We start from the raw sequence: 230,686 nt of genomic DNA on the forward strand, positions 1-230,686 counted from the left end.
ATAAGGTGTTTGTATCTCGTTGGAAATATTTTTGAGGATCAGTTCATCCGCTTTCACGATCGCGATCTCGTAATCGTTCACATACACGACTTCCTTGGTATATTCCACGATGGGGGAGGCATCGGAAGCGAGGAAATGCTCTCCTTTCCCCACGCCGATCACCAGCGGGCTGCCTTTGCGCGCGGCCAGCAGGGTATCGGGATTGTCTTCATCCACTATCAGGATCACATACGCGCCCACCACTCTTTTCAGCGCGATGCGCAGCGCTTCTTCCGTGGAGCATTGATTGCTTTTTTTGATCTCCTGTATAAAATGGATCAGTACTTCCGTATCGGTATCGCTGGAGAACTGGTGGCCTTTGCTCAGCAATTCTTTTTTCAGCTGGCCGTAATTCTCGATGATGCCGTTATGCACCATGGCCAGTTTGCCGTCTCCGGAAAGATGGGGGTGCGCATTACGGTCGCAGGGCTCGCCATGCGTAGCCCAGCGGGTATGCCCGATGGCCAGCACGCTGTGGAGGTCTTTCCCCACCACATGGTCTTCCAGCTCTGCTACTTTCCCTTTCTTTTTATATACATTGAGTTTGCCTCCGTTCAGCAATGCCACACCGGCACTGTCATATCCGCGGTATTCGAGACGTCTGAGACCTTTGATAACTACAGGATAGGCTTCCCGTTTTCCTATATAGGCTACGATTCCACACATGTTGAATAGGTGTTTGTTTGTGGTTAATCCCTGCAATATGGGAAAAAATCTGCAAAAGGCCTTCGCTAATTCATGTGTTGAAACATAATTTGTCTAGTAATTGCTGTCCATGAGCATGCCGCGGTTAAAGTCATCATCCCAGCCATAGCGGTTTTTATACTTCACCTGCCGCAGCACTTTATTGAATTGCTCGGCCACCGGTTTTTCTTTGCTGTAGCGGATATTGGTGAATTGTGTGAGCGACTGGTTGCCGGAACTCTGTTTTTCATCATCCGGTTGCAGACCGCTGATACCGAGATACCATTCTTCATCTTCTTTCTGCCTGAATTTATACAGGTACACGGTGCCTTTTTTAAAGCGGTGCACGGTATGCTGCTTGCCTAACAGCACTACGGAATCCAGTTCGATGTGATAGGGAACGTTGCCGTACAGCACGCTTTTGGCAATGGATTCCTGTTGTTTCCAGGCGGAAGGGAACCGGTCCAGCTGATTGATCTCCTTTAATGCCAGCCACAGGTAAATGCGGTATTTCTCCTGTGCCGCAATGCTCAGCAGCACACTGTCCGATGCCGGCCATTGATGATGCAGGTACAGCCGTGCCAGCTGTATCTGCTGCAGCGGGTTATTGCTGGCTTCGTACCGGGCGAAGAAGCGTTCGGCGTTTTTGTTCCCGTTGCGGTAAGGGAACAGCAATACCGCGTATTCATGCAGGGAAACATTCTCCTGCCGCATCCGCGATCCAGCGTTACGCTCATTTTCATCACGGTCCATCAGGTTCTGTTCGCCGGCCAGCTCTTTCTGCACTTCCACCCGCGCATCAAAAGCGATCTGGCTGATATAAGGCGCATAAACGGAGGGTTGCACGGCATTGCTGTCTACCAGCTCCGCCAGCAGACCGTACACGGGTCCTTTGTAATCGGTCAGCGCCGTCAGTTTCAGCATGTCCGGGAACAGGGTGGCGGCCAGTTGCAGGGAGTCCTGCATGGCGGAGGTGATCGCATGGAGACTGTTGTCATCGCTGAAAATGGGGATCTCCTGCATCACCAGTTCCTTGAACAAGGCATAACCGGCCGCGGTCTGCTGCCTGACAAGGCTGAGCAGGATGCTGTGCTGCAGGCTGGCCGTATCGTTTGCCGCCACATAGGCTTCCCGCAGGAAAGGCAGTATGGCGGGATGTTTGATGAATCCCAGCTCCTGTATCAGGTCCCGTTTGATCTCCAGGTAGTTCTTTTCCGTGGTGTTCCAGCCGTGTATCAGCGCGATGATCGCCGGGGCATCTTCATCGCGGTAGTTGGCCATGCCGATGGATTTGCGGGCCTGCGCTTTTGTGGTGCTGTCCGTGCTGTTAAAATCGGTGATGAGCGCTTTGCCTTTGCTGATGTAGATGGATGATCCGAAGACCGTATCCGCCGGTTTGAAGGAATCGAAGAAAGTGCTGACGAAAGCGGAAGGCCCGGCCGTTTCATCTGTAATGGCGCGTACGGTGTATTGTGCGCCGCCGCGAACGATCACTTTCGCCAGGATGGTGCGGGAGCAGTTGGTATCCCGCATTTTCAGCAGCAGGCTTTCCGATTGCGGAAGCCGGTCGAACTGCCGGGTAGCGATCACATAGTTCCCTTCATCCGTCAGGTCTTTTTCCTGGCTTTGCCAGAACTCCGCGCTGTCTTTCGTGCTGAAATAGCGGGAGAATTTTTCGAAGGATACAACGATCTCCTCACCCGTGCTGTCTGAGCGGAATGTTTTGCTGCGGGAACGGTAAAGATATTCCTCTTCCTGCATGCCGCCGCCGGAAACGGCTTCCACCAGCGCATCATCGTCATCCGGTGCAACGGCGGTGGTGACGGAATAATGAAGACTGGTGTCTGTATAAGGCAGAAAGCTGTTGTAATGCGGGTTTTGCGGCGTGAAGGAATGGAAGAATGCCTGCGCGGCCTTTTTGTCGCCCCGGTATCGCGCCGACAGCACATAGTAATAGGTGCCGTGCAGCAGTATGCGGGTTTGCGTATAACTTTTGTCCGTATTCTGATTGACGATCTCCAGGCAGGGCCGCCCTTTGTGGCGGATGAATTGCCGGCTTTTCTGCTGTTTGATGAATGACGATAACTGGAAACTTTCTTCCGCAAAGCTGATGTCCGTCGTATCTTCTTCCAGTATCCCGTAATCCGGAATGGCTTTGCGGATCACCAGGAAGCTGTTGCCGTTCTGCCTGTCCAGCGCTTCGTATTCCATCCTTTTGCTGAGTGAGCGCAAGGCGAAATTGGAGCCGGAGACGGGTGTATGCGGAAGCTTCACGTAGAAGCTGTTGTCCGGCGCACGGTAATCCGTCCATACCGATGCCGCAGGCGCCTGCAGCTGGATGGAGGTAAAGAAACGGGCCGCTTCTTCTCCCTGTGCATATTCCCCGGTGCCGCTGAGTTTGAAGATCATCACTTCAAACGGGGTGATGAAGATCTGGTACCGTTGCAGGTCGCCGCGGCGGGTACGGTTGACGATATCGAATCCTTTATGGCTGTTGTTGGTAATGCTTTTCCGGGTGATGATCCTGCCCGGGATGTTCTCATACAGCAGGCTGTCCACCTTCGCATACACATCTTCGCTGGTTTGCCCGAGGCTCAGCGCGTTGGTGCGGATGCGGCTGACGAGGTAATAAGCCCCGTTGGCAAGATCGGCGTACTGCAGCTGGTTAAGCATGGTGAGACTGCTGAAGTTGTACAGCTTGCCGGGCAGCTCCGCTTTGATCCATCCGTCCGGCGAAACGTACGGCTGGAAGGTAACGGGCGCTTTTATCTTTTCGAGCTGCTCCTTTTGTTCGCTGTCCCGGTTGGTCATGGCAATGGGCCTGACCTTGTAACCTGCTTTGCGCAGCATATGGATCAAACCGCGGTCGCCGGGCAGATGTGCCGCGCCTACGCCGGCGAACAGGGCATCTTTCCGGATGATGGAATCGATGGAGCGGAACATGTTCTCGTTGCGCTTGTAGAGGAATTTTTCCAGGAAAGCGGCGGAAGGGAAGCTGGCGGAGGAGAGGGAATCCAGCATATCCAGGTCCCCGCGGCGGTAGGCATCGTTCAGCTTGTCGCCTGATTTGTCCGTGTCCCTGTTCAGTTTCCGTGTTTTTTTATCCTTGCCCGCATCGCGGTAGGCTTCCAGCATGAGGCGCTCCGATTCGGCAAAATCCTCTACACCGGTAGCCCGTTTCCCCATTTTTTTGCCCACCTGGTAGATGTACATATCCAGGAACGTATCTTCCTCAAAGTCTTCCCTGGCGGCAAAAGAGCGGTAGAGCAGGTGATTGATCATTTCCGGGCGGTAGATCAGCCCCGTCCGCACCATATCCGCATACGTTCCTATTGTAAATGCGTCTTTGGACATGATGCCCGCGCTCATATTGGTCATATAGCTGGCGCTGAGGCGGAGCATGCTGCTTTTGGAAAAGTCTTCCTGCAGCCGCTGCGGATCAGTTTCCAGCGCCACAACATCGGCCATGCGGATGCAGTGATAAAAGGAATCGCTCAGGTGGAACGCCAGCTTGGAGCTAACGTGCATGGTGCCGAAGAGGTAGGAGGGTTTAGCGAGGCCGTTGCCGGATATCTCCCAGAGCAGGCCCTGGTATTTCTTTTTACCTGGCTGTTGTGCCAACACCAGTGTGCCCGCGGATAACAGCAGGCACGTCAAAACACATCTTTGCAAATAGTTCATAAACGGCTGATAGGGAATTTTGTCTTCCCAAATATACTGATTTACCGTTGGTATCACTTTAACAACACATCCTCAAACAACCCCAGTATCCGCTTGTACTCATCCGTCCAGCTGCTGGGCGTGGTAAAGCCATGATCTTCCACAGGGTACACCGCCAGCTCCCAGTTATCTTTTCCTAGCTCTATCAGCCGCTGGCAGAGGCGCACGATATCCTGGAAATGCACATTGGTGTCTACCATGCCATGGCACATCAGCAGATGCCCTTTGAGGCCATCGGCAAAATAGATGGGCGATGAGCGGCGGTAGGCCAGCGTATCCGTATAAGGTTCATTCAGGATGTTGGAGGTATAGCCATGATTGTAATGCGCCCAGTCGGTCACGGAACGTAATGCCGCGCCTGCGGCGAAATCATCGGGGGTGGTGAACATCGCCATCAGGGTGATGAACCCGCCGTAGCTGCCGCCGTATATACCGATGCGTTTGGGATCTACGCCATGCTGCTGTGCCAGGAAACGGGCGCCATCCACCTGGTCGGTCAGGTCTTTGCCGCCCATGTGCCGGTAGATGCCGGTGCGCCAGTCGCGGCCATAACCCGCGCTGCCGCGGTAGTCGATGTCCAGCACGGTGAAGCCGAGGTCTGTCAGCAGGTTATGGAACATGTATTCGCGGAAGTAATTGCTCCAGAATTTATGGGCATTTTGCAGGTAGCCTGCGCCATGCACGAAGATCACGGCGGCCCCGTTCTTTCTGGATGCTTCGGGCAGGTAAAGCCGTGCGGGTACTTTGGCGTTATCGCGCGCGGTAAAGGAGATCACCTGCGGTTCCCGCCAGGGATAGGTGCGGAATTCGGGGGATTGCGCCTTGTCCGTGATCTGCATGGGTTTTGCGCCGGCCTTGTTTTCCTGCAGGTACATTTCCCAGGGTTTGTTGGAGGCGGAATAGAGATAGGCGATCCACTTTTCATCCGGGGAAAGGCTTACGGTATGCGCACCGGTCATACTCGTGATGCGTTCCGCTTTTCCACCGCTGACGGGCAGGCGGTAATATTGCTTTTCTCCCGGATGCACGGCATTCGTGAGGATATAAAAATGTTTTTTGTCCTGCGCGGGCTTAACGTCCTGTACCTCGTACTGCCCGCTGGTGAGCGCTTTCTTCTTTCCGGTGGATACGTTGTAAGTGTACAAATGCGAATAACCGGTGGCTTCGCTCTGGAACCACAACGTTTGTTCATCTATCCAGCCGATATTGCGGGAATGGATACCGGGCCCGCCGATCCAGGCTTCGTCCCGCTGGCGGTCTATCAGTTTGAGTTTGCCGGTAGCGGCATCCAGCTGCATGATCCAGCGGTCTTTATTATCCTGTGAGCTGACTTCCACCACGGCATGCGTGCCTTTGTCCGACCAAATGGGAGCGCTCACCATCGCGCCGCGCGGTTTTGCTTTGCCGGTATCGTTGCGGGCGTAATCCGGACGGTCTGTGATACCGGGCAGATCGGCTGTCTTCACCGGCAGTACCGTATCTTTTTCACGATCATAGATGAAGGATTCGAAGCTGCCCTGCGGTGCGCCTACTTTTGACCGGCTGCGGATATCCTGCGTGTAACCGCTTTCCGTTACGAATGCCGGTACGATGGTATTGTTATCCCCCGAAGGCGAACGGTAAAGGCGGTAGGAGATGAAACGGCCATCGGGACTGATATCCACGCCACCGAGACTTTTATCTTCGAGGTACAGGGAACGCAGCCGCTCCGGTTTCGGCATATCGTCGTTATAGGCGGTAGCAGCATCGGATTTTGCTTTTTTGTCCTTCAGCACATCCATCAGTTCCAGCTGCTGCGCTTTCAGGAATTTCTCCTGCGGGGTGCTGCGTTCCGGCCGGTCTGCCGGTTTGCTGCCGGAAACGAAATCGGTCAGTTGTTCTATCAGTCCCGTTTTCAGCTCCCAGGTAAACAGGTTGCGGCTGCGCTGAAAGAGGATGCGGGTATCGAGGAAGGCAAAGGCCGCGCCGGATTCTATTTCGGCGGTGCGCGTAATGCGTGTTTCTTTCCCGGATGCGAGGTCCAGCAGGAACACATCGCCCTGGTAGGTGTACACCAGCTGTGTTCTGGCCAGGTTGTAATTGCCGGAGCGCTTTGCCTGGATGTGCAGTCTTTCAGCCGGGAGGGTCTTTACCGGTGTATGTTTCTTTAGCGTAATGGCGTAGAGGGAGTCAGCGGGGGATTTTTCGGGATTCCAGTTGAAATATACCGTTTGCCCGTCTGTGCTCCAGAAGAGATTGTCCGGGGAGGTGCCGATCCATTTCGGGTCGCGCATGATCTTTTCAACGGTCAGGGGGGCGGCTTGCTGGGCATAGACGGGGGAGAGCAGCAGCAGGCTTGCCAGGGAAAGCAGAAGTTGTTTCATTTGATCATTTCTATTTTTTACGGGTCAAATGGGATTGCATCTCATTTGATCAATTGTATTTTTTACGGGCCAAATGGGATTGCATCTCATTTGATCAATTGTATTTTTTACGGGCCAAATGGGATTGCATCTCATTTGATCATTTCTATTTTTTACGGGTCAAATGGGATTGCATCTCATTTGATCAATTGTATTTTTTACAGGTCAGATGGAGCCTTGCAGGGTTCATCTGTTGATTTTGGTCAGCCCCGCAACAAATCAGGATTTGTTTTGCATGAATAGGGCGGAATTTCATAATTTGTTGCAATATAACAAACAGCAGCGCATGATGGTACGTAAAATGATAACCGGTATAAGCCTGGTACTGATGCTTGCCGCCTGCGGGGGCGCGGGAAAGCAGGCCGGTGCGGAGCTTTCGGAAGACAGCACTTTCCTGACAGGCACCATTTATCTCGTACGCCATGCGGAGAAATACCCCGGCGCGGATTCCACCCTCTCACCCGCCGGGCGCCGGAGGGCCGGCGCATTATACCGCTTGCTGAAAGATTCATCCATCAGCAGGATCTATTGTACGCCTTTTAAACGCAGTGTGCAAACCGGCGACTCCCTGCGCATCCTGCAAAAGATCGATACGGCCTTCTACCGGCCGGATAGCACGGGGGAATCATTGCTGTACGAGATCAGCCGGCGTGGGGACTGGGGAAAGCACATCCTGGTGGTGGCGCACAGCAATACCATGCTCCCCATTCTGAAAAGCCTGAATGCCAAAACCCGGCTGGATTCCATTGCGGATGCGGACTACAGCAACCTGTTCATCATTCATAAAACAAAAACAGGCACCGATGTGCAGCATATCCGGCATTTGCTGCACCAGCAGGAAGAAGTGTTGACCGAAGAGACCGGGAAGGAATGAACTACAACAAAATTCCTTTCAGGAACATATACGCTACCGAGAAGTAGATCAGCAGTCCGGTTACATCCACCAGCGTAGCTACAAAGGGCGCGGAGGAACTGGCGGGGTCGGCGCCGGCGCGTTTCAGCAGCAGTGGCAGCATGGAGCCGGACAATGTTCCCCACAATACCACACCGATCAGCGAAACACCGAGGGTCAGCGCTATCAGTACCGTATGATCGCCATACGTATTGAAGAAATAATTCCAGACCAGTATCCTGATGAAGCCGATGAGGCCAAGCACGCTGCCCAGCATCACACCGGAAGCGATCTCGCGGCGCATCACCCTCCACCAGTCTTTGATCGTCAATTCGCCCAGGGCCATCGCCTGGATGATGAGGGTAGAGGCCTGTGAGCCGCTGTTGCCGCCGCTGGAAATGATCAGCGGGATGAAGAGCGCCAGCACTACCGCTTTGGCGATCTCATCCTCAAAATAGGTCATCACCGATGCGGTGAGCATCTCCCCGATGAACAGGATGATGAGCCAGCCTACCCTTTTTTTGAGCAGGCTGAACAGGGGCATATCCAGGTAAGGTTCGTCCAGCGCTTCGGTACCACCGATCTTCTGTACGTCTTCCGTATGTTCTTCATTAGCGATCCAGAGCATGTCGTCTATCGTAACGATGCCAAGCATCACGCCATGGTCGTCCAGCACGGGGAGGGCTACGCGGTTCTCCAGGCGGAATACCTGTATGGCCTCTTCCTGCTCATCGTTCACATGCAGGGATACAAAACGTTCGTCCATCAGGGTGCTGACCATCGTTTCCGGCGATACGAGCAGGAACTCCCGGATACGGAAGTCGTCCAGCAGTTTGCCTTCTTTATCAATAACGTAAATAACATCGATCGTTTCACTGTCCCGCCCATACATACGGATGTGGCTGAGTACTTTGGCCACCGTCCAGTGCGCTTTCGCCGCGATATAATCCGGCGTCATGATACGGCCCACGCTGTTTTCCGGATACCCGAGCAGGGAGAGCGTGACCTTCCTTTCTTCCGGCTCCAGCAGTTTGATGAGTTCCTGCACCACCTGGCTGGGCAGCTCTTCGAGGAAGGCGGTACGGTCATCCGGCGGCAATTCGTTGAGCAGTTCGGCGATCTTGGCTGGAGGGAGCATTTTAAGGATCTCCTCTTGCGTGGGAAATTCAAGTATCCTGAAAACCGCTGTGGCGCGACTGAGGCTGAGGTATTTGAAGACCAGCGGCGCATGGTCCGGCTCTTCATACACAAGTTCCGCAATATCCGTGATCAGCTGGTCATCCAGGAAAGCTTTCAGCTCCCCGGTGTCCTGCGCTTTCATCAGCTGCTCAAACCGTTCCATGATGACTTCATTTTCCATAAGATCAGACGCTTCGTAAATTGACAATTACAGTATCTCCTGAACGTGCCTCCGGATATTGGCACTGATCGTTTCCGTAGGCAGGTCGTTCGCATCCTTGCCGAAGGGATCTTCGATCTCTTCCGCAATAAGCTCCAGGCTCGCCAGCACATAAAATATAAAAACGACCATGGGGATGACAATATACCCCAATCCGAACACATATCCCATTGGCAGCGTCATCACATAAAAGAAAATGAACTTCTTCAGGAATACGCTATAGGAAAAGGGGATGGGGGTATTCTTGATGCGTTCGCAGGCGCCGGATATGTCCGTCAGCGCTTCCAGCTGATGGTTGAGGGTGATGAACTGGTCGCCCGTGATCACCTGCTGCCGGTACAGTTCATTCACTTTGGACAGGATGAACCCCGCCACCTGGTTAGGCACATGCATGCCGCTATGCAGATGGGAAAGCTCTTCTTCCGTAAGGTTCTCCAGCTTGTCCGGATGAAACTCCCCCCGCAGGTGATCTTTCAGCGTATAAGCAAAATTGGGGATCATATGCCGGAACCAGGCGCGGGAGGCATGGCCCGCAGGCAGTATGCCGTTCAGCTTCAGGGAAAGATTGCGGGTGTTGTTCACCAGCGCACCCCATTGCTTGCGCCCTTCCCACCAGCGGTCATATGCCGTATTGGTGCGGAAGACCAGCAGCAGCGAGATCACAAAGCCCAGCAGACCGTGCATGGCCGTGATATTGCGGATATGGTCCTTCTCCGACAGCTTCAGCACCTCCAGCTCCAGCCAGGCGATCCCTGCGGAGTATATGGATAAGGCCACGAACATCGGGAACAACCGCTTCACCGTATCCGCCCGGTGAATGCGGAAAATAAATGTAAACCAGTCTTTCGGGTTGTAGTTGATCATACGCACAAAAATAACATCTATTATGATTCGCACGAATGGCTGTTATGAATTGATATTTTGATAACCACAAAGTTTAGTGTTACTTTACGCCTTCTTTTTATCAGCGACATATGATCAAGCCGTATTTGTATATCAACAAGACCAAAGAAAAGGGCCGTGGTGTTTTCACTAAAGAGCGCATTCCCGCCGGCACACTCCTCGAAGTATCCCCCGTTCTCGTATTGTCCAATGCCGATACGCAGATCGTGGATAAGACCAAGCTGCACAATTACATCTTCCTCTGGGGTGTGCGGGAAACCCGTTCCTGTATTGCCCTGGGCTTCTGCTCCATCTACAATCACGATTATGACCCTAATTGTGAATATGAAATGGACTTTGATGCGGATACCATGTCTATCAAGACCCGCCGCGACATCAAAAAAGGGGAAGAGCTCACCATCAATTACAACGGTGATATCGAAGACAAATCAGCCGTATGGTTCGATGTAAAGCGTAAATAAAAAATCCGGCCCATTTCGGCAGGATTGTTTATTATTGCAAAATATGTAAGTGCTTATATATTTTGCCACATGAGCTTTTATCCGTCATTAGGTTATCTCATTTTCGGCAGCCGGCTCCGGCGCCTGAGCGACTACTTCCTGGCTGAAGTGAATAAAGTGTATGCCCATGAAGGCATTGCTTTCGATGCCAGCTGGTTCCCTCTCTTCTATCTTTTATCTGTCAAAGAAAAGCTGACCCTGATGGACATCGCCACTGAGCTGGAGGTATCCCATTCCGCCGTAAGCCAGATGGTCACCGGCCTGAAAGCCAAAGGGCTGCTGAAGACAAGCCGTTGTGAAGAGGATGGCCGCCGCCAATGGGTGGTATTCACCAGGAAGGGTGAAGACCTGCTGCAGCAGGTGCTGCCGGTATGGAAAGGCATTGAAACCGCAATGGGAGCGCTGGCGCAGGAGAACAGGCAAAGCAGCCGGATACTGGAAGCGATAGGCGCCGTAGAAAGAGCAGTAGAAGATGCACCGCTGGCGGACCGTATCCGGCAGGCCATGGCAGCAAAATAACCGATACCAGAACAATCCAATTATATATCATGAGCCAGACATTCAAATACGGGCAGGACCAGCTGACGGTAGCCATAGCGCTGGAAATTGCGGCCGGTCGCGTCAAAGGGGAACTGAGCCCGGAAGTAACGGAGCGGGTTAAAGCCAGCCACGACCATGTGCAGGCCATTGTAAAGGAACATACCGTTGTATATGGCATCAACACCGGTTTCGGGCCGCTCTGCGATACCAGGATATCCGAAGCGGATACCCGTACCCTGCAATACAACATCCTGCAAAGCCACAGCGTAGGCGTGGGCGCTCCTATCCCTGAAGAGATCGCCAGGTTGATGCTGATCACCAAAGCGCATGCCCTGGCACAAGGATATTCGGGCATCAATCCCGCTACGCTGGACAGGATATGCTGGCATATCGACCAGCGCATCACGCCGCTCGTTCCGGAGAAAGGATCCGTGGGGGCTTCCGGGGACCTGGCGCCATTGTCACACCTCTTTCTGCCGCTGATAGGATTAGGGGAAGTATGGTATAAAGGACAGCGGGTGCCGGCTGCACAAATGCTGCAGCAGGAAGGAAAGGCGCCGGTGGTATTGGGACCGAAGGAAGGGCTGGCACTGATCAACGGTACGCAGTTCATCCTCTCATTTGCCGTCAAGGCCGTGGAACGCCTCTACAACGCCCTGGAAATGGCGGACATCATCGGGGCCATGTCCCTCGAAGGGCTGATGGGCACCGCCAAACCCTTTGACCCGCGCCTGCATGCGATAAGGCCTTTTGCCGGCAACCAGCTGGTGGCCCACCGCCTGGATGCCCTGGTGCGCGGTTCGCAGATCATGGCGTCGCATGCGGATTGCGGAAGGGTGCAGGACCCTTACTCCCTGCGCTGCATGCCGCAGGTGCACGGCGCTTCCCGCACCGCGTGGAAACACCTGGAAGAACTGACCACCATCGAGCTGAATGCGGTGACCGACAACCCCATCATATTCAATGCGCACGATACCATCAGCGGCGGCAATTTTCACGGGCAGCCCATGGCCCTGCCGCTGGATTATGCTACCGTAGCGGCGGCAGAGCTGGGCAATATTGCGGATCGCCGCTGTTATATGATGATCGAAGGGCGCTACGGCCTGCCAAAGCTGCTGATCGAAGACGCCGGCCTGAACTCCGGTTTCATGATCCCGCAATACACCACCGCCGCGCTGGTGACGGAGAATAAAACACTTTGTTTCCCCGCCAGCGCAGATAGCGTGCCTACCTCCCTGGGGCAGGAAGACCATGTGTCCATGGGCTCCATCAGCGGCAGAAAACTCATGCAGGTGATCGGCAACCTGGAATACATTCTCGCCATTGAGCTGCTGTATGCCGCGCAGGCTATAGATTTCAGGCGCCCCCTGCAATCCGCGAAGATCATTGAAGCCTGTCACCATCACGTAAGGGAGAAAGTTTCTTTTGCGAAGAAGGACCGCATCTTTGCGGACGACATTTCAGCACTGCACCAGCTCATCACAGACAAATCACTCATTCATGTGGCGAATACCACCGCTGCACAACACCAGATCAATTTAAACGGACCATATGATGAACAATTCCGGCTTTCTTGATACCTATGCGGCGCACCCGCATTACAAGGCCCCCCGCGGCACACAGCTGCATGCCCGCTCCTGGCAGACGGAAGCCCCCCTGCGCATGCTGCTCAATAACCTGGACCATGAAGTGGCGGAGAACCCCGATGAACTGGTCGTGTACGGCGGCATCGGCCAGGCTGCCCGCAACCGGGAAGCCTTGCAGCAGATCATCCGCATCCTGCTGACGCTGGACGAAGAGCATTCGCTGCTGGTGCAGTCCGGCAAACCGGTGGGTATTGTGCGGACGCATCCCCAGGCGCCAAGGGTACTGCTGGCGAACAGCAACCTTGTACCCAAATGGGCTACCTGGGAGCATTTTAATGAATTGCGCGCCAAAGGGCTGATGATGTATGGACAGATGACGGCCGGCAGCTGGATCTATATCGGCACGCAGGGCATTCTGCAGGGCACTTACGAAACCTTTGTGGAATGCGGCCGGCAGCATTTCAATGGCGACCTGAAAGGCAGATTGCTGGTAACGGCTGGTCTCGGCGGGATGGGCGGCGCTCAGCCCCTCGCGGCCACCATGGCCGGCGCCGTTTTTATCGGCGCGGATGTAGACCCCGCCCGTATTCAGAAACGCATCGATACAAAGTATATCGACAGGATGACCCATTCCTACGAAGAAGCCATCCAATGGGCCAGGGAAGCGCAGGCCAGCGGAGAAGCGCTCTCCATCGGTCTCGTCAGCGATGCGGGCGACCTGCTGGAACGCCTGGCTAACGACAACATTGTACCGGATATCCTCACGGACCAGACTTCCGCCCATGATCCCGTGAACGGCTATGTGCCGCATGGCATGAGCCTGGAAGAAGCGGCGGCTCTTCGTACAACCGACCCCGTTAGCTACAAGCAGCGTTCCCTCAAAAGTATGGCGAGGCATGTGCATTATATGCTGGAACTGCAGCGCCGCGGCGCCGTTACCTTCGATTATGGCAACAACCTGCGGGAATTCGCGCGGGAAGGCGGCGAACCGGATGCGTTCAATTTCCCCGGATTCACACCCGCCTATATCCGCCCGCTCTTTTGCGAGGGCAAAGGTCCCTTCCGCTGGGTGGCGCTTTCCGGCGATCCAGAAGATATTTATACGACAGACCGCGCCCTCATGGAAGCGTTCCCCGATAACCAGCCTTTGCTCAACTGGCTGCAGAAAGCACAGGAGCGCGTGGCCTTCCAGGGATTACCTGCACGGATATGCTGGCTGGGCATGGGCGAACGGGAGAAAGCCGGACTGATATTCAATGAGCTGGTGCGGACCGGTAAGGTGAAAGCGCCCATCGTGATAGGGCGGGATCACCTGGACTGCGGTTCCGTGGCTTCTCCCAACCGGGAGACCGAAGCTATGAAAGACGGATCAGATGCTGTTTCCGACTGGACCCTCCTGAACCTGATGTCCAATACCGCGGGCGGTGCTACCTGGGTGTCTTTCCATCATGGCGGCGGTGTGGGCATGGGATATTCCCAGCATGCCGGTATGGTGGTGCTGGCAGATGGTACGGACCGTGCGGCGGCATGCCTGAAAAGAGTGTTGCACAATGATCCGGCACTGGGGATCTTTCGCCATGCTGATGCCGGTTATGAGCGTGCGCAGGAATGGTTGGAGCGTTTTGAATTGGGGTTTGATCTGGAATAAAATGACATTCCCTCTGACACTGGCGAAGCATAAAATGTACAGGTGAAATAGCGTTATCGGACTTGTTAGGATACAGGTGAAATAACATTCCATCTGTTCGCAATGTATAAAAATGAAGAGATGAGATGCAAATCCCATCAGACCCGTAGAAAAATAAATATGTACTGATGAAATACTATTCCATCAGACCCGTGAAAAAATAAATATGAACTGATGAGATGCAAATCCCATCTGACCCGTAAAAAATAAATATGTACAGATGAAACTCATTGGACCTTTCTCTCAAATCCTGCTCCTGCAGGAACTGCCGCTTAAAGGCGCTTTGAAGGATGAACAACTGACGGTCATCGAAGCGGGCGGCATATTACTGGAGGATGGCAAACAACCGGTTGCCGGCACATACACAACCCTGCAGGCAAAACATCCGGGCATTGCGCTGGAATGGATCGATGAACCGATGGTGCTGCTGCCGGGCTTTGTGGACTGCCATACGCACATCTGCCACGCCGGTACGCGCAGTCGTGACTACGCGATGCGCATTGCCGGAAAGTCTTACCTGGACATTGCCCGCGCCGGCGGAGGGATATGGGATTCCGTGATGAGAACACGCGAAGCCGAAGAAACTGCACTGGCTGCCCTGACCGTTGCCCGGGCGAACCGGCATCTGCGCAACGGCGTAACAACAATAGAAGTGAAAAGCGGGTACGGATTGAATATGGATGCAGAGCTGAAAATGCTGCGCGCCATCCGTCACGCCAGTCTGCATACACCAGCTTCGCTGATCCCTACCTGCCTGGCGGCGCACATGCAGCCAAAGGACTTTACAGGGCATAGCTACCTGCAATGGATACTCAACGAATTGCTGCCTCTTGTCCGGGAAGAACAGCTGGGCAACCGTGTGGACATCTTCATTGAAGAAACAGCCTTCTCCGCGGCTGCCGCAAAACCTTTTCTGCTGGCCGCCAAAGCCGCCGGTTTTCAGCTTACCGTGCATGCGGACCAGTTCAGCAGCGGAGGTTCCGCGGTGGCGGTGGAAACGGGGGCGTTGTCTGCAGACCACCTCGAAGCATCCACTCCCGAAGATATCCGGCGGCTGGCCAAATCCGATACGGTGGCGGTGGTGCTGCCCGGCGCTTCATTGGGGCTGGGAATGCCTTACGCTCCGGCGCGCCGCCTGCTGGATGCGGGAGCCTGCGTAGCCATTGCAAGCGACTGGAACCCCGGTTCCGCACCCATGGGAGAGCTGCTGATGCAGGCCGCCGTTATGAGCGCTGCGGAGAAGCTCTCCACAGCAGAGGTCTTTGCCGGGCTGACATTCCGGGCCGCAAAAGCATTGGGCATTACACCGGACCCCGCGGACATGCAGGCTTATCCCTGCGGCGATTACCGGGATATACTGTATTACCAGGGCAGCATGAAACCGGCAATGGTATGGAAAGCCGGCCACCTGATTGACATGAATGAGTGTTGATCGTCCGGCGGGAAAATGATCATTTAACCCTTTCTTTGCAATATGAACAACTGGCATGGACGTACAGACGGAACAACACCTGATGCCTTGCGCTGGCACCAGGTGGTACAGATCGCGCGGGAAACATTGCCCGTGCTGGAACTGGGCCGGAAAGGCATAGCCTTCCTGGGTTTTGCTTGCGATGAAGGCGTCCGCCGGAACAAAGGGCGGACAGGTGCGGCGGCTGGTCCGGATGCCCTGCGGAAGATGTGCGCAGGTTTTCCCGTGCATTTCGATGAACATTTGCTTGTTGACGCCGGTGATGTGATCTGCCCGCGCGGGGACCTGGAAGCCGCGCAGGAAGAGCTTTCCGGCAGGGTGGCGGGGATCATGGCGGCAGGGTATCTGCCGGTGATCTTCGGCGGCGGCCATGAAATTGCGTACGGCCATGAACGTGGTATCCGGCGCTTCATGCCGCCGGAACAACAGCTCGGCATCATCAATTTCGATGCGCATTTCGATCTGCGGGAGCCGGGGGAAGAAGGCGCCAGCTCCGGCACCGGGTTCTGGCAAATGGCACAGGACAGGCGGTCTGCCGGTATGCCCTTCCATTATCTCGCCCTGGGCATCCAGCAGCACAGCAATACCCGCCGGTTGTTCGATACCGCGGAAAAACTGGGCGCGGAATATCTGCCCGCCTCTCTCTTTCAACCCAAATATCACGATCAGCTCGTAGACGCTATACAGGCCTTTATAGGCCGGAATGACCGGATCTATCTCACCGTCTGCCTCGATGTGTTCGCCGCCTCATACGCCCCCGGCGTCAGCGCTACGGCTTACAACGGCCTTGTGCCGGATGCCCTCTTCCTCGACTGTTTCCGTACCGTGCTGCGCAGCGGAAAACTGGCCGGGGTAGACATTGCCGAACTTAATCCTTCGCTGGACATCGATAACCGCACCGCAAAACTTGCGGCATCACTGGTGTTCGAGACCGTGATGAACTATTTTACCTGGGAACGGCATTGAGGTTGCTCCCTCCGCCGCATAAAAACAACGCCACCGGCATTGACCGGTGTTTGAGAATGTCCCGAACTGTTTTACATTCGCAGGATGAAGATCGGTTTGATGTCTGATACACATGGATACCTGCACCCGCAGGTTTTTCGCTATTTCGAACAGGTAGACCAGGTCTGGCATGCCGGGGATATCGGCTCCGTGGAGCTGGCGGACCAGCTGGAAGCCTTCAAACCCTTCCGCGCCGTGTACGGGAACATCGACGGTCAGGATATCCGTATCCGTTACCCGGAACACAACCTCTTTATCTGCGAAGGCGTAAAGGTCTGGATGACCCACATCGGGGGATATCCTCCCAAATATACGCCCGCGCTCAAGCCTTACATCCGGGAGAAACGCCCCAAACTGTTTATCAGCGGGCATTCCCATATTTTGAAGATCGTGCCCGATCCGGCATTGGGTTTGCTACATATAAACCCGGGTGCCTGCGGCAAACAGGGTTGGCATAAAGTGAAGACACTGGTGCGCTTTGAATTGCTGAACGGGGAAATTAAAGGAATGGAAGTGATCGAATTGCCCGATTGATCCCTTGCACTGACACACCTGCAACTGTTATGATGATGCGAAACGCTGTTCTGCTGATTTTGATGTCCGTACTTGTTACCACAGCATCCGCACAATGGTACAAGACGGAAAATGATACTGCATACGTGGCCGATTACACGCGGGACCTGACCGTGCGCCTGTACGGCTCCCGAAAGTATAATTACTATGATCTGAAAGACAGCCGCCTGAAAAAAGAATTGCTGTATCGCCCGAATACCGGCACCAATCTGGGATTTGGCGTCAATTATAAGTTCGTGGGGCTGAACATCGGCATCAACTTTCCTTTTGTCAATGACCATAAAAGCGAGTTCGGCGATACGAAGTATATCGATCTGCAGGCGCATCTCTATCTCCGCAAGTTCGTGGTGGATTTCTATGGGCAGTATTATGAGGGGTATTACCAGGCGGAAAGGAAACCGAGGGCGTTCAACTCCGCACAACAGGGGCTGGTGGCCCTCCGGCCTGATCTGGAGAACGAGAGCCTGGGGCTGAGCGTACAGTATATTTTCAACGATGAGCGATTCTCTTACCGGGCCGCCTATCTGCAGAACGAATACCAGAAGCGAAGCGCCGGTTCCCTGATGGTGGGCGCGGAGGCATTTGCCTGGCAGATGCGGGCGGATTCAGCACTGATCCCGTCTGATTTTGGTCATCCCGGCTTTTTTGATAATGAACCGTTCTCCCGTACCGGCGCGGTGAGCCTGGCCGTGAATATCGGTTACGCGCATACGTTCGTGATCCTGAAACATTTTTTCATTACTGCTTCCCTGTCTGCCGCTGGTGGCATCAATCACTCCGGCTTTCGTTATGGGGACGGGCGGCCGCGAATGCGCGCTTTCGGCTGGCAGCTCAACAATACGGTACGCTTTGCCGCGGGGTACAACTCCCGGAGATGGTTTGCCGGCCTGCATTATGTGGATATAACAACGCGTGGGGCTTCTCCCGTTGCCGGTGCCCACCAGAACTTTGGCGCCGGGAATATGCGCTTCAGCGTGGCCCGGCGGTTCAGCCTGAAAAAGCCTTTGATCGGGAAGTTTTAAGCGTTTTATTTTGTTCGTGCCACATCACAGCATTTCTATTTCCCGCTCCATGTTTTCCCTTGCTTTCTTCTCATATTTTTCCCGGAAAGCAGCCGTTCTGTAAATGCCCGTCTGACCCAGAAAATGTTTCAATACCCGCCTTCTCCCTTTTTTATAGAAGTAAGCGGGATAAAGGGAGTATTCCTTCCTGATCTGTTGCGTGTAGGCGTTATAGAGAGCAGGGGAGGCGCCGAGGATATGGAGGTCAAAGTCCAGGAAATAATCCAGGTCCGGGTCAGCCAGCGGGTTCTGATGCCCGTGTGTAGCCATAATGAAGGCATGCACTTTTTGCTGTTTTTCTTTCGGGTAACCGATCTTTTTGAGGAACTGTAACGCTTCCTGCGCACTTTTTTCCTCATTATCATGCCGGGTGGCTTTATATACAAGGTCGTGATAATAGATCGCAAATAACAGGCTGTCGTTATCCACGATCAGGGGCGCATATTGTTGCTGAAGCGTAAGCAGGTCGCTAAGATGCCGGGTATTATGGTAATACCGGCCGGGAGCGCTATATTGCGCCAGTATCTTCTCCATTTCATCCGCGGCGGCGGATGGAGGGCTGCCGTGACGATCATTGAGCTGCAGCCAGTATTCCCTGATCTCGTCCATATGCATGGAGATTATTTTGCAAATAACGGGCCAGAGGGAATGCTTGTAATGGCGCAAAAAAGCCCCGTCCGGTATGGACGGGGCGTTATACATGGCTGTTAAAACGATGTTATTTTTTGCTGGCGAACTGGGCCCTGATCACGTTCAGCGCACCGCCTTGCCTGAACCACTCGATCTGTTGTTCATTGTAGGTGTGGTTTACCGTGAAGGTGTCCTGCGTACCGTTGCTGTGAGACAATACAACGGTCAGCGGCTTGCCGGGAACGAAGCTGGTGAGGCCGATGATGTCGATGGTGTCATCTTCCCGCACTTTATCGTAATCGTCCTTGTCGTTGAAGGTCAATGCCAGCATGCCCTGTTTTTTCAGGTTGGTTTCGTGGATACGGGCGAAGGATTTCACGAGTATGGCACGAACGCCCAGATGGCGGGGTTCCATGGCGGCGTGCTCACGGCTGGAGCCTTCGCCATAGTTCTCATCGCCTACCACAACGGAACCAACATTGGCGGCCTTATAGGCACGGGCGGTAGCGGGTACTGCGCCGTATTCGCCGGAAAGCTGGTTCTTTACGGAGTCTGTTTTATCATTGAACGCATTGATGGCGCCGATGAGCATGTTGTTGGAAATATTGTCCAGATGACCGCGGTACTTCAGCCAGGGGCCTGCCATGGAGATGTGGTCCGTAGTACATTTGCCTTTCGCTTTGATGAGGAGCTTCAGGCCTTTGAGGTCCGTTCCTTCCCAGGCTTTAAAAGGCGCCAGCAACTGAAGGCGTTCTGAAGTGGGGGATACGATCACCTCTACACCGCTGCCGTCTTCCGCAGGGGCCTGGTAACCGGCATCTTTCACCTCGAAGCCTTTCGGAGGCAGTTCAAAACCTGTGGGTTCATCCAGCATCACATCTTCTCCGTTCACGTTCTTCAGGGTATCCTTCAGCGGGTTGAAGGTAAGGTCCCCTGCAATGGCCAGCGCCGTTACGATCTCGGGAGAGGCAACAAAGGCGTGGGTGGAAGCAAGACCGTCGTTACGTTTCGCGAAGTTACGGTTGAAGGAAGTGATGATGGAGTTCTTGCGGTTGGGATCGTCTATATGACGTGCCCATTGACCGATACAGGGACCGCAGGCATTGGCCAGCACTACACCGCCGATCTGGTCGAAGGTATTCAGCAGGCCATCCCTTTCGATGGTATAACGAACCAGTTCGGAGCCGGGCGTGATCGTGAACTCGGAATGGACTTTCAGTTTTTTATCGATAGCCTGTTTGGCCAGGGAGGCGGAACGGCTGATATCTTCGTAGGAAGAGTTGGTGCAGGAACCGATCAGGGCTACTTCGAGCTTCTCGGGCCAGTTGTTTTCCTTCACCGCCTGCGCGAATTTGGAGATCGGCCAGGCCAGATCGGGTGTAAAGGGACCGTTTACATAAGGTTCCAGCTCGTCCAGATTGATCTCGATCACCTGGTCGTAGAACTTGTCCGGGCTGGCGTAAACCGCTTCATCCGGACGAAGATGCTCTCTTACGCCATCAGCCAGGTCCGCAACTTCTGTACGGCCGGTGATCTTCAGGTAATCGGACATTTTCTGGTCGTATGCAAATACAGAACAGGTAGCACCGATCTCGGCGCCCATGTTACAAATGGTGCCTTTACCGGTAGCGCTCATGCTGTCAGCGCCTTCGCCGAAATATTCCACGATGCAGCCCGTACCGCCTTTTACGGTGAGGATGCCGGCTACCCGCAGGATCACGTCCTTGGGAGAAGCCCATCCGCTCAGCTTGCCGCTCAGTTTCACACCGATGAGCTTGGGCATTTTCAGCTCCCATGCGAGACCTGCCATCACGTCCACAGCATCCGCACCGCCTACACCGATGGCGAGCATGCCCAGACCGCCGGCATTGGGCGTATGGGAGTCCGTACCGATCATCATGCCGCCGGGGAAAGCATAATTCTCCAGTACTACCTGGTGAATGATGCCTGCACCGGGTTTCCAGAAACCGATACCGTATTTGTCAGAAATAGAAGACAGAAAATCGTAAACTTCCTTGTTGGTGCTGATAGCTGTGGCCAGATCCTCTGCTGCGCCTGTTTTCGCCTGTATCAGGTGATCGCAGTGCACGGTGGAAGGCACCGCCACGGAGGCGCGCCCGCAGGTCATGAATTGCAATAATGCCATCTGGGCAGTGGCATCCTGCATGGCTACACGGTCCGGCGCAAACTCCACATAGGATTTGCCTCTCTCGAATGAAGATGTAGCAGGGGCATACAGGTGAGCATATAAGATCTTTTCAGCCAGTGTAAGCGGGCGACCTAACAACTTGCGGGTAGCTTCCACTTTACCCGGTAGTGCCGCATACAATTTTTTAATCATGTCAATATCAAACACCATGGAAATAAATAATTTAAGAGCGATTATACTAAAAATTGCACCGCGAAGTTAATCAATATCGATGAGTTTTTAAAGTTAAGGGTCGGTACGGTTGTTGTCTTTTGCCCGTTTTGGAATAACATTTGCTATTCTTGTAAGATTATAATAAATTTGATATATGAACCGGGGTGCCGAAGCCCGGTTTACCGACCCTTGAAAAGACAAATATCGACTGATGAACAAGATCAAGGACTTTGTTGAATGGAAGGCATTTGGCGTGTGCGCAGCTTTGGGCAACAAACTGGGCATTGCTACTTCCCGCATTCGTATTTTCTTCATTTATGCGACCTTTCTGACCATGGGTTCCCCGCTCATTGTTTATATGATCCTGGCTTTCTGGATGAACATCAAGCATTATATCACGAATGCCCGCAGAAATCCATTGCGTTATCTCTGATTTTTTTTTTACTGCCGTTAAACTTCCCGCTCCGGTAACCATCTAACCGGTAACCATAACTTTAATTATATGTTGAGAAACTTAATGACGGGCTTCCTGCTGCTTGCAGGTTCCGTGTACCTGACTGCATGTGACAAGAACGAGTCTGCACAAAACGAATCCGCGCAATTGCAGATCGCATTGACAGATGATCCGGGGGACTATAAGGAGGTCTGGATCGATGTAAAGGAGATCCGCATTAACATGACCGGTCAGGATGATGCGGGATGGACCACATTGGCGGGCGTAAACACAGGCGCCTACAACCTGCTGGACCTGGTGAATGACAAAGACACCGTGCTGGTAGACGCTGTTATCCCCACCGGCACCATCAGCCAGATCAGGCTGGTATTGGGGGACAATAACTTCATCATTACCAACAACGGGGAAAAACTGATGCTGCAAACCCCCAGCGCCCAGCAATCCGGCCTGAAGCTGAATATCCATCAGGCGGTAACAGGCGGCATCATTAACAAATTGACCCTGGATTTTGACGTGGCCAAATCCATTGTGGAGACCGGCAGCGGCAAATACATCCTCAAACCCGTGATCCGTACCATACTGGAAGCTGTGGGCGGTAATATCAAAGGAGTGGTGTTACCGGACAGTGTGCAAACCGCCCGTATTGGCGATCGACGGTATGGATACCGTGGCCAGTACCTACAGTGCGGCAGGGGAATACCTGATCCGTGGTGTGGACGCAGGCACATATGCCCTGCATTTTATCCCTACCGACACTACGCTGGAGTCTTTTGTACAACCGGGTGTTGTGGTAAATCTTGGGCAAGTGACGGTAGCGGATACCGTTCAACTGGTCAAAAAATAAAGGTTTTCGAGAACGGAGAATGCCGCGGTTCCCTTACAGGGCCGTGGCTTTTCCATTTTGTACCCGTGCCTGATGAACCCTTTAATGCAGGATGGTACAACTTCATCCTGGCAGGAGGTTACGTTCGACCGGCGTTATGAAGCCCTTTTTATTCAAGATGATACAACGTCATTCCCTGGTAATGGTTCTGGAGTTGATGCACCATGATGTTGTTGGGAATATCCCCGCGTTTCATCGCGGTAATGCAGCACGATGTGGTTGTCTGACAAGAGTACGGTGAACGGGCCGCGTACCCAGGCTTCGCCATTCCCGTTAATGGGCGGTTCATCTGTTTTTTTGAATTTCAGTTTGACAAGCTGCTCCGCAGTCAGCGGAATGGGGAAAAGATCTTCTGCGGTGTACCAGTTTTCCTGCTCTTCGTGGGTCAGTACGCAAACCTGCCTGGTCTCGTGGTCAACCTGCAGTATTTTGCCGTCGAGCATCTGTTCTTCATACTTCGCGATCACCATATCACCGACCTTTAATTCTGAAAAATTAATCATGGTGCCTTGTTTAGTTGGGTATGAATTTAACGAAAAAAAGGCAGAACCGGATGAGGTGCTGCCTTGAATATCATGGTGGCTCGGCCGCCGTGCCTGCAGCGGGGCAAATCCCGGCCGCGGCTTTCCTGCGGACATGTTTGACTAAAGCGCGGGGCTCTTCACATGCACCGCTTCCCGGATGCGTACCAGCTCTTCCAGTAAAGGCTCCAGCAGATCCAGCCGGAGCATGTTGGCCCCGTCTGATTTGGCTTTGGAGGGTTCAGGATGCGTTTCGATGAAAAGACCGTCTGCCCCGGTTGCGATCGCTGCCTTTGCAATGGTGCCGATCATTTTGGGATTGCCGCCGGTAACGCCGCTGGTCTGGTTAGGTTGCTGAAGGGAATGTGTACAGTCCATGACCACGGGTACACCATGCCCTTTCATGATGGGGATGTTGCGGTAATCCACCACCAGGTCCTGATACCCGAAAGTAGTGCCTCTTTCCGTGAGCATGATATGTTTGTTGCCCGCCTGTTCGATCTTCTCCACGGCAAATTTCATGGCCTCACCGCTGACGAATTGCCCTTTTTTTACATTCACGAATTTGCCGGTATCGGCGGCGGCCAGCAGAATATCCGTCTGGCGGCAGAGGAATGCGGGGATCTGCAATACGTCTACAAAAGCTGCGGCCATGGCAGCTTCAGCGGCGGAGTGAATATCGGAAGTCACCGGCAGATTGAACTGCTGGCCCACCTTTTGCAGGAGGTCCAGCCCTTCAACATCACCTATCCCGGTAAAGGAATTGATGCTGGTACGGTTTGCCTTGCGATAGGAGGCCTTGAACACGTAAGGGATATTGAGGCGTTTGCAGATAGCGGACACTTTTTCAGCTATACCCATTACCAGGTCTTCATCTTCTATTACACAAGGTCCGGCTATCAGGAAGAAGTTTTCAGGATTATATTGTTCTTTGAACAGTGCTTTTAATGTTTTCATTTTGTCTTTTGTTATTGGTCAAATGTAACCTTGCGGCGCCACCCGAAAAGTGTCGGTTTACCGGTTTTCTGGCGCAAAATTAGGCTTATTTCCCGATATGCACTTTCTCATCCGGCTGATAATTCTGCAACGATCTCTCAACATATCCCGCACCTGATTGTAATTGTATTGTCATTGTTTATCAGCACAACCCGCCTGATATAACAAGGGAAACCTAAATTTGGCAACAATTCCAAACGGCTGTATGAAGAAAGACAAGATATTGGTCATCGGCGCCTGCGGGCAGATAGGGGTGGAGCTTACGCTTGCCCTGCGAAAGATGTATGGCGACAATAATGTGGTGGCTTCCGATCTGCGTGAGGAGCACGACCTGCTCAAGGGCAGCGGCCCCTACGTTTCGCTGGACGTGATGAACAAGGAAATGCTGCATGTGCTGGTGATCCGTCACAATATTACCCAGGTGTACCTGCTGGCTGCCATTCTTTCCGCTACCGGCGAAAAGAACCCGCTGCTGGCCTGGCATATCAATATGCAGAGCCTGCTCAACGTTATGGATATTGCCAAGGAAGAGGGGCTGGACAAGGTGTACTGGCCCAGTTCCATCGCCGTATTCGGCCCGGATTCCCCGAAAGAATCCACTCCCCAGCACACGATTATCGAACCAACGACCATTTATGGCATCAGCAAATTTGCCGGAGAGCGCTGGTGCGAATACTATAATCACCGTTATGGCGTAGATGTGCGCAGCCTCCGCTATCCCGGCCTGATCAGCTATAAATCCGCCCCGGGCGGCGGTACAACGGACTATGCCGTAGAGATCTATCACGATGCGCTGGATGAAGGCAATTACAAGTGTTTCCTGACAGAAGACACCTATCTGCCCATGATGTACATGCCCGATGCCATCCGCGCTACCATTGAACTGATGGAGGCGGACAATGCAAAGATCAGCGTACGTTCAGGCTACAACCTTTCCGGTATGAGCTTTTCCCCGAAGGAAATTGCCGCAGCCATTCACAAACGCCTGCCTGATTTTACCATCAGCTATGAACCGGATTACCGCCAGCAGATCGCGGACGGCTGGCCCAAGAGCATTGACGACAGCCTGGCTGCGAAAGACTGGGGCTGGAAGCCGGAGTTCGACCTGGAGAAGATGACGGACGATATGCTGAAGAACCTGAAACAACAGAAGGGAATGCAGTAAGCATGTTTGCCTGCCGGGCGCCGCAGCAACATCCGGCGGCAGTTAAAATATATTGCGGGTAAATCGCACACAAAAATATTTCGCAAGCAGAAAGCAGCAGCAGATGAAAAATGAAAGCCGGAAGCAATTGGCCTCCGGCTTTTCTATTATTGTCTCATGTCGTTGTCTTATTCTACAAACCCCTGTCTCATGTCGTTGTCTTATTCTACAAACCCCACCGCTACGGTAGCATTGCTGAATTCATCCACGAGAATGAAGGTGCCGTTTGCGGGATTGGCGGGGTAGGCATCGGCAAATACCGGCTGGGCAGTCTTTAACGTGATCCTGCCGATATCGTTCAGCCCCATTTCCTGCTTTTCTTCTATCCGGTTGTTCGTCACCTCTACTACATGGTGGAGCTGCTGCACTTTGGCTTTGATGCGGGTAGGGCCGTGCTGCAGCAGGTAGGTTTTGCCGGCCGTCAGCTTTTGCTGGTCCATCCAGCAGATATTGGCATGCAGCTCTTTTCTGCCTTCCGGAATATTGTCCGGCGTTACGAGCAGGTTTCCCCTGCTGATATCAATTTCATCTTCCAGTGTGATCACTACGCTTTCATTGGCATGCGCGGCATCCAGCTGTGTGTCGAATTTCTCTATGCTCTTGATCCTGCTGCGCTGGCCGTTCGGGAGGGAAACGATCTCTTTGCCCACATGGAAGCTGCCGCTGGCCACTTTGCCGGCGAATCCGCGGAAGTCGTGATGCTGGTCCGTTTTCGGGCGGATCACGTATTGCACCGGGAATCTTGCGGGATGCTGGCGGTCATTCGGGTCAAAAGTAATGGACTCGAGGTATTCCAGCAGCGGCTGCGATTGGTACCAGCCGATCTTCTCCGTTCTGGTCACCACATTTTCACCATAAAGGGAGGAGATGGGAATGAATTTCACTTCCTTGTGCTCATAATGCGAGCCTTTCAGCAATTGCTGGAAGTCCTCCACGATCTGGTTAAAACGGGCTTCGTCGTATTCCACCAGGTCCATTTTATTGATACATACCACCAGGTGCGGAATGCGCAGCATGCAGGCGATGAAGAAGTGACGGTAGGTTTGTTCCACGATCCCTTTCCTGGCGTCGATGAGGATGAGGGATACCTGTGCGGTGGATGCGCCGGTCACCATGTTACGGGTGTATTCGAAGTGGCCGGGCGTATCTGCGATAATGTATTTGCGGTTGGGTGTGGAAAAGTAGATGTGCGCCACATCAATGGTGATGCCCTGTTCGCGTTCGGCAATGAGGCCGTCCGTCAGCAGGGAGAGGTCGGTGAAGTCGAGCCCCTTGCGTTTGCTGGCGGCCTGCAGCGCTTCCATCTTGTCCTGCGTAATGGATTTGGTATCAAACAGCAATCGCCCGATGAGGGTGCTTTTGCCATCATCAACACTGCCGGAGGTGGTTATACGTAAAACATCCATGTTGTAATTCGGTTCGTAGTTTAAAAATATCCTGCCTGCTTGCGCTTTTCCATGGCAGCTTCCGAGCGTTTGTCGTCAATGCGGGCGCCTCTTTCGGAGATCTTTGCCGCGAGTATTTCGGTGATGATGTCTTCCAGCTTGTCCGCTTCCGAAAGTACGGCGGCGGTACAGGTCATATCGCCAACGGTGCGGAAACGCACTTTGCTGCGGAAGGGCACTTCGTCTTCAGAGGTGTTGAGGAAGGGGGAATAAGGCCAGTACATGCCGTCCCTTTCAATGATCTCCCGTTCATGGGAGAAATAGATGGAAGGTATCTGCAGTTCTTCTTCGCGGATATAATTCCATACATCCAGCTCCGTCCAGTTGGAGATGGGGAATACCCTCACGTTCTCACCGATATTGATCTTGCCGTTGAGCATGTCGAACAGCTCGGGGCGTTGTATCTTGGCGTTCCACTGTCCGAATTCATCGCGTACGGAGAATATTCTTTCCTTGGCGCGGGCCTTTTCTTCATCGCGGCGGGCGCCGCCGATGCAGGCATCGAATTTCAGTTCTTCAATGGCATCGAGCAGCGTGATGGTCTGCAGGGCGTTGCGGCTGGCATATTTGCCGGTCTCCTCTTTTGCTTTTCCCTGGTTGATGCTGTCCTGCACATTGCGTACGATCAGTTCAAGGCCGAGGGATTCCACCAGCCAGTCCCGGAACTCGATGGTTTCGGGGAAGTTATGCCCGGTGTCCACATGCAGCAGGGGAAAAGGTATCTTCCCCGGGTAAAAGGCTTTCTGGGCCAGGCGTACCAGGGTAATAGAATCTTTGCCACCTGAGAAGAGGATGGCCGGCCGTTCGAACTGGGCGGCTGTTTCCCGGAGGATGTAAATTGCCTCATCTTCCAAAGCCCGCGGAAATTGCCATTGAATACTACTCATATAACGATGTTAAACTTGATCAACTACTATGTAAACCACACTCTTTTTGGGAAGTTTCCCACCACCAGCGTCCGGCGCGTGGGTGTTCTCCCGGTTCAATGGCGCGTGTACAGGGTGCGCAGCCTATGCTGACAAAACCTTTGTCGTGCAGCTTGTTATAAGGCACGTTGTTTTGCTGCAGATAAGCGAGCATTTCTTCGTACGTCCAGTGTATCAGCGGGTTGTATTTATACAGGCCCCGGCCTTCGTCCCATTCCAGCGCCGGCATATCGTGCCGGTTCTCGCTTTGTTCGGCACGCAGGCCGGTGATCCATACTTTCGTGTTTTGCAGCGCCCTTTCCAGGGGCACTACCTTGCGGATATAGCAGCACTCCTTGCGGTTTTCCACGGAATCGTAGAAGCTGTTCATGCCTTTCTCCCTGATGAGCGTTTCCACGGCAGCCGTTTCCGGAAAATATATCTCGAAAGGCTGTTTGTAACGCGCGCGGGTGAGGTCCATCAGATCATACGTTTCCTGGAAGAGACGGCCGGTATCCAGTGTGAATACCCTTACCGGCAATGCATTGCGCCAGATGATATCTGCAAGCACCTGGTCTTCCTGGCCAAATGAGGTGGAAAAAGCCACTTCCCCCGGAAACTTTTCCGCCAGTATGCGTATTCCTGCCGCTATGTCCTGCTGTTGGGCAATGAGCCCTGCTAAGTCGTTCATAATGCTTCCTGCTACCGTGAGCAAAAATACATAAATCCTATAAAAAAGATAGACTAATTGTTTTATTGGCTAAAAAAAGTGGACGGTAGCGGCAAAAAGAAGCCCCGGGAAATGCCCGGGGCGCTCGTCAACTTTCATGGGGAACGTGCTGATTGTCAGCGTTTCTGATACTGAGATATGTTTGTTCAGGGTGATGTGCCCCGCAGCTGCCGTATAGCCACAGCAACTGCGGGAACAGGTATAGGAATATCAGTAACAAATTGAAAAACAAAAGTTTATGGGGAGAAGAACAGGATGTATGACAAAGGTAGCGGGGGATAAGCGGTAGCGCAATACCTAGAATTGAGTATTTTTTGGGGTGTAAGAGGGCCTGAAGCAATGATCCTTAAACCCACCGGGCGGAATAAGCCGGCGGTGACCTTTGCAGCCCGGGGGAGGGTCATTGCATAAAAAAAGGGAAAGACTAACATGCCTTTCCCTGCTTATAACCCATTGTAAATATTTATCGTTCCCTGGTGAGGATATCTTTTAATGATTTGTTTTCCAGCAGTTTGAGCGTAGCATCCCTGACTTTGCTCATCACTTCGTGCAAGCCGCAGATGGCTTCATCCTTGCAGTTCTCGCAGCGCTCGTAATAGTTGAGGCTGACGCAGGGCAGGAGGGCGATGGCGCCATCGAGCAGGCGGATGATCCGTGCCAGCGCGATCTCTTTTGGTGCGCGCAACAGGTAATAGCCGCCGCCTTTCCCCTTTTTGCTGCCCAGGATACCGGCATTTTTCAGTTCCAGCAGGATATTCTCCAGAAACTTGATCGAAATTTTCTTTTCGTTCGCTATTTCCGAGATCAATATAGGTCCTTTGTCAACATTCTCGGCCAGATATATCAATGCGTGGAACGCATATTGTGTTTTTTTTGACAGCATATTGATGAATAGATCGGTAAAGATTGCACTCCCTGGGCACAAATATAACAAAATCCGTTCTACAGGCTCAGTACATCTTTCATGGTAAAGATGCCTTTTTTGCCTTTGAGCCACTCTGCTGCGGTTACGGCGCCTGCGGCGAAACCTTCGCGGGAGTGAGCGGTATGGGTGATGGTGATATCGTCGATAGATGAGCTGTAGTGGATGGTATGGGTGCCGGGTGCGGGATCTTCCCGTTTGGACACGATGCCCAGCATGCCGGGGTCCTTTGTTTCCGTGTTCACCCAGCCGGTTTTGGCCGGCAGCTTTTCCAGGATCTGCTCTGCCAGGGTGATGGCGGTGCCGCTGGGCGCGTCTTTCTTCTGGGTATGATGGATCTCCTCCATGCTCGCGTTATAGGCTTTCTGGGGGGCCATCAGCTCGGCCAGGCGGCGGTTCAGCTCAAAAAAGATGTTCACACCGATGCTGAAATTGCTGGCGTAGAGGAAGGCCTGGTGCTTTTCAAGGCATATGGCCTTCACTTCCGGCAGTTTTTCCAGCCAGCCTGTGGTGCCGCATACTAAAGGCACATTGGCATCGAAACACTTCAGTATGTTGGAAAAAGCCGTTTCCGGCGTGGTAAATTCAATGGCCACATCGGCCTGTGACAGGTGTTCTTTTTCCAGCAGATGGCTGCTGTTGATGTCTATCCGGTGAACGATCTCGTGTCCGCGGCTTTGGGCTATGGCTTCTATCGCCTTTCCCATTTTGCCGTATCCGATTAATGCTATTTTCATAATATTCTGGTATCTGGAATGCGGTATGATCTATCTGAAAACCAATCCCTTCCTGTTTTTCCTGTCAGGTGAGAGGGATATATTGATGCCGATGCCGATGGCGCGGTTGTCTATTACTTTCGGTGAGATACGGATGCTGAGATCATCGCTCATGTCAAACTGCCGGAGGTGCCCGAACACGGTGGCATCCACAATATTCAGCGCATAAGCCGCCACGAAAACCAGCACGGAATAGTCCACATACTGCCGGTATGCATCCCGCAGGTATTTCAGGTTTGCATCGCTGTACTGGGGATATTGATCGATATAATCCGGATTGCTGGCATTGGCGACCCTTACGCGGTAGGCGTTGCGGAATTCGGTGAAATTGTCCATATTCCAGATGAAAACGCCGGTGCTGATACCGAGTGCGGCATATACCAGCGGCACTTTCCAGTACTGGCGGTTGTACACCTGGCCGAGGCCGGGCAGTACGGCGGAGTAAAATGCGGCTTTACGGGGACTGTGTTTGTCTTTATAACTGAGCACCAGGGAATCCGCGGTTATGGTCACTGGCGGGGTATCGCGCGCGGCAGCTGCGTTCCGGCGTTGCAGGGAATCCACGATCAGCCGGTTAGTGCCTGTTGTGTCCTGTGCATGGCTTGTAAGGGCGGGTAACAAGAGCAGGCACAACAGGATGTAAAGCGCGTACCCTGTCTTATTTTTCACCGTATAATGATAATTTTTCCAGGATACTGTCCAGCTCCTCATCGGAGTAAAACTCGATATTGATGCTGCCTTTCCCGTTCTTGCTCCTGTCCAGATGCACTTTTGTGGAAAAGTGGGTGGACAGGTTGTCCTGAATTTTCTGGTAAGCCGGGGGGAGTGAGCTTTTTACCGGTTTCTTGACGTTCCCTTTCTCAATATGGTTCACTTTCCTGACCAGTTCTTCGGTCTGGCGTACGGAAAGGCCGTTTTTCATGATCTCGCCGAAGATATAAAGCTGTTTCTCGACATTCTCCACGGCAATGAGGGTACGGGCATGGCCCATGCTCAGCTTGGCGTTGCGTACGGCCACCTGGATGTCCGGCGGCAGTTTCAGCAGGCGGATGTAGTTGGTAACGGTGCTGCGTTCTTTGCCCATGCGCTCGGCTACCTGTTCCTGGGTGAGGCTGACCTCTTCCATCAGGCGTTTGTAGCTCAGGCCGATCTCTATGGCATTCAGGTTTTCCCTTTGCAGGTTCTCCAGCAGGGCCAGCTCCAGCAATTCCTGGTCGTTAGCCTGCCTCACATATGCGGGAATATCCTTTAAACCGGCCATTTTGCTGGCGCGGAAACGGCGTTCACCGGCGATCAGCTGGTATTTTTTGCCGAGGCGCGAAACGGTTACCGGTTGAATGATATCGTGCAGTTTGATGGATTGACTCAGTTCCTGTAAAGCCTGTTCATCAAAATCCCGGCGCGGCTGCTTGGGATTGATCGTTATCAGGTCCAGCGGGATTCGCTCAATACCGGTAGCCTGCGCCACCACCTGTTCGCCCAGTGCGCTGGTAGTCTGCTTCAGGTCTGTATCGATGTTCTGTAACAGCGAGCGGATCCCTTTCCCCAACGCTTCTTTCTTACTCGGATTGGTCATCGTTTATTGCTAGGATTTTATCTTCTGTTTTGATCTTCGTAAAGTTATGCTTTTGCAGTATTTCCTTGGCCAGGTTCAGATAGTTGATGGCCCCGGTGCTCATGGCATCGTACATGATCACGGACTTCCCGAAGCTGGGGGCTTCGCCCAGTTTGGTATTACGGTGGATGATGGTGTTGAATACGCTTTCCTCGAAATGCTGTTTCACTTCATCCACCACCTGGTTGCTGAGGCGGAGGCGGCCATCATACATGGTCATCAGAATGCCTTCGATCTCCAGCTCCGTATTGAGCCTGCTTTGTACGATCTTGATGGTATTGAGCAGTTTACCAAGACCTTCCAGCGCAAAGAATTCGCACTGCACGGGAATGATCACTGAATTGGACGCCACGAGCGCATTCACCGTGATCAGGCCCAGGGAGGGGGAGCAGTCTACGATCACGAAATCATAATCGGCATGAATGCTGTCGATCACCTGTTTCATCACTCTTTCCCGGTTGGGATGGTTGATCAGTTCCAGTTCAGCCCCTACCAGGTCGATATGTGAGGGTAATACTTTCAGGTTGGGGGTATCGGACTCGAGCACAACGTCCCGGGCCTGTACATCGTTCACCATACAGTCGTACAGGCTTTGCTGCACATTGCGCAGGTCAAAGCCGAGACCGGTGGTGCTGTTTGCCTGAGGGTCAGCATCTACGAGCAATGTTTTGTATTCCAGTACTGCCAGGCTGCTGGCCAGGTTAATAGCGCTGGTGGTCTTGCCCACGCCCCCTTTCTGATTGGCGATTGCGATAATTCTTGCCATTGTTCTGTCTTGAATTCCAGGTTTAATAGGATAATAGGATCAAATTTCGATGCTTTCCCCGATGGCAGGGAGCAGCAGGTTCAGACCGGCTGCCTCGAACTTGCGGATGGCATCTTCTTTATCTATCTTGATAAAGCCGAAGGTATCGTAATGTACGCCTACGATCCGGCTGCATTGAATAAATTCCGCTGCTATAATGGCGTCTTCCACCCCCATGGTAAAGTTATCCCCGATCGGCAAAATGGCAAAGTCCAGCTTCGCCCAGCGCGGCACCAGCTCCATATCGAATGTCAGTGCCGTGTCGCCGCTATAATAGAAATTCCCGTTCTCCGTTGTGAATATGAACCCCAGGGGATTGCCGCCGTAGCTGCCATCCGGCAGTCCGCTGGAATGGTGTGCCACCACACATTTTACCGTTCCGAAATCAAAAGCCCATTTCCCCCCGGTGTTCATGGGGTGTACATTGGAAATGCCCTGTTTGGATACCCATTCCGTCAACTCAAATGCACCAACCACTTTCGCACCGGTACGCTGCGCCAGCGCTACCAGATCCCCCACATGGTCCTGATGCCCGTGGGATACAAAAATATAATCAGCCTCAATACGATCTACATCTATCGCACGGGCCAGTTCGTTGTGGGTTATGAATGGGTCAAAAACGATTTTTTTACCCTTGATCTCCACTGCGAAGCTGGAATGGCCGTAATAGGTGAATTTCATATTGTAATTATCTATTATAATGACCTAATCGGACAAAAATACAACGAATCAATAACAAATGGGGCTTGCCCCAAATTTATTTATTCACACCACATCCGTGGGGAAAAGTAGGGTTTTTTCCGCATGGATTGCAATTTTTTGGTCACATCATCGTCTACATAACCAAACAGCAGATACCATCCGCCTGCTTTGTGGTAATTTTGCTGTTTGCCGATTAGAAACCATTGAGTTCAAATAATTTATGAGATCTACATCCTTTCTTCTCTTCTTTGCTATCCTGCTGGTCCTGATAGATATCTATGTTTTTGTAGCCGTCCGTACCCTCATGCAGCACGCATCCCCGCGCTGGAAAATACCGGTATTCAGCCTGTACTGGCTGGTATCCGTCCTGATGGTATTGTCACTACTGTTCTTCCGGCGTTTGCCCGGCGAGAATTTCATGGCTTTCCGGAGTTATTTCATGGCGGTGGCGCTGGGCATCTTTTTCGCGAAGGTGGTAGTAGTGCTCTTCATGCTGGCGGATGACGGCCGCAGGGCGGTGATGTGGATCGTGGAAAAGTTCCGCTCTGCTCCGGCAGTGGCCGCGGCGGTGGTGGAAGGCAACAAGGAGGTGGAAGGGATCACCCGCTCCCAGTTCCTGATGAAGTCCGGCCTGCTGGCCGGCGGCACGGTGTTGGGGACGCTGCTTTACGGGTTCTCCAACAAATATAATTATCATGTCCGCAAACTGCGCCTCCATTATCCCAATCTTCCGGAGTCTTTCCGGGGTATGAAGCTGGTGCAGATATCAGATATCCATTCCGGCAGTTTTGCCAACAAGACCGCCGTGATGCGCGGCGTGGAACTGATCCGTGCGCAGAAACCGGACCTGGTGGTATTCACGGGCGATCTGGTGAACGACCGGGCCAGGGAAATGGAGGATTATATCGAGGTATTTAACAAGATCGATGCCCCCATGGGCGTTTATTCCACATTGGGCAATCACGACTATGGCGATTATTACAACTGGCCGGATTATGATGAGAACCGCCACAGTCCGCTTAAAGTAGAGAACCTGGAACGGCTCAAGGACATTCACCGGGAAATGGGCTGGCGCCTGCTGATGAATGAAAATGTGACCCTGGAACGTAATAACGAGAAAATTGCCCTCATCGGCGTGGAGAACTGGAGCCAGAACCCCCGTTTCCCGCGGAAAGGAGACCTGGCGGCGGCGCATGCAGGTACTGCCGGCATCCCCTTCAAAATACTGCTGTCCCACGATCCCACGCATTGGGACGGGCAGGTGCGCAGCGCTTACCCGGATATCGATCTGATGCTGGCCGGCCATACGCACGGTATGCAATTCGGTGTGGAAATTCCTTTCTTCAAATGGAGCCCGGCCCAGTACATCTACAAGCAATGGGCAGGCCTTTACGAAGCCGGTGCGCAGAAGCTGTATGTCAACCGGGGCTATGGTTTCCTCGGTTACCCGGGCCGCGTTGGCATCATGCCGGAGATCACCGTGATAGAACTGGCATAGGCAAAATTACCTTATCTTGGTGCTGCCGTTATGCGATACCATATCATTCTGATCATCCTCATCCTTTCTGTACAGCAGGCCGCAGGGCAAAGCCTGGCCGAACTGGAGCGCCAGCTGGATTCGCTGCTCGGACGGCGTGCCAGAAGCGAGGTGACTTTCTCCCTGGGATACGGCAATAATCCGGCTTATGGCAGCAAATCCACGGACCCCTTCAGGCCCCTGACCATGAAGCCTTTCCTGTCCCCCGGAATTTCCTATAACCACAAAAGCGGGCTGTTCGCTTCCGTGTACGGGTATTATCTTTTTAACGCCAGCTATGATCCCTGGTTCGAGACGGACCTGAATATCGGGTACGATTACACGAAAAGCCGTCGCCTGATGACCGGTATCTCCTACACCCGCTACTTTTACCGCGATTCTTCAGACGTGCCGCCAACCCCCATACGGAACGAATTGTTTGCTTATTTCATTTACCGGAAATGGTGGCTGGAACCGGGCATCAGCCTGGATCTGGGCTGGGGCAAACTCCGGCAGCGCAGCGATCCCCAGGCGGAACGCACGGTAAGCGGCAGCGATTTTAATGTTATCGCAGACCTGCGGCATACCTTCATTTATATGGACCTCCTGAAGAATGACGATGCCCTGCTGATCATGCCGGTATTTTCCTTTACCGCCGGTACGGCCAATTATTACAGCAACCTCAAAAGCTTTCAGTATGTATCCCGCTCCAAACTTATCCAGAACAGGGGTAAGGGCAAAAGAGGCCGCGGCCAGCCGATACAGGAGCTGGAAGAAATTGTGAGCGACAATACGGGTTTCCAGCCACGCGCGCTGGATGTGAGCATGCGGGTATCCTATATGCTTGGAAAGTTCGCCGTTTCCCCCTCTTATACATTATTCCGGCTGCTACAGGGGGAAGACAGCGTCCTCACCGGTTATTTTACCGCCAGCGTCAGCCTAACGCTTTAATACTGAACCCGCCAGCACGCTTTTTTAACTATTTAGCATGGATTTTGCATGCCTGATAGGGGTCGGGATGTTTCCCGGCGTCATAGAAGTGAACCCTTTGAAGCATAAACACTTAAACACATCAATATGAAAAAACTGTTTTTCGCACTGGCAGTCCTGACTGTCGCCACCGTATCCACAGCAAGTGCCCAGAAATTATTACGTTTCGGTATCAAGGGAGGCGCCAACCTTGGTAAACTGGACGGTACAGGTTATGATGAAGCATTCAAGCTGGGATACCACCTTGGCGGCTTCGCGCAGATCAACCTGACGAAGGGTTTCGGCATACAGCCGGAGCTCGTGTTCTCGTCCACAAATACCGAAGTGAAGAATACCTCGGAGTTTGAGGATGTGTACGATTTTGATAACATCAAGGAAACAAAGCCCAAGCTGAATTATCTGAGCATCCCGATACTGGCGAACATCGATCTTGGTTCCCCGCGTTTCAAACTGCAGGTAGGCCCGCAGTTCAGCATTATGACCAGCAAGAAAGAGAATGTATTTGAAGAGGGAAGAGCGGCTTTCAAGAGCGGAGATTTTTCAGCAGTTGGCGGCCTGTGGCTGCAGCTGCCCATTGTTAATATCAGCGCCAGGTATATTATCGGATTATCTGATGTCAATGACGTGAACTTAAGTACGGCCACTTCTCCTGAAAAATGGAAGAACCAGGCCATTCAGTTAGGAGTAGGTATTACGTTATAAAAGAATGTAGACCTACACTGTTAACGGAGGGCGTCCATCAGGATGCCCTCTTTTTTTGCGTCGAACAACATCAGCCCTTTTTTGTTCTCGGTTATAAATATTACCTTTTGATCATGGCATTATAGTTGACTATATAGCATTACTATTAAATTGGGGGCATTACTCAGGAAATTCCTGCCATATTGTCCCCGGACTTAAAACTGACAGATGAACACATTTTTTTTAGGCAATTCGGAAGACGAGATGGAATTTATGCCGATTATCCCTTTGAATGAAGATGGCGAAGGTCAGGAGGAAGACAAGTTACCGGAGGAATTGGCGCTATTGCCGTTACGAAATACAGTGCTGTTTCCCGGGGTAGTATTACCCATCACCGTGGGGCGGGACAAATCCATAAAGGCGGTAAATGATGCGTACCGGACTGACAAAATGATTGGTGTGGTCGCGCAAAAAGACAGTAACGTAGAGGAACCGGCTGTTGCGGACCTGACCAATGTGGGTACGATCGCCCGTATTGTTAAGCTGATCAAGATGCCGGACGGGGGAACGACCATCATCATCCAGGGCCGTAAACGCTTCAGGATCGCCTCCATCCTCACGGAAGATCCTTATTTCAAGGCCAGTTACGAATTGCTGGAGGAAGAAATGGAGGAGAACGATTCGGAGCTGGACGCCTATGTATCTTCCATCAAGGACCTGGCCAGCCAGATCATCCAGCTTTCTCCCAATATCCCTTCGGAAGCCAATATCATCCTGAAGAATATCGAGAATGCCACTTTCCTCATTCACTTCGTTTCTTCCAATCTCAACAGTGAGCTGAAAGACAAGCAGTTGCTGCTGGAGACCAACAATATCCGCATCCGTGCCGAACTGTTGATGAAACTCCTGCAAATGGAACTGCAACTGGCGGAACTGAAGAACAAGATCACCAACAAAACGAAGCAGGACCTTGATAAACAGCAGCGGGAATACTTCCTGCAGCAGCAGATGAAATCCATCAAGGAAGAGTTGGGAGGAGATGCTAACGACCGCGAGATCAGGGAAATGATCCGGAAATCAGAATTGAAGAAATGGCCGGATGCCGCGAAAGAGCTTTTTACAAAAGGAGTGGAGAAACTGGAGCGCATGCATCCCAGCACACCGGATTATTCGGTAGTGTATAATCATATGGACCTGATGCTGGACCTGCCCTGGGAAGAATACACGAAGGACAGCTACGATCTGAAGAAAGCCAAGAAGGTGCTGGATAACGATCATTACGGGATGGACAGGATCAAGGAGCGTATCCTGGAATACCTCGCCGTATTGAAACTGAAAGGGGATATGAAATCGCCTATCCTTTGCTTTGTAGGGCCTCCGGGTATCGGCAAGACCTCGCTGGGCCGTTCCATCGCCAATGCCATCGGCCGTAAATATGCCAGGCTGAGCCTGGGTGGTCTGCATGACGAAAGCGAGATCAGGGGCCACAGGAAGACCTATATCGGCGCTATGGCCGGCCGAATCCTGCAGACCATCCGCAAGGTGAAATCTTCCAACCCTGTAATGATCCTCGATGAGATCGACAAAGTAGGCAATGATTTCCGGGGAGATCCCGCATCGGCATTGCTGGAAGTGCTGGACCCGGAACAGAACAGCACCTTTTACGATAATTATCTGGAACTGGAATACGATCTGAGCAAGGTCCTGTTCATTGCCACGGCGAACAATATCAACGCTATACCCATTGCGCTGCGCGACAGGCTGGAGATCATAGATCTCAGCGGTTATTCCATCGAGGAAAAAACAGAGATCGCCAAACGGCACCTCATTCCGAAGCAGAAAGAAGCGCACGGGCTGAAGGATTACAAATTCACCTTCTCCAACAAGGTCATCGAAAAAGTGATCGCCGACTATACCCGCGAAAGCGGTGTGCGTGAGCTGGACCGGCAGTTTGCCGGGGTCATGCGCTCGCTGGCGAAGGATGTAGCCACCGGCATAAAGCTGAAAGACACCATTTCAGAGGAAAGGGTCATGAAGGCGCTGGGCAAATCAAAATACAGCAACGAGATATATAAAACCGGTAATCCGCCGGGCGTAGCCGTTGGCCTGGCCTGGACCTATGTGGGCGGCGACATCCTGTTCATTGAATCCAGCCTCAGCGAAGGTAAAGGGGACCTGAAGCTTACCGGCAACCTCGGGAACGTGATGAAGGAATCCGCCGTAACAGCACTGTCTTACCTGCAGTCCAATGCCTCTTCCCTGCGGATCGATCCGAAGATATTCCGGGAGAAGAACGTACATGTGCATGTGCCGGAAGGCGCTGTACCGAAAGACGGGCCGAGTGCGGGCATTACCATGCTTACCGCCCTCTCATCCGCATACACCGGCCGCCGCGTGAAGCCTTACCTGGCTATGACAGGAGAGATCACCCTGCGCGGACAGGTACTGCCGGTGGGCGGCATCAAGGAAAAGATACTGGCCGCCAAGCGTGCCGGCATCAAAGAAGTGATGCTTTGCTGGCAGAATGAGAAGGATATCAACGACATCAATCCCGATTATATCAAGGGATTGAAGTTCCATTATGTCAAAGAAATGAACCAGGTGCTGGAAACAGCGTTATTAAAGAGATAGCGCAATATGTTATTGTCTATTTTTCAGGCAGCGGCATATTCCATCATGCCTGCTTGAGGAAAAGCCGGCACATGTTGATTGTTTAAGGGTTTGAACAGGGCCTCCCGGTTGGGCGGCCCTGTTCATTTACAGGCCATTCGCCGCAGAAGCGCATCCAATGGCATTCCGATCCTGTGTATCACCGTTCATCCGTTTGCCAAACGAACTGCTGAAATCCGCGGGACGATTCGTAATTTGTTGCCTGTAATCCATTCACTATTGTTCCGCAACCTGATCATATTATTATTGCTATCCGCTGCCGCCCGCGCACAGGTGCTGGGAGGCAGGAATGTATTTGCCTTTCTTGATCTTCCCGCTGCACCGCAGCTGACGGCCCTGGGCGGCGTGAACGTGAGCCAGCAGACGAATGACCTGTCCCTCTCCCTGCTGAACCCTGCTTTACTGCGGCCTTCCATGCATACGCATTTGCAGGTGAACTATGCCGGCTATTTTGCGGGCGTAAAATACAGCCATCTTGCAGCCGGTTACCATGTTCCCGCTTTGCAGACGACTTTTGCCACCAGCCTGCAGTATGTGGGCTATGGGGATATTCCGCATACCGATGCCGCCGGTAACGTACTGGGCTCCTTTCGCCCCGGCGATTTCGCATGGCAGGTTACGGCTTCGCGCAAATACCTGGAGAAATGGCATTACGGTATAAATCTTAAATATATCCGTTCCCGTTATCTCGAATACCGCTCTTCCGGCATTGCGGCCGATGTGGGGATCGCTTTCCAGGATACGGCACAGGGCTGGCAGGCGGGATTGGTGGCCCGTAATATGGGCACACAGTTTACAGCTTACGGCGGCAGCGTGCAGGAGCCGCTGCCATTCGATCTTCAACTGGGTATCTCGAAGCGGCTGCAGCATATACCATTGCAGCTGTCGGCCACCATCCATCATGCCTATCAGTTTGATATCCGTTATGCGGACCCGGACTTCGATGAAGGCACCGTGATCGAGAACGGTGATACGGTGAGAGCCGGCGGCGGTACGGTGGACAAGATATTCCGTCATTTTGTGCTGGCTGCGCAGTTTGATGTGGGAAAATATGTGGAGCTGACAGCCGCTTATAATCATTTGCGCCGGCGGGAGCTGGCGTTGCCGGACCAGCAGGGGATGAGCGGTTTCTCCTTCGGTGTGGGCGTGGTCGTCAACAAACTGCAGCTGCGGTTTGCACGGTCGTGGTACCAGCGCACAACCGCATTCAATCATCTTGGCATCAGCCTGCCGCTGAACCAGTGGATGGGAATGGGCCGGCTGGGTGAGCGGATCGGTTGGAAACAGGAACAGTAAAAACGACATCAATATATGGAACCTATTATCGCTATCAGAGGACTTCGGAAGAGTTACGGGGAGAAGCAGGTGCTGAAAGGCATTGATCTGGATGTATATCCCGGCCAGGTGATCGGGTACATTGGTCCGAATGGCGCCGGTAAATCCACTACGGTGAAGATACTGATAGGGCTGCTTGGTGATTTTGAAGGAGAGGTGAGCATACTCGGGCATGATCTCCGCGCGGATACGCTGGCCATTAAAAGCCAGATCGGTTATGTACCGGAGAATGCCGAGATCTATGAAGTGCTGACGCCGATGGAATATCTCTCCTTCATTGGGAAGCTTTACGGCATGGATGATAGTCTCATCGAAGAACGGGCGGTGCGGATGTTGCAGGCGTTCGGTCTGCTGGAGAACAAGGCTCAGCGGATGGACACCTTTTCGAAAGGCATGCGGCAGAAGGTGCTGATCATTTCGGGTTTGCTGCACGATCCGCAGATCGTGGTGCTGGATGAGCCATTGTCCGGCCTTGATGCCAATGCGGTGATCATCGTAAAAGAGATACTGTCGCTCCTCAAAAGAGAAGGGAAAACGATCTTTTACTGTTCGCATATGATGGACGTGGTAGAGAAGGTGTCTGACCGGATTGTGCTTATCAATGAAGGCAGTATTATGGCAGATGGTACTTTCGAGCAGCTGAAACAATCGGAAGCCGATACGCTGGAAAAGATCTTTGCCGATCTTACAGGGCGGCAGGACCTCTCCAATGTGGCCGATGCCTTCATTCATTCACCAGGCAAATAAACATCCCGCATGAATAAATTTTTTCTGGCGATCGTATCGTTGCTGAACCCCTTGTGGAAACGTGCAGGCGTTAACGTATCGCAGCTGCATGCCATTCTGCGGGCCAAGCTGATCATGGATGACCGCAGGCCTAATGCCTATACCCAGATGCAGCAGAAGAAAAAGAAGGAAATGAAGAACGGTTCCCTCGTGATGTTCCTGGTATCGCTGCTGATGGGGCTTTTTTATCTCTTCTTTTTTATTGTCAGCACAGATCTGCTGATGCAGCTGTTTATGTGGTTTTCCGTGTATATGGTAATGATGACCATCACCCTGATCTCGGATTTTACGAATGTGCTGATAGATGTGAAGGACAACTATGTTATTCTGCCGAGACCGGTGAATGACCGCACGGTAGTGGTATCGCGATTATTGCATATCATGATCCATATTTCCCGCATCATCCTGCCGCTGGCGTTGCCGGCCTTTGTGTTGCTGCTGGTGCGGGACGGAGCAATAGCTGCGTTATGGTTCGGCGTGCTGGTGCTGTTGTTGAGCGTCTTCGGTATCTTCCTGGTCAACACCATTTACCTCATTGCTTTGAAGCTGACCACACCGGAGCGTTTCAAGGAAGTGGTCAACTATGTGCAGATCATCTTTTCCGTGATCGTATTTGCCACCTATTACCTGGTTCCCCGGCTGTTGGAGCGGTCGCAGCTGGAAAGTGTGAACCTGCGGGATTATCCCTGGCTGAACGTGCTGCCCGTCTACTGGTTTGCGGGTGCCTGGGAGGCGGTGGTGAAGGGCGTGTACACCATGCCTTACCTGGTGTACCTCGCCCTGGTCTGGTGCGTTCCCGTTTTCAGCCTCTGGCTGGTCGTGCGGGTGTTTGCGCCAAGTTTCAACCGTAAGCTGGCGATGATCGGCGGCAGTGGGGGAGAAGCGGCACAGCCTGCCGTTACGGCAACGGGGAAAAGCCGTCCGAAATGGTACCGGCAGTTGGCGAAACGTGTGACCAGCGGGAGGGAGGAACAGCTGTCCTTTGAGCTGGTGTGGCTGATGACCGGCAGGATGCGGGATTTCAAGCTGAAAGTATATCCTTCCCTGGCTTATGTATTTGTGTTCTTCGCCTATTTTCTGCTGACGGGAAAGCATGGTTCTCCGGCTGAGGCCTGGAGCAGGCTGCCGGGTACCAATATGTTCATCTTCCTGATCTACGTCAGCAGTTTTGTATTCCTGACAGCGATCAATAATCTGATGTATTCAGACAGGTATAAGGCCGCCTGGGTATATTATGCGGCGCCGCTGTCTTCTCCCGGACAGTTGCTGATGGGGGCTTTCAAGGCCACGCTGGTGAAGTTTTTCATACCTTTTTACGTAGTGGTGGTGGTGTTTACGTTGTATGTCTGGGGGCCCCGGACCTTGCCGGACCTGGTGCTTGGTTTTGTGAACGTGGTACTGATCAATCTCTTTTTTGCGCTCATCTTCCTGCGAAAGCTGCCTTTCTCGGCGGAGCAGAATGTCAGGCAGAGTGCCGGTACCTTTATCAAAGGCCTGATGGTGCTTGTCATTCCCGGCGCTATCGGGATGGGGCATTATGCCGTTGCGGGGGAGATATGGCTGGTGGGGATCTTCGTCCTGCTATCCGCCGCTGCTTTTTACCTCTTGTACATGAAATACCGGGAAACCGCCTGGGCGCGCCTGGAAACATGATGCGAGCGGAGCGCAGCAGGGCGGTACCGGAAGCGATTCCGATGAGTCTCGGTGTTATGTAAAATGCTGTCAGGCGCCCGGATAGAACGGGCGGAAATTACTGCTGTTGTAATGTCATCGGTTTAATCCTGCAATTGCCTTTTATACAGCTGGATGGTATTTTCCAGCCCGAAGTACAATGCATCGCATACGAGCGCGTGGCCGATGGATACTTCCTTCAGTTGAGGGATGTGCAGCTTGAAGAAGCGCAGGTTATCCAGGTTCAGGTCGTGCCCCGCATTCAGCTCCAGGCCGATGGCGGTGGCTTCCTTTGCCGTGTTTTTGTAGTCATTGAACAGCTGGAGATTTTGCGGGCGGGTACGGGCATTGGTATATTCTTCCGCATAAGGGCCTGTATAAAGCTCTATCCTGTCCGCTCCGGCAGTTTTGGCCCCTTCCACTTTACTGACATCCGCATTCAGGAAAATAGAGACCCTGATGCCTGCTTTTCTGAGCGTTCCGATCACGTCTTTGAGGAAAGACTGGTATTGTATGGTATCCCAGCCGGTATTGGAGGTGATGGCATCCGGTGGGTCGGGGACGAGGGTGCATTGATGCGGTTTTACGTCCAGCACCAGGTCCATGAAATCCGGTGACGGATATCCTTCTATGTTGAATTCTGTCGTAACGATGGGCTTCAGGTCCCTTACATCCTGGTAACGGATGTGGCGCTCGTCCGGCCGGGGGTGTACGGTAATGCCATCTGCACCAAAACGTTCACAGTCCTTTGCCACCTGTATGATATCCGGCAGGTTGCCGCCGCGGGCATTACGCAGGGTGGCGAACTTGTTGATGTTAACACTCAGCTTAGTCATGCTGCAAAATTAACTAATTAAGAGGAGCTTTACCACCAGTCCGGTGAAGATGGATGCGGAGAAGCTCATGAGCGTGCCGATAAGCACATATTCCGTTTCCTTGCGGTTTTCGCTTTCTTTCAGATCATTGAAGCGCAGGATGGATTTTGCGGCGATGAGAAAACCGATGCCTTCGTAATGATCGGTAATGATGAAGGTAAGCACCAGGGCGCGTTCAAATATCCCGATCCATCTCCCGGCCTCACTGAGAGACGTTTTACTGTTGGAAAGCCGGGAATCCGCCACCTGGTTCCGCCAGCGGCGGGTGGCAAAACCAAGCAGGAATGCCACGGGCCAGATAACGGCGGCATAACCGAGCAGTATCACCCAGAAAGCATGGTTTTGCCAGAGGGCTTCGAAGAAGGGCAATATACTGCCCATATTGCCGGAAAATTGCACCCACAGCACGAGGATCACGAGCAGATGCAGCGCCTGGTCTATAATGAAATTCGGGGCATTGTCCTGCCGGTGCAATTTCCACCAGTCGATCAGAAAGTGAGTGACAGTAATGATCACGGGGATGAGCCATTGCTGCCACCAGCCGGTGAAGAGGTAGATCAGCGCGCCGTGAATGAGGCTGTGCAGGTACAGGTGAACAGACGAGGCTTTATGCCGCCGTTTATGTTGTATGAACCTGGTGGTTTGAAGGGCAAAGTCCCCTATAAGATGGGCGCAGAGCCATTTGATCAGTAGTAACATCCGGTATGGTTTAAAACATGGATGAAATATGTTGTTCGAACCTGTTCATGATCAGGGTGATCACCTGCCATCCGGCGGCCTGCAATCGCTGATGCACTGCGGGTTGTTTGATTTTCAGTTTTTTGGCTGCCTGGGCCTGGGTGAGGCCATTCAGTTGCTCAAGCACCGCTTCTGCCTGTAATACGCTCCAGCGCTCCAGCAGGAAAGATAATACCTGGCTGTGTATTTCCCATTCCTGGTTGATATTGGTATGGGGGGTAACAACAGAGATCAGCCCGTTCTTCTTTTTCAGTTCATCCAGGTACGGTCCTGAATGCTGGAAAGCGGTACCATCGGAGATAACAATATTCCTGGCGGAAAAGGTAATGTCGCCGGTGCCGATGGCCAGGCGGACCTTGAAATGCTCTTTCCGGAGCCGCGCCACGATGATCAGGCTGCCCAGCAGCGCCTGCCCTGGCTGTTCCGTCAATACCGCCTGAAAGCTGTCTCCCCGGAACTGTTCCGCCCGGAATCCGGTGTTCTTTGATTGGACCGCAGCAAACGCCTCATCCAGCGTTCGCTGTAAACGCTTGCGCTGAGAGGCTTTCAGCAGGGAAGATTGAATGATGTCCCCGGTAATAACGGCTGCTTGCTTTTTCATGGCTAATACAAATATAAGGCTTTAAGCTTATAATCACCCACTATAAGGCTATAACCTTATATTATACCATTATAAGGCTACAGGCTTATAATCACCCATTATAAGGCCACAGCCTTATAACACGAAAAGCAGCCCATCAGGACTGCTTTTCAGCGCATTTCGTTTATTCGTCAAATACTAGTAACGATAATATTCAGGTTTGAACGGGCCTTCTACCGGAATACCCAGGTAGCTGGATTGTGCCGGTGTCAGTTCATCCAGTTCCACACCGATCTTCTTCAGGTGCAGGCGGGCTACTTTTTCATCCAGATGTTTCGGCAGTACGTACACTTTGTTCTCGTAGTTGCCGGAGTTGGTCCAGAGTTCCAGCTGAGCCAGCGTCTGGTTGGTGAAAGAGTTGCTCATTACAAAGGAAGGGTGGCCGGTAGCGCAGCCCAGGTTTACCAGGCGGCCTTCTGCCAGCAGAATGACGTCTTTGCCATCGATAGTATATTTGTCAACCTGCGGTTTGATCTCCACTTTGCTATGGCCGTAATTGGTATTCAGCCAGGATACATCGATCTCGATATCAAAGTGGCCGATGTTGCACACGATCGCTTTGTCCTTCATCGCACGGAAGTGTTCGCCGGTGATGATATCGCGGCAACCGGTAGTGGTCACGATGATATCGGCCTCTTTTACAGCGTCTGTCATTTTCTTCACTTCATATCCTTCCATCGCAGCCTGCAACGCACAGATCGGATCGATCTCGGTAACGATCACCCTTGCGCCGGCGCCTGCCAGTGATTCGGCAGAACCTTTGCCCACATCGCCAAAACCTGCAACAACAGCTACCTTACCGGCGATCATCACGTCTGTAGCGCGACGGATCGCATCTACACAGGATTCGCGGCAACCGTACTTGTTATCGAACTTGGATTTGGTAACAGAATCATTGATATTGATAGCCGGCATCGGCAGGGTGCCGTTCTTCATTCTTTCATAAAGGCGGTGAACACCGGTAGTGGTTTCCTCGCTCAGGCCCTTGATATGCTGGATCAGCTCGGGGTAAGTGTCGAACACCATATTGGTCAGATCGCCACCATCGTCCAGGATCATGTTCAGGGGACGGTCTTCACTGCCGAAGAACAGGGTCTGCTCAATGCACCAGTTAAAATCTTCTTCGCTCAATCCTTTCCAGGCATATACCGGGATACCGGCAGCAGCTATTGCTGCAGCAGCATGGTCCTGTGTGGAGAAGATATTGCAGGAGCTCCACTGTACTTCCGCACCCAGGGCTACCAGGGTTTCGATCAGTACGGCAGTTTGAATTGTCATGTGCAGGCAGCCTGCTATACGCGCGCCTTTCAGCGGCTGGGATTTACCATATTCTTCGCGCAAAGCCATCAGGCCCGGCATCTCGGCTTCCGCCAACTCGATCTCCTTACGGCCCCACTCAGCCAAAGACATATCTTTTACTTTGTACTTGAGGCTAAAATCAATTTTTGACTTGGTAATTGTGGACATTCCTATTATTTTTTTGCAAATCTACCTTTATTTTGACTTTTGACATAATGCTTTCTGTCAAACATATCTTAATTATTCCCCACTCCCTTTTCTACATATTTACCTGATTTACATAGATAAAATATTATAATTATTATTTGCTATAATATTATAAATAATATACATTTGCTTATTGGGGACGTATATTGCAGTCGTTTACATATTATAATTAGACATTATTTAGAAGATAAGCACCTGCAACAGAAAGGTTTATAGATCAAAAAGAGAGGGAAAAAGGGGCTTTCGCCCATGCATCTATACCACGGGGAACAATTACCGGTATATAACGTCCACCGGCAACTTATAGTATGGAAGTCTGAAATTTGAAAAGATTATGTTAGTCCTATCCTATCCTAAGAAAAACAACATCCTGTTTTTATGGGCTGTTATCGTGGCCTCCTGCATCTTTGCACCCGCGGCCACCAAAGCACAGGCGCAATCAGTTACCATTAATCCGGATGGAGGGAACACATTGACCGATGGTCTGCGGATCACGATCACAGATACTTCCATACTCGTAAGAAGGAACGGGCTGGACCAGTTTAATCTTAGCGATACCATCCCCCGGCACGACCGCGGGCTGAAGATATACGCGATCCTGCAGCAGAAGTTCGATGTCAACACCATTAAAACCCCTACCTATCTGCAAGCCTGCGACATATCCGGGGTACATGGGGACGGAACGGCCGCCAACCCTTGGAAAGTAGCCACGCTGACCACCCTGCACAACCCCACCGGGGGGATCTATAACCTTACCACAGTATATACCTACACCAACGGAGATGACCACTATTTCGTTGATTTCTACGTCAGTGCGCATGAAAGACATCTGAGCGGCGGTGTAGGCGGACCATATTACCTGCATATCTATTTTTCAGAGCGCTCCTGGACGAACAACACCGACGAAGGAAAAGGGCTTGCGGAAGACATGGTACCCTGTGACGGAGATCCGTACTTCGATGATGAAGTGGATTTTGGCCTGACACCTGTCTGGGACCTGCCGCAAATGGTTGGCGTAGAGTGCGCAAGCGGCGATTGCTCCGGTGGTTTCGTCGGCGGGCATTATTTCAAGACAAACGGCGGGTTCACCTCCTACAAGGCCGGAGCCCCACAGGGCCGGGATACCAAGATCACCCCGGGCTACGAACTGGAATCGCAGATCAATACCATCGTGCAAAGCATGGGCGTAGCCGTGCATAAGACCATCGAAGTGGATGCCGTCAATCTCGGTAAAACAGAAAACTGGACGAAACGTTTCGCCATCGGTTTTGACAGAACGGAAATGGCAGCGCTGACCTTGCAGGAACCTCCGCACATATTGTATGAAGATTATGCCCAGCCTTCTCCTGTAGATTCTTCCAGCGCTACCATTGAATTATCCTCCGCCATATCCCAGGGGGATGAAGGGGAGGATACCCATGTGATCTCCGGCCTGACCCTGAATGTAAGCGGCGGGATGTTCAACGCCCCCCAGATCGCTTACCTCCGCGTGGTCACCACCGGCACCGGCACCGGCCACGCCGCCCCGGGGACGGATTATGAAGAATTGTACACACATGTGATCATCCCCGCGGAAAGTTATTTTACGCCGAAGCAAATACCGCTGGACAATATTCTCATCAAAGGGGATGGCATCGAAAATCCGGATAAAACCCTTACCGTAGAATTGCTGCCCACCTGCTCTCCTTACCTGGTACTGGGCGCGGTGCAATCCTCTGCCTACACCATCGTTGATGATGACGAGCACAAGATATTCGTAGAAGCGGCACAACCGACACTGGAAGAAGGGCAGACCATGAAAGTAAAAGTAAGGATGACAGGAGAGCTGCTGCCTGCACCGGTTACCGTGAACCTGTCCAAAGGCGGAACCTCTGAAGCCGAAGATGAAGACCATAGTGTGATACCCGCAACAGTGACCATCCCCGCGGGAGAACTGGAAGTGGAATTTGACCTCGAAGCCATTGGCGACAGGATACTGGAGCCTGACGAAACACTGGAGATCCATGCGATGGCCGTATTCGGTGCGGAAACAAAATATGGGGCGGATACCATTACCATCGTCGATACAACAAGGAATAACCCGGATAACAAGGTCATCCGTTTTATGACGACCGATATCCAGGAAAATATTGCCGGAACCTTCACAGCAAGCCTCCCGGATGATGTCAGCACAGAACTGCCGGTCGTCATCACCATGCCAGCAGGCCTGGCATCCGGATCTACCGCCAGCAGCGGGGATTTTACACTCCCTGTTTTCCCGGCTACGGTGACCATCGGTGCATTCAGCAGTACTGTTGATTTTACGGTAACAGCCAGGCGTGACAATACTATTGAACCGGATGAGACCGCACTTTTCAACGCCACCTCACCGGATTTTACCGTATTGCAGGGCAGCTTCGGGATCATAGATAATGAAGCCAATAAACAGATAACGATAACGTTCGATAATTCCACCATGAATGAAGGCGGTATTGTCAGAGCTACCGTTACGCTGCCATACCCAACCATGTATTCGCTGGATGTGGATCTGTCAAAAGACCCGTCTTCCGAAGCGGATGATGATGATTTTGCCTTCCAGAGCACCTCGGCAACGATCCCGCAATATGGCAACGAAGCAGATGTGTACCTGGATATCAATAATGATCTCTGGCTGGAGCTGGATGAAATACTGACCATTACGGGATCCTTCAAAGACTATACAATAGTGCCGGCGTCTGTAACAATAACAGATGAAACGCAATATCAGCCGGGGCTGACAGATTTCACGATCGAACCGCAGGGAGTTGATGTGCTGGAAGGGAACACCATCAGCATCAAAGTAAAACTGGCGCCGGATGTTTACAGCACCCAGCCCATCGTCATCAGCCTGGCCCAGGGCGAATGGAGCGGCGGCGGCATTGAAGCGTCTGACTACCAGATGCCGGCCACCGTGACCATTGATCCGGGTAATAACGAAGCTACCTTTGTATTGACCGCTGAAACGGATATGGTCATCGAGCAGATGGAACCACTGCATATTGCCGGCACCGCGGATATTATGGGCAACATCACTACACAACATGCCTTTATCGATATTCTTGATGCAACGGGTAACGACCCTGACAATAAAAAAATAGCCGTTACCTCCCCGCTTTCCGTAACAGAAGGAAGCACGCTGGCCGTTACCTTCAGCCTGCCCGCGGGCGTGGCCACTGCCGATCCTTTGGATATCAATATCGCCATTGTGCAGACAGGAGCAGGATATGCGGAAAGCGCGGATTTCAGCGGCGGTGTTCCCCCGGTAATCACTATCCCGGCAGGAGGAAATGCGGTGACATGGACGGCTGATCCGGCTATCGATGGCCTGACAGAAGGCACGGAACACCTCGTATTCCAGGCGACTAACTTTTCCGGTTATACGATAAATGACGGCAATACGATAGACATGGAGGTGCTCGACAATACCTCCGGCGGCTCGGCTACAGTAATAGAATTTACGACTACTCAAACCAATATAACGGAAGGGAATTTTGTTGTGGTGACTGCCGCATTGCAGTCCGGCAATGCTCCGGCAGATATCACCATCACGCTGGACAAATTGAGCGGTACTACCGCCGTTGATAATGATTTTTATGTAACACCTGCCACCATTACCATTCCCCAGGGCAGTTCTTCCGTTGCATTTGCACTTTCCGCGAATGCGGATGTTTATGTGGAGCAGGACGAAGTGCTGCATCTTGGCGGTGTCGCTGCCGGTTATACTTTTGAAGGCGTATTGTTGAACATCATCGATGCTACGCCCCGGGATATTACCCTTGTGCCGGATAATCCTTCAGATGCGCTTCAGGTAACAGAGAACGGAACGCTGCGGTTACGGGTGAAGCTGAATGATTATATGAGTACGGCGGAAGACCTGACCATACAACTCTCCCGCGGCACCGGCACTGATGCCGCGTTGCTCGCCACTGAATACGGGTTTCCAGCAACGGTGACCATTCCGGCAGGAGGGAATTATGTCGCATTTGACTTGGATGCCAATCCGGATAACGTGATAGAGTCAAATGAACTGTTGGAGATACTGGCTACGGCGGATATTTTTGGCGATATCAGAACAGCTACGCTGGATGTAAATATTATTGATGTTACCGGGCTGCTTCCTGCCAACAAGGTGATTACGGTAGCCGGCCCAGCCTCCGTTACCGAAGGAAGCAATGTTACCTTTACCTTCAGCCTACCTTCAGGCATCACCTCCGCTGAAGATATTGTGATCAGTCTTGCTGCCGGCACCGCTACACCCGCAACCAGCGCAACAGATTTCGATCCGGCCATTCCCGCTACGGTGACGATCCCGGCAGGAGCAGAGCATGTTGACCTGCAACTGGATGCGGATGCTGATGGTGTTATTGAACCGACTGAAAAACTGCAGCTGATCCCGTCTTCCACCGGATTTACCTTCACTGGAAATCTGGAACTGGATGTTATCGATAATGATCTCGCCGGAGCAACGATTGTGATTACTTCCGCTGCCGCAAATGTGACGGAGGGCGATGATGTTACCCTCACCGCCACTTTACAGGGAGGACTGACTGCCGGTAGCGATATTATTATTTCCCTATCCAGAGGAGCCGGATCAACGGCAGACGATAATGACCATGGAACACTGGGCACGATCACTATTCCCGCCCTCGGCTCCACTGGAACCGGGAGTTTTTCCACAGCGCTGGATGATCTGCTGGAATGGCCGGAAACGGTGAGCGTTGAAGGCTCCGCCACCGGGTTTACGGTAACGGGTACAACAGTAACGATCGATGACAAGAATGGAGCAACTGCCGCCAACAAGATATTTACGATAACACCGGAAGCACTTTCCATTGCGGAAGGCGGCAGCACCAAAGTGTGGATACGTCTCCCTTCCCCGCAGATCACACAGGAAGCGCTGACGATCAATTTACAGGCCGGCGGGCTGACCAGCGCCACACTTGCGGCAAGCGAATATGCTTTCCCGCCTTCGGTGACTATTCCTGCAGGCGAAAGTGAAATCTCTTTCGATCTGGATGCGTTGACGGATAATGTGATTGAACCGGTAGAACAGTTGGAGATCGAAGCCAGCGCCTCGGTGTATGGCACATCGGTTACAACCTCCGAACAGGTAGATATCACAGATAGTAATAATAAACTGATCACGCTCGGCGGTGCCACGAGCATTACGGAAGGCAGCAGCGGCACGATCACGTTCAGCCTCCCCGTTGGTATCACCACAGCGGAAGCGATCACGATCAGCCTGGCTCCCGGCACGGCGACACCTGCAGTATCGGCAGCAGACTTCAGTCCCGCTTTGCTCACTTCGGTAACGATCCCCGCGGGCGGCAATAACGTTGACCTACAGGTGAACCCCGCCGCCGACGGCATCCTGGAACCGACAGAAAAACTTCACCTGATCCCGACCGCCACGGGCTTTACTTTCAGCGCTGATGTAGAAGCAGATATCATCGACAACGACCACAGCGGCGCAACGATCGCGCTGAGCGCGTCCCAGTCCACGATCACGGAAGGCGGCGCGACCACAACGATCACGGCCACCCTGCAAGGCGGCCTTACCGCCGGCAGCGATATCACGCTGACACTGGGCAAGTCCGGCAGCTCCACAGCAGGCAACGGCGATCACAGCGCCCTTGGCACGATCACAATCCTCTCCGGCGAAACAAATGGCAGCACAACGATCAGCGCTACGATAGACGACATTCTGGAACGAGACGAGACGCTGATCCTGGAAGGCACCGCCACCGGCTTCACAGTGACCGGCACGACGCTGACGATCACAGACGCCAGCGGCCCGAAAACCTTGACGATGACCGCTGACGCTACAACGGTAACAGAAGGCAACACGGTGACCGTATGGCTTCGGCTGCCGACCAATATCACGACTTCTGAAGCGATCACGATACAGCTTGACCCTGGCCCCGGCACGGAAGCCACCGCCCCAGACTACGCCTTCCCTGCCTCGGTCACACTCCCGGTAAATGCCAACGAAGTCTCCTTTACGGTAACGGCCAACACAGATGATATCATAGAACCGGACGAACTGCTGGAACTGAGCGCAGAAGCTACGATCTTCGATGTACCGGCGAGCGCAACAGCATCGGTAGACATCATCGATGCCACCGGCACCGCCGCGAACAGAACGATCACGCTCAGCGGCGCTATAAGCATCACCGAAGGCAGCAGCGGCACGATCACGTTTAGCCTTCCTTCGGGTATCACCTCCACCGAAGATATTGTGATCAGTCTTGCAGTTGGCACGGCTACACCAGCAACCAGTGCAACAGATTTTGATCCTGCCATTCCGGCTACGGTGACGATCCCGGCAGGAACAGAGTATGTTGATCTGCAACTGGATGCGGATGCGGACGGCCTGCTGGAACCGATAGAAAAGCTTCACCTGATCCCGACCGCCACTGGCTTTACTTTCAGCGCTGATGTGGAAGCAGATATCATCGACAACGACCACAGCGGCGCAACGATCGCGCTGAGCGCGTCCCAGTCCACGATCACGGAAGGCGGCGCGACAACCACGATCACGGCCACCCTGCAAGGCGGCCTTACCGCCGGCAGCGATATCACGCTGACACTGGGCAAATCCGGCAGCTCCACCGCAGGCAACGGCGATCACAGCGCCCTTGGTACGATCACGATCCTCTCCGGCGAAACAAATGGCAGCACAACGATCAGCGCTACGATAGACGATATCCTTGAGCGTGACGAGACGCTGATCCTGGAAGGCACCGCCACGGGCTTCACGGTGACCGGCACGACGCTGACGATCACGGACGTCAGCGGCCCGAAAACCTTGACGATGACACCTGATGCCACAACGGTGACGGAAGGCAATACGGTCACGGTATGGCTTCGGCTGCCGACCAATATCACGACTTCTGAAGCGATCACAATACAGCTTGACCCTGGCCCCGGTACGGAAGCCGCAGGAACAGACTACGCTTTCCCTGCCACGGTCACGCTCCCGGTAAATGCTAATGAAGTCTCCTTTACGGTAACGGCCAACACAGATGATATCATAGAACCGAACGAACTGCTGGAACTGCTGGCAGAAGCCACGGTCTTCGATGTACCGGCGAGCGCAACAGCATCGGTAGACATCATCGACGCCACCGGCACGGCTGCAAACAGAATGATCACACTCGGCGGCGCAACAAGCATCACCGAAGGCAACAGCGGCACGATCACGTTCAGCCTCCCTTCAGGCATCACGACCGCGGAAGCGATCACGATCAGCCTGTCCACCGGCACAGCGACACCTGCAGTATCGGCCGCGGACTTCAGTCCTGCTTTGCTCACTACGGTAACGATCCCCGCAAACGGCAACAGCGGCAGCCTGCAAGTCAGTCCCACCGCCGACGGCATCCTGGAACCGACAGAAAAGCTTCACCTGATCCCGACCGCCACGGGCTTTACCTTCAGCGCTGATGTGGAAGCAGATATCATCGACAACGACCACAGCGGCGCAACGATCGCGCTGAGCGCGTCCCAGTCCACGATCACGGAAGGCGGCGCGACAACCACGATCACGGCCACCCTGCAAGGCGGCCTTACCGCCGGCAGCGATATCACGCTGACACTGGGCAAATCCGGCAGCTCCACCGCAGGCAACGGCGATCACAGCGCCCTTGGTACGATCACGATCCTCTCCGGCGAAACAAATGGCAGCACAACGATCAGCGCTACGATAGACGATATCCTTGAGCGTGACGAGACGCTGATCCTGGAAGGCACCGCCACGGGCTTCACGGTGACCGGCACGACGCTGACGATCACGGACGTCAGCGGCCCGAAAACCTTGACGATGACACCTGATGCCACAACGGTGACGGAAGGCAATACGGTCACGGTATGGCTTCGGCTGCCGACCAATATCACGACTTCAGAAGCAATCACGATACAACTAGACCCAGGCCCCGGCACGGAAGCCACCGCCACAGACTACGCCTTCCCTGCCTCGGTCACACTCCCGGTAAACGCCAACGAAGTCTCCTTTACGGTAACGGCCAACACAGATGATATCATAGAACCGGACGAACTGCTGGAACTGAGCGCAGAAGCCACGATCTTTGATGTACCAGCCAGCGCAGCCACTACAATAGACCTCGCAGACGCCACCGGCACCGCCGCAAACAGAACGATCACGCTCGGCGGCGCCACGAGCATTACAGAAGGCAACAGCGGCACGATCACATTCAGCCTCCCTTCAGGCATCACCACAGCGGAAGCGATCACGATCAGCCTGGCCACCGGCACAGCAACGCCTGCAGCCACTGCGGTAGACTTTAGTCCAGCTTTACCCAATACGATAACGATCCCTGCGAACGGCAACAGCGCAAGCTTGCAGGTGAACCCCACCGCCGATGGCCTGCTGGAACCGACAGAAAAGCTTCACCTGGTTCCGACAGCCACTGGCTTTACTTTCAGCGCTGATGTAGAAGCAGATATCATCGACAACGACCACAGCGGCGCAACGATCGCGCTGAGCGCGTCCCAGTCCACGATCACGGAAGGCGGCGCGACAACCACGATCACGGCCACCCTGCAAGGCGGCCTTACCGCCGGCAGCGATATCACGCTAACACTGAGCAAGTCCGGCAGCTCCACAGCAGGCAACGGGGATCACAGCGCCCTTGGCACGATCACGATCCTCTCCGGCGAAACAAATGGCAGCACAACGATCAGCGCTACGGCAGACGACATTCTGGAACGTGACGAGACCCTGATCCTGGAAGGCACCGCTACGGGCTTCACGGTGACCGGCACAACGCTGACGATTACGGACGCCAGCGGCCCGAAAACCTTGACGATGACACCTGATGCCACAACGGTGACGGAAGGCAATACGGTCACCGTATGGCTTCGGCTGCCCGCCAATATCACGACTTCTGAAGCGATCACGATACAACTAGACCCAGGCCCCGGCACGGAAGCCACCGCCACAGACTACGCCTTCCCTGCCACGGTCACACTCCCGGTAAATGCCAACGAAGTCTCCTTTACGGTAACGGCCAGCACAGACGATATCATAGAACCGGACGAACTGCTGGAACTGCTGGCAGAAGCCACGATCTTTGATGTACCAGCCAGCGCAGCCACTACAATAGACCTCGCAGACGCCACCGGCACCGCTGCAAACCGAACGATCACGCTCGGCGGCGCCACGAGCATTACCGAAGGCAGCAGCGGCACGATCACGTTCAGCCTCCCTTCAGGCATCACGACCGCGGAAGCGATCACGATCAACCTGTCCACCGGCACAACTACACCCGCTGTATCAGCAGCAGACTTCAGTCCCGCTCTGGGCACCACGGTCACGATCCCTGCAAACGGCAACAGCGGAAGCCTGCAGGTGAACCCCGCCGCCGACGGTGTAATTGAACCCGCGGAGAAACTGCACCTCCTGCCATCAGCTGCAGGATTTACGTTCAGTGGGGATGTGCTTATTGATATCCTTGATGAGAACCATAGCGGCACCATAACAATAACTTCCGCTCCAACAGCAATATTGGAAGCCGGGGCAGCAGCTGCCATCACGGTAAGCCTGCCGGGAGCATTGCTGGCCGGTAGTGATATTGAAGTGAGCATCAACCGCGGCGCATCTTCAACAGCAGCAGTAACGGACCACAGCACATTACCGGCCTCGGTGATCATTAAAGCCGGAGAACATGCCACTTCGTTTAACATCACCGCACCGGCAGATAATATCCTGGAATCCACGGAAACCCTCGTTATTGAAGGAACGGCCGCAGCTTACAGCGTAAGCTCCGCCACCCTGCAGATCGAGGACGCCACCCGCCTGGACCCCGCCAATACCCTGATCTCGCTGTCCCCGTCAAACAGCACCATCATGGAAGGCCATACGGCGCAGTTCTTTGTGAGCCTGCCTGCCGGTATCGTTTCCAGTACGCCGGTCGTCGTTAATATGTCCAAAACCGCAGCAGGTTCTACCGCTGCCGATACAGACCATACACAGATCCCGGCAGATATTACCATCCCTGCCATGGCCAGCAAAAGTGCGGATTTCAATATCTCCGCAGTGACCGACGGCATCATCGAACCGCAGGAAACATTACAGGTAGACGGTACAGTGCCAGCAGGGTTCACCTTCGCCGGCACTACGATCAATATCAACGATGCCACCGGCGCGAATCCGGCGAACCGGCAGATCACCATCACCATTGATGCTACGGTGTTGCACGAAGGCGCTTCCGGCAAAGTGACCTTTGCGCTGCCCTCCGGCATCACCACAGCAACGGCGATACCGCTGACGGTAACCGCAGACGCAGCTTATTCCGCAGTTGCCGCAGATTACACGCTTACACCCGCGAATATTGAGATCGCCGCAGGCGGCAACCAGACAGAAGTTGTGCTGCTGGCCGTGCAGGACAATACACCGGAAGCCACGGAAGAGCTGCACCTTGCCGCTACCGCCACAGGATTCACGATTATCCCCGGACAGCCGGTCACCATTCCCGGAGACGCAGCGCCCTCACTCACCGTAACGGCATTGAAAACAACCGATGCGGCAGAGCCCTCAGCAAATGGCCTGTTCACACTGCAACTGGCAGGCGGCGCCACCGCCCCGGCGGATATTGTTGTTCAATTCACCGTAGCAGGATCGGCCACCGCCGGAACCGACTATACCGCTTTATCCGGTCAGGCTGTGATCGCGGCAGGAGAAAACAGTGTAACCATCCCGGTTATCGTCCAGGATGATCTGCTGGTAGAAGGAGAGGAGACGATACTGCTTGCGGTGCAGTCCGCCGCATACGAGTTCCTCGGCAATCCGGTAAGCTGCACAGTAAACAACAGTAATGTGGCGATGAACATAGCGGACAATCCGGCTTACGACAGAAGTATCCGCATCGAAAAGATAGCAGACGCCGCAGAGCCCGCCACCCAGGGCAGCGCCCGCGTCCGCTTCAAGGGTAATATCACCGCTGCGGAACCGGTAACAGTTACTTACAGCATAGCAGGAACAGCCACCGGGGGAACGGACTATACCACCCTTTCCGGAACGGTCACCATTCCGGCAGGGGAGCAGGAAGTCCTGATAACGATCAGCCCGCTGGACGATAATATCCAGGAGGGAAATGAAACGGTGATACTGCAACTGACGGGAGCTTCATCCGCTGTTCCGGGCTGGACGCTGGCCGCACAGCAGGAAGTAACGATCAGTCTCGTGGATAATGATGTGGTGACCATGGAAGTGTTCGCCGCAGAAGAAGTGGCGGAAGGCGCTGTATTGCCGGTAACGTTGCGGGCATCGCAGCTGTCGCCCGTAGATATCCCGGTAACCATTTCCCTCCAGCATGATGCATTCAGGACTGTCAGCCCCAGCGTTCCGCAGAATGGCGCAACACTGACGGTCATATTGCCGGCCAATCAGCTGGAGATCAGCTTCAACATCGGCCTGGAAGATAACGAGACCAACGATGACGATGGATTTGTAAACCTGCACATTGAGCCGAAGCCCAGCGGCGGGAACCCATATGGCAAAGGCGCTAGGGGCCATACCGCTACCCGGATAACAGACAACGACCCGCTGGAGATCAGTTTCAGCAAGGATACGGTAAGGGTAATGGAAGGCCATTCCGGTACAACATCGATGACATTCACCATTGCGCTGAGCCGCCAGAGTACCCGCGGGATCACCCTGCACTATGCATTCGGCGATGCATTCGAAGGAGGAGGGGCAGACAGGGACCCGCAGCGCGCCAATCCGGGTGAAGATTATCATGCCCTGATCACCTCGCTGGTCATTCCGCCATTGCAGGATGAAGCCGATATCGTAGTGCCGGTATTCGGTGACGTGGGTGCCGAGGAAGATGAGTATTTCGCACTCAGGCTTAAAAATGCTACCGTCGTATCCGGACAGCACCTGCCTGCGATCGGTACGCGGAACATAGCCATTGGTGGTATCATGAACGATGATCTGGCCATCGATATGGAGATCAGGGTCAGCAATGCGCTGTCACCCAACGGTGATGGCAAAAACGATGTGATGATCATTGAGAATATAGAGAAGTACCCGCGCAACGAGATCGTGATCGTTAACCGCTGGGGTGGCACGATCTATAAAACAAGCAATTACAATAACCAGTCGAATAATTTCAAAGGCCGCTCCAACACAGGCGGCGGAACCGGGAATGATCTGCCGGACGGCTCTTATTTCTATATCCTGCATGTGTGGGACAGCAATGGTAAAATGCAGCGTCATACCGGCTATATCGTTTTGAAACATGCCAATTAAAAAGAGAACTATGAAAATCCGTTTATGGAAGCTCCTGGCAGCAGGGATCATCAGCTGTAGTGCGGAACAGGCCGCAGCGCAGCAGCATCCCGTATATGCCCAATACCTGTTCAACGGAATGGTAGTGAATCCCGCTTACCCTTCCATGGATGAGTTCAGCAGTGCGACAGTAGTGGCACGTAATCAATGGGTAGGGATGGAGGGTGCGCCCAGCACAGGCACTTTTTCTTTCTACTCGCCACTGAAAGCTACCAGGACCAGCATCGGTTTTCTGGCGATGCAGGACAAGATCACCATCTATTCACAAACCGGCTTTCACCTGAACGTATCGCAAAAGGTCAAGCTGGATGACAAGCTTTTCCTGGCATTGGGGCTGAAAGGGGGGATGGAGCAATTCCGGGAGAACAACACCCATCTGGCTACCGATGATCCCGTTTTTGCGCAGGATCAGCAGTACTGGAAGACGGATATAGGATTCGGCTTCATGCTCTATTCCGAAAAGTTTTTCGTTGGCCTGGCCGCGCCTTCGTTCCATAATTTCGACCTGGGCAATTCTGTTAATAAAGTGGCATTCAAACGGCATTTATACCTGCATGGCGGTATGATCCTGGATGTGAATAAAGACATCAAATTCCGGCCGGGGTTGTTGTTCCGCCAGGTAGGCGGGGCCGGGATACAGATGGATGTGAATGCTTCCTTCCTCTTTAAGAATGTGTTATGGGCCGGTGTTACCTGGCGCACGGAAAAAACCGCTGCGGCCATGATGCAGTTGCAGCTCACCAAAGGGTTCCAGCTGGGATATGCGTACGACTTTGCTTCCGCAGGTTATCTGAACGGTATCCAGAGCGGATCTCACGAGCTGATGCTGAATTACCGTTTCTCTTTTACCAAAGGAAAGACACTGACCCCGCGCATGTTTTAGCATCAGTATAATTACATATTCCGTTCAAAAATATCCAAACCGGGAATCCGCCTGACTACCGTTTACGTACATACCGAAAATAACCGCCCGGCCTGTTAAACATTCAACAGCATTATTTGTTAAACAAACAGGCTTGACAGTTAGATCGCTCTTTCAGATACTTGTGCAAAAATTAGTTAATAGTTAGTTATCCTAACGTAAATAGTTTGATTGTTCATTTTCTTTTTATAGATTTGAATAGTGTGGTACAGCAATTGAGAGAGAAGTTCGGAGTTCTTTATAAACAGGTTATTATCAGTCGTTGAAGATATTTGCAGGCTTTATTCCTGTATGAATTTTTTGTCTTAAGCTAAATTGGAGAAAAAAAACGAGCCTGATGTTCGTGTCGGGCTCATTTCTTTTTACATAGCCGCCGCAAATATTGATATTCAATGACGATCAACATATTATTATTAGGGAATAAGGGATTTTTGTCTTAAGCTAAATTGGAGAAAAACGAGCCTGATTGTCGTATCGGGCTCCTCTTTTTAAGATGGTTTTATTTTATTTATGGATATTCAGGCCTGGGAACGTAGTCCCAGGCTTTTTTGTTCCCGGCCTGCCATTATCCGATAAACAACAGTAGTATATACTTGGTGAATATTTTTTTGTAGATTTGATACAACGCCAACTGAAATTCACGCGACAATACAATTAATTTATTGATATATACCTTTTTTATCCACTTTGCATTACTAGTTAATTTGGAGGATGGGCCTGATTGTCGAATCGGGCTCTTTTTTATTCCATCTTTTCCTGAAAATTCGTAGATTTATTTAAACGGAAGAATGGCCACCAATGCTGAAATATGGATCACTTTATTCGCTATGCTGCATATATGGCTGGTAGTGAGGTTTTGTGTGCTGCATACTTTCAGGGAGGCAAATAATCGCCCGTATCATCTGAAATGGCTGATGCTGGTCTTTTTTCTCCCGTTCGTTGGATATGGGCTGTATTTCTGGCTTACCCGGCGTTACGTGACGGACAAATCCTGATCATCCGCTCATTTACTCTTCTCCCTTATTGTAGTTTTTTTCTTTCCATCTGCCGGATACCTCCCGGTGATACCGGATAGCTCTTATGGAAAGCCGGATAGCGATGTAAAAAGAGAGCAGCGATCCCGCCATCAAAAACATATTGTCCCCGATAAACAGAAAGAAATCGAATGCCCCATGGAAAGCAATGGCCCAGAACAGTCCGGTTAACAATAAGGTACGCCTGTGCTGCGGAATGAATTTGGCCAGCCCCACATAATATCCCATCAATATGGCAAAGGTGGCGTGAGCAGGCACGGAAATGAACATACGCACCAGTCCGGTGCCGATCCCGTATTGCATCACATAGGCAATATTTTCCGCCGTCGCGAATCCCATACCGATCATGACGGAATATACAATGCCGTCGAATGGCTCGCTGAAGGCCCTTTTGGGGTAGGCGTAGAATCGCAGCATAATGTATTTGCCCAGCTCTTCGCTTAATCCTACGATGCCGAAGGCAAAAATCGCGGTTTGCCAGAGATGTTCACTGGATGCGCCCCAGCCCTGTGAGGCGGCGTAGAGCTGCATCAGCAGCGGAATGCCCACACTGAGCACACCGAGCAGGAAACAGCGCACGAGTAGGCGTACCGGTTCCCGTTCACGCTGGTCCAGCATATAGATCAGGATGGAGATAGCAATCCCTGGTGCGATGGCGATGGCCAGTGCCTGCAGTAACATATCAGATACCTTTACGTTGTTTGCGTTGCAGGAGGAAAGCTTCCAGTTCAGCTTTGGTAAAACTGCTGAGGTTCTTCTCCCGGCTGAGGCCGCCTTTTTGCGCGGCCAGTGTACCGTAGCGGATATCATGGTAGCCTGCTACGGCATGCGCATCCGGATCGATAGACAGCAATGCGCCTTTCCGGATGGCCGAAGGGATCCATTGCCAGTCGATATCCAGCCTGCGGGGGTGTGCATTCAGCTCTATCACCACATCGTGGGCCACGCAGGCATCAATGATCGCCTCATGGTCCACCGGATAACCGTTGCGGCTGAGCAGCAGGCGGCCGGTCATATGTCCAAGTATGGTCGTGTACGGGTTGGCGATGGCTTTCAGCAGGCGGGCCATGGCTTTGTCTTCCGGCATTTTGAGATTGGAGTGTACGGAGGCGATAACGAGATCGAAACTGCGGAGAATATCATCCGGGTAATCGAGGCTGCCATCGTTCAGGATGTCGGCCTCAATGCTTTTGAATATCCTGAAGGGCGCGAGCTGACTGTTCAGCTGGTCGATCTGCTGATGCTGTGCGATGATACGTTCCGGCTGAAGGCCATTGGCATAAAAGGCGGAACGGGAGTGGTCACTGATGACGAGATATTCAAAGCCCTGGTCCCGCGCGGCTTTTGCCATGTCTTCCAGGCTTTGGAGGCCGTCGCTCCATTGGCTGTGGGAGTGGATGATACCTTTGATATCGCCGGTCTGTATCAGTTCCGGCAACGTGTCGGCCGCCGCAAGGGCGATCTCGCCGGCGCCTTCGCGCATGCAGGGGGGAATGAACGGCAGCCCGGCTTTTGTGAATATCGCCTCTTCGGAATCGGCTTCGGTATCCAGGGCGCTGGCGGCATGTGCCCGGAATTGCTCCAGGAAGGCATCGTTACCGGTGGTAACGAACAGTTTGCGTGCGAACTGGGGCTGATCTACTCCGTAGACCATTACTTTGATCTGTTCCTGGTATTTCAGGATAATGACATCGGCTGTATTGTCCAGCCGGGTAAACCCTTCCAGGTCTTTCAGTTGCTCTGCCACCTTTTCGGCCGGTACGCCGATCACTATTTCCAGTTCATCGATCACCGGTTGTTGCCGCCGGAAAGCACCCGTCAGCGCCACCGGGGCAGGGGCGAATATTTGGGAGAACATGGCTTCCAGTTGGGCTGCTACAGCTTCCACTTCGGCGTAGAGGAAGCGTTCGCGGTTGGAGAGGAAGAATTCAATGCTTTGTTTGATGCTTTCCTGGGTTTTCTGCCCGAAACCTTTGAAAAGCAGGAGGCGGTTCTCATTGCAGGCGTACAGCAGCTCTCCCAGGGTCTCTATTTCCAGTTCTTTCCAGATGGTAGCGATCTTTTTCGGGCCGATGCCTTTGATCCGCATCATTTCCAGGATGCCGGGAGGGGTTTTTTGCAGGTATTCCTCCAGGAGGCCGAAGCGTCCGGTCTGCAGCATTTCTATAACGCTCTTGCCGGTGGACTCACCGATGCCTTTGATCCGGAAGATGGCATCATGGGGAGTTTCCTGCAGCGGAACGGTCAGTTTTTCGATCTGGAAAGCCGCATTGGCGAATGATTTGGCTTTAAAGGAATTGTCGCCGTGGATATCCATCAGCTTGGCGAGGAGGGAGAGGTTATCTGCGATGATATAGTTGTCCATACAAGGCGTAAGTTAGGAGATTCGGGCGGAATGAGCAATGGTCTGATACAAATGGCCTGCTAGGAATGATCCGGGTTTCTCCAAATAAAAGAACCCCCACCTGGAGGTGAGGGTTCTTTATGCTACAGTTTGTAAATCCGATCTTACATGGCCGGAGCTGCAGGAGCAGAAGGAGTTGCTTTCTTTTTAGGAGCAGCTTTCTTCTTGGCAGCCGGTTTTTTAGCAGCGGCTTTTTTAGGAGCAGCTTTCTTGGCAGCGGCCTTCTTTTTAGGAGCAGCTTTCTTAGCAGCAGCTTTCTTTTTAGGAGCGGCTTTCTTAGCAGCAGCTTTCTTTTTAGGAGCAGCCTTTTTAGCGGCTACTTTCTTTTTAGGAGCGGCTTTCTTAGCAGCAGCTTTCTTTTTAGGAGCAGCTTTTTTAGCAGCTACTTTCTTTTTAGGAGCGGCTTTCTTAGCAGCAGCTTTCTTTTTAGGTGCAGCTTTTTTAGGAGCAGCTTTCTTAATTGTTGCCATTGTTTTTTGAATTTTGGGTTAGTAAAAAAATTGGGTATTAAAAAAAACTTTATGGCAAACACTGCATCAGGCTTCCGCCTGGGCAGTGGTGTCAAATGATCTTACAGAAACGAAGGTTTTGTTCTCACGACCCTTTCTGAATTCCACCACACCATCAGTCAGCGCGTAGATGGTAAAATCTTTACCGATACCTACGTTTGAACCTACGTGATAAACTGTGCCACGCTGACGGATAATGATATTACCTGCTACAGCTACCTGGCCACCGAAGATTTTAACTCCCAGTCTTTTACTTGCGGAGTCTCTACCGTTCTTAACACTACCTTCACCTTTTTTATGTGCCATTGTATGTTACTTTATAACTTTAGTCAATATTAAATTAAGCTATTTCGCTGATCTTGAGCTTTGTAAAATGGGTACGATGACCAACTTTTTTCCTGAAGCCTTTTCTTCTCTTCATTTTGAAAGCGATCACCTTATCACCCTGAACATGGCCCAGGATCTCAGCCTTTATTACTGATTTTACATCAGTGCCAACGGCGATCTTGCCGTCAGTGTCGGTCAGCAGAACTTCAGAAAATTCTACTTTATCTCCAACATTCCCAGCCAATTGTTGTACGAAGATCTCCTGATCTTTCTGTACCTTGAATTGCTGACCTGCGATTTTTACAACTGCGAACATAATATTCCAAAAATAATTTCCTGCAAAGGTATTACTTTGTTTTTTAATCAACAAAGAATTTAATACTTTTTGCAGGTTTCCAGCCTCCCGCAGGAAGCATTTGTATTGAAAAATAGCTTTTTACATATCAAAGATACGGAGTTTTTACAATTTTAGCTTTTTTTAACAATTGTTTAGCATCCTTATCCCGCCTGCCGCTCCAACCCGCTATTGGCCGATCTCCGCCGCAGCCCATGCTTGTAGCCCCCTCTCAAAAGCTGTGTTCTTGGATACAAATTTTATACTTTTGTTTTTTATGTTTATCCACTAAAATAAAGGGGCATGAAGTTTAAATCACTGCTGGCCAAACCATTTGCTTCGATCATCGCCAACAAGGTGAAGAAGGAAATGCAAAGGGCGGTGGAAGATCAGGAATCGATCTGGCAAGAGTTGATCAAGACAGGGAAGAAGACGGAGTTTGGAAAAGACCACCAGTTCGACCAGATCACCTCTTATGACGCCTATAAGCAGGCAGTGCCTGTCAGGGACTATGAGCAGTTCCGCCCGTATATCGACAAGATAAAGGAGGGCAAGCATAATGTATTATGGAAGGGGCAGCCGATTTACTTCGCCAAGACTTCCGGCACCACCAGCGGGGTCAAATACATCCCCATCTCCAAGGATTCGATCGACCATCACTTTAATACATCCCGCAACGCGGTATTCTGCAACATCGTCGAAACGAGTGACAGTACCGCATTTGACGGAAAACTCATCTTTCTCTCCGGCTCCCCCGAGCTGGAAAGGGTGGGAGGGATTCCCACCGGGCGCCTCAGCGGGATCGCCAACCACCAGATCCCCCGTTACCTCCGCACCAACCAGCTGCCCACCTACGAAACCAATTGTATCGAGGACTGGGAAACAAAACTGGAAAAGATCGTGGAGGAGACCATCCGGCAGGATATGCGGCTGATCAGCGGTATCCCGCCATGGATGCAGATGTATTTCGACCGGTTGATCGAAAAGAGCGGCAAGTCCGTGGGTGAGTTGTTCCCCAATTTCTCGCTGCTGGTACACGGCGGTGTGAATTTTGAGCCTTACCGCGCCAAGCTGATGGACTCCATCGGCCGGAAAGTACATACGATCGAGACCTACCCGGCCTCAGAGGGCTTTTTCGCCTTCCAGGACTCCCAGGAAAGTGAAGGGCTGCTTCTCAATACCAATGCCGGGATCTTCTACGAATTCATACCGGTTGCGGAAATACGTGATGAAAACCCCACCCGCATCTCTCTGAAAGATGTGAAAGTTGGTGTGAACTATGCCCTGATCGTGAGCACCAATGCCGGATTATGGGCCTACAATATCGGGGATACCGTAAAATTCCTGTCCACCGAGCCTTACCGTATTGTGGTGACCGGCCGCACGAAGCACTTTATTTCCGCTTTTGGCGAGCATGTCATCGGGGAGGAAGTAGAGCACAGCCTGATGACCGTTGCAACGGAAAGCAGTGTGCGCATTACGGAGTTTACGGTGGCCCCGCGCATCCAGGTGAACGGTGAACTGCCCTATCACGAATGGTTCGTGGAATTCGAAGAGGTGCCGGGCAACCTGTCGGCCTTCGCTGAGGAGGTAGACCGGCAGATGCGCAACAAGAACATTTATTACGACGATCTGTTAACCGGTAATATCTTACAGACACTCAAGATCCGCCCGGTACGCAAGGGCGGTTTCATCGATTACATGAAGTCCATCGGCAAGCTGGGAGGCCAGAACAAAGTGCCCCGCCTGAGCAACGACCGGCGTATTGCTGATGAAATGGAAAAATATCTGGACGGGCGCTGACCCGGCCGGACCCTCCGCAAAGACCTTCTCCTTTTACCGGGAGAGGAGGGAATTCGCACGCTTAATTGAAAAATCTGTTTAAATTTAATCGCAGGAGAGATTCTTGTTTGATCATGAGTAAAAAACGTATTGGCATATTTGGTTCTACCGGGTCTATCGGCCGTCAGGCACTGGAGGTGATCGCTGCGCACCCGGAGCTGTTCGAAGTGGAGGTGCTCACCGCGCAGCAGAATGCGGACCTGCTGATAGAGCAGGCTCTGTTGTTTTCGCCCAATGCGGTGGTGATCGGTGATGAAGGGAAATACGAGGCGGTAAAGGCCGTTTTGTTCGATAAAGGCATTAAAGTATTTGCCGGCGCTGCCGCGATGGTGGAGGTGGCGGCCTGGGATTCCATCGATCTGATGCTTGCAGCGATCGTAGGGTTCGCCGGCCTGGCGCCTACTTTGTCCGCCCTCGAACAAGGCACGCCCATTGCCCTGGCCAACAAGGAAACCCTTGTAGTGGCGGGGGATATTGTGATGGCCACCGCCCGCAGAAGAAATGTGCCCATCATTCCGGTGGACTCGGAGCATTCCGCCATCTTCCAATGCCTGCAGGGCGAACGGGGGGCAAAACTGGAAAAAGTGGTGCTCACCGCATCCGGCGGGCCGTTCCTCGGTAAAAAGACCAATTTCCTCATCAATGTAAAGAAAGATCATGCCCTGCAGCATCCTAACTGGAGCATGGGGGCGAAGATCAGCATCGATTCGGCCACACTGATGAACAAAGGGCTGGAAATGATCGAGGCCAAATGGCTTTTTGGACTGGATGCGGAACAGATAGAAGTGATCATCCATCCCCAGTCCGTTATCCATTCCATGGTGCAATTCACCGATGGTTCCATGAAAGCGCAGATGGGACTTCCGGATATGAAATTGCCCATCCAGTATGCCATGGGGTACCCGGACCGCCTGTCCAATGATTTCCCCCGCTTTTCTTTCAAGAATTACCCCTCGCTTACTTTTGAGCAGCCTGATACCAAAACATTCCGTAACCTTGCCATTGCAACGGACGTGCTGAAGAAGGGCGGAAATGCAGCCTGCATCATGAACGCAGCCAACGAAGAGGTAGTGAACGCCTTCCTGAAGAACCGCATCGGCTTCCTGCAGATGACGGAAGTGATAGAGGAAACGCTGGACAGGTTGCCATTTGTGGAAAAGCCGACTTTACAGCAATATTACCAGGCGGATACCACTGCCCGCGAAACGGCCGCTGAACTGATCCACAACCTGAGCTGATAAACACTGAAATAATATATATCCAATAGAAATACATGACAACACAGGAAATATTAGTAAAAGCAGGACAGTTGATTCTGTCATTGTCGATTTTGGTGGTCCTGCATGAATTAGGGCATTTTATCCCGGCCAAACTGTTTAAGACGAAAGTAGAGAAGTTCTACCTGTTCTTCGATCCCTGGTTTTCCCTCTTCAAATTCAAGAAAGGCGATACCGAATACGGTGTTGGCTGGCTGCCGCTCGGCGGCTATGTGAAGATCTCCGGGATGATAGACGAGAGTATGGACCGGGAACAGATGAACAAACCGGCAGAACCCTGGGAGTTCCGGTCGAAACCCGCCTGGCAACGGCTGATCATCATGATCGGCGGGGTAACGGTAAACCTTATCCTCGGTTTTCTGATCTATACCATGATCCTCTGGCATTACGGGGAAGAGTATCTGCCTGCGCAGAACGTAAAATACGGCATCGTAACGGATTCCCTGGCACGGACCATCGGGCTGCAGGACGGGGACATGCTGGTAGCGGTTGCCGGCAAACCCGTGGAGAACTTTGAAGCATTCGCCGGCAGGCTCATCCTGAAAGAAGCCAAGACCATACAGGTAGTACGGGACGGGCAGCAGGTGGACATTCAAATACCAAAGGGCTTCCCCCGCCAGGTCATCAAACGGAAAGGCATGTTCGTCGTGCCGCGTTTGCTGCCGGTACTGGATACCGTTCCGGATAATTCCTTCGGTTTCAGGGCCGGATTCAGGGAAGGGGACAGGATCATCCGCGTGAACGGCGATCCGGTCAGTTATAACCATGAATTTTATAATGCCGTAAAGCGTGATACCGGAAAAACGATGGTGGTGGACGTACTGCGGAATGGTACGGATACCGTAACCATCTCCACTGTTGTGCCATCCAAAGGCTTCGGCGGCATCGGTCCTATACTTTCCAATCAGCTGGAGATCGTCAAAAAGACCTATACTTTCGGGCAAGCCATCCCGGCAGGATTCAACAAAGCTATTACCACACTCGTTTCTTATGTGCAGCAGTTACGCCTCATTTTTGTTTCCGAGGAAGTGAAGGCCAGTGAATCCCTGGGCGGTTTCATGAGCATCGGCAATTTGTTCCCCGGTGTCTGGGACTGGCAGAGCTTCTGGGCGCTGACAGCCCTGCTGAGCATCATTCTTGCATTCATGAACATCCTGCCCATTCCCGCGCTGGATGGCGGACACGTTATATTCCTGACGTACGAGATGATCACCGGCCGCAAGCCGAGCGAGAAGTTCATGGAGTATGCGCAGATCGTGGGGATGGTGATCCTGTTCGGCTTACTGCTGTTCGCGAACGGTCTGGATGTATGGCGCTGGATTACTTCGAAATTTTAGCGTATCTTTGCGGAGCTAAATACCGGGGGCTGACCGGTTTTGACAGCATAGGTCTTTGAAAGTGTAAGCATGTCGTGCGTTGGATAATTAGCACGTAAATCTGAATACCCAAACTTTAATTGGCGAATCTAACTACGCCATGGCTGCCTAATTGAATTAGGTACCCATTATAGCCGCCTGAGTTGTGACCCACTACGACTCTCGCCGCCGAATCAAACCATAGCGGGATAGGTACACATGGTTTCTGTGAGTGTGTAATGAAAATCAAAACGGATAAGGACGAGGTTGGTTTGTTCCGCCCCTGCTGAGTCCCGACACAACAATGCGGAAATAAACATGTAGAAAGCTTTTGGAGGATATGTTTGGACGCGGGTTCGACTCCCGCCAGCTCCACCTGAAAAAATCCCATTTTTTTGTTATGTGGGAAGAATATTGACAGCTATTACGTATGTAATAGCTGTTTTTATTTTATGGGTATGTTGATTATAACCAGTTGTTTATCGTAATCATAGGTGTTGTAATACTATGTTTATCACCATGATACATCTTATTGAAGGGTTATAAATTCCATTGATTTCCTACTTTATGTAACAATTATTTAGTCAAAGGTCACGGGAATCCGACCATGTTTTCAATGGAATATTTAAGTAAATATTCCATTGAAATAGGATTAAAGTAGGCTCTACAAAAAAATCCCAACTGGGATAAAATGTTATTTTAGTAACTGGATAGTGATAATCTTCGCTAACGTGTTGATCAAAGACATGACTTCATTAACCTCGCTTGTAGATACATTATTTTGTTGTGATAGTCCTAGGGTTTCATAATTCTCTTGTTCAATTATTAATGAGTCCGATTGGGTTAGGAGTTCCTTTTTAATTGAAAGATTGTAAGAGAACAAACCTGTGAAAGAGTGTTCCTTATTATATAATCTTTTCACCGCTCCGGTAACCGGTGAGGCATGAAAGCATTTGCCATCAGATACAAGATACTCCGGAAAGATCAGCCTGGTCAATTCTCGCTTAGTATGAATATCTCCTTCTTCGTATAACTGGCGTAGTTTGGAAAATAATGACAGGCCGGTGTTCACATCTTTTGAAAGCTGTCTTTGTTTATTCTGGAGTGCACTAAGCTTCTCGCACAGGATATTTATTTGTACTTCACTACCTGCTTTTATTTTCTTATAATCTGATCCATCAATATCTCCTTGTAAGAGTAGGTCCCGCGCCTTTTTAATCTTATTGTTTAGCTCATCAATTTTCTTTGTCAGATGATAAGTTGTTTTTGTTTTTAGCGCTGCTTCTTCTGTTAAGGTTCTCTTCAATATTTTAAGGCAGATTGGATAGTAGTTTTCGCTAAGTTTGAAAGATTTCAATTGCTCAACGAAGAGATGATGTAATTTATCAGTTCTTAAATGAGACTTGCAATTGGAGTGACAGTGATAGTAATAGTATTTTTTATTCCGCCCTTGTGAGCCACTGCCAGTCAGAACTTCGCCACATTTTTTGCATGTTAAAAATCCTCTTAGGGGAAATAAATATTCAATGTTGGATCGCTTGGGAAGTTGTTCTCTCTTTTTATTTATTATGCTTTGAACATTGAAGAAAAGTATTTCCGATACAATAGGCTCGTGCGTACCTTGGACGTATTGCTCGCATTCATGGGGAGTGGCATGTATTGGCACTTTGCCACAATACAATGGGTTCCGAATTGCTCTCCAGAAACAGTTTTTACTTTTGTTAAACCCGTTATCCGTAGCATGTATATAGGCTTGTGTGATGTTGTGTGTTTTTGAGGCAATCTGTTCGAATGCTGTTTTCATAATACTCGCACAAGGTTCTATAGGGGCTATATATTTGACGCCGGTTTCTGTTGTTCTATTGATGTAACCAACCGGTGCAAGTCCCGTACAACGCCCTTCCTTTTTAGCTCTTCGTAGGCCCTGTTTGATATTTAAACTTCTGCGAGCGTTTTCGACCTCCGGGATAGTGAGATAAAATGCCAGGGTCATTTGATTTTCTGGAACAGTAATATCTAGTGGCTGTTCGGTAGCTACGGGTTGTATGCCTAATGCTTCAAGTGAACGGATGGTTGCATATGCTTCGGCAGTATTCCTGCTAAATCTGTCCCACTTTGTGAACAGAAGTACTTGTGGACGATTACCTTTATTTACTTTGTAGGATTTAAATAATTTGGTCCATTGTGGTCGATTGAAAGTTTTTGCCGAGAAGTCTTCATAAATAACAGATCCTACTTGAATGCTATTTACTTCGCAATGTCTTCTTAATACTTCTTCCTGGTAGCGTTGTGAAAAGCCTTTGTCTGCTTGTTCTTCTGTACTTACTCTGATATATAAATCAGCTATTGGAAGTATGGCACATTTGTCCATATTATGTTATATTTAGTGAATGTATTAATAGTTTTGATGGCTTTAGATATAAAGAGCTAACCCAATTTTATTTAAGGGTGTTAGCGATAATTGGAGTATTGAATATTAATGATTTTAATATTATGAAATTGCAACAAATCAGAGCTATAAGTGAATTAACTAATCTATTATATGATTTCTTACCAGGTAGTCGCTATTCCTATGCTGATCAGTCAATTACTTTTCCTGGATGTGCTGCAAAAGTGGGAGTATCTCAGTTATGGCAAGGTGGGAGTAAAAGGCCCGCAATCAATAAGTTGTTGTCGGGGACGTTAGAACTTAATAACGCCAAGTTCTGTAACTTAATTCGAGAAATCATAAAGACTGCAATTCCTTATCGAATGGGGAAGGCCAATCCAATAACTAGAGAGGAAATAGAAGAAATTAATAAGAAAATTCATGAAATCGGTTTTAGAATTAAGGACCTTGTAGATGAAGAATTTCTGAAGACGCTTCCACAAAAGGAATCTCGAAGTGTACCAACGGAAGAGAAGAAAGTAATCGATACCATCGAATTGGTTAAGGATTATATGGATATATCGAGTATGGATCCGCAACCAAGAGGATATGCATTTGAAAAGTTTTTAAATAAACTATTTGTCAAATTTCAGTTTTCACCACGAGATGCTTTCAGAATTAAGGGAGAGCAGATTGATGGTAGCTTTGAATTAGATGGCCAAACATATTTACTGGAAGCAAAATGGCAAGCGAAGCAAAGTGCACAAGACGAATTACTAATTTTCAACGGGAAGGTTGAAGGTAAATCTTCATGGGCAAGAGGTGTTTTTATCAGTTATATTGGATTTACAGATGATGGACTTGAGGCATTTTCCCGGGGTAAACGTACGAGCATTATTGGTCTGAATGGGGTGGATATATTCTTTGTTCTCGAAGGGAAAATCTCCCTGTCTGATCTTATTAAAAGGAAGGCTAGAAGAGCAGTTGAGACAAACGAATTTTTTGTGTCAGTACATGAGTTGCTCTAACTTGGGAATTTTAGGGCAATCCTTCCCATTTTTTTCGAATAGCAAGACTATTATAACCTCGTTTATCTTCATTACGAAATATTTCGAAACCGATTTTGGGCATCATGAGTCCACTTACGTAGTTTTCTTCAAGATATGTGGGGTTATTAATTACAAATTCCTTGTGGCTTGGTACGGCCATAGCTCTTTCCTGTACTTTATCTTCTATGTATTCTAAAATATCGAAGTTTTCGTCATCGTAGTTTGGTTCAGCCTCAATGTATTTTAAAATAAGCATTATAGGCTTAAATTTACCTTGATGTGGAGGATATCCTAGGATATCAATAGTTGTATAATAAAGATGGTAAAGCGATGTACTAAACCCGTCTTTTTCCAAAATGCCGGTTACCCAATGAATAAAGAACTTAACAAAGCCATCATCATCATAGAAATGGTTTTCTATTTTTTCTGTAGATAAGATATGATTGATATTGTATTCAGTCATAGAATTTTGGTATATGTATTAATATTGCTATTAATTTTCAAATATAATCCCACTTTGAATAGATAACCCAAATGGTCAAGGGGTAATTTTACTTAATGGGCATCCGGCTGGTTGAAATTCACAATATTTATTCCTTCATAACGGCAAACCAACTCATGAATATGTCCGATGATATCAGCCTTTTGACGCCCGCCACCCCTTGGTAAATCTCTAGTTTGCGAAAAAGTAAATAACATCCTTTCCTTCGCCCTTGAAAGTGCTACAAAAAACAGGTTGTTATCCTGAGTTGGCCGATCTGTATAGCTCCAGAATGCAGAATCTTCTAACCCTACAAATATGACAGTGTGAAACTCGAGCCCTTTACTTTTGTGGGTGGTCATGATAGGTACTGTATCTTCTCCTTTCAGCATACCAAGAGCGGCAAGCATACTACCACTATCATTATATTGTTTCATAAGATAATCGCGCATCTGCTCCATCATTTGCCGTAGCCAGGTTCCTTCTTTATACTGCTGGTATTGATCCTTAACCTTCTTTATGTCTGTAAAATGGCTTATTTTAACCATGAGGTCCGTAAACCTTGCAGTGCCAAGGTCTGTTCCATTATTAAATTCAGCCTTAAGTTCACGAACGAATTTCAAAGCACGCCGTTGTAGTAGAAGCATTTCTTGATCCTCATAACTCTGGTTGATATACGCAAGAAAATTCACCACTTCGTCCCAACACTTACCAAGCTTAGTCGCAAATACACTTTCTAAGAAGTTAATCATGAACATCGGGAATGGTTCAGTAAGCAAATCCTGCAGAGTGCTTTCATCCCGGGCACGAATACCAGCCGTTGTCAATGCCGCGATCAAATCGGTGGTATAATTGGGCGGCAGTTGCTTAACCAGTATACAAACTTCCCTAGGGGTAATGCCATCTGTCTGTAGCCACCTGGTAATTTCACCTACTAGGTAATCTCTTTCTGCATGATGATCGGCAAAAAAACACATCCTAACTTCTCCCTGATCCTGATCCCATTTATCAGAAGGTATGGCGATGGCTGGTTTGTGCAGCAGGGTTTCGACTAAATAATTTTGGAAGTGGATCAGACGTGGCGCCGAACGCCAATTCATACACAGGCGCAATGGTTCAGATTGCGTGTCCAAGCTGTATTCCTCAAATATTGCAGGTTTGGCGCCGGCCCACTCCATAATGGTTTGTTTATCATCACCTACTGCTGTAAAATTCACGTTGCCTCCAAAAAAACAGGTTTTGAATAGGTCATATTGAATATGGGTGGTATCTTGAAATTCATCAATGAATACGTGGGAGTATGTCTGTTGCAGCATTTGCTTAATAGCGGGGTTACTGCTTATGATAAGATCTGCAAGACGCATAATCATCGGGAAGTTTAACTCCGGCTTAGCTTTTTGCGTCAGATATTTCCATACGTTTCCTAGAATTGCTATCTCGTCATCATCCGGATCGAAGGGAAGTTGAACAGAGGTCAGATAAGCGGCATAATCGGATATGTTTACTGTATTGTAAAAGTTCTGATTAACTGCCTGGAAAGCATACTTGATATGATTAGCCATTTTGGCGTTTACATCGTATGCGTGAATTTTATAACCGGCTGGTAAGCCTCGCCTTAGTCGGTCAAAAATTCCCTTTGAAAAAGCATCAAAAGTCAAGGAGTCAAACCGTTGTGACAAAAAAGTCCCGCATCTCTTTTGAACGCGAGCCCTTAAATTATTGGCTGCATCTACCTTAAAGCTAATAGCTAAGATTCGCTTGGGCCATGGGCAGGTATTGGTTTGCAGCAGGTAGCAAGCCTTTTGTGCAAGTAATTCGGTTTTACCCGAGCCTGGACCTGCAACAACCAATGTGTTGCCTGTAGCATAAATGGCATTCATTGCCACTTCCTCTAAGTGCATCTGATCTGCAGGGACCCAGTTATGTGTATCAATGAATTTCATATTTGCTATGCTAATTTTTCCTTGATGCGGACGAAAATTTCGTTGAATACTGCAGGAAGTTTTTCTTTAATTACTATATCTGGCATCGAAGCTAGAGCCTGCATGTGAGTTACGGGTTTACCCCTACCCAGAAAGTGATAATTATACCATACCATTAACTCCCTATCTTGTACATTATACAAGTCTGCTATATAGTTTTCGTGTTTAAGAGTAGCGACAACTGACTTTTCAACGTATACGGCTCGATCATGACCATCGCGAGGAATACGGGGCCCTCCATTTGTAGGGTACATATGTCGGCCCTGATAGTATGCTGGAAATGTTTTAAGCATTAAAAAATCAAGGTCCAGATTTCTTGTATAAAAAACATCAAGGCTTTGAAGGCGACCGATCCAAAATTCCAATGCTCTAATACGATTTTCGGAATAGTCTCGTGCATGCATTTGGTTTAACTGTTCTTCAGAAAGTATACCACTAGGTGTTGTTAATAGTTGATCACGATTATGTCCAGCATCAATAAGCTCCAGCAAGGCATATTTTATGCGGCCCCATCCGCCAATATGGCGACCTAAATCTAAATCAAGTAAGGTCACATGCGGAATTTGCAAATCTGCCAGTAGCTTCCAGATATGATGTACAAAGCGATGTCCAAGGGGGGCGAACGTTACAATATTATCGTCAAAATCAAAATCCAATACATTCATTAAATGGTTGAAAATAACAGCTTCACTATCACCTTCTCCTATCAGCACAACTTTAGCGAAGTAGATTTCGGGATAGTTACGCACTGCCTCCTTAATATATTTGTAAGCCTCATCTTGTTTATCTGGAAGCTTTATGTTTCGTACTTGAGTTTGGCCATTATTAATACGAAAATGGTAGATAGTCTCAGGATCTAAACGTTTTACAATTGCCGGCGTATGAGAAGATAGGAATACCATCAAACCTTGATGGCTGGCAATATCTTCTAAAATACGAATTACCCTTCCGAGAATTTGAGGTGCAATATGGTTTTCAGGCTCTTCTATTAATAGTAAAGTTACTACAGGGCGTACTGCGTCCTCATCCAAATCTTGCATACCCTGTTGAGCCTCTACCTGCAGTAAGGCGCATACCATGGTGATGTAAAATAAGGACCGGTAACCATCACCCAAATCATGAATATTAAAATCCCGGTGTACACCTGGTGCTGGACTGAACTGAATTTCCAGTTTTTTTAGTACTTCATCAATTTCACCGGTGCCAAATTTCATATTGGCATCTTTAAAGCGATCATCTCTATGGAACTTTGACCAGGTTTCCTGAATTGTACCCTGAATTACATCAAAGCCCGGAAGACCAGAAAATAATCCATTTAGTGCTCCGACCTGTTGGCGTAAGTTATCCCGAAACCCAGCATCGAAGTTGATCGTTTTTAATAACCGATGCAATATCGATCCAGAGGCAAATTTCAGCTGATCTGCAGTTTTACGTAACGCTGGAATATATATTACCTGAAACAAACCATACATAGACTTTTTAAATTCTTTAGTTTCTTCCTCGTTATTAACATTTCCAGGTAATGTTACAAACGACTGTTTCTGCTCTATTTCACCTTCGGGAGAGGATGCGGATGGTTGCCAGGATGCTTTTTGCCTGATGCGAACATATGGCCGGGCCTGATTATTTTCGACAGTATATTGACCTTCAAAAAGAGGTAAAACAGGGTCGTTTTCATCAAAAACAAGATCCACTTCAATGATCAATGATTTATTGGATGGGTGCATTGGATCCTCTCCGGCCGGGGTATAAAAATCCTCTTTAAATAAGGTCCGCTCAATTCTATCACCGAAAAGTTTACGTATGGCGTCCAGTGCAGCAGTTTTACCTGAGCTATTTAGGCCGATAAAGCAATTGAGTGTTGAATCAAAGGTGAGGGTTTGTGAATCAGGCCCAAAGGAACGGAAGCCACTGATTCTTAAAGCAGCGATTTTCATCTGCAATCGTTTTGGTTATTGAAACAAACTGAATAAATGACTTGGCGAATTTATTTAATTTCTAAAATCTAATTGGAGAGGAGGTAATTTTGCATGATTAAGCATTACCTGCCAGATTAGCATAAGTTAATTTATTTTTTTTATAATGTGAATTTTGCCTTGTCGAAACACATATAACGATTATTTTAAAGCGATTTTCAATTAGAATCAACGGATAACTCAGCTAAATTTTTCAAATCCTTCAAAAATTGTTCGGACAAACGTACCTCCAAGCCCACTTCGGTAAAACTGGCAGTACCAGGAAGTACCAAAAAAATTAAAGGCAGTTCGTCATGAGCTGCCTTTTTTAGTTTTCACATTTCGCAATGATAACCAATCAATTGCCTTCATTCTGTCTGGTTTCAAATAGGAAAAGTCTCTTCTTAATTTGAGAACTGTCTCGAGGAATAATGTGTTGCGTCGCTTGTATATTAGATAGAACTTTTACTTCGATACTGAATGCTTCTTTGGCTTTAATCCTATGTGCGTTTCAAATAGTCGTGAGAAGTGACTTAGATTCGAAAATCCTAAACGATAACCAACTTCCGACACCGATAGCTTTTCTTCCTTAATCAAATATGCCGCTTCTTTCATCCTAAAACATTGGCAGTAATTGTAAATTCTGTTGCCAAAAATCTGTTTAAACAACCGCTTCAATTTGGATTCACTCATGCCAGAAAATTTCATAAGTTCAGGAAGTATCGGAGGGAAATCAATCTTTAAAAGAATCCTATCTTTACCTCATATATCTTTTTCACATCAGCGCTATTCATAGTGCGGTGGGAAAAGTGTATAGATGTTTTAATCATTCCTTGATTTGCTTACAAGCTTCGGGGGTTTGCATACATGTGCGCGATTTAGCTAACCGACCTTTGGATCATGGAAATAAAACAAATTGCATTGGGCAGCCAGGGTTTGGTTGTACCGGTGATCGGCCTGGGCTGTATGGGTATGACAGGCTTCGAAAAAGGGTACATGTACGGTCCTGCCGATGAGCAGGAAGCGATCGCGACAATTCACCGTTCGCTTGAGTTGGGCGGTAATTTTTTGGATACTGCGGATCTGTACGGGCCGCTGAAAAACGAGCAGCTTATTTCAAAGGCAATCAGCGGCAAACGCGATCAGTATATTTTGGCCACCAAGTTCGGCTGGGAAATCGATGACAACAATAAAGTAACCTGGGCCATCAATGGTAAAAAGAACTATGTAAAGAAATCTTTAGAGCGTTCGCTTAAGAACCTCAATACCGATTACATCGATCTGTACTACCTGCACCGCCTGGATAAAAATACGCCGATCGAGGAAACAGTTGAAGCTATGGCCGGGCTGGTTAAAGAAGGTAAAGTGGGTTATATCGGTCTGTCGGAAGTATCGTCTGAAACGGTTAAGCGGGCGCATGCCGTGCATCCGGTCACCGCAGTACAAAGCGAGTACTCCTTATTTGAACGAACGGTGGAAGAGCGCGGAGTGTTGGCGACATTAAATGAACTGGGCATCGGCTTTGTAGCTTACTCGCCATTGGGCCGTGGATTTTTATCGGGACAGATCAAAAGCATCGATGACCTGCCGGAGAACGATTTCCGCAGAGCCATCCCGCGTTTCCAGGGCGAAATGTTTCATAAGAATATTGAATTGGTCAAGGCAATTGAAGCCATGGCTGAAGCAAAGAACGTCACTTCTTCGCAGCTGGCATTGGCCTGGATCATGAGCAAGGGGATTTTACCGATCCCGGGAACGAAACGCAGAAAGTACCTGGAGCAAAACCTTGCGGCGACTACCATTGAGTTGACGGAGGCGGATCTTTCACAACTGGAAAGCATCGTTCCTTTGGGTACGGATACCGGCGCACCTTACGATGAATTCAGTATGGGCTTAATTGATTAATTTTGTTTATGAATGCCATTAATTCCATATCAGAATTTCACCGACTGCTGTCATTGCCCGAACCTCGCCATCCGCTGGTGAGCGTAATCAATCTCGCGGAAAGTGTTTTTTTGGAAGACCAGGTCTGGAAAGGTTTCGTTAACCGCTTTTATTGCGTCGCGCTCAAACGCGAAGCCAAAGGCAAGATCCGGTACGGACAGCAGCATTATGATTACGATAAAGGAGTATTAAGTTTTACCGCGCCTAACCAGGTGCAGCAACTGGACCTGCAAAATATGGAATGCGGGTCCGGTTATCTTCTGATCTTTCACCCAGACTTCCTGTTACAGCATCCTCTTGCAAACAGCATTCATCACTACGGTTTTTTCGATTACGCGGTTAATGAAGCGTTGCACTTGTCGGCCGAGGAAGAAGATGACCTGATTACGATCCTCCACAAAATAGATAAGGAGTGCCAGCATATCGATAAGCATACCCAGGATATCATTCTGACGCAGATCGAGAGCCTGCTAAAATACTCCAACCGTTTTTATGAACGACAGTTTTTGACCCGCAAGAATAATAATTCAGATCTGCTGACCAGGTTCGAGCAGTTGATCAATGACTACTTTAACAGTGATGCACCGGGTTTGCTCACGGTACAATATGTTGCTGCGCAGTTGAACCTTTCGCCAAACTACCTGAGTGACCTGCTTCGGGTACATACCGGGAAGAACACACAGCAGCATATTCATGAAAAACTGATCGCGAAAGCCAAAGAAAAACTTTCCACGACCAGTCTTTCGATCAGCGAGATCGCATATGCCCTGGGCTTTGAACACGCGCAGTCCTTTAGTACGCTTTTCAAAAAGAAGACGAATTTATCACCCCAGGAATTCCGGCAGGCTTTTAACTGATCAACAGGGACCCGTCCGGGCTGTAGCGGATTTGCCCTATTTCGACCTTGATGCTTGCAAAATGTCACCAATAACTTTCAAAAACGGTACTAAAGGTTCGATAGAAGGCTCCTGACCTCCACTTTTAGGATACGGGTACATTTCCCGCATTTGAAGTTTTTATAATCCGCTGATTTTCAGCGGATTTTTTGTTTAATACCCTCTTGTCATCGGCGCCAGATAGGAGGGAAAAGCTAATTCGGTTAGTTATCGATCTTAATATTTTGCTAACCGAATTTTTCGGAAATTATGGACAAGCCTGGTAAGCGTTGGTTTTTCGAATTTGAGTAAAGTTAGAATTGTGATCTACGATCTGCTGGAATATCAATATTCCGTTGTGACAGGGGGGGAGATGATAAAAAAGCAGTATAAAGGACTAGGCAGAAAAGGAGAGCCAGATTGAAGTTGTGGAATTTCTGATCTCGAAATTGAAACCAAAGTAGGGAAAGGGGCTGTGGGCAGAGCAATCTCTTAATGCCACTAGTGACAAGATACCCTTACTTGATGAAAAAAGTACAGATCTCATCTGGCCTGAGCACTACGGAAATCTCATATCAAGAACAAGGGGACAGCCTGCGAAAGCAGGCCGCCCTTTTTTGTTCATCAAACCAAATTAATCTTTCTTTACCGGCTGCGCAGTTGACGTCTTTTTGAGCTTGGCGCCAGCAGGTATATCTACCGTTTTTGCACCGGTCCCGGATGGCTGTGTGGAGCCGGAGCCCGTGGCGCCAAAAGACTGCGTGCTGCCGGACATTGGCACCTGATTCCCGTCATCGCTCAACAGCTCATGCAGCTTCTTGTCAAATTCGCCGTCCTGATCGCCCATATAACGGCCCTGGATCACACCGTTTCTGTCTACCAGTATTTTGGTAGGAAATGCTACTACGCCATACTTCTTTACAATATTGTTCTTATCTGCATCGTTCAGAATATTAAGCCAGCTGATCTGATCTTTCGTCACGGCATCAGCCCAGGCTTTCTGCTGCTGATCTTTTTCACCGCTCTCGTGGGCAATGCCTACGATCTCAAAGCCTTTGCTTTTATATTTAGCGTAAAGTTCCTTCAGATGAGGAAAGCTTGCACGGCAGGGCACGCACCAGCTTCCCCAGAAATCGATCAGTACTACTTTTCCTCTGAGGGCAGCGAGGTCCACCTGCTTGCCGTCAAACCCCGGCTGTGAAAAAACGATGGCGGGATTTCCCAAAGCAGTTGCCGCGGTCCCGTTAATTTTTTCCTGGATCACTTTTCCCAGCTCCGAATTTTTATAGGTGGCAGGTAATTTTGCGAACTCCACGGCCTGTTCCGCATCGCTGAGTTCAAGTGCATAGCTGGCAAATACTTCTATGGCAGCATAAGTATTCGGGTACTTTTTCACGAAATCCCGTGCCCATTTCCCCTGCTGTTCCAGCAGCGACTTTCTTTTCTGCGGGTCCTTGTCTGCCGGCGGCTTATCGCTGTCATCCGTTTTTCGGGCATAGCGTTCTTTATCCATTTCAAAGAGCTCATCGGCCCACACTTTATTCTTCGTCCTGAATACTTCATAGGCCTTTGTTTCCTTGTCGTCACTGCTCACAGTGGCGAGGTTTATTTTTTCAGCATCCCCGCTGATAGTAATGGTAGCGCCGTTGCGGGCCACAAACTGAAGGCCGGGACCGGGTATAAATCCACCTCCGCTCCTGATCATATTACCAGGATTCCTGACAATAAAACTTACCATTCCGATGCCGGGATAATTCCCCTGATAGACCCTGTAACCATTTTGCATGGTGTAAGCGGTGTCTATCTGATACCCGTTTTCTCCTTTGTAGGCTATCAGCATGGTGTAGTTATTGGGGTTGGATACTTTAACCTTCACCGTAAACCCGTTCTGTGCCTGCAGATTGCAGCTGAAGGCAGCGATGCAGGAAATAAAAACGCCCGCGGCCTTGAAAATTCTCTTCATACTTTATTGTTTTAGATATTATTGTGTGAATGTTTCTTCCAGTTTTGTTGTCAGCGCTTCGCCATTCGGATTTTGGCGATGATCTTACTATCAGGCCCCACCAGGAAGTTCCGCGGAACGGTGCGAATATGATAAGCCGGCGCCGCAGCTGTCACAGCCAGCACAACGATGCCTATTCCTGCTTTTTTCATGATGATAATAATTATAAATGCCACAAATTTTCCAGTGGTTTCCCTGCCCTGATCCTCTCTACATTATCCAGCAGCATATTCCTGATCCCTTCGTGACTGGCCAGGATAGTCGATGCCGCGGCTTTTTGCATCATTACGATGGCTTCCTGTTTTTTGCCGGTTTTAGCCAGCAGCGCAGCATATACGGCATCATGTGAAAAATGATCAAAGTACCCGCTGGCTTTTTGCATCCATGATATGGCTTGTTGCAGTGCTTGCGGATCTTTCACATCGAAATATACCAGTTCTGCCGCGGTGCGTATCTGGTAAGAATAGCCCATTATCCTTTGGTTGGCTGCCAACTTGTTCATCAACTCCCAATTTGCCATTTTGGTAGAATCTGCCTGTCCGCTTAAAAAAGGTTCGCGCATCTTCTGATAATCGATGGCGTCCTGCTGCCGGAGCACATCAAGGTCTTTTTTGAGAAGACCGTTATTTACGTAATCCATCACCGCGGGTACGAGCTTGCTTTCATCATGCACACCGCTGTAATAATTCATCCTGATCTCTTTTGCCGTGATCTGGTCATCGCTCTCTCCCATCATCTTTTTCACTTCCTCCAGGCTGGCGATCAATACAGGCAGCATTTTTTCTTTTTTATCGGGAATGATATTATCCCGGAAATAAACCGACAAGCCCATCCGCAGTTTCTCCAGCGAACCATTGCCAATCACTCCGTCTAACTGTTCCGCATGTTTGATCACATAATTGTAAACCTTGCCATTCGGCACACAGCTGTTGTTCATGCGGAAACTGAGTATGGCAGACATCAGTTCCTTATTTCCCAGGTCTTCCTCTGTCAGCATCGGGAACAGTTCTTCAGCCACTTCTGCGGCCGGCTTATCTACGATTGCCAGTTTTTTTAGATAACCTTCCAGAAAATCCTTGTCCCGTTTTCCACTGGCATACTCTTTTTCCCATTCCGCCAAAGGTTTGGGATCGAGTTGCTCGCGTGCGGCGATAATTGCGTGCTGCAGAAATTTTCCCGCATCGTTATAACCGGTGGCGCGATATACGAGCTTACCATCGCCATTCACGAACAAGTAGGTCGGAAATGCCTTTACGCCATATGTTTTCGCGATCCCTACACCCTCTCCTTTTTCCGCATCAATTTTATAATTCACGAAATCGCCGTTAAATTTCTCACCTACTTCCGGCAAGGGAAATACTTCGGCCGCCATCTTCCTGCATGGTCCGCACCAACTGGTGAACACATCTACGAATATTAGCTTTTTCTGCGCTTTTGCTTTTGCAAGCACCTCTTTCCATGATCCTTGCTCAAAAAGGATCCCCTGGGCCGTTCCGGCTGTGATCCCTGCGAAGAGGAATATAACGGTCAGGCATAGTAATTTTTTCATTGCTGTATGTTTATTGTTTTATGGATTGTTTTGCATACCGGGATTTTGATCGATGATTTTCTGCGGGAACCGTAGTACGAATCGTTCCGGTTGAAGGGTGTATGTGGTAACCGGACCGGAGGCGTTGTACAGCGTGTGCGTGTATCCTACCGTAGTTTTGAATACCGGATCAACGGAGAGCCGGCGCATGTCGAACCAGCGGAAACCCTGCAACGCAAACTCACGAATGCGTTCTTCAAGGATGAAGCGGGTAAGCTGATCTTTATCCGACGCAATTCCGGATGGAACGGCCGCATCCGCCAGCGGCATACGTTTCCGGCGCAATGCCTCCACATCTTCTTTCGCCGTGACCAGATCGTTCATCCGCGCTTTACACTCAGCCCTCAACAGGTATAATTCAGGCAGAAGGATACCGTATTGACTAGCCGGAGGCCCTGTTCGCCTGCGCATACCGGCGGGATATGCCGGTCCGGCAGGGAAGGGCATGCTGCTATAAAACCGGAGCCTGAGATCCGAACTTTTAAACAGCGCTGCGGTCTCTGTACTCATCACCAGTTCCGAATTAACAAAGCTCCACGTGTTGATGAATTGTTTGGCGTACAGATTTTCGGTATTGTAGTCTACCTGCGGATATGCCGGCCCAAAGATGCTGACCGGTGTAAAAGCCCCTCCTGGTGCCAGTGTCACGTTATAATCATACAGTTCAACAGGGATAGCGGCATTTGTGAGATCCGCGAAAGCCGCATTCAAATGAGGGATCGCCTCACTGAACCTGCCCATGAATGTGTACACCTTTCCCATCAATGCTTCAGCCGCTGCTTTGGACATCCGCAAACGGTGTGTTGTGCGTGCGGGCAACTCAGGGATCGCGGCCTGCAGATCGCTGATGATAAAGTCGTATACTTCTTTCACCGTGGCCCGTGTGAACCTGGTTGCTGTAACATCTGCCTGCGTAATCACCGGATAGCCGGGATCCGAGGCTGCCGTGCCCACATCATAAGGTTTTCCGAAGTAGTTGATCAACAGGAAATAAGTCCATGCCCGCACCGCCTTTGCCTGCGCCAGCACTTCCTTCCTTTGCTTTTCGGTGCCGTCCACCGCCTGCATCACTTCGTTGATGATGGCATTTAAACTGTAAATATTCTGCATCGGCATGGCCATTTCCGTGGCATTCTCTCCGGGCTCATAGATCATCGCATCCCAGCGGAAAAGCCTCTGTGTTCTCAATGCTGCGCCGCTGAAGTATGGGTTGACGGCGGCCACATCATCTCCCATCGCTACCTGCGATTCGGTACCGGTATTAAGCATGTCCAGATTACTTAACAGCAGATCGTAGTCAGCCAGCGTTCTGGCGATAACCTTGCCTTTGGGCTGCAGCTCCAGAAAATCCTTTCTACAGGAGACCATGTAGCATGCTACTATCAGAGAGATGAAAGCGATGAATATATTTTTAGTACGATTCATGTCTGATTTTTTAAAATGAAACTCTTGCTCCAACAGTAACTGTTTGTTGATTGGCTCTCATCGTTCTGTAACCGAATACCGCATCCTGGAATTCCGGATCGATACCGTACCGGTTGGCTTTCCATAGCATCACATTGGACATCTGGCAACGCAGGGAAACATTTTCCGCACCCAGCCTTCCCGCCAGATTTACGGGTAGATTCCAGGAAAGCGTGATGTCGCGTAGCTTGATGTAAGATGCGCTCACCACATTCAGGTCGCCATACATATAATACTCCACATCCCTCCGGCTGTCGCTGACAGACCTGTTGGGTTCATAAGACGGAACATTCGTATGCGCCTCGTCGCCCGGCACTCTCCATCTTTGTGCAAATTCAGCATGCACGTTGCCACTCTGGAAACCGCTGTTGATGGTATTTGCGAAAACCCCGTTGTGGGTTAAACGGCCTGTGTAAAACTGATTCACATCGCGGCGCATCACATGCCCGAGGTTATAGACCATGTTCGCGCTTAGCGAAAAGTTTTTATAGCTGAAGGTGTTGGACAAGCCGCCGCTCCATACCGGTTGATAAGTGCCCATATATTCGATATCCTCGGGCAGGGTCACCGAACGGTTCTTGGAAGTAGTTTTATCGGACAGCCATACGAGCGGATCCCCTTCACTATCCAATCCGGCGAAACGGTAACCGAATAAAGCAAAGGCCGCATATCCCGGCATATAACGCTGCAACACCTTGCCATCGCCCGTCATTACCGGATTCGCAGTGAGCAGATTCGAAACGGTGTTCCTGTTGTAAGCAAATGCAAGGGAGCTCACCCAACTGAAATTGCGCTGCTCGATATTTACAGACGTGATAGCCGCTTCTACACCGGTGTTTTTCATATCTCCGAAATTGCCCGTAACCTGGCTGTAGCCGGTGAAATTATTCACAGACAGGTTTCCGATCAGATCGTTGGTCTTTCGCTGATAAAAATCCAGGTTGCCGGTCAACCTGTTCTTCAGCAGGCCGAAGTCGATACCCAGGTTGATGGTTTGCGTACTTTCCCATGTGAGTTTCCTGTTGGCAGGGCTTCCGATCCGCAGCCCCTGTCCCCCCCGCAGCACAAAACTGTTTTGCGGTTCGAGGATGTTGTAAGAAGATGCAGTGCCCGGTGATGGGGCGTTACCGGTAATACCATATGTTGCACGAACTGCAATGCGGTTCGGGCCCAGCTTATTGGCGAGGAACGGCTCTTCGCTCAATGTCCATTTACCACCAATGCTCCATACCGGTCGGTTTTGGGCGGATTTATCCAACCCGAACAAATTACTTTGATCAATGCGCCAGCTTACATTCAGGGAATATTTGCTGTTATAGGTATATCCTCCGTTCGCATACCAGGAAGTGAACCGCGTCTGCATTTCGGATTCCGAAAATACATCAGGCCCCAGCGTGCTGCGACCAAGGTTGTTCGGCATCACCGGATCCTGAACGCCAGTGTTTTCGAGTGTGGCATAGTCAATAGGAACAGACGTAAGCAGGGATTCGTTATATCCCCTTACCGTATTCCTCAGGGTATTGCTCAATTGGTCCTGCGCTTCCTGGCCTGCCAGCAGGGTGAGCTGGTGCTGCTGGCCGTTCCATGCGCGGTCATACACCAGTTGATTCCTGACCGTCCAGTTACGCTGGCTGACACTGCTTGCCGTATAGCGACCGCCGTTGTTGGGAAGATAATACACGGGTTGATCTGCAGCTGTTGGTGCAACGGTGAACTGTGCTACCTCCGTTCTCACCCGGTAGCTCCTGGTATCATCATAGCTGCGGGTCCGGTTAGTACCTTTGATATAGCCGTACACGCCTTCGAAACGCAATCCATTTAATAATTTTGCCGTAAATCCGCCTACAATGCGATTGAGCAGCGCGTCACTTTTCGTATAACCTTCGTTGAAATCATTCAGTGGATTATAATCCAGGTTGATCCGGCTTCTTTCTTCGAAATCAGCACGGTTTTCTTCGCTCAGGTAACCCATATAAGGCATGGATAAAGGAGTGCCCTGTGCATCCTTGAAAAGCTGGTAAGGATAAAAGCGGTTGTCTATATTGATATTTCGTTTGGCGGAAGTGACCGTATTGGTAAGATCGGTGATCAGGTATGCCTGTATCCTCTCGTTAAAACGCAGGTCTTGCCGCAGGTTGACTTTATAAGTATTGTTCTCCTCTCCCGGTCTGTTGCTTTTTGTTCCGGTATAAGCCGCAGAACCATAGAATGCATAAGCCTTGCTGCCGGCGGAAACGGAGATGCTGTGATTGGTGAGCGATGCGTTCCGGTACCAGATATCCTTTATCTGTCCGAAGTTATCGATGGCAGCGAGGCTATCGAGGGCAGCACTGGCCTGCGATTGTGAAATAAGGCCGCGATAAAGATCATACTGGATCTTTTCATGCGGTGCAATGCCGGAACCGCCTGTGTTAGTGTAAGCAGACACCTGCTCCCAGGGATTAAGAACGGGATCGAAGATATCTTTTGCCGCCTGAATGAATTGCCGGTTATTCAGAACCGGGAAGTAACCGACATCCGGTTTTCCCAGAAAATTCAGAAACCCGTCGTACTGAATTTTCATTTTTTCATTCACCTTTCCCTTTCGCGTGGTGATCACGACCACGCCGTTGGATGCTTTAGAGCCCCAGATAGAGGCGGCGGCAGCATCTTTCAATACGGTAATATTTTCTACATCGTTGGGATTGATGGACGATACATCTTCTATTTGTACGCCATCTACTACGTATAACGGATTCCTGTTGGTGCCCATATATTTATCGCTGGTATTGGGATCAGGGATGCCAATGGTGGAAAGACCACGTATCAGAAACGGGTTCTGTGATGCGCCCGGTGCATTATTCACGGTAAGCCCGGGCACCAGTCCATCCATCCGTTGCAGGATGTTCATACTTCCGGAACGGTCGGCCAGTAACTTCATATCCGGTTTGGCAAACGCGCCCGTGCTCCTTTCTCTGGACAGTGTCTGGTAGCCGGTACTCACCGTAACAGCGGCCATTTCATACACCTTTGTTTTCATTGTTACCAGAGACAGGTTGATGCCATCGCCGTTCTTCGCTATATGCAGTGTTACATCTTCCGGATCCAGCTGCATTTCCCGGGCTTCTACGTTCACACCGGTAAAAACAAGCTGCAGCCTGACACCGCTCCACTTCAGGGAGAACTCTCCGTTATTATTGGTGGATGTAGCGCGCGTGGAGCCTTTCTGGGAAACGGTGACACCAGACAAAGGGCTCCCGTCTTCATTTACAACGCGCCCACGCACATCGATCACTGTATCTCTTTTTAGTGCGGGTTGCGGAGGCGCTTTTGTTTGAAATAGAATGATCACCCGTTCTTTAATCTCGAATTGCAGGGGCTGCATTTTAAATACCACCTGCAGGAAATCGTTTAATGGTTGGTTTTTAGCAGTAACAGTGACCGGTCTGGAAGAGGTTAGCATAGGGTCTGTATAGATAAACACATAGCCCGTTTGTTTTTCAACGGCATTAAAAACAGTGGAGAGCGGAACATTGTTACCCGAGAAGGTCACTGTTTGCGAAACCACTTTCGCAGAAACATTTAGAAAACCAGCAGTGAGCAGAATTGCAGCCAGCCTCATAACTGAGAAGATTTTGGTGATGCGGCGATCGATCCCGCAGGCGGGTCCGCCACAAATAGCAGTTTTTAGCATACATTTGTGCTGTTTAGGTGAAAAAAAGCAGTCTTTGCACCGACCTTGTTTTTAATTTTACCCGAACTCCCGGCCAGGGATGTTACCAGCATCCCTGGCTTTTTTTGTTGCGAATAAACGATTCTGGTATGATAGCGATAATTAATGGCAACAGGTACCCTGTTCGCCTTCCTGGAAAGGCTTGTTCATCGTTTGAATTTTATGGTTGAATATTATGCTGTAACTGTCAGTGTTCTTCCTTCCATTTCAAATTTGACTCCCATTTTTTGCAGGATGTAAAGCACATCCCCCAGCTTCAGGTTCCTGAAGATCTTTCCTCTGAAAATGATATCCTGTACGTTGTTTTTATAAACTACCTTGATGTCGTACCAGCGTTCGAGCTGCCGCATGACCACGCGTAAAGACTGCCCTTCAAAATCGAAGAAGCCGTTCTTCCAGGCGGTAACGCTGCTCACGTCTATATTATCTACGATCTGAATCGAATCTGTGATGCGTGCCTGCTGACCGGGCTTCAGCACTACATTTCCGACGCTCACGGCGCCTTCGAGCAAGGTGGTGTTGATGCTGGGCTCCTCCTCGTAAGCATTGATGTTGAAATACGTACCCAGCACTTCTACCTCTGCTTTGTTGTTCACATTTACACGGAAGGGCATGTTCTTCTTTTTAGCCACTTCGAAATAGGCTTCCCCTTTGATCTCCACTCTTCTTTCGCGGCCGGTAAACACGGTCGGATAGCGGATGGAACTGGCCGCGTTCAGCCACACCTGCGTACCGTCCGGCAAGACGATCTGGAATTGTCTGCCATTTGGCGTGTGCATGGTGTTGTACATTACTTCGTTGCCCTTCGCTTCGTAAACCAGCGAACCGTTCACCACTTTTGCGACGGCTCCGCCCTGCAGCGCGATAATACCGTTTCGCAAGGTGTCCAGTGAAACCTGCGTGTTATCCGCCAGTGTGAGAATGGCGCCGTTTTTACCGGGTGAGATCTCCGTTTGCTGTGCTACTTTCACAGGTTGATCGCTGTTATACAGCAAATAGGTGCCGAGGGATATGAGCAGTATGGCCGCCGCGGCCGCCCAGCGCCATATCTGGATACGCCGTACTGTTGTTTGCGGTATCTGCTTCATCAGTTCGCCCAGTATCCGTTCCCCTGTAGCAGCGTCTCCCGTGAGCGGCCGGGTGTCATCGTTGAATTGCTCATCCAGCAGGGCTGCGAAGTACACCTGGCTTTGAGGAGACCGCATCAGCCGGGCAAGCTGATCCCGTTCCTCTTGTGTAAGGTTACCTTCGAGATATTTGTCTAAAAGAGATTGTAATAACGGCTCCATATGCTGGGGACGCAGAAAAAAGGAAATAGTATCAGTGAAGGGTAAAAAATATTTTAATCTCTGGGCAGCAGGAGGAAAATGATGGCCAGGTGTACAGAGCGGTCTATCAGGAACTGGCGGATGGAAGCCAGGGCTTTGGACATATGGGTGCGAACGGTGAGTGGCGATATCTGCATTTCTTCTGCGATCTCTTCATAAGTTTTTCCGCCATCGCGGCTCAGGCGGTAAGCACGTTGCTGCTGGGCAGGCAGGGCATTGATCGCTTCATTTAGCAGTTGATGATACTCCTTTATCGTGAGCTGATGGTCTGGCTGCAGGTAATCGTCCTGCGGCAATTCGGTTTCATCTGCTCCCAGCTCCACGTGAAAAACGGTGCTACGGAGCTTACTGATGAGGATATTCCGGGACATGACCAACAGAAAAGGCCGGAACGCACGCACTTCCGGAAGTGTGTTGCGGGACAGCCATACTTTCAGGAACACTTCCTGTACAACATCTTCAGCGGTCTGAGCAGATTTGAAATACACCCGGGCCAGCGAATAGATCCTGTTCCAGTAGCGGCCATAGAGCTGAGTGAAGGCATTTACATCCCCGTTGGCTACGCGTAAGAGCAGCTCTCTTTCGTTATATGGTTGATCGGCCGGCAATAATTATTTGTTGAAGCGCTGGGTTGCAAACTAAAAAAAAAAATTGGGAGTATATGGGAAATGTGTTATAAAAGATAAAAAGGGTAAAAAAGCACTGGATAGCAGCCAGCAAAGTGGATTGTAACCTATCCATTAGCGTAGTGTAGCGGGTGGACGCACTGATCGGGATCACCCTCGATAAATTTGAAACGGAGAATACGGTGGTGCGCCATCCCGGCGTCGGAAGGGGGCTGTCTCAGTTACTTTTGAGACGGCCCCTTTTTTATTTCCTATTAGAAAAGTCTTCCACCCCCGCGGAAAATATCAATCCTAATCATCACAACGAATCCCTGTAAACCCTCACCGCTTCCGGCCCAAAATCATACACCTTGCCCTTGCTCCTGAACCAGGTATCTTTCACCGCACCAACGCCATTAAAGCGATATTGCAGGCCCACGATGCCCGTTGGTTTATCAGGGATTGTAAGCTGGTAAGCTTCCCGGCCATTTACGGACAGGCGCATTTGCCGGTTTTCCGTTTCCACACGCAGCGTTGCCCATTGGGTGAGGTCACACCCAAAGCCGGAGAGATCGGCATTCTTGCTCGTTACATAATAACCCGCAGCCACGAGGGTGAGATCGCCAATGCAGTTCTTCGAGGATAAGGGGATGATGATGATATTATTCTTGCATTGTATCAATACCTCCACATGCTGGCAGGCGCCGGCACTCTGTGAGTATGCATTTCGCACTGTTGTCTCGAAAATAAAGTTATCGTTTTGCAGGTCGCCCAGGTCCAGTTGATTGAAGAAGCGGATGCGCGGTGGTTTTGGATACAATGAGAGGTTGTAGGTGCGCAGTGCGTTCGTATCTACTTCCACGCGATCTTCCCTGATACAGGCTTCCTTCTTGAAATACAGCGGCTCCGGTTCATTTTCAGCCAGGCAGAGCCAGCCATCGGAAGTGATCTGCAGGTTCTCGCTTTTCATCACCTCCCCGTCTATCAACAGCTTCGCGTTGAAAAAGCCGGGGTAATAATAAATCGCCGAATGCGTATGCCTGTCGCGGGACACCAGCGTTTTGCGCCGGATATCCCAGGTTTGTGCAATGTGAACGGAATCCGTCTGCGCCGCTGTGGCGTCGTAGGTAAACACCACGGAGTTGGGCACGCCTTCCGAGATCACTTTATTGAGCGAGAAGCTGAATTTCGAAGGATCGGGCTTCGGCTTTTTGCCGGAGAAAGCGAAGAGCCCTGCCAGTACGACCAGTATAGCGATTTCCGGCACGGCATAAAGCAAAGCCCTTTTATTCCGTTTCAACGGCCGCGCTGTTTCGACAGTTGCCAGATCATTCGGGAGCTGCCCGGCTGAGGGGCGGGGAGGTGCTGTGTACGCCCGCCAATCTGTCCACCCCAGGAATTGGGCCAGCGTGTTCAGCGTCGTCAGCGAAGGGGCGTTCTTGTAGGTGACTTTGCCCCATACGCGCTTTAATGTAGACACGCTCAACTGCACATTGGTCTTGTCTGCAATCAGTTCGGACAGCTTTTCAAAATCATAATTCGTCCAGCGCGCGGCATCGCCCCGGTTGATCAGGGCCTCTATTTCCTGCAGGCAACGCTTGATATATAACGATTCTTCATTCATTTGTAACTGATAGTGAATTGTTTGTATAATGAACAGGATTGGAACATCATTGAACTGGTTCTGCTTGGCAAGATAATGCCTCCATGCCTCAAATTTGGGTCATTTATAACTTACTTCAAAATAGCAACATGATCCGAAAAGTTAAACTTGTATCCCTCATCAGTCTGTTGTCAGCCTGTTCGGCCATTTTACCCGTCCGGGCGCAGGAAAAGAAGATCGACCTTGGCAACACTGCCAACTGGCAGTTATACGGCCGGCCGCATGCCCCATTCATCGGCAGGGACAGCATCGTGTTTGAACACAATGATTCCACCAATGGGGTATTGATGTTAAAGAACGAAACCATTGGTGATGCCGTGATAGAGCTGGACGTGCGTGGCCGGAATGATATGAATAGCAATTTCGTCGGGCTGGCTTTTCATATGGAGAATGAAAAGAAGTATGAACTGGTGTATTTCCGTCCCTTTAACTTCTTCAATCGCGATACCCTGAGGCGGACCCGCTCGGTGCAGTATGTCTTTGAGCCGGAATTTCCCTGGTACAAACTGAGGGAGCAACATCCCGGTCAATACGAGAACCGTGTGGTGCCTACGCCTGATCCCGACCAATGGTTCCATGTCAGGATCGTCATTGCTCATCCGTCCATCAAGGTATATGTCAACAACAGCGCCAGCCCCTGCCTGTCGGTAGAAAGCCTTTCGGCCGCCAAAACCGGCAGGATCGGGTTGCATGTGGGGCCGGGTACCCGCGCCAGCTTTGCCAACCTGACAATTACGCCGTCGAAGGCGGCCTGGTGAGTGATGGAGTGATAACTGCTCCTGCGGGTACAAGCAAAAAATAGCACAAGTGATTTTTTTCCGCCAATTCAACCTGAGGGGAGTAATCGAAGGGTTGCTCCCCATTTTTGTTTGTAGGTGACCATGAATAGATCGGGTGCGGGTAGTCAGGTAATGCCGTACACTTTCTAAAGGCGGATATCCCATGTTGTCTTGTCCCATAAAAAATAAACGGGAAGGCCAGTCAGCCTTCCCGTTTTAATGCGCATATACTTATTTTACTGCGTGCTTTTAAAAAACGCATCCACTTCCTTCGCCCACAATTCCGGCGTTTCCATCGCAGCAAAGTGGCCGCCTTTTTCCATAACGGTAAACCGTTTTACATTTACCTTTCTCTCCGCCCATTCCTTCGGCGTAGGGGCATCGCCGGGGAATATCGCCACACCGGTGGGGGTATTCACCTTTTTGCCTGAAGCCAGCTGCTGGAAGGCGCCCATCGCATAAGTGCGCATGGAGGAATTGATCGTCTGGCTCACCCAGTAGATCATGATATTGGTGAGCAGCTCGTCCTTTGTGAAATGGTCCTCAATAGTACCGTCCGGTGTGCGCCAGCTGTTGAACTTTTCAACGATCCAGGAGGCCAGCCCAACCGGGGAATCATTCAGGCCGTAGGATTGCGTTTGCGGCTTGGTAGAGTGCAGCATGGCGTAGGCTCCTTCTGTGTACCACCATTGCTGGATAAACTGTCCGAATTCCTGTTCGGCTTTGGACATCGTGCTCCAGTCTTCCGAACCGTCAGGGTACCCTACATCTGACAGATGGATGGCGGCCACGTTTTCAGGATAAAGATTGGCGAGCGATTTGGTGATGCCCATGCCTACGTCTCCGCCGGCAGCAAGGAACGTTTTGTAGCCCAGCACCTCCGTCATCAGCGCGGCAAATATTGCTGCGGAGCCGTCATCGGTCATGGGCACCCGGCTGGAGAAGCCGAAACCGGGAATGGAAGGCACTATCACATCGTAGTCGTCTGTCAACAAAGGAATGACTTTGTGATAGCGGTAGAAACAATCCGGCCATCCATGCAAAAGCAGCAGGGGCCTGGCATCCGGATTTTTACTTTTGATGTGCAGGAAATGAATGGTGAGGCTGTCTATTTCCACGGTGAACTGCGGGAACCGGTTGAGCGCGGCTTCCTGCTTGCGCCAGTCGTAACCATTCTGCCAATAGGCGACAAGGTTTTGGAGAAATACGAGGTCCGTGCCGTATCTCCAGCCAGCATTTTCGGGCGCATCGGGCCAGCGGGTCTGTTGGAGGCGGTTTTGGAGGTCGTCCAGTACAGCTTGCTGTACATCAATTTTGAAGGGCTTTGCAGTAGACATATAGTAGGTTTTTTGGGTTTGAGCGTTTGCCGCTACAGTTATAACAGCGATAGTCAGTAAAAGGATGATCTGTTTCATGGGTTTTTTTATTTGATGAAACAAAATTCCGGATGGGTTATGACAACAGTATGTCAGCAGCAAAATACTTTTTTTCAGGAAACAACAAAAAGGCTATTGAAGCGGCGTACCGGGGGAAAGAGAAATACCGCCAGCCCCGGTCTGATGGTTAACGGCACAGTATGATCGGGCTATCCTGCGTCATTTGACAGAACTTACCGGGTTAACGATAACATCAATGCCATGGCGAGCCGGCAATGCAAAGCCGCTGGTGATGGGTTCACAACGATGGCATGACCGCCATCCGGGCGGACCGCAACAGTGTGGGCCCCTGTTGTTTGCACTACCGAATGCTTGCCATCAGGATGCACCACGATTCTCGGCGATTTGGACTGATCCGCCCCAACCACAACCGTATGCCGGCCATCGGGGCCTACCACAACGGAATGGGCGCCCGTTTTATGTACTACGGAATGCTGTCCGTTCGGATGCACAATGATCTTCGGTGATCCTGCTTTTCCCGAACCGACGACTATGGTATGGGTACCGTCAGGGTTCACCACAACGGTCTGACCATTTGCGAGGCTTGCCATTGCGACAAAGAGCGAAATGAATAAGATTCTGATCATCATATCTGAAGTTACTTAAATCCGGATTAATAAAACCAATATATCTGGTCTTTTGTATCACTTTAGTACTTCGCCATATTCACTTTTAACTTTTCCGAGGTTGCAATCTTCAATGCTCCCGCCATAATACTATTTCGCCAGCAGGGCCTCTCCTTCAAAAACGACCCCCGGCCAGCCATGCGTCATGAACTGCCTGATATTCTGGTGATCTGAACCGTCAGGATTATTTAATACAGACTGGTAGTGTTCCGCAAATAAACAGAGCGTATCTGCTTCGTCCAGATCATTTAAACGGGCGAAAGCAAAGACCTTGGCACTACCCTGATTTCGTCCAGATCATTTAAACGGGCGAAAGCAAAGACCTTGGCACTACCCTGATTTTGACTGGCTTCATTATACGCCTCGCCATTTTTAAAGGCTGTTGGCTGATGTTGATAGTAAGTTTCAATAAACCCGATCACCTCTTTGAATGGAAGTGAATTTTCTTTTAATTGTTTGAGCAAAGCCGGCAGTTGCGCTTTCATTCAGCATTTCATTATTTACATCAATGTGAGGCCATGTGGAGTGGGAGCATCCCCCCGCTACACCTCATTTACCGGGTCAAAGATAAAAATTTGGAGAAGAAGATCCAGCAGGAATACTTCCAACGATTATTCCTGCCTGAATTGCGATGGCAAAAGTTGAGTATGCTGACAGTGTAACCGCAGCGTCAAGGGTTTAAACACCGATAACATCAGCGGGAACCGGTTTGATCACCTTGCTTAAGTAAGGATCTTCCTGTTTTTCCGCCTGCATGGAGATAGTTGCTGATGCCGGTTTGACATAAATTTCACGTGGCATGATGAATTTTATTGAGGTTAAAGAAATGCTTTCCCGGTCCCTTACGGGTTACTGCGGTGTGTCCGCATACAGGCTTTATTATGGCGCTATAAGCTCAAGCGGATAAATCCTGTGTAAATAAGGATAAACAAAATGCGAATGACAAGTACGAAAAGCACAAAAAGCACAAATGATCGCATATGCAACAGTTTAAGAATAATTGGAGTACGGTAGATATAAAAGACAACATCATTGCCTTCCTGCTGAGCAATTCCTGCCGGTGCCTGCGACAAACTTTCATTGATCGGCCATGCGCGTTGCGGCATCCCGGGATTTGCTTTCCACCTAAGCTAGAAGGATCGAACCGGTATTAAAGCTATGGAATAATATATTAATTGCCAATACCTGCATAAAACGGTAGCCTGCTTTCTGGTTGGCCGGCTGCAGGCTTCGGCCATCCCGTTATATATCAGACAGCGCCTGTTTTCGATCAGGCCGGCACCAACGGCTTCAGGTCTGCAACAGGCATTCGGCAAAAAGACGGGCTGGCTTTAACCGCCAGCCCGTCGTATCTGCTGTTGCCTGCTTGCCGGTAATGGAATCTTTGGGAGATAGGATACTCTTGCGCTCCGGTTCCGGTCAACCGGATGCCGGCTAATATGGTAACCCGTAGTACCGGCAGACGGCGTAATAATCATTGAAGTCGATATCCGGCAGGGGATTGCTTGCCCTGCCGCCGGCAGCCGTCTGGTTAGCGTAGATACGGATGATCCGCATGCTGGCATATTCTTCTCCAGGGCCGGATACCTTGTTGATACTGAAGTTTACTTTGCCGCCTGAATGGCTCCAGTACAAACGATAGTCACTGCTGCCGTTCAGGCCGAAACCTGGAATGGGGTACACATTGCCGCTGGCCCTGACCAGATACACATGCCAGGCGCTGCGGTTCATGGTATCCGCTGTTGTGGTGACCTGCAGCGTGGCAGATGCAGTGGTGGCGAAATTGTGCGCACCATAGGTGTATTGGGTAACGTTGGCATTACCGGCAATGCCTTGCGGCCCTTGGGCACCCTGCGCTCCTTGCGGACCGGGATCGCCCTGTTCTCCCTGAAGCCCCTGCGGACCGGGATCACCTTTTTTACAACCATGGATGGGCAGGCTTAATACTGCTACGATAGCAATGAGCATGTTAAATCGTTTCATTATTTATTGTTTTGAGGTTATCATTAAGCTGACTTCAGAAACGTCAGGCGTTTGCGTTTTGGGGCGGCAGGAATAATGATCCTGCCAATGTTCAGGGCCAAAATTATTAACTGGTTCAAAATATGTAACACGTAGAAATACCTGTTTATCTGCGGGGAGATCGTTAAACAGGTTTGCAAGGAGGGGAAATGGCGGACTGTTGATGGTATGAACACCCGAATCAACCCGGCATTTCTTCTTTTTTCTTCTATATTTGCTTCAAACGACCAAAATCCCCTTGCCCACTAGCCCACCATATGAGGGAACAAGTACGGTGCAACTGATAGCGGATGGTGACGAAAAGGCCTTTTTTGAGTTTTATAACCACCATGCCAACCTGTTGCGCCCCTTCCTGCTGAGATACAGCCGTTCTGAAACGGATGTGGAGGATATTATACAGGAAACTTTCATTAAAATATGGCTGCATCGCGATCAATTGCCCGGAATCGTGAATATGCGCGCCTGGATCAACCGCATTGCTTCCCGGATTTATCTGGACCATATCGACCGTGACCTGCGGAGCCGGGAACGCCGGGAGTCCATCGGCCGGGACTGGTACGGTGAAGGTCAGGTGGCTTCAGCGGAGCGTACCCGCTTGCTGGAACTCCGCAAAAACATCCACCAGGCCGTGGATGGACTCCCCGAGGCCAAAAGAAAGGTTTTCCGCCTCAACCGGGAACTGGGTATGAAACCCGCCCAGATCGCTGAAATGCTGGATGTACCTGTAGGTACGGTCAAAAACCAGCTTTCGGCCGCGCTCCGCCAGGTCAGGGACCAGCTGGTGGCCTCCGGATTTGGTCCTTTAGCCTTCCTGTGGCTGATCTCCCGTTTTTTATAAAAAAAAGTTAAAGTTTTGCCGTGACGTTTTGTTTGTGGCTCCGTCTTACTAATACAAGGTCTCCCGGAAGGAGACTTTGCATGTCAACTTATTATTCCCCATGGATCAGCATCGCATCAACCAAATATTGAGACAGTACGCCTCGGGCGTGCTTACAGAAGAAGAAAAAAGGGAGCTTGAACAGCTGCTCGCACAACCGGGCAGGGAAGAGCTGGCGGAGCGCATCGCCGCGATGATAGGGGAAGACGATCACACATCATATACAGTTACCGAAGAAATAACGCAGGAAACGTTCCGCCGCATCATGGCGGCAGACAAACCTTTGCGCCGGAGCACCCAACCTGCCGGCCGCTGGTGGCTGGCCGCCGCTGCCGTGGTATTGCTCTGCCTCGCCGCAGGCGCCTATTTTCTGCTGGACCCCGGGGAACAACCCGCCCAAACGGTACAGCAGCAACAGGAAATGCCCGAGAAAGATCCCGGCCGCAATACGGCTGTTCTCTACCTGGAAGATAACTCGGCCGTGGAGCTGGACAGTGCGGGCAATGGCTTCGTGGCTGCCCAGGGCGGCACCAGCGTGATGCTGGCCAACGGAGAGCTGGCTTATGTACCGCCACCGGAGGGCAGTTCCCTGTCCGTGACCTATAACCGCATTGCCACGCCCAGAGGCGGAGAGTTTACCATCATACTGTCAGATGGCACGAAAGTATGGCTGAACGCCGCTTCCTCCCTGAGATTCCCCACGGTATTCAGCGGGGAAAAGAGGGAAGTGGAGCTGACGGGGGAAGCCTATCTGCAGGTGGCGGAAGACAAGGCCCATCCCTTTGAAGTGAAGATCAGGGACGTGAACATCGCCGTGCTCGGCACACAATTCAATATCATGGGCTACGAGGATGAAACGGGTATTGTCACCACACTGGTATCCGGCTCCGTGCGCGTAACAGCTCCGGGGAGTGAAGCTAAACTGCTGGTCCCCGGGCAGCATGCGGTGGTGGAGAACAAGACCGGTGCGCTGTATGTGGAAAAAGCGGATGTAGCGGAGGAAACGGCCTGGAAGAACGGCAGCATCCACTTCGAAAGGGTGAATATCCGGCAGATCATGCGCCAGGTCTCCCGCTGGTATGATGTGGACGTGCAGTACCGGGGGAATGTGGCCGATATGGATTTTACCTGCACCGTTTCGCGCCGCGACAAGCTGTCGAAATTGTTGACCCTGCTGGAAATGACGGCTGCTGTGCATTTTACCATGGAAGGAAATACGATCATCGTTCAACCATAAATCTGTCATTCAACCAAGTCATTCAACCAAAAAAAGAGAATCAATACATGCTGCAACACTGAAAAGCGCCTGCTCCCGGCAGAAAAGGAGCATAAGGTCCGGCAATAAAAAAAACCGGTGATGTTGGCGCATCACCGGCAGAAATATCGGACCAACATTCGCATTACACATTCCGCAAACATTTAATCCAACAATGCTAAAGTATGAAAATTACTGCTTATGGGAGCGTCCCACCTATGCGCGGCCGGTTTCCCGCCAAAAGTTTTTTGATTATGAGACTCATTTTTTTGTTGACGGTCGTGGCTACCCTGGAGAGCAGTGCTTCAGGATGGGCGCAGCTTGTTACGATCAACGTCAGGAAAGCACCGCTGGAAAAGGTATTTCTTGAAATGAGACGGCAAACGGGTTGCCACTTCGTATTCAACTCGCAGATGTTGGATAAGGCAGGCAGGGTGACCCTTTACCTGAAAGATGCTCCGCTGGAAGAAGCGCTGCGGCAGTCCCTCGCAGGCCAGCCGCTGACCTATGCCATCATAGACAGCAATGTGGTCATCAAGCCGGCTCCGTTGCCGGTTACCCCGGCTGTGCGCGAAAAAGCTGACATCGGCGTAACCGGGGTCGTGCGCAGCAAGGACGGCACGCCGCTCGTAGGGGTGTCCATTCTTATCAAAGGCACCGGCTCAGGTACGATCAGCGATGGCAACGGCCGCTTCGAGCTGAAGAGTGTCAGCGAGAATGCCGTGCTGGTATTCCGCTATATCGGCTTTGCGGACAAAGAAGTGAAACTCTCCGCGACCACCAGGGAGCTCAATATAACCCTGGAAGAATCCGAACGCAATGTAGCGGAAGTGGTGGTGACCGGTTACCAGAATGTAGACCGGAAACTCTTTACCGGCGCCAGCTCCAAAGTAAGCGCCAAGGATGCAGAGCGTAACGGCGTACCGGATATCTCGCGCATGCTGGAAGGCCAGGTGGCCGGGGTGTCCGTACAGAACGTATCCGGTACTTTCGGTGCTGCGCCGAAGATCCGTGTACGCGGCGCTACTTCGCTCTCCGGAGAGAACAAGCCCCTCTGGGTGGTGGACGGCATTATCCTGGAAGATGTGGTGAACATCTCGAATGAAGCCCTCTCCACCGGTGACGCCAACACCCTCATCGGTTCTTCCGTGGCCGGTCTTAATCCTGACGATATAGAATCCTTCACGATCCTGAAAGATGCCGCGGCTACGGCCATGTACGGTGCGCGCGCCATGAACGGTGTGATTGTGGTGAATACCAAAAAAGGCCGCAATACCGACGGTAAAGCCCAGGTGAACTATACCGGCACATTCACCACTTACCTGAAGCCTTCTTACGACCAGTTCGATATCATGAACTCCGCCGACCAGCTTTCCGTATTGCTGGAGCTGGAGAATAAAGGATATTATAATCACAGTTCTGTTTCCCGCGGCAAAGACGGCGGTATCTTCTACAAGATGTATAACCAGATGTACGAGTACGATCCGGTTACCGATACTTACGGCCTGAAGAACACGATGGAAGACCGCCTGAATTTCCTGGAGCGTTATGCGAAAGCGAATACGGACTGGTTCGATATCCTCTTCCAGAATTCCTTGCTGCAGGAACATTCCGTAAGCGTGAACTCCGGTTCCGCCAACTCCCAGACCTACTTCTCCACGTCCATGATGAAGGACAACGGGATGACCATAGGCGATGATGTAACCCGTTATACGGCTAAGTTCCGGAACAACTTCCGCCTGAACGACAAGCTCAGGGCCGAAGTGATGGTGAACGGCTCTATCCGCGACCAGCGTACGCCCGGTACCCTTACCCGCAATTCCGATCCGGTGTACGGGGTGTACTCCCGCGATTTCGATATCAACCCGTACTCCTACGCCCTCAATACCAGCCGCCTCATGACGGCCTATGATACCGATGGCCAGCCGGAGTATTTCGTCAGGAATTACGCGCCGTTCAACATCATCAATGAACTGAACACCAACTACCTGACCCTGAAGGGCATCGACCTCCAGGTGCAGGGCGGTATCAAATACAAGATCATTCCGCAGCTGGAATATTCCGTAGATGGCGCTTTCCGTTATGCCAACACAACCCGCGAGCATTATGTGAAAGATGGTTCCAACATGGCAGAGTCTTTCCGTGCGGATTATGATGCAACCATTGCTGAAGGCAATATCAACCTTTATACAGATCCGGATGATGTCAATTCCCTGCCGGTTGTTGTATTGCCTGAAGGCGGTTTTTACAACACCAACATCAACTCGCTGAAGAACTTCTATTTCCGCCAGAACCTGGAATACGATAATACCTTCAATGTGGTGCACCGTTTCAACTTCTTCGGTTCCATGGAATTGCGGGGTACTGACCGCCGGAACTCCGCCTACGAGGGGATCGGTTACCAGTACGAGAACGGTGGCCTGGTGAACCCCAACTACCGGTATTTCAAGAAGATGATCGAAGGGGGAGACCCGTATTTCGGGATGTCTTACGGCGCCGAGCGCTTCGCAGCCTTCATGGGACGCGCGGCTTACGCATTCGGTGAAAAATACAGCGTGAATGCTACCGCGCGTTATGACGGTTCCAACAAAATGGGCAAATCAAAAGTAGCCCGCTGGCTGCCTACCTGGAACATTTCCGGTGCATGGCATATCGATAGCGAGCCTTTCTATGGCAGCGGCATCAAAAAGATACTTTCCGGCGCCACGCTGCGCGGTACCTACGGTATGACGGCCAGCATCGGCGATGCCCGCAACTCTTCCGCCGTGTTCTACAACCAGGTGACCTACCGGCCTTATGAGAACGAAAAGGAATCCGGCATCTTCCTGAGCGGACTGGAAAATTCGGAGCTGACCTGGGAAAAGATGTATGAGTTGAATATCGGCGCCAACCTCGCGCTTTTCAACAAGATCGATCTGACCATTGACTGGTACCGCCGTAAATCTTTCGACCTGATCGGCAGCCTGAATACCTCCGGTATCGGTGGCCAGTTTGTGAAAACAGCGAACTATGCGGACATTAAAGCGCAGGGTATTGAGTTTACCATCGCCGGCAATCCTTTAGCCTCCCGCGACTTCCGCTGGAGAACGCAGTTCAACATCGCCGTGAATAAAAACGAGATCACCAACCTGGAGATCAACCCGAATATCTGGACGAATGCCAGGGCGGAAGGCGGTATGCGCGTGGGGTATGCGCAACGCGGACTGTATTCCATTCCCTTCGCAGGTCTCGATCCGGAATATGGCTATCCTACCTACCTCGCGCCGGATGGCAACGGGAAAACCACCTATATCCGCCTGCAGGACCTGGATGATAACTATTTGTTGTATCACGGGCCAACTGATCCCACCCTTACGGGAGGTTTCTACAACAGCTTTTCCTACAAACGTTTCTCTTTGTCCACCTTACTGACCTTTGCGGCCGGCAACTGGATACGTTTGCAGCCTTCCTTCGCAGCCGCGTACTCGGACATGTACACCTTGTCTGACCGGATGAACGACCGCTGGTTGCAATCCGGGGACGAAGCCCGTACCAATATCCCTTCATTGCTCGGTGCGTACCATGTCATCAATGGTGTGGTGAACCCGGCTACCGGGGCTACAACGGACGGCGTTTATCCGTACAATGCCTATAACTATTCTACGGAAGCGGTGGCTAAAGGGGATTTCATCCGCCTGAAAAGGATCGCGCTGGATTACACACTGCCCGCGCGGCTGATGTCCCGCCTTGGCATCCGTAACGCACAGCTGTCTCTCGTAGGGAATAACATTGCGCTGCTGTATTCAGACAAGCGGCTGTACGGCGCAGATCCCGAGTTCTTCAACAACGGCGGGGTAGCTATGCCTGTTCCCAAACAATATACGCTGGCTATAAAACTGGGGCTCTAAACAGAAACCATTAAACTGACAACAACAGATGAAACCGAGCATGATACATTTCACACAAGGCCATGTTAATGCGAGATTCCATCTGGCCCGTAAAAAATCAAATATTGACAGATGAAAAAATATCACATCATATATGGCCTGTTACTGCTGGGAACGCTGATGTTCCCTGCCTGCAGCAAATACCTGGAGGTGACGCCGGATAACAGGGCCGAGATCAATACCGTGGAGAAAGTAGCCGGTCTGCTCGTATCTGCTTATCCCAACAGGACTTACCTGTTTTGCGAGACGGCTTCTGATAATTCGGAAGACCGTACCCGCGCATTATCTTCCCACCAGTCGCAGCCGTATGTAGACCTCTACTTCTGGCGCGACCCGGAAGGCACGGGCAACAGCACGCCCGCGGAATACTGGAACGCTTGCTATTCAGCAATTGCCGCAGCAAACCACGCACTGGAAGCCATAGAAGAGCATAATCTGGGGGAGAAAGCAAATCCCTACAAAGGAGAAGCCCTGATCGCCCGCGCATATTGCCACCACATGCTGGTAACGTTCTTCGCAGCGGCTTACGAGATAGGAGGGGCCAATGCCGGAATGGGCATCCCTTATGTGACGGAACCGGAAACAGTCGTGTCCAAACAATACGATCGCGGTACAGTAGCCGGTGTGTATGAGAAGATTGAAGAAGACCTGAAAGCAGGGCTGGCATTGCTGCCCGGTGGTACCTGGCAGGTGCCGAAGTACCACTTCAACCCGCAGGCCGCCAACGCCTTTGCCACACGCTTTTATCTCTTCAAGGGCGATTGGGACAAGGTGATCGAACATGCATCAGCGATCTACCCGGAGAATAATTACTACGACAACATCCGCCAGTATGCCGGCAATATGAACGATCTCAACTCCGATGAGCTGGTGCAGGAATACACAAAAGCGGAGAGGCCCTTCAACCTGCTTCTCGCCAATACCTATTCCGTGTATCAGCGCAGCTCCGGTGCGGGCGCCAGCCGTTATGGCTTCGGTGAGCAGGTGAAGACCCATTATGGCGGCATTACTGTTTTCGGAGGGGCATTCAGAACGAACCTCCGGAGCTACGGCGCCCCCAATTACACGCCTGGCAAATACCGGGAGTATTTCCATTACACGAATGTTGCGCAGGGCATCGGCCTTCCTTATATCATGCTGCCGCTGTTCACCGCGGATGAAGCGTTGGCGAACCGTGCGGAGGCCTACATTCAGAAAGAGGACTATCCGAATGCGATCAATGATCTCAATGAGTTCGCCCGTGCCCGTATCCGCGGCTACTCCCTCGCATCACATGGATTGACGGTTGCCAAAGCGCAAACATTTACCGGTAAATCCGATGCCAAAGAGGCCATGCTGGAAGCACTGCTGGATACCAAGAAAAGGGCCTTCATCCTCGAAGGCATCCGCTGGATGGATATTCTCCGTCACCAGTTGACGGTAAGGCACAATCACATCGATGATACCGGAACGGAAACATTCACGGAACTGGCGCATGGCGACAACCGGAGAGTGTTCCAGCTGCCGCAAGAAGTAAAACTTTCAGGAGTACCCTTAAATCCCAGATAATCATGAGGCTCAAACATATATTCTTCGCAGGATTCACCGGGCTGCTGCTCGCGGGCGGCGGGTCTTGCCGGAAATCAGAAACGCTGGACGTAGATATGTCCAGGTACAATGTGGATAATCCGCAGCAAACTGAACTGGATAACTGGATCACCGCCCAGCTCACCGATCCCTACAATATCCAGCTGGTGTACCGCTTTGAAAGGAACCTGACCGATGTGAGCAAGGATATTTCACCGATAGCGCTGGAGCAGGTGAAACCTACTGCGGAAGCTATCATCAACATCTTTCTCAAAACATATGAGAAAGTGGCCGGTGCTACCTTCATCAAAACCTACACCCCGAAACAATTCGTGCTGTACGGTTCCCCTTCCTACAACTCCAACGGCACCATCACGCTCGGCACTGCGGACGGTGGCCGCCGGGTGGTACTGTATGAGATGAATACACTGGACTTCAGCAATGCCGCGCAGGTAAGCCGGAAGATGCGGACCATACATCATGAGTTCACGCACATCGTGAACCAGATCGTGGCTATTCCGCCGGAGTTCAAGCAGGTAACCAATGCTGATTATTTCGAGGACTGGACCTCTTCCGCCAATACCGCGGCAGATGCCCAGCGGCTGGGCTTCGTATCCCGGTATGCCAGAAGCAAGTACACAGAAGACTTTGCGGAAATGACCGCACATCTGCTCGTGGAAGGGCAGCTCTGGTTCGATGCCTATGCAAGAGCAGGCGGTGATGATGCTTACCAAAAGTTGAAAAGAAAAGAAGCCCTGGTAGTAGACTACTTCAAGCAGTATTTCAATATCAATTTCCGTGATCTGCAGTATGAAGTAGCGAAAGTTTTGCGCGATGAGTATAACGATAATACCAAGGAATTCCTCTATGCCCTGCAGAACGGCCTGATCGCCAATCCGCTGGTAGTGGATTTCAACAGTGGTATCCATTATACCGAGTTCGGGCAGTCCGCACAGTTCGCCGAGGTTTGGAACGCAGTGAAAACCGGTCTGGGGGTTAATAACCGGACACCGGTCAACTTCAACATCGTGTTCCTGTCACCCACCGTCATGCAGATACAGCATAGCTATACCAATGCATCCGGTTCCAGCTTCGCAGCCTGGTACGATTTCAACATCACAGTGGACGCGAACGGAGATATCACCTTCGCGCGGTTCGATGACGGAACGAACCAGACGCAGTACAACAACGGCCGTAACTCGCAGGTAGCCGCAGGCTTCAAGCCGCTGAACGATTACCTGGACGGCCACGTTTTCCGCGGCGACTGGATACCGGAGTCAGCCGGCCCCCGGAACTATCTCAAGTTCGGCGGTTTCTATGTAAAGGATGATCCGGATAATTACTTCTATGGTAAATTTTAAATGAATCTGGCCCGTAAAAATTAAATATTAACAGATGAAACAACTGCTTTATATATTTTCCGCGGTTTCCCTCCTTTGCGCCTGCAAGAAGGATTCAGCCAGGGTTTTTGAGGAATCGCCGGAAGAAAGGATGACTGCCAGGATCAGCGAACTGGAATCCGGTTTGCTCAGTGCAGAGCATGGCTGGAAAGCATCGCTCACCACAACTGCCCAGGGCGGATATGGCCTGTATATGGATTTCGATGCAGGGCAGACCGTATTGATGGTAGGTGATATGAACGATGAAAGCGCCACCAATGCCAGTACATCTTCTTTCCGTATCAAATGGGTGATGAATGCCACCCTGATATTCGATACCTACAATTATATCACGCTGCTGCAGGACCCTTCGCCTTCCTCTTTCGGCGGCACTGCCGGTTCCGGCCTGCAAAGCGATGTGGAATTCGAATACCAGCGCACAAGCGGGGACACGATAGTGCTGCGCGGCTTCAAATACAAGAATGATCTTATTCTGGTTAAAGCTACGGCAGCCGAAAAGAGCCGTTTCCTGGGTGCTGATTACAAAGCCAATATCGATGCGGTGAATGAATTTTTCGCCGTCAATGCCAATAACTATGTGATGATCGACGGCATTACCAGTAAAGTAGAGTTTGTGCTGGATAAATCCGGCAAGAAGGCCAGCTTCCAGTATGTGGACGACCAGGGGGCGGTGCAGCAGGTGGCCGGGAAATACAATTATGAGGATGTGGGCATCAATTTTGCGCCGGGTTTCACGGTGAACGGGATCACCTTCGTGAAAGGCAAACTGGAAGATGACGTGTTCGTGCTATACAGCAGCGACGGCAGCCGGTATGAAATTCAGCAGAACGATCTGCCAATTCTGCCCATGCCCACACTGTTTGCCTATAACGGCACTTATCGGGAACTGTACATCGGCAGCGGCCTGCCGCCCGGTATTACTTCCGGTTTCAATGCGGCTTATCAGGGCAGCGTAGACAAATTCGCAGCAATGAACCCCAGCCGTACGCTGGTAGATGTCCGCTTTACGCTGGCCAATTCCACAACGGCCACGGTAACCACCCGCAACAATAACGGGACCACCACCTTCACTGCTGTTGCATCATTCAAATATACGTATGAGAATGGGGTGATCACGCTCAGCGATCCTGCCTATGACGGCAACTGGACCGCCCGTAGGTTGCAGCTGATCGATATCCAGGATTATTTTGTGAATGGCTCACCTTTCCGTGTGGATTATGTACAAAGTTCCAACCCGGACATTACAAACATCGGCGGGCTATATGAAGTGGGGGACGATACGTCGTTCTTCTATGGGACGCTGAGGAAATAATTCCAATAGTTTATCAAGGGAAGGACCATACCCTTAAAATGGCAGGAAGCCGCTTCGCATGCAGAAGCGGCTTCTCTGTTCAGGGTCGGTTGCCAGATCGGTTATGGGAACCGGTTGACAATGATCATCAGTATGCTTGACAATAATCACCACGCAGGAATTTGATTCATCGTTTATTTGTAACGAACGAATAATTGCAAGTCACCATGACAACTACCGAAGCATACCTGCAAACATGGACAGAGGCCCGCACAAGGTTTACCGGGCTGTTGAAAGATATAAAGGAAGAAGATCTGAAGAAGAAACTGATCAATACCAGGAATAGCGCGGGTTTTCTCATCCGGCATATTGGGGATGTGGAATTATTGTTTGCTAAAAATGTATTTGGCGCAGCGGATCTGATGGTATCTGCAAAAACTGTCATTGCACAACATGATACGGGCGAATGGGTAAACCCGGGCGAGCTGCTGGAGTATCAGCAACTTGCTTTTGATACGCTGAAGGCGATCATTGCGCAGCAAACGGATGACGATTGGCAGCGACCTATAACCACCAGGGAGTTTGGTACAAAGACCAAAGCGGAAGCCCTTGGCAGAATAATTTCTCATACCGCCTATCATGCAGGGCAGTTATCACTTACCCTGAAGTATGGATGATCTCCACTACGGCTGTTAACAAAGATTCTCCCCGGAATCCCTAAATTAGGACATACTTGCTGAACTATGTCTGTACCCGAACCTATAACTGAAAAGCAGACGATGAAAATCCTCGTGGCCGCCGTGCAGGAGATGTCGCTTTCCCGCAGTCTCGAATCGGTCATGCGAATTGTGCGTACCGCAGCCCGCAGGCTTACAGGGGCTGATGGCGCTACTTTTGTTCTTCGCGATGGGGATAAATGTTATTATGCTGATGAAGATGCGATTGCCCCGCTATGGAAAGGGCAGCGCTTTCCCATGAATATCTGCATCAGCGGATGGGCTATGCTCAACCGTAAACCTGCGGTGATCGGGGATATCTATGCGGACAGTCGCATCCCGATCGATGCATACCGGCCTACCTTTGTAAAAAGCCTGCTCATGGTACCGGTCAGAAGTATAGACCCTATTGCGGCGATCGGTAATTACTGGGCCCACCGGCATCTTCCGTCAAATGAAGAAATATCGCTCCTGCAGTCATTGGCGGACATCACGGCCGTCAATATGGAGAACATCCAGGTGTACATCGAGCTGGAACAACGTGTGAAAGAACGCACGCAGGAGCTGATAGAATCGCTGGGCAGGGAGAAACAGATCAACCTGGCCAAGACCCGCATGATGTCCATGGCTTCCCATGAATTCAAAACACCGCTTAGCGCCATTCTTTCCAGCGCCTACCTCCTGGAGCATTACCAGGGAGAGGATTGTGAGGAGAAAAAGAAAAAACAGCTGGGCAAGATCAGATCATGCGTAGAGAATCTGAATACCATATTGAACGATTTTCTGCTGATCGATAAACTTGGTCAGGGCCGGGCAGAGATGCAATGCGAAAAACTTGATCTGCGAAATTTTACGGAAGATATCATTGAAGAGCTGAGCGGCATATGCCGGATCGGGCAAAAAGTGCGATTCACACTTGAGGGCGATAACGAGATCGTACAGGATGGGAAGGTATTGAGACATATCCTGCTCAACCTGATCTCCAATGCCAGCAAATACTCCGGTGAGCACCAGCCGATAGACCTGGACGTAAGGGTGTCGGATACAGCGGTAATGATAGCCGTCAGGGATTACGGCATAGGCATACCTTATGAAGACCAGGAGGGGATCTTCGGTAATTTTTTCAGGGCGTCCAACACTGCCGGGATACAGGGGACCGGGCTTGGATTAAGTATCGTAAAAAGCTATACAGAGCTGTTGAAGGGCAATATCTCCTTTGAAAGCATCCCGGGCGAGGGTACCTGCTTCAGATTAATATTCAACAGGGCGACGGCATAGCCGCCGTCCCATTAATCATACTTCAAAGCCGGATACCCCAGCAGCCTGCGCCATAATGCCAGTTGCCCTATTATGCTGGCCTCCCGGTAGATCGTGAATGACATCAACTCGTAGAGGCTCATTTTCATGAAACCCATATCGATCTCGCTGTCCAGTTGCGCATCAGAGGCGTTTATGAGGGCCTCCCGGGCCAGGGGGCTTACCTTGTCCCAGTCCTGCTGATACTCGGCCAATGTGGGATATTTTGCGCCTTCCTGGATGCCCTTGTTGTCCTTGAACAGTTCCCCGCCGGTCTGTTTCAGTTCCGGATGCGTTTCCTGTATCATCGAATACCGCTGTTCCACCAACGCCCCCGTGAGCCAGGCGATGTGATTAGCCTTTGTGTTCAGCCGGTTGTAGGCATCTTCTTCGGAGATGCCGTCTATGGCCCGGGAAAAGAAGGTGGTGTGCATATCAAATAATGCCAGTAACCCCTCTGTTCTGCGGCTTGCTGTTTTTGCTTCCATAATGCAGTGTATTTTGAATGTATGATAAAGCTACGCCAACAAGTGATGCCACTGCCGGGGCTGGTATGACAATTATGGGGGGAGATCGCGCCAATATCGTTCAGCCTGTTCCCAGGATCTTCGCACAGGTTGTGGTATAGTTTTAATGGAATGTTGCCGCTATCCCCGGGTGCCTGACAGATCCCCTGGAGGGGATTTTTCCTATTATCTGAATTGGTGCAGTCCGGTAAAAAATTGGATTCTTTAGTGCAAAAGAGTATCTTGATTCCCTACTGGAATACCTATGAAGCAACTCCTTACCTTTAAAAGATTTTACACAGCAGAACAAGCTGCCGAAATTATTTCCCTCCTGCAGCAGCATAATATCCCAACGCAATACGAAGAAGAAGTGCTGCTCATGGATAAAATGTATGTAGGCCAGAACTTTGATCAGCGGCACCTTGTGAAGATCCCCGCTGATTATTTCTCTCAGGCAGATACACTGCTGAAAAGCCAGATCACAGTTTCTCCTGAAGATGTAGAACCAGATTACTACCTGTTATCCTTTTCTATTGACGAACTGAAAGAGATAATTATCAAAAAAGATGAATGGGGTGACTTTGACTATGCACTTGCGTTGAAATTGCTGGAAAAGCAAGGTGTTTCATACTCCCCGGAGCAATTACAGCATATCGGGAACGGCCGGTTGGAAACTCTTGCTCAACCACAGCATTTGCCTGCCGTCTGGCTGATAACAGGCTACCTTTCTCCTTTGTTGTTGTTTGTCCCTATTCCCTTTTCTGGTACTTATTCCTTTATTGGCATTTTCATAGGTGGGTTTGTTTGCCTGACTAAAAAAACACTGCCGGATGGCTCCCGTACGCATGCATTCTCGGTAAAAACACGGAATCAGGGTAAGTGGATGATAATATCCGGAATAGTATTGATGGCTGTATGCTGGATTGTACTTTTCAGACTCATGGATGGAGGATCGAGCACTACTGTGTCCATTTAATATCCCTGGCACAGCGGAAAAGAGTACCCCCAAAAAACCTGATCGTTATAAAACGAACATTGTTACTCCACAGCATCCCAGGCTGAAAATCGATTCAATACGTTCCGTAGATTATCAATTTGTTAATTGCATTTCCAACGAATGAACTTCTGATCTAATTTTTCCAATTTTGTTTCGCTAAAATCACGGGAACAAATTTCAAACTACATCTATCATGAACTGACACGCGGCACCAGCGCAGGAGCCGTGCTATGCATCCTTTTGCATCTATTATGCTGATCGTACTGTATTCGTCACTTATCTCTGCTATAATCTAAACCTATCTAAATCTATTTTATGCATTTCGGAAAACAAAGGCGTTATCTCATGTGGCGCATTCATCAAAAAGCATTGGCCTGCATGGCGTTGCTCTTCTTAGGAAACGGAGCAGCCTGGGCTACACCGATGCCGCATGCGCATGATGTGGTCTCAGCAGCCGACCACCGGGTTACGGGTAGAGTGACCGGCGCCAACGGGGAGGGTTTGCCCGGTGTAAGCGTCGCGGTCAAAGGCACCCGGACCGGCACACAAACAGATGTCAACGGCAATTACACCATTAACGTGCCCGATGAAGCTGCCGTACTGGTGTTTTCGTATATCGGTTTCCTCAGCCAGGAGATCAAACCCGGCCGGCAAAGCACGCTCAACGTACAGCTGGCGCCGGATACCAAATCGCTGGACGCGGTAGTGGTAGTGGGTTACGGTACGCAGAAGAAAGTAAACCTTACCGGGGCGGTAGACCAGGTAGGACCGGAAGCATTTCAGAACCGGCCCGTGCCCAACATGGCGCAAGGCCTTGTGGGGATGGTGCCTAACCTGAACCTGACGATGCTGGATGGAAAGCCAACACAGTCACCCTCGTTCAACATCCGGGGTACCACATCGATCGGGCAGGGTGGTAGTGCATTGGTGCTGATAGATGGTGTGGAAGGCGATCCCCGCGTTCTCAACCCTAACGACATCGAGAGCATCTCTGTTTTGAAAGATGCCGCATCGGCATCGATCTACGGCGCCCGCGCAGCGTTCGGCGTAGTGCTCATCACTACGAAAACGGCGAAAGCGGGGAAAACGAATATTTCCTACTCGGCCAACTATGCGATTAAATCGCCTACCGAAGTGCCGGACAACATTACGGAATCGTACCCATGGGCCAAAAGTTTCAGCGATGCCTGGTCCAACTGGAACGACAACGGCAATACGCCTACGGCCATCAACAAGACCATCAGTTTCTCTCCCGCATACCTTGCGGAGATCAAAAGAAGATGGGAAGACCCTTCCCTGCCGAGAGTGGAAGTGGACCCCAATTCAGGGGCATACGAATACTACTACAGCACCGACTGGTATAAGGAACTGTACAAGAAGAATTTCGGCGCGCATGACCATAACCTGTCTGTTTCCGGCGGCAGCGAAAAAGCTACCTTTTACCTGAGCGGCAGGTACAACGGCCAGGACGGTTTATTCCGGTATAACAGCGACAACTACAACATGTATAATTTGCGGGCGAAAGGGAGCATGCAGGTTACGCCCTGGCTGCTGGTCGAGAACAACACCGAGTATTCCGTACAAAAGTATCACCAGCCGCTGAACGTAGGCGAAGGAAGCGGGATATACCGGAACATTGCGGATGAAGGCCATCCGCTGGCGCCGTTGTTGAACCCTGACGGTACGCTGTCATTTTCAGCGGCCTATACGGTGGGTGATTACTACATTGGCCGGAACGCTATCGACAACACGCAACGTTTTCTCAGAAACAGGATCAACGCGAAGGCGAGCCTGCTCGAGGATAAGCTGACCGTTCGTGCAGACGTGACCTTTCAGAGCAACGATATCGCCTCGCAGCAGAACCGCGTGCAGGTGCCCTACAGCCGGGCAGAAGGCGTGATCGGCCATACCGGCACCAATACAAACGATCTGCAGGAGAGAAGAAGGACCACCAATTACCTCGCCACCAACTTTTATGCGGACTACGTAAAGTCTTTCAGCGGTGGTCATAACTTTACCTTCCTGGCGGGTTTCAACTACGAGCAATCAGCTTACACCAACCTGACGGTGCAGCGGAACGGTATTGTTTATGCTGATGCGGACGATATTAACCTGGCCCTCGGCCAGAGCATCGCCACTACCGGTGGCAACCAGAAATGGGGGATCGCAGGCGGCTTCTACCGCCTCAACTACAACTTTCGCGAACGTTACCTGCTGGAAGTGAACGGGCGTTACGACGGCTCATCGAAGTTCCCTACAGACCAGCAGTGGGCTTTCTTCCCTTCGGTATCCGCCGGATGGAGAGTGTCTGAAGAGCCGTTCTGGAACGTGAGCCCCAAAGTATTGTCGAATGTCAAATTACGGGCTTCCTATGGTTCACTGGGCAATGGTAACATCGGCCCCTATTCCTTTAACGAAAAGTTCGACATCAGGCAGTCCGGCCGCATTATCAACGGCATCCGTCCGCAGTTCACCGACCAGCCTGACGTGGTGCCCAACGGGCTTACCTGGGAAACTTCCACTACGGCCAACCTGGGCCTCGACTTCTCCAGCCTGAACAACCGCCTGACGTTTATGGGCGATGTGTACCGCCGCTGGACGAAAGACATGTTCACAAAAGGCCCCACTGTGCCGGAAGTATTTGGTACAGCCGTACCGAAGGGGAACTATGCCGACCTTGAAACCACCGGCTGGGAACTATCTGTAAACTGGTCCGACCAATTCGCGATGGCATCGAAACCCTTCAGGTATGGCGTACGGTTTACTTTAGCCGATTCCTGGGCGATCATCACCAAATATAACAACCCCGACAAAGACCTGAACGACCACTATGAAGGCAAACGCGTGGGAGAGATCTGGGGTTACCAGGTAGAAGGGCTGTTCAGATCGGCCGATGAAATTACCAGATCACCCTCACAGGCCAATATTCCCAATACCAGCTCCCGCAAAAATTACCCGGGTGATCTCAAGTTCAAAAACCTCGATGGGGACAATGTGATCTACCAGGGCCTGAACCGTGTAGGCGACTCCGGCGATAAAACCATTATCGGCAATTCCTCAGCACGGTACACATATGGGCTGAATCTTTCCGGCGACTGGAACGGCATCTTCCTTTCCGCTTTCTTCCAGGGAGTGATGAAACAGGATTGGTATCCCTCGGCGGAAGCACGTTTCTGGGGACAGTATAACCGTCCGTATAACGCCTATCCGAGCTGGCATGAAGACAATATGTTCCGCGAAGAGCTGGGCAATTTTGATGCCTACCTGCCCCGTCTTGTGGGTTATGTAGCCCAGGGCTCCGGTCGTGCATTACAGGTGGCGAATGACCGTTTCCTGCAAAATGCTGCCTACATCAGGCTGAGAAACCTGCAGATCGGGTACACGCTCCCGCAGCGCCTCGTGTCCAAAATACGCGCCCGCGACCTGAAAGTATATGTATCCGGAGAAAACCTCTGGACCTGGTCGCCCATCTACAAGTGGACACGCGACACGGACGTGACCAGCATTTACGGCTCTGACCGGGATCTGAGCGGTGGCACCAGCGGAGATGGTTATAACTATCCCATGCTGAAAGCGGTATCTATAGGTTTGACCCTTAATTTTTAAATCATGAACACTGGAAAATTATTCAACTATACACTCGTGCTGGCAGTGCTGTTGTCCGCCAGCTCCTGCGACCTGAATGAGGTGCCGGTAGACACGGCCACAAACGAAGCCGTATTCGGATCGGAAAGCGGCCTGGAACTATATGCGAACTCCTTCTACGACCTGCTGCCGAGCACGGATGTAGGCGTATTCCAGATTGACAACACTTCCGATCTGGTAGCCCGTAACGGGGTGGATGATTACCTGGCGCCGGGCACCCTCTCACCCATCACCAGTTCCGGCTGGAGCTGGACGGCCCTGCGTAACATCAATTACTTCATAGAGAACGCAGAGAAGAGCACCGTAGCTACCAAAGCGCATTACCTTGGCGTAGCGCACTTCTTCCGTGCCCTTTTTTATTTCGAGAAGGTAAAAAGGTTTGGTGATGTGCCCTGGATCGATAAGCCGATAGATATTACGGATACTGAAAAGCTGAATGCGCCGCGCGATGACCGGTTTGAAGTGATGGACAAAGTGCTGGAAGACCTGAACTATGCGATTGAGAACATCACGCCGACCGCTGACCCGAGCCGCACCCGCATCACCAGGGATGTAGCCCGCGCCTACAAAACGCGCATCTGCCTGTTTGAAGCATCGTTCCGCAAATATCATACGGACTACAACCAGCAGGCTACAGCTGCCGCCTGGTATGAGGAAGTAGTAAATGAAGCGAACGCGATCAACGGCTTTTCACTGCATGAAGGCGCTACACCGGACAGAGGGTACCGGGAGTTGTTCATTGCAAAATCCGCATTTACGGATGAGACGATCCTCTCTGTGGCACTGAGCAGCAATCTGCAGGTTTTCAGTTCTGCAAACCGCCGGTTCATCAGTCCCACTTATGGCAACCGCCCCAGCCTGACACGCCGTTTTGTCAACACCTACCTCAACCTCGATGGCACCCCTTTCACCAGCATGGCGGGGTATCAGACAATGCCGTTCGTGGATGAAGTGCAGAACCGGGACCTCCGGCTCAAACAAACGATCCGCCTGGGCGATTACCGCAGAACAGAAAACGGTCTCTCTGTAATTGCACCGCCGAATTTTTCCCAGACCTATACCGGGTATCAGCCCATCAAATGGTGCTATGACGAACGGTTTCCCTACGATGACGAAAGCCGTAACGACAATGCGCACATCATCATGCGCTGGGCCGAAGTGCTGCTCAACAAAGCGGAAGCGCTCGCGGAGCTGAACCGGATGACAGCTGCGGACTGGACTGCCACCATAGGCGCACTGCGCGAAAGAGCAGGCATCACCGGCACTACGCTGACTACATTGCCCACTGTGGCAGACCCGTATATGCTTGCGTTCTTTGCTAATAAATTTACGAATCCCGTACTGCTGGAAGTGCTCCGGGAAAGAGGCGTGGAGTTGATCTTCGAAGGCCTTCGCCCCGATGATCTGCGGCGCTGGAAACTTGGCGACCTGTTTGAGGACGCCGCTATGAACGGGATGTATGTTTCCGGTCTGGGTGAGCATGATCTGAACGGTGATGGCATCAATGACGTCTATTTCTACCAGGGTGCCAAACCGCCTTCCAACACGCCAGGCATCGCATTTGTAGACGTAAGCCCCTCCACCGCGGCGGGCAGGATACAGCTGTCAAACGGAACTTCCGGCGAGGTGATGTGGAATCCCGGGGTGAGGGAATGGACCGATGCGAAATATCTGTACCCGATCCCGCAGACGGTAAGGGACAGGAATCCCGCACTGGGTCAGAATCCGGATTGGCAATAGAGATGGGATTATGATAATTATTGTATAAGAAAAGGGCTGACCAAGAATAATGGTCAGCCCTGATTTATTCATACCTGATGGAGACCTGTCATCGTTCAGGCAATCCTCAAAGCCTTCGTTTTTCTTTCGCTGGTTATTGCTTCATTAAACGCATCACCTGCCCTCCGCCAGGCGCCAGCCTAACGGTGATGGTATGGGATCTGTCTACTATTTTGGTTTCCTTTGTCAACGCGTTCGGGTTACTTGCCGTGTCGGGAGCGTCGGTGTAAATTTCCGCCGTATAATTTCCTTCAGGTAAAAAATCCAGCGGAATTTCCAGTGTTCTGGATGTAGTATTGTTAATGGTACCCAGGTACCAGTCATTTCCCTTTCGGCGGGCAGTGGTTACATATTGCCCGATTTCAGCTTTGAGTACACGTGTTTCATCCCAACTGACAGGGACTTTTTGAAGGAAGTCAAAGCCTGGTTGACCTTCATAGGCTTTAGGGTAATCTGCAACCATGGCTAAATAGCTTTCCAGTACTACATACATGGCCAGCATATGACAGCGTGTCCCGATCATCAGCGGTCTGGTGTACTGAGCTTTAAATCTGGATGGAGGAACAGCCCTGAAACCTCCCAGATGATAATCTGTAGCTCCCGCGAGCAGGCGGGTGAAGGGAATGTCAATGTCGTGGTCCGGACTAAGTCCTTCTTTGCTCCATTTATTGACTTCATAATTCAGGGCGCCTTCCCTGGTAAATTCATTCGGGTAAGTCCGGTGTAACCCTGTCGGTTTAAATGCGCCATGAAACTGGATGAACAATTTATGCTCGGCTGCTTTTTTCAGGATCTCTTCCTGGATGTTGACCATTTCCTGATCATCGCGGTCCAGAAAATCCACCATCATTCCTTTGATCCCCCATTTTTCAAATTGGGCAAAGGATTCTTCCAGCTTGGGATAAATTGCTTTCCAGTTCACCCATACGTGTATGCCAACCCCTTTCTCCCTGGCATAGTCACAGACCCGCTGCATGTCCAGGCTGGGCACTGTTTTGGTGACATCGGTATTAGGGCCAACTGTAGCATAGCCCGTGGCATCGCTTTTATACCAGGCAAAACCGCCATAACCAATTACAGAATGGTATTCGATGTGATTTCGCGCACAGAAATCAATATAGTACTTATTGGTCTCAAAGTTAATACCCGGTGCGAAAGTAGTGTCCGGGGTAACGTCTCCGTTCCACCAGTGAAAAGAGGTCTTTCCCGGTTTTAGCCATGACAGGTCTTTAATCTTTACAGGGTCATTCAGGTTGACCAGAATATTGGATTCCATCAGTGTTTCCATCCTGTCGCTGATCATCATGACCCTCCAGGGACTGCGGTGGGGCAGTACCGCCTTCACTTTTATTTCAGTCTGACCCTGATGTGGGGAAAGCTGGCTTTTAAGCACACCGTTATGTTTGATCAGGTACATGCCTGCATAGTCCCTTAGATTGGCTTCTGTTATGGCCATATAAACATGATCAGGGAATTCCAGCAGTGCAGGCATATCCATCAGGGTATCAGGTGTGATGTCATCAAGCCGTTGTTGCTGATAGAATCCCTCGTGCGAGGTGTTATAATTATCCCGTAAAAGGGCGTGGACCAACGGGTTGCCGGTTACATTAAAGGTGCTGCTCTCATCGGTAAGGATGTAAGAAGACCATGATCGCTGTTCCGGAAATTCATAACGGAATGCCAGCCCGTCGTTGAATACCCTTACTGCCAGGTTAATCCGGCGCTGTATGCCTTTACTTTCTGTCAGGGAGATGATCGCTTCCTGATACCGGTTTCGTACTGTTTTTGTTTTACCGATAACCAGGTCATAGCTTTCATCTACATGCTTGATTGTGCTTTTGGAGATGCTGAGGGCTCCGCCAAATCTCCCTGTTTCTTTGAAGTTCAGCCCCAGTTCTGAGTCGGCCACAATTTTTTTTCCTTTAAAGGAGACGGTGTACACCGGGGCTTCCGGGCTGAGGGTTAAAGAAAAAATGATATTGCCATCGGGGGACTTCAACTGAACTTTTTTCTGGGCATAAACAGAAAGTGAAGTGACGAGTAATATCAGGAAACTGAATTTTTGGAATAAGAACATCGGCAGTTGAATTTTTTGTAGAAAGATGCTGGTTCCGGTAATAATATTTGGTATATACCGGTTTAACCTGGCCCGTATCAGCTAAAATTACGTTGATAGATATAAAAATTTCCTTAAATTATTCAATTTTCCGTCTGGTGGCTGATATCCAAACCGGTCTGCTGCTTCCGGGGCCAGTATCCCTCAGAAGTGCTATAGCTTTTCAACATTATATTGCTTATATTATCTTCCGATAAATCTATTATAAACCCCGCTCCAATTCTCTCCACGTTAAATGAACCGAATTGTTGCGTACAGCAAAATGTTATGAAAATCAAAACCCTCAGAACCCTCACAGCCCTATCATTGCTATTGGCAATGGCTTGTCAGAAAGAAACACAAAAAGAAAATGCCGGCGAGGAATTGCTGCAACTGGATGACTCCAGGATCAGCGCAGCACCGCCGCTCGGAACATTGATCGATGGCGCTATTTACCGCATAAGGGGAATTACCTCCGCTGCGCCGGCCGGCCCCGTGGTGGAAGTTACCGGCAATTCCTCCGCGGAAGGTCAAAAAATTCAGCAGTGGCTATGGTTTCCGAACAACGGTCAGAAATGGAAACTGGTGAAAATTGATGCATCTTATTACAAGCTGGTGAATATGACCAGTAACAAATGCCTCGCGTCCCCTTCTGCTACCTCCGGAGATATCCTGGAGCAGCGAACAGACGATGGAAGCGATGCGCAAGCCTGGGCGATAGCATATTCGGGAAGCAATAACGTATTTTCGCTGACCAATAAAGCTACCGGCATGAAAATGGTGCTGGACCCGCAAAGCACCGGCCTTGGCGCCAAGATCAGGCAAAAATCCACGATCACCGGCAACCAGGACCAGTTCAATTTCCACAATGTCAATTTCCAGAATCCGCTGATCAACGCCAGCAGACCGGACCCCTATGTTACCCAAAAGGACGGTTACTATTATTTCATGTACACCAGGGGTAATAAGATTGGATTGAGAAAGACTACTTCCATGTCCTTACTATCCACCGCACCGGAATCTGTTATCTGGACCCCGCCCACAGGTACGGCATATTCTTCCAATATCTGGGCGCCGGAACTGCATTTCCTGTCCGGGAAGTGGTACATCTATTTTGCGGCCAATGATGGTACGGGTGATTCGCACCGGATGTACGTGCTGGAAAATGCCAATGCGGACCCGATGACCGGCACCTGGACATTCAAAGGGAAGATCTACGATTCCAGTGATCAGTGGGCGATAGACGGCTCTGTTCTCACGATAGGGTCTACGAATTATTTCATCTGGTCCGGCTGGGAAAGTACGGCCAGCAGGTACAAACAATACCTGTATCTTGCCACGATGTCCAACCCATGGACCATCAGCGGCCCGAGGATCAAAATATCCTCACCTACCAATACCTGGGAGAAACATGAGCCGAATTCGATTGGAGCCGGTGTCAATGAAGGGCCCATCATGCTGCAAAGAGATGCCAGCAGCCCTTTATTTATCATCTATTCCGCCAGCCGGTACACCAGCGACAACTATTGCCTTGCCCAGATACAACTTAAAAGCGGCGGTGATCCTGCGGTAGTTGCCGATTGGATCAATAAAAAGCAGGTCTTCGTGAGAAATGATGCCAACAGTGTTTACGGGCCAGGGCATAACAGCTTCTTCACCAGCAGTTATACGGACCCCAATGGCGTGGCGAAAAAGGAACACTGGTTTGTCTATCATGCCCGCAGTGTGGCGGCCACTACCAATGGTCAGAGGGCCCCGAGGATGCAGAAGCTCAGCTGGAACAGTGATGGTTCTCCGAACTTTGGCGTTGCCACAGCAACCGGCGTGGATATGCCGATCCCGGTAGGGGAGTGATCTTTGGTGTTTTGTAAGATACGTGTGGTCCGGGCGGGAACGCCTGATTGAAGAAAAGCCGTATAAATCGCAGGATTTATGCGGCTTTTCTGCTTTAATACATGAGTTTAATCCTGATGGGTTGACTTTTGAAGAAACACTGTCTTTAGTTAAAGCGGGTACCGGTTTTTTGACTTGAAATTCCCTTCCCCCATATCTCTCAGATTATTGGGGATCGCCACCGCAGTAACATAAATTCCTACATCTCTGAAATGTATAAAACCTGTCCGGAAATGTATAAGTAGCCTTCCGCCGCGTTGTTGAACTTTGCTGTATAAATTAAAACTTAAAAGAGATGAAAACAGCAACAGCAAAAATCGTTCTTGTAACCGGCGGGAGCCGGGGAATAGGAAAAAGTATTGCTTTAAACGCCGCTCAACGGGGCATTGACGTCATCCTCACTTACAACAGCAACTCCGATCAGGGGAAGGCTGTTGCGGATACCATCAACCGCAGTGGAGGAAAAGCAATAGCCTTGCAACTAGACACATCCAAAACCAGCTCCTTTAACGACTTTTCCGACCAGATCGCGCAGGTGCTAAAGCAGGAATGGAATCGGGAGGATTTCGATTATCTCGTCAACAATGCAGGGATATCCCAGCGAACGCTCATCAAAGACACAACCGAAGAACAGTTCGACGAACTTGTGGATGTAAATTTTAAAGGTGTGTTTTTCCTTACGCAAAAACTGATTCCGTTGATCGTTGATGGTGGTCAGGTTATTAATATTTCTTCCGGACTTGCCCGCTTTGCCTTTCCCGGCGTTGCCGTGTACGGCGCTCTTAAGTCCGCAATAGAAGGCTTGACACGGTATTTTGCCAAAGAATATGCAGGACGGAAGATCCGTGTAAATAGTGTTGCACCAGGGGCAATCGACACTGAATTTGGCGGTGGAAAAGGTGACGGTAGCCATCGTGAGCAAATTGCCGGCATGACTGCGCTCGGACGTCTTGGAGTTGCGGACGATGTGGGGATGTTTGTTGCATCACTGCTATCCGAAGACAGCCGCTTTGTAAATGCCCAACGCATTGAGATATCGGGCGGAATGTTCATCTAGTTAAAAAACACAATCATGAAACGTACGATCGTTGTAACAGGTGCCAGTGGCACCATAGGCGCAGAATTGTCAAAGACATTGGAAAAGGCAGGCCATAAAGTTATTAGGGTATCCCGCTCGTCGGGGGATTACAAGGCTGATATCAGCGACATAGCAAGTTTGGAAACGCTCTTTAAATCGATAGGCGCTTTTGACGCTGTAGCCAACGCAGCCGGCGAAGTAGCCGCACTCCCGTTTGAACAGATCACGGATGAAAGTATTAGTTTTTCCATTGCCAATAAAATGATGGGGCAGGTTAACCTGGTGCGCACTGCTTTACCTTATATTGCAGACAAGGGTTCTTTTGCGCTGATCTCCGGTGTTTTAACGGATGAACCTATATTGGGTGGCGTTATCGGCACAATGATAAACGGGGCAGTGGAAGGGTTTGTAAAAGCAACCGCGCATGAACTGCCCCGGGGTATCCGTATCAATTGCATCAGTCCTACAGTGTTGGCAGAGTCAACAGCTTATCATCCCTATTTCCCCGGCTTTATACCAGTAGCGGTCTCGAAAGTAGTCTACGCATATGAACGGGCTTTACTGGGGATCATCAATGGCAGAATTCTTCCTGTATAGGTCCTTTTTAGTAAATTTACCTGGCTTCCAAACCGGTTATATATGGAACAACCATTCGTTGATATCAATACCATACATGATCTGCATAAGCTCTACAGCTGCCCGCCGCCGAAACACCCGCTGGTTTCCTTTCTTGAGTTGCAGCAGATCAGCAGGGATAACTTTCCGGTAGAAGAAACCGCGTTCCGGCTGGGATTTTATGCCGTGTATCTGAAACAGTTAAAAGGATCAATGGGATATGGGCGCTCCCATTACGATTTTGATCAGGGCACATTGGTATTTACCGCTCCGGGGCAGGCTGTTTCAACACAGCGCTACATTTCCTATGATGATGGATGGGGATTGTTCTTCCACCCTGATTTGTTATACCGGACCGGGCTGGGCAAAAAGATGCATGGATACTCATTTTTTCAGTATGATGCCAATGAAGCGCTGCATGTGTCCGAGGATGAAAAGAAGACTTTACGTAATTGTGCGGATAATATGGCACAGGAGTATTCGCAAAACCTGGACAAGCACTCACAGGAATTGATCGTGAACAACCTTGAACTGCTGCTCAACTATTGCAGCCGTTTTTACGACCGGCAGTTCTTGACACGTTCCAAACCCAGTCAAGACCTGGTTCAGCAGTTTGAAAGCCTGCTGCTCGGCTACTTTTCAAAGGATTCGCTGATCGATGACGGACTTCCCGATGTAAAATATTTCGCATCGCGGCTCAACCTCTCTGCTGACTATCTTTCCGATCTGCTGAACAGGTACACGGGTAAAACTACCCTGGAACATATCCACCTGCAACTGGTAGATAAGGCGAAATCCCTGCTATGGGGTACAGAGAAAAACATCAGTGAAATTGCATTTGAACTGGGCTTTGAACATCCCTCTCATTTTACAAAAGTATTTAAAAGTAAGACCGGTAAGTCACCGTCGGATTACCGGCAACTGAATTGAAACTGACGGCGTTTGTCATTTTATAAACAATATTAAAAACATACCATGAATTTAAATCCCAACCGCGGCATTCGCACATTTGCAATGCTGCTTATTTTAATTATGACGATTTTCGTCTCAGAATTGCAAGCCCAGGTTTCCCCAAGAGTCCAAAACATTGTGCTTGTTCATGGTGCATTTGTAGATGGCTCCGGCTGGCAGCAGGTCTATGAAATCCTCTCCAAAAAAGGCTACAAGGTCAGCATTGCCCAGCCTGCGCTGACTACCTTTGAAGGCGATGTGGCTGCGGTAAAACGAGTAATTAACCTGCAGGACGGACCTTGTATTTTGGTAGGGCATAGCTATGGAGGTGCGGTAATAACAACGGCGGGTAATGACTCCCTGGTTCGCGGACTGGTATATATTGCCGCACATGCACCGGATCAAGGAGAATCTGAAGCTGACAACGGTAAAATTTTCCCCGCTGCTTATAAATCACTGATCAAAGGAAATGACGGCTGGGACTACATTGACCCCAAGATGTTTGCTGCTGATTTTTCTGGTGACCTGCCAAAATCAAAAGCAGATTTTATGGCCAATTCGCAGACGCCCACTGCTGACGTGGTATTCCACGCCATCATTCAAAACCCAGCCTGGAAAACAAAACCTGTTTGGTATATGGTAGCAAAATCCGACAGGATTATCAATCCGGAGTTAGAGCGGATGTATGCCAAAAGGGCTAATAGTAAAAAAATAGTGGAAGTAGAAGGTGCAAGCCATAGTGTCTATATAAGCCATTCAAAAGAGGTCGCAGACTTAATTATTTCCGCTGCTGATCTTTCTCAAAAAAAAGGGACAAAGTGAATTTAAACTCGTCTGATTGCTGACTTGTCCAGGTGGAGATCATCAAACAATGTCGGGCTGCTTTCTATTGTAACCCCTCATCTTTCTCCCACCTCCCAAAAGAACACGCAAAATTTTATTTTTTACAGTAAGTTTAACCCGCACACATCAGCGCTCGAAATATGCAACAACTGAGCGATCCCATATTGCTGGCCAGCGCATACATCCGGGAACGATTGCACCAAAACGCCTCCCGGCGCTAGGAAATGCGGCCGCGGCTGCTTATTTTGTTTATCACATATCATCATTATACCGTTATGGAAACAAAGCAAACCAATTTGAACAGACGGGCGTTCTTGCGCAGAACGGCAACCCTGTCCGCTTTCATGATCCTTCCCCGCTATGTGCTGGGCGGTAAAGGTTATACCGCGCCGAGCGACCGCATCAACATCGGTTTTATCGGCACCGGCAAACAGGCTTTCGGCCTGCAGCGGCAGTTCCTTCAGCTACCGGATGCCCGCGTGATAGCGGCAGCGGATGTCTATAAACATAAGCTGGATGAATTTGCAAAACGTGCGAAGGCCTACTACACGGAAAAGTCCGTGCAGCAGGACTGTGCCGTGTACAACGATTTCGGGGCATTGCTGGATAACAGGGATGTCAATGCCGTGGTGATCGCCACACCGGACCACTGGCATGCCATACAGGCGGTGATGGCCGCCAAGGCGGGAAAAGATATCTATTGTGAAAAGCCCCTGTCGCTCACCATCAAAGAAGGCCGTGCCATGGTGGATGCCACCAGGAAATACGACCGGGTTTTCCAGACCGGCAGCATGCAGCGCTCCTGGCCGGAATTCCGGCAGGCGGTGGAACTGGTGCGCAATGGCTACATCGGGGAATTGAAGACCATCAAAGTGAGCGTAGGCCCTCCGCCGAAGCCCTACGACCTGCCGGAACAGGCTATTCCGGAGGGGCTGGACTGGAAGAGCTGGCTGGGGCCAAATGAATTTGTGCACTTCAATTCCGCACTTACACCTTCCCTGAAAGACAGCTTCTGGGCAAAGTGGCGGGACTATAAAGAATTTGGCGGCGGTTTCATGACGGACTGGGGCGCACATATGTTCGACATCGCGCAATGGGCGCTGGATATGGATGGCAGCGGTCCCGTTGAAGTGATACCGCCGGACGGCAAAGACTATCCTGATCTGACCTACCGTTACGCCAACGGTCTGACCATGACGCACCGGGACAATGGCCGCAAGAACGTGGAATTCATCGGTACCGAAGGCACCGTGGATGTACAGCGCGGCAAGCTGGTGACCACGCCGGAATCGCTCAAAGACAAAAAAATAACGGATACGGATAAACGCGTGTACTTCAGCGATAATCATTACCGGGACTGGACGGATGCGATCCGCAAGCGCAGCAGGCCGATCTGTGATGTGGAAGTTGGTCATCGCACCGCTACCGTTTGCACTATCGGCAACATCGCCTACGAACTGGGAAGGCCGCTGAAGTGGGACCCGGAAAAGGAAATATTTACCAACGACCGGGAAGCCAACGCCATGCTGGGGCGGAAGATGCAGCGGAAATGGGCGAAACAGCTGGGGTAACGGTGATGTTGCCTTGTATATAAAAAGCGGACTTCATCACGTTCGGCGCAGAATAGCAGTTGTATCACAATGATTTTGACCGCACAGTGCTGTGCATAAAAACAGGGTGCGCCGACCTTCCGGTACACCCTGTTTCGTTTTTTATGCAGCGGAGGAAGGAAAGGCTGTTTACTGCTTCGCTTCAAAGTTAACCATCCACTGGATGCCGAATTTATCTACCAACATACCGAAGTATGCGCCCCAGAACACATCTTCCAGTGGCATCACCACCTTGCCGCCGTCAGCCAGCGCATTGAAGTAACGTTCCGTATCTTCGCGGTTGTCAGGCGAAATAGCGAGTGACATGTTGTCTCCGGGATGAACGCTCTGGCCCATGGATTTCAGCGTATCGGTGGCCATCAGTACCATGTTCTCGCCAATAGGCAGCGCAATATGCATGATCTTGTCCTGCTCTTCCGCCGGTAATTCCCCGGCATGCGGCGTGTCTTTGAAACGTTGTAAAAAGGAGAACTCGCCGCCGAAAACGGACTTGTAGAAATTGAACGCTTCTTCGGTATTGCCGGCGAAGTTCAGATAAGGATTTACAGTTGCCATGTTGATTATTTTGTACGTCAGGTAATTGCGATATAACAATACAAATCTACCGGCAATAGTCTGGTTTCAGTGCGTGCAATTACGACAAGATTGAGGGTGAAATGCGACACTTCTTTTGAATCCCCTGCTTTTTTGTACTTTTGGCCGAAGCGTATGAATAGTGCTCATACGCTTTTTTTATATCCATTATGAGTTTATTGCAAGTATCAGATATCCGCAAGCAGGAAGGGAGCTTTCAACTGAAAGACATCAGCTTTACGCAGGAGAAATTTCAGAAAGTGGCTATAGCGGGTGTTTCCGGCTCGGGCAAAAGTACATTGCTGAAGATCATTGCCGGGCTTGTGCAGCCGGATGAAGGGCAGGTGCTGTTTGAGGGTGAAAAGGTGAAAGGGCCGAATGACAAGCTGATACCCGGCCATCCGGGGATCGCCTATCTTTCGCAGCACTTCGAGCTGCGGAATAATTACCGGATGGAGGAATTGCTGGGGTATGCCAACAGGCTTCCGGAAGAAGAGGCCGCAAGGCTGTACGAGATCTGCCGGATCAGCCATTTGCTGAAACGCAAGAACGACCAGCTTTCCGGCGGCGAGAAACAGCGCATTGCGCTGGCGAGGCTGCTGGTGACCTTACCCCGGCTGTTGCTGCTCGATGAACCTTTCTCCAACCTGGACCTGATACACCGCGGCATACTGAAATCCGTTATCAGGGATCTGGGCGAGCAGTTGAACATCACTTGCCTGCTGGTATCCCATGAGCCTACCGATATGCTGCCCTGGGCAGACCGTCTTTTTGTGATCCATAACGGGCAGATCATTCAGCAGGGTAGTCCGCAGGAGGTGTACCTGCAACCGGTGAATGAATATGCCGCAGGGTTGTTCGGCAGCTATAACCTTGTTGATCCCGCCATCATGAACAGGGTAGCGCCGGAGGGAAAGCTGCTGTTCACCCGGCCGGAGCAGTTCAAGATCGTGGCGGGAGGGCAAAAGATATTGCCAGCTGCCATTGACAGTGTGTATTTCTTCGGCAATTATTATGAAATGGAAGTTGACCTGGGCGGGCAGCATATCTTCATCAGAACAAATCATGGTCATTTCAGGAAAGGGGACGTTATTTACCTTTCCCTGCCGGAAGGAGGGGACTGGTACCTTTGATCATTTTATCCCCTTTACCGGCATTTTTACGGTATAAACGCCGGTAGATGCCGTAATGAACAGGATGTCCCTGTCTTTCCCCCCGAAACAGGCGTTCGCCGTCCATTTTTCCGGTACTTTAACGTAGCGGATCAATTTGCCTTCAGGATTGTAAACAGAAACGCCGTGGCCGCAGGTATAGATATTGCCTGCTTCATCGATCGTCATGCCATCCGCCAGCTGATCGGTAAACAGCAGGCGTTCCCCCAGGGTGCCATCCGGCTGTACGGTGTACCGGTAGATCTTGCTGGCGCCGATATCCGCCACAAAAACATGTTTCCCGTCTTTTGAGCCGATGATGCCGTTGGGCTTTTTGATATCGTCCGTTGCGATGACCGGCGTTTTTTTGCCTTTGGGGAGGAAGTACACTTTCTGTCCCTCTATTTCACCTTTTTGCCGGGTCCAGTAGTTGCGCTGATAATACGGATCGGTAAAGTAGATGCCGCCTGTTGGCGTGATCCAGAGGTCGTTGGGGCCGTTCATTTTTTGTCCTTCGTAATCGCTCAGCAGCACGGTTACCTTGCCTTTCGGAGAGATGGACCAGAGCTGGTTATGTTCATCCGCGCAGGCGATGATGTTGCCTTTTTTATCGATATACAATCCGTTGGAGCGGCCGGCATTGTCCATGAACAGGGTGAGCTGGCCATCGGTGCTGTACTTCCATATCCGGTTGTTGGGCTGATCGGTGAAGAACACATTGCCGTGTTTGTCGTGCGCGGGGCCTTCGGTAAAGGCGAACTGGCCGGATACCAGTTGGGCCTGCAGGGTGTCTGTCTGTGCCTGTGCGGGTATGCCGCAGAGGGCGAGCAAAAAGAAGATTGTTGTTTTCATTGTGGATAATTGATCCGCTTAAAATAATACAAATAATGCGGGATTACCAGCCGATGCCGTAATCTTCCCCATGATTGCTGCTGCCGCCCCAAAGGCTCCCATGCTCACGGTCAAAGAAGATGGCATTGATGGGGCCGCTGGTGCGCTGGCGTACGCTGAGTTTGTAGCCCATTGCCGTCAGCGCTTTGCGGACAGCCTCCGGTGTGGAGTTGCTTACCAGGATGCCGCCCGGCTGCGGGCGGCGGTCTTTGAATGAAGTGCCGCCGAGTGACAGCCATAACTGGTCGCTGTTGATATTTGCCGCTTCGGCTGCCTGCTGCACGGTCATATCAAATTCCACCACATTGAGGAAGAATTGCAGCAGGTTCTGGTCCTGCGTATCACCACCCTGTACGGCGAAAGACAGGAACGGTTTCCCGTTTTTCAGCGCCATGGAAGGCGTAAGCGTAACCCGGGGGCGTTTGCCCGGCGCAATGACGTTGAAGGGGCTGAGCACGGAATCCAGCACAAAGCTCTGGAGGCGCTGGCTCATGCCCACACCCGTGCGGCCCGCGATGCAGGCCGGTATCCATCCGCCGCTGGGGGTAATGGACACCACCCAGCCTTCTGCGTCGGCGGCTTCCACGCTGGTGGTGCCGCGCCAGAGCCGGTCGTGCCACGCACTGTCGGCTCCGGTGTTGTTGAAAGCCGTGGCATCGTGCTTGGGGGTGGCTTGTCCGGGTTTATATTGATTGGTGGAATCGGTCAGTAAATGCCTTTGTTCCAGCAGATGTAATACGGGATTGGCGGTTCCCAGGTATTTGTAGGGATCGCCGGGGGAGGGTGCAGGATCGTTCCGGTCCGGCCGGATGAGCCTGGCCCTTTCCTTTGCATAGTCTTTGCTCAGCAGTCCTTTTATAGCGGAATGCTTGTTGAAGTACGGATCGCCGTAGTAAAAGTCCCGATCCGCAAAAGCAAGGTTCATGGTCTGGTAGAGGGTATGGATGTAGGGAGCGGAATTGTAGCCCATGCCTTTGAGGTCGAATTGCTCCAGCATGTTGAGGCTTTGCAGGAGCACGGGGCCCTGGGTCCACTCCTGCAGTTTGTACACATCAATGCCTTTGTAATTGACATGCAGCGGTTCTTCTTCAAGGGGTTTCCAGTTGGCCAGGTCCTCCATCGTAATGAGGCCGCCCTGCTCCCGGCATCCCCTGACGAATTCCCGGGCAATGTCCCCTTTGTAGAACCGGTCGTACGCCGCCATAATGGCCTCTTTCCGGCTTTTGTGGTTGCGCAGGGCCTCCTGTTCGGCTTCCACCATTTTGGTCAGCGTAGCCAGCAGGTCTTTCTGCACGAATATCTCCCCGGCTTCAGGCGCTTCCCTTTTTTCTCCGGGATGGGTAAGGAAAACTTTTTTGCTGTATGGCCATTCCCTGATGCGGTCTTTTCCCCGTTCGATGCTGTTAGCAGTCTGTGCGTCGATAGGGTAGCCGGCAGCCATTTCCATGGCGGGGGCCAGTACTTCCTTAAGGCTGAGTTTGCCATATTCCGCCAGCATGTGGCAGATACCGCCGGGGGTGCCGGGGGTTACGGCTGCGAGGGGGCCGTATTCCGGGGGGAAGTTGTACCCTTTCTGTTTGTAGAACTCCGGCGTGGCGCCGGTGGGCGCTACACCCAATGCGTTGATGGCGATCACCTTCCCGGTTTCGGGATGATAGATCAGCGCTTGTGTTTCCCCGCCCCAGCTCAGTACGTCCCACATGGTGCAGGTTGCCGCGAGCATGGCGCAGGCCGCATCCACCGCATTGCCGCCGCGCTGGAAGATCATAGCGCCGGCAGTGGCTGCCAGCGGTTTGCCGGTAATGGCCATCCAGTGTTTGCCATGAAGCGGCGGTTTCTGGGTTTGCTGGGCAAGGCTTGTCAACGAAAAGGGAAGCAACAGGAGGAATAGAAAACGATACATAGCAGGATGATTGTTGGGCTAATTTAACAAATACCTGCCAGAGCTTTCCGGATATATGATCAGCGGGGAAGAGGCGGCAGTGGCGGGGGGGACCATGATTTTCTGCTGTTTTGTGGTTTCTCCGGTCATCAGAGAAAGCAGCAGCGGCCGGGGCGTGGCCGCTGCTGTTATCAGTGCTGTCAGGCTGGCTCACCGGTGCTGGTTTTACCGGGATGGAGGCATCCCGGTCACCGGCGCGCTTATCTGTTGATCAGTCCATACATCAATTCGCCAGTTTGTTCACCACCAGATCATCGTAATAAATATATCCGTCTGATGATGATTCCCAGTACGACTGGCTGCCGCCGCGGAAGGTGTGGAAGGTGAGCATCCGGATCAGGCGTTTGCTGTCATTCGTCGTCCAGCGGATGGTCTTATCCAGCAGTACATTGCCGTCGATGAGGATCTGTGCGCGGCCGTTGGTGCTGCTGCCGGTGTTGCTTTTGATATACATATGCACATGGTAGGTCTGCCCCCTGTTGAGGCTGCCGCTGGAGGGATAAGTGAGGCCCCAGGTCTCCCCGAATTGTCCGGACTGGTCGCGATAGTACACATAGGGCTGAAAGTACACGCGGCCGGAATTGTTCTGGTACCACATCATGCGGAGGGTGCCGCCATTGCCGTCCCAGGCGGGGTCGCCGCCGGTATTGCCATCACCGATGGAGAAGCCGAAGCCGATCTTGCCGCCGCGGCTCCAGTCGAATGCGCTGTGGAACCGGATGGTAAAATCAAGCTCATAGGCGGAGCCATCCGAGATGTCGATGTTGGAAATGAGGCCACCGGCGCCGGAGAGGGCATTTTTTAGCAGGGTAACGCGCAGGTTGCCATTGGAGATCATGGCGCGGGACTGGTTCCATCCGCTGACATTGCCAAAATCAGCCGCCGCCTGGGAAGAGGTGTACGTGCTTTGGTGCGGATAGCCGTTCCAGTTGACGGAAAAAGAACTGTTGATAGCCGCGATGCCAACGGCAGCGGATTGCTGATCCAGCGTGGAAGCGCTCAGCTTTTCTTCAGGGGCGTCCTGCTTTGTGCAGGAACCGGCCAGGAGGCCGAATACTACCAGGGGCAGCATGTTGAGATTTGCTTTCATGTGTTTGTTTTTTCATTAACGTGAGCAATAAAAAATGAAAAGAGATAGGATTGGGTTATTTGATATTATTTAATTGCAATCGATAAGATAAGAATAATTATCAAAAAATAGCGCTGTTTGTTTGTATTTTATTGATTAAATTATCCTTAATCGTTTTAGCAGCATTTTCAGGAAAACTGAACAGCCTGATATTTTTAGCCGGTCCGGGATCATCCGTTCCCGAAAAAATTAAATTTGCCTGGCCCTTCAACCGCAAAAAGTATGGAGAACTACAGCATTGTTATTTTTATCCTCGCCATCATGATAGGTCTGTCTGCCATGGCAGACAAAATAAGGTTGCCATACCCCGTGCTGCTCGTCACGGCAGGTATCGCCATCGGCTTCATACCCGGAATGCCGCAGATCATCATCAACCCCGAGATCATCTTCCTGATCTTCCTTCCCCCGCTCCTGTACGACGCGGCGTTCAATATCTCACTGCCCGAGTTCCGGAACAACTTCAGGATGATCAGCACACTGGCCTTTGCCCTCGTGTTCCTCACCACCGCCGGTATTGCCGTTACAGCCTATTATGTCATCCCCGGGATGACCTGGCCGCTGGCCTTTGCCCTCGGCGCCATCCTCTCGGCTACGGACGCTGTTGCTGCCATGAGCATCACCAAAGGGCTGGGCCTGCCGCATAAGACCATTACCATCCTGGAAGGAGAGAGCCTTATCAACGATGCTTCCGGGCTTATTGCTTACCGTTTTGCCGTAGCAGCTGTAGCAGGTACATCGTTCGTACTGTGGAAAGCCTCGCTGGAGTTCGTGGGGTTGATCCTGGGGGGCTGTTTCATCGGATGGATGCTGGGGCGGTTCCTGGGCTTTATCCTGAAGCGTGTAAAAGACGATCACATAGTAGCTATTAGCCTCACGCTGCTGATGCCCTTTGTGGCCTACCTGCTGGCGGAGACCCTGGGTGTTTCCGGCGTTATTGCCGTGGTCACCGGCGCTATCATGGTATCCCTGGTCATGCCCAAAACAATACCCGAGCAAACCAAGGTGCAGTCGAAAGCCATTTGGGATATCATCATCTTTCTCCTGAACGGGCTGATATTTATCCTCATCGGCCTGGAATTTCCCTATGTGATCGAAAGCATAGATCATGAGGACATCCTGCCGCTGATCGGTTACAGTTTCCTGATCTGCCTCGTTACCCTCGTGATCCGCATGGGCCGGGTGTATCTGCAGCATATCGGCCTGCAGAACGCCTTTCGAAAAAAGAATACCCGGAAGAACAAAAGGGCGTTGCTGGACTGGAAGAACTGTCTCATTATCGGCTGGTCCGGCATGCGGGGCATCGTTTCCCTGGCTACCGCCCTGGCATTGCCGCATCGCCTGAGCGACGGCACGCCGTTCCCGGAAAGGCATACCATCATTTTCATTGCCATAGTGGTGGTACTGATCACGCTGGTGGTGCAGGGAATGGGTTTGCCTTTGCTGGTGAAGGCGCTCCGGCTGCATAAAACGGATCAGGGCTGATCTTTTTTAACATATTCTTGACGGCCTGATGTGGATGAAAGCCGTAATTTCAGTGTTCATCAAAAAAAAGGAGGTATTCATGCAATCTACAGGATATTCATGGAAACCTTCAGTTAGTATCGCCTAACTGGGTTGCTCCATTCAAGAAAACTGTTGACGCAAAGCGTCTAAGGCTGTACCGGAAAGGTGCAGCCTTTTTTGTGACGCCTGACCCTCAGCCATTATTTCAGTACAACGATCTTGGCGGTATGCATGACCACCTGTGTACCCTTGTGCATGATCACGAGGAAGTAGGTAGCTGCCGGGAGACCGGTTACGGATATATCTCCTTCCTGATCGATATCATACTGCCGCAGTATTTGTCCCCATGCATTGGTGATCTGCATGCGCATGGCGGTACGCACGCCGCTGATGCGCACCTTGAAGTGCCCGTAGTTCGGGTTGGGGAAGATCTCCACCTGTTTCATCGGGGGAACGGGCCGTATATCGGAGTACTCCACATTCCCGTTGCGTAATACCGCTTTTATGCGATAATAACTCCATCCCTGGAAGTTGTTATGATCAACAGTATTGTAATCCAGCAAACGAAGGCTGTTGCCGTTGATGGCCCGTGTTGGCACTACGCCCACCGTAGTGAACGTGTTTTCTGTTTCCAGCCTTCTCTCCACCTCGAAGCGATCGTTATTCACCTCATACCATGTGGTCCACAACAAGCCCACCTGCGATGGAGAAAGCCGGTTGGCATCGAAACGCACCCATTTGATCTGCGGTCCGGGTGTTGCGATCCTTGTTGATTTGGAGAAATATTCATTGATGCGCATGCCGGCCTCAAGCTGCTGGGTATGCATGGTGGCGGGTTGTTGCAGCGGGTATGTGGTAAGATCGCCTTCGGCAGCAACGGTGCCGGATTGTGCTACCCAATACGGATCATCATAGCGGTTCAGGAAGCTGCTCTGCCGGTTATCCCGGTAGGATGGCATTTCTTCCGCATCGGTATGCTGGAAGGATATCCGTGTATGACCATTACCCACGTGGTTACGGCCGATGTTCCATGTTTTGTGAATGAAGGTGTCCTGCATGGCGGCGCCGGTGATCGCATGATTATACACATTGTCGAACACCCGGGCCCGGAACACATCCGCTGCTCCGCTGTTGTGAATGGCTACAGGAGAATAGCTGCCGGGCGCTGTGCCTACGGGGAACACCACGTTGCCGGAGGGGCTGCCGAGCTGTTCCCGGTACAGGAACCCTCCCGCAATGCCCCCTCCCGTCACCACAAACCTTCTGTCACTATAACCGGTGATCTGACCGGGCGCATGATCTCCCACCACCAGGTTCCAGCCGTTCAGGAAAATATGCCCATTCTGGAAGTGCAGTGTATTGCGGACCTTCAGATCGTTCAGATCACCCAGCTCAATGCCGTCAGGATTGTCTACGGTGAGACTGGGAAAACTGCTGCCGCTGCCGGAAGCCGCATTATATCCTCCAAAGAGCAACTGGCGGCCCGCGGAGCCGTACAGGGGGTTATTGCCGGAGAACCGGAATATACCACCGGTACCGCCCTCGTCTGAAAGCGAAGCGCCGTTACCGTTAGTCCATTGCTGGCCGAGGAAATATATCGTCGCACCGGGCTTCGAACCGAAGGAACCATCGTTCCGTGTATTGAGATAAAACGTTACCGGAAGAGCGCCTGTTGCGCATACCTTGCCTTCTGCAGGGATGTAAATGCCCTGCTGGGCGAAGCTGTCGCTGGCGCAGCACAAAAGAAGAAGAAATACCGGTATAAATGATCTCATGTTGTTTAGTTGGTATAGGATATCGTGATCCATCTGTTCCCGATGGACTGTACACCTAAAACTTCCGCATTATTCCATAATTGTCTTGTCGTGAATTGCCCGCCGCTGCCGGAAACATTCACCGCTCCCCAGCCATTGGCAAAATCCCGCGTGATGTAGTATATCCGGCCGGTACAGGTTGTTGCATTCGGCAGGGTGACGGTATAATTGGTGCCGTTATTCCCTGTTTTGCGCATGACTACCGTAAAATGGCTTTCATTCAACGTTACATTGGCTGTATTGCTCAACGTGGTTACACCGGTGGCCAAGGAACCCTCTACATGCACGGTACTGGTGGGGGCATCGGTACCTACGCCCAGTCTTTCATCCGTATTATTCCAGAACAGGTGTGCCGCATTCTGCCGCACTTCGGTGCTGGCATCGCTGCTTTTTCCGGCGAAGACGAGCCCTCCGTCCGTGAAGTTGTTATCGCCATGCGTGGTCACCACTTTGTACCAGGTATTGCCGGCATTGGTGGTGAGCGGCGCTGCATTACCGCCCCATTCCTTCAGCGCCAGCGTATTCTTGTCGAAATAAAGCTGTGTCGTAAAACCGCCACCCTGGAAGGACAGCACGTTCCAGGAATGAGCGCCAGTTCCCAGCGGGCCGCTCTGTACGGTGCCGGTAACGGGACTGGCCCATATCTTCATGCGACTGTTGGCATCGGGAGCGTCCGCGCCGCCGATATTGTTATCCGGCAGTATGCCATAGGTAGCGCCGCCATCCATATCCAGGTCCGGCTGCCAGGTGTTATTGGTGCTGTTCCATTTGAGCACCTGTCCGTCGGTGGGTGCGGTAGCGGCAATATTCCGGTTTTGCAGTTTATTGGCGTTCCAGATATTGGCGTTGAAGTCCGCCGTCATGTTACCGGTGGTATTGTTCAGCAATAGTCCGGTGCTGATCTTTACTTCCTGGGTAACCCCGTTGCCGGTGCTGTAGCGGCCGAGGAGCGACTGGGAAGTAACATCCTGTATTTTGTTGTAGGTCACCGCTTTGTTGGTGATGGTGGTGGCAAAGGTGCCGGTGCCGGAGCCGGTAACGGGCCCCGTCAAGGTAACGGCAGCGCTGCCTGCGCCGGGTTCCCAGAGGCTGGTGGCATTGTTCCATTTCAGCACATCGTTTGCAGCAGGGGCTGTAGCAGCGATGTTCCGGCCCTGCAGTTTGTTGGCATTCCAGATGGCATTATTGGCATCGGCAGTGATCAGGCCGCTGCCGCTGTTCAATAACAGTCCCGTGCCGAGCGTGAGCTCCTGTACCGTGCCATCTGTTGCTGCATGCCTGCCAAGGAGTGATTGCGCGCTCACGTCCTGTATCTTGGGATAGGTCACAGCCTTGTCGGTGATCGTGGTGGCAATGGTGCCCGTACCGGTACCGGTCACCGCACCGGTAAGCGCGGTGGAGATGTCGCCTACTTTCTCCCAGGCGCCGTTCCTTCTGATATACAGGCTTTTTTCGGATACATCATTCACAAACACCAGCATACCATCGTCTGCATTGAACAATTTGCCGCCGGAGAGTATCTCTGCTTTCAGCACACGGGGCAGCAGCAGGCCCTGGTTGGAGCTGTTCAGTTCCAGTATGGCTTCTTTTTTTACATTGGACGGGTTGTCGCCCAGTTTCAGCTGCTGTGCCGCAGCTGAGAGGGAAAGCAGGGCGGTGAGGCCGGATAGGATGCCGCAACACGCGGCCGTCAGGATCTTCATAACATATAGGGATAGGATAGTAACAGATTAAGGAACAGCAGGAACGCTGCGATGGACAGGCGTTCCTGCTGCCCGATGGCATTATTTTCTGATGATATACCAGTTGGTGCCATCTGACTGAAGCGTTACGAACGTCCAGTCGTTATAGATGGTATAGTTTGGCCCGCCTTCCACCTGGGCGCTGCCATTGGGTGCGATGGTCACTTCATTGTCAATACCGCCGGTGCCGATCTTTTTGATGGTGTACACGCGGCCTTCCACTGCAGCCGGCAGGTTTACCGTCAGGGCGGCGGATGTTGCATCCACAAGGATCGTATGGTCTTTGTCCGTGATCGGATAGCCATCTGTATTCACGGTTTTGATAGCCATGGATATGGAACCTGTTACCTGTAATGTGGAGTTGCCTGCCGTAGTGGCGCCTACATTTACATTTTGTGCAAAGCTCTTATCTCCCGCAAAGGATTGTGTAGTAGTGCTGACTGCACCACGCGCTTCGGAACCGGCTTCGCCGCTTGCATCGGGCAGGTTGAAGCTGACGGTTTTCGCTACGCCATCCACGGTAATACCGAAATCGTTATTGTTGGTAGTGGTGTTGAAAGTGATGTCAGGGCCAATAGTATTATTGGTGCCGTCGGAAATCCGTTGTACGCCGTTCTCCAATGCGGCAATATCTATCAGCCTTCTTTCGATCACATTCCCTGCGCCTTGTATAAGCACGTTATATGGCCCGGTGGCAGCGGTGGCATCCACGGTGTTCAGCGTCAGCAAACCATCTATTGTGGCTGTACCGGCCAGGTTGGCGGCACCGGCCACATCAATGCCGGCTGCTGCGGTAACTTTGTCCTGGAAGGTTTTTTCACCGCCGAAAGTTTGTGCGGCCACGGATACGCCGCCCGGATTGGTGGCATCCGCAGCATGCAGCGAAAGTTCATTATTATCTGTACCGCCGATCGTTAAACCGTTGGCATCAGGCGTATTGGAAAATGCCGCTGCGATCACCTGTTTCTGGGAAGCCTGGAGTTTGTCCCAGTCCGCTTCGGTCAGCAGACCACGGGTGATGCCCGTGCCTGCGGTAGGGATATTGAACGTGTGCACACCCAGCAGGGTGGCCACATTGAAATCTGTTCCCGCAGTACCGGTGGCAAAGCTCTGAATAGCTTCCTGGGAGCCGTTCATGGTGGAAATGGCATTGTCGAATGCGGCCGCGGACATCTGCCTGCGGTTCACATCACCGGTAACGGGATCGATCACCAGTACATTTACCAGCGAGGTGCTGGCAGCAAGGTTGGCGAAATTCACGCCATTCGCAACGCTCAGGGAATTGGAGCTGAGCGCGCCCGAGAACTGCCCGGTAGTGGCGGCAATAATGCCGGATACCAGCAGGTTGCCGGAGATCTGGCCATTCCCGAGCACATCCAGTTTGGCCGTGGGATTATTGGTGCCAATACCGATGTTACCGGTGGCATCAATACGCATGGCTTCCAGATCATTGGTCTTGAATACCAGCGCAGCGGAGTTCCTTGAGCCGAGGAAATCCGTTGCATCATTAACGGTATTGCCTTCGCGGCTCCAGTTCATTTCCGCTTCATCCAGCGTAGCCAGCTTCACCCAGGCCCCGTCTTTCCGCAAATAAAGCGTCTGGTTCTGATGCGTAGCATTTTCCACTACTACGATCATACCGTCGGGTGCGGTATTTAATGGTGCGGTCGTCAACATGCCGGGCTGAACACGCGGGAGGAGCAAACCCTGCCGGTCGCTTTCCAGTTCCAGTACAGAAGCTCTGTTGATAGAGTAGGGCCTGTCGCCTACTTTCAATTGGGCGTTAGCCGTAAATGCTGCCATGAGCATGCCGGACGCAAGTAGTACACGCATCGCGGTACGTAAAGGTGTTTTCATAGGATTGAGGGATAAATAGGTATTATAATTATGTAAACCGTCAGGAATAAAATGCTAATGTCTTCGCTAACAATCAACTATTCCGATGCTGTGGAATACTGTGTTCAATTATCGTTTTTTAGTTATCAAATATATAATGCAAATATATAATATTAAAATTAAAAACAATATAAAACGAACGTGGTATTTTTGCATAAAATACTTTTTATCAATGTGTTATGCATTAAATTCACTATAAAGGAGTATTGACGTATTGTTTAAATTGCTATATGTCAACACATAAGCAAACCGCCCGTCAAAATGTGCTTTTTTCCGAGCCGGCATTGTTATATCATTATACTTTCAAACCAGGATGATGATTATTAGAAGATTATGTACGCTGGCCGTTTTTTTGGCTGTAACCACTGCAAAAGCACAGCAGCCGCTTGCGCAATATGCGAGTACTTTGCAGGGCACCGATTCGGAGTTTAAACTAAGTAACGGTAATACCTACCCGACCACCTCGCTCCCGTTCGGCATGAACGCATGGTCTCCCCAGACGGGAAAGAATGGCAATGGATGGAAGTATCAGTATAAGACCGGAACGATCCGCGGTTTCCAGCAGGCGCACCAGTGCAGCCCCTGGTCGGAAGACTATGCGGTGTTTTCCCTGATGCCGGTGAGCGGCGCGTTGATCGTGGATGAGCATGAACGTGCGGCGGCATTCAGCCATGCCAACGAAACGGCCCATCCTTATTATTACCGGGTGAAGTTCGATAACGGCATCATTTCAGAAATGTCACCTACGGAAAGAGGTGCGCAGCTCCGCTTCTCTTTCCCGAAAAAGAAGGCGGCATATGTTGTATTGGACGGCTACATCCGCATGAGTGAGGTGAAGATCCATCCGGCGGAAAGAAAGATCACGGGTTACGTTAATAATGGCCGTTACATTCCCAAAGGCTTCCGCAACTATTTCGTGATCCTGTTCGATCAGCCTTTCACCGCATTCGGTACCTGGGAAAACGAGAAGAACGGTATAACGCCGGATGAACAATACCGGGAAGGAAAAGGTGTTGGCGCTTATGTACGTTTCCGCGATGGAGCAAAGGTGCAGATGAAAGTAGCCTCTTCCTATATCAGTCCGGAACAGGCGGAGCTGACGCTGCGGCAGGAGCTGGGCATGCATGCCAGACTGGAAGATACCAAAGCGGTGGCGGAGCGGACCTGGAATACCCTGTTCAACCGGGTGAAGGTAGAAGGAGGCACGGAAGCGGACAAGGCTACTTTTTATTCCTGCCTGTTCCGCGCCAATCTCTTTTCTCACCAGTTCTTCGAGTATAATGAAAAAGGAGAGCCGCATTATTACAGTCCGTATGACGGCAAAGTCCATAGTGGTTACATGTACACGGATAATGGATTCTGGGATACTTTCCGGGCCCAGTTCCCGCTGAACAACATCCTGCATCCCACTATGCAGGGGCGCTATATGCAGGCTTTGCTGGCGGCGCAGGAGCAATGCGGCTGGCTGCCTTCCTGGTCTTTCCCGAATGAGGGCGGCAGTATGGTGGGCAATCATGCCATTTCACTGCTGACGGATGCCTGGGTAAAAGGTATCCGTACGTTCGATCCTGAGCGGGCGCTGAAGGCTTATCTCCATGAAGCCACGAATAAAGGGCCATGGGGACCGGCCAACGGCCGCCAGGGCTGGAAGGAATATTTCCAGCTGGGTTTTGTACCGCAGACAAAAGGAGCCTACGGCCCCGTATCGCAAACCCTGGAATATGCCTATGATGATTTTTGCGGATACCAGCTGGCGAAGGAAACGGGGCATCCTTTTTATGAACAGGTATTTGCCCGGCAGATGTATAATTACCGCAACGTTTATGATCCCGCTACGGGCTTTATGCGCGCGAAAGACAAGGAGGGCAACTGGATGCCGGATTTCGATCCCTATGAATGGGGCGGCCCGTATGTGGAAGGGAATGCCTGGCATTGGGTATGGTCTGTATTCCATGACGTGAAAGGCCTGATCCGGCTCATGGGCGGCGATGCGCGTTTTATAGCAAAGCTGGATTCCGTATTCTCGGTGCCGAATAAAGTGAATGTAGGTTCTTATGGATCGATGATCCATGAGATGACGGAAATGGTTAAAGCGGATATGGGCCAGTATGCGCACGGCAACCAGCCGATCCAGCATATGGTGTACCTGTATTGTTATGCCGGCCAGCCCTGGAAAACGCAGTATCATGTACGCAATGTGATGCGCAGGCTCTACAATGCGTCCCCGGCGGGTTACCCGGGTGATGAGGACCAGGGGCAGACTTCCTCCTGGTACGTGATGAGCGCATTGGGATTGTATGCGGTTTGTCCGGGTACGGACCAGTATGTGATCGGCAGCCCTGTTTTTCCGAAAGCAACGCTGACGCTGGAAAACGGCCGGCAATTCGTCATTGAGGCGGTGAACAATGGTCCTGATAATGTTTACATCCAGTCCGCGACCCTTAACGGGCAGCCATACACGCGCCACTGGATCCGGCATGCGGATATTGTGAACGGCGGAAAGCTGGTGTTGCAGATGGGGCCACAGCCTGCGTTGGACCGGGGGCTTGCGGAAGAAGATAAACCCTTCTCTTTATCCGAGTAGGTAAAAGAAAAACCGGCTGAAATGCAGTATGCAGATCAGCCGGTTTTTTGAATATTGTTGTGTTTACGTACTACGCCACATTAGCCCTCCGGTTTTCTTTTATTACACACTACGTTTCCGCATCAGGCTGCCGCAGGCCACGTTTCCTTCGAATATTGTTGATGTACTACACTTCTATTGCTTCCGCTTTATTTTGCGGAGTTCCCTGATCCAATTTATTATTCTCCTTCACTTTATGGGGAACGCCGCGGATATCCCATATCAGGCCCATCCAGCCGAGCATCCTCAGCACATAATAGGTGATGTCGATCTCCCACCAGTAAAAGCCCTGCCGCGCCGCGCTCTGGTAGTAGTGGTGGTTGTTATGCCAGCCTTCGCCCAGTGTGACCAGCGCCAGTACCAGGCTGTTGCGGGATTCATCGCCGGTTTTGTAACGCGGCTTGCCGATCTTGTGCATGAGAGAGTTGATGGTGAATGTACCGTGGAACAGCAGGATGGTGCTCAGGAAGAACCCGATGAACAGCGTCGAAAGCCCGGCAGACCAGTCGAACCAGCCCGTGCCGTTCACTTTGTTGCCGATGAAATAGACCACTACGGCGAGGATCAGCGGCGGTACAAAATGATATTTATTCAGCCAGAAGATCTCTTTATCCTTGATATCCTTGATCAGGTCGAACCGGGTAGGTTTGTGCTCCGGTCCCATGATCCACCCTATATGGGCATACCAGAAGCCGTAGATCTTGGCGGAATGGGGGTCTTCCGGTGTATCGCTGTGTTTGTGATGGATGCGGTGATTGGCTGCCCACCAGATCGCTCCCTTCTGGAAGCTGGTCTGGGCGCCGAATGCGAGTATGAATTGGAAGAACCGCGAGGTCTTGAACGATCGGTGTGAGAAATAACGGTGATAGCCACCGGTCACAAAGAACATGCGCACAACGTACAATGCTGCGCATAATATCCAGTCGAAAGTTGTCACATGGGTAAAAAAAGCCAGGAAAGGAACCAGGTGAATGCCTATAAAGTCCAGTTCGTGCAGCCAGTTTACACTTTGTCTTGCCTTAACTTGAGTATTCATATCCCAAAAATAAGGGAACATTGCGAAGCATGCCAATGATTTTAATCACGTAATTGCCATTTATCAGTCATTGGGGGCGCCATAACAATACATGCAAACGGCTCCCTTCGATGTGAAAGAGAGCCGTTTGCATATATGAATGGATACTAAGCCATCGCTTCTTTCGCAACATGATTGGCCTTTCTGCCCGCTTTACGGGTGAATTTATCCATCTTTTTGTAGGCGTTCTTCGCAGCATCTTTTACACTTTCCAATGCTGCATCTGCACGGTCGCGATTGCGCATGTACAATATAACACCAGCTGCTGCAGCACCGATCAGGGAGGCTGCAATAATTACGTTTTTCATGATTGAGGGCTTTAGTTCACACTAAATAAAACAATGGTCGTGCCAAAAAATCCCGGAAAGGGGAATGGCTGCGCATCCGTCCGGGCGGCGGATGTCTCATATCCTGCTGTAGCCTTTATGGGGAGTTGGTTTGAAGAGATTTAACAACAGTACCGCATTCTGTCATTTTTAACCCGTAAAGCCCTCATCCGGTCCGGATATAATTATCTATACTGCCGGCTCCTGCTGGCTCAGGCAATGAAAGCTGCCCAACCCCCAGATGATATCCGTGGAATCAATGCCCACTACTTCCCGGTCCTTAAAACAGCCGGCAATGATCTCCAGTGCCAGGTCATCTTTTTTACACTGGAAAACCGGCACGATCACATATTTGTTGCTGATATAAAAGTTGGCATAAGAAGCCGGCAGGCGCTGGTCTTCCCAGATCACAGCATCCGGCATGGGCAGCTCCACGATGTTGAGCTGTTTGCCGTTCAGCAGGCGCATTTGCTGCAGCTGACGGAGGTTTTGCTGCAACAGACCGTAGTTTTCATCCTGTTTGTCGGTTTCCACAACGGTCAGTACCGTATCCTCATTCACAAAACGGATGGTATCATCGATATGCCCGTCCGTATCATCCCCAACAATGCCATCTTCCACCCATAACACCTGCTTTGCGCCGTAATATGCATGCAGGTAATTTTCCAGCTGCTCCCGGTTGAGATGCGGGTTGCGGTTCTCGTTCAGCAGGCAGCAGGTGGAGGTGAGGATGGTGCCTTTGCCGTTGAATTCCACGGAGCCGCCTTCCATGATAATGCCGGGATGGTACACCGGCAGGGAATAATGGTTGGCGATGAGGGTAGGCACCACATCATCCAGGTCGAATGGCGGGTATTTGCCGCCCCAGGCATTGTAGTCCCAGTCTACCACCGCTTTCTTTTGCACGGCATCCGGGTTGATGAGGAATGCGGGCCCATGGTCCCGGCACCAGGCATCATTAGTGGGATGGAAAAAGAACTCCACATTGGCAAGGTTCACCCCGGCTGTTTGCAGGTGCCCGGTGGCAAAGGTCTTCATGGCTTCATCCGCCACATTGATGCGCACTTTCTCACTGTCCGCCAGGTATTTTACAAAGCGGCTGTAATGGGGAAAGATGGTATGGATCTTCCCGGGCCAGCTGGCTTCTTTGTGGGGCCAGCTCAGCCAGGTGGCTTCATGCGGATGAAATTCAGCGGGAAAATAATAGCCCAGTTGCTGCGGTGTGGGATGCGTCATGCTTCGTCGTCGATATATCTTTTGGTAATAGGCTGGTAGGAATCGATGCGCCTGTCGCGCAGGAAAGGCCAGTGCGTGCGGTAGCGGTCGGTCTTGGAAAGGTCCAGTTCCTGCACCACCACTTCTTCCGCTTCATGCGAGCTTTGGTGGATGATGGAGCCGAAGGGATTGGCGATGAAGGAGCCGCCCCAGAATTTCATCTGCCCGTTTTGTTCAAAGCCCACGCGGTTCACGCTCACCACATGCACACCGTTGGCGACGGCATGGCTGCGCTGCATCGTCTGCCAGGCATTGTATTGCTCGGTGTTCGTGGCTTCATCCTGACTGGTGGCCCAGCCGATGGCGGTAGGGTAGAACAGTATCTCCGCACCCATCAGCGCCGTGATCCGTGCCGCTTCCGGGTACCACTGGTCCCAGCAGATCAGCACGCCGATCTTCGCAAACTTTGTCTGGAAGACCTTATATCCCAGGTCCCCGGGAGTGAAATAGAATTTCTCGTAGTAGGCCGGATCGTCCGGGATATGCATTTTACGGTATTTGCCGAGGTATTTGCCATCCGCGTCCAGTACGGCGGTGGTATTATGGTACAGCCCTTCGGCGCGTTTCTCGAAGAGGGAGGCGATGATCACCACGCCCAGTTCGGCCGCCACTTTGCCCAGCGCTTCCGTAGAGGGGCCCGGGACCGGTTCTGCCAGACTGAAATTGTCATAATCTTCCACATCGCAGAAATAGAGAGAAGTGAACAGCTCCTGCAGGCAGATCACCTGCGCGCCTTTGGCTGCCGCTTCTCTTACTTTGCTGATGGCTTTTGCCAGGTTCTCCGCTTTATCTGCAGAGCAACTCATCTGTACGAAGCCTGTTTTTACTTTTGCCATTGAAATGCCGGTTATTAAACGGGTACAAAGGTATGAAAAACACAATTCATCCCGTCATCCGGTATATTCATCCCATTTCGTATCTGGCAGCCCCGATGTTTGCTATTATTGCATTAAATATTATCTGCATGGAAAAGATCAGGAAAATAGAATTCTGGATCGTGACCGGAGTGTACCTGTTGTTTGTATTCGCGTTGTTCTTCCCCTCCCTGTACCACGGCACATACGCCTGGCGCGGCGGTTATGTCAATGCTTTCGAGCGGAATGATATGGCTTATGATCCATTCATTCACCATATGCTGCCCAGGCTCACCGTGGCCACATTCGGTTACATCTCCTTTTTGCTGATCAATCATCTGATCGTACCGCTGTTCCTGGAGAAAAAGCAATTCTGGTCGGGCGTACCGATGGCGATCGCCACTTTTTTGCTGTTCTTTCTGATGACGATGGTGGCAACCAGTTATTATTACGGGTTCATGCTGGCGTACCGGCCTATAGCTGATTTTCATAGCTATTGCGCCGCAAGGGCATTGGGTCTCACGCTGATGGGCGCTATTCTTTACAGTTTTTACTATGCCGTCAAATATGTGTATTTCCGCTATTTCCACGACCGGCTGGTGGAAAAGCAGGTATGGAAAAAAGTGCCGCTGGAAGTACAGGTGATGGCAGTGTTGTGGGTTTGCATCATGATCGTGCTGGAACCTGTATTCAACTGGCGAAGGGCGGAATGGGACCTGGTCTTCTGGATGGGGCCGGTTTATATGACCGCCTACCTGGTGCTGCAGTTATACGTTTACCCACCCTTTATGGCCGACCGCCGGAAAGGGACGTTGACGATGCGGCTGATGCTCGTGGTGCTGGGCTTTTCGTTTCTCGCGGCTTTTCTCTTTGGCATAGGAAGCGGAAGGCACTCGCATATGATCATCACCAGTTTCTTTATCTACGGTTTCGGCTTGCTCGTATTTGTGCTGCCGCTGGCCTGGTGGCTTTATAAAATGCGACTGACACGCAAGGATGAGGTGTTGACCCTGGAGAAGGCGCTGGGTCGTTCTTCCGCCAATCTGGACTTTCTGCGCTCCCAGATCAACCCTCATTTCCTTTTCAATGCATTGAATACCCTGTATGGCACCGCCCTGCAGGAGAATGCACCGCGCACCAGCGAAGGGGTGCAGCGGCTGGGCGATATGATGCGCTTCATGCTGCATGAGAATCATCTGGAGAAGATAGAGCTGGGCAAGGAGATCGCTTATCTGCAAAATTATGTGGCTTTACAGCGCCTGCGGACGCAGGCCTCGGAAGATATCAAAATAGAGGTGAATGTTGAGGAAGATGATTATGATCATACCATTGCACCGATGCTGCTGATCCCCTTCGTGGAAAATGCTTTCAAGCACGGCATCAGTTTGCGGAAGCGCTCCTGGATAGTGGTATCGCTTTCCTGCGATGCGGACCATATCTATTTCGATGCCTACAACAGCGTGCATCCAAGGCCGGAGAACGATCCGGAAAAAGCCAGCCTGGGCATTGGCCTGAATAATGTGAAACGCAGACTGGCATTGTTGTACCCCCGCAAGCATGAGCTGAGCATCAGGCAGACGGCTACGGAGTTCTTTGTGCACCTGACCATCGATACGAGGTGAACGAAGGCTTTTTGAATGGACCATACTTATATCGCATAGCATATGAATGACATCAAACCGAACCGGAAGCCCCCGGCGCCTGTACCGGCGCCGCCGCCAGACGGTTTTTCAAAGTTCCTCTGGTGGCTGGCTACAGCAGACGCCGGGGTGTTAAAGGATTGCCCGACAGACCGGGAGCGCTACCGCATCGTAGGGATAGCCGTACTCGTTACATGGTTGTTTGCCACCCTGGCCTGGGGATATTTTTTCTCTACTGTCGTTGATGACGACCTGATCATTGCCGCGCTGGCGATCTTCTTCGGTTTCGCCATATTGTCGATCGACCGCAGCCTCATCGCCGCCATGAGCAGGAACGGCGGCAAACCGCAGTTTCTGCCCGTAGCATTCCGGCTGGTATTGGCTGTAACCATTGGACTGTTCATTTCCCAACCGGTCGTGCTCATGCTTTTCCGGAAAGACATCGATGCGCAGATGGTGCTGGACCGGCAGGCGAAACTGGACCATTTCAGGAAGGAGCAGGCGGCACTCAATGAAGCCCGCACAAAACCCCTGCAGCAGGAGATCGTTACGTTAAAAAACGAGCTGCAGCAAAAAGAGGAACAGGTAAAGGATTATAAGGATGGCTATATCCGCGAGACCGATGGCACCGGCGGCTCCGGCAAGATCGGGGAATCCGCCATTGCGCGGGTTAAAAAGAATGAATACCTGAAGTCGGAAGAGGAGCTGCGCAAGCTGAAAAGAGAACTTGAACCGCGGCGCCTGGAAAAAGCAGCGCAACTGGCGCTCATTCATTCGGAAGACAGTACGAAGGAACAGGCTTACCTCGCCACGCTCACCGATGGTTTCCTTTCACAGATCGAAGCGTTGAATACCCTTACCGAAGAACATCCGCCCATGAAGCAACGTTACCGCCTCATCGTGTTCATCATCACGCTCATAGAGATTATGCCCTTGCTGACCAAATTGCTGATGCCCAAAGGGGAATACGACGAAAAAGTGGCCGCCATGACGGCCGGAAGCATACAGGCCACGAAGCTGGAAATGGAAAAGGAACAGGAACTCCATGCCTATTATTACGATGGCGCCGAACATGCCGATAAAGAAGTGATCGATCACCTGTTCAGGCTTACGGAAACGCAGCGGCGCCGGGAGTCCGAACAGGTGGTGAAAGACTGGGAGGCCTCGGACGGCAAACGCTTCCGCCAGCTCTGGAACAATGCGAAACGTTTGTTGTTGGTGCATAAAGTGTAATTTGCATATCATGAAAATGACCGCCATAGCGATTGATGACGAGCCGGTAGCCTTGTCCGTTATCCAGGCACATGCCGCCCGGGTGCCGTTCATGGAGCTGCTGGGCGTCTTCACGAATGCCTTTGATGCGATGGAACTGCTCCGCAGGGAAAAAATCGATCTCCTGTTCCTCGATATCAAAATGCCGGATATTTCAGGCCTCGAATTTCTGACAAGCCTCCACGAACCGCCGATGACCGTGTTCACCACCGCTTATTCGGAGCATGCCGTTAAAAGCTTCGAGCTGGATGCGATCGATTATCTCCTGAAACCATTTTCCCTGGCCCGCTTCCTGAAAGCCTGCAACAAGGCGCATGCACTGCTGCAGTTGCGGCTGGACAAGTCTGCCGGCAACAATAACCCGCCCGACTACATCTTCATTAAAAGCGGATATGAACAGCATAAAGTGAAGCTGGAGGAAGTGCTGTACCTGGAGAGCGCCGGCAATTATGTGCATTTTGTGCTGGCTGACAGGAAGGTGCTCTCCCGGCTGTCCATGCAGGAAGCCCTGGAGCTGTTGCCGGATGCCCGGTTCACCCGGGTGCACCGCTCTTATATCGTAGCCAATGATAAAGTAGACAAGATAGACCGGAGCTGCCTGTACATCCGGCAGGCGGTGATACCGGTAGGGGCAGCCTTCGGGGAAGCCGTGAGCCGGATCGGGGGAAAATAAAAACAGGTGCTGCAAAACGATGCAGCACCCGCGTCCTGTGGTGTATTCGGTTACACTATTTCCTGAAGATCGTCGCGTATTTTGTAGTGATGCTTACACCTTCCAGTGTAGTGGTTTCCGTTTCGGAAATACTCATTTCCGTGGCATGGATGTAATCGATATGCATCGTGTCATTCGTTCCGGTGAAGTCGTCGTTTTCCGAGAATACGATCCGGCGGCCGGAGATAGCATAGAAAACGGTCTCCTCAATACCTCCCTCGTTGATGACCAGCGTGTCATTCGTCTTGAAGGTATAGGTATCTTCTTCCTCATAGCTCCATGAAGTATCGGAAGTGGACTGTCCCATGGTGGTAACGGATACAACATCAAATTCCGGGCCCCAGGTAGCGAGGATGGAACCCAACTGATCGTCATCTTTGTCTTTTTTACAGGCGGAGGCAATAATGGCCAGGCAGGCTGCGCCGGCAAGCAGTTTGGTCAATTTCATAGGTAGTTATCAATTATAGGTTTAACATGGTTATACCCTTTGCAGGATACGGACGCAAACATACATTAAATATTTTAATAAATTAAAATAAAAATAATGTGTTTATGCGAATCTTGTGAAACGCCTATATTTGCTGTATCATCAACATTATCTGAACAACGGCCAATGAAGCCGGCATGAATTTTTTATCACCGAAGCCGCTGTATGACCTGTAAAAGATCAATTAACTTATGAAAAAGACATATATCCTGTTACTGGCCGGCTTATTTGCCGCCGCAACAACAATGGCCCAGACGAACATTGCATCCGCGAAGCCGGGCGTTACTTACGGCAAGACCATCACGCCCAACAATGCATTGGTCATGAGCGACCTGCAGCAGCAACTGGAAAAGGATACGGCATTTGCAGGCAAGATAGCCGGAAAGGTGGTGGAAGTATGCAAAAAGAAAGGCTGTTTCATGAAGCTGGAAAACGCCTCAGGCGAGCCTGTTATGGTGAAGTTCACGGACTATGCTTTCTTTATGCCGCAGGATATCCTGGGGAAGACGGTAGTGGTGGAAGGAACTGCCAAAGTCAATGAAACGTCTGTAGAGCGCCTGCGTCATTTTGCGGAAGATGCCGGTAAAAGCAGCGAAGAGATCGCAAAGATCACTGCTCCCAAAAAAGAGATCGTCATCGTAGCCGATGGCGTGGTAGTGGTGAGATAATATATGACGAAGATGATGAGGGCGTAGCGGAACTTCTTCCGCTACGCCCTCATCATATAACAAAGAAAAAAAGGTGAAGCTTATTGGCTATTTTGATCTATATTTATGATATCTATGCGATGAATGTCGCAACACCTATCTCCCTTACATAAGCCTATTACATTATTTTATACAAACGCATTGTCCTCGAAAACCCAAGGAGCAGCAGGAAAGTGAGTTAAACTGGATAATATCCGCAGCGTGCGCGCTGCGGTTTTTTTTATGAGGCAGGCAGCTGTTCCCCGAATTGCAGCAGGTAGCCGTTATTATCATAAATGCCGAACTCGCGCATACCATAATCAAAGTTCTGTATCGGAAAGCATACTTCGGCTTTGTCCTTTACTTTTTCCCATAATTCATCGATACCGTCCATATGAATATAAATGGCGCCGGTAAACAGCGGTTCGTCAAAAGGGCCCGGACTGTTGAAGGGGAATTTTGATTGCGGATGTATCAGCTGCATGTTCACACTGTCTTTATGAATGGAAGCGAATTTCCAGTCTTCATCCATTGTTTTGCAGGTGAAGTCGAGTACGGACACATAAAATTCTACCGTTTCTTCCAATGAAGGTGTCGTTAACGTGGGGATGGGTGCCAGCAGTTTCATACGCGATTGTGTTGGGTTCAGTGAATAACAGTTGTATTTGACTCTCTTTACTAAATATACCGAATTAATTTTTTTTCTCAAGGGGGCTGTCCGTATTTTTTTCCTTTAAATGCCGGAAGCCTGATTTCCCTATATTTGCGCATGAAGAACGAGCTATGGAACAACAGTCATTGTTAACTCTTTTAAAACATCATTTCGGGTACACGCAGTTCCGGCATAACCAGCAGGCGATCATTGAAAATGTGCTGCAGGGCAAAGATACGATGGTATTGATGCCTACCGGGGGTGGTAAATCCATTTGTTACCAGCTGCCGGCCCTGGCATTTGACGGTGTAACGGTTGTAGTTTCCCCGCTTATTGCGTTGATGAAGGACCAGGTGGACGCGCTCCGGCAGAACGGTATCCCGGCTGCTTTTCTCAATTCCTCCCTCTCCATGTCCGGCCAGCAGGATGTTTTGCTGGCTTTGCGCAACGGGGAGCTGAAGCTGCTCTACATTGCACCGGAGAGGCTGATCGGGGAAGGCAATTTTATGCCTTTTCTCGCTGAACTGAACGTTTCCCTTTTTGCTATCGACGAAGCCCACTGCATCAGTCACTGGGGGCATGACTTCCGGCAGGAGTACCTGGCCCTCGGGCAGCTGAAGGACCGGTTCCCGGGCACCCCGGTCATTGCCCTCACCGCTACGGCGGACGGTGTGACCAAACACGATATCATTGAAAAATTGCGGCTGAAGGATTATACGGTCTACGAAAATTCTTTCAACCGTCCCAATATCTATTACGGCATCCGCCCGAAAAAGGATCATTACGATCAGCTGTTAAGCTATCTCGAAACACATAAGGAAGACAGCGGTATTATTTATTGCCTCTCCCGTGCCGGTACGGAATCGCTTGCGGCGGACCTTCAGGCCGAGGGGTTTTCAGCGGAGGCCTATCATGCCGGCCTGGAACGACAGGTCAGGGAAGAGCGGCAGGAAAAATTCCTGCGGGATGAAGTGCGCATCATGGTGGCTACCATTGCCTTCGGCATGGGCATCAACAAAAGCAATGTCCGCTTTGTGGTGCATGTGGACCTTCCCAAGAACATCGAAGGGTATTACCAGGAGACGGGCCGTGCCGGCCGGGATGGCCTGGCCAGTGAAGCGATCCTGTTTTATGGTCCCGGTGATGTGTTCAAGCTGAAACGTTTTGCCAATGTGGAAGGAAATGAAGCGCAGAGCACCATCATGCTGAAGAAACTGGATCAGATGGCTGGTCTTTGTGAAGCGCCGCAATGCCGCCGCCAGTACCTGTTGCAGTATTTCGGCGAATCCGCACCGGACCATTGCGGCAACTGCGATGTCTGCCAGGGGCAGTATGCGCTTAGTGACGGCACGGTTGCCGCGCAGAAGCTGCTGAGCGCTGTGTACCGGTTGGAAGAGCGCTTCGGGCTGAATTATGTGACCGACCTGTTGCGGGGCAGCAGCACCGTCAGGGAATCGCATCAGCAACTCAAAACATTCGGCATAGGAAAAGATATCAGTAAGGAGCAATGGAAACAATATGCCCGTGAACTGATCCGGCTGGGCTATCTCCGCCAGTCATCCGGGGAATATCCGCTGCTGCAGCTGACGGATACCAGCTGGAACGTATTGAAGGGAGAGGAGAAGGTGATGTTTGCCGCACCGGCCGAAACAACACCCGCCACAAAGGCGGCGCCTGACCGGCAGTCCGCAGAGATCGCCCACCCCGAGCTTTTCCAGGAGCTGAAAGCCCTGCGGCGCCGGTTGGCCGACCGGGAGAACGTGCCGCCTTATATTGTGTTCTCCGATGCTACCCTGGCGGAGCTGGTGGCTTACCTGCCGCTGACCACCGGCGATCTCGCGAAGATCTCGGGTTTCGGCGATGTAAAGCTGGCCAAATACGGGGAGGCTTTCCTGGATGCCGTACAATCGTACTGCATCCGCCAGCGGATCAGCACGCAAATGCATCTCAAAACGCGGCAGAAACCCCGCCGTTCCCAGAAAAGCGACACCGGCAGCAGTCCGCGCCAGAGCCTCCAGCTATTCCTGGACGGGCATGCCGTGGAGGAGATCGCCGCTAGGCGAAACCTCGCCATAAGCACCGTAGAAAGCCACCTGGGGGAATTTGTCCGTAAAGGTGAGCTGGATGTGCGGGACCTGGTGCCGGACAGCAACAAGGTCAGCGCCATCCTCAGGGCAGTGGAAGAGGGCGGGACCTATACCGCCGGCGCTGTGAAGGAAAAGCTGGGAGACCATTATACCTATGGAGAGATCCGTGCGGTACTGAACCATTATTTCTGGCTGCAGGAACAATCATAGCCACTTCCGGGCCAACACCCCACGTCATCCGGCCCTTTTTATTTTTCCACTTGTTTCTTTTTTTCCTTAATTTGTTATGTACTTTCCACGTTGCTTTGAAAAAAGCGTGTACACATAACAGTTATGATTTCATTACCCGATTCAAATCTTTAAACAATGTCATCATCCACAGACCGCAGGAATTTTTTACGCCAGATCGGCCTCTTTACGGCAGGCATAAGCCTTGGCCCTGCTTTTTTAGCTGCCTGTAATAATGCGGGCAACACTTCGAGCAAGGATTCAACGACGCTGACCGGCGAACCGAAGGAGTTATTCTTCAAGATCTCCCTGGCAGAATGGTCATTTCACACCGCGCTGTTCGCCGGTAAAATGACGAACCTCGATTTTCCCGCAAAAGCGAAGAACGACTTCGGCATCACCGGTGTGGAGTATGTGAACCAGTTCTTTATGGATAAGGCAAAAGACAAGGCTTACCTCGCGGACCTGAAGCAACGTGCGGATGATCATGGCGTGACCAATGTGCTGATCATGTGTGATGGTGAAGGAGAACTGGGCGATCTGGATGCGAAGCTGCGCACGAAGGCCGTAGAGAATCACTATAAATGGGTGGAAGCCGCGCAGTTGCTGGGCTGCCATTCCATCCGCGTGAACGCTGCCGGTAACGGCAAAGCGGAAGAAGTGGCGAAAGCCGCAGCGGACGGGCTTGGGAGACTGACCGATTTTGCAAAGGACTTCAACATCGGCGTGATCGTGGAAAACCACGGCAGCTTTTCTTCCAACGGGGAATGGCTCAGCGGCGTGATGAAAGCGGTCAACAAACCCGGATGCGGCACCCTGCCGGATTTCGGCAACTTCTGCATCAACCGTTCCAAACCGGAGGATGACAGCCCCGAAGCCTGGGCCAAAACCGTTTGCCTGGAGGAATACGACCGGTACAAGGGCGTAGAGCAACTGATGCCCTTTGCCAAAGGCGTCAGCGCAAAAACGCATAACTTTGACGAGCAGGGCAATGAAACGGAAACGGATTATGTAAAGATGATGCAGATCGTTAAAAATGCAGGGTACCGCGGATATGTGGGAATCGAATATGAAGGCTCAAAACTGTCGGAAGACGAAGGTGTGCGCAAGACCCTGGAACTGCTCAAAAGAGTGGGCGCGCAACTGAGCTGATAACGCATAAAATCTTAATCGTATGGAAACAACTCCCGGAGGCATGACCACACTGTCCGGCGTACTGGACGTGCTGAAGTTAAGGGGCTATGATGGTGAATTTCGCCTGATGCCGGATGGAAAGCTGCAATATCTCGGCGATAAGCGCATCTTTGATCCGCAGGATTTTTCGATCATCCGGATCTACCGTTTCGAAGGAGATTCCAATCCTTCCGATTCCGCGGTCCTCTACCTCCTGGAAAACAAAGAAGGTTTCATCGGCTATATCATCAATGCGTATGGCGCGTATGACGATTACGAAGGAGATGTTTTTGACAATTTCATCCGTCAGATTCCTATAGAGGAAAAGGATGTGTTATAAAAAGAGACTGCAGCAAAAGAAGCCGGTGCCTAGAACCGGATCACCACTTTGTTCCGCTTGATGCGGTAGGAAAATCCAACACTCTTTCCCAATACCGTCAGCAAAGCGGGCAATGAGCCCTGGTGGAACTCGCCGGAAATGCCTTCCGGAAGGCTGCCGCTTTTGCCCCTGAATTCCATCTCCACGCCAAACCAGTCTTCGATCTTCCGGAAAGCCGCCGGGATAGGGGTATTATCGAAAACGAGTTTGCCATCAAGCCAGTCCTGCTGCTCCGCCAGGGTGAATGTTTCTTTTTCCATCAGGTCAATATCCTTGTTGGCCAGGATCATTTCACCGGGCCCCAGGAACTCGGTGGCGCTGTCGGTTGGCGAATAGTAGGATTTTGCAACGCTGGCCGCCCCGTTCAATACATATAAGGTTGCGCCGGACTGGCATTCAAGGGAACGGATGCGGAACATGCTGCTGCTGGTATGTGTCTTTAATTTGTCAGTTTTTACAATGAAGTCCAGCGGCTCCTTTTTCCGTACGCCAAAGAATGCCTCCCCGTCCAGGATCACTTCCCTGGTGCGGTGCGGGAAGCCCGCCGGCACGTAGAGCGTGGAGCGGGAATTAAGCAATGCCAGTGTACTGTCCGGCAGCCGTACCAGCTTCCTTTCGCCGTAAGGGCATTGATAAGTGGTGTATTGAAGGCCGGAAGCGAGAATGGCGGAGCGGGTATGATGGCGCCCCGCAACGTAATACGAAATACCCGCGGCTATCAGTAACAGCACAATAATGGTCAGCGCAACCGGCTGCCAGTTGCGGCGTTTTTTCATATACAGTGGAAATCGCCGGCGGCGGCTGAATTGCGGTTGTCTTGCTGTCATTATCGGGACAAAGGAGATTTGGTGTAACACTGTCAGGCGATAAATATAATAAAAATTATTTCGGCAAACCCCCAATTCGCATGTCAGAAAAGTATCATGAGTAGAAGGGCATTTTTGTTAAACCAATTCCGTCCCCTTAACTTTGCCCGCCATGGAACAGCAGCTATCATTATCCTTCGGGAATACGGCCATCGCTTTTGAGCACAAATCCGGCAAAGCGCTCAGAAAAGCCAACTTTCTTTTCAGCAATATCGGGAAGCCCTGGCTGGTAAAGCTGGGAGCATTCCTCACGCCGCTGGCCTTCAAGCTGCATTTGCCGGTGAAGGGGCTGATCAGGGCTACGATCTTCGATCAGTTCTGTGGCGGGGAAACGCTGGAAGAAGCGGTAGAAGCGGCGGAAACGCTCGGTAAATTCGGGGTGGGCGTAGTGCTGGATTACAGTGTGGAAGCCGTTGAAGGAGAGGAGAACTACGATAAGGCTGTTCCCGAGTTCCTGCGTGCCATCGGTTTTGCATCCGGTAAGCCGCATATCCCCTTCGTAGCCGTCAAGGTTACCGGTTTTGCCAACTTTGACCTGCTGGAGAAGATACATGCCGGAGAAACGCTGGATGCTGCCGGGCAGGAGGAATTCGAACGGGTGAAAAAACGCATCCGGACGCTTTGTGAAGCTGCGGCCAAAGAAAAAGTAGGCCTGCTGATCGATGCGGAGGAGTCCTGGGTGCAGCAGCCGGTGGACGACCTGGCGGACGAGATGATGGCACTGTTCAACAAGACGGAAGTGATCGTGTACAATACTTTCCAGCTGTACCGCCACGACCGGCTGAAGTATCTGCGGAAATCCTTTGCAAAAGCACAGCAGCAGGGATATTTGCTCGGCGCAAAACTTGTGCGGGGCGCTTATATGGAGAAGGAGCGCAAACGTGCGGAGGATATGTCCTATCCTTCCCCCATTCAGCCGGACAAGGCGGCGGCCGACCGGGATTACGACGAGGCTATACGTTTTTGTATGGACCGGCTGGACCATCTTGCCGTATTCATCGGCACCCATAATGAGAACAGCTGCATGCTGGCTGCGCAACTGCTGCATGGCAAAGGGCTGCCGCATGATCATCCGCGGGTCAGCTTTTCGCAGCTCTACGGTATGAGCGACAATATCACTTTCAACCTGGCACATGCCGGCTATCGTGTTTCCAAATACCTGCCTTACGGTCCCGTTAAAGAAGTGATGCCCTACCTGATCCGGAGAGCGCAGGAAAACACCTCCATTGCAGGGCAGATGGGGCGGGAGCTCAGCCTGATCCGTGAAGAAATGAAACGAAGATTGGCTTGACAAGTTTGGCTTGTAACATTTTTTCCGTTATCCCGTTTTACAGGGAACAGGAAAATAACAAGTCATTATATCGGAACCATGTTAATCATTATGCAATGTCAAAAGCCGTCCCTGGCAAGAGGGGCGGTTTTTTTTATGCGGTTGACGCAGGTTGATGCAGTTGTTACAGGCCGGATGATTTTGATTGATGACAAGCGTTGATGCAGATTAATTAAAAACCGGCTAAATCAGAATTGTTTATTTGCCTGAAAATCATTATATTATTTTGATGGGGTTGTTCACCTGATTTCCACATTTATCTTTTGCCCCCGGTCGGTTTCCGCTTTTATTATTATTTTGCGGGGTCATGCAACAATATCTTCAACTGCTACAACATATTCTCGATAAGGGTAGTGATAAAACTGACCGCACCGGTACCGGTACGCGGAGTTGTTTTGGTTACCAGATGCGTTTTGACCTGCAGGACGGCTTTCCGCTGGTGACTACCAAGAAGCTGCACCTGAAGTCCATTATCCATGAACTGTTATGGTTCCTGAACGGTGATACCAATGTGCGTTACCTGCAGGAGAACGGGGTGAAGATATGGGATGAATGGGCGAACGCGGAAGGAGAGCTGGGGCCGGTGTACGGTAAACAGTGGCGGAGCTGGGAAGGCGCCAATGGCAAGACTGTCGATCAGATCACCGATGTGGTGGACCAGATCAAAAAGAACCCGGATTCCCGCCGGCTGATCGTCAGCGCCTGGAATGTGGCGGACCTGCCGGATATGGCATTAAGTCCCTGCCACTGCCTGTTCCAGTTCTACGTGGCGGACGGAAAGCTCAGCTGCCAGTTATACCAGCGCAGTGCGGATGTTTTTCTCGGCGTTCCTTTCAACATTGCTTCCTACGCTTTGCTGACGCTGATGATCGCCCAGGTATGCGGCCTGCAGCCGGGCGAGTTCGTACACAGCTTCGGTGATGTGCATCTTTACAATAATCACTTTGAGCAGGCCAGGCTGCAACTGACCCGGAAACCTTATCCTTTGCCGGTGATGAAACTCAACCCGGATGTGAAGGACATTTTCAGCTTCCGGTATGAGGATTTCACCCTGGAACAATACGAATTCCATCCGCACATCAAAGCCCCCGTTGCCGTATGATCTCCATTATCGTTGCCGCGTCCGAGAACAATGTGATAGGGGTGGAGAACCGCCTGCCCTGGCATCTGCCCGGTGATCTGCGATTCTTCAGGAATACCACCTGGGGTTTCCCGGTGATCATGGGCCGAAAGACCTTTGAATCGATGGGCAAACCCCTGAAAGGGCGGCAGAACATCGTGATCACCCGCCAGCAGGATTACAGCCATCCCGGCATAACCGTGGTATCTTCCATTCAGGAGGCCATCCGGGCAGCGGAGCAACAGGATGTAAAAGAAATTTTTATCACGGGGGGCACAGAGATCTTCCTGCAAGCCTTTCCGCTGGTTGACCGCATTTACCGGACGCGTGTGCATACGACTGTGGAGGGTGATGCATTTTTCCCGGAGATCAGCCCGGCGGAGTGGGAGTTGAAGCATAGCGAGGCCTTCCCGGCGGACGAGAAAAATCCTTTCGCCTATACGTTCGAGACCTGGGAGCGGAAGCGGTAGCCTTTATTTGAATATCACTGTCCCGATCTCCTGTGTCAGCGCAATTTCCAGCTGTTTCAGATGCTGGTGCATTTCCACACATTTGATCTGTGCGTCCAGATCGGTGGCTTTTTCCATTTCCTGCTGGTTTTCAGCGATCAGTTTTTTGATCTTTCGCAGCATCAGGTAATTGGTGGTGGAGATGGTGTCTTTGAGGTAAGCATTATCACCATAAACGGTCGTGATCTCGTACTTCTCCTTCCAGTTGATGCTGAGTTCCGCTTCCTTGTCTTCCAGTATCTGTGCAACGTTTTGGGAGATGTCGGTATCCTGGTGGTAGAGGAACCATTTTTTGTCCAGCAGTTCGCCTTCATCATACCGGGCTTTGTATTCCCGCAATATTTTTTTGACGATCTCGCTGTCCGCCAGTGATTCAAAATCATAGGGGAGGTGGAAGATGTAATCCGCCACCGTATTATTGTCTTCTTCGCTGAAAGGCTTGTCGCCGAAGCGGAGGAGGATCTTCACCAGTTCCCGTTCCTGCTTTTCATCGCGGTTAAAAAGATTGTCGCCACTGTCAATGGGGCTGCCATCCTCAAAATACCCCGGATGCGTCTCTTCGGGTAAGCGTCCGTCTTCTCCCTGCTCCTGCTGTTTCCTGACCTGTTGCTGTTGTTGTTTGGTGATCCGGTCGCGGATATATTTGTTCACCAGCGTCACCATGCCCTGCTCATCGATCCGGAGCAGCTGACTGCACTGGCGGATGTAATCCTGCTGTTTGGTGAAGTCCTCCACTTTATCGATACGGGAGATCGTTTCGGCGATCTCGTTCACGAGCTGCGACTTTTTGGTGGGGTCGTTACCGGCCTCCCGCAGGGAAACCTGCAGCTTGAAGAGGATGAAATCCTGCTTGTTCTCCGCAATGAAATTCCGGAAAGCCTCGGCCCCGATCTTCCGTACATAGCTGTCGGGGTCATCACCATCGGGGATCAGCGCCAGTTTAACGTTAAGCCCTTCTTCGATGGCCATATCCAGCCCGCGGAGCGCCGCTTTTACACCCGCGTTATCGCCATCATAGAGTATGGTAAGGTTATTCGTGTATTTTTTGATGAGGCGCAGCTGGTCCGTAGTGAGGGAAGTACCGCTGGAAGCCACCACATTTTCCACGCCGGCCTGGTGCAGGGAAACAACATCCGTATAGCCCTCCACGAGGAAACATTCATCCAGCCGGTCTATCGCATGCCTGGCAAAGTAGGTGCCGTAGAGCACTTTGCTTTTGATGTAGATGTCGTTCTCCGGGGAGTTGATGTATTTGGGGGCGCGGTCGGATTTCACGAGGATGCGGGCGCCGAAGCCCAGCACTTTACCGCTCTGGTTGTGGATCGGGAAGATCACGCGGCCCCTGTAATTGTCTGTCGGCTGTTCGTTACGGATGGCGATGAGGCCGGTCTTCAACAGGTATTCGGGGTTGTATCCCTTTGCCTGGGCGGCTTTCACAAAAGCATCCCTTTCGTTGAGCGCATAACCCAGCTGGAATTTGCGCACTGTTTCTTCGGAAAAACCTCTTTCCTCAAAATAGCTCAGCCCTACGTTTTGCCCTTCTTCGGTCTCGAACATTGTGCGCACAAAATAGTCGCGCGCAAAGTTGTTGATGATGAAGAGGCTGTCCGCCAGCTGTTGCTGGGCTTTGACTTCGGGACTGACCTCCTTTTCCTCGATCTCCACACCGTATTTCTGGGCCAGCCAGCGGAGCGCTTCCACATAGGAGTATTTTTCATGCTCCATGAGGAAGTTGATGGTATTGCCGCTTTTGCCGCAGCCGAAACATTTGTAGATCTCCTTGCTGCCTGAAACGGTGAAGGAGGGGGACTTCTCGTTATGGAATGGGCAAAGGCCGAGGTAGTTGGCGCCGCGTTTTTTCAGTTTCACGAAGGAGCCGACGATCTCGACGATGTCTATCCGGTTGAGGATCTGTTGTATGGTGTTTTGAGAGATCAAATTTGATGTTACTGTTCAATGCTGCTCCGGAAACATTTTGCTTATGCTTCGGCGTATTGAAATTAAAAATGAGAACTTTTTAGTTTCGAGTATAAAATAATTTAGCCAACTGCAAACTTACGGAAAAGAACAGTGTTCCGGCTGAAATCTGTTCTACGAGGAATGCGGTTTGAAGGGATATGCTGCGCGTTACCGATCTCCTCCTGATAGCATATTAACCGGGTCAAATGCAGATCAAGTCCACCTCATGTCCACCTCACCTCCACCGTCCCCGGCCTGTTCCCCCGGCTTCCATAGCCGTTTCCCGGCCTTACCCCCGCTGTACGGGGCATCTCCGCGATGCGAAAGATAAAATACTATCAATATTGTTGATGCATCCTGTCATCACCGCGCCAGTGGCGGTAATTGCATACAGCGGCATCCGTGGGAACCTGTGTTTTTGGCGCCCCTCCGCTAATTCCCTAAATTTGGGTTTCGTGTCACCAAAACAAAATCAAGCGAATGAGAGAAGTATTCATTGCAGCCGTAGCCAGAACGCCGATCGGCAGTTTTAACGGCGTTTTATCCACCGTTCCCGCCACGCAGCTGGGCGCTACGGTCATCCGGGCCGCGCTGGAAAGGGCAAAGATAACGCCGGACCAGGTACAGGAAGTGTATATGGGAAATGTGATCAGCGCCAATATCGGGCAGGCGCCGGCCAACCAGGCCAGTTTGTATGCGGGCTTGCCAAATACGGTTCCCTGCACAACGGTCAACAAGGTCTGTGCTTCCGGTATGAAAGCCATTATGCTGGGTGCGCAAAGCATCCTGCTGGGCGATAACGACATCGTGGTGGCCGGCGGCATGGAAAGCATGAGCAATATTCCTTATTATCTCGATAAAGCGCGTAACGGTTATCGTCTTGGTCACGGCGCCGTGATCGACGGGATTCTCCGGGACGGGCTGTGGGACCCTTACAAGGATTTTCACATGGGCAACGCCGCGGAGATCTGCGCGGCGGAGTACAAGATCAGCCGGGAAGACCAGGACACCTATGCCACAGCGAGCTACCGGAGAGCGGCGGCGGCCTGGGAGAAAGGATATTTCAGGGACGAGATCGTACCGGTAGAGGTTCCGGGGAAGCAGGCGGTGACGATCAGTGAAGATGAAGAATACAAAAAGGTGAATTTCGAGAAGATGGCCACGCTGCGCCCCGCATTCCAGAAGGAAGGCACGGTAACGGCGGCCAATGCCTCCAAGATCAACGACGGAGCTGCGGCGGTAGTGCTGGTGAGCGGAGAAAAGCTCAAAGAACTGGGCATCAGGCCTTTGGCCAGGATCGTCAGCTTTGCGGACGCTTCGCAGGCGCCCGAATGGTTCACCACAACGCCGGTAAAGGCAATCAATAAAGCGCTTGCCAAAGCGGGGCTTACCGTAAAGGATATGGATTTTACGGAGATCAACGAGGCATTTTCCTGCGTGGCGCTGGCCAACGAGCGGGATCTGGGCCTGAAACCGGAGACCCTGAACGTCTGGGGAGGCGCAGTGGCCATGGGGCACCCGATCGGTTGTAGCGGCGCGCGTATTGTGATCACCCTGAGTTCCATCCTGCATAAGGAAAACGGGCGGTATGGCGTGGCCGGTATCTGCAACGGCGGCGGTGGCGCGAGCGCCATGGTGATCGAGAAGGTGTAGAGGCGAACAGGCGGAGGAGGTAAAAAGGTTAAAGTCCGCCCAAATGCTTTGCTTTTTGGCAAACAAACGATATTTTTGCTCTGCCTTTTCAGAAAAGGGTGTAATGTTCAAATAATATTAAAGAATCAATGCGTCAGATAGCCTTCAGACAAGCCTTACGAGAAGCCCTCCAGGAAGAAATGCGCGCCGATGAGCGGGTATTCCTGATGGGAGAGGAAGTGGCAGAGTATAACGGAGCCTACAAAGTTAGCCAGGGTATGCTCGATGAGTTTGGTCCCCGCAGGGTAATCGATACCCCTATTGCTGAACTGGGCTTTACGGCCATCGGTGTGGGAGCGGCTCAGAACGGGCTTCGCCCGGTGGTGGAATTCATGACCTGGAACTTTGCCGTACTGGCAATGGACCAGATCCTCAATACCGCCTCCAAAATGCTGGCGATGAGCGGCGGACAGGTAGGTTGCCCTATCGTGTTCCGCGGGGCTAACGGCTCAGCCGGACAGCTGGGTGCGCAGCACTCCACCGCTTTTGAAAGCTACTATGCCAACATCCCCGGTCTCAAAGTAGTATCCGTTTCCAATCCATACGATGCAAAAGGCCTCCTGAAAGCCTCCATCCGTGATAACGACCCCGTTGTTTTCATGGAAAGCGAAGTGATGTATGGCGACATGGGAGAAGTGCCGGAAGAAGAATATATCATCCCCATCGGGAAAGCAGATATCAAACGCGCCGGTAAAGACGTTACCATCGTTTCTTTCAACAAAATGATGAAAGTAGCGCTGAGCGCCGCCGAAGAACTGGCGAAAGAAGGTATCGAAGCGGAAGTGATCGACCTTCGTACTATCCGTCCGCTGGACTGGTTCACCATCCTGGAATCTGTCAAGAAAACCAACCGCCTGGTGATCGTGGAAGAGCAATGGCCGTTCTCCAGCATTTCTTCCGAGATCTCCTACCGTATCCAGAAGGAAGGTTTCGATTACCTGGATGCGCCCATCCGCCGTATCACGGCCGTAGATGCACCGATGCACTATGCGCCCAACCTGGTGAAGCTGTACCTCCCCGATGTGGAAAGAACAGTGAAGCTGGTGAAGGAAGTGATGTATCTGAAGAAGTAAGTTATTTCGCAAAATAGAAAACAGGCTGTATCAACACGTTGGTACAGCCTGTTTTTATATTTGGGCAAAAGAAAGTTTCAACTGCCGGACGACCATCTCATCCAAACAGATCACTGCTCAGGTACCGGTCCCCACGGTCACAAATGATGCAAACGATCACCCCGCTCTCCAGTTCCCCGGCCAGCCTTATGGCCGCCGCAACGGCGCCGCCGCTGCTCATGCCGCAGAATATGCCTTCTTCCCGGGCCAGCCTCCTGGTCATTTCCCGGGCTTCCTGCTCGGAGATGTCCATCGTCCGGTCCACCCGCTCTTTTTCGAATATTTTCGGGAGATAGGCTTCCGGCCATTTGCGGATACCGGGTATTTTGGAGCCATCCGTCGGCTGGCAGCCTACGATCTGTATGGCAGGGTTCACTTCTTTCAGGAAGCGGGACACGCCCATGATGGTACCGGTAGTGCCCATCGCCGAAACGAAGTGTGTGATGCGCTGTTCGGAATCGCGCCAGATCTCCGGCCCGGTGGTGCGGTAATGCATCCCGTAGTTGTCCGGATTGGCAAACTGGTTGAGCATGTAATAACCGCCCTTAGCCACCTGGGCATGCGCGTAGTCGATCGCGCCTTCCATGCTTTGTTCCTTTGGCGTAAGCACCACTTTGGCGCCGAAGGCTTCCATGGTCAGCACCCTTTCCCGGGTAGCATCCTCCGGCATAACGATCTCGATTTCCACGCCAAAAAGACTGGCGATCATGGCCAGTGCGATACCGGTATTGCCGCTGGTGGCTTCAATGAGTTTGATGCCGGGTTTGATCTCGCCGCGGTCCCGCGCGCCTTTGATCATGCCGTAAGCTGCTCTGTCCTTCACGCTGCCGCCGGGGTTGGTGCCTTCCAGCTTGGCGTAGACCGTTACGTTCGGGTTTTCAGGAATGCGTTGCAATGCCACCATCGGGGTGTTGCCTACCAGGTCCAGTACTGATCTCATAAATTAAACTACTTTAATGCTGCCGTCTGCTTTGTAATAAATGCGTGAATGCGGTGCCGTGGATTTGATGAGCCAGACGTTCCCGCCGATGATGCTATGGTGCCCGATGATGGTATCGCCGCCCAGGATGGTGGCGCCGGCATAGATCACCACATGCTCTTCTATGGTAGGATGGCGTTTGGCCATCGCCATGGATTTATCAATGCTTAACGCACCGAGGGTCACACCCTGGTAGAGTTTGACATGCGGACCGATCACGGTGGTTTCCCCGATGACGATACCGGTACCGTGGTCGATACAGAAATACGGCGCGATCTGCGCGCCGGGATGTATATCGATACCCGTGCGGGCATGCGCGAACTCGGTGATCACCCTGGGCAGCAACGGTACATCCAGCGTGTGCAGCGCATGTGCAATGCGATATGCCGCGATGGCGTAGAAACCCGGGTATGCCCGGATCACTTCATACAGGCAGGTCGCGGCCGGGTCTCCCTGCAAAATGGCCTCCGCATCTTTCACCAGGTTGTCATAGATCCCCGGTATCTGCTCCATGAAAAGCGCGCTGGTGGCAGCGGCATCCCTGGGTAGCTGTCCTTCCATCGATGCCAGCAATCCCCGCAACTGCTCTTCCAGCGCGGCCACATGCTGTTCCAGCTGTACCGCATCCATCACCTTGCCGGTATGCTCGGGGAACAGCCAGTTCACCAGGCTGCTGTAGAAAGCACAAACCCTTTCCGAAGAAGGATAAGCGTTGGCTGCCGCAGCCGCATGCCGCAATTTGAGTTGCTCCAATAATTTCCTCATAAAAATGAATAGTTATCTGCTTGCCGGTAAAATTACAGATAAACCTGTTAAGTTAGTAGACTTTATAGGCCAAAACCCTTTGCTGTGCAAGAATTATTTTTTACACTGCGGCAGAATGGGAGTATTTTATCCTATCCTTAACACCGGATGCTTCTTTTTCTTTATTTTTGGCAGTGTTTAAAATAATAGACAACCAATGGCCAACATTCTGATTATTGACGATGAAAAGAGTATCCGTAAAACGCTTTCGGAAATATTGACCTATGAAGGATACAAGATAGAAGAAGCGGCCGATGGCGCTGAAGGGTTCAAAATGTACCAGGCCAAGGCATACGATGCCGTGCTGTGCGACATCAAAATGCCGAAGATGGACGGCCTGGAATTCCTCGAAAAAGCAAAAGCAACCAATCCGGATGTGCCTATTATCATGGTATCCGGTCACGGTAATATAGATACAGCGGTGGATGCGGTGAAAAAAGGCGCGTATGATTATATTTCCAAACCGCCGGACCTCAACCGCCTGCTCATCACCCTGCGCAATGCGCTGGATAAGACCACCCTCGTGGCCGAAACCAAAACGCTTCGCAAAAAGGTGAACAAAACACCGGAAATGATCGGGGAATCCGCACCTATCGTAAAGATCAAGGATACCATCAGCAAAGTGGCCCCAACGGATGCCCGCGTGCTGGTGACCGGTGATAACGGTGCGGGCAAGGAACTGGTAGCGCGCTGGATACATGAATACAGCAACCGCGCCAGCGGCCCGCTTGTGGAAGTGAACTGCGCGGCCATCCCGAGCGAACTGATCGAAAGTGAACTGTTCGGCCACGAGAAAGGCTCTTTCACTTCCGCTGTGAAACAACGTATCGGGAAGTTTGAACAAGCGAACGGCGGTACGCTTTTCCTGGATGAGATAGGCGACATGAGCCTCAGCGCCCAGGCAAAGGTGCTGCGCGCATTGCAGGAAGGCAAGATCACCCGTGTGGGAGGGGACAAGGAGATCAGTGTGGACGTAAGGGTAGTGGCCGCAACAAATAAAGACCTGCTGAGGGAAGTGGAGGAAAAGAATTTCCGGCTGGACCTGTACCATCGCCTCAGCGTGATCCTCATTCACGTACCTTCCCTGAATGATCGCAAAGATGATATTCCCCTGCTGGTGGATCATTTCCTGGATAGCGTTTGCTCCGAATACGGCATTGCAAGGAAGGTGGCGGACAAAGATGCCATGAAATCCCTGCAGCTGCATCAGTGGACCGGTAATATCCGGGAGCTGCGCAACGTTGTGGAAAGGCTTGTGATCCTTTCCGGCAAAACCATTACAGCAGATGATGTGGAGAATTACGTTGTGCCCAATCACGACAAAAAAAAAGCCACTACCTGAATGATGAGCTGCTGGTGCTGACGCGCCTGCATGCATTCCGGGATGAAGTGGAAAAGATCTTTATCGAGTTCATGCTGCACAAGAACGGCTGGAATGTTTCCAGGACGGCACAGGAGCTGGATATCCAGCGCAGCCATCTCTACAATAAAATGGAACGGTACGCTATTCGCAAAACCGCAGACGATGAATAACAAGCACATTTACCTGATCAGCGGACTTGGAGCGGACGAACGGGTGTTCCGGAACCTGGTGTTCCCGGAAGGCTATACCGTACACTATCTTCCGTGGATCAAACCGCTCAGTCCGGATGAATCCATCAGCGATTATGCGGCTCGTCTGGCGCGCCGCATCGTTCATGCCAACCCGGTGCTGCTTGGCCTTTCTTTCGGAGGGATGATGTGTATCGAGATCGCGCGGCAGATGCCGGTGGAGAAAGTCATCCTGCTGTCGTCCGTAAAACACCGGGGAGAACTGCCGCCCTGGTATAATAACCTTGCCCGTTTGTTATTGCGCCGTTTGCCGGACAAGCTCCTGTTCAGCCGCCGGCGTTTTGTGGTAAGGCTCTTCATGCAAACCAGCACATCCGAAGAAAAGCAATTGCTGGAAGATTATCTCTCCAGGAAAGATTACAGTTATACCCGCTGGGCACTGGGAGCCGTGCTGCACTGGCAGAACGAATGGGTGCCGCCCGGTTGCGTACATATTCATGGCAGCAGCGACCGGCCCTTCCCCCGGCGGTACGTCAGCCCCACTCATACGATCGTTAAAGGCGGGCATTTCATGGTCATGAACCGGGCCGCGGAGATCAGCCGCATATTGGAAAGAGAGTTATTGTCATTACAGGGCCCCGCTGTTGCTGCGGGCGTATGACAGCAATGCTTCCGGTGAAAGTATCACCCGGATATTCGGCGGCAGCGGCGGTGTGATCCGCGTTGCCTGCGGACCGGAAATGGTGATGCGGAGGTCCGGGAAAAGCGCAGCCATGTCCCGCACCAGGTTGTTCAGCTTTCTTTGCGGGAAATTGGTGATGAGGTGCGTGTAGATATGATCCACCGGTTTGCGGTTCGCATAGAAGCGGATATCTTCCAGCGGGATGTTACAGCCGAAATAGATGACCGGGCAGCCGCTTTTTTTCAGCAGGTACTGTACAAAGAGCGCGGGTATTTCATGCAGCTCACCCTGCGGGAGGAAAACCAGAAAACGTTCCGGTTTGTCTGCCGGAAGTTCCAGCCCGTCTATAGCCACCATCAGTTTTTTGCGGATGATGCCGGCAGCGAAATGCTCCTGCGCCGGAATCACGCGGTCCGCCAGCCAAAGCAGCCCCACCCGTTCCAGGAAAGGGTAGATCACCGTCAGGATACATTGCTCGAACCCCATGCGCAGCAATACGTTGTGAAATATCTTCTCAAACCTGTTCTGGTCAAAATCGATCATGGCTTCCACCAGCTGGTTGATATAGGCCTGGTGCAGATGAGCGTCTTTCTTGCCGCTTTCTTCCAGCGACAGCTGCTTTACCTCCTCGTCCGTCATTTCCGCGATCCTGGAGATCTTGTAGCCCTGATGGTACAGGTAGGCGATCCGCATCATACGTTTGAGATCGCGGTTGTCATAGATGCGGTGATTGGTATCTTTCCTTTTGGGCCGCAGCAGCTTGTATCGCTGCTCCCATATCCGGATCGTGTGTGCTTTGATGCCGGTAAGGCTTTCCAGATCTTTGATGGTATAACTGTTCAAGGCCAGGTATATGAGATTTAAACAAAAGCAGGGATAAGAAGTTCGGCAAGGTAGCCAATGATCGCGGGATTTTGTGAAAACTTTTGCGAATGAAAACTAGCTTACAATTGGCAGAATATTATATTTGTTCTTTAAACTACCTAAACAAAAGAGCATGAACCTTGCATTTTGGCGAAAGAAGGACGGTCAGCCAAAGAAGAAAAAGTCTGCCGTACGCGAATGGCTGGATGCGGCCATTTTTGCGGTGATAGCAGCTACGCTGATACGGACCTTCATTTTTGAGGCATACACCATCCCTACCCCGTCTATGGAAAAAACATTGCTGGTGAACGATTTCCTGTTTGTCAGCAAAGTGAGTTACGGCCCCCGTGTTCCGATGACGCCACTGGCAGTTCCGTTTACGCACCATACTTTACCGCTTACCAAATACAGCAAGGCCTACTCCGAGGCTATTCAGTGGAAATACCGCCGTATTCCCGGTTTCGGGGACATCCGCCGCAATGATGTGGTGGTATTCAACTTCCCGGAAGGAGATACCGTTGCCCTGGAACGCCAGGATGAAAGTTATTACGACCTCGTTCGCCGGAACGGCCGGGAGCGCGTGTGGAATGAATATCATGTGATCTCCCGCCCCGTGGATAAACGGGAAAACTATATCAAGCGCTGTGTTGGGATAGCGGGAGATACGCTCGCTGTTGTCAACGGTGTGGTAGTCGTGAACGGTCAGCCGGAATCGCAGCCCCCGCATAGCGAACGCCTGTACCAGGTGCAAACCACGAACGGAGATCACCTGAACCCCGTACGGCTGGAAGAAATGGGGATAGACGGGCAGTACGAGATCATGGAACATGGCAAGTACAGTTACAATCTCACCCCTTCGGAATCCACCACCATCGGCGCTTTCCCTGTTGTGTCCAATAATATTCACCCCTATGTCAGCCCCATGGTAGATGGCGTATGGCCGCAGGATACCGCGAACTTCAAATTCACGGTAGACAATTTCGGACCCATCTATATTCCAAAGAAAGGGGCTTCCGTGCGGCTGGACAGCAGTAATGTGGAGCTTTACCGCAGGATCATCGAAGTATATGAAGACAATACGCTGGAGAACAGGAGCGGCCAATGGGTGATCAACGGTACGCCGACCGACCTGTACACTTTTAAAATGAACTATTACTGGATGATGGGGGATAACCGCCATAAGTCGCTGGATTCCCGCTACTGGGGATTTGTGCCGGAAGACCATGTGGTAGGAAAGGCATGGCTCATCTGGATGAGCTATGGCAAAGGAGGCATCCGCTGGAGCCGCCTGTTCAGGACCATCAAATAACCAGGCTTTTATAAGCAGACAGGGGGCAGTCAACGCTGAATTTCAGTAACTTCGGATTCAGCATTTGCTGCTCTCTTTTTTTTAATTTATCCTGATATGGCGACAAAAACGGCCCGGTTCACTTACGAAGAGCATGATGACGAATCCACACTGAGCAAGGAAGAAGTTTCTCTGCTGCACGCAGCCCGGGAGGCCGCCCAACATGCTTATGCTCCTTATTCCCACTTCCGCGTAGGCGCCATGCTGCTGATGGAAAACGGGAAGACCGTCAGCGGCACCAACCAGGAGAATGCCTCCTATCCCGTAGGGATCTGTGCGGAAAGGACCGGTCTCTCCGCCGCATCCTCCCTGTATCCCGGCATGCCGGTAAAAGCCATCGCGGTGAGTTATGATAATGAGCTGGGAGAAAGCGACCGGCCCATCACTCCCTGCGGCATCTGCCGGCAGACACTCGCGGAATACCAGCAAAGGTTCGGGGCACCCATCCGCCTGATCCTCGCCGGCCGGACCGGGAAGATCTGGGTGATACCGGACAGCAATGCGCTGCTGCCGCTCTCTTTTTCCGGGGATGATCTGAAGTAGATCCCAAATAAATTTCTTTTTATAGATTATTATTTAATTATATTTGTATAAGGGCGATATGCCTTTGTATATGATCCTGTACCGTATCCTTTTCCTATGCCTTCTTTCTGCTGGTACACCATCCGGTGACCGGGCGAAGCAACTGTATAAAGAAGGGCTGCACCTGAAGCGGGACGGCCGCCTGGAGGAAGCGCAGCAATGTTTCACCGCTGCCATCCTGGCCAATAGCCGGTTTGCGGACGCATACCTGGAGCTGGCGGTCCTGTTCCGGCAGCAGCAACAGCCCGAACCGGCGAAGCAGCAGTTATTTGCCCTGCTGGAGGTAGTACCGGAGCACCCGGAAGCTTTGCAGACGCTCGCGGAAATATTCCTCGAAGAAAAGGCCTGGGAAGATGCGCTGGCATATGCTTTCCGGGCACAGGAGCAGGGTTGTGCCGGAATGCACCGCATCATCGGCATCAGCTATGCGCAGCTGGACCATCCGCGTGAGGCTATACAGGCGCTGGAAACAGCCGGAAAAGAGGGGGCGGATGTATTTCCCCAACTGGCGCGCCTCCATGCGCAGCAGGAAGATTACCCGCAGGGCATCCGTTATTATGAGCAGGCGCTGCAGCGGGACAGCAGTGCGGCCGACCTGTATTTTGAACTGGGAATGATGCATTTTAATATGAAAAACTATCCGAAAGCCACTATTGCATTCGAGCAGGCGGGTAAACTTGGCCATGCCGTTGATGCAGATCTTTATCTGAACCTGGGAATGGCCCACCTTGAACAGGCCGGTTATACAGACGCTATCCGTCATCTCCGCAAGGCATTGACCCTTCGCCCGAATGATATTCAGGTGATGATCAACCTGGCGAATGCCTATTACAAACAGCAGGATTTTGCGAATGCCATTACACAATGGAACAACATTCTCATGCTGCAGCCATTGAACGGCTTTGCCATGTTCATGCTGGGAAAATCGTACATCTGTTCAGGCGAGGTGGCCAAAGGCCAGGCGATCTGCGATCAGGCGCTGGCCCTCGGCACGAGGTGATCACATCCTTTCCGGAACGCTGATCCCCAGCATTTTCATACTTTGCTTGATGGTATTGGCGGTGAGTGAAGCGATCTGCAGGCGCAGTTTCTTCCTTTCTTCCGTTTCCGCATCCCTGACGGAGTAAATGTATTTGCCTTCTTCTTTCTTGGCGTAAAAGGAATTGAAGGTCTGTGCCAGCAGGAACGCATAGTTGGCGATCACGGCCGGGCTCATTTCCCTTTGCGCTTCTTCCAGGATGCCGTCGAACTGCTCACAGAGCATGATCAGCTCTTTTTCCATGGGGAGCAGGTCGCTGCGGTGATGATAGCTGCCCAGCTGTTCCAGGTATTCCGCCGGGAACTCGCGCATAATGGATTTGATACGGGCATGGCTGTACTGGATAAAGGGGCCGGTAAACCCGTGCAGATCGATGGATTCCTCGGGGTTGAAGATCATCTTTTTCCTGGGATCTACTTTCAGGAGGAAGAATTTCATAGCGCCCAGACCGATGGTGTTATACAGTTCCTGCAGTTCATCTTCGGAGAACCCTTTTACTTTTCCCAGTTCCGCCGTGTGGCTGGCCGCGGTATTCACCATTTCATCGATCATATCGTCAGCATCCACAACGGTGCCTTCCCGGCTTTTCATACGGCCCTGGGGTAATTCCACCATACCGTAGGAGAGGTGGAAGACGCCATCCGCACAAGGTTCGCCAAGTTTTTCCAGGATCAGCTTCAGCACCTTGAAATGGTAGTTCTGTTCGTCGGCCACCACGTACAGGCTTTGCTCCATCTGGTAATCTGCATACTTCAGGCGGGCTGTGCCGAGGTCCTGTGTCATATATACGGACGTACCATCGCCGCGCAGCAGGAGTTTTTCATCCAGCCCTTCCGCGGTCAGGTCTATCCATACGGAATTATCTTCTTTACGGAACAGTACGCCCTTGCGCAAACCTTCTTCCACCAGGTCTTTCCCCAGCAGATAGGTATTGCTTTCGTAGTACATTTTATCGAAGTCGATGCCGAGGCGTTTGTAAGTGGCATCGAAACCTTCGTACACCCATCCGTTCATGGTCTGCCAGAGCGCCCTCACTTCCGGGTTGCCGGCTTCCCATTGCTGCAGCATGATCTTCGCCTGCTGCATGATCTCGGTCTTGTTGCGGCTCAGTTCTTTGATCTCGTCCGTGATCTTGGCGGACTTTTCCTTGTCGTCATGCACTTCAGGTTTCTGGAGGGCCTGAAAGAGTTTTTGCACGCGGTCTTTTTCCGTTTCATCAAAATCGCTGAAGTCGCCTTCCAGTACGCGGGAAATGATCGGTTCCGCCTGTTCCCGCAGGATGGTCTCGAATTTTACATAGTAGTCGCCGACGAGGTGATCGCCTTTGATTCCGGTACTTTCCGGCGTATCGCCATGGGCAAACAGCTGCCATGCGAGCATGGACTTGCAGATATGGATGCCGCGGTCGTTCACCAGGTTGGCTTTGATCACCTCAAAGCCGTTGGCCTTGTAGATCTCCGCCACAGAGTAACCGAGGAAATTGTTCCGGAGATGCCCCAGGTGCAGGGGTTTATTGGTATTGGGGGAAGAGTATTCCACCATCACCTTTCGCCCATTGGCGGGTTTTTGCCCTATTGCTTTGTTGCCGTGCGCTTTTTGAAGGTACCCGACCCAGTATTGATGATGTATCTGCAGGTTCAGGAAGCCTTTTACCACATTGAAGCCGGCGAACAGCTCCGGGTGTTGCTCCAGGAGGCGTTGCCCCAGTGTTTGTCCTGTTTCCTCAGGTTTCTGGCGGCTGAACTTCGTGAACGGGAATACAACAACAGTATATTCTCCCTCGAATTCCGGCTTGGTGGTATTGACCGAGATGTCGGCAGTGGTGAAAGGTTGCTGGTACAAGGCCTGGATGGCCGCTGCTGCGGCGCTTTTAATTGCAGAAACTACACTCATTTAGCTAAAAAGATTATTGAACGAAAACCGGGCGGTAAAGGTAACCCTGATTTTCTAAAAAACATACTTTAAGGGGACGTACCGGTTTTCCCGGCGCGTCCCCTTAAAGTCCACAGGAAGGAATGCTACAAAACGTAGACCTTCTGCATTGTCATGTTGTCAGCCGGTCAATAGATCGTGAATTCTACCCGGCGGTTTTGTTGCCTGCCTGCGGCTGTTTTATTGCTGGCAATAGGTTGTGTTTCACCGTAACCGGTAGCCTCTATCCGGCTGGGATTGACGCCTTTGCCCACCAGGTAGGCTTTTACGGATTCGGCCCTTTGTTTGGAGAGGATCATGTTCTTGCTGTCGGTCCCCACATTGTCGGTATGGCCGGCCAGCTTCAGGCTGAGGTTCTTGCGCACCAGGAGGTCTGCCACTTTATTCAGCGACATGTGTGAGCTGGGTTTGATGCTGGCGCTGCCGGTGGCAAATTCGAGGTTGGCAATGGCATCGCGCACCAGGCGGCGGTCATCTTCCGTAATGATCACCTGTACAGGTTTTACGGTATCGGGTTTCGGTAAGGGGCAGCCGGAGCCGTCCACCTTATCGCCACTTGCGGTGCCGGGGCATTTATCGAAAACGTCGGAAACGCCGTCCCCATCGCTGTCAGCCTGCAGTTTGGCTACGCTGGCCGCCAGCCTGGCATTGTTTTCCTTTTCGGCGTCCAGTTCCAGTTTCATCTGGTCCCGCTGCGCCGCCATTTCATCATACATCACGGCGGGAGCGTTATGCCACGCCAGTTGCGGTTTGCTGCGGTTGCCGAGCGGGAACTCCAGGCCGGCGTACCCATAGGCATACTTGTCTTTCGATGCCCCTTTGATATAGCCGTCGAGGTTGTCCCCGTCAAGATAATGCATGGTGTACCCCAGGTCCAGGTTCACGGTTTCCGATAATTTGAATTTGAGGCCTGCGCCTATTGGCACATAAAATTCTTTGATTATGCCGGAGGGTTTGTATTCGGTGGTGATGCCGCCGGCAGTGGTGATCTCGGGGCTGTAGCCTGCCAGTCCGCCGCCTACGGAGACGTACAGCTGGGCGGTGTTCTGTTTGTGCAGCCAGTTGATGGTAGCGAGATTGAATACGGCATTCAGGCTGCCAGACCATTTAAGGCTGGTCTCGAATGAGGAATAAGGGCTGTTGGGGTCTTCGCCATTCCCCAGTTTACGGCTGTTGTCCGCCTTGAGCTTGCCGCCTACATAATCCGCCCGGAGGCCGAGGAAATGAAGAAGCTGCCATTTGACGTAGGCGCCGTAGCCGTAATTGAGCTGCCATTTGGAAAAGTCATTGCTGCCTCCGGTGGCCACGGAGGGGATGAGAACACCGCCGTTCACGCCGATGGAAAAGGTCCGGAAGTTCCTGCTGCCGCCAAAAAGGGTGCCGGAAGATGTGGAGGGGCTTGATGTTTCGGGTTCCGGCCGGGTCTGGGCCAGTGTTGTAACGGGAATTGCGGCCAACATGCAAAATACCCATCTGATGATCGAGCTGTTCATAATAAGATTTGTTAGGTGTATATCTGAAAAACAAATATTTGTGTCATTGTGTTGGATATTCAGATATCTTTTTAATTCATATACAAGCATATGCGCGCGGGACTGACATATTTTCAGACAAGCCTGCCTTGGCATAATCATTGACAATTCATGGACATACCGCTTTTAGCGGACACTGTTTCAAAAAGGAGAATATTTTAATTATGGGAAAGATTATAGGTATTGACTTAGGAACTACCAACTCTTGCGTTGCCGTAATGGAAGGTAACGAACCGGTAGTGATCGCCAACGATGAAGGACGCCGTACGACGCCTTCCGTTGTTGCATTTTTAAAGAACGGCGAAAGGAAGGTCGGTGACCCCGCAAAGCGTCAGGCTATCACCAACCCCCACAACACCATTATGTCTGTGAAGCGTTTCATGGGCCGTCATTTTGATGAAGTATCGAACGAAATTCCCCACTGGAGCTATAAAGTTGCCAAGGGTGACAATAATACCACACGTATTGATATTGATGGCAGGCTGTACACTCCGCAGGAGATATCAGCCATGGTGCTGCAGAAAATGAAGAAGACGGCGGAAGACTACCTGGGCCAGGAAGTGAACGAAGCGGTGATCACCGTTCCGGCTTACTTCAACGACGCACAGCGCCAGGCTACCAAGGAAGCCGGGGAGATCGCAGGCCTTAACGTTCGCCGTATCATCAACGAGCCTACTGCCGCGGCACTGGCTTATGGTATGGATAAAAAGCATCACGACAGCATGATCGCGGTATTTGACCTCGGTGGCGGTACTTTCGACATCTCCATCCTCGAACTGGGCGATGGCGTGTTTGAAGTAAAGGCAACCAACGGGGATACGCACCTCGGTGGTGACGACTTCGATAAAGTGATCATGGACTGGCTGGCTGAAGAATTCAAGAAAGACGAGGCCGTAGACCTGCATAAAGACGCGATGGCATGGCAGCGCCTGAAAGAAGCAGCAGAGAAAGCAAAGATCGAGCTGTCTTCTTCCCAGGAAACCGAGATCAACCTGCCGTATATCACCGCAGTGGACGGAGTGCCTAAACACCTCGTGAAAAAGCTCACCCGCGCGAAATTCGAGCAGTTGAGCGATACTCTCGTGGAAAGAACACTGGAGCCTTGCCGCAAAGCGCTGGCAGATTCCGGGCTGGATATATCAAAGATCGATGAAGTGATCCTGGTGGGTGGTTCTACACGTATCCCCCGCATCCAGGAAGTGGTGGAAAAATTCTTCGGCAAAAAGCCCAACAGAGGCGTAAACCCGGATGAAGTGGTAGCGATCGGCGCAGCTATCCAGGGCGGCGTGCTCACCGGTGAGGTGAAAGATGTACTGCTGCTGGACGTTACTCCGCTTTCCCTCGGTATCGAGACCATGGGCGGTGTGTTCACCAAGCTCATCGAATCCAACACCACCATCCCCACGAAGAAAAGCGAGGTATTCTCTACCGCGGCTGACAACCAGCCCAGCGTGGAGATCCATGTACTGCAAGGGGAAAGGCCGATGGCCGCACAGAACAGAACGCTCGGCCGTTTTATCCTGAACGATCTGCCCCCCGCACAGCGTGGCGTACCGAAGATCGAAGTGGTATTCGATATCGATGCCAATGGTATCCTGCACGTTACGGCGAAAGACCAGGGCACCGGGAAATCACAGAATATCCGTATCGAAGCCGGCAGCGGTCTTAATAAAGACGAGATCGAAAAAATGAAAGCCGAGGCGAAAGCCAATGAGGCAGAAGATAAGGCCGCAAGGGAGAAAGTGGAAAAGATCAACCAGGCAGACAGCCTCATATTCCAGACAGAGAAACAACTGAAGGAGTATGGCGACAAGATCCCGGCCGAGAAAAAGGCCCCGATCGAAACTGCCCTGGAGCAACTCCGCGAAGCGCAGAAGACGCAGGACCTCACCCAGATCGATGCCGCTACAACAGCATTGAATACGGCATGGACCGCAGCTTCTGAGGAAATGTACAAAGCATCACAGGCACAGGGCCAACCCGGTCCCGATGCCGGCGGCGCACAAGCAGGTGACCAGCCTGGCGGGCAGCAGGGTAGCACAGGCGATCAGGTGACGGATGCGGAGTTTGAAGAAGTGAAATAATCATTTTCGTGTAATAGCTAAGGGAGTGTATCAGATCTGATGCACTCCCTTTTTTTGTGGGGCGAATGAAGACTTTCATCCTCTGCCCGGATGGTTATTTCTTCCTCTGCCCGGATGATTATTTCTTCCTCCCGTAATCAAATATGATATTGCAAAAGGCTTTCACACCCACATCCAGCATGCTGTCGTCAATAAAGAATGATGGGGTGTGGTGGCTTGGCGCTTTTTCGGGGTCCCGGCCTTTGGGCATTCCGCCCAGCCAGAAGAAAAATGCCGGAGCCTTCGTGCCGTAATAGGAAAAATCCTCCGCTCCCGTTACCCAGGAAGTGATACCCACCCCGCCGCTTCCGGCAGCCTTTTGCAGGGACGGCAGCACGCTGGCCGTTAATGCCGAATCATTGAAGGTCACCAGCGTTTTCGTATCAATATCCACGATCGCTTCCGCGCCAAACGATTCCGCGATCTTTTGGGCCGTCAGGCGGATGCGCCGGTGCACGTCTTTTTGCATATCGCTGTCCAGCGTACGGATCGTTCCCTCCAGCAGCGCGTCTTCCGGAATGATATTATTGCGCACGCCACTGTGGAACTTGGCCACGGTAATAACAACCGGCGCCGTAACAATATCCGACTGACGGCTGACGATCGTTTGCAAGCCGCTGATGATCTGTGTGCCTACCATAATGGGGTCAATGCTTTTCCAGGGTGTGGAGCCATGAGCGGGTTTACCTTTGATGGCGATGGAGAACCAGTCAGCCGAGGCCATCAGCGAACCCGCTTTGTAATGGATATGGCCCGTTTCTATAGCGGAACTGATATGTAGTCCGAATACGGCATTCACGCCATCCATCACGCCTTCTTTCACCATCAGCGACGCGCCGCCTTCTTCATCGCCGGGCGCGCCTTCTTCCGCCGGCTGGAAAATGAATTTCACCGTACCGGGTATATCCTTTTTCATGGCCGCCAGTACTTCCGCCGTGCCCATCAGTATGGCTACATGGCTATCGTGCCCGCAGGCATGCATAACGGGCACCGTTTGTCCAAGATACTCCGCTGTAACGGTCGATTTAAAAGGAAGGTCTGACCGCTCCAATACCGGCAGCGCATCCATATCCGCCCGCAAAGCCATAACCGGACCGGGTTTTCCGCCCTTCAGTATGCCGATGACGCCTGTTTTAGCTACGCCGGTCTGTACCTCGATGCCGAGGGAACGAAGGTGTTGAGCAATATATTCGGCCGTTTTGAATTCCCGGTTGGACAATTCAGGGTATTGATGGATATGCCTTCTCCATTCAATGACCTTTGGCAGTACGGCCGTTGCTTTTTTTGCGATCTGTTGCTGGAAATCCTGTGCCTGTGCGAAAATGAGCGGCAGGGAAGTGAGCAGGAGGGTGAGGAATTGTTTCATGAGATTTTGATTGATCCCATAAATTAAGCATTATCCGGCTATTTTCCCAGCAGCCAGGTCCATGCGGCATTCAGCTTGTTTTTAGGCACGTATATATCCACCGCTGTCATATTGTGGAATCTGACGGGAAGGATGGAAGCCGGGGTTGCCGTAGTGCTCAGGGCCTGTGCGCTCAGGGAAGATGCGGCCGCGTCCTGCGGTGCGCCCATCCCCAGGGCCAGCCATCCCTGCTTCACGATATTGACATGCAGCAGTTCATCCTGCGTATGATGCAGTGCGTAGTATTTTTCACTGCCGGCTGTATTGTTTACCCAGTCCGGTATTTGCCCGTTGGTGAGCATATCCATTCCCGAGAACATGATCACCCTGCCGACGGGGTAATGTTTGCCGATCACCCCGGCATGCCCCGCGCCCTGTGAGTGCCCGGCAATGATGATCTTTTCCCAGGCAGGTTGTGCGCCGTTCAGGTACTGGCCCCACTTTTCATCCGGATGGGCGCTGTGCAGCCAGGCCAGCATCTTTGCGAGGCGGTTGATGATACTGTTGGCCGCATTCACCTGTATTTCCGGGTGACGGTCTGTTCCGTCAATGATCTCCAGCCTGGCCCGGGAATGCGCTGTGATGTCACCGGAGGACGCGCATACCTGGTTGATGGCCGGTTCATTCGGGTACATCAGGTTGATGACATGGAAGCCGAGGTCAGCCGCGTGTTGTGCAAAAAGGCGGTAATGCTTCGGCTCGCCTCCTGTGCCCGGAAGAAAAACGAGCAGCGCATTGGCGGAGGGGCGGTTACCGGAGATGAAAGCATGATGCGGGGCATTGAAATGGCTGATGGCAGCATCGGTTTGCGAAGGCGTTACGGTATATTCCCGTACGCCCGGTGTGTCCGCCTGTTTGCGGCAGCTCATCGCTATCAGGCAGTATAGGAGCAGGTATTTTGTCATATGGACGGGATGGTATAGTTGTAAAACGGCAGTACCGGGATAATAATTGCCCGCCTCGTTCCCGCTCCCGTCTTTTTTGTAATTTCCCGGCATGAGGGTTCAGTTCTATGTCCGCTTTTCCTCCGTTTGGGGCCAGCAGCTTTATCTTTCTATTGACAACGGGGATGTGCTGCCGATGCAGTATCATGATGAAAAGCACTGGCAAATTGCCGTGGATATAGCGCCGGGCGCCTGTACCTACCGGTATATACTTAACGGGTTGCCGGAAAAGGAAAGCCGCACGATCATGATAGGGCCGGAACTAACGGTGACGGATACCTGGATATTTCCGTCCGCCCCCGAAACCCTCTGGCAGATGGCGCCGTTTACCCGGGTGTTCTTCCGGCGGGAAAAGGAGCGGGGCATATCGCCAGGGGCCTGCACATTCAGGGTCAGGGCGCCGCTTTTACCACCGGAAGCGAACGTTTATCTCACCGGCAGCATACCGGAAGTTGGGAACTGGGATACAACGCAGGCACTGAAACTGGTCTATACGGAAGACGGATATTTTTCGGTCAACATGGATGTTCCGCCGTTTACCCGGCTGGAATATAAATATCTGCATGACGGCGTGTACGAGGAAGGCGCCAACCGGGAAGTGTATATCCATCCCGGAGAAAACATTGTACAGGACGATTTCACACGGTTCCGCAGGACGCCCTGGAAAGGTGCGGGAGTAGCCGTGCCGGTATTTTCGCTGCGTTCGGAAAGCAGTTTTGGAACGGGCGAGTTCAGGGACCTCCGGCTGCTGGCGGACTGGGCTGCCGCTACGGGCCTGCGCCTGATACAACTGCTGCCGGTGAACGATACCACTATTGACTACAGCTGGAAGGACTCCTATCCCTATGCGGTGATCTCCGCTTTTGCGCTGCATCCGCTATACATTCATCTGCCGGACGTGGGGTCTCTGCCGGAAGCCTACTACACGCAGCAACGGGAATTGAACCGGCATGCACAGCTGGATTATGAGGCCGTGATCCGCCTGAAGATGCACTACCTGCGTTCGCTGTTCCCGGATTTTCAGCCTGATGCGGCATTTGAGGCATGGGCGGAAGCGCAGGAACACTGGCTGAAGCCATATGCCGCATTTTGCGCACAGCGTGATGGGGACGGGGAAGCATTCTGGCATTTTGTGCAATACCAGCTTCATTTGCAACTGGCCGGTGCCGTGGAGCACGCGCATGCAAAAGGCATCGCCATGAAGGGAGACCTCCCCATCGGGGTACACCGCCATGGCGTAGATGCGCTTGAAGCCCCGGAACTTTTCCACATGCAGGTACAGGCAGGCGCGCCGCCGGATGATTTTTCGGAGAAGGGTCAGGCCTGGGGCTTTCCTACTTATAACTGGCGGCAAATGGAGGCATCCGGGTACGATTGGTGGAGGAAACGGCTGCAGCACATGGCCCGGTATTTCTCCGCCTACCGTATCGATCATATTCTCGGGTTCTTCCGCATCTGGCAAATACCTGCCGGTGGGCGGAACGGGGCCCTGGGGTATTTTGAGCCGTCCATTCCTTTTACGGAAGAAGAATTGCAGCAATGGGGCATTCCATTCAGCCGGCAACGGTATTGCCAGCCTTATGTTGCCGGTGATCCTGCGGATGTGCTGTTCCTGGAGCCGTCCCCCGGCGCTTTCCATCCGCGTTTCGGCATGCAGCTCACCGCGTCTTTCCGGTCGCTGGAACCTGTTGTGCAGGAGCGGTTATTGCTGTTGTGCGACCACTTTTTCTACCACCGCCATAACGAACTGTGGGAACAGGAAGCGCTGCGCAGGCTGCCGGTTTTGCAGCAGGCCACAGGTATGCTGGTATGCGGGGAAGACCTGGGCATGGTGCCGCATTGCGTGCCGGGAGTGATGCAGCAACTGGGGATACTCAGCCTCGAAATAGCCAGGATGCCCAAGCAGGCCGGGCAAACGCTGCAAAGTCTCCCGTACTCCGCTGTCACCAGCGTTTCCACGCATGATATGAGCACTTTGCGGGAATGGCATAAAGGCGATGCGGCCCCCGTTATCCGGGAACATCTGTCATCCCCCGCCATGTTATGCATTTTGCAGTTGCAGGACTGGCTGGCGCTTGACCTTACGTTGCCTCATACAGCCCCGGAAGAAGAACGCATCAACGATCCCGCAGTCACGCCCTGGTACTGGCGTTACCGCATGCCGCTGACACTGGAAGCGCTGAAGGCCGCCCTTGGCCTGCAGGAAAACATGCGGTCGCTATTGAAGCAAAGCGGTCGCGGGCAATAAATCCAATTTCCCGCAGTATATTTATTTCATGGAGCTGACACTATATCCATTTGAACTAAAATTCCGCCACACCTTTACGATATCGAGAAAAAGCAAGGACGTACAGCCTCTGCTGGTCGCCGAATTGAAACAGGATGGCCTGAGCGGGCTTGGGGAAACGGCGGACAATTCCTACTACCATATCACCGTTCCGATGCTCATGGATGCGATCAATGCGCACAGGGCATTCATTGAATCTTACCATCTGGATACACCGGAGGCTTTCTGGGCGGAGATGTTCCCGCGGCTGCAGGACAATATGTTCGCGCTTTGTGCGCTGGATCTTGCGGCGCATGACCTTTATGCGAAACGGCTGGGCAAAAAGCTGTATGAGGTCTGGGGGCTCGACCCTTCCCATAATCCTATGACGGATTATACCATCGGCATCGATACGGTGGAGAACATGGTAAAAAAGCTGCAGGAATTTCCCTGGCCGATCTACAAGATCAAGCTCGGCACAAAGGATGATATCGCCATCATCAAGGAACTGCGCAGGCATACCGATGCCGTTTTTCGTGTGGATGCGAATTGTGCCTGGGGCGTGGAGGAAACCCTGCGCAATGCGGCAGCTTTCCGGCAACTGGGCGTGGAGTTCATCGAACAGCCGATGCCTGCGGCAGACTGGGAGGGCATGAAGAAAGTATATGCCGCATCTCCGCTGCCGCTGTTCGCGGACGAAAGCTGCATCGTTGAAAGCGATGTAAGCAGGTGCCACGGATATTTCCACGGCATCAACATAAAACTCACCAAATGCGGCGGCATTACACCTGCCCGCAGGATGATCCTGGAAGCGAAACGCCTGGGCATGCAGGTGATGACCGGCAGCATGAATGAGAGCACCGTAGGCACTTCCGCTGTGGCGCATCTGCTGCCTTATCTCGATCATGTGGACATGGACGGGCCGCTCCTCCTGGCGGAAGATATTGCCGATGGCGTACGGATCAAAGATGGTGTGATCATGTATGCGGACAGAAACGGCAGCGGCGCCCTCCTGCGCCGCACATCATGAACAGCGGTACCCCGTTATTTCGAGACCCCTGCAAGCCCCGTGGCTTCATCCTCTTCCTCGTATTTCATCCCTGAAAAACGGAACGAGGGAGAAGCATAATCATTTTGCACCAGCATATAACCGCTGATAATGTTGTCTTCCCTGAACGAGAAATAGGTCTTGTTGTTCAGCAGCCACTCGTGCGGCTGGCAAGGGAGCGTGGAGGGATGCTCGCGGTCAATGAGCGGCTTCATGATGAAGTCGTACTTGCTGTGCCCGGCGAGCAAGCCTTTAATAGCACACCGGTCGTTGCGGTCGGGATGATAACGGATATCATTTTCCATACTGCCGTAAAAGAACATGCCCTGCACACTGTCGATGTGCAGAATGTAGCGGAGTATGCCCGCCGGTGAACGGAAAGAAATATGGTAATCTCCAAGGAGTGCAGCGGTTTTTTGCTGCATGATGCGGTTGTGGTGCTGACTGTTTGCCTGCATGGGAATGCTGCACAGATAAAATGCTGCAAGTACAAACACAGTCAGCCTGGTGATAGAATGGCGGATCATGGCGGACGTTTTTGTGTACCTGAATTTACGCGTAATCAGCGGGTATTCCGGCGGAGAAGTATGGACGGAGCGTACTTGATTAGTTTACCTGGCATCATTTTCCGGTATTTCATGCCATTTATCGGCGAAGAAAACATAAATGCCCATTGTGCCGGTGGCTTCGATGTATTTGCCGGCCAGCGCGGCCAGCGGGTTATCAGTCAGGGGATTGTTGCCGGCGGGGCGGATGAGAAAGCGCTCTTCCGCGGTCTCCAGGTAAACGCCGATGCTTTCGCTTTTTGTGGTGCGCGCAAAGGTTTTCAGGGCCAGCCGGCCTTTGACGGTACGTTTTGTGCTTGTTTGGTTATCTTCTGACATCATCACAGCGAGCTTGCTTGCGGGTTTATGTTAACGCAACATTTCTGCCGCAGGTACGCTTTCGAATGTAAGCATTAACTTGTAAAAGTTGACCGGAATCTCTAATTTGTTTGAACGGACCGGGTGCGAGGAGCCGTAAAGGGCCGTATTACCAATGAAAATCAATGTTGAACGAATGAAATACCCGCGTTATGTTATGTTGATAAGTCTGCTTTCCCTGGCTGCTGTTTCACAGGCGCAGCCGGTTGTCCGTATCACGGTGAAGACCGGGCCATATACAAGGTATCGTACACCGGTCAGTCTGGATATTTCCGCTTTCCCCGGCCGCACCTACATTTTATACGCCGTCAACGGCAGGGAACGGAAGGAAGTGCCTTGCCAGCCGGAGCCAGGTGTTGTACCACGGTTGTGGTGGCAGCTGGAAGATGAAGTGCCGGCAGGTGCAACGAAACAATATGAACTGCAAGTGCAATCACAGGAAACGCCGTCAACCGTTCCGCCGCCTGTTATAACATTGCAGGATGAGCAGGGCAGTCTGACTATTCAGAACCGTAGCCGTCCCGTGCTGCGATACCATCATGCCACGGTATATCCGCCCGCAGGGGTGGATTCGGCATTCCGGCGCAGCGGGTTCATCCATCCGGCCTGGTCCCCGCAGGGCAAGGTGCTGACGGGCATCCATCCCAAAGATCATTATCATCATTTCGGTATCTGGAATCCCTGGACGGACACGGAATTTGAGGGGAAGACCGTGGATTTCTGGAATATTGCGAAGAAAACCGGTACCGTGCGTTTTGTGGAGTTCATCAGCCGGACGCAAGGCGCGGTATGGGGCGGGTTCAGGGCATTGCAGGCGCATGTCGTGTCCGGGGATAAGGAAAAGACCGCCCTCCGCGAAGTATGGGATATCCGTGCGTACCAGGGGGAGGGTATGCAGACCTGGGATTTTATTTCCGTGCTGAATTGCGCGGGTGAATCGCCCGTTACCCTGCGGCACTATCGCTATGGCGGCGGTTTCGGTTTTCGCGGGCATCCGGACTGGAACAATGAGAACAGCGCGATCGTCACCTCTGCCGGTAAAACCCGCAGGAATGCAGATTCCACTTACATGCGATGGTTCAAAGTGGCCGGCACGTCCGGAGAAGGGAAAGCCGGGATGCTGGTGCTGGTTGCGCCGGATAACTTTAACTTTCCGCAACCCATACGCGTATGGCCGGAGAAGGACCTTGGGGGACAGGTGTTCATCAATATATCACCAACGAAAGACCGGCCCTGGACGCTTTATTACGGTAACGAATACACGCAGAAATACCGGATAGTGGTGTTCGATGAAGATATCAGCCTGGAAAAAGCGGAGGCGTTGTGGAATGATTACGCGCATCCGCCGGAGATGACCGTTTCGGTGAAATGATGTTCAGCAAACAGTGGCGTCCGGTAGTGGCCGTTTTGAAGATAGGCGCGCTGCCGGTAATTGTCCTGTTTGTAAGGAGATGCTACTGCACTTTACTGGATATATGCCGTGATAATGATCCTGCCTGCAGGGAGATTTAACGCAACTTTACTGGATGTACACCGTGATAATGCCCGCTTACAGGGAGATGTTCCTGCAACTTTATTGTATATACACCGTTTTGATATTCAGGAATTCGTGCACCCCTTCGAGCGACAATTCCCTGCCATAACCGGATTGCTTCACACCACCAAAAGGCAGGCGGGCATCCGAGCGCACCATGGCATTGACGAATACATTTCCGCTGTCTATCAGTGTGGCCAGCCGGGCCGCCTTTTCAATGTCTTTTGTCCACAGTGAAGCACCGAGGCCGAATGGCGTCTGGTTGGCCAGCCGGATGGCGGAGGCTTCGTTATCCGCGGTGATCACAGCGGCAAGGGGGCCAAAGGTCTCCTCTTCAAAGGCCGTCATTCCCGGTTTAACGCCGGTCAGCAATGCCGGGATGAAATTACAGCCATTCCTTTCGCCGCCTGCCAGCAACGTGGCGCCCTGTTCCATGCTCTTTTGCATTTGTTTTTCAAGCTCTTCCGCCAGGTCCGGCCGCGCCATGGGGCCGGTATCCGTATCGGCCGCAAAAGGATCGCCCTGGTTCAGGGAAGTGATCAGCGATTGCACCTGCTGAATGAAATCATCCGCCACCGCTTTCTCCACGATCCATCGCTTGGCGGCGATGCAGGACTGGCCTGCGTTCTGCATGCGTGCTTTTACGGCGGTCTTTGCCGCTTCTTCGAGGTTAGCGTCTTTCAGCACAATGAAAGGATCGCTGCCGCCCAGTTCCAGCACGGATTTCTTGATGTATTTACCGGCCAGTTGCCCAACACTCATGCCGGCAGGCGTACTGCCGGTCAGTGTTACCCCGTGTACACGCGGGTCTGCAACAAGCGGCTCCATGTCCTTGGAGGATACCAGCACCGTCTGGAATGCACCTTCCGGAAAGCCCGCTTCGCGGAATATATCTTCAATGGCCAGCCCGCAGCCACTCACATTGCTGGCATGTTTCAGGATGACGGTATTGCCTGCCAGCATATTCGGGATAGCAAAGCGGAACACCTGCCAGTATGGGAAGTTCCAGGGCATGATGGCCAGCACGATCCCTTTCGGCTCAAACGCCGCGTAGCTCCTGCGCCCGTCCGATTCTATCAGGCGGGGTTGCAGCATGGGTTGGATGTGCTGTGCATAATATTCGGCCGTAACGGCGCATTTGAGCACTTCCGCTTTGGCTTCTTTCAACGTTTTGCCCATCTCCCGGCTGATCAGCGAGCCATACGCCGTGGCGTTGTTCTTCAGCAGGGTAGCCGTCTGCAGCATCCAGGCGGCGCGCTGTTCCAGCCCGGCCTGTTTCAATGCCGCGAAAGCCTTCCAGCCATCCTGCATTTTCTTCTCGATCTCCGCTTTGGTGTGGGCGGCGTATTCCGCAATGGTTTCCTGCGTATATGGGTTGATGCTTTTGAATGCCATGTAATAAAGTTAAGGATTTTGCACGGCCCGTACACTTGTTCAAAAGCTGTAACTTCGCCATTCTAATGAACGGAAATATGTCGCTCGGAAAATGGAACATCGCTATCATGGCGCTTTGTACAGGCCTGATAGTAGCCAATATCTATTATAGCCAGCCACTGCTGGTACTGATCAGTCAGGAGTTCAATGTTACGGAAAGCAATGCGGGGCAGGTGACCTTTTTTACCCAGATCGGGTATGCGCTGGGCCTGCTGTTCTGTGTGCCGCTGGGGGATAAGCTGGAGCGCAAGCGGCAGATCGTCTTCATGACCGGTTGTGCCGTAGCTGCATTGATCGGCGCCGCCATTTCCATGAATGTGACGATGCTGAAGATCATGGGTTTCATTATCGGTTTTACGTCCATCGTGCCGCAGCTGATACTGCCGTTGAGCGCTTCCCTGGCCGCGCCGGAGCGGAGGGGCAAGGTGATCGGCGTGATCATGAGCGGCCTGCTGATCGGTATCCTGCTGTCCAGGACCGTAAGCGGGGTGGTAGGAGAGCATCTGGGCTGGAGGGCGATGTTCTGGATCGCCGGTGGGTTGTCTTTTGTGATGATGATGACGATGATCTTTTCTTTTCCCCAAAGCCGGTCATCTTTTACCGGCAGCTATGGAGCGCTGATGCGTTCGCTGCTGACACTGGCGAAGGAGCAGCCTTTGCTCAGGGAAGCCTCGCTGATCAATGCCTGCGGATTTGCCGTTTTCGGGCTGTTCTGGACCACATCCGTCTTTCTGCTGTCCAACCCTCCGTACAGCTTCGGCAGTGATGTGATCGGGCTGATGGGGCTTGCCGCGGCCACGGGGGCGCTTGGGGCGCCGCTCATCGGGCGGATAGCGGACAGGAAGAACCCGCGTATCGCCATCGGTTACGGGATCGCCTGCATACTGGCGGGCTATGTGATCTTCTGGTTCTTCCGGAACAGCCTCATCGGTATCGTAGCCGGTATCGTGCTGCTGGACCTGGGTTTGCAGGGCGTGCATGTCTCCAATCAAACCCGCATCTACGCCCTGCTGCCGGAAGCGAGGAACAGGATGAACACGGTGTTCATGACAGTGAGCTTTATCGGCACTTCACTGGGTTCGGGCATTGGGTTGTGGGTATGGGATATCGGGAAGTGGGCCGGTGTCTGCATAGCAGGTGTGGGGATCATGCTGCTGGCGATATTGGTGTATGGGATGACGTATAAGCGGTAGGGGTGCTGAAGAACTGTACATCTAAAAAGTATTATCTTTATTATGATAACAGGATGCCCAACAAGAAAAAATCGATGTTACAGGTAACTGATAAAATATCTATTGCCAGTAGTAAGGGAATGGATCGTCTTCGAAGAGACATTTACCGCGCTGATATTGAAAAGCTAAAACTTTTTACGCAGATGCTCCGGACCAACAATTTACTGAAGAGGGCCAAAGTAACTCACAAGTAACATATAAATGTTGCCCCTGTGCTTACTTCGATACAACCCAATGAAATACCTGATTGTTATATCGACATTTCTGCTCACCAATTGTAGTAACACCTATAACAGCATGGACTATAAAAGTATCGCTGAAAGCATCATTAGTCTGAAAAATGCAGACCTGGAACTTCGGGACAAGCTTATTCAAAACGGGCAACTCTCAGAAGGATACAACGAGGAAATGGCGCAATTGCACAACAGGAATGCGGAAATACTAAATGATATCATAGACTCCATCGGTTATCCAACAACTGACAAAGTTGGCAAAGAAGCCAGCGAAGCCGCCTGGCTGGTAATACAACATTCGATCGGCCGGCCTGACTTTATGAGAAAATGTGCGGTGCTATTGGAGAAGGCAGTTATTGAAAACAAGGCAAATCCGAGAAGTTTAGCTTACCTGGCTGACCGGATAGCTGTGCTCGAAGGGAAACCACAACTTTATGGAACGCAGTTTGACTGGGACGAAAAAGGAGCATTAAGTCCCAATCTTTTTGATGATGTCGTCAAAGTAAATCAAAGACGGGAATCTGTCGGATTTAACACACTGGAAGAACAGACCGTAATCATAAGAAAACAGGCGGAGAATGAGCGTCAGTCGCCACCGGAAGATTTTAAGATAAGGAAAGAAGAAGTTGATGAATGGAGAAGAACGGTGGGGTGGATAAAATAGAAACTGCTACTGACACAGAGTTTGCGTCAGGCGGACTGACTTGGAGTATTTTAATCGCATGACGACTATACCAGGAAATGAAAAATAAGAAAAAAACAGGCATCGCAGGGCTGGCTTTAGCAATACTAACAATCTTGATAATGGGACTATTTGACTTTTGGAAACCAAAATCCAACAATGGACAATTTGTTGGCGAGATAGCTTTTAACAGTAACCGGGACAGACAAATGCAAATGACCCCGCAAGTACTTGACCAGTTGAGAAAGTTAAATATTACTGCCGACAAAGAACTCAAACTTGAATACTTCTTCTATACAAACAAAGCAGAAAAAGCGGAGCAACTGGCAACTGAAATAAGGAAGTTGAATTATACAGTTCAATACGGTGTTTCGGCTGGCGATAAAAAACTAGTTGTTGTAACTGGCTGGACGCCCAAGATGAGAATGGCAGATGAAGTCGTTGCACATTGGACGGAACAAATGTGTGAACTGGGGTATAAGTTTGATTGCGAATTTGACGGTTGGGGAACTGATCCAAGCCAGGACGGCAATAGTGAGGATACAACTGAAAACGCCTTTGAAGGTCTAAGAAGCATGGCGTTTTCTACAACTCCGGAAGTGCTTGGCCTCTCATTGCCGGCAGATAAAATTTCAGTTTACGGCTTGATAATGGACTGGGGAATGGATGGTGCTGTAGCAACATCGGTTTCATATCAGACGGGTGATGCAAGTTTATATTTAAGTTCAGGTGGAGGCATTGTCGGCGGAGGACAACATCAAAATGTAAATAGTGCAGCAAAGAAATTTGTGAGTTTAGGCCAGGCATTTCTTGACAAAGCAGCCAAAACTCAAACAACAATCCCGCCGGCAACAGATCAGGTAAAATTCTATTTTCTGACAAACAACGGGATTTACGTAGGGCAAGACATAATGAAGAACTTTGAAAACAATTCTTCTCCCTGGTTAAAATTATTTGAGGAAGGGAATAATGTGTTGATAGAATTACGTAGGACAAACGAATAATCGCAGGAATTGACAACGGCATTAAAAAATGGACTTTTGACACAGTAAAAATGACAATTACATACTATGACATCGACGGCAACGGAATTTTAGCAGAAAAGATTGAAAAATAGGCAAATTGATAGTAAGCTTGCACCCGTATATGAGGATGAGAGCAAAATCCCCAAAAATTCTTAAATTCGTAAAAAACAGAGGGATATGAATACACTAACAATAGACAATAAGTCATATGTTGTTATTCCAAAAAAGGAGTACGAGTACCTTGTTACAAAAGCGGCCAGCAAAACCCCTCCCGCTAAAAAAATGTCTCTGGATCAGGGAAAAAAAATGGCTTATAAGCTTATAGATAAATGGGCAAAAGAAAAGTAACCATTTTAGATACTGCTGTGGAGGCAGTGGCCAAAGTGTCATTGTTCATAGAAGGGAAAGGATTGCCTGAAACAGCCAAGCGGTTTGTTGACGAGGTTTTTTTGTTTTTTGATAAATTATCCGATGAGCGGCTGGTACATCGGGCATGTCAACATACTCCCTGGAAAAAGTTAACTTATCGTTGTGCTACATTCAGGAAGAAATACACTGTAGCTTACCTGGAGCACAGTACAGAAATTGTAATCTGTGAGTTTGTTCCAACTAAATTGTTGGTATAGATAATTTTAAAGCCGCCTTCAAAGGTGAGATACTGTCTAACATTTTGGGTTAAAGCTGCAAAGCGCTATCGCTAATTTAACAAGATGACAAAATGATTGCGGCAAGACCATGTATTACATACAGACTTCCTGCTAGCAGGATAACTCAGGCATTAACAGGTGGGAAAATTGAGAAAGTTTGGGCTAACGTTCAACGTTTTTTGTCAGCTTGCACAAACGCTGACATAGAAAAGCCCAACAGTATATATTTAACAGGTTACGCCGCTGATGAAGACCAAGGAGAGAACCCAAATCTAGCCGAACAACTAATAAAAAAGACGCAGGACGTTTTCGGAATTGGAACGACGGAACCAGTAGGGTATTTGTATCCTGAAAACACGCCACTACGACAAACAAAAACTACCTGGCAGTTGACTGCTGACGATTTAGACAAAGTCCTGAGTTATATAACCGGACTTCAGCCTCTTCCAAAATATAATTTAGGACCAATAGAGTTAATCTTATCTTATGATTTCAAATTGATTAACATAACGACTGGGGAAGAACTACCTGACCAACAATACCAATCAAGTTTACTTATTTGGTTGGCAAGAAGCAATCATGTTAGCCCAATTTTATGCTTTCCTTTTTCACAACCAGACAAGGATTTTTGGGATTATCTGGAAAACATAGAAAATCTTGTTCCGTTTAAGTTCGACAGAAAGTATTTAAGAATTGAGAAAGCGAACAAAAAAGGAACAGCAAATATGTTTTCAAAGTTATGACCGAATATGAGGACCACCAATAGGCGCTTGGCTTAATGTGGCTGGTGACGTATCTTCATATCAATCACCCATTCAGAAAAAAAACGCTCCCCCTCCCCAAAAGAACTTCGCGTAGCCGGGAATTAGCTTAAAGATAACATACTCTTAATACTGAAGTAATATCCAGGAACTTTCTTTGCATGCTGAAGCCAAAAGTGTAAACCCTGCTACTCCGGGTTCATATGATTACACGGTCAGGGGGATACATTATCGATTGAGGGATTTTTTAAAATTGCCTCAGCCATAAAACACTTGATGAACATGCATTTGTCAGATAAGCTAATTTCTTTGTGGGGGAAAGTACGGGAAGGCGACAAGGAGGCGTTATTCGTGCTGTATGACGACATGTATTTTCATCTTGTTCGTTATGGCTTATCGCAGTATGCAGACAGTGATCTGGTCAAGGATTGCATCGGCCAATTGTTCCTGAAGTTATGGGACAGGCATGAGAGCCTGAATGATGTAGAAAATGTACAGTCTTATTTGTTCACTTCATTAAGGAGGCTGCTCCATGATTATCTGAATGCCCAAAACCGGGTTAGCACTTCCATCCGTAATATACAGGAGGAAGATGAGGCTTCTTATGAAGAAATAATTATCGCCCGGGAAAAGGAAGAAGAGGTCAGAAGAAACCTTAGCAATGCATTAAAAACGTTATCCCCAAAGCAGATCGAATTGATCCGGTTAAAATTTTTTGAAAATCTTTCCTATAAAGAAATTGCCCACATTAGTTCCCAAAGCGTCAAAACTTCCTACAACACCATATACGACGCGCTTAAAGTCCTCCGGCTCAAGCTCAGAATGTGAGGAATAAAAAAAATCTGTTTTTCTCTTAGGAAAACGATCCACTTTTCCCGTCAATAAGGGAACAAGCTACAAGTTGACATGAATCTGCAACATCCCGAACCTGAAGATCTCCTCTGTGACGAGTCTTTCCTGCGATTTTGCCGGGGAGAAGAAAAGGCCGATGTTTTATTCTGGGAGAACTGGATCGAAGCGCATCCGGATAAGTTTACCGTTGTAAGCAATGCGAAGCGGTTGTTTGAAGTGTTGAGTGCCGGACAAGGCAATCGTCTTGAGCAATTAGCTTCTTTGAAGGATGCCATCGCCCGGAGGGAGCGGTTTAAGGAAGCCGTATTGCATAATACTCCCGGGATACCGCTTCCGCAGCCAGGGCGGGTTGTAAAATTCAACAGGAGACATTTCGTTGGATACGCTGCATCAATTGCAGTGTTGATCACTGTCAGCGTTTGGGCCTATACAAAATATGGCGGAAAGCATGTGCGGGCACCTCATAACTACGAATATTATACTTCACAAGGCAAACATAAAACAATCATGCTGCCGGATAGTAGCGTGATCATGCTGAACGAGAACAGCCACTTGTCTATTAGCAAAAATTTCGATGCCCGGCACAGGGAAGTAACCATAACCGGAGAGGCTTTTTTCGACATCAAGCATGACGCAGCACATCCGTTTGTTGTACATACCAGTGAATACAGGATCAGGGTATTAGGCACCTCTTTCAATGTAAAGTCCTATCCCGGTGGAAGCAGAACGGAGACGGACCTGATATCCGGTAAAGTGGAGATTGTGCCTGCCGGTGTTGAGCGGGGAGAAAGGGTGATCCTGAGGCCCAATGAGAAATTCATCCTTGAACGGGAAGTCCCTGCCGGCCCGGGGGCGCCTGTTCTCCTTGCTCCCCGTAAAGGGACTGTTGCAAAGCTGAATGTAGATACGTTGACGCGTCATGCCACGGAGACTTCCTGGACGCGCAGAAAGATGGAAATAAAAGATGAGACTTTTGAACAGATAGCACAGAAGCTGCAGTCCTGGTACGGAATAAAAATAACCTTTGCCAGCGAGGCTGTCAGGAAATACAGGTACACCGCGACTTTTGACGGTGAGACGATTTTTAAAGCACTGCAATATTTACAGCAAACTTATCCATTCACTTATAGGGTCGAACAAGATTCGATTGTAATTACTCAAAGCTAGAAAACAATCATTAAAAAGTAATCGTATGAAGGGGCATTTACCACTTCCTGGACGAAGTATGCGTGCAGGTACCAGAATTATTGTGTCATTACTGGTCTGTTTTGTGATGACAGGGATCCCTTCCGGCTATGGTCAGAACAGGCAGGCGCAGCATAGCATCACGTTGGATGCCGACAGTGCGTCGGTTGCTGATGTACTGCTTAAAGTACAGCAGCAGGGGCATTTTCGGTTTGTTTACAGCAATGGTTTATTGGATGACAAACGTCTGATCAGCATTCACTTGAAAAATGGCAGCCTCCGGCAATTAATGGACATCGTTCTCCGGGATAGCGACCTCATCTTCGAGGTAAAGGAAAACGGGATCGTGCTATTGAAAAAGCCGGCTGTTGAAAAAAAATCTCCTGCCGCAGGCAGCCAGAAGATCAGCGGTACAGTAAAAGACAGCAGTGGCACTGCTTTGCCGGGGGTGTCTGTGACCGTAAAAGGAAAGGCCAATATTGGCACTACCACTGATATGAATGGAGGTTTTTTCCTTGAGGTACCGGGAAATGATGCCGTACTGGTATTCAGCATGGTTGGTTTTAATCCGCGGGAGATTGCGCTGTCAGATCAAACCTCCATTGATATCAGGCTTGCTGCAGCCCCTTATCATCTTGACGAAGCGGTAATTGTTGCTTTCGGCAAGCAGAAGAAGACCGATGTTGTTGGCGCTGTCACGTCTATTAATCCTTCCGAATTAAAAGTGCCTTCCAGCAATTTAACTACAGCATTGGCCGGCAGGATAGCGGGGTTGATCGCTTATCAGCGTTCGGGCGAACCCGGCGCCGATAACGCAAGTTTTTTTATCAGGGGGGTTACTACGTTTGGCTATAAGAAAGATCCGCTCATCCTGATTGACGGGGTAGAAGTAACAACAACCGACCTTGCAAGATTGCAGGTTGATGATATTGCTAATTTTTCTATTCTGAAAGATGCCACAGCTACAGCTTTATACGGCGCCCGGGGCGCCAACGGCGTCATCCTTATCAGCACCAAACAAGGGAAGGAAGGCAGACCTGTTTATTCCATCAGGTTGGAGAACTCTCTTTCAGAACCTACACAAAATATCAAACTAGCCGATCCTGTTACCTATATGCGGCTGGCGAATGAGGCCACCCTCACCCGGAATCCGCTGGGTATTACAACTTACAGCCGGGAAAAAATAGACAATACGATTGCCGGCACAAATAAATATGCTTATCCCGCTACGGACTGGCTTAAAGTGCTGTTCAAGGATCACACTATGAACCAGCGGATGGACGCCAATGTAAGCGGCGGCGCATCTGTGGCCAGATATTATGTGTCGGCTGCCTTTACGCAGGATAATGGTATACTTAACGTTCCCAAACTGAATAACTTCAACAACAATATTGATCTTAAGACGTATTCTATCCGCTCCAATGTGGATGTCAACCTCACCAGGTCTACGCTGCTGATCACAAGGATCTCGGGGAGCTTCCAGGATTATGTAGGACCCATTAACGGGGGGACGCAGGTGTATAACGAGATCATGCACGCTAACCCGGTACTGTTTCCCGCTTTTTATGAGCCGGATGAGGCAAATATGTTCACACATCATATTTTGTTCGGAAATTATGGAACAGGAAATTATGTGAATCCTTATGCGAATATGGTAAAGGGATATAAAACCTATACCACATCCACCATAAACGCGCAGGCGGAGCTAAGGCAAAAGCTGGATCTTATTACTTCAGGATTGTCTTTCAACGCTATGGTAAACACCAGCAGGTATGCTTACTCGGATATTACCCGCTCCTATACGCCGTTTTTTTATAGCCTGGGCAGTTATGACAAAGGGAGCGATAGCTATGTGCTCAACCCAATTAATCCTGATGCAGGCACGGAATACCTGAATTATCCTGCCGGTGGAGGCAGAAAACTGATAACAACATCTGTCTATTTTCAGGGAATACTTAATTACAGCAGAACTTTTAACAATAAACACGGCCTGAGCGGCAGCCTGGTTTACCAGGCGCAAAATAGTATTTCGGGGGACTTCACAAGCCTGGAAACGTCTCTACCCGCCAGGAACCTGGGCATTTCAGGAAGGGCCACCTATAACTATGATCAACGGTATTATGTGGAGTATAATTTTGGATATAACGGTTCTGAGCGATTTGACAAAAAACATCGTTTTGGCTACTTCCCTTCCGCCGGTGTTGCATGGAATGTTTCCAACGAGGAATTCTGGAGAAAGAAACTCATCGGCACGGTTACAAATCTTAAATTAAGGGCCACCTATGGCCTGGTTGGTAATGATGCCATCGGTAGTGCGATGGACAGGTTCTTCTACCTTTCCGAAGTGAACATGAATGACGGTTCAAAAGGCAGCGCTTTCGGCTCCGTTATAGGCAACCTCTATCGCAGGAACGGTATCAGCGTGCTGCGTTATGCCAATCCGGACATTACCTGGGAGATCGCACATCAGACGAACATCGGGCTCGATATGAGCTTATGGAATAAATTGAATGTCACGCTCGATGCATACAGCACCTACAGATCGAATATATTGATGGTAAGGGCATCTATCCCCAGTACTATGGGACTGGCCAATATTCCCAGCGCAAACATCGGAGCCGCCACATCCAGAGGGCTAGATGCCTCTTTGGATTTTAACCAGCCCATCAATAAAGATTGGTGGATACAGGGCCGGGCAAACTTTACGCTGGCCATGAGCAAGTATGACAAATATGAAGAACCTGCCTATGAAAACGAGCCGTGGCTATCGAGGGTAGGATATTCTTTGTCCCAGCGCTGGGGATACATCGGAGAACGATTGTTTATTGACGATAAAGACGTTGCCAATTCGCCGGCTCAGACATTTGGCACGTATGGCGCCGGTGATATTAAATACAGGGACATCAACAGAGACGGGCAGATCACCTCGCTGGATAAAGTGCCCATAGGATATCCCACCGATCCTGAGATCGTTTATGGTTTCGGATTATCCTTCGGGTACAAATCAATTGATTTTTCCGCATTCTTCCAGGGGCAGTCAAGATCCTCTTTTTTCATCAACTCCACTACTACCGCACCATTTGCGGATAATAACGCCCTTTTGAAAGCATATGCTGATGATCACTGGTCTGAAGACAACAGGAACATTTATGCGTTGTGGCCGCGATTGAGCCCTGATGTAAATATAAATAATGCACAACCGAGTACCTGGTGGCAGCGCAATGGAAAATTCATGAGATTAAAACAGCTGGAGATCGGGTATTCTCTTTCAAAAAACCTGATGAATAAATTGAAGCTGAAGACATTTCGTTTTTATGTGAACGGGAGCAACCTGTTCTCCCTCTCTTCCTTCAGGTTATGGGATATTGAAATGGCCGGCAATGGGCTGGGCTATCCTTTGCAGCGTGTTGTCAATGCAGGTGTTCAGACGTCATTTTAAATTTTGATCTATTAAAGTCATCAATATGAGCGTACAGAAACTTTTGATTTTCCTGGCTATTCCCTGTTTGATCTTCGGCTCCTGCAGGAAATATCTGGATGTTGTTCCCGATGATGTGGCTACCATTGATTATGCTTTCAGGCAAAGATCAACGGCGGAACAATATTTATTTACCTGTTATTCCTACATGCCCAATCATGGTGATGTATCTACTAACCCGGCATTCATGGCCGGAGACGAATTGTGGTTTTATTACCCGTATGCCATTCCGGGGTACACCGTCAATGTTTCTTCCTGGGAAATAGCCAGGGGAAATCAAAGCGTAACCGCACCGCTTGTGAGCTACTGGAATGGAAGCAATGGCGCCTCTAAATTGTTCCAGGGCATCAGGGACTGCAATATCTTCCTGGAGAACATCCCCAATGTACCTGGTATGGACCAGTATGAGAAGGACCAATGGTCAGCAGAAGCGATTTTTCTTAAAGCCTATTACCACTGGTGGCTGCTGCACCTCTATGGCCCCATACCGGTTATCGACAAAAATCTCCCTATCAACGCTTCCCAGGAGGAGGTGCAGGTAGAAAGAATGCCGGTGGATTCCTGCTTTAATTATGTGGTCAGAACAATGGATAGTGCCATGGTCAATCTCCCGGATCGCATCCAGAACGAAACGGTCGAGATGGGCAGGATCACCATACCCATAGCCATGGCCATTAAAGCGCGTATTTTGGTGACTGCGGCCAGTCCATTGTTCAATGGCAATACGGCCTATTCCAATTTCAAAAGCAAATCGGGAAATACATTTTTTAATCAGACGTTCGATCCCGGGAAATGGGAAAAAGCAATGATCGCATGTAAAGACGCCATTGATATTTGTTCCGGACAGGGCTACAAACTGAACCATTTTGCTCCCCCTGTTTCCTATAACCTGCCTCCTGACCTGCAAACGGAAATGGATATAAGGACTGCCGTTACTGATAATATCAATTCAGAAGTTATCTGGAGAAATACGAACAGCCTGGCCAATATGATCCAGAATATGGCACAGCCCCGGATCAATAGTGCCAACAGCACTAATTTCAGCTTTTGGGGCATTTCTGCGGTTCCCCTGAACATCGTCAATATGTTCTATACGAAGAATGGTGTACCGATCACGGAAGACAGAACGCTGGACTTTACCACGAGAGGAGCAAGCACCCGTGTGGCAACCGCGGATGAGCAGTATCAGATCCAGCCGGACTATACCACTGCTGCTATCAATTTCGACAGGGAGCCCCGTTTTTATGCCGACCTGGGATTCGACGGTTCTATCCTGTTCGGCAACGGGAACCAGACGATCACCGCCCTTAACCACCTGGAGGCCAAACAGGGGCAGTATTCCGGTTGGCAGGGGACGCCGAACAATTACAACATTACCGGGTATTGGCCGGTGAAGGTCGTCAATTACCAGAATGTGATGTCCACCGCCACTTCCTATACGATAACCCCTTATGCCTGGCCGGTGATAAGAATGGCCGATCTCTACCTCTTGTACGCAGAAGCATTGAATGAAGTGAACGGTCCGTCTGCTGAAGCCCGTAGCTGGATCGACCAGGTCCGTGAGAGGGCCGGGATACCTCCCGTGAGCGATGCCTGGATGAATTATTCGAACAATCCTTCGAAGTACACCACAAAGGAGGGCTTACGGGAGATCATACACCGGGAGCGCCTGATCGAGCTGGCCTTTGAAGGGCAGCGGTTCTGGGACCTGAGAAGGTGGAAGGAGGCTGAAAAGACCTGGCAGGGGCCCATTCAGGGCTGGGATATCGCCAAGTCGGATGTGCTGGGTTACTACCAGGTGACGACATTGTTCAACCGCACATTCCAGATCAGGGATTATTTCTGGCCTATTGCCGAAGCCGATCTGCTGGTGAATAAGAACCTGGTTCAGAATCCGGGATGGTGATCATCTATACAATAATTATCTAAAAACTTCACATGATGTTTTTCAATAAAATCCAATTGTGCCTTGTCATTATTTCATTTGGCATGATCATTACAGGATGTAAAGAAGAAAAAGTTGAACCGCTTCCGAATTCCGGCTCAGCCATTCCCTTGCCCGTAACAGACCTGAAGGTGGCAAATCTGCATGGCGGGGCAAAGATCACGTACACCGTACCGCCCGATCCCAACCTGTTGTATGTTGAAGCAGTCTGGAAACATAAAGGGATTAACCGGAATGCCAAATCCTCGTATTATGCCAATACCCTTACGCTTCAGGGATTTGGCGATACAAGTGAATGCGAAGTTAAAGTGTATTCCGTCAGCAAAAGTGAGAAAAGATCAGATCCCTTAACGGTTACAGTCAACCCGTTGAGCGCTCCCGTACAGGAAGTGTACAGGAGCCTGACGGTTAAGCCGGACTTTGGCGGCATTAATGTCGGATTCATCAATGATACCCGGGGCGATGTGGTGATAACAGTGCTGACCCAGGATTCAACAGGCAAACTGGCGCCCGCAGATGCCTTTTATACCAATCTCGCGAGAGACTCCTTCTCGGTCCGTGGATTTGATGCCTCTCCCAGGGTTTTCGGGGTCTTCGTGAAGGATAGATGGGACAATCTTTCCGATACCCTGTATAGCACACAAACGCCGTTCTTCGAACTGCTGCTGGATAAATCCCGGTTCAGGGAAGTCAATCCCTATCCCGGGGACGTGAATGCGCAGATCTATTCGGGTAATTATCCCATGCGCAATTTATGGGATAGCAAGACAAACACCATCTATGTGACAGCTCAGGGATTGGGGTTACCCCAGAGCTTTACGGTCGATCTGGGCGTAACGGCCAAATTAAGCCGGATGAAATATTTCCAGCGTATGAGCGCCGCATTTTATTTTACTTCCGGCACACCGGAGATCTTCGATATCTATGGGTCCAACGATCCTGCTCCGGATGGCAGCTGGGACAGCTGGACGCTGCTGCAGCACTGTGTCTCGAAGAAACCGTCGGGACTTCCGTTAGGCACGGTTTCCAATGACGATGTTGCTTATGCCCAGGCCGGGGAGGACTTCAGTTTCCCGCTGGGCGCCGAACCCTACCGGTACCTGCGGTTCAAGGTCCTGAAATCCTATGGAAATGCAACAAATATCACTTTTTCCGAGCTGACATTCTGGGGCGCGTATTAGGGATAAAGCAAGAAATCTAAAACACGTAAAATCAAAGTTCATGCAACAACCGAAGTATAAAAGATATGGTATCGCCTGTCTCATTCTTTTTGCTGTCATGTCATGCAGCAAGATGAATTCCACCTATGAACAGTTTATTAAAGATGGACCTATCGTGTATCCCGGACGGGCCGATTCTGTGCAGGCATTTGCAGGCAATGGAAGGGTGCTGCTCACCTGGGCGATCCCTTCGGATCAAAATATCACAGGTTATAAGGTGTTCTGGAATTTTGGGGCGGACTCCCTTTCCCTTCCGGGAACCAAACCGGCCGGGGAGGATTCGGTTATGGTGTATATTGACAGCCTGCGTGAAGGGACATACAATTTTACCGTTTACTCCTACGATAAGGACGGCCACAGATCGGTAGGCACCAATGTCACAGGGAGCGTGTATGGTCCGGTCTTTTTATCAACGATCTCCAACAGGCCTATCCGGACAATGGAAAAGGATGTTCCTGCGTCTTCCATCATTGTTGCCTGGGTAGGGCTGGATTCAAGATGCCTGGGAACGAAATGGGTTTATACCGGCACCGATGGATTGCCCGGGAGCTTTTTTTCAGCCATCGGAGACAGCACCATCATTACTTCCTGTGATGTTACGCAGCCGATATCATATAGAAGCCTGTTCCTTCCGGAGCCCGCTGCAATAGACACTTTTTATACAGATTTTAAATCATTGTAATGAAGAAAGTATTTTATCTCTTAGTACTGATTTTGTTTAAGACCGGCGTTGCGACAGCTCAAAATACGGCTACCGGTTATGTATTTCATGATGCGAATGGCGATGGTAAAAAAGGGACCCGGGAAAAAGGCATTCCCCGGGTTGCCGTAAGCAATGGCGTGCAGGTAGTGTTAACTGACGAAAAGGGAAAGTATGCGTTGCCGGTCACGGACAATACGACCATCTTTGTCATTAAACCTTCGGGATATCGTGTTCCCGTGAATAGCCAGAACCTGCCTCAGTTTTATTATATCCATAAACCCAAGGGATCGCCTGCATTTACATACAAGGGGGTCGATCCAACCGGTCCGCTGCCAGCGTCGATCGATTTTGCATTGATGCCGCAGCAGGAAAGCGATAACTTCAAATTCCTCGTATTTGGTGATCCCCAGGCGAACGACAATACGGAACTGGGTTATTATGAGAACGACATCATATCGGAAGTGAAAGGAGTGAAGGATGTTGCTTTCGGTCTGACTATGGGCGATCTGGTGCAGCAAAATCTCAACCAGCATAAAGACTATGCAGCCATCACGGCAAAAGCAGGAATACCCTGGTACAATGTCATCGGCAACCATGACCTGAATGCAGACTGTGAAGTGGATTCGCTGAATCATGAAACCTTTTCCGCTACTTTCGGACCGGTGGATTACTCTTTCAATTATGGCAAAGCGCATGTCATTGTCCTGAACAACAATATTTTCCCTATTAAGCCGATGGGGGAGAGACCCCGTCTGCGGGCAGGCTTCAGACCTTATCAGCTGGAGTTTATAAAGAACGATCTGAAGTTCGTGGATACCGGCAAGCTGGTGATACTGGCTTTTCACTGTCCCCTCATGGGCCTTCACGACAGTGCTTTAAAAGTGCCTGAGCGCAGCAGGTTCTTTGAGATATTGCGGAACTATCCTCACGTTTTTTCCCTTGCAGGGCATAGCCATCAGCTCAACCAGAACTTTTTCACCGAAAAAGATGGCTGGTTTGGCGTACAGCCTTATCATGAGCTGGACGCAGGCGCCACCTGCGGCAACTGGTATTCGGGCAAGGTAAATGAAAAAGGGTTCCTTGAAGGCATGATGAGCAATGGCACACCGAGGGGATATATTTATCTCAACGTTACGGGTAACCAGTACACTGCCGATTACAAAGTGGCCGGGAAGCCTGCGGACTACCAGATCAGGCTATATCACAGAAAAGTGCTCACTCCCATCTGGTGGGATGGAAGAGGGCATATTTATGCCAATTTCTTTATGGGGTATAAAGGTGCTAAACTGGAATGCCGTATAGACGACGGCAAATGGAAACGCATGCGGTATTCAGAAGCGCCTGATCCCTATTATCTTGCTCAAAACACTAAATGGGATGAGAGCGATACGCTCTTCAAAGGCCGCCGCCCAACGGAATCAGCAGATTGTAAACATCTGTGGACGGCTCCGCTGCCCTGTAATCTGGGTATCGGAACACATCAGATAGAAGTAAGGGCGACAGATATGTTTGGCAGAACATTTGTTCAGAAGAGTTCGTACCGGATTGAAGAACCAATACTTTAACAGATAATAATAACCAGGCTGACAAAAGCCGGTATCCTTCAAAAAAAGCCGTCTCCCGAGGTCTGGACCCCGGGAGACGGCTTTTGAATTGTCAAATATTTTATCAGGACACTTTCGTGATCTTCAGCATATTCGTCGGTGCATGCTCTTTGATTGGCGTGCTGCCTGTATTCACCACTACATCATTCTCTTTCACAAAACCCCTTTCTTTCAGGATGTTGATCTGGTCACGGATGATATCGTCCAGGCTTTCTTCTTCGCCGTAGTAGAATGCGCGAACACCCCAGCTCAGGCTCAGCTGGTTCACCAGGGACTGCTCTTTCGTGAAAATGAACAGCGGTGATTTCGGGCGGTAGCTGGAGAGCATGAAGCCGGTGTAGCCGGATTGGGTCATGCCGATGAGCGCATCGGATTCCAGGTCTTCCGCGATCTTGCAGGCATTGTAGCACAGCGCATCACTGAGGAAGGAAGGGGAGTGCCGGTGCGGGATCAGGTTGCGGTTATAGATGATGTCTTCTTTTTCCACTTCGCCGATGATCTTCCGCATGGTCTGAATAACGAGGGTGGGGTGCATGCCGGTGGCGGTCTCGCCGCTCAGCATCACGGCATCAGCGCCTTCCAGTACGGCATTGGCCACGTCCGTGATCTCGCTGCGGTTCGGGCGGCTGCGGTCTATCATGCTTTCCATCATCTGCGTAGCCACAATAACGGGCTTTGCACGGTGGATACACTTGCGGATGATATCTTTCTGGATCATGGGGATCTGCTCTACGGGCAGCTCCACACCCAGGTCGCCACGCGCGATCATGACGCCGTCGCTTTCCCAGATGATCTCTTTCAGGTTCTGGATCGCCTCCGGTTTCTCGATCTTGGAAATGATCTTCATTTTGGAATTGCGTTCTTTCAGGCGTTTACGCAGCAGACCAAGGTCTTTTACATTACGCACGAAGGACAGGGCAACCCAGTCGCATTCCTGGTCGATGATAAACTCCAGGTCTATCACATCCTTTTCGGTCAGCGCGGGAAGGGACACTTTCGTGTCGGGCAGGTTGAAGCCTTTCTTGGAAGAAAGGATGCCACCCAGCAGCACTTCCGCTTTGATCATCTGATCGGGCGTTATTTCCCTTACGACGGTTTCGATCTTGCCGTCATCCAGCAGTATCTTCTGGCCGGGGCGCACATCTTTATGCAGGTCGTGGTAAGACACATAGATCTTTTCCATGGTGCCTACGCATTTTTCCTGTGTAAAGGTGAGTATGTCGCCTGCTTTCAGCGGCAGCGCATTGTTGGCGATCTCGCCCACACGCAGCTTCGGGCCTTGCAGGTCCGCCAGGATGGCGATGTTGTAAGGTTCTTTGTTATTGATCTCGCGGATGTAACCGATGATCCGCAGTTTATCCTCATGGTTGCCATGGGAGAAATTGAGCCGGAATACGTTTACGCCTGCTTTTACGAGCTCCAATAATTTCTCATAGGTATCACAGGCTGGCCCTACTGTTGCTACGATCTTCGTTTTTTGCTTTGCATGCGCCAAACCGGCTTGATTGTCCATTTCTTTATGAAAGTATTTGGACAGGTCTTTTGTACTCATAGACGTTTATTTAACTCGCGAGAATTTTGACAATCTTGAACCATTCAGGATCGATTTTTTGCTTGGCTTTCACAGCCTTGTCGAGCGGAGTGTATTGTATTTTGTTGTTTACGATGCCGATCATGACGTTGCTGGTGCCGCTGATGAGGGCGTCTACAGCCGCATAACCCATTCTGCTGGCAATCACCCGGTCGTTGCAGGTGGGGGCGCCGCCGCGCTGGATGTGGCCCAGGATGCAAACCCGGGTATCCAGATGGGGCATTCTCTCTTTCACATGGCGGGCTACTTCATTCGCACCGCCAAATTCATCACCTTCCGCCACCACAATGAGGTTCACCATTTTCTGACGGCGCTCGTTTGCCATCAGATCATCGATCACATCATCGATATTGGTCTTGCGTTCGGGGATGAGGATATGTTCCGCGCCTGTAGCGATACCGCTGTGCAGGGCGATATAACCGGCATCGCGCCCCATCACCTCGATGATAAAGAGGCGGTCATGCGCATCTGCCGTATCCCGGATCTTGTCAATTGCTTCCACCGCTGTATTCACGGCGGTATCAAAGCCGATAGTGGAGTCGGTGCCCGCGATGTCCTTGTCAATCGTGCCGGGGAGGCCGATGCAGGGAATATCAAATTCCTGGCTGAACTTCTGGGCCCCTTTGAAAGAACCATCGCCGCCGATCACTACAAGGCCGTCTATCCCGAATTTCTTCAGGTTATCATAAGCTTTCTTCCTGCCTTCTGCTTCGTAAAATTCCTTGCAACGCGCGGTTTTCAATACGGTGCCGCCACGCTGGATGATATTGGCGACAGATTTGGATTCCATAGGAAAGATATCGCCGGTGAGCATTCCCCGATAACCATACATCACGCCAAATACATTCAAATGATGGTAAATGCCCGTTCTTACGACCGCTCTGACGGCAGCGTTCATCCCGGGAGCATCACCCCCCGAGGTAAGAACCGCGATGTTGTTCACTTTTTTCATGTGTGTTTCTACTGATTTATCAATTGCCACATGGGATTTTATTTCATGTGTAATTTTGCCGATTTGTCAATGGCACATGGCGTTTTATTCATGTGTCATCGAATAATTTCCTGACAATGCCCACACGGTATGGTCATTTCATAGTAATTTGCCCTAAATCAGCCCTTTTAAGAGCGCACAAAACTAACATTTTTTACCAGTTTCCTATCAGATATTCGATGAAATAACCTAAATTTTTAATTTTAGTTAAATAAACCACCATCTTTTTATAAAAAATATATGTATGTGGAAATCTAATCATAAGTATATTATAATGAGCGCAATGATGATTTTTTCGGCGGGCACCCTGGCGGCGCAGCAAAAAGCTTCCCTCACCTATCCCGCAGCGAGGAAAGTTGATACCGTGGATGACTATCATGGACAAAAGATAGCAGACCCCTACCGCTGGCTGGAGGATGATAACAGTGAAGAAACGAAGGCCTGGGTAGAAGCGGAAAACAAGGTAACGCAGGGTTACCTGTCCGCCATTCCTTTCAGGGAGAAGATCAGGCACCGGCTGGAAGAATTGTGGAACTATCCCAAATACGGTTCCCCTTTCCGGGAGGGTAAATATTATTACTTCTATAAGAACGACGGGTTACAGAACCAGTCGGTATTATACCGGCAAGTTGGCCTCAATGGCACACCGGAGGTCTTCATAGACCCCAACAAACTCTCCGAAAAAGGAACGACCGCCCTCGGCGGCATGAGCTTTTCCAAAAACGGGAAATATGTGGCCTACCTCGTGGCCAAAGCGGGTTCCGACTGGCAGGAAGGGTTTGTCATGGATGTGGAGACCAAACAGTTGTTGAGCGACAAGCTGGACTGGATCAAATTCTCCGGCCTTTCCTGGAGAGGGGACGGCTTTTATTACAGTCGCTATGACGCACCGGATGAGCAAAGCAAGCTCTCCAAAAAGAACGAATACCATAAAGTGTACTACCACAAGGTAGGTACCAGCCAGGCGGATGACGAGCTGGTGTATGTGGATGAAGAGTTTCCCCTGCGTAATGCCGGTGCGGGAATGACGGAGGATGAGCGGTTCCTTATCCTGAGCACTACCGAAGGCACCAGCGGGCGCGAAGTATGGTACCGGGATATGAAAGACCCTTCACAGCAGGAGTTCCGGCTGCTGATAAAGGGTTTCGCCTACAATCCGTCCGTGATCGAGAATGTGGGGGACAAGCTGCTGGTGCGTACGAACCACGATGCCCCCAACTACAAGGTGGTATTGGTAGACCCCAAAAATCCGGCGAAGGAAAACTGGAAAACCGTGATCCCCGAACAGCCGGAAGTGCTCCAGGGGGTGGGTACCGCAGGCGGAAAAATGTTCGCCAGCTACCTGAAAGACGCATCCACCCGCATTGTACAGTATGATATGACGGGCAGGCTGGAAAGAAATATCGCCCTGCCGGGCATCGGCACCGCCGGAGGCTTCGGCGGCAAGGCGGAGGACAAGGAGTTCTTCTATACGTTCACTTCTTTTGTAGCCCCGTCCACCATCTACAAATATGACATTGCCTCCGGCAAATCGGAGGTTTTCCGGAAAACCGAGGTGAAGTTCAACCCGGCGGATTATGAGACAAAACAAGTATTCTTTACCAGCAAGGACGGCACCAAAGTGCCCATATTCCTGTCTTACCGCAAAGGCCTGAAGCTGAACGGGAAGAATCCTGTGCTGCTGTATGGTTATGGCGGTTTCAATATTCCCATGACCCCCGGTTTCTCCATATCCAACCTGTTCTTTATGGAGCAGGGCGGTGTTTATGCGGTGGTGAATCTCCGTGGCGGCAGCGAATACGGTGAGGCCTGGCATAAAGCCGGTATGCTGGAGAAAAAGCAGAATGTGTTCGATGATTTCATCGGGGCGGCCGAGTTCCTGGTGAAGGAAAAATACACCAGCCCGGAAAAACTGGCCATCCGCGGCGGTTCCAACGGCGGTCTGCTGGTCGGCGCCTGTATGACGCAGCGCCCGGACCTGTTCAAAGTAGCCTTGCCGGCGGTGGGCGTGATGGATATGCTTCGTTACCAGAAGTTTACGATCGGATGGGCATGGGTGGTGGAATATGGTTCCAGCGAAAAGGCGGAGCAATTCCCTTATCTCATCAAATATTCCCCCCTGCATAACCTGAAAAAAGGCACGCACTATCCCGCCACACTGGTGACCACGGCGGATCATGACGACCGGGTGGTGCCCGCTCACTCGTTCAAATTCGCAGCCACGCTGCAGGAAGCCCACCAGGGCAGCCATCCCGTGCTGATACGTATAGAAACGCAGGCCGGGCATGGCGCCGGTAAGCCCACATCCAAGCTGATCGATGAAGCAACGGATATCTGGGCCTTTACCATGTACAACCTGGGCATGAAGATGTAAAAAGTCCCGGAGGGGCTGTATCGGAAGTAAAACAATGGGCCGGAAGGCCGCCGGCGTGGAAATCCACGGGGCATCCCGTTAAAATGGGCATATTTTACGTCTGATACAGCCCCTTTTTAGTATATTAACATGATGAAAGTATTAATCACAGGGAGCAACGGGCTCCTGGGGCAATATCTGGTGCAACGCCTTGCGGCTTTGCCCGGATACGACGTGATCGCCACCGGCAGGGGAGCAAACAGGCTCCGCCAGCAGGAAGGATACAGATATGAATCGGTAAACCTGGCAGATGAAGCGGCGGTAAAGGGATTGATAGAAAGAAGCCAGCCCGATGTGATCGTTCATGCCGCTGCCATGACGCAGGCGGATGATTGTGAACGGAATAAGGATTCCTGCTGGATGGTAAATGTCACGGCTACACGATATTTGTTACAGGGCGCTGAAAGATCAGGCGCTTTTTTTCTGTTCCTTTCCACGGATTTTGTTTTTGACGGGCTGGACGGTCCCTACCGGGAAGATGATCCCGTTAACCCGGTGAATTACTACGGCGCCAGCAAAGCCGCTGCGGAACGCATCGTAAAACAATCGAAAGCTGCATGGGCCATTGCCCGTACGGTACTGGTGTACGGTGTTGCGGATGATCCCCGGCGCAGCAATATCATTACCTGGGTAAAGAGCAACCTGGAGCAAAAGAAGAAACTGAAAGTGGTGAATGACCAGTGGCGCACGCCCACCCTTGTGCAGGACCTGGCGGAAGGGTGCAGGCTCATTATCGATAAACGCGCGGAAGGCGTCTTCCATCTTTCGGGGAAAGACATGCTTACACCCTATGATATGGCTGTGCAGGTAGCCGGGTATTTGAATCTGGATGCAAAACTGCTGGAAAAAGTGGATGGCTCCAACTTCAAGCAACCCGCTAAAAGGCCCGCGAAAACCGGCTTTGTGGTAGAAAAAGCGGAAACGGAACTGGGGTTTGCACCGCGCAGCTTTGAAGAAGGGCTGAAGATCGTGGTGGAGCAGCTTGGCAAATGAACAATGCCCTGGACTGCGGATAGTTATCGTTAATACTCGATATGTACCGGTGAATTGAACTTCGTTCGCACAGAATCCAGTGCCATCAGCGTATCGGCCGGCATGCTGCGGAAAGGTACAGCCAGATTATACCGGGAGGAATCGGCTGAAGCATACAACACCACTTCCGGATATCCCCACGCGATCCTGTTGCGAAGGCTTTTCTCTGCCGTTTCTTTCTGCCGGAAGGTCTGGAACACTACATAGTAATCGATGCTGTCATTCACGGGCGGCGGGGCTACGGTCTCCAATGTGTCTGCCGGAGGCATTACGGCTACCGGTGCTGTGAAAGGCGTGTCCACTGCCGCGGGGCTGTTGCCGGCGAATGAATAATCCCTGAGTTTGTCCTTCAGCAGCCAGGCGCTGACGCCTGCGGCAACAAGCACGGCCGGAACGGCTACCCACCACCACCTGAAACGTCCTCCGCTTTCAAATGCTTCCGGTACCACAGTGGTATGCTCTACCACTTCATGGTTCACCACCTCGGTATTGCCCTGCAATATCTTCTGGGCAGTTTCGGGCCGCAGCACGGGCTGCAGGGATATCGGCAGCCAGAGGTCCGGCAGCTCCTGCGGGGTGAAACGGATCTGGCCCACGGGGTCCAGCCGGAGGGAACCTATGCCCGGCAGATCCATCGGCAAACCGGTTTGCAGGCGCTCTCTGAAATCCTGAAGGTACCTGTCCATCTTGAAAGCCGCTACCGTCTCTATCAGGTTCTCCTTCTGGGAGATCCAGTGCAGGCAGGAGCCATCATCTTCCCAGCGGGACTCGAAGGTCACCTGCTGCCGGGGAGGGTTGAGCATATGGTCCACCACGGAAAAATGGGCAGGGATATGCTGGATGGTAAAAGTGCCTACCTGCGGAACGGAGCAGGCCTGCTGTTTGAATAGTACTTCGGTGATGTATTGCTGTAGCATTATGATGGTCTCGTCAATTTGACTGCAAGTTTACACATTTAAAACTTAATGGTGATGCCTCCCACAACATTGAAGCCGTATGACGGATACCCGTACCAGCGTTGATATTTGGAACTGAATATGTTATTCGCGGTTGCCCAGAGGTTGAAATTTTTTCCGATGTTATAGGTAGCGCCCGCATTCAGGTCCTGCACCGATTTGGTTTTACCGAAATCATTGGTATTGTCCAGCCGGTAATAGCTGCCGTTCAGGGTATAAAGATTGGCATTCACATGGAAGTTCTTGCCGAAGGAATACTGGGCAAACAGGTTGGCCTGGAATGGCAGCATGTGCCAGGGTTTTACCTCGGTGGCCTGCTTCGTGAAGTTATACCAGTCCACGCTCACCCGCGCCTGGAACTTCTCCTCCTGGATGTAGCCCACTTCCGCATGTACCTGGAAGGCGCGCAGCTCTTCTTCGTTCCGGGTATAGAATGTTTTGCCGTCTGTTGAATCGTTGACAAAAAGCGGCAGGTTGAACCAGGTTACGGCGGCGAACTTGGTATTGTAACTCAGGTGGCTGCCCAGTGTGCCTTTGATGCCGGTATATTTTTCTTCCCTGCGGGTATTGAGGATATCGCCGTTGTAATTATTGAAAAACGGGTTCTGATTGGCGAGGTTGCGGAAATTGTTCTTTTCGATATAAGAGATCCAGCCGCTGCTGAGTATCAGTTTTTTGCGGATCAGGTGGGATTCGTTCACGATGTCCGGCAGCAGGTAGAACTTGCCGTTGGCCCATGTTGGATTGGCGCCCGCATGCAGCATGAAGCCCGGTTTGGTGATCTCCAGAGCCGGATGTATGGCGGCTACGTTATTGTTGATGGCTTCGCTGTTATCTTCCTTGAATGTGCTCAGGTCCGCAATACCTTCCGCTTTTATCCAGATATCTTCGAACAATTGCTTGCGGATGGGCGCTTTCAGCACAAAAGTATTCTCCAGTCTTTTATAGGCATCACCGAAGATGATGAATTCGGCCTGCGGGTTGAACTGGAAAGCCCAGTCGTTCTGCGGCCTGTTCTTCGCGCCGAATTTGGCGATCACTTCGTTAAAAGCCTGGTTCACATCGGATTTATCGAACTGGTACAGGGTATGATCGTAGCCGTAATAATGTACCTGGTTGCGATTGTAGCCGAGGCTGGCGTTAAATTCCAGCAGGGGGGAATAATAAGTGCCGGAACCGAGCACATTGATGGCCGTATAATCCTGGTTTTCGATATCGCCTTTTGAGGAGGTGTAATTGAAAAAGACGCCGAGATTGTATTTGTCGTTCCGGCCGGTGCCGAACCCTGCCTGCACCAGCGGGGTCTGGTAATTCCCGTACCCTAATTTGATGTAGTTGTTCTGCATCTGGAGGGAAGAGGTGTCCTTACCCAACGCCAGCGGCCGGATGGGAACGGGCTGGTACATGAAATAGAGGTTCAGCGCCGGCACCTGGTAACCCAGCCGCGGACGGCTGGTGTCGATGGCGGGCAGGGAGGCCGTCAGGTTCAGCTTCGCTGCATCCCGGAGCCTGGGTTGGTATTTGGAAATGATATCGATGGTTTCCTGTTTGAGCGTATCCTTCTGGGCAAAGGCAGCATGCTGCAGCAATGCGAAGGAAACAACCAGTCCGGATATATGTTTGATATTCATCTGTTAATATTTAACGCGTATTGATTTGCCTTGTAATTTGTTTCGATGGACCGCTTTCGCCGGTTTATCTTTCTCGCCTGCCATGAAACCTTATGATGGAGTATGCCGTTTATACAGATCATTTGATTTTCGATCCTGCTTTTTCTTCCGCTTCCACCTGCTCCAGTTTGGTTTTGGCTTCGGCTTTCAGTTCGGGGATCGGGCAATTCTCTGCGATGCTCTGGAAAGTAGCTTTGGCATTGAAGTAATCTTTCTGGCGGTGATACACATCACCCAGCAGAATATATGCCTTGGCCGTCCACAGCTCGTATGATGATGTATTCTTGATCACATCGAAACCGGCTTTTTCCGCGGCGGCAAGATCGTTTTTGTCCAGGTAAGCTTTGGCGATATTATACCGCGCTTCCGCTCCGATCTCTGATTTGGTCAGTCCCGTTACGATCTTGTATTCGGCGATGGCTTCATCGTATTGTTGCTTTTCCTGTTGTGCCTTGCCCAGGTAAAAGTGACCGACGATCTGGTCGTCTGTACTGATATTGTTGCCGGAGAGCAGGGTTTCGGCCTGCAGGCGGACCTCTTCCCAGTTTTTCAGCTGGTAGCTGCTTCGCAGCAGGCCGCGGGTGGCATTGAGCGTATTCTCTTTCGTGGTGGACAGGCTTTGCAGCTGCTGGTAGTAGCCCCTGGCTTTCGCGTAGTCTTTAACCTGGTAATAGTTCATATAAGCGGCCTGCAGGGCGGCTCTTTCCGCAAAAGGACTGGCACCCCGGCTCAGCACAGCCTCGTAGGCGGGCAGGGCATTGGCGTAATCCTTACTGTTAAAGAGGCATTCACCTTTATAGAAATTGGCCTGCAAGGCAAACTGCCCTTCCGGGAAACGTTGCAGATAGCTGTCGAACGCAGTTACGGCGCCGGCACAATCACCGTTGCTGAAGCGGGTTTCCGCGGCGGAATAGCTGATGGAATCTTCTGCGGAGGCAGTCACGGTTTTACCGGCTGCTTTCAGGAGCGCTACGTATTCATCGGTTTTGCCCTGATCCACATAAATGGTGCGAATGCTTTGCAGCGCATCATTGGCCTCGGCGGAATTCGGGAATTTCTCCACAACCTGGCGGAAATACTGCATGGCGGTACTGCCCTGGTTGGTATTGAAATAAGCGAGGCCGAGCGTCAGCAGCGCTTTTGGTGCATTGGCGCCATTGGGTTGCTTTTGCAGAACGTTTTTGAGGTAGGGGATCGCTTCACTGAACCGTTCGTCGCTCAGGTAGGTTTCCGCTATCTCCATATCCGCATCATTGTTGAAGTTGGAGTTGGGATATTGTTGTGCCAGCTGTTTCAGCAGGCTCAGTTTTTCGTTGTGTTTGCCCTGGATGCCGTAGATGATGCTTTTCTGGTAAGTGGCATAGTCCGCGCCGGGTTCATTGGCACTGATAATGCGGTCGTACAGGGAAAGGGCTTTCGGGAAATCGCGCAGCATGTAGTAACAGTCTGCCATTCTCAGCAGGGCATCATTGGCGATGCGTCCGGCATTGGGGCCGCTGGTGCGTTGTGCGGCTTCAAAATAGGGCAGGGCAGCGGTGTACTGCTCTTTTTTCAGCAGGCTGTATCCCATGTTGTAACTCGCAGTTTGTGTGTTGGCTTCTCCGGAGATGGGTGTGGCGCCGGAGTTGAAGTAAGCCTGCAGGCTGCCGATGGCTTTATCCGGATTATTCTGGCGCAGCGCGATCTCTGCTTTCCAGAACTGTGCCAGCTGCACGATCCGGGAGTCGTACGGGTTGGTCAGCGATATATCCAGCAGCCGGTCCGCTTCCGCCAGTTGCTGATCGTTGATCAGCTGGGTAGCGCGGCCGTAGGCGACTTTCTGGTAGGCTTTCAGTACCGCCGGGCTTTTTTCAGGCAGCATGTTCAGCAGGGCCATGGCTTCCTTGTAATTATTGGTGTTGGCGAAGAGCTGTACGAGTATTTCGCGCGCTTCTTTGATGTATTCAGACCGTGGATAGGTATCCAGGAAGCCCCGCAGTTCAGAGATGGCTACATCCTGGTAACCCAGTTCAAAGGACAGTTTGCCGTAATTGAAACGGGAGATCTCCTGCTGTTTCGGATTGGAGCTGTTCCTTGCGCTGAAAGCAAAAGCGTTCCTTGCATTGGCTTTCTGCCCTGTGCGCAGGTAACAGTCACCAAGCAGGTACATGGAGTTCTGCCCCAGGGAATCCTTCTCGCTGCTCAGTTGCTTGAAACCGGCAATAGCCTTGTCCAGGTTCGCTGTCTGATAATAGGTGTACGAAAGCTGGTAAACGTCTTCCTTGCGCACTTCTTCCGCGTTCTCATGGTATTCTTCAAGATAGGGGAGCGCTTTCGGGTAATCCTTCCGCTCAAAATAAGCCTGGCCTACCAGCTGCTTCAGTTCTCCTTCATAATACATGTTGCCCTGGCGGATGAGCGGTTCGGCATAGGCGATCAACTGGTCCTGTTTCCCCTGGAAATAATAGATCTCCGCAATATAGTAAGGTACTACGGTACTATATTTCGGTTCTTTCTGCACCCGCTGGAAGCTGCTGAGGGCAGCACTGTACTGTTTGTTGTAGTAGGAGATGAAGCCGTAATAATAATTGGCCGGGATGTAGTATTTGTTCTCGATGTCCTTGATGGAAGCAAAGAGCGGCTGCGCTTTGGCAAAATCCTTGACGTTAAAGTAGCAATAGGCCAGTTCGAATTTCATATCCGCGATCTCTTCATTGGAGAGATTGTCGATGCTCGCAGCTTCGTAATAGGGAATGGCTTCGGACAGTTTGTTGCGGTGGAAATAGAAACGGGCCAGCTGAAAGCTCACCAGCTGCTCCCTGGCGCTGTTGTTGTGCGACTTGATAAATTCAAGCGCCTTCTTTTCCGCATCCGCATTCTGCAGTTTCAGCGCGCACATGGTATAGTAATAGTGCGCATCCGTGTTCACAAGGGAGCGGTTGGTCTCCTGGAAATAACCGATATCATCGATCGTTTGCCTGAACAATTGCATGGATACGGCGTATTTTCCTTCGCGGTACAATTGCTGTGCTTCCTTGAATACCTTGTCAGGCTCCGTGTAAACGCGGGTCTGCTGCGCCTCCGCGGCTGTAGCGCCCGTTAAGCCTGCAAGCAGAAGGAGTACATGCATGGGTGGAAGGGAGAAGTTCTTTCGAGTGAATAGCTTCATGCTTTATGTGTTATTTCCTTGTAATTACTGTTTTAAACGGCACAAGGCCGAAATTATTACGAAAGCAGGCTGCGCTGCATTCCGCTAAAATTGGCAAAGATCGGGATTTACAAACCGGACAAATATAAAAGTTTATCGTCTTTCCCGCGTAGCAGGTTATCTACCTGGTGTGGATAAGCTCCCGGATGTGGATAACTAATTCAATGTGCCCCCGTTGTTTTTGGTAATCCGAATCACGAAATTTGAAATTAATATGCATATATATTAGAATCTATCTAAATTTGACCCGGAATCGCGTTTTCCAAAAAGCAGAGTATTTCACAAGAATCAAACCAATAATCCAACTATGAGCAAACTACTATCTTCCCGCTTTTCGAATGGAGCCGTTCATTTGTCGCAATTGATACTCCGTGTTGTTTTCGGCGGTTTCATCATGACGCATGGCTGGCCGAAGCTGGCCAATTTCTCCGAGTACGTAAAACAGTTTCCGGACCCCATCGGCCTGGGGCAGAACGTAGCGCTGGGGCTGACCATCTTCGCGGAATTTTTCTGCGGGGCATTGGTGACCATGGGCCTGCTGACCCGTTGGGCCACAATCCCCCTCATCATCTGCATGCTGGTGATCATTTTTGTAATACACGCAGCTGATCCGCTGGGTAAAAAGGAAACTGCCTATATGTTCCTCTTTGCTTTCACAGCTATCCTGATCACCGGTCCGGGTAAATACTCGCTGGACGGCGTTATCGGAAAATAAGAGAGCGATCCTCTGCAAAAAAAGGGAATTTGCGGGTAGATGACGGCATGTCCGGCATTTACACCGCAGGTTCCCTTTTTTTTCACTTTTTCTGCAGATGCAGGAATATCCTACATTTACACCGCAAAATCTTTTTACGATGTACAGCACAACGATCGATATACGGGTGAGGTATGGGGAGACGGACCAGATGGGGTATCTCTATTACGGGAACTATGCATTGTACTACGAGGTGGGGCGTACGGACGCCATCCGGCAACTGGGCTTTACTTACCGGGAACTGGAGGAGAAAGGCGTTATCATGCCGGTAGCGGAACTGCAGGTGAAGTACCTCCGCCCTGCCTATTACGATGACGTTATAACGGTGAAGACTATACTGAAAGAGCTTCCCGCAAATCACAAGATACAGTTCCACTCGGAACTGTATAACCAGAAGGGAGAGTTGCTGAATGTGGGTGTGACTACGCTGGCATTCATTGATGCAAAGAACAAAACCAGGATGAACATGCCGGAGGCCCTGCGGGAGAAGCTGGCGCCTTATTTCACGGCAAATCAGCAAGCATAACATGGAAAAGATCTTAGCCAGCATCATCACCATCGGGGATGAGTTGCTGATCGGGCAGACAGTGGATACCAATTCCGCCTGGATGGCGCGGGAGTTGAATCAGGCCGGCATCTGGGTGCAGCGGCGGGTTGCTGTGGGGGACGACCGGAGTGCGATCATTCAGGCGCTGGAAGAAGAAGGCCGGCAATCGCATATCGTACTGATCACCGGTGGCCTGGGGCCAACTGCGGACGATATCACCAAACCGGTGCTTTGCGAATATTTCGGCGGAAAGCTCGTCAGGGACGAGGCTACTTACGCAGCTGTCATGCAGATGTTTGAAAGCCGCGGCTTGCCGGTACTGCAGCGGAATGTAGACCAGGCGCTTGTGCCGGACGTATGCACCGTGCTGCCGAACCGGCGTGGCACCGCGCCCGGCATGTGGTTCGGCAAAGATGAAAAGATCTATGTGTCCATGCCCGGTGTGCCGTTTGAAATGAAGGGACTGATGGAAGAAGAAGTGATCCCGCGTTTGCGGGAACGTTTTGAAACGCCGGCATTGCTGCATCATACGCTGATCACTACCGGCATGGGGGAATCCTTTGTGGCGGAAAGGCTCAGCGGTTTTGAAGCGTTGTTGCCGCCGCATATCAAACTGGCCTACCTGCCGAGCTTCGGGTTGCTGAAACTGCGGCTCACCACCGTGGCGCCGGACAAGATATCCGCCGCGGCGGAGCTGAGCGCGGAGTTCACGAAGATGCGCGACCTGCTGACGGACATCCTGGTCGCTGAAACAGACCAGCCCATGAGCGCGATCCTGGCGGAAAAGCTGATGACGAAGGGACTGACGGTAGGGACAGCCGAAAGCTGTACCGGCGGAAGCATCGCCAGCCAGATCACCGCCCTTGCCGGCAGCTCACAATATTTTTCCGGAAGTGTGGTCAGTTATTCGAATGAAGTGAAAATGAATGTGCTGGGTGTGCAGCCGGCCACATTGGAGCGGTATGGCGCCGTGAGCGAGGAAACGGTACTGGAGATGGCAGCAGGCGCATTAAAGGTGCTGAAAACGGATTGCGTGATGGCTGTTTCCGGTATCATGGGCCCGGGCGGCGGGAGTGAGGAGAAACCTGTCGGCACCGTCTGGATCGCCGCGGGAGGGCCGGGCAGCCTCCGTGCAAAAAAATATCATTTCCGTTACGACCGGGCGCGTAATATTGCCATGACCTGCGTGGCGGCGCAGAATGAGCTGCGGAAATGGCTGGAACGATCAGAATGAACAGGTTACAGAAATGGCCGGAACTATAATTTACCTTATTTTTGACTTTTACAAAAAACAACCACGAATATGGCAATAGTCGAACTGGTGATGCCCAAAATGGGAGAAAGCATTATGGAAGCTACCATCCTGCGCTGGCATAAAAAGCCCGGTGATATGGTAAAGGTGGATGAAACAGTGCTGGAGATCGCAACGGACAAGGTAGATAGTGAAGTGCCTTCTATTGCGGAAGGCGAAATTACGGAGATACTTTACAATGAGAACGATGTGGTGCCCGTAGGTACGGTGATCGCGCGGGTGCGTACGGAAGCTGATGCGGAAGTGGCCGCTTCCCCTGCCGCGCCTCCCGTTTCCGCTGCTCCCGCTCCCAAGTCCGAGACCCGGTTCCAGGCAGTGCCCGCGCCGCGCCCTGAACCCGTTGCCGCCCCCGCATCCGGCGAAGCCAGGTTCTATTCCCCCCTGGTGCTCACCATCGCACAGCAGGAAGGCGTGAGTTTTGCCGAACTGGAAAACATCCCCGGTTCCGGCAATGAAGGCAGGGTGACCAAGAACGATATCCTTGAATACATCGCTGCCCGCACAACAGGCGGCGGCTCCATACAACAGGAACCTGAACGGCAGCAAGCTACCCGGGAAACCCCGCAGGTTCAACAGCCCGCTTCCGGTAATTTGACTACCATTCCTGCTTCCAACAGCTATGGCGGAAACGTGGAGATCATTGAAATGGACCGGATGCGCAAACTGATCGCCAACCATATGGTGCAGAGCAAACAGATCAGTCCGCATGTGACCAGCTTTGCAGAAGCCGATGTCACCAATATGGTGCGCTGGCGGGACAGGGTTAAGAAGGATTTCGAGAAACGCGAAGGGGAGAAGATCACCTTTATGCCGCTGTTCGTGGAAGCCATTGTGAAATGCATCAAGAAATTCCCGCTGGTCAACTGCTCGCTGGATGGGGACAAGATCATCCTGAAAAAGGACATCAACATCGGTATGGCCACCGCATTACCCAGCGGCAACCTCATTGTGCCGGTGATCCGGAATGCGGATATGCTGAACCTGGTAGGGCTCGCCAGACAGGTGAACAACCTGGCCGCCGCCGCCCGGAACAACCGCCTGAAACCGGAAGACACGCAGAACGGTACTTTTACCATCACGAATGTAGGCACTTTCGGGAGCCTTACCGGCACTCCCATCATCAACCAGCCCCAGGTAGCCATCCTGGCGGTAGGCGCCATTAAAAAGCGCCCTGTAGTGGTAGAAACGCCGCAGGGGGACTCCATTGCCATCCGGCATATGATGTACCTGTCCATGTCCTACGATCACCGTATTGTTGATGGATCGCTGGGTTCCACTTTCCTGAGCGCCGTAGCGGAAGAGCTGGAGCATTTTGATCCGGAAAAAGAGTATTGATCACTAAGATGTTATATCATTATAAAGCCCTTCCGGTCATTGCCGTAAGGGCTTTTTGATCTATCGGGCGCCATACTGCAAATAATAAAAAAGGCCCATGGTCCGGCAATGGCTTTAATCGTATCTTCATGGAGTTAGCCGTGCTGCAAATAAAAAAGGCCCCCGTGCACGGAAGCCTTTTTTATGATGTCGAATAGTTTAAGTAGAATTAATAACGACGATCGCGACCACCGCCGCCACCGTAGCCACCACGGCCACCACCGCCTCTGTTTCCACCACCATTATTGGGTTGTTTGGGACGTGCTTCGTTAACCATCAGCTGTTTGCCTTCCACTTCACTACCATTCAGACTCTCCATAGCTTTTGTACCCTCTTCTTCGTTGGGCATTTCAACGAATCCAAAACCACGCGAGCGACCGGTTTCGTGATCTTTGATGATTTTAGCTGAGGTTACTTGACCGAATTCGCTGAAGATTTGGTGGAGGTCTTCATCGTTCAACCTGTAGTGCAGGTTGGCTACGTAGATGTTCATGATAAAAAAGTTAAAAAATGAAAAATAATACTGAAGTTAAGGAATTAACTCAATAAAAAAATAGGTCCCCCTGTTTTTAAGGGTTTCAGCCGATTTTTACATGAATGATAAAACTTATGCAAAGCAATACAGCAAAGGAGCGGAAGGATTATATGATAGGTAAAAAAATGTGAATATACGCCCAAAAATGCCTTAGATATTAGATTTTTTCGTAAATTCAGATAAGGCCTGCACAAATTGGTCAAAAGTTATGAAAGCATTGAGTGACACATGGTTCGCGGAAGGGTACATTGATTTTGAACTGAAGAAATACACCTTGCTCGCCTACCTGAAAGAGATCAATCAGTACTTCAACCGGAACATGTTATATCCGCAGCTTGGAGATGTCATTTTTCACTACAACAATCTCATCGCGTTCAGGGAAAACAAGCAGTATCTGCAGCAACAGTTTCCCAAGCGGCTGACGGCAGTTAACCTGGAGCGCCTGCAGGTTTTGTACGAGCAGATGATCGAGGACAATGAGCTGATGGATGAGTTGGAAAACATCATGCAGTACGCGCTCGGGAAGATGGACCGTACCATCAGGGAGGGAACGGAGATCTATGAATTTGTGGAGGAAAACCTGAACATAGCGCCGGTGGGGCTGATACCGCTGGATGTGCAGGAAGGGTACATGCTGCTGAATGACGGGCATTTCAGCGATACGCTGGTGTATCAATACCGCCTTACCATTTTTGAAAGGCATGACGAAAAATACAGGGGTATCCACACGCAATATATCAGCACTTATTCCCGCAGCCTGGCGCAGACGGACCAGCGTATAAAGACCGATCTGATCCGCCACCGGAAAGAGTTGCCCAACCCGGCGGTGTACACGGTGGAAACAGAATTGAAATTCCCTGTGGCGGAAACGCTGCTGCCAATAGCCAAGCGCTGCCTGGTGAAGTACATCACCGTCAATCGGGCGTGACCGATCCGTGTTTGCCGAAAGTGATGCCAGATGTCAGTCGAGCTTGACTGGCCGGGGGGCTTCATCCCCGAACCGGATATCTACCTCCAACTCAAAGGGCGCGTAGTATTGCGTAATGATCTTCCTGATCTTCTCCTTGCTCTGTTCGATGTACACTTTGTTGTCTTCCAGCTGCGCGCGGGAAGTTTCATAGAGTTTTTTCTGTACATCGGTATAAGTGTCATCGTCCGAGAACATCAGCCAGCCTTTCCTGTTGGCGGTTTCCATTTTATTGAGCCGCAGTTCGTAGCTGAGCAGCTGCGGAGCCGGCAGCCTTACCTGTACTTTTTTCTTGTTCACATTCACCTTGAAGTTCTGTTCATTGACATCCACACCGTACTTGGCAGTGTAGGGAACGGTTACCCAGATGGTGTTTTCGGCAAAGACCTTCTTCAGGTTGTCCGTCCAGTTACCGCTGTTCTCCACGTTACTGCGTTTGATGGATGCGCTGCCCTCCACTTCCAGGCTGGCCAGCTCTGCTATTTCCCGGACGATCAGGCTGTTGGACAGTACCTGTTCGTTCACCGTACGCGATCCTGACCACTGGCCGAGCCAGAAGACGAGGATGATAAACAGTATGATCACAAGCCAGGTAATGATCTTCTTCATCGTTTTGATTTTTTTTGTCCCGATACGATCTTAAAAATACAAAAACGCCGGTGCATTGTGCGATCCGGCGTTTCAAATATTCCATACTCTGTGCGTCTCTTTATGCGTACCGCTGTCTGCGCAGCAGGCGGGTGTACAGTTGCGGTGTGAGGCCTGTCACTTCCATGAACTGGCGTTCCAGGGTATGACGGCTGGTCTTGAAGCGCAATGCCAGTTCAATTACCTGCACCTGGCCGCGTTGTGCGGCAAGATAATCCACCATCTCGTCGATCTGGCGCAGGGATGTATTCTGCTTCGGCAGCAGATTTTCCAGCGCATTGTTCAGAATGCCGGCGATGGTATCCAGGTTGGAGGTCATATGCAGCTGGTTGGCGATGTTCTGCCATTGCATATCCACCTTGGTCAGGTCCCGGAAGTAATTGGTCACGGATTCCATGCTGATGCCCATCAGCCGGTGGCTGGCATATTCATTCAGCTGTACGATCACTGCATTGAGCGGGCCGTTCACACGGGCATTTACCGCGCAGGTGAAAGGGCCGGTCACCGCTGCTTCCGGTAATTCAAAGGAAGCATGATCGTTCGGTTTGAAAGACAGGCTGCCGTTCTGGGTGAATACCAGGTATTGCTTCCCTAAAGTAAAAAGCTTTTTCTGAGCGATCTCTGCAGCGGATGTGATGTTCTGCAGAACGATATACTTTTGCACCAGTGGTTGCAAAATTTCCTTTGGCTTCAGGATATAGGTGTTCATAGGCATTTGTTGCGGTTTATAATTTATCCTTCTCCGCTAAAACTTATGTAAATATACCAAAATTAGTATATGATATATCATTCTAATTAGAAATTTTCTGAATTAGTATGCAAAATATTGAAAATCTTTCAGTTAACAGGAGCATAACAAAGCCGGGCAGCAGAAGCCCAGCTTTGTTGTATAGATGCTTGATAATTAATCAGTTATAAAAATGATTGCTTGATTGTCAACATAGTAGAAAGCGGCTTGTCGTCATCAATCCACATAATCGAAGCCCCAGTTCTTTCCTTTTTCGATAGCCGGTACGCCCTTGCTGAGCCATACCGGTGCCGGCGCTCCTTTCAGGTAGTGATCGAAGAACTGCTGCTGCCGGATCTGGATGTCTTTCCGGTTGGCGCGCTGCATCAGGTTATGCGCATCATTGTTATAATTGAGCATCCATACGGGCTTGCCTAAACGGCGAAGGCCGGTGAACATTTCAATGCTCTGGTACCAGGGTACGGCGCCATCCGCATCATTGTGCATCAGCACCACCGGGGTGGTGACTTTCGGCAGATGGAACAGCGGTGAGTTTTCGATATACAATTCCGGTTTCTCCCAGAGGGTGGCGCCGATGCGGCTTTGCGTATGTTCGTACTGGAATTGCCTGTTCATGCCGCTTTCCCAGCGGATGCCGCCATAGGCGCTGGTCATATTGGCTACCGGTGCGCCGGCCCAGGCTGCCTTGAACAGCGGCGTGGCGGTAATGAGGTAAGCCACCTGGTAGCCGCCCCAGCTCTGGCCCTGGATGGCCATATTGCTGCGGTCGATCCAGGGGTTTTTAGCGAGGGCTTCGGCTCCGCTTACCACATAATCGTATGCGCTTTTGCCGGGGTGGCCGGTTTCATAACGGATGTCCGGCGCCAGTACAACATATCCGCGGCTGACGAAGAAGGTGATGTTCAGGCGGGAAGGGGTGGGTGCGGGCGCCTGATAGGTGTACAGGCCATCCGTGAGCCTTTCATAGAAGTACATCAGCACCGGGTACTTTTTCGCCGGATCGAAATCTTCCGGTTTGTAAAGGATGCCCTGGGTGGTTTTGCCGTTGTAGGTTTCCCAGGTAAACAACTCTGCGGTTCCCCAGTTGTATTCCGCCTGCTGCGGGTTCAGCCGGCTGAGGCGCTCCGCTTTGGCGATGTTTGCGCCGCCAAAGATATCCGGTGATTCATTGAAATTATGCCGCTGGAAGATGTACATCTCCGCGTCTTTTGCTTTTTCCGCGCCCGTGTAGCTGTAAGGCCCCATCACGATCTGTTGCGGTGCTTTTTTATCGTTCAGCTTCAGGGAATAGAAACCTCCGTAACGGGTGGAATCCTGCTGTGCGCTCAGCAGGAGGGTCTGTCGCGGTTTGAGGAAACGTTCCTCCCGGTCCAGCCGCACATTCCGCAGCACGGTTTTCGTCTGCCGGCCGAGGCCTTTTGTGATCATCACCGGGGCTTCCCTGCCGGAGGGATCTACCTGCCAGATGTCGTAACGGTCATTGAGATACACGTAGCGGTCGCCTTCCATCCAGCCGGTATAGCCATAGGGGCGGGGATCGTCGGGCATATCCATTTCTTCGTCCGTCAGCTGCACGGGAATGCTGCTGCTGATATTGCGGGTGTTGCCGGTAGCGGCTTCGTAACTGAACCAGCTCCCCTGCTGCATGTCGAACCACAACACATACCGGCCCTGTGCAGAGATGCTGAACATGCCATCCAGGTCTGCTTTCACCAGTTTGCGTTCCCCCGTTTGCGTGTTCACAAGGTAAGCGGATTTGTTGGTGCTGCCGGTCCATTGCATGGCAATGCGATGGTTGATATCTGTGGTGCCGAGCGCGTACAGCGCGTTCCCTTCGTCTGCGGTGACGAGGTTTTCCAGTTGCTCATCGGCCAGCTGTACCATGCGTTGATCTTTCGGGTAGTACACGGCGGTAAAATTCTTTTTCAGCTCCCTGTCCAGGTTCTTCAGCTGCATGGTTTGCAGGTAATCATCCTTATAATGCCAGATGTCTACTTTCGCTACTTCAAAATCTACGATGGTAGTATCTTTTGGAGCGGGGATGGGGGCGGTGCCGAAGAACAGTTTTTCACCGTTTTTGGAGAAGCGCGGCACGCCGTTGTCCGACACGCTCCAGTTTTTGGGCATGCCGGCAGTGGTGCGGGTAACGGCCATGTGCGCACTGTCCTGCCCGTTCCGGTAGTAATGCAGGGCATGGAATTTTTGCAGCGCCGCGGCACTGTCCCGGCTGCAAAAAAAGGCAAGCTGTGTTCCCTTTTCATCAAAAACGAACTGTACGAAGCTGCCGTGACCACGACTGAGGGTATCCGCCCTGCGCGCTGCCACATCCCACAGCCAGACGCCCGGCTCCGCCAGTGAATCCTTTTTGGGAGGATTGACAACGACCGCTATTTTGTTGCCCGGTTCGCTGAGGGTGTAACTGGCTACGCTGGTAATGGTATCCTCCACGCCGGTGCGCAGGTGGCGTATTACAAGATTTCCGGGGTCGGCACTGCCGGGTTTGCCGTCATCCGCATCGGCGGCGTCAATAATGCGCGGAATGGGTCTTTTCGGCCGGTCTTTTGCCGTATCCGCTTTGGGTTGCGCTATGAGGTACGCCAGCAGCCCGCTGCCTTTTTCGGGCGTTTTGAAGGATTTTACCGCGGGTATCCGGGTGATGTGGAAGCTTTCCAGGTCAATAATGCCCATGGAGTCTTTCGGCATTTCATCGGGTTTCTTTTTTTTGATCCTGCCCTGGCGCACTTCACTGAACAGCGGCTTGATGGTGAATACCACAAAGCGCGCATCCTGTGTGATAACAGGGCTTACGCCGCGCGGGACGGAGATCTCCCTGTCGTTTTTCAGGTTGCGCACCACGAGCGTGGCATCGCCTTCCTGCGGTGTGATGGTGTAAGCCGTCCAATGACCGTTGTCACTAATGGTTTTGACGCCAATGCTTTGCCAGCCGTCATAAACGGTATGGTCCAGCGGTTTCTTCGACTGAGCGGCTGCCATGACCGGCAGCAGGAGGAACAGGGATGCGGCCCGGCGAACAGATCGGATCATAAGCGAGATAATTTTTATTGGTTTAGACCGGCACAAAATAATCAATCCGGGCGGGAAGGGGCATGACTAGTTGATGAGCGGCTCTGGCGGTAGATGCGGACCATTTGGAGGGCCACCGAAAGCAGTATCAGCGCCAGCCCTGCATAGAAGCCGCCTTGCAGAAAGTCGTTTTCCCGGAAGATGACGAAAGCGAGGATGATGCTGTACAGCGGTTCCAGGCTGAAACAGAGATTAACGGTGAAAGGGGATATTTTCCGCAGGGCATTCACCATCAGCATATACATCAGAATGGTGCAGAACCAGGCCAGTATCAGCAGGTAACCGAAGTCCGGCAGCGAAGGCAGGAGAGAGGTCACCGGGAAGGCGTAAAGATAAAAAGGCATGAGGAGCGTCAGCCCCAGGAAACCGATGCCCAGCTCATAAAAAGTGATGTTCACCGCATCATGCATGACCACCAGTTTTTTGTTGAGTACGGTGAACAGCGCGGCGAACATAGCGGAAAAGATACCGAGGATGATGCCGGTGCGGTATTGCGTATCGAAATGAAAGATGAGCAGTATGCCGAAGACCGTCAGCAGGCTCAGCAGCAATTCTGTGCGGTCGAATTTCTTTTTGGTGATGAGCGGGTCAAAGATGGCGGTGAACAGGCTCATCAGGGAAAGGCATACTACGCCGATGGAAACGTTCGCATATTTGATGCTGCCATAAAAGAATATCCAGTGCAGGGCTACGATGAAACCCGTGCCGCCGATCTGCAGGAGGGCTTTTGCCGGGAGCTTTTTCAGCATGCCCTGCCATCTGTACAGGATGTACATCGAAATAACGGTGATCAGCAAACGATACCAGACGAGCATTCCCTCATTCAAGGTGATCAGTTTGCCGAGTATGCCGGTGAACCCGGCCAGGAATACGGAAAGGTGAAGTTGCAGTAACGCCCGTTTCATGAGAACTTAATAGTGAATATCAACAAGAGGACGTTCGGATATCGATCAGTTTGCGGAGGCCTTTCGTTGCTTTTTGCCTCCTGCCAGGCTTTGCCATTGTATCTTCAGCACGCCCAGGATGCCTTCTTTCACGATGCCTTTGCTCATTTTGGAGTAACCTTCTTTACGGTCTATGAATGTGATGGGCACTTCAGCGATCCGGAAGCCCAGCTTCCAGGCAGTGAATTTCATTTCTATCTGGAAGGCATATCCTACGAACTGTATCGCATCCAGATCGATCTTTTCCAGCACATGACGTTTGTAACAGACAAATCCTGCGGTAGCATCTTTTACGGGAATCCAGGTGATCAGCCGCACGTAGATGGAAGCACCGTAGGAAAGCACGGCCCTGTCCCATGGCCAGTTCTCTGTATTGCCGCCGCTCACGTACCGGGAGCCTACGGCAACATCCGCGCCGTCCTGCGCACAGGCGTTATGCAGGCGGATGAGGTCTTTCGGGTTGTGGGAGAAGTCCGCATCCATTTCCGTGATATACTGATATTCCCTTGCCAGCGCCCATTTGAAACCGTGGATATAGGCGGTGCCCAGTCCCAGTTTCCCTTTGCGTTCTTCGAGGAAGAGCTCTCCGGGATGCTTAGCCTGCAGTTCGCGCACGATATCGCCGGTGCCATCCGGGGAACCGTCATCTACAATGAGGATATGGAAACCCTGCTGCAAGGAAAAGACCGCATCAATGATCTGACGGATATTGTCTTTCTCATTGTAAGTGGGTATGATCACTAATTTTTCCAATTAGCTGTGCGTTTTTAGGATGGCGAAAATAGGGAATATCCTGCGCAAAATACCATGTTTTAACCAAACATTATGATTTTTTGAGCATCATACTGTGGTAGATCTCCGATAGTTTTTGTTTGGTGTTGAGCGGAAAATCGGCCTTCATCATCCAGTCGTAGTACTGCGGTTCCGATTTCAGCACATCCCTTACTGCGCGGCCTTTGTATTTGCCGAAGTTGAACATTTCCACACCATTCTGCATGATGATGCGGCGGGCAAAATCCACATAATCGTCTTCTTTGGTGAAGGTGGCCAGGGCATCTACGTCGGGTTTCAGCAAGGTTTCATAACGGGTCAGCTGGGCTTCCAGTATCTCGAAGGTAGCCATGGCATCCGCTTCGGCGCTATGTGCATTAACGAGGTCCTTATCGCAATAGAATTTGTAAGCCGCGCCGAGCGTACGTTTTTCCATCAGGTGGAAGATCTTTTGCACATCAACGAAGCGGCGGCTGTCCACTTCAAAGGTCTGGCCGGCGCGGAGGAATTCTTCCACCAGCATGGGGATATCGAAGCGATTGGAGTTGTAGCCGGCAATATCGCATTGTTCCATGAACTGTTTCAGCTCGTTGGAGACCTGTTTGAAGAGGGGCTGGTCTTTCACATCATCATCGGTGATGCCATGAATGGCGGTGGTAGCAGCGGGAATGGGTATGCCGGGATTGATGCGTTTCACCTTTGTCTGCACGGAACGGTCCGGCATTACCTTGATGATTGCAATTTCAATGATGCGATCTGTCGCCACATTGGTGCCGGTCGTTTCCAGATCAATAAAAGCCAATGGGCGTGTAAGTTGTAATGCAGACATGTTAAATGATTTCTATACCGATAAATATTTTTTCAGACCACCGAAATCCAGCCCTTCGTAATCGCCGGAGCTCATCATCAGGAGGTTGGTATTGTGGAGATCCTGTTTATCCAGGAACTGTTCGAGTTTTTTCTTTTCCGTCAGCACCGTCAGATCTTTCCGGGCGAAGCCTTCCCTGATCACTTCGGGCTCAAGGTAAGGCATACGTTTGATCTCCAGGGCATGGCCGCTGTAGAAAACGGCCGCCACATCGGCGGGATCGAGTGCGCCGGCGTATTGCACCATAAAACCGGCATTCAGGCTGCTGTAGGTATGCAGTTCCAGTACGGCAATCAGCTTCCGGTCCGGATACTGGTTCCTCAGCGCCTGTATGGTAGCTTTCACTTTGGACGGAGCATGGGCAAAATCGCGGTATATGGCTGTTTGTTCGTTCCTGGCCACCAGTTCCATTCTTTTGGCGGCGCCCTTAAAGGTAGCTATTGCTGCCAGAAAATCGATGTCACCGATGCCCAGCGTGCGGCAAACATGCAGCGCGGCATGGATGTTCAGCAGGTTATGCGCTCCGAAGACCATCAGGTCTGTGGAGGCATTGCCGAAGCGAACGCGGGTATGGCCGTTGATGATGGTATGTTCCGGCACTTCATAGGGAATGCAGTCCAGGTGGCCCGCCTCTTTGGCCACTAGGTCCCGGAGGGCCGTATCTGTATGGTTGTAGATCAGCTTGCCGCCCGGTTCCATGGTACGGATAAAAATGGCAAACTGTTCCAGGTAATTCTCAAAAGTGGGGAATACGTTGATGTGGTCCCAGGCGATGCCGCTCAGTACGGCGATCTGCGGATGCAGAAAGTGGAATTTGGGCCTTTTTTCCAGTACGGAGGCCGGATATTCATCCGCTTCACATACAATGAGCGGGGCATCGGTGACGTTTACGGACTGTGCAAAGCCTTCCAGCCGGGCGCCCACCAGGTAATCGAACCGGCGGTGGCATTGCTGCAGAACGTGCATGATCATGGCGGTAATGGTTGTTTTACCGTGGCTTCCTCCGATAGCGACGCGGGTTTTATCCCGGCTTTCCTGGTAGATATATTCCGGGAAGGAGTAGATCCTGAGGCCGAGGGATTGGGCTTGCTGCAGTTCCGGATTGTCTGCCCGGGCATGCATGCCCAGGATCACAGCATCGAGGTCAGGCGTGATGCGCGCGGGGTCCCAGCCCATATCCGCCGGCAAAACACCCGCTGCCGCGAGGTTGGAGCGGGCGGGCTCGAATATCTCGTCATCACTGCCGCTGACCGTATAACCCTTGTTCCTGAGGGCGATGGCCAGCTGGTGCATGACACTGCCGCCTATCGCTATAAAATGTACCTTTGCCATGGATTTTTATGCCCGGTGCTTTAACTTAGCTGTAATAACAGCCGGTTAACAACACATAGAGTTGTTTTTTTTAATATAAATTATATATTTGCAAAATAACATTACAAATTACGAATCACCAATAATCCAAGCCTATGAAATTTCGTTTATTCACTAAAATGCCGTTTATGAGATCAGGATACCGTACGATCGGTGCTATTTGCCTGATGGTAGCATTGGCTGCCATGTTTACTTCCTGTGCATCCCAGAAGCTGGGCTGTCCGATGAAGATCACCAAGGTACAATATGAAAAAGATAAAAACTGCTAGTTAATGACGTGGATTGATCTGGAAAGTGAAGCGCAATTGAAGTTGATACAGTCCCGTTCGTTTGATCATCCGGTAGTGATCTTCAAGCACAGTACCCGTTGCGGGACCAGCAGTATGGTAAAGTCCAGGCTGGACCGTTCCGCATTACCGGAGGGATATGAATTTTATTATCTCGACCTGATCCGTTACCGGTCAGTCAGCAACCAGGTAGCCGAGCTGTTTGAAGTGGAGCATGCATCGCCGCAGGTGCTGTTGATCCGTAACGGTGAATGTGTGTATGACGAGAGCCATATGGCTATCAGGATGGAGGAGCTGGTGGAGCAGCAGTAATTGTTAAAATATTGGGAACCGGGCGGGAGCCTGGTTTTTTTTGCATCATGGTTTCGGTATTGTTAATGTGATCATTACGGTATCCGAAACCATCTTTTTTTGTATAGGAGGCGGGTGCATCTGACGTATGGTATTTTGGTAATCAGCCGGTTGTTGGTTAATCCGTTAAATTTTTATGTAGCCTTATTGAGCCGGAAGATTAAAAATAGCTGCATGGAGCGGAATATATCCGGTTGGTCCCCATGCAGCCGGTTGCTGTTTATTTATCCAGCAGTTCTGTTATCATCAGTTCCAATGTCCGCTCATTATGTTCATCCGTCCGGAAGTTGGAGAAAATAATGTTCCCGTTCCGGTCTATCAGGTAGTTGGTGGGTGCGCCGCGGGCAGTGAGGTTGCCGCGTTTTTCCGGTTCATCGCGTACGGGCACGAAGGAATAGCCGCTTTGCTGCATGAAGGGCACTACATACGGGTCTTGCTCATGTACGATATTTATACCGATGTATGCCAGCTGGTCTTTGCTGAATTTCCGCACTACATGCTCGAAGTGCGGGAACTCGCCGCGGCAGGGGCCGCAGCCGGGAAACCAGTAAGTGACCAGCACCACTTTCCCTTTGAGATCGGGCAGTGAAGTTTTGCCGGAGGTCAGGTAATTATCCAGTGAAAAAGCGGTAGCGGGTTTGCCTGCGGACCTTCGCTTTTCCCATACATCAGCCTGAATGGCTGCATTGTCTTTCCCATTCCGGGCGGCGTAAACCAGCATATCCGCATACACATCATCGGTAGGCTCAACGGCATATTGTACCAGCAGGCTATCATATGCGGCTGCAGGCTGACCGGCCGCTGCTGCGGCTTTTGCTTTTTCTTTCAGCAATACGGTCTTTGACGCGGAATACCGGAGGGAAGGAGCGGTGTTTAACGTTTTCAGGGCTTCAGCGTATTTGCCGCTGGCAGAAAGCTTCCGGCCTTCCAGCAAAGCTGCGGCGATCTGCCGGCGTTGCTGCCAGCCCTTGATATCACGGAGAGAGTCGAGCTTTAACATGTCATCCGCCAGCGACCGGGCTTTTACAGGATCCCGTTCGATGAGAAATTCATAATAACCGGTCATGGTGCCTGCCGTCCAGCTGGATTTTGCAGGATCGAATTTTTTACGGGCCAGTTCGTACACGCTGGTTTTTACGACAGGATCTTTAGATCGATGAGCCAGCCAGTAAAGGGCCTGTGCGCCTCTTTCGGAACCGGGGAACCTGTCCGGCATGGACAGCATCAGATCATGATGCTTTGCGGAGTCCACATGTTCGAATGAGCTGGCATAATAGAATGCGTGATCCGGACTGGAGGGGTCTGCTTCTGTGGCCTTTTTCAGATAGCTGCGTCCTCCTTCGAAGTCGCCCCACCTTTCAGCATCTATCCACAGCATCTGCCAGGCCTTTCCGTTCTTAGGGTCCAACTCCACCGTTTTCAGCAGGTAGTCTTTGGCAGCCGGCAGTTCATGGCTATATAACGCTTCGGCATAGGAAAACGGGATCTCCACCATCTTCGGATGCGCTTTGATCCACTGGTCATATTGCTGCTTTACTTCCGGTTGATCCGCTCCGGCTGCCTTCAGGTAGGCTTTGTGCGCTTCGGTATTCCGCAGATCTTTCGCAACAGCTGCTTTCAGTTCCCTGATCTCTTCAGGAGTGGCTTTGGGCGCATTGGCCGGTGACTGGGCATTTGTGGCGGCATGAAGTCCGCATATGACGAATAATACTAAAATTATGCTACGCATGGAATGGGTTTTATTTGAATGAACAATGAAGCGGTCTTCCCGATGCCGGTATGATGCACCCGCACCGGGAGCGCTTTGAATGTTGATGGTCAGTAGGTGTTTTGCGTGATCTCGTCATTGCTGGCGATCATTTCTGTTCTGGGAACAGGTGCGGCAAAACGCCTCGAATTTTTAGGCAGGGTATATGTTTTCACGGGTTCCGAACTTTGCACGGCGGAGAAGTTGTACGGGTAGAAGTCACGGCTCAGCTCCACATCATCGGCCGGGTAATCATTGTTGTTGAACCTGCGGATATCTGTCCAGCGTTGCGTAAAGGGCAATTCGCGCCTTCTTTCCTGCAATACTTTGGCAATGGCATCGTCCATATTTGCTGCAGCAAGGTCTACCCAGGGACCGGCCTCCATGCGTTTTGCGCGCAACTGGTTCAGCACGGTCATGGCTTCGCCGGGTTTGTTCGTGCGGGCGAGGCATTCTGCTTTGACGAGCAGCATCTCCGCAACGGTCGGGCCGGAAGGCAGGCGGTCTTTATAAAAGAAAACATACCCCGGATAATCGTACGCCGGTTTGGTCATGCCGCGATCATAGGAATAGCCCTCTACCATATGATAGCGGTAACGGAGATCGTGATCCTTGTCATACAGGTCCAGCAGCGCCTGGCTGGGGATGTACCACCAGGATTCATGGCTCAGCATCCGGTAATAGAGAAACTCCTTCCAGCCGATCATATCCGTCTGGTCAGACTGGTTATCGTGCGTATAAGGGTATTCCAGCGTTACGGTCTGCGACTCCGGTGTGCCGGCATTGATGGTGATATTGGCGGGCCTTCCGTAGCGCATTTCCGTATTGTAGTCCACCAGGGTGCTGTATTCACCCAGCGAGGCATTAGCATGTTTCAGCGCTTCTGCATAGTTGTTGCGGGTGAGATAATACCTTGCGGCAAAAGCGTTCACGCCGGCCTTGCTGGCGCGCCAATGCCGCGGGCGGCCATCCTGCATGAGCGGTTGTGTGGTTTTCAGCGCTTCGGCAAGATCTGCTTCTATGAGGTTGTAAACCGTTTCCAGCGGCTGCCGTGCGAGCGGTTCCTCAAAGCTGGTGCTGACCTTTATGGGCAGCCCGGCTTCTGTTTTATTGGCGTCCGTATAGGGGAGGCAATAAGTGCAGGCCAGTTGGAAATAGCTGTAGGCGCGAACAAAATGTGCATCTGCTTTCACGATAGCTTTTTCTTCCGCTGTGCCGGAAACTGTTTCCAGCAGGCTCAATGCCATATTCGCGGTGAAGATCTTGCGGTATTCACCGCTCCAGAATCCTTCCCGTGTATCGTCCGGCAGATAGTCCTTATCCCAGGTGGCAAATTCCACCGCAGCCAGGGTAAATGTGCCGGGCCGCGCATTGTAGAGATCAACGGTCAGGCCGTAATCATCAGTGCTGTGGATAGCGGTACGGTTGCCTTCGTTGTAGAAGGAGATGAAGTTATTCAGCAAAGCATCCAGCTGGGATACGGTGGTTACCTCCAGTGAGGAGGTCTTGTTCGGACGTTCATCCAGGAATTTGTCGCAGGAAGAAAGGCCCAGCGCGAGCAGTAAAACGGAGGATTTGAATATATCGCTGTAATTGATCGTCATGAGTCTGATTTTAAAGTTTCGAAGTTCGTCCTGATGGCTTTCAGGCAGATTTTCCTGGCTTACAGGCTGCATTTAAGGCCAAGCGTTATGGTCGGCTGAGGATTCATGGTGCCCAGCGGATACTCCGGATCTTCTTTTGCTTTGTTGGCGTAGATGGTGAACAGATTGTTCCCTTGTGCGAATACCTGTACATTATCCAGCCGGAGCGTGGACAAGGTGCGTTTGTTCACATTGTAGGTAAGGTTCACCTCCTGCATGCGGATGTGGGAGGCGTCTTCTACCAGGTAGCTCAGGTACTGGTGGAACCTG

183 protein-coding genes and 1 other RNA gene (2 of these 184 cut by a window edge) are annotated in these 230,686 nt (G+C 51.1%); 95 read left to right on the plus strand and 89 right to left on the minus strand.

Annotated features, from left to right (window positions below; all coding sequences use genetic code 11):
- From glmS to FW415_RS09790, 3 genes are all read right to left on the minus strand, one after another.
- Positions 1-705, minus strand: the 5' portion of a protein-coding gene (gene glmS / locus FW415_RS09780; RefSeq protein WP_148384262.1) for a glutamine--fructose-6-phosphate transaminase (isomerizing). The gene continues 1,134 nt to the left of window position 1, outside the view; the window shows 705 of its 1,839 coding nt (coding positions 1-705); its start codon is at positions 703-705; its stop codon lies off the left edge, out of view.
- A gap of 93 nt (positions 706-798) precedes the next feature.
- The gene (locus tag FW415_RS09785; RefSeq protein WP_148384264.1) at positions 799-4,404 is read right to left on the minus strand and encodes a TraB/GumN family protein; all 3,606 of its coding nucleotides are present in this window, start codon (positions 4,402-4,404) and stop codon (positions 799-801) included.
- A 53-nt stretch (positions 4,405-4,457) separates the two neighbouring features.
- Entirely contained in the window at positions 4,458-6,806 is a 2,349-nt protein-coding gene (locus FW415_RS09790) for a prolyl oligopeptidase family serine peptidase (protein ID WP_148384266.1), read from the minus strand.
- A 325-nt stretch (positions 6,807-7,131) separates the two neighbouring features.
- On the opposite strand from FW415_RS09790, the gene FW415_RS09795 reads away from it, so the two are divergent.
- The gene (locus tag FW415_RS09795) at positions 7,132-7,719 is read left to right on the plus strand and encodes a histidine phosphatase family protein (RefSeq protein WP_168208749.1); all 588 of its coding nucleotides are present in this window, start codon (positions 7,132-7,134) and stop codon (positions 7,717-7,719) included.
- A gap of 1 nt (position 7,720) precedes the next feature.
- Here the strand turns inward: FW415_RS09795 and mgtE are convergent, their stop codons facing one another.
- Both mgtE and FW415_RS09805 read right to left on the minus strand, forming a co-directional pair.
- Positions 7,721-9,079 carry a magnesium transporter gene (gene mgtE / locus FW415_RS09800; protein WP_246858993.1) on the minus strand — a complete coding sequence of 453 codons (1,359 nt, stop codon included), beginning with the start codon at positions 9,077-9,079 and terminating at the stop codon, positions 7,721-7,723.
- A gap of 45 nt (positions 9,080-9,124) precedes the next feature.
- Entirely contained in the window at positions 9,125-10,000 is an 876-nt protein-coding gene (locus FW415_RS09805; RefSeq protein WP_148384272.1) for a bestrophin family protein, read from the minus strand.
- Positions 10,001-10,110: 110 nt separating this feature from the next.
- Here FW415_RS09805 and FW415_RS09810 point away from each other — a divergent pair, with 110 nt between their 5' ends.
- The 8 genes from FW415_RS09810 (at position 10,111) to FW415_RS09845 (ending at position 18,423) form a co-directional block, all read left to right on the plus strand.
- Positions 10,111-10,500, plus strand: coding sequence for an SET domain-containing protein (locus FW415_RS09810; RefSeq protein WP_148384274.1), 390 nt, complete (start codon positions 10,111-10,113; stop codon positions 10,498-10,500).
- A gap of 69 nt (positions 10,501-10,569) precedes the next feature.
- A complete protein-coding gene (locus FW415_RS09815; RefSeq protein ID WP_148384276.1) occupies positions 10,570-11,058 on the plus strand; it encodes a MarR family winged helix-turn-helix transcriptional regulator in 489 nt (162 codons plus the stop codon).
- 29 nt (positions 11,059-11,087) lie between these two features.
- A complete protein-coding gene (gene hutH / locus FW415_RS09820; RefSeq protein ID WP_148384278.1) occupies positions 11,088-12,656 on the plus strand; it encodes a histidine ammonia-lyase in 1,569 nt (522 codons plus the stop codon).
- On the plus strand, positions 12,631-14,313 hold the full coding sequence (gene hutU / locus FW415_RS09825; protein ID WP_246858994.1) for a urocanate hydratase: 1,683 nt from the start codon (positions 12,631-12,633) through the stop codon (positions 14,311-14,313). The genes hutH and hutU overlap by 26 nt, the downstream gene beginning before the upstream one ends.
- A gap of 259 nt (positions 14,314-14,572) precedes the next feature.
- A complete protein-coding gene (gene hutI / locus FW415_RS09830; RefSeq protein WP_148384280.1) occupies positions 14,573-15,784 on the plus strand; it encodes an imidazolonepropionase in 1,212 nt (403 codons plus the stop codon).
- Between the two features lie 42 nt (positions 15,785-15,826).
- The gene (gene hutG / locus FW415_RS09835; protein WP_148384282.1) at positions 15,827-16,789 is read left to right on the plus strand and encodes a formimidoylglutamase; all 963 of its coding nucleotides are present in this window, start codon (positions 15,827-15,829) and stop codon (positions 16,787-16,789) included.
- A gap of 84 nt (positions 16,790-16,873) precedes the next feature.
- A complete protein-coding gene (locus tag FW415_RS09840) occupies positions 16,874-17,362 on the plus strand; it encodes a metallophosphoesterase (protein ID WP_148384284.1) in 489 nt (162 codons plus the stop codon).
- 62 nt (positions 17,363-17,424) lie between these two features.
- Positions 17,425-18,423, plus strand: coding sequence for a DUF4421 domain-containing protein (locus FW415_RS09845; protein ID WP_168208750.1), 999 nt, complete (start codon positions 17,425-17,427; stop codon positions 18,421-18,423).
- A gap of 24 nt (positions 18,424-18,447) precedes the next feature.
- Here the strand turns inward: FW415_RS09845 and FW415_RS09850 are convergent, their stop codons facing one another.
- Both FW415_RS09850 and FW415_RS09855 read right to left on the minus strand, forming a co-directional pair.
- Positions 18,448-19,071, minus strand: a complete 624-nt coding sequence (locus FW415_RS09850) for a hypothetical protein (RefSeq protein WP_210420853.1) — start codon at positions 19,069-19,071, stop codon at positions 18,448-18,450.
- A gap of 109 nt (positions 19,072-19,180) precedes the next feature.
- A complete protein-coding gene (locus FW415_RS09855; RefSeq protein WP_148384289.1) occupies positions 19,181-21,451 on the minus strand; it encodes an aconitate hydratase in 2,271 nt (756 codons plus the stop codon).
- A 214-nt stretch (positions 21,452-21,665) separates the two neighbouring features.
- Between FW415_RS09855 and FW415_RS09860 the strand changes: the two genes are divergently transcribed.
- Positions 21,666-21,887 (plus strand): PspC domain-containing protein, encoded by a 222-nt coding sequence (locus FW415_RS09860; protein ID WP_148384291.1) that lies wholly within the window; start codon positions 21,666-21,668, stop codon positions 21,885-21,887.
- Positions 21,888-21,956: 69 nt separating this feature from the next.
- The gene (locus FW415_RS09865; RefSeq protein WP_246858996.1) at positions 21,957-22,892 is read left to right on the plus strand and encodes a DUF4382 domain-containing protein; all 936 of its coding nucleotides are present in this window, start codon (positions 21,957-21,959) and stop codon (positions 22,890-22,892) included.
- A 12-nt stretch (positions 22,893-22,904) separates the two neighbouring features.
- Here the strand turns inward: FW415_RS09865 and FW415_RS09870 are convergent, their stop codons facing one another.
- Together FW415_RS09870 and kdsA are read right to left on the minus strand one after the other, a co-directional pair.
- Positions 22,905-23,294 carry a hypothetical protein gene (locus FW415_RS09870; RefSeq protein ID WP_148384293.1) on the minus strand — a complete coding sequence of 130 codons (390 nt, stop codon included), beginning with the start codon at positions 23,292-23,294 and terminating at the stop codon, positions 22,905-22,907.
- A 141-nt stretch (positions 23,295-23,435) separates the two neighbouring features.
- Positions 23,436-24,269: a 3-deoxy-8-phosphooctulonate synthase gene (kdsA, locus tag FW415_RS09875; protein ID WP_148384295.1), complete on the minus strand. Its 834-nt coding sequence runs from the start codon at positions 24,267-24,269 to the stop codon at positions 23,436-23,438.
- 244 nt (positions 24,270-24,513) lie between these two features.
- Here kdsA and FW415_RS09880 point away from each other — a divergent pair, with 244 nt between their 5' ends.
- Positions 24,514-25,473, plus strand: a complete 960-nt coding sequence (locus FW415_RS09880; RefSeq protein WP_148384297.1) for an NAD-dependent epimerase/dehydratase family protein — start codon at positions 24,514-24,516, stop codon at positions 25,471-25,473.
- Positions 25,474-25,673: 200 nt separating this feature from the next.
- Here FW415_RS09880 and FW415_RS09885 read toward each other — a convergent pair whose 3' ends face one another.
- The 9 genes from FW415_RS09885 to FW415_RS09925 form a co-directional block, all read right to left on the minus strand.
- On the minus strand, positions 25,674-26,918 hold the full coding sequence (locus FW415_RS09885; protein WP_148384299.1) for a sulfate adenylyltransferase subunit 1: 1,245 nt from the start codon (positions 26,916-26,918) through the stop codon (positions 25,674-25,676).
- Positions 26,919-26,938: 20 nt separating this feature from the next.
- Positions 26,939-27,844, minus strand: coding sequence for a sulfate adenylyltransferase subunit CysD (gene cysD, locus FW415_RS09890; RefSeq protein ID WP_148384301.1), 906 nt, complete (start codon positions 27,842-27,844; stop codon positions 26,939-26,941).
- 19 nt (positions 27,845-27,863) lie between these two features.
- Positions 27,864-28,553 carry a phosphoadenylyl-sulfate reductase gene (locus FW415_RS09895; protein ID WP_148384303.1) on the minus strand — a complete coding sequence of 230 codons (690 nt, stop codon included), beginning with the start codon at positions 28,551-28,553 and terminating at the stop codon, positions 27,864-27,866.
- 502 nt (positions 28,554-29,055) lie between these two features.
- The gene (locus tag FW415_RS09900; protein ID WP_148384307.1) at positions 29,056-29,475 is read right to left on the minus strand and encodes an Rrf2 family transcriptional regulator; all 420 of its coding nucleotides are present in this window, start codon (positions 29,473-29,475) and stop codon (positions 29,056-29,058) included.
- 59 nt (positions 29,476-29,534) lie between these two features.
- Positions 29,535-30,251 (minus strand): 4-hydroxy-tetrahydrodipicolinate reductase, encoded by a 717-nt coding sequence (dapB, locus tag FW415_RS09905; protein WP_148384309.1) that lies wholly within the window; start codon positions 30,249-30,251, stop codon positions 29,535-29,537.
- A gap of 30 nt (positions 30,252-30,281) precedes the next feature.
- On the minus strand, positions 30,282-30,959 hold the full coding sequence (locus FW415_RS09910) for a DUF5683 domain-containing protein (protein ID WP_148384311.1): 678 nt from the start codon (positions 30,957-30,959) through the stop codon (positions 30,282-30,284).
- Positions 30,949-31,866: a ParB/RepB/Spo0J family partition protein gene (locus tag FW415_RS09915; protein WP_148384314.1), complete on the minus strand. Its 918-nt coding sequence runs from the start codon at positions 31,864-31,866 to the stop codon at positions 30,949-30,951. Before FW415_RS09915 ends, FW415_RS09910 begins: the two co-directional genes overlap by 11 nt.
- Positions 31,850-32,671 (minus strand): ParA family protein, encoded by an 822-nt coding sequence (locus tag FW415_RS09920; RefSeq protein WP_148384316.1) that lies wholly within the window; start codon positions 32,669-32,671, stop codon positions 31,850-31,852. Before FW415_RS09920 ends, FW415_RS09915 begins: the two co-directional genes overlap by 17 nt.
- Positions 32,672-32,710: 39 nt before the next feature.
- The gene (locus FW415_RS09925; RefSeq protein WP_148384318.1) at positions 32,711-33,391 is read right to left on the minus strand and encodes a metal-dependent hydrolase; all 681 of its coding nucleotides are present in this window, start codon (positions 33,389-33,391) and stop codon (positions 32,711-32,713) included.
- A 241-nt stretch (positions 33,392-33,632) separates the two neighbouring features.
- Here FW415_RS09925 and FW415_RS09930 point away from each other — a divergent pair, with 241 nt between their 5' ends.
- The 7 genes from FW415_RS09930 (at position 33,633) to FW415_RS09960 (ending at position 43,043) form a co-directional block, all read left to right on the plus strand.
- Complete coding sequence (locus FW415_RS09930) at positions 33,633-34,910, plus strand: metallophosphoesterase (RefSeq protein WP_148384319.1); 1,278 nt, start codon at positions 33,633-33,635, stop codon at positions 34,908-34,910.
- Between the two features lie 30 nt (positions 34,911-34,940).
- Positions 34,941-35,879 carry a hypothetical protein gene (locus FW415_RS09935; protein ID WP_148384321.1) on the plus strand — a complete coding sequence of 313 codons (939 nt, stop codon included), beginning with the start codon at positions 34,941-34,943 and terminating at the stop codon, positions 35,877-35,879.
- A gap of 126 nt (positions 35,880-36,005) precedes the next feature.
- A complete protein-coding gene (locus FW415_RS09940) occupies positions 36,006-36,620 on the plus strand; it encodes a porin family protein (protein ID WP_148384323.1) in 615 nt (204 codons plus the stop codon).
- Between the two features lie 207 nt (positions 36,621-36,827).
- Positions 36,828-39,230, plus strand: a complete 2,403-nt coding sequence (gene lon / locus FW415_RS09945) for an endopeptidase La (RefSeq protein WP_148384325.1) — start codon at positions 36,828-36,830, stop codon at positions 39,228-39,230.
- Between the two features lie 258 nt (positions 39,231-39,488).
- Complete coding sequence (gene porQ / locus FW415_RS09950; RefSeq protein ID WP_168208751.1) at positions 39,489-40,565, plus strand: type IX secretion system protein PorQ; 1,077 nt, start codon at positions 39,489-39,491, stop codon at positions 40,563-40,565.
- 15 nt (positions 40,566-40,580) lie between these two features.
- On the plus strand, positions 40,581-41,351 hold the full coding sequence (locus tag FW415_RS09955; RefSeq protein ID WP_148384329.1) for an ABC transporter ATP-binding protein: 771 nt from the start codon (positions 40,581-40,583) through the stop codon (positions 41,349-41,351).
- A 9-nt stretch (positions 41,352-41,360) separates the two neighbouring features.
- Positions 41,361-43,043: a hypothetical protein gene (locus FW415_RS09960; RefSeq protein WP_148384331.1), complete on the plus strand. Its 1,683-nt coding sequence runs from the start codon at positions 41,361-41,363 to the stop codon at positions 43,041-43,043.
- 122 nt (positions 43,044-43,165) lie between these two features.
- On the opposite strand, the gene FW415_RS09965 is transcribed toward FW415_RS09960, so the two are convergent.
- The 4 genes from FW415_RS09965 to ahcY form a co-directional block, all read right to left on the minus strand.
- Positions 43,166-43,897: a pyridoxine 5'-phosphate synthase gene (locus tag FW415_RS09965; protein ID WP_148384333.1), complete on the minus strand. Its 732-nt coding sequence runs from the start codon at positions 43,895-43,897 to the stop codon at positions 43,166-43,168.
- Between the two features lie 9 nt (positions 43,898-43,906).
- The gene (locus tag FW415_RS09970; protein WP_148384335.1) at positions 43,907-44,635 is read right to left on the minus strand and encodes a DUF3307 domain-containing protein; all 729 of its coding nucleotides are present in this window, start codon (positions 44,633-44,635) and stop codon (positions 43,907-43,909) included.
- A 10-nt stretch (positions 44,636-44,645) separates the two neighbouring features.
- Positions 44,646-45,275: a SatD family protein gene (locus FW415_RS09975; RefSeq protein ID WP_148384337.1), complete on the minus strand. Its 630-nt coding sequence runs from the start codon at positions 45,273-45,275 to the stop codon at positions 44,646-44,648.
- 177 nt (positions 45,276-45,452) lie between these two features.
- Positions 45,453-46,781, minus strand: coding sequence for an adenosylhomocysteinase (ahcY, locus tag FW415_RS09980; RefSeq protein WP_148384339.1), 1,329 nt, complete (start codon positions 46,779-46,781; stop codon positions 45,453-45,455).
- 373 nt (positions 46,782-47,154) lie between these two features.
- Here ahcY and FW415_RS09985 point away from each other — a divergent pair, with 373 nt between their 5' ends.
- The 3 genes from FW415_RS09985 to FW415_RS09995 all read left to right on the plus strand — a co-directional run bounded on the left by FW415_RS09985 (position 47,155) and on the right by FW415_RS09995 (position 61,065).
- Entirely contained in the window at positions 47,155-59,109 is an 11,955-nt protein-coding gene (locus tag FW415_RS09985; protein WP_148384341.1) for a Calx-beta domain-containing protein, read from the plus strand.
- Positions 59,110-59,119: 10 nt separating this feature from the next.
- A complete protein-coding gene (locus tag FW415_RS09990; RefSeq protein ID WP_168208752.1) occupies positions 59,120-60,031 on the plus strand; it encodes a type IX secretion system membrane protein PorP/SprF in 912 nt (303 codons plus the stop codon).
- A gap of 827 nt (positions 60,032-60,858) precedes the next feature.
- On the plus strand, positions 60,859-61,065 hold the full coding sequence (locus tag FW415_RS09995) for a PLDc N-terminal domain-containing protein (RefSeq protein ID WP_148384345.1): 207 nt from the start codon (positions 60,859-60,861) through the stop codon (positions 61,063-61,065).
- A 12-nt stretch (positions 61,066-61,077) separates the two neighbouring features.
- Here FW415_RS09995 and FW415_RS10000 read toward each other — a convergent pair whose 3' ends face one another.
- From FW415_RS10000 to rplU, 5 genes are all read right to left on the minus strand, one after another.
- The gene (locus FW415_RS10000) at positions 61,078-61,785 is read right to left on the minus strand and encodes a PrsW family intramembrane metalloprotease (RefSeq protein ID WP_148384347.1); all 708 of its coding nucleotides are present in this window, start codon (positions 61,783-61,785) and stop codon (positions 61,078-61,080) included.
- A 1-nt stretch (position 61,786) separates the two neighbouring features.
- Entirely contained in the window at positions 61,787-63,469 is a 1,683-nt protein-coding gene (locus tag FW415_RS10005) for a helix-hairpin-helix domain-containing protein (protein WP_148384349.1), read from the minus strand.
- Positions 63,470-63,612: 143 nt separating this feature from the next.
- Positions 63,613-63,978, minus strand: coding sequence for a histone (locus tag FW415_RS10010; protein WP_148384351.1), 366 nt, complete (start codon positions 63,976-63,978; stop codon positions 63,613-63,615).
- A gap of 66 nt (positions 63,979-64,044) precedes the next feature.
- Complete coding sequence (gene rpmA / locus FW415_RS10015) at positions 64,045-64,323, minus strand: 50S ribosomal protein L27 (RefSeq protein WP_148384354.1); 279 nt, start codon at positions 64,321-64,323, stop codon at positions 64,045-64,047.
- A gap of 34 nt (positions 64,324-64,357) precedes the next feature.
- Positions 64,358-64,714, minus strand: a complete 357-nt coding sequence (rplU, locus tag FW415_RS10020; RefSeq protein WP_246858998.1) for a 50S ribosomal protein L21 — start codon at positions 64,712-64,714, stop codon at positions 64,358-64,360.
- A 267-nt stretch (positions 64,715-64,981) separates the two neighbouring features.
- On the opposite strand from rplU, the gene FW415_RS10025 reads away from it, so the two are divergent.
- The 4 genes from FW415_RS10025 (at position 64,982) to ssrA (ending at position 69,530) form a co-directional block, all read left to right on the plus strand.
- Entirely contained in the window at positions 64,982-66,481 is a 1,500-nt protein-coding gene (locus FW415_RS10025) for a GH3 auxin-responsive promoter family protein (RefSeq protein WP_148384356.1), read from the plus strand.
- 113 nt (positions 66,482-66,594) lie between these two features.
- Complete coding sequence (locus FW415_RS10030; RefSeq protein ID WP_148384358.1) at positions 66,595-67,758, plus strand: 1-deoxy-D-xylulose-5-phosphate reductoisomerase; 1,164 nt, start codon at positions 66,595-66,597, stop codon at positions 67,756-67,758.
- Between the two features lie 35 nt (positions 67,759-67,793).
- On the plus strand, positions 67,794-69,134 hold the full coding sequence (rseP, locus tag FW415_RS10035; RefSeq protein WP_148384360.1) for an RIP metalloprotease RseP: 1,341 nt from the start codon (positions 67,794-67,796) through the stop codon (positions 69,132-69,134).
- A gap of 25 nt (positions 69,135-69,159) precedes the next feature.
- Positions 69,160-69,530, plus strand: a transfer-messenger RNA (tmRNA) gene (ssrA, locus tag FW415_RS10040).
- A gap of 316 nt (positions 69,531-69,846) precedes the next feature.
- On the opposite strand, the gene FW415_RS10045 is transcribed toward ssrA, so the two are convergent.
- Positions 69,847-71,523 carry a recombinase family protein gene (locus tag FW415_RS10045; protein WP_148384362.1) on the minus strand — a complete coding sequence of 559 codons (1,677 nt, stop codon included), beginning with the start codon at positions 71,521-71,523 and terminating at the stop codon, positions 69,847-69,849.
- On the opposite strand from FW415_RS10045, the gene FW415_RS10050 reads away from it, so the two are divergent.
- Positions 71,499-72,548: a hypothetical protein gene (locus FW415_RS10050; RefSeq protein WP_148384365.1), complete on the plus strand. Its 1,050-nt coding sequence runs from the start codon at positions 71,499-71,501 to the stop codon at positions 72,546-72,548. The genes FW415_RS10045 and FW415_RS10050 overlap by 25 nt on opposite strands.
- Before the next feature lie 10 nt (positions 72,549-72,558).
- Here the strand turns inward: FW415_RS10050 and FW415_RS10055 are convergent, their stop codons facing one another.
- The 4 genes from FW415_RS10055 to FW415_RS25750 all read right to left on the minus strand — a co-directional run bounded on the left by FW415_RS10055 (position 72,559) and on the right by FW415_RS25750 (position 77,695).
- On the minus strand, positions 72,559-73,032 hold the full coding sequence (locus tag FW415_RS10055; protein WP_148384367.1) for a hypothetical protein: 474 nt from the start codon (positions 73,030-73,032) through the stop codon (positions 72,559-72,561).
- Positions 73,033-73,124: 92 nt separating this feature from the next.
- On the minus strand, positions 73,125-74,993 hold the full coding sequence (locus FW415_RS10060; RefSeq protein WP_148384370.1) for a UvrD-helicase domain-containing protein: 1,869 nt from the start codon (positions 74,991-74,993) through the stop codon (positions 73,125-73,127).
- A 5-nt stretch (positions 74,994-74,998) separates the two neighbouring features.
- Entirely contained in the window at positions 74,999-76,969 is a 1,971-nt protein-coding gene (locus FW415_RS10065) for an ATP-dependent endonuclease (RefSeq protein WP_148384372.1), read from the minus strand.
- Between the two features lie 483 nt (positions 76,970-77,452).
- Positions 77,453-77,695, minus strand: a complete 243-nt coding sequence (locus FW415_RS25750; protein ID WP_148384374.1) for an AraC family transcriptional regulator — start codon at positions 77,693-77,695, stop codon at positions 77,453-77,455.
- Positions 77,696-77,887: 192 nt separating this feature from the next.
- On the opposite strand from FW415_RS25750, the gene FW415_RS10075 reads away from it, so the two are divergent.
- Both FW415_RS10075 and FW415_RS10080 read left to right on the plus strand, forming a co-directional pair.
- Positions 77,888-78,892, plus strand: a complete 1,005-nt coding sequence (locus FW415_RS10075; RefSeq protein WP_148384376.1) for an aldo/keto reductase — start codon at positions 77,888-77,890, stop codon at positions 78,890-78,892.
- Between the two features lie 8 nt (positions 78,893-78,900).
- Positions 78,901-79,788, plus strand: coding sequence for an AraC family transcriptional regulator (locus tag FW415_RS10080; RefSeq protein ID WP_148384377.1), 888 nt, complete (start codon positions 78,901-78,903; stop codon positions 79,786-79,788).
- A 652-nt stretch (positions 79,789-80,440) separates the two neighbouring features.
- On the opposite strand, the gene FW415_RS10085 is transcribed toward FW415_RS10080, so the two are convergent.
- The 8 genes from FW415_RS10085 to FW415_RS10115 all read right to left on the minus strand — a co-directional run bounded on the left by FW415_RS10085 (position 80,441) and on the right by FW415_RS10115 (position 92,129).
- Positions 80,441-81,769 (minus strand): TlpA disulfide reductase family protein, encoded by a 1,329-nt coding sequence (locus FW415_RS10085; RefSeq protein WP_148384379.1) that lies wholly within the window; start codon positions 81,767-81,769, stop codon positions 80,441-80,443.
- Positions 81,770-81,819: 50 nt separating this feature from the next.
- Positions 81,820-81,960, minus strand: coding sequence for a hypothetical protein (locus FW415_RS24960; RefSeq protein ID WP_168208753.1), 141 nt, complete (start codon positions 81,958-81,960; stop codon positions 81,820-81,822).
- Positions 81,961-81,971: 11 nt separating this feature from the next.
- Positions 81,972-83,357, minus strand: a complete 1,386-nt coding sequence (locus FW415_RS10090) for a thioredoxin family protein (protein ID WP_148384381.1) — start codon at positions 83,355-83,357, stop codon at positions 81,972-81,974.
- Between the two features lie 18 nt (positions 83,358-83,375).
- Positions 83,376-84,821: a RagB/SusD family nutrient uptake outer membrane protein gene (locus FW415_RS10095; protein ID WP_148384383.1), complete on the minus strand. Its 1,446-nt coding sequence runs from the start codon at positions 84,819-84,821 to the stop codon at positions 83,376-83,378.
- A gap of 10 nt (positions 84,822-84,831) precedes the next feature.
- The gene (locus FW415_RS10100; RefSeq protein WP_168208754.1) at positions 84,832-88,461 is read right to left on the minus strand and encodes a SusC/RagA family TonB-linked outer membrane protein; all 3,630 of its coding nucleotides are present in this window, start codon (positions 88,459-88,461) and stop codon (positions 84,832-84,834) included.
- A gap of 284 nt (positions 88,462-88,745) precedes the next feature.
- Positions 88,746-89,861: a FecR family protein gene (locus FW415_RS10105; protein WP_148384387.1), complete on the minus strand. Its 1,116-nt coding sequence runs from the start codon at positions 89,859-89,861 to the stop codon at positions 88,746-88,748.
- Positions 89,862-89,914: 53 nt separating this feature from the next.
- Positions 89,915-90,508: an RNA polymerase sigma factor gene (locus tag FW415_RS10110; protein ID WP_148384389.1), complete on the minus strand. Its 594-nt coding sequence runs from the start codon at positions 90,506-90,508 to the stop codon at positions 89,915-89,917.
- Between the two features lie 316 nt (positions 90,509-90,824).
- A complete protein-coding gene (locus FW415_RS10115; protein ID WP_148384391.1) occupies positions 90,825-92,129 on the minus strand; it encodes a hypothetical protein in 1,305 nt (434 codons plus the stop codon).
- A 128-nt stretch (positions 92,130-92,257) separates the two neighbouring features.
- Between FW415_RS10115 and FW415_RS10120 the strand changes: the two genes are divergently transcribed.
- Positions 92,258-92,926: a family 16 glycoside hydrolase gene (locus tag FW415_RS10120; protein ID WP_168208755.1), complete on the plus strand. Its 669-nt coding sequence runs from the start codon at positions 92,258-92,260 to the stop codon at positions 92,924-92,926.
- 257 nt (positions 92,927-93,183) lie between these two features.
- Here FW415_RS10120 and FW415_RS10125 read toward each other — a convergent pair whose 3' ends face one another.
- The 6 genes from FW415_RS10125 to FW415_RS10140 form a co-directional block, all read right to left on the minus strand.
- Positions 93,184-94,284: an epoxide hydrolase family protein gene (locus FW415_RS10125; protein WP_148384395.1), complete on the minus strand. Its 1,101-nt coding sequence runs from the start codon at positions 94,282-94,284 to the stop codon at positions 93,184-93,186.
- A 272-nt stretch (positions 94,285-94,556) separates the two neighbouring features.
- The gene (locus tag FW415_RS10130; RefSeq protein WP_148384397.1) at positions 94,557-94,973 is read right to left on the minus strand and encodes a hypothetical protein; all 417 of its coding nucleotides are present in this window, start codon (positions 94,971-94,973) and stop codon (positions 94,557-94,559) included.
- Between the two features lie 126 nt (positions 94,974-95,099).
- Positions 95,100-95,252: a HopJ type III effector protein gene (locus tag FW415_RS25345; RefSeq protein ID WP_246859033.1), complete on the minus strand. Its 153-nt coding sequence runs from the start codon at positions 95,250-95,252 to the stop codon at positions 95,100-95,102.
- A 5-nt stretch (positions 95,253-95,257) separates the two neighbouring features.
- Positions 95,258-95,494 carry a HopJ type III effector protein gene (locus tag FW415_RS25350; RefSeq protein WP_246858999.1) on the minus strand — a complete coding sequence of 79 codons (237 nt, stop codon included), beginning with the start codon at positions 95,492-95,494 and terminating at the stop codon, positions 95,258-95,260.
- A 193-nt stretch (positions 95,495-95,687) separates the two neighbouring features.
- Complete coding sequence (locus FW415_RS25525; RefSeq protein WP_256378908.1) at positions 95,688-95,810, minus strand: hypothetical protein; 123 nt, start codon at positions 95,808-95,810, stop codon at positions 95,688-95,690.
- 633 nt (positions 95,811-96,443) lie between these two features.
- Positions 96,444-96,992 (minus strand): collagen-like protein, encoded by a 549-nt coding sequence (locus FW415_RS10140; RefSeq protein ID WP_148384399.1) that lies wholly within the window; start codon positions 96,990-96,992, stop codon positions 96,444-96,446.
- Positions 96,993-97,305: 313 nt separating this feature from the next.
- Here FW415_RS10140 and FW415_RS10145 point away from each other — a divergent pair, with 313 nt between their 5' ends.
- From FW415_RS10145 to FW415_RS10180, 8 genes are all read left to right on the plus strand, one after another.
- Positions 97,306-97,869: an RNA polymerase sigma factor gene (locus tag FW415_RS10145; protein WP_168208756.1), complete on the plus strand. Its 564-nt coding sequence runs from the start codon at positions 97,306-97,308 to the stop codon at positions 97,867-97,869.
- 100 nt (positions 97,870-97,969) lie between these two features.
- Positions 97,970-99,145: a FecR domain-containing protein gene (locus tag FW415_RS10150; protein WP_148384403.1), complete on the plus strand. Its 1,176-nt coding sequence runs from the start codon at positions 97,970-97,972 to the stop codon at positions 99,143-99,145.
- A gap of 272 nt (positions 99,146-99,417) precedes the next feature.
- The gene (locus FW415_RS10155) at positions 99,418-103,050 is read left to right on the plus strand and encodes a SusC/RagA family TonB-linked outer membrane protein (RefSeq protein WP_148384405.1); all 3,633 of its coding nucleotides are present in this window, start codon (positions 99,418-99,420) and stop codon (positions 103,048-103,050) included.
- A gap of 111 nt (positions 103,051-103,161) precedes the next feature.
- A complete protein-coding gene (locus FW415_RS10160) occupies positions 103,162-104,637 on the plus strand; it encodes a RagB/SusD family nutrient uptake outer membrane protein (RefSeq protein ID WP_148384407.1) in 1,476 nt (491 codons plus the stop codon).
- Between the two features lie 2 nt (positions 104,638-104,639).
- Positions 104,640-106,016, plus strand: a complete 1,377-nt coding sequence (locus FW415_RS10165) for a putative zinc-binding metallopeptidase (protein ID WP_148384409.1) — start codon at positions 104,640-104,642, stop codon at positions 106,014-106,016.
- Positions 106,017-106,050: 34 nt separating this feature from the next.
- Entirely contained in the window at positions 106,051-107,367 is a 1,317-nt protein-coding gene (locus FW415_RS10170) for a DUF4302 domain-containing protein (RefSeq protein ID WP_148384410.1), read from the plus strand.
- A gap of 206 nt (positions 107,368-107,573) precedes the next feature.
- A complete protein-coding gene (locus FW415_RS10175) occupies positions 107,574-108,023 on the plus strand; it encodes a DinB family protein (protein ID WP_148384412.1) in 450 nt (149 codons plus the stop codon).
- 102 nt (positions 108,024-108,125) lie between these two features.
- Positions 108,126-109,340 carry a GAF domain-containing sensor histidine kinase gene (locus tag FW415_RS10180; RefSeq protein WP_168208757.1) on the plus strand — a complete coding sequence of 405 codons (1,215 nt, stop codon included), beginning with the start codon at positions 108,126-108,128 and terminating at the stop codon, positions 109,338-109,340.
- Between the two features lie 11 nt (positions 109,341-109,351).
- Here the strand turns inward: FW415_RS10180 and FW415_RS10185 are convergent, their stop codons facing one another.
- Complete coding sequence (locus FW415_RS10185; protein WP_148384415.1) at positions 109,352-109,846, minus strand: DinB family protein; 495 nt, start codon at positions 109,844-109,846, stop codon at positions 109,352-109,354.
- A gap of 283 nt (positions 109,847-110,129) precedes the next feature.
- Here FW415_RS10185 and FW415_RS10190 point away from each other — a divergent pair, with 283 nt between their 5' ends.
- The 3 genes from FW415_RS10190 (at position 110,130) to FW415_RS10200 (ending at position 116,246) form a co-directional block, all read left to right on the plus strand.
- The gene (locus FW415_RS10190) at positions 110,130-110,840 is read left to right on the plus strand and encodes a hypothetical protein (RefSeq protein ID WP_148384417.1); all 711 of its coding nucleotides are present in this window, start codon (positions 110,130-110,132) and stop codon (positions 110,838-110,840) included.
- A 336-nt stretch (positions 110,841-111,176) separates the two neighbouring features.
- Positions 111,177-114,467 (plus strand): TonB-dependent receptor, encoded by a 3,291-nt coding sequence (locus FW415_RS10195; protein ID WP_148384419.1) that lies wholly within the window; start codon positions 111,177-111,179, stop codon positions 114,465-114,467.
- A 3-nt stretch (positions 114,468-114,470) separates the two neighbouring features.
- Positions 114,471-116,246, plus strand: coding sequence for a RagB/SusD family nutrient uptake outer membrane protein (locus FW415_RS10200; RefSeq protein ID WP_148384421.1), 1,776 nt, complete (start codon positions 114,471-114,473; stop codon positions 116,244-116,246).
- Between the two features lie 133 nt (positions 116,247-116,379).
- On the opposite strand, the gene FW415_RS10205 is transcribed toward FW415_RS10200, so the two are convergent.
- Positions 116,380-118,362 (minus strand): glycoside hydrolase family 97 protein, encoded by a 1,983-nt coding sequence (locus FW415_RS10205; protein ID WP_148384423.1) that lies wholly within the window; start codon positions 118,360-118,362, stop codon positions 116,380-116,382.
- Between the two features lie 306 nt (positions 118,363-118,668).
- On the opposite strand from FW415_RS10205, the gene FW415_RS10210 reads away from it, so the two are divergent.
- The 6 genes from FW415_RS10210 to FW415_RS10235 all read left to right on the plus strand — a co-directional run bounded on the left by FW415_RS10210 (position 118,669) and on the right by FW415_RS10235 (position 125,331).
- Positions 118,669-120,234 carry a family 43 glycosylhydrolase gene (locus FW415_RS10210; RefSeq protein ID WP_148384425.1) on the plus strand — a complete coding sequence of 522 codons (1,566 nt, stop codon included), beginning with the start codon at positions 118,669-118,671 and terminating at the stop codon, positions 120,232-120,234.
- 334 nt (positions 120,235-120,568) lie between these two features.
- Positions 120,569-121,330: an SDR family NAD(P)-dependent oxidoreductase gene (locus FW415_RS10215; RefSeq protein ID WP_148384427.1), complete on the plus strand. Its 762-nt coding sequence runs from the start codon at positions 120,569-120,571 to the stop codon at positions 121,328-121,330.
- 15 nt (positions 121,331-121,345) lie between these two features.
- Positions 121,346-121,948 (plus strand): short chain dehydrogenase, encoded by a 603-nt coding sequence (locus tag FW415_RS10220; protein WP_148384429.1) that lies wholly within the window; start codon positions 121,346-121,348, stop codon positions 121,946-121,948.
- A gap of 42 nt (positions 121,949-121,990) precedes the next feature.
- A complete protein-coding gene (locus FW415_RS10225; RefSeq protein WP_148384431.1) occupies positions 121,991-122,896 on the plus strand; it encodes an AraC family transcriptional regulator in 906 nt (301 codons plus the stop codon).
- A gap of 45 nt (positions 122,897-122,941) precedes the next feature.
- Positions 122,942-123,739, plus strand: coding sequence for an alpha/beta fold hydrolase (locus FW415_RS10230; protein WP_210420855.1), 798 nt, complete (start codon positions 122,942-122,944; stop codon positions 123,737-123,739).
- A 296-nt stretch (positions 123,740-124,035) separates the two neighbouring features.
- Positions 124,036-125,331 (plus strand): Gfo/Idh/MocA family protein, encoded by a 1,296-nt coding sequence (locus FW415_RS10235; protein WP_148384433.1) that lies wholly within the window; start codon positions 124,036-124,038, stop codon positions 125,329-125,331.
- A 168-nt stretch (positions 125,332-125,499) separates the two neighbouring features.
- On the opposite strand, the gene FW415_RS10240 is transcribed toward FW415_RS10235, so the two are convergent.
- Complete coding sequence (locus tag FW415_RS10240; RefSeq protein ID WP_148384435.1) at positions 125,500-125,925, minus strand: VOC family protein; 426 nt, start codon at positions 125,923-125,925, stop codon at positions 125,500-125,502.
- A 188-nt stretch (positions 125,926-126,113) separates the two neighbouring features.
- On the opposite strand from FW415_RS10240, the gene FW415_RS10245 reads away from it, so the two are divergent.
- On the plus strand, positions 126,114-127,076 hold the full coding sequence (locus tag FW415_RS10245; protein ID WP_148384437.1) for an ABC transporter ATP-binding protein: 963 nt from the start codon (positions 126,114-126,116) through the stop codon (positions 127,074-127,076).
- Here FW415_RS10245 and FW415_RS10250 read toward each other — a convergent pair whose 3' ends face one another.
- From FW415_RS10250 to FW415_RS10260, 3 genes are all read right to left on the minus strand, one after another.
- Entirely contained in the window at positions 127,077-127,946 is an 870-nt protein-coding gene (locus FW415_RS10250; protein ID WP_148384439.1) for an SMP-30/gluconolactonase/LRE family protein, read from the minus strand.
- A gap of 43 nt (positions 127,947-127,989) precedes the next feature.
- Complete coding sequence (locus FW415_RS10255) at positions 127,990-129,888, minus strand: gamma-glutamyltransferase family protein (RefSeq protein ID WP_148384441.1); 1,899 nt, start codon at positions 129,886-129,888, stop codon at positions 127,990-127,992.
- A gap of 262 nt (positions 129,889-130,150) precedes the next feature.
- Entirely contained in the window at positions 130,151-131,017 is an 867-nt protein-coding gene (locus FW415_RS10260; RefSeq protein ID WP_148384443.1) for a polysaccharide lyase, read from the minus strand.
- 261 nt (positions 131,018-131,278) lie between these two features.
- On the opposite strand from FW415_RS10260, the gene FW415_RS10265 reads away from it, so the two are divergent.
- Positions 131,279-132,538, plus strand: a complete 1,260-nt coding sequence (locus FW415_RS10265; RefSeq protein WP_148384445.1) for a Na+/H+ antiporter — start codon at positions 131,279-131,281, stop codon at positions 132,536-132,538.
- Positions 132,539-132,759: 221 nt separating this feature from the next.
- Here FW415_RS10265 and FW415_RS10270 read toward each other — a convergent pair whose 3' ends face one another.
- The 3 genes from FW415_RS10270 to FW415_RS10280 form a co-directional block, all read right to left on the minus strand.
- Positions 132,760-134,334 (minus strand): T9SS type A sorting domain-containing protein, encoded by a 1,575-nt coding sequence (locus tag FW415_RS10270; RefSeq protein WP_168208758.1) that lies wholly within the window; start codon positions 134,332-134,334, stop codon positions 132,760-132,762.
- A gap of 5 nt (positions 134,335-134,339) precedes the next feature.
- Positions 134,340-136,076 carry a hypothetical protein gene (locus FW415_RS10275; RefSeq protein WP_148384449.1) on the minus strand — a complete coding sequence of 579 codons (1,737 nt, stop codon included), beginning with the start codon at positions 136,074-136,076 and terminating at the stop codon, positions 134,340-134,342.
- 81 nt (positions 136,077-136,157) lie between these two features.
- The gene (locus tag FW415_RS10280; RefSeq protein WP_148384451.1) at positions 136,158-137,972 is read right to left on the minus strand and encodes a hypothetical protein; all 1,815 of its coding nucleotides are present in this window, start codon (positions 137,970-137,972) and stop codon (positions 136,158-136,160) included.
- Positions 137,973-138,324: 352 nt separating this feature from the next.
- On the opposite strand from FW415_RS10280, the gene FW415_RS10285 reads away from it, so the two are divergent.
- Positions 138,325-140,595: a GH92 family glycosyl hydrolase gene (locus tag FW415_RS10285; RefSeq protein ID WP_246859000.1), complete on the plus strand. Its 2,271-nt coding sequence runs from the start codon at positions 138,325-138,327 to the stop codon at positions 140,593-140,595.
- A gap of 166 nt (positions 140,596-140,761) precedes the next feature.
- On the opposite strand, the gene FW415_RS10290 is transcribed toward FW415_RS10285, so the two are convergent.
- The 4 genes from FW415_RS10290 to FW415_RS10305 all read right to left on the minus strand — a co-directional run bounded on the left by FW415_RS10290 (position 140,762) and on the right by FW415_RS10305 (position 144,146).
- Positions 140,762-141,670, minus strand: a complete 909-nt coding sequence (locus FW415_RS10290; protein WP_148384453.1) for an acyl-CoA desaturase — start codon at positions 141,668-141,670, stop codon at positions 140,762-140,764.
- A 146-nt stretch (positions 141,671-141,816) separates the two neighbouring features.
- On the minus strand, positions 141,817-142,017 hold the full coding sequence (locus FW415_RS10295) for a hypothetical protein (protein WP_148384455.1): 201 nt from the start codon (positions 142,015-142,017) through the stop codon (positions 141,817-141,819).
- 207 nt (positions 142,018-142,224) lie between these two features.
- Positions 142,225-143,271 (minus strand): agmatine/peptidylarginine deiminase, encoded by a 1,047-nt coding sequence (locus FW415_RS10300; protein ID WP_148384457.1) that lies wholly within the window; start codon positions 143,269-143,271, stop codon positions 142,225-142,227.
- On the minus strand, positions 143,268-144,146 hold the full coding sequence (locus tag FW415_RS10305) for a carbon-nitrogen hydrolase (protein WP_148384459.1): 879 nt from the start codon (positions 144,144-144,146) through the stop codon (positions 143,268-143,270). The genes FW415_RS10300 and FW415_RS10305 overlap by 4 nt, the downstream gene beginning before the upstream one ends.
- Positions 144,147-144,274: 128 nt before the next feature.
- On the opposite strand from FW415_RS10305, the gene FW415_RS10310 reads away from it, so the two are divergent.
- From FW415_RS10310 to FW415_RS10320, 3 genes are read left to right on the plus strand one after another with little or no spacing between them, the layout of a single operon-like run.
- Positions 144,275-145,786 (plus strand): sensor histidine kinase, encoded by a 1,512-nt coding sequence (locus FW415_RS10310; RefSeq protein ID WP_210420856.1) that lies wholly within the window; start codon positions 144,275-144,277, stop codon positions 145,784-145,786.
- A 42-nt stretch (positions 145,787-145,828) separates the two neighbouring features.
- Positions 145,829-147,037, plus strand: a complete 1,209-nt coding sequence (locus FW415_RS10315; RefSeq protein ID WP_148384461.1) for a DUF4407 domain-containing protein — start codon at positions 145,829-145,831, stop codon at positions 147,035-147,037.
- Positions 147,038-147,047: 10 nt separating this feature from the next.
- A complete protein-coding gene (locus FW415_RS10320) occupies positions 147,048-147,749 on the plus strand; it encodes a LytTR family DNA-binding domain-containing protein (protein ID WP_246859001.1) in 702 nt (233 codons plus the stop codon).
- 55 nt (positions 147,750-147,804) lie between these two features.
- Here the strand turns inward: FW415_RS10320 and FW415_RS10325 are convergent, their stop codons facing one another.
- The gene (locus FW415_RS10325; protein WP_148384463.1) at positions 147,805-148,236 is read right to left on the minus strand and encodes a hypothetical protein; all 432 of its coding nucleotides are present in this window, start codon (positions 148,234-148,236) and stop codon (positions 147,805-147,807) included.
- A 230-nt stretch (positions 148,237-148,466) separates the two neighbouring features.
- Here FW415_RS10325 and FW415_RS10330 point away from each other — a divergent pair, with 230 nt between their 5' ends.
- A complete protein-coding gene (locus FW415_RS10330) occupies positions 148,467-148,943 on the plus strand; it encodes a DUF4920 domain-containing protein (protein ID WP_148384465.1) in 477 nt (158 codons plus the stop codon).
- Between the two features lie 259 nt (positions 148,944-149,202).
- Here the strand turns inward: FW415_RS10330 and FW415_RS10335 are convergent, their stop codons facing one another.
- Positions 149,203-149,589 (minus strand): VOC family protein, encoded by a 387-nt coding sequence (locus FW415_RS10335; protein WP_148384467.1) that lies wholly within the window; start codon positions 149,587-149,589, stop codon positions 149,203-149,205.
- Positions 149,590-149,759: 170 nt separating this feature from the next.
- Between FW415_RS10335 and recQ the strand changes: the two genes are divergently transcribed.
- From recQ to FW415_RS10350, 3 genes are all read left to right on the plus strand, one after another.
- The gene (gene recQ / locus FW415_RS10340; protein WP_210420857.1) at positions 149,760-151,910 is read left to right on the plus strand and encodes a DNA helicase RecQ; all 2,151 of its coding nucleotides are present in this window, start codon (positions 149,760-149,762) and stop codon (positions 151,908-151,910) included.
- Between the two features lie 156 nt (positions 151,911-152,066).
- The gene (locus FW415_RS10345) at positions 152,067-153,080 is read left to right on the plus strand and encodes a sugar phosphate isomerase/epimerase (protein ID WP_148384470.1); all 1,014 of its coding nucleotides are present in this window, start codon (positions 152,067-152,069) and stop codon (positions 153,078-153,080) included.
- 22 nt (positions 153,081-153,102) lie between these two features.
- Entirely contained in the window at positions 153,103-153,441 is a 339-nt protein-coding gene (locus FW415_RS10350) for a hypothetical protein (protein ID WP_148384472.1), read from the plus strand.
- A gap of 29 nt (positions 153,442-153,470) precedes the next feature.
- Here the strand turns inward: FW415_RS10350 and FW415_RS10355 are convergent, their stop codons facing one another.
- Positions 153,471-154,256, minus strand: a complete 786-nt coding sequence (locus FW415_RS10355) for a FecR family protein (RefSeq protein WP_168208759.1) — start codon at positions 154,254-154,256, stop codon at positions 153,471-153,473.
- A gap of 202 nt (positions 154,257-154,458) precedes the next feature.
- Here FW415_RS10355 and FW415_RS10360 point away from each other — a divergent pair, with 202 nt between their 5' ends.
- The 3 genes from FW415_RS10360 (at position 154,459) to FW415_RS10370 (ending at position 157,266) form a co-directional block, all read left to right on the plus strand.
- Positions 154,459-155,637, plus strand: a complete 1,179-nt coding sequence (locus FW415_RS10360) for a proline dehydrogenase family protein (RefSeq protein WP_148384476.1) — start codon at positions 154,459-154,461, stop codon at positions 155,635-155,637.
- 346 nt (positions 155,638-155,983) lie between these two features.
- The gene (locus tag FW415_RS10365; RefSeq protein WP_148384478.1) at positions 155,984-156,778 is read left to right on the plus strand and encodes a thymidylate synthase; all 795 of its coding nucleotides are present in this window, start codon (positions 155,984-155,986) and stop codon (positions 156,776-156,778) included.
- Positions 156,775-157,266 carry a dihydrofolate reductase gene (locus FW415_RS10370; protein ID WP_148384480.1) on the plus strand — a complete coding sequence of 164 codons (492 nt, stop codon included), beginning with the start codon at positions 156,775-156,777 and terminating at the stop codon, positions 157,264-157,266. Before FW415_RS10365 ends, FW415_RS10370 begins: the two co-directional genes overlap by 4 nt.
- 3 nt (positions 157,267-157,269) lie before the next feature.
- Here the strand turns inward: FW415_RS10370 and dnaG are convergent, their stop codons facing one another.
- Positions 157,270-159,243: a DNA primase gene (gene dnaG, locus FW415_RS10375; protein ID WP_148384482.1), complete on the minus strand. Its 1,974-nt coding sequence runs from the start codon at positions 159,241-159,243 to the stop codon at positions 157,270-157,272.
- Between the two features lie 501 nt (positions 159,244-159,744).
- Here dnaG and FW415_RS10380 point away from each other — a divergent pair.
- Both FW415_RS10380 and FW415_RS10385 read left to right on the plus strand, forming a co-directional pair.
- Positions 159,745-160,917, plus strand: a complete 1,173-nt coding sequence (locus tag FW415_RS10380; RefSeq protein WP_148384484.1) for an acetyl-CoA C-acyltransferase — start codon at positions 159,745-159,747, stop codon at positions 160,915-160,917.
- 128 nt (positions 160,918-161,045) lie between these two features.
- A complete protein-coding gene (locus FW415_RS10385) occupies positions 161,046-162,029 on the plus strand; it encodes a pyruvate dehydrogenase complex E1 component subunit beta (RefSeq protein ID WP_148384486.1) in 984 nt (327 codons plus the stop codon).
- Positions 162,030-162,126: 97 nt separating this feature from the next.
- On the opposite strand, the gene cysM is transcribed toward FW415_RS10385, so the two are convergent.
- Both cysM and FW415_RS10395 read right to left on the minus strand, forming a co-directional pair.
- Complete coding sequence (cysM, locus tag FW415_RS10390) at positions 162,127-163,008, minus strand: cysteine synthase CysM (protein WP_148384488.1); 882 nt, start codon at positions 163,006-163,008, stop codon at positions 162,127-162,129.
- Positions 163,009-163,011: 3 nt separating this feature from the next.
- Positions 163,012-163,812, minus strand: a complete 801-nt coding sequence (locus FW415_RS10395; RefSeq protein ID WP_148384490.1) for a serine O-acetyltransferase — start codon at positions 163,810-163,812, stop codon at positions 163,012-163,014.
- 196 nt (positions 163,813-164,008) lie between these two features.
- Here FW415_RS10395 and FW415_RS10400 point away from each other — a divergent pair, with 196 nt between their 5' ends.
- The 3 genes from FW415_RS10400 to FW415_RS10410 are packed head-to-tail and all read left to right on the plus strand — an operon-like array spanning position 164,009 to position 166,063.
- Positions 164,009-165,193: a sigma-54 dependent transcriptional regulator gene (locus FW415_RS10400; protein ID WP_148384492.1), complete on the plus strand. Its 1,185-nt coding sequence runs from the start codon at positions 164,009-164,011 to the stop codon at positions 165,191-165,193.
- A gap of 14 nt (positions 165,194-165,207) precedes the next feature.
- A complete protein-coding gene (locus FW415_RS10405; RefSeq protein WP_148384494.1) occupies positions 165,208-165,384 on the plus strand; it encodes a helix-turn-helix domain-containing protein in 177 nt (58 codons plus the stop codon).
- Positions 165,377-166,063 (plus strand): alpha/beta fold hydrolase, encoded by a 687-nt coding sequence (locus FW415_RS10410; protein WP_168208760.1) that lies wholly within the window; start codon positions 165,377-165,379, stop codon positions 166,061-166,063. Before FW415_RS10405 ends, FW415_RS10410 begins: the two co-directional genes overlap by 8 nt.
- Here FW415_RS10410 and FW415_RS10415 read toward each other — a convergent pair.
- Positions 166,031-166,927: a MerR family transcriptional regulator gene (locus FW415_RS10415; protein ID WP_148384498.1), complete on the minus strand. Its 897-nt coding sequence runs from the start codon at positions 166,925-166,927 to the stop codon at positions 166,031-166,033. The genes FW415_RS10410 and FW415_RS10415 overlap by 33 nt on opposite strands.
- A 154-nt stretch (positions 166,928-167,081) precedes the next feature.
- Between FW415_RS10415 and lepB the strand changes: the two genes are divergently transcribed.
- From lepB to FW415_RS10430, 3 genes are all read left to right on the plus strand, one after another.
- Positions 167,082-168,257, plus strand: a complete 1,176-nt coding sequence (gene lepB / locus FW415_RS10420; protein WP_148384500.1) for a signal peptidase I — start codon at positions 167,082-167,084, stop codon at positions 168,255-168,257.
- Between the two features lie 96 nt (positions 168,258-168,353).
- Complete coding sequence (locus FW415_RS10425) at positions 168,354-168,839, plus strand: cytidine deaminase (protein WP_148384502.1); 486 nt, start codon at positions 168,354-168,356, stop codon at positions 168,837-168,839.
- Positions 168,840-168,909: 70 nt separating this feature from the next.
- A complete protein-coding gene (locus tag FW415_RS10430) occupies positions 168,910-169,878 on the plus strand; it encodes a lipopolysaccharide assembly protein LapB (RefSeq protein ID WP_168208761.1) in 969 nt (322 codons plus the stop codon).
- Here FW415_RS10430 and FW415_RS10435 read toward each other — a convergent pair whose 3' ends face one another.
- Both FW415_RS10435 and FW415_RS10440 read right to left on the minus strand, forming a co-directional pair.
- On the minus strand, positions 169,879-171,810 hold the full coding sequence (locus tag FW415_RS10435; protein WP_148384506.1) for an arginine--tRNA ligase: 1,932 nt from the start codon (positions 171,808-171,810) through the stop codon (positions 169,879-169,881). It lies immediately after the preceding gene.
- Positions 171,811-171,977: 167 nt separating this feature from the next.
- Positions 171,978-173,342, minus strand: coding sequence for an OmpA family protein (locus tag FW415_RS10440; protein WP_148384508.1), 1,365 nt, complete (start codon positions 173,340-173,342; stop codon positions 171,978-171,980).
- A 203-nt stretch (positions 173,343-173,545) separates the two neighbouring features.
- Between FW415_RS10440 and dnaK the strand changes: the two genes are divergently transcribed.
- Positions 173,546-175,465, plus strand: a complete 1,920-nt coding sequence (gene dnaK / locus FW415_RS10445) for a molecular chaperone DnaK (RefSeq protein WP_148384510.1) — start codon at positions 173,546-173,548, stop codon at positions 175,463-175,465.
- Positions 175,466-175,583: 118 nt separating this feature from the next.
- On the opposite strand, the gene FW415_RS10450 is transcribed toward dnaK, so the two are convergent.
- Both FW415_RS10450 and FW415_RS10455 read right to left on the minus strand, forming a co-directional pair.
- Entirely contained in the window at positions 175,584-176,870 is a 1,287-nt protein-coding gene (locus FW415_RS10450) for an amidohydrolase (protein WP_148384512.1), read from the minus strand.
- 38 nt (positions 176,871-176,908) lie between these two features.
- On the minus strand, positions 176,909-177,907 hold the full coding sequence (locus tag FW415_RS10455; protein WP_148384514.1) for a hypothetical protein: 999 nt from the start codon (positions 177,905-177,907) through the stop codon (positions 176,909-176,911).
- Between FW415_RS10455 and FW415_RS10460 the strand changes: the two genes are divergently transcribed.
- Positions 177,906-180,101, plus strand: coding sequence for a 4-alpha-glucanotransferase (locus FW415_RS10460; RefSeq protein WP_148384516.1), 2,196 nt, complete (start codon positions 177,906-177,908; stop codon positions 180,099-180,101). The two genes, FW415_RS10455 and FW415_RS10460, sit on opposite strands and share 2 nt — an antisense overlap.
- 28 nt (positions 180,102-180,129) lie before the next feature.
- Positions 180,130-181,149, plus strand: a complete 1,020-nt coding sequence (locus tag FW415_RS10465) for a dipeptide epimerase (RefSeq protein WP_148384518.1) — start codon at positions 180,130-180,132, stop codon at positions 181,147-181,149.
- A 14-nt stretch (positions 181,150-181,163) separates the two neighbouring features.
- On the opposite strand, the gene FW415_RS10470 is transcribed toward FW415_RS10465, so the two are convergent.
- Complete coding sequence (locus FW415_RS10470) at positions 181,164-181,694, minus strand: hypothetical protein (protein WP_148384520.1); 531 nt, start codon at positions 181,692-181,694, stop codon at positions 181,164-181,166.
- A gap of 84 nt (positions 181,695-181,778) precedes the next feature.
- A complete protein-coding gene (locus FW415_RS10475; RefSeq protein WP_148384522.1) occupies positions 181,779-182,054 on the minus strand; it encodes a hypothetical protein in 276 nt (91 codons plus the stop codon).
- A gap of 193 nt (positions 182,055-182,247) precedes the next feature.
- On the opposite strand from FW415_RS10475, the gene FW415_RS10480 reads away from it, so the two are divergent.
- Positions 182,248-183,462, plus strand: coding sequence for a PmoA family protein (locus tag FW415_RS10480; RefSeq protein ID WP_168208762.1), 1,215 nt, complete (start codon positions 182,248-182,250; stop codon positions 183,460-183,462).
- A 201-nt stretch (positions 183,463-183,663) separates the two neighbouring features.
- On the opposite strand, the gene FW415_RS10485 is transcribed toward FW415_RS10480, so the two are convergent.
- The gene (locus tag FW415_RS10485; RefSeq protein ID WP_148384525.1) at positions 183,664-185,019 is read right to left on the minus strand and encodes an NAD-dependent succinate-semialdehyde dehydrogenase; all 1,356 of its coding nucleotides are present in this window, start codon (positions 185,017-185,019) and stop codon (positions 183,664-183,666) included.
- Positions 185,020-185,096: 77 nt separating this feature from the next.
- On the opposite strand from FW415_RS10485, the gene FW415_RS10490 reads away from it, so the two are divergent.
- The 14 genes from FW415_RS10490 (at position 185,097) to FW415_RS10550 (ending at position 200,586) form a co-directional block, all read left to right on the plus strand.
- Positions 185,097-186,251 (plus strand): MFS transporter, encoded by a 1,155-nt coding sequence (locus FW415_RS10490; protein ID WP_148384527.1) that lies wholly within the window; start codon positions 185,097-185,099, stop codon positions 186,249-186,251.
- Positions 186,252-186,587: 336 nt separating this feature from the next.
- Complete coding sequence (locus FW415_RS10495) at positions 186,588-187,187, plus strand: DUF6624 domain-containing protein (RefSeq protein ID WP_148384529.1); 600 nt, start codon at positions 186,588-186,590, stop codon at positions 187,185-187,187.
- A gap of 77 nt (positions 187,188-187,264) precedes the next feature.
- Positions 187,265-188,209, plus strand: coding sequence for a ribonuclease E inhibitor RraB (locus FW415_RS10500; protein ID WP_148384531.1), 945 nt, complete (start codon positions 187,265-187,267; stop codon positions 188,207-188,209).
- A 20-nt stretch (positions 188,210-188,229) separates the two neighbouring features.
- A complete protein-coding gene (locus FW415_RS25755; RefSeq protein WP_371417062.1) occupies positions 188,230-188,322 on the plus strand; it encodes a hypothetical protein in 93 nt (30 codons plus the stop codon).
- An 85-nt stretch (positions 188,323-188,407) separates the two neighbouring features.
- Complete coding sequence (locus FW415_RS24965; RefSeq protein ID WP_168208763.1) at positions 188,408-188,578, plus strand: hypothetical protein; 171 nt, start codon at positions 188,408-188,410, stop codon at positions 188,576-188,578.
- A complete protein-coding gene (locus FW415_RS10510) occupies positions 188,560-188,856 on the plus strand; it encodes a hypothetical protein (protein WP_148384533.1) in 297 nt (98 codons plus the stop codon). The genes FW415_RS24965 and FW415_RS10510 overlap by 19 nt, the downstream gene beginning before the upstream one ends.
- A gap of 92 nt (positions 188,857-188,948) precedes the next feature.
- The gene (locus FW415_RS10515) at positions 188,949-189,620 is read left to right on the plus strand and encodes a hypothetical protein (protein ID WP_148384535.1); all 672 of its coding nucleotides are present in this window, start codon (positions 188,949-188,951) and stop codon (positions 189,618-189,620) included.
- A gap of 300 nt (positions 189,621-189,920) precedes the next feature.
- Positions 189,921-190,466, plus strand: a complete 546-nt coding sequence (locus tag FW415_RS10520; RefSeq protein WP_168208764.1) for an RNA polymerase sigma factor — start codon at positions 189,921-189,923, stop codon at positions 190,464-190,466.
- A gap of 78 nt (positions 190,467-190,544) precedes the next feature.
- Positions 190,545-191,657 carry a FecR family protein gene (locus FW415_RS10525; protein WP_148384539.1) on the plus strand — a complete coding sequence of 371 codons (1,113 nt, stop codon included), beginning with the start codon at positions 190,545-190,547 and terminating at the stop codon, positions 191,655-191,657.
- Between the two features lie 106 nt (positions 191,658-191,763).
- Positions 191,764-195,114 (plus strand): TonB-dependent receptor, encoded by a 3,351-nt coding sequence (locus tag FW415_RS10530; RefSeq protein WP_246859034.1) that lies wholly within the window; start codon positions 191,764-191,766, stop codon positions 195,112-195,114.
- Positions 195,115-195,139: 25 nt separating this feature from the next.
- The gene (locus FW415_RS10535) at positions 195,140-197,059 is read left to right on the plus strand and encodes a RagB/SusD family nutrient uptake outer membrane protein (RefSeq protein ID WP_148384541.1); all 1,920 of its coding nucleotides are present in this window, start codon (positions 195,140-195,142) and stop codon (positions 197,057-197,059) included.
- 83 nt (positions 197,060-197,142) lie between these two features.
- Positions 197,143-198,279, plus strand: coding sequence for a DUF5000 domain-containing lipoprotein (locus FW415_RS10540; protein WP_168208765.1), 1,137 nt, complete (start codon positions 197,143-197,145; stop codon positions 198,277-198,279).
- A 40-nt stretch (positions 198,280-198,319) separates the two neighbouring features.
- Entirely contained in the window at positions 198,320-199,000 is a 681-nt protein-coding gene (locus FW415_RS10545; RefSeq protein ID WP_148384545.1) for a DUF4998 domain-containing protein, read from the plus strand.
- Complete coding sequence (locus FW415_RS10550; RefSeq protein WP_148384547.1) at positions 199,000-200,586, plus strand: calcineurin-like phosphoesterase family protein; 1,587 nt, start codon at positions 199,000-199,002, stop codon at positions 200,584-200,586. Before FW415_RS10545 ends, FW415_RS10550 begins: the two co-directional genes overlap by 1 nt.
- Positions 200,587-200,689: 103 nt before the next feature.
- Here the strand turns inward: FW415_RS10550 and pyk are convergent, their stop codons facing one another.
- Both pyk and pfkA read right to left on the minus strand, forming a co-directional pair.
- Complete coding sequence (pyk, locus tag FW415_RS10555) at positions 200,690-202,177, minus strand: pyruvate kinase (protein ID WP_148384549.1); 1,488 nt, start codon at positions 202,175-202,177, stop codon at positions 200,690-200,692.
- Positions 202,178-202,187: 10 nt separating this feature from the next.
- Entirely contained in the window at positions 202,188-203,168 is a 981-nt protein-coding gene (gene pfkA, locus FW415_RS10560; RefSeq protein WP_148384552.1) for a 6-phosphofructokinase, read from the minus strand.
- 322 nt (positions 203,169-203,490) lie between these two features.
- On the opposite strand from pfkA, the gene FW415_RS10565 reads away from it, so the two are divergent.
- Both FW415_RS10565 and FW415_RS10570 read left to right on the plus strand, forming a co-directional pair.
- The gene (locus FW415_RS10565; RefSeq protein WP_246859002.1) at positions 203,491-205,581 is read left to right on the plus strand and encodes a prolyl oligopeptidase family protein; all 2,091 of its coding nucleotides are present in this window, start codon (positions 203,491-203,493) and stop codon (positions 205,579-205,581) included.
- Between the two features lie 129 nt (positions 205,582-205,710).
- Positions 205,711-206,613 carry an SDR family oxidoreductase gene (locus tag FW415_RS10570; protein ID WP_246859003.1) on the plus strand — a complete coding sequence of 301 codons (903 nt, stop codon included), beginning with the start codon at positions 205,711-205,713 and terminating at the stop codon, positions 206,611-206,613.
- A gap of 29 nt (positions 206,614-206,642) precedes the next feature.
- Here the strand turns inward: FW415_RS10570 and FW415_RS10575 are convergent, their stop codons facing one another.
- From FW415_RS10575 to FW415_RS10585, 3 genes are all read right to left on the minus strand, one after another.
- Positions 206,643-207,569 (minus strand): hypothetical protein, encoded by a 927-nt coding sequence (locus FW415_RS10575; protein WP_148384556.1) that lies wholly within the window; start codon positions 207,567-207,569, stop codon positions 206,643-206,645.
- Positions 207,570-207,607: 38 nt separating this feature from the next.
- Positions 207,608-209,239, minus strand: a complete 1,632-nt coding sequence (locus FW415_RS10580; RefSeq protein WP_148384558.1) for a hypothetical protein — start codon at positions 209,237-209,239, stop codon at positions 207,608-207,610.
- 118 nt (positions 209,240-209,357) lie between these two features.
- Positions 209,358-212,426: a tetratricopeptide repeat protein gene (locus FW415_RS10585; protein ID WP_148384560.1), complete on the minus strand. Its 3,069-nt coding sequence runs from the start codon at positions 212,424-212,426 to the stop codon at positions 209,358-209,360.
- Positions 212,427-212,772: 346 nt separating this feature from the next.
- On the opposite strand from FW415_RS10585, the gene FW415_RS10590 reads away from it, so the two are divergent.
- The 4 genes from FW415_RS10590 to FW415_RS10605 all read left to right on the plus strand — a co-directional run bounded on the left by FW415_RS10590 (position 212,773) and on the right by FW415_RS10605 (position 216,413).
- A complete protein-coding gene (locus FW415_RS10590) occupies positions 212,773-213,180 on the plus strand; it encodes a DoxX family protein (protein ID WP_148384563.1) in 408 nt (135 codons plus the stop codon).
- Between the two features lie 139 nt (positions 213,181-213,319).
- Positions 213,320-213,745, plus strand: coding sequence for a thioesterase family protein (locus tag FW415_RS10595; protein ID WP_148384565.1), 426 nt, complete (start codon positions 213,320-213,322; stop codon positions 213,743-213,745).
- Position 213,746: 1 nt separating this feature from the next.
- On the plus strand, positions 213,747-215,000 hold the full coding sequence (locus FW415_RS10600) for a CinA family nicotinamide mononucleotide deamidase-related protein (RefSeq protein WP_148384567.1): 1,254 nt from the start codon (positions 213,747-213,749) through the stop codon (positions 214,998-215,000).
- A gap of 69 nt (positions 215,001-215,069) precedes the next feature.
- Positions 215,070-216,413, plus strand: a complete 1,344-nt coding sequence (locus FW415_RS10605; RefSeq protein ID WP_148384569.1) for a dihydrolipoamide acetyltransferase family protein — start codon at positions 215,070-215,072, stop codon at positions 216,411-216,413.
- 208 nt (positions 216,414-216,621) lie between these two features.
- On the opposite strand, the gene FW415_RS10610 is transcribed toward FW415_RS10605, so the two are convergent.
- On the minus strand, positions 216,622-216,945 hold the full coding sequence (locus FW415_RS10610; RefSeq protein WP_148384571.1) for an RNA-binding protein: 324 nt from the start codon (positions 216,943-216,945) through the stop codon (positions 216,622-216,624).
- A 250-nt stretch (positions 216,946-217,195) separates the two neighbouring features.
- Here FW415_RS10610 and FW415_RS10615 point away from each other — a divergent pair, with 250 nt between their 5' ends.
- Complete coding sequence (locus FW415_RS10615) at positions 217,196-217,915, plus strand: hypothetical protein (protein ID WP_148384573.1); 720 nt, start codon at positions 217,196-217,198, stop codon at positions 217,913-217,915.
- Between the two features lie 33 nt (positions 217,916-217,948).
- On the opposite strand, the gene FW415_RS10620 is transcribed toward FW415_RS10615, so the two are convergent.
- The 7 genes from FW415_RS10620 to murC form a co-directional block, all read right to left on the minus strand.
- A complete protein-coding gene (locus FW415_RS10620; protein ID WP_148384575.1) occupies positions 217,949-218,563 on the minus strand; it encodes a DUF4230 domain-containing protein in 615 nt (204 codons plus the stop codon).
- 100 nt (positions 218,564-218,663) lie between these two features.
- Complete coding sequence (locus FW415_RS10625; RefSeq protein ID WP_148384577.1) at positions 218,664-219,311, minus strand: DUF6597 domain-containing transcriptional factor; 648 nt, start codon at positions 219,309-219,311, stop codon at positions 218,664-218,666.
- 255 nt (positions 219,312-219,566) lie between these two features.
- Positions 219,567-222,395 (minus strand): prolyl oligopeptidase family serine peptidase, encoded by a 2,829-nt coding sequence (locus FW415_RS10630; protein ID WP_148384579.1) that lies wholly within the window; start codon positions 222,393-222,395, stop codon positions 219,567-219,569.
- A gap of 41 nt (positions 222,396-222,436) precedes the next feature.
- Positions 222,437-223,339: a DMT family transporter gene (locus tag FW415_RS10635; protein ID WP_148384581.1), complete on the minus strand. Its 903-nt coding sequence runs from the start codon at positions 223,337-223,339 to the stop codon at positions 222,437-222,439.
- A 45-nt stretch (positions 223,340-223,384) separates the two neighbouring features.
- Complete coding sequence (locus FW415_RS10640) at positions 223,385-224,131, minus strand: polyprenol monophosphomannose synthase (protein WP_148384583.1); 747 nt, start codon at positions 224,129-224,131, stop codon at positions 223,385-223,387.
- A gap of 70 nt (positions 224,132-224,201) precedes the next feature.
- Positions 224,202-224,978, minus strand: a complete 777-nt coding sequence (locus FW415_RS10645; RefSeq protein WP_148384585.1) for a 3'-5' exonuclease — start codon at positions 224,976-224,978, stop codon at positions 224,202-224,204.
- 12 nt (positions 224,979-224,990) lie between these two features.
- A complete protein-coding gene (gene murC / locus FW415_RS10650) occupies positions 224,991-226,349 on the minus strand; it encodes a UDP-N-acetylmuramate--L-alanine ligase (RefSeq protein WP_148384587.1) in 1,359 nt (452 codons plus the stop codon).
- Between the two features lie 167 nt (positions 226,350-226,516).
- On the opposite strand from murC, the gene FW415_RS24970 reads away from it, so the two are divergent.
- Together FW415_RS24970 and ytxJ are read left to right on the plus strand one after the other, a co-directional pair.
- Positions 226,517-226,657 (plus strand): hypothetical protein, encoded by a 141-nt coding sequence (locus FW415_RS24970; protein WP_168208766.1) that lies wholly within the window; start codon positions 226,517-226,519, stop codon positions 226,655-226,657.
- 3 nt (positions 226,658-226,660) lie between these two features.
- Positions 226,661-226,987 carry a bacillithiol system redox-active protein YtxJ gene (gene ytxJ / locus FW415_RS10655; protein ID WP_148384590.1) on the plus strand — a complete coding sequence of 109 codons (327 nt, stop codon included), beginning with the start codon at positions 226,661-226,663 and terminating at the stop codon, positions 226,985-226,987.
- 259 nt (positions 226,988-227,246) lie between these two features.
- Here ytxJ and FW415_RS10660 read toward each other — a convergent pair whose 3' ends face one another.
- The 3 genes from FW415_RS10660 to FW415_RS10670 all read right to left on the minus strand — a co-directional run.
- Positions 227,247-228,755: a TlpA disulfide reductase family protein gene (locus FW415_RS10660; RefSeq protein ID WP_148384592.1), complete on the minus strand. Its 1,509-nt coding sequence runs from the start codon at positions 228,753-228,755 to the stop codon at positions 227,247-227,249.
- An 89-nt stretch (positions 228,756-228,844) separates the two neighbouring features.
- Positions 228,845-230,377 (minus strand): RagB/SusD family nutrient uptake outer membrane protein, encoded by a 1,533-nt coding sequence (locus tag FW415_RS10665; RefSeq protein ID WP_148384594.1) that lies wholly within the window; start codon positions 230,375-230,377, stop codon positions 228,845-228,847.
- Positions 230,378-230,436: 59 nt separating this feature from the next.
- Positions 230,437-230,686 carry the 3' portion of a SusC/RagA family TonB-linked outer membrane protein gene (locus tag FW415_RS10670; RefSeq protein WP_168208767.1) on the minus strand. 3,209 nt of this gene lie beyond the right edge of the window, so the window shows 250 of its 3,459 coding nt (coding positions 3,210-3,459); the start codon falls outside the window, past its right edge — the gene reads right to left on this strand; the stop codon is at positions 230,437-230,439.

The sequence above is a fragment of the Chitinophaga sp. XS-30 genome, assembly GCF_008086345.1.
GTDB lineage: Bacteria > Bacteroidota > Bacteroidia > Chitinophagales > Chitinophagaceae > Chitinophaga.

What these genes read in the sequence shown, in the direction of transcription:
- FW415_RS10605 (WP_148384569.1), top strand. Translation starts at nt 215,070, where the DNA reads ATGGCAATAGTCGAACTGGTGATGCCCAAAATGGGAGAAAGCATTATG.
- FW415_RS10160 (WP_148384407.1), top strand. Translation starts at nt 103,162, where the DNA reads ATGAAAAAATATCACATCATATATGGCCTGTTACTGCTGGGAACGCTG.
- FW415_RS09805 (WP_148384272.1), bottom strand. Translation starts at nt 10,000, where the DNA reads ATGATCAACTACAACCCGAAAGACTGGTTTACATTTATTTTCCGCATT.
- FW415_RS10230 (WP_210420855.1), top strand. Translation starts at nt 122,942, where the DNA reads ATGAATTTAAATCCCAACCGCGGCATTCGCACATTTGCAATGCTGCTT.
- FW415_RS10645 (WP_148384585.1), bottom strand. Translation starts at nt 224,978, where the DNA reads ATGTCTGCATTACAACTTACACGCCCATTGGCTTTTATTGATCTGGAA.
- FW415_RS10535 (WP_148384541.1), top strand. Translation starts at nt 195,140, where the DNA reads ATGAGCGTACAGAAACTTTTGATTTTCCTGGCTATTCCCTGTTTGATC.
- FW415_RS09850 (WP_210420853.1), bottom strand. Translation starts at nt 19,071, where the DNA reads ATGGACGAGATCAGGGAATACTGGCTGCAGCTCAATGATCGTCACGGC.
- kdsA (WP_148384295.1), bottom strand. Translation starts at nt 24,269, where the DNA reads ATGAAAACATTAAAAGCACTGTTCAAAGAACAATATAATCCTGAAAAC.
- FW415_RS10570 (WP_246859003.1), top strand. Translation starts at nt 205,711, where the DNA reads ATGATGAAAGTATTAATCACAGGGAGCAACGGGCTCCTGGGGCAATAT.
- FW415_RS09970 (WP_148384335.1), bottom strand. Translation starts at nt 44,635, where the DNA reads ATGTTACTACTGATCAAATGGCTCTGCGCCCATCTTATAGGGGACTTT.
- FW415_RS10370 (WP_148384480.1), top strand. Translation starts at nt 156,775, where the DNA reads ATGATCTCCATTATCGTTGCCGCGTCCGAGAACAATGTGATAGGGGTG.
- FW415_RS10225 (WP_148384431.1), top strand. Translation starts at nt 121,991, where the DNA reads ATGGAACAACCATTCGTTGATATCAATACCATACATGATCTGCATAAG.
- FW415_RS10545 (WP_148384545.1), top strand. Translation starts at nt 198,320, where the DNA reads ATGCAACAACCGAAGTATAAAAGATATGGTATCGCCTGTCTCATTCTT.
- FW415_RS10095 (WP_148384383.1), bottom strand. Translation starts at nt 84,821, where the DNA reads ATGAATCGTACTAAAAATATATTCATCGCTTTCATCTCTCTGATAGTA.
- hutI (WP_148384280.1), top strand. Translation starts at nt 14,573, where the DNA reads ATGAAACTCATTGGACCTTTCTCTCAAATCCTGCTCCTGCAGGAACTG.
- FW415_RS10105 (WP_148384387.1), bottom strand. Translation starts at nt 89,861, where the DNA reads ATGGAGCCGTTATTACAATCTCTTTTAGACAAATATCTCGAAGGTAAC.
- hutU (WP_246858994.1), top strand. Translation starts at nt 12,631, where the DNA reads ATGATGAACAATTCCGGCTTTCTTGATACCTATGCGGCGCACCCGCAT.
- FW415_RS09940 (WP_148384323.1), top strand. Translation starts at nt 36,006, where the DNA reads ATGAAAAAACTGTTTTTCGCACTGGCAGTCCTGACTGTCGCCACCGTA.
- FW415_RS10240 (WP_148384435.1), bottom strand. Translation starts at nt 125,925, where the DNA reads ATGGCAACTGTAAATCCTTATCTGAACTTCGCCGGCAATACCGAAGAA.
- FW415_RS10220 (WP_148384429.1), top strand. Translation starts at nt 121,346, where the DNA reads ATGAAACGTACGATCGTTGTAACAGGTGCCAGTGGCACCATAGGCGCA.
- FW415_RS24965 (WP_168208763.1), top strand. Translation starts at nt 188,408, where the DNA reads ATGAATACACTAACAATAGACAATAAGTCATATGTTGTTATTCCAAAA.
- FW415_RS10500 (WP_148384531.1), top strand. Translation starts at nt 187,265, where the DNA reads ATGAAAAATAAGAAAAAAACAGGCATCGCAGGGCTGGCTTTAGCAATA.
- FW415_RS10245 (WP_148384437.1), top strand. Translation starts at nt 126,114, where the DNA reads ATGAGTTTATTGCAAGTATCAGATATCCGCAAGCAGGAAGGGAGCTTT.
- FW415_RS10325 (WP_148384463.1), bottom strand. Translation starts at nt 148,236, where the DNA reads ATGAAATTGACCAAACTGCTTGCCGGCGCAGCCTGCCTGGCCATTATT.
- FW415_RS10565 (WP_246859002.1), top strand. Translation starts at nt 203,491, where the DNA reads ATGATGATTTTTTCGGCGGGCACCCTGGCGGCGCAGCAAAAAGCTTCC.
- FW415_RS09855 (WP_148384289.1), bottom strand. Translation starts at nt 21,451, where the DNA reads ATGGTGTTTGATATTGACATGATTAAAAAATTGTATGCGGCACTACCG.
- FW415_RS09895 (WP_148384303.1), bottom strand. Translation starts at nt 28,553, where the DNA reads ATGAACGACTTAGCAGGGCTCATTGCCCAACAGCAGGACATAGCGGCA.
- FW415_RS10410 (WP_168208760.1), top strand. Translation starts at nt 165,377, where the DNA reads ATGAATAACAAGCACATTTACCTGATCAGCGGACTTGGAGCGGACGAA.
- FW415_RS10660 (WP_148384592.1), bottom strand. Translation starts at nt 228,755, where the DNA reads ATGCGTAGCATAATTTTAGTATTATTCGTCATATGCGGACTTCATGCC.
- FW415_RS10320 (WP_246859001.1), top strand. Translation starts at nt 147,048, where the DNA reads ATGAAAATGACCGCCATAGCGATTGATGACGAGCCGGTAGCCTTGTCC.
- ahcY (WP_148384339.1), bottom strand. Translation starts at nt 46,781, where the DNA reads ATGTCCACAATTACCAAGTCAAAAATTGATTTTAGCCTCAAGTACAAA.
- FW415_RS10065 (WP_148384372.1), bottom strand. Translation starts at nt 76,969, where the DNA reads ATGAAAATCGCTGCTTTAAGAATCAGTGGCTTCCGTTCCTTTGGGCCT.
- FW415_RS09845 (WP_168208750.1), top strand. Translation starts at nt 17,425, where the DNA reads ATGTCCGTACTTGTTACCACAGCATCCGCACAATGGTACAAGACGGAA.
- FW415_RS10425 (WP_148384502.1), top strand. Translation starts at nt 168,354, where the DNA reads ATGGCGACAAAAACGGCCCGGTTCACTTACGAAGAGCATGATGACGAA.
- FW415_RS10255 (WP_148384441.1), bottom strand. Translation starts at nt 129,888, where the DNA reads ATGTATCGTTTTCTATTCCTCCTGTTGCTTCCCTTTTCGTTGACAAGC.
- dnaK (WP_148384510.1), top strand. Translation starts at nt 173,546, where the DNA reads ATGGGAAAGATTATAGGTATTGACTTAGGAACTACCAACTCTTGCGTT.
- cysM (WP_148384488.1), bottom strand. Translation starts at nt 163,008, where the DNA reads ATGAGATCAGTACTGGACCTGGTAGGCAACACCCCGATGGTGGCATTG.
- FW415_RS10280 (WP_148384451.1), bottom strand. Translation starts at nt 137,972, where the DNA reads ATGAAAACACCTTTACGTACCGCGATGCGTGTACTACTTGCGTCCGGC.
- FW415_RS10530 (WP_246859034.1), top strand. Translation starts at nt 191,764, where the DNA reads ATGACAGGGATCCCTTCCGGCTATGGTCAGAACAGGCAGGCGCAGCAT.
- FW415_RS10625 (WP_148384577.1), bottom strand. Translation starts at nt 219,311, where the DNA reads ATGAACACCTATATCCTGAAGCCAAAGGAAATTTTGCAACCACTGGTG.
- FW415_RS10525 (WP_148384539.1), top strand. Translation starts at nt 190,545, where the DNA reads ATGAATCTGCAACATCCCGAACCTGAAGATCTCCTCTGTGACGAGTCT.
- FW415_RS10665 (WP_148384594.1), bottom strand. Translation starts at nt 230,377, where the DNA reads ATGACGATCAATTACAGCGATATATTCAAATCCTCCGTTTTACTGCTC.
- FW415_RS09785 (WP_148384264.1), bottom strand. Translation starts at nt 4,404, where the DNA reads ATGAACTATTTGCAAAGATGTGTTTTGACGTGCCTGCTGTTATCCGCG.
- FW415_RS10100 (WP_168208754.1), bottom strand. Translation starts at nt 88,461, where the DNA reads ATGAGGCTGGCTGCAATTCTGCTCACTGCTGGTTTTCTAAATGTTTCT.
- FW415_RS10165 (WP_148384409.1), top strand. Translation starts at nt 104,640, where the DNA reads ATGAGGCTCAAACATATATTCTTCGCAGGATTCACCGGGCTGCTGCTC.
- FW415_RS10310 (WP_210420856.1), top strand. Translation starts at nt 144,275, where the DNA reads ATGGAAAAGATCAGGAAAATAGAATTCTGGATCGTGACCGGAGTGTAC.
- murC (WP_148384587.1), bottom strand. Translation starts at nt 226,349, where the DNA reads ATGGCAAAGGTACATTTTATAGCGATAGGCGGCAGTGTCATGCACCAG.
- FW415_RS09935 (WP_148384321.1), top strand. Translation starts at nt 34,941, where the DNA reads ATGCGATACCATATCATTCTGATCATCCTCATCCTTTCTGTACAGCAG.
- FW415_RS10385 (WP_148384486.1), top strand. Translation starts at nt 161,046, where the DNA reads ATGCGTCAGATAGCCTTCAGACAAGCCTTACGAGAAGCCCTCCAGGAA.
- FW415_RS09955 (WP_148384329.1), top strand. Translation starts at nt 40,581, where the DNA reads ATGGAACCTATTATCGCTATCAGAGGACTTCGGAAGAGTTACGGGGAG.
- FW415_RS10195 (WP_148384419.1), top strand. Translation starts at nt 111,177, where the DNA reads ATGCATTTCGGAAAACAAAGGCGTTATCTCATGTGGCGCATTCATCAA.
- FW415_RS10460 (WP_148384516.1), top strand. Translation starts at nt 177,906, where the DNA reads ATGAGGGTTCAGTTCTATGTCCGCTTTTCCTCCGTTTGGGGCCAGCAG.
- FW415_RS25525 (WP_256378908.1), bottom strand. Translation starts at nt 95,810, where the DNA reads ATGCCACGTGAAATTTATGTCAAACCGGCATCAGCAACTATCTCCATG.
- FW415_RS10450 (WP_148384512.1), bottom strand. Translation starts at nt 176,870, where the DNA reads ATGAAACAATTCCTCACCCTCCTGCTCACTTCCCTGCCGCTCATTTTC.
- FW415_RS10305 (WP_148384459.1), bottom strand. Translation starts at nt 144,146, where the DNA reads ATGGCAAAAGTAAAAACAGGCTTCGTACAGATGAGTTGCTCTGCAGAT.
- FW415_RS10130 (WP_148384397.1), bottom strand. Translation starts at nt 94,973, where the DNA reads ATGATGATCAGAATCTTATTCATTTCGCTCTTTGTCGCAATGGCAAGC.
- rseP (WP_148384360.1), top strand. Translation starts at nt 67,794, where the DNA reads ATGACAACACAGGAAATATTAGTAAAAGCAGGACAGTTGATTCTGTCA.
- FW415_RS10620 (WP_148384575.1), bottom strand. Translation starts at nt 218,563, where the DNA reads ATGAAGAAGATCATTACCTGGCTTGTGATCATACTGTTTATCATCCTC.
- FW415_RS10205 (WP_148384423.1), bottom strand. Translation starts at nt 118,362, where the DNA reads ATGTTCTTATTCCAAAAATTCAGTTTCCTGATATTACTCGTCACTTCA.
- ytxJ (WP_148384590.1), top strand. Translation starts at nt 226,661, where the DNA reads ATGACGTGGATTGATCTGGAAAGTGAAGCGCAATTGAAGTTGATACAG.
- FW415_RS10060 (WP_148384370.1), bottom strand. Translation starts at nt 74,993, where the DNA reads ATGAAATTCATTGATACACATAACTGGGTCCCTGCAGATCAGATGCAC.
- FW415_RS10155 (WP_148384405.1), top strand. Translation starts at nt 99,418, where the DNA reads ATGAGACTCATTTTTTTGTTGACGGTCGTGGCTACCCTGGAGAGCAGT.
- FW415_RS09880 (WP_148384297.1), top strand. Translation starts at nt 24,514, where the DNA reads ATGAAGAAAGACAAGATATTGGTCATCGGCGCCTGCGGGCAGATAGGG.
- FW415_RS10235 (WP_148384433.1), top strand. Translation starts at nt 124,036, where the DNA reads ATGGAAACAAAGCAAACCAATTTGAACAGACGGGCGTTCTTGCGCAGA.
- FW415_RS10615 (WP_148384573.1), top strand. Translation starts at nt 217,196, where the DNA reads ATGAAAGCATTGAGTGACACATGGTTCGCGGAAGGGTACATTGATTTT.
- FW415_RS10055 (WP_148384367.1), bottom strand. Translation starts at nt 73,032, where the DNA reads ATGACTGAATACAATATCAATCATATCTTATCTACAGAAAAAATAGAA.
- FW415_RS10190 (WP_148384417.1), top strand. Translation starts at nt 110,130, where the DNA reads ATGAAGCAACTCCTTACCTTTAAAAGATTTTACACAGCAGAACAAGCT.
- FW415_RS10270 (WP_168208758.1), bottom strand. Translation starts at nt 134,334, where the DNA reads ATGAGATCATTTATACCGGTATTTCTTCTTCTTTTGTGCTGCGCCAGC.
- FW415_RS10005 (WP_148384349.1), bottom strand. Translation starts at nt 63,469, where the DNA reads ATGGACAACTATATCATCGCAGATAACCTCTCCCTCCTCGCCAAGCTG.
- FW415_RS10330 (WP_148384465.1), top strand. Translation starts at nt 148,467, where the DNA reads ATGAAAAAGACATATATCCTGTTACTGGCCGGCTTATTTGCCGCCGCA.
- FW415_RS10400 (WP_148384492.1), top strand. Translation starts at nt 164,009, where the DNA reads ATGGCCAACATTCTGATTATTGACGATGAAAAGAGTATCCGTAAAACG.
- FW415_RS10080 (WP_148384377.1), top strand. Translation starts at nt 78,901, where the DNA reads ATGAATGCCATTAATTCCATATCAGAATTTCACCGACTGCTGTCATTG.
- FW415_RS09985 (WP_148384341.1), top strand. Translation starts at nt 47,155, where the DNA reads ATGTTAGTCCTATCCTATCCTAAGAAAAACAACATCCTGTTTTTATGG.
- FW415_RS10260 (WP_148384443.1), bottom strand. Translation starts at nt 131,017, where the DNA reads ATGAAAGCAAATCTCAACATGCTGCCCCTGGTAGTATTCGGCCTCCTG.
- FW415_RS10175 (WP_148384412.1), top strand. Translation starts at nt 107,574, where the DNA reads ATGACAACTACCGAAGCATACCTGCAAACATGGACAGAGGCCCGCACA.
- FW415_RS10395 (WP_148384490.1), bottom strand. Translation starts at nt 163,812, where the DNA reads ATGAGGAAATTATTGGAGCAACTCAAATTGCGGCATGCGGCTGCGGCA.
- FW415_RS10600 (WP_148384567.1), top strand. Translation starts at nt 213,747, where the DNA reads ATGGAAAAGATCTTAGCCAGCATCATCACCATCGGGGATGAGTTGCTG.
- FW415_RS10510 (WP_148384533.1), top strand. Translation starts at nt 188,560, where the DNA reads ATGGGCAAAAGAAAAGTAACCATTTTAGATACTGCTGTGGAGGCAGTG.
- FW415_RS10345 (WP_148384470.1), top strand. Translation starts at nt 152,067, where the DNA reads ATGTCATCATCCACAGACCGCAGGAATTTTTTACGCCAGATCGGCCTC.
- FW415_RS10630 (WP_148384579.1), bottom strand. Translation starts at nt 222,395, where the DNA reads ATGATCCGATCTGTTCGCCGGGCCGCATCCCTGTTCCTCCTGCTGCCG.
- FW415_RS10580 (WP_148384558.1), bottom strand. Translation starts at nt 209,239, where the DNA reads ATGAATATCAAACATATATCCGGACTGGTTGTTTCCTTCGCATTGCTG.
- FW415_RS09795 (WP_168208749.1), top strand. Translation starts at nt 7,132, where the DNA reads ATGATGGTACGTAAAATGATAACCGGTATAAGCCTGGTACTGATGCTT.
- FW415_RS10300 (WP_148384457.1), bottom strand. Translation starts at nt 143,271, where the DNA reads ATGACGCATCCCACACCGCAGCAACTGGGCTATTATTTTCCCGCTGAA.
- FW415_RS10440 (WP_148384508.1), bottom strand. Translation starts at nt 173,342, where the DNA reads ATGAACAGCTCGATCATCAGATGGGTATTTTGCATGTTGGCCGCAATT.
- FW415_RS10275 (WP_148384449.1), bottom strand. Translation starts at nt 136,076, where the DNA reads ATGAAGATCCTGACGGCCGCGTGTTGCGGCATCCTATCCGGCCTCACC.
- FW415_RS25750 (WP_148384374.1), bottom strand. Translation starts at nt 77,695, where the DNA reads ATGAAATTTTCTGGCATGAGTGAATCCAAATTGAAGCGGTTGTTTAAA.
- pyk (WP_148384549.1), bottom strand. Translation starts at nt 202,177, where the DNA reads ATGAGTACAAAAGACCTGTCCAAATACTTTCATAAAGAAATGGACAAT.
- FW415_RS09790 (WP_148384266.1), bottom strand. Translation starts at nt 6,806, where the DNA reads ATGAAACAACTTCTGCTTTCCCTGGCAAGCCTGCTGCTGCTCTCCCCC.
- lon (WP_148384325.1), top strand. Translation starts at nt 36,828, where the DNA reads ATGAACACATTTTTTTTAGGCAATTCGGAAGACGAGATGGAATTTATG.
- FW415_RS10480 (WP_168208762.1), top strand. Translation starts at nt 182,248, where the DNA reads ATGTTGATAAGTCTGCTTTCCCTGGCTGCTGTTTCACAGGCGCAGCCG.
- FW415_RS10475 (WP_148384522.1), bottom strand. Translation starts at nt 182,054, where the DNA reads ATGATGTCAGAAGATAACCAAACAAGCACAAAACGTACCGTCAAAGGC.
- FW415_RS10185 (WP_148384415.1), bottom strand. Translation starts at nt 109,846, where the DNA reads ATGGAAGCAAAAACAGCAAGCCGCAGAACAGAGGGGTTACTGGCATTA.
- FW415_RS10455 (WP_148384514.1), bottom strand. Translation starts at nt 177,907, where the DNA reads ATGCCGGGAAATTACAAAAAAGACGGGAGCGGGAACGAGGCGGGCAAT.
- FW415_RS09860 (WP_148384291.1), top strand. Translation starts at nt 21,666, where the DNA reads ATGAACAAGATCAAGGACTTTGTTGAATGGAAGGCATTTGGCGTGTGC.
- FW415_RS24970 (WP_168208766.1), top strand. Translation starts at nt 226,517, where the DNA reads ATGAGATCAGGATACCGTACGATCGGTGCTATTTGCCTGATGGTAGCA.
- FW415_RS09995 (WP_148384345.1), top strand. Translation starts at nt 60,859, where the DNA reads ATGGCCACCAATGCTGAAATATGGATCACTTTATTCGCTATGCTGCAT.
- FW415_RS10490 (WP_148384527.1), top strand. Translation starts at nt 185,097, where the DNA reads ATGTCGCTCGGAAAATGGAACATCGCTATCATGGCGCTTTGTACAGGC.
- FW415_RS09990 (WP_168208752.1), top strand. Translation starts at nt 59,120, where the DNA reads ATGAAAATCCGTTTATGGAAGCTCCTGGCAGCAGGGATCATCAGCTGT.
- FW415_RS10200 (WP_148384421.1), top strand. Translation starts at nt 114,471, where the DNA reads ATGAACACTGGAAAATTATTCAACTATACACTCGTGCTGGCAGTGCTG.
- FW415_RS09865 (WP_246858996.1), top strand. Translation starts at nt 21,957, where the DNA reads ATGTTGAGAAACTTAATGACGGGCTTCCTGCTGCTTGCAGGTTCCGTG.
- FW415_RS10575 (WP_148384556.1), bottom strand. Translation starts at nt 207,569, where the DNA reads ATGCTACAGCAATACATCACCGAAGTACTATTCAAACAGCAGGCCTGC.
- FW415_RS09965 (WP_148384333.1), bottom strand. Translation starts at nt 43,897, where the DNA reads ATGACTAAGCTGAGTGTTAACATCAACAAGTTCGCCACCCTGCGTAAT.
- FW415_RS10355 (WP_168208759.1), bottom strand. Translation starts at nt 154,256, where the DNA reads ATGAAAAAACGCCGCAACTGGCAGCCGGTTGCGCTGACCATTATTGTG.
- FW415_RS10470 (WP_148384520.1), bottom strand. Translation starts at nt 181,694, where the DNA reads ATGATCCGCCATTCTATCACCAGGCTGACTGTGTTTGTACTTGCAGCA.
- FW415_RS09960 (WP_148384331.1), top strand. Translation starts at nt 41,361, where the DNA reads ATGAATAAATTTTTTCTGGCGATCGTATCGTTGCTGAACCCCTTGTGG.
- mgtE (WP_246858993.1), bottom strand. Translation starts at nt 9,079, where the DNA reads ATGGAACGGTTTGAGCAGCTGATGAAAGCGCAGGACACCGGGGAGCTG.
- FW415_RS09920 (WP_148384316.1), bottom strand. Translation starts at nt 32,671, where the DNA reads ATGGCAAGAATTATCGCAATCGCCAATCAGAAAGGGGGCGTGGGCAAG.
- lepB (WP_148384500.1), top strand. Translation starts at nt 167,082, where the DNA reads ATGAACCTTGCATTTTGGCGAAAGAAGGACGGTCAGCCAAAGAAGAAA.
- hutG (WP_148384282.1), top strand. Translation starts at nt 15,827, where the DNA reads ATGAACAACTGGCATGGACGTACAGACGGAACAACACCTGATGCCTTG.
- FW415_RS10085 (WP_148384379.1), bottom strand. Translation starts at nt 81,769, where the DNA reads ATGAAGAGAATTTTCAAGGCCGCGGGCGTTTTTATTTCCTGCATCGCT.
- FW415_RS10485 (WP_148384525.1), bottom strand. Translation starts at nt 185,019, where the DNA reads ATGGCATTCAAAAGCATCAACCCATATACGCAGGAAACCATTGCGGAA.
- FW415_RS09915 (WP_148384314.1), bottom strand. Translation starts at nt 31,866, where the DNA reads ATGACCAATCCGAGTAAGAAAGAAGCGTTGGGGAAAGGGATCCGCTCG.
- FW415_RS10210 (WP_148384425.1), top strand. Translation starts at nt 118,669, where the DNA reads ATGAAAATCAAAACCCTCAGAACCCTCACAGCCCTATCATTGCTATTG.
- FW415_RS10495 (WP_148384529.1), top strand. Translation starts at nt 186,588, where the DNA reads ATGGACTATAAAAGTATCGCTGAAAGCATCATTAGTCTGAAAAATGCA.
- FW415_RS10170 (WP_148384410.1), top strand. Translation starts at nt 106,051, where the DNA reads ATGAAACAACTGCTTTATATATTTTCCGCGGTTTCCCTCCTTTGCGCC.
- FW415_RS10380 (WP_148384484.1), top strand. Translation starts at nt 159,745, where the DNA reads ATGAGAGAAGTATTCATTGCAGCCGTAGCCAGAACGCCGATCGGCAGT.
- FW415_RS10295 (WP_148384455.1), bottom strand. Translation starts at nt 142,017, where the DNA reads ATGAAAAACGTAATTATTGCAGCCTCCCTGATCGGTGCTGCAGCAGCT.
- FW415_RS10590 (WP_148384563.1), top strand. Translation starts at nt 212,773, where the DNA reads ATGAGCAAACTACTATCTTCCCGCTTTTCGAATGGAGCCGTTCATTTG.
- FW415_RS10465 (WP_148384518.1), top strand. Translation starts at nt 180,130, where the DNA reads ATGGAGCTGACACTATATCCATTTGAACTAAAATTCCGCCACACCTTT.
- FW415_RS10075 (WP_148384376.1), top strand. Translation starts at nt 77,888, where the DNA reads ATGGAAATAAAACAAATTGCATTGGGCAGCCAGGGTTTGGTTGTACCG.
- FW415_RS10250 (WP_148384439.1), bottom strand. Translation starts at nt 127,946, where the DNA reads ATGAAAACAACAATCTTCTTTTTGCTCGCCCTCTGCGGCATACCCGCA.
- FW415_RS10515 (WP_148384535.1), top strand. Translation starts at nt 188,949, where the DNA reads ATGATTGCGGCAAGACCATGTATTACATACAGACTTCCTGCTAGCAGG.
- FW415_RS10115 (WP_148384391.1), bottom strand. Translation starts at nt 92,129, where the DNA reads ATGAATGAAGAATCGTTATATATCAAGCGTTGCCTGCAGGAAATAGAG.
- cysD (WP_148384301.1), bottom strand. Translation starts at nt 27,844, where the DNA reads ATGAGTAGTATTCAATGGCAATTTCCGCGGGCTTTGGAAGATGAGGCA.
- FW415_RS10595 (WP_148384565.1), top strand. Translation starts at nt 213,320, where the DNA reads ATGTACAGCACAACGATCGATATACGGGTGAGGTATGGGGAGACGGAC.
- FW415_RS10360 (WP_148384476.1), top strand. Translation starts at nt 154,459, where the DNA reads ATGGAACAGCAGCTATCATTATCCTTCGGGAATACGGCCATCGCTTTT.
- FW415_RS10180 (WP_168208757.1), top strand. Translation starts at nt 108,126, where the DNA reads ATGAAAATCCTCGTGGCCGCCGTGCAGGAGATGTCGCTTTCCCGCAGT.
- FW415_RS10030 (WP_148384358.1), top strand. Translation starts at nt 66,595, where the DNA reads ATGAGTAAAAAACGTATTGGCATATTTGGTTCTACCGGGTCTATCGGC.
- FW415_RS10000 (WP_148384347.1), bottom strand. Translation starts at nt 61,785, where the DNA reads ATGTTACTGCAGGCACTGGCCATCGCCATCGCACCAGGGATTGCTATC.
- FW415_RS25350 (WP_246858999.1), bottom strand. Translation starts at nt 95,494, where the DNA reads ATGAAAGCGCAACTGCCGGCTTTGCTCAAACAATTAAAAGAAAATTCA.
- FW415_RS10120 (WP_168208755.1), top strand. Translation starts at nt 92,258, where the DNA reads ATGATCCGAAAAGTTAAACTTGTATCCCTCATCAGTCTGTTGTCAGCC.
- FW415_RS10435 (WP_148384506.1), bottom strand. Translation starts at nt 171,810, where the DNA reads ATGAGTGTAGTTTCTGCAATTAAAAGCGCCGCAGCAGCGGCCATCCAG.
- FW415_RS10150 (WP_148384403.1), top strand. Translation starts at nt 97,970, where the DNA reads ATGGATCAGCATCGCATCAACCAAATATTGAGACAGTACGCCTCGGGC.
- FW415_RS10090 (WP_148384381.1), bottom strand. Translation starts at nt 83,357, where the DNA reads ATGAAAAAATTACTATGCCTGACCGTTATATTCCTCTTCGCAGGGATC.
- FW415_RS10365 (WP_148384478.1), top strand. Translation starts at nt 155,984, where the DNA reads ATGCAACAATATCTTCAACTGCTACAACATATTCTCGATAAGGGTAGT.
- FW415_RS10215 (WP_148384427.1), top strand. Translation starts at nt 120,569, where the DNA reads ATGAAAACAGCAACAGCAAAAATCGTTCTTGTAACCGGCGGGAGCCGG.
- FW415_RS10610 (WP_148384571.1), bottom strand. Translation starts at nt 216,945, where the DNA reads ATGAACATCTACGTAGCCAACCTGCACTACAGGTTGAACGATGAAGAC.
- FW415_RS10520 (WP_168208764.1), top strand. Translation starts at nt 189,921, where the DNA reads ATGCATTTGTCAGATAAGCTAATTTCTTTGTGGGGGAAAGTACGGGAA.
- FW415_RS09900 (WP_148384307.1), bottom strand. Translation starts at nt 29,475, where the DNA reads ATGCTGTCAAAAAAAACACAATATGCGTTCCACGCATTGATATATCTG.
- FW415_RS10010 (WP_148384351.1), bottom strand. Translation starts at nt 63,978, where the DNA reads ATGGCAACAATTAAGAAAGCTGCTCCTAAAAAAGCTGCACCTAAAAAG.
- FW415_RS10585 (WP_148384560.1), bottom strand. Translation starts at nt 212,426, where the DNA reads ATGAAGCTATTCACTCGAAAGAACTTCTCCCTTCCACCCATGCATGTA.
- FW415_RS10315 (WP_148384461.1), top strand. Translation starts at nt 145,829, where the DNA reads ATGAATGACATCAAACCGAACCGGAAGCCCCCGGCGCCTGTACCGGCG.
- FW415_RS10285 (WP_246859000.1), top strand. Translation starts at nt 138,325, where the DNA reads ATGATGATTATTAGAAGATTATGTACGCTGGCCGTTTTTTTGGCTGTA.
- FW415_RS09870 (WP_148384293.1), bottom strand. Translation starts at nt 23,294, where the DNA reads ATGATTAATTTTTCAGAATTAAAGGTCGGTGATATGGTGATCGCGAAG.
- pfkA (WP_148384552.1), bottom strand. Translation starts at nt 203,168, where the DNA reads ATGAAAAAAGTGAACAACATCGCGGTTCTTACCTCGGGGGGTGATGCT.
- FW415_RS24960 (WP_168208753.1), bottom strand. Translation starts at nt 81,960, where the DNA reads ATGAAAAAAGCAGGAATAGGCATCGTTGTGCTGGCTGTGACAGCTGCG.
- dapB (WP_148384309.1), bottom strand. Translation starts at nt 30,251, where the DNA reads ATGAAAATAGCATTAATCGGATACGGCAAAATGGGAAAGGCGATAGAA.
- FW415_RS10350 (WP_148384472.1), top strand. Translation starts at nt 153,103, where the DNA reads ATGGAAACAACTCCCGGAGGCATGACCACACTGTCCGGCGTACTGGAC.
- FW415_RS09925 (WP_148384318.1), bottom strand. Translation starts at nt 33,391, where the DNA reads ATGAAATTCACCTATTACGGCCATTCCAGCTTCGCAGTGGAGATCAAG.
- FW415_RS09975 (WP_148384337.1), bottom strand. Translation starts at nt 45,275, where the DNA reads ATGAAAAAGCAAGCAGCCGTTATTACCGGGGACATCATTCAATCTTCC.
- FW415_RS10635 (WP_148384581.1), bottom strand. Translation starts at nt 223,339, where the DNA reads ATGAAACGGGCGTTACTGCAACTTCACCTTTCCGTATTCCTGGCCGGG.
- FW415_RS10335 (WP_148384467.1), bottom strand. Translation starts at nt 149,589, where the DNA reads ATGAAACTGCTGGCACCCATCCCCACGTTAACGACACCTTCATTGGAA.
- rpmA (WP_148384354.1), bottom strand. Translation starts at nt 64,323, where the DNA reads ATGGCACATAAAAAAGGTGAAGGTAGTGTTAAGAACGGTAGAGACTCC.
- FW415_RS10125 (WP_148384395.1), bottom strand. Translation starts at nt 94,284, where the DNA reads ATGTCTACTGCAAAGCCCTTCAAAATTGATGTACAGCAAGCTGTACTG.
- FW415_RS10290 (WP_148384453.1), bottom strand. Translation starts at nt 141,670, where the DNA reads ATGAATACTCAAGTTAAGGCAAGACAAAGTGTAAACTGGCTGCACGAA.
- FW415_RS10540 (WP_168208765.1), top strand. Translation starts at nt 197,143, where the DNA reads ATGATCATTACAGGATGTAAAGAAGAAAAAGTTGAACCGCTTCCGAAT.
- FW415_RS10430 (WP_168208761.1), top strand. Translation starts at nt 168,910, where the DNA reads ATGATCCTGTACCGTATCCTTTTCCTATGCCTTCTTTCTGCTGGTACA.
- FW415_RS09840 (WP_148384284.1), top strand. Translation starts at nt 16,874, where the DNA reads ATGAAGATCGGTTTGATGTCTGATACACATGGATACCTGCACCCGCAG.
- FW415_RS09885 (WP_148384299.1), bottom strand. Translation starts at nt 26,918, where the DNA reads ATGGATGTTTTACGTATAACCACCTCCGGCAGTGTTGATGATGGCAAA.
- FW415_RS09930 (WP_148384319.1), top strand. Translation starts at nt 33,633, where the DNA reads ATGAGATCTACATCCTTTCTTCTCTTCTTTGCTATCCTGCTGGTCCTG.
- FW415_RS10025 (WP_148384356.1), top strand. Translation starts at nt 64,982, where the DNA reads ATGAAGTTTAAATCACTGCTGGCCAAACCATTTGCTTCGATCATCGCC.
- FW415_RS10265 (WP_148384445.1), top strand. Translation starts at nt 131,279, where the DNA reads ATGGAGAACTACAGCATTGTTATTTTTATCCTCGCCATCATGATAGGT.
- FW415_RS10140 (WP_148384399.1), bottom strand. Translation starts at nt 96,992, where the DNA reads ATGAAACGATTTAACATGCTCATTGCTATCGTAGCAGTATTAAGCCTG.
- hutH (WP_148384278.1), top strand. Translation starts at nt 11,088, where the DNA reads ATGAGCCAGACATTCAAATACGGGCAGGACCAGCTGACGGTAGCCATA.
- FW415_RS09810 (WP_148384274.1), top strand. Translation starts at nt 10,111, where the DNA reads ATGATCAAGCCGTATTTGTATATCAACAAGACCAAAGAAAAGGGCCGT.
- FW415_RS10550 (WP_148384547.1), top strand. Translation starts at nt 199,000, where the DNA reads ATGAAGAAAGTATTTTATCTCTTAGTACTGATTTTGTTTAAGACCGGC.
- FW415_RS10045 (WP_148384362.1), bottom strand. Translation starts at nt 71,523, where the DNA reads ATGGACAAATGTGCCATACTTCCAATAGCTGATTTATATATCAGAGTA.
- FW415_RS09815 (WP_148384276.1), top strand. Translation starts at nt 10,570, where the DNA reads ATGAGCTTTTATCCGTCATTAGGTTATCTCATTTTCGGCAGCCGGCTC.